Source organism: Pseudomonas fluorescens (genome assembly GCF_001307275.1).
GTDB classification, from domain to species: domain Bacteria; phylum Pseudomonadota; class Gammaproteobacteria; order Pseudomonadales; family Pseudomonadaceae; genus Aquipseudomonas; species Aquipseudomonas fluorescens_AA.
On sequence record NZ_CP012831.1, the window covers coordinates 3439509 to 3667636 of the forward strand.

Here is a 228128-nt window from a genome sequence, read left to right on the forward strand (position 1 = left end):
TGGCGAAAGCGGATCCTGGTGCTCTATTATTTGAGTATGCAATAAGATGCCTGGCCACTAAGCTATAGCTTAAAGTTTGTCTGGGCTGTTTGCACATTACGCGAGTTAGCCGGCTACTTATCTGACGCGATTGAGAATTGTTTTCTAAGTCTTGGGGCTTAAGAGCATATGGCACGAGCGGCGATAATTTTTGCATGCTTTTGGCTACCACTAGCTTCCTTCGCTGTCCTATAGCGTCCATAACCTTTCTCCTTCGTTTCGCCTATTCCCCCTGAATGTCCACGTGGCACCCTACTTTAGCCGGGGATTTTCCTTGGCACAGCGCGGTTTAGATTGCTGGTCTATGCTAAGCGCAGTTCAGCCGCCATCAGTTTGCCATTAAAATATGTCCAGCATCAATGATGTCGCTCGTAATATGCGGTGCTAACGAGCAATGCACGCTCATCGACCGACAAGACGCACCATGGGACGCTGTGCTGTCTATCCTACAAAACTCTAGAAATCTCTTTGTTAGCGTATGCTTTATTTTTGACTGGTTTGGTAGCGATCCTTGACCTCTGCAACGCTCAGCCATTTGCGGCGTGAATGCACCACTCGGTGACAATTGGCACATAACAATGCGAGGTCCACGAGCTTGGTTTTATCGCCAGGTTGGAGCGTATGCAGTGGCTTGGTGTGGTGCACATCGATAACGCCTTCGACGTCCGGGCCGTATGTTTTGCTGAAGCTGAAACCACAGGCTTCGCACTGGAGAACACCGTGCTTCTTGAGGGCTTCGTCCTTTTTTCGTTTTACGAGTTTTTTGTCCCTTTCCCGTACACGGTGCACGCGAGTTAACACTTTTCCTTCCTCTGCTTCGAAGAAGCCCGGTTCTTCCTCCGCACTCAGATCCATTGGCGTAGTAGAAGAAGTGGTTCCGACGTTCGCCTTGATGGCTGCTACGACTTCGGCCAGACGCTCGGGATTATTAGCAAACTCCAGCCATACCAATTCCTCGTCCTTATTTCCTTTTGCAAGACCTGTGCGACCAGTGTTGGTGTAGCTCGGATCCCAACGACGGAAATTGTTGAGCTTCATGCAAACACCATTGGTGTTACGAAAGCTCTGGTTCTTACTCACGCCGGTGGCATTACCGATGAGATTAAGACTCTCTGATAAGGCTCGGACTTCTGGATGGTTCACGCCGGGTAAACCATTGCGGTGAAGAAGGTACAGGTTCAGGGCTAGGACGAGTTCGTCGCGGCTCCAGGGCGGGTTGGATTGATTGCTGGTAGGTGAAGAAGGCATGGTGGGGGCTATCCGTAGGGTTCCCGTTTCGCTGTAGGAAACAGCGCAAGATGCCGTAAGAATATTCTCTTCTAGTGGCGTTTGGGAATCATACGGCGTTCGAATGGCCTCTACCTTGAGGACGGAGGATTTCTTGCACGAGCGTAGTTGGGCTGACAGACGAAGCTCGGATGGGGATCGGATATTCAGACATTAAAAAGCCGGCTTATGGCCGGCTTCTCGTTGACTAACTCAGTTCGTTTTTGACAAACCTCACCAGCCTTCAAAACGTACATCCGGCTCTTGCGGCCGGCTGTGGGACTTGGTCAGAAAGTGATCTGCCTTGTCGGTGCGAGGCGTGGGCTCGCAAATGTGGGGCGGAGGATACTCGGGTTTTTGGCAGAATCCCAGTGGTAAGTGGTGTGGAATCATTGGGTTAGGGGGGATTCAGGTAAAAAAGCAGGGGGCTGCTGCGCAGCCCAGCGGGAGCAAGCTCCCTCGCCACAAAAGCTCCTCACTACAAAGCTCCTCACCACAAGGCGCTTTGCCTGTCTTTCCGTTCGGGTGGGTTAGTCGCACACCGGCGGTCTCTGTTTGTTGAGGGTGGACCACCAGAACACCCAGCCGATCACCCGTATTTTCTGTGCCTCGATCTGTTCGGCGCTGAAGACTTCGTCCGGGTAGGCCGCGCTGTTGTGGCTGCGCAGGCGCAGTCGGTTGCCGGGTATGCGGTGCAGGTATTTGATGCGGAGCATGCCGTCGTGTTCGAGGGCGTAGATTTGGCCGTCGACGATTTGGGTCAGGCCGCGGTCGATGGCGAGGGTGGAGCCGTCTTCGATGCGTTCGGCCATGCTGTCGCCGACCATGGTGAGGCAGATGGCGTCGCTGGGGTTTATTTCCAGGGTTTCGAGGTGGCTGCGGGGCAGGCGGATGGATTGGTCAGGGATTTCGACGATGTGGGTTTTGGTTTCGCCGGGGGCGATGGGGGCTTCCTTATAGAAAGGCAGTTCGATGTCCGTGGGTTCCAGCACGCTGTAGACGCCATCGTTTTCGGCCGCCTCATAGGTGGTGCCGGGGCCGAGGCCCAATGGGGTTTGCGGGCCTTCGCCGTGGGCGAGCCATTCCGGGCTGACGGTCAGCAGGCTGGCGATGGAGTGGATGCGCCCTGGCGGGATGCCACGGTTGAACCAGTTGTTCACGTGTTGGGATTTCACGCCGTATAACTTCGCGAAGTCGGCGGATCGGATGTTCGCTTCTTTTAGAAGGGCTCGGAAGCGGTCGCCACTGGAAAGTATTTTCATAAACGGAAAGTTTAGGGGCGACTGTGTTTTCGGCAATAAACATGTCGTTCAAATATATAAGACGATCTTTCCGTTTTTGGGATTTGAAAGGCGCGGGCTAAACGTGGGTAAACGGTGTTAATACAGCTTCGTATTAGAAACCATTAAGGCATAAAAAACCCCGGGGCAAACCGGGGTTCTTTTCAAGTTTGTTTCAGCCTTTGTAGGCGGCAACCGACTTGGTGATCGCTTCGCGGGCGGCGTCTGCGCCGGCCCAGCCTTCAATCTTGACCCACTTGCCTTTTTCGAGGTCTTTGTAGTTCTCGAAGAAGTGTTCGATCTGCTGGATCAGCAGTGGCGGCAGGTCGGTGTATTCCTTCACGTCGACGTACAGTTGCGACAGTTTGTCGTGTGGCACTGCGATGACTTTGGCATCGCCGCCGCCGTCGTCGGTCATGTTCAGGATGCCGACTGGACGGGCGCGGATGACCGAGCCTGGGGCCACTGGGTATGGGGTCACGACCAGCACGTCGAGGGGGTCGCCGTCGTCGGCCAGGGTGTTGGGGATGTAACCGTAGTTGGCCGGGTAGAACATGGGGGTGGCCATGAAACGGTCAACGAACAGGCAGTCGCTGTCTTTGTCGATTTCGTATTTGATCGGGGCGTGGTTGGCCGGGATTTCGATCGCGACGTAGATGTCGTTCGGCAGGTCTTTGCCAGCCGGAATCTTGCTGTAGCTCATTGGGCGGTGCCCCCGTTAGTTGACCAAATGACTTGGTCGGATTGACCAAAAAGTGGCGGCGATTATAGGCATATTCGGCCGCTGTTGCCACGTTACCAGGGTCTTAGAGACCTTAGTATGACGCCTGATAGACCGGATCTTCGGCTTGAAGTTGCCGCAGCCGGGCCAAAGGATCCTGGCGGTAGAAGGCCTTGAGCTGTTCATAGACCCGTGGATAGGCCTGGTGCAGCAGGTCCGGGGCGCTGAAGAAGTATTCGCTGGTGACGGCGAAGAACTCCGCCGGGTTTTCCGCGGCGTAGGGATCGATGAGGGTTTCTGCGTCGGGGTTGTGGTCCAGTTGGCGGTCGAGGTCGTCGAAGGCTTGTTGCATGGCTTCGGCCCAGTCGCTGACGCGCATGTCGGCGTGCAGTGGTGGCAGGCCGTTGGCGTCGCCGTTGAGCATGTCGAGTTTGTGTGCCAGTTCGTGGATCACCAGGTTGTAGCCGTCCCAGCCGCCGCTGGCCATCACGCCGTCCCAGGCCAGGATGATAGGGCCTTGGGGCCAGGCTTCGCCGCTGTGTTCGCCGTCCCATTCGTGCTCGATGCCGCTGGCGTCGCGGTAGCGCTGGGGGCTGAGGAAGTCGTCGGGGTAGAGGACGATTTCGTGGAAGCCCTGGTACCAGTTCAGCTCGCCGAGGTGCATCAGTGGTAGTTGGGCCTGGGCGGCGAGGAGCAGGCGTTGTTCCTGGTGCAGTTCGACGCCGGGCAGGGCGGTGAGGTGTTTATCGTGCAGGAACAGTACGCAGGCTTCCCGCAGCCATTGGTCCTCGGCGGCGCTGATGCCGTCGAGGAAGCTCAGTTGATGGCGCACCCGTTGCCAGGTTTCGTCGGGGACGGGGTGTTTGGCGAGGGTGCGTTGCCGGCGCCAGTTGCTCAGGGTCCACATGAATGATCAGGCTTTCGAGGCGCGCTGGTTCATTTTGCTGCGCACCAGGCTGATGATCATCGGCAGCAGCGACACCAGGATGATGCCCACCACCAGCAGCGACAGGTTCTGCTTGATGAAGGGCACGTTGCCGAAGAAGTAACCGAGGGTCACCAGGCCGCCGACCCAGAGGACGGTGCCGAGGACGCTGAAGCCGAAGAAGCGCAGGTAATTCATTTTGCCGACGCCGGCGACGAAGGGGGCGAAGGTGCGGATGATCGGCAGGAAGCGCGCCAGGGTCACGGTTTTGCCGCCGTGTTTGTCGTAGAAGTCGTGGGTTTGCTGCAGGTAGTCGCGGCGGAAGATTTTCGAGTTGGGGTTGCTGAACAGTTTTTCGCCGGCGGTGCGGCCGATGAGGTAGTTGGTGCTGTCGCCGAGGATCGCCGCGAGCATCAGCAGACCGGCCAGCAGCACGGGGTCCATGGCGCCACCGGCGGCGACGGCGCCGGCGATGAACAGCAGGGAGTCGCCGGGCAGGAATGGCATGACCACCAGGCCGGTTTCACAGAAGATCACCAGGAACAGGATGGCGTAGACCCAGGTGCCGTAGTTGGTCACCAGCAGGTCGAGGTACACATCGAGGTGCAGGATGAGGTCGAGGGGATTGAAATCCATGCATAACACCTGTGGTGGTGGCCTGGCTCGGCAGGCTTTGGGTCGGGCTTGGAGGATGGCTACAGAGTGTGTAGCTTTTTCTTACAAGCCGGGAAGAGCGGCATTATACGGGCTGGAGGGCGGGGAGCGGGGTGAGTTTGTAGCCAGGGATTTCGATGTGTCGTCGCAGGGTGAAACACCCGTGGGAGCAAAGCTTGCTCGCGATGGTGGCTATTCAGTCAACATTGATGGGCCTGACGGACCGCTATCGCGAGCAAGCTTTGCTTCAACAGATCTATCTCCCATAGATATGCCTGCTTGCCCGCGATGGCGGCGGGGCAGTCAGCATTGATGTTGCCCGACAGACTGCTATCGCGAGCAAGCTTTGCTCCCACAGAACGATCAGTCCGCGGTAATCGGGTCAGATGCCTTCGCTGATCGGCAACACGTAGTTCTTGAACTCGGTGTCTTCCTTGAAGCCGATCGATTCGTAGGTTTTCTGCGCCACTTCGTTGTTGCTGCTGGTGGAGACGCGCATGCGCACGGCGTTGGTTTCCTTGGCCATTTTTTTCGCGGTGCGGATCAGGTTGTCGGCCACCAGTTGGCGGCGGGCGTCTTCGGCGACGTAGATGTCGTTGAGGATCCATACGCGCTTGAGGGACAGGGATGAGTAGCTCGGGTAGAGCTGGCAGAAGCCCAGTAACCGGTTGTCGTCGTCATCGGGCAGGGCCAGGTAGATCACCGATTCCTTGCGGCGCAGGCGCTTTTCGAGGAAGGCTCGGGACGAGTCCGGGTAAGGCAGTGAGCCGTAGAACTCCCGGTACTTGACGAACAATGGGGTCAGCAGGTCCAGGTGTTCCAGCGTCGCTTGGATAATCCGCATGGTAGGTCTCGTCTGCAAAGGTCGACAGATATTCTGACAACAACGTCGCGCTGCCGTGCTTTTGATGCTGCCTGAAAGCGGATCAAAAACGCAATCGGATAAGCGGATCAGTTTCGGGGCGGCGCCAGTAGGAAATTACCTTTCATATCGGCTCCGTTTTCCGCTTCTAGAGTGTTCACCTGGGCTTCGTCCTTCAGATTGACGCCCGAAAGCTGACGGCGGCAGGCCTCGCGCATCAGGTAGATCAAGCGATGGGCCGCCATGCCGTAGCTCAGGCCTTCGAGGCGGACATTGGAGATGCAGTTGCGGTAGGCGTCGGTCAGGCCGACCTTGGGGGCGTAGGTGAAATACAGCCCCAGGCTGTCGGGGGAGCTGAGGCCGGGGCGTTCGCCGATCAGAATCACTGACATTTTTGCGCCAAGCCGCTGCGCCACTTCATCGGCCACGGCGACGCGGCCCTGTTCCACCAGGATCACCGGCGACGTCGACCAGCCTTCAGCGGCGATCTGTTCTTCCAGCCGTGCCAGGAACGGCAAGGTATGGCGATGCACCGCCAGGGCCGACAGACCGTCAGCCACGACGATGGCCAGGTCCACACCGCCGGGATGGGCCGCTGCGTAGTCTTGCAGGATTTGCGCGGAGGCCTCATCGAGCCGTCGGCCCAGGTCCGGGCGCTGTAGATAACTGTGTCGGTCGGCCGCGGCGCTGTGAAGCAACAGGCTTTCACGACCGCGCTCGGTCAGCTGTGCGCGAATGCCCTGGTGATCGAAGGCCAGGTGCACGGCATCGCGGGCCTGGGCGTGGGCGTACTGGAAGTCCAGTTGCGCCTGGGTCGGCAGGCTGGTGCCGGTGCGGCCCAGGGCGATGCGCGCCGGGGTGAGGTTGCGCAGGTTCAGCCACGGGTTTTGTGGGTCGACAGGTTTTTTATCCATGGGCAGTTCACTCATCCCAGATGTGCGAGGGCGTGACGGAACGCCGGTGGCAGGTTGTCGCCAAATCGCACCCGGCCATCGGCCTGGGTGAAGATGCCCATGTTCGCCAGCCAGGTTTCGAACTCCGGCGCCGGCTTCAGGCCCAGGGTCTGGCGGGCGTAGAGGGCGTCGTGGAACGAGGTGGTCTGGTAGTTGAGCATGATGTCGTCGGAGCCGGGGATGCCCATGATGAAGTTGATCCCGGCCACGCCCAGCAGGGTCAGCAGGGTATCCATGTCGTCCTGGTCGGCTTCGGCGTGGTTGGTGTAGCAGATGTCGCAGCCCATCGGCACGCCCAGCAGCTTGCCGCAGAAGTGGTCTTCGAGGCCGGCGCGGATGATTTGTTTGCCGTTGTACAGGTATTCCGGGCCGATGAAGCCTACAACCGTGTTTACCAGGAACGGGTTGAAATGCCGTGCCACGGCGTAGGCCCGGGTCTCGCAGGTCTGTTGATCGACGCCGTGGTGGGCGTTGGCCGACAGCGCGCTGCCCTGGCCAGTTTCGAAATACATCAGGTTGTTGCCGAGGGTGCCGCGATTCAGGCTCAGCCCGGCGTCGTAGCCTTCCTGCAAGATGTTCAGGCTGATGCCGAAACTGGCGTTGGCCGCTTCGGTGCCGGCGATGGACTGGAACACCAGGTCCAGGGGCACGCCGCGGTTCGCCGCTTCGATGGAGGTGGTGACGTGGGTCAGCACGCAGCCTTGGGTGGGGATGTCGTAGCGCTGGATGATGGCGTCGAGCATTTCCAGCATGGCGCAGATCGAGGCCGTGCTGTCGGTGGCCGGGTTGATGCCGATCATGGCGTCGCCGTTGCCAAAGAGCAGGCCGTCGAGGATGCTCGCGGCGATCCCGGCGGGTTCGTCGGTGGGGTGGTTGGGTTGCAGGCGGGTGGACAAGCGCCCGCGCAGGCCGAGGGTGCCGCGGAATTTGGTGACCACGCGGATTTTCTGCGCCACCAACACCAAATCCTGCACGCGCATGATTTTCGACACGGCCGCGACCATTTCCGGCGTCAGGCCGGGGGCCAGTGCCCGCAGGCTTTGTTCATCGGCGGCGTCGCTGAGCAGCCAGTCGCGAAAGCCGCCAACCGTGAGGTGGCTGACGGTGGCTAAGGCTTGTTTGTCGTGGGTGTCGACGATCAACCGGGTGACTTCGTCGGCCTCGTAAGGAATCAGCATTTCCTGCAGGAAATGGCTGAGGGGCAGGTCGGCCAAGGCCATTTGCGCGGCCACCCGCTCGCCATCGTTGAGTGCCGCGATCTCGGCCAGGAAATCTCCCGAGCGCGCCGGGCTGGCCTTGGCCATCAGGTCTTTGAGGCTGTCGAAGCGATAGGTCTGGGCGCCGACGGAATGGGCGAATGCGGCCATGGGCGGTGTCCTCCTGATTCTCTAAATAATTCAAATACGCGCAGATCTGAAGCCTGTGGGGGAGCCCTGTGGGAGCAAAGCTTGCTCGCGATAGCGGAGTGTCAGAAAAGTATTCTCCACTGATACATCGCTATCGCGAGCAAGCTTTGCTCCCACGGGCTTTCCCACACAGGGCTATCTCCTTAGGGCCATCCCTAAAGCAGGGTTCTCCCACAAAAAGGGAGGGGACGGCGTGCACTTTTAAATGGCAGGCGCCAGGCCCTCGGCCCGGCGCCGGTGCAACGTTCAGATACCTGTGAGCATAGCGTCCGCCGGCGCATCGGAGCGTTGCTTGGCGGTCAGTTGGAAATACAGGTAGCCGACAACCATGAACGCCAGGAACACCAAGCCAATCACCATGTTGAACCACGCCATCGCCACCAGGCACACCACCGCCAGGAACAGCGCAATGCCCGGTACGATCGGGTAGCCCGGCGCACGGAAGGTGCGTTCCAGGTTCGGTTCGGTCTTACGCAATCTGAACAGGCTGAGCATGCTGATGATGTACATCACGATGGCGCCGAACACCGACATGGTGATCATCGCCGCCGTCAGGCTCATGCCTTGCAGGTTGACCAGGCCATCGCTGTAGATCGCCGCGATGCCGATGACGCCGCCGGCTAGGATCGCCCGGTGCGGGGTCTGGAAGCGCGACAGTTTCGCCAGGCCACGGGGCAGGTAGCCGGCCCGGGCCAGGGCGAAGAACTGCCGCGAGTAGCCGAGGATGATCCCGTGGAAGCTTGCCACCAGGCCGAACAGGCCGATCCACACCAGCATGTGCATCCAGGTCGAGTCGTTGCCGACCACCGCCTTCATGGCCTGGGGCAGCGGGTCGTTGATGTTCGACAGGGTGCGCCAGTCGCCCACGCCGCCGGCCATGATCATCACGCCGATGGCGAGGAACACCAGGGTCAGGATGCCGCTGACATAGGCGCGGGGAATCGTGCGTTTCGGGTCCTTGGCTTCTTCGGCGGCCATGGCCGCGCCTTCGATGGCGAGGAAGAACCAGATGGCGAAGGGAATCGCCGCGAAAATGCCCGGGATCGAGGCGAGGCTGAACTCGTTGGAGCCGGCCCAGCCATTGAGCACGAAGTTACTGAAGCTGAAGCCCGGCGCGACCACGCCCATGAACACCAGCAACTCGGCGACCGCCAGCACGGTGACCACCAGCTCGAACGCGGCGGCGATACTGACGCCGAGGATGTTCAGGGTCATGAACACGATGTACGCGCCAACCGCCGCGAGCTTGGGGTCCAGTTCGGGAAATTGCACGTTGAGGTAGGCGCCAATCGCCATGGCGATGGCCGGGGGCGCGAAGACGAATTCGATCAGGGTGGCGATCCCGGCGATCAACCCGCCTTTCTCGCCAAAGGCCCGTCGGCTGTAGGCAAAAGGCCCGCCGGCGTGAGGAATCGCGGTGGTCAGTTCGGTGAAACTGAAGATGAAGCAGGTGTACATCAGCGCCACCATGAGGGCGGTGACGAGAAAGCCCAGGGTCCCGGCGGTGCCCCAGCCGTAGCTCCAGCCGAAGTACTCGCCGGAAATCACCAGGCCGACGGCGATGCCCCATAAATGCAGGGTGCCGAGTGTGGGTTTGAGTTGGGTGGTAGAAGTCATAAGTCCTCTCTGTCTTTTTTATTGTTTGATCTGTTGGACTTTCGGGTTTGCTGTGGAGCGGGCACGCAAGGCTCATGCCAGAGCGGTGGGACGGTAAATTGATGTTGTCAGTGAGGGCGTCATCGCGAGCAAGCTCGCTCCCACAGTGGATCTGTTGCCAACCCTGAAAAAAGAGTTATCCACAGATCCCTGTGGGAGCGAGCTTGCTCGCGATAGCTATCTAAAGGGCAAAGCAGGAGAACCTGCCTCGCCCCAAGGGCTTAGAAGAACCCCAACGGATTGATGTCGTAGCTCACCAGCAGGTTCTTGGTCTGCTGGTAGTGGTCGAGCATCATCTTGTGGGTTTCACGCCCCACGCCGGACTTCTTGTAGCCACCGAACGCGGCGTGCGCCGGGTATAGGTGGTAGCAGTTGGTCCACACGCGACCGGCCTTGATCGCCCGGCCCATGCGGTAGGCGCGGTTGATGTCGCGGGTCCACAGGCCGGCGCCGAGGCCGAACTCGGTGTCGTTGGCGATCGCCAGGGCTTCGGCTTCGTCCTTGAAGGTGGTGATGCTCACCACTGGGCCGAAGATTTCTTCCTGGAACACACGCATCTTGTTGGTGCCCTTGAGCAGGGTCGGCTGGATGTAATACCCGGTCGCCAGGTTGCCCTCGAGTTTTTCCACTTTGCCGCCGGTCAGCAGCTCGGCGCCTTCGCCCTTGGCGATTTCCAGGTACGAAAGAATCTTGTCGAATTGCTGCTCGGACGCCTGGGCGCCGACCATGGTGTCGGTGTCCAGTGGGTCGCCGCGTTTGATCTGCAGGACTTTCTTCATCACCACTTGCATGAATTCGTCGTAGATCGACTCCTGCACCAGGGCGCGGGATGGGCAGGTGCAGACTTCGCCCTGGTTGAAGAACGCCAGCACCAGACCTTCAGCGGCTTTCTCGATGAAACTCGGTTCGGCCTGCATGATGTCTTCGAAGAAGATGTTCGGCGACTTGCCGCCCAGTTCCACGGTGGACGGGATGATGTTCTCGGCGGCGCATTTCATGATGTGCGAGCCCACCGGAGTGGAGCCGGTGAAGGCGATCTTGGCGATGCGCTTGCTGGTGGCGAGGGCTTCACCGGCTTCTTTGCCGAAGCCTTGCACCACGTTCAGCACGCCGGGCGGCAGCAGGTCGCCGATCAGCTCCATGAGCACGCAGATGCCCAGTGGGGTTTGCTCGGCCGGCTTGAGCACCACGCAGTTACCGGCGGCCAGGGCCGGGGCGAGTTTCCAGGCGGCCATCAGCAGCGGGAAGTTCCACGGGATGATCTGCCCGACCACGCCCAGGGGTTCATGGATGTGATAGGCCACGGTGTTGCCGTCGATCTCGGCAGCGCTGCCTTCCTGGGCCCGCAGGCAACCGGCGAAGTAGCGGAAGTGGTCAGCGGCCAGGGGGATGTCGGCGTTGAGGGTTTCGCGCACGGCCTTGCCGTTGTCCCAGGATTCGGTGATCGCCAGGGTTTCGAGGTTGGCCTCGATGCGGTCGGCGATTTTCAGCAGGATCAGCGAACGGGCCTGGGCCGAGGTGGCACCCCAGGCATCAGCGGCGGCGTGGGCGGCGTCCAGGGCTTTTTCGATGTCTTCGGCCGTGGAGCGCGGGAACTCGGCAATGGGCTGGCCATTGACCGGGGAAGTATTGGTGAAGTACTGACCTTTGACCGGCGCGACGAACTCGCCGCCGATGTAGTTACCGTATTTGCTCTTGAACGAAACGATAGCGCCTTCAGTACCGGGGTGAGCGTAACGCATGATGAGTTCTCCTTGGCTTTTGTGCTTATACGGGAGGCCGCGCAAAATTGAGCGCTGGTAATAAAGCCTAGAGCAAAGGTTGGGCCATTGCCTTGCAGGGCCCGTAAATCAAGACTTTAGGAGGAGTTGGTCGGACAAACGGAGGGGGTGTGTGACGCTTGCGATACAGCGGGTGTGACAGTTTGTGCCAGATGCGAGACAGTCTGTGACTGGCAGGTCGCGCCAGCATTGCAAAGGCGGTTGGGCTGGAGGATGCTGGGCTTCGATCCTGGAATCTCTGGCAACTGTTTTTTGTGACAGGACAGCTTTTGTGGCGAGGGAGCTTGCTCCCGCTGGAGCGCGAAGCGGTCCCAAGGCAGCCAACTCGGTCAGCCTGATACACCGCAAACTCAGGTTTTGGGGCTGCTGCGCAGCCCAGCGGGAGCAAGCTCCCTCGCCACGGGGTATGTGTTGGCAGGTCCAAAGGTCCTTCGGGGAGAATAATAAGAAATGCACAGCAACCATTTGAGTCGCCATGCCCAGCAAGTCCTGACGGTCACCCAGGGCAAGGCCCATCTGCAGGGCCCTGGCAGCGATCCGTCGATTGCCCGTTCCTGGCTGCGCTGCCTCGAGGACTATCACCTCGACCCGGCCCAGAACCTGGCGCCGACGGTGCTCGAGCATGGCCGGGTGCTGGAGAGCCGCGAGCGCTTGCAACAGGTGCTGCACATCGCCGGCAATGAAATGACCAGCCTGCACCAACAACTCTCCGGCGCCGGTCACGCGGTGCTGCTGACCGACGCCCGGGGCGTGATCCTCAACTGCGTCACCGCTCCCAGCGAACGGAAGATTTTCGAACGGGCCGGCCTCTGGCTCGGCGCCGACTGGAGCGAAGCCTGCGAAGGCACCAACGGCATCGGCACCTGCCTGGTGGAACGCCAGGCCCTGACCATCCACCAGGAAGAGCACTTTCGTGGCCGCCACACCGGCCTGACCTGCTCGGCCAGCCCGGTGTTCGATCCCCAGGGCGAATTGCTGGCGGTGCTCGACGTCTCCTCGGCCCGGCCGGACGTGTCGCGGCAGAGCCAGTTCCACACCATGGCCCTGGTCAATCTCTCGGCGAAGATGATCGAGAGCTGCTATTTCCTCCGTTGCTTCGACAATCAATGGCTGCTGCGCTTTCATTTGCAGGCCGAATCCGTGGGGCTGTTCAGCGAGGGCTTGCTGGCGTTTGATGGCGAAGGGCGGATCTGCGCGGTCAACCAGAGCGCGCTCAATCTGTTGGGGCATATTCGCGGCGGTTTGCTGGGCCAGCGGGTGGAAGACTTTTTCGACTGTTCACTGGATGAATTGCTGGGGCGGGCCAGTGCCCAGGCCAGCGCCAGTTGGCCGCTGCGCACCCGTGATGGCCGGCATTTGTTCGCCGTGTTGCGTGGGCAGCCGCGCAGTGTGCCGGTGCCGGTCGCGCCGGCGCTGCTCAAGGCCATCGAGCCTACTCGTCTGCCGGGCATCTGCCTGGGGGACGCGGCGTTGCAGGAGCATTTTCGCAAGGCGCTGCGGGTGTTCGAACGCGATGTGCCGTTGCTGATCCATGGTGAAACCGGCTCCGGCAAGGAGGCGTTCGCCAAGGCCGTGCACCACGCCAGCCAGCGCGCCGGCAAGCACTTCGTCGCCCTCAACTGCGCGGCCATCCCCGAAAGCCTGATCGAGAGCGAACTGTTCGGTTATCGCGGCGGCAGCTTCACCGGCGCGCGCAAGGAAGGCATGCGCGGCAAGCTGCAACAGGCCGACGGCGGCACGCTGTTCCTCGATGAAATCGGCGACATGCCCCTGGCCTTGCAGACTCGTTTGCTGCGAGTGCTGGAAGATCGCCAGGTGGTACCCATCGGCGGCGAACCCGAGGCGGTGAACGTGCGCATCATCAGCGCCACCCACCGGCAGTTGCTCGACCGGGTGCGGGACGGCAGTTTTCGCGAGGATTTGTACTACCGCCTCAATGGCTTGGAAATCCCCCTCCCGCCTTTGCGCGAGCGCAGTGACAAGTCGCAGTTGCTGGATTTTCTGTTGGCTGAAGAGAGCGGGGCCGAGACGGTACTCATCGAAGAGCCGGCGCGCCAGGCGTTGCTGGGATTCGACTGGCCGGGCAACGTGCGGCAACTGCGCAATGTGCTGCGGACCCTCGCCGCGCTGTGCGACGGTGGGCGGATTGGGTTGGAGGACTTGCCGGCGATGATCCGCCAGCGCCCGGTTGCCGTGGTTGAAACGGTGGCAGAACGGCCACTGGAAGATGCCGAGCGCCTGGTGTTGCTCGATGCACTGGAGCGCCAGCGTTGGCATATGACCCACACCGCGGAACAACTGGGGATCAGCCGCAATACCCTTTACCGGAAGTTGCGCAAACACGCTATCGCTCGCTGAGCCACTGATAATTGATCTGCTGACTGCTGACTGCTGACTGCTGACTGCTGACTGCTGACTGCTGTTGTGGCGAGGGAGCTTGCTCCCGCTGGGCTGCGCAGCAGCCCCAAGCTTTCTTTCCCACCCTGAAACCGAAAGCGACTGCTGCGCAGTCGAGCGGGAGCAAGCTCCCTCGCCACAAAAGCCGGGTAGTACATTCAACATCGCCGCAAACTGACCCACCGCTATCGCGAGCAAGCTCGCTCCCACAGGGGATTTGCAGTGTCCTGATGGCTGGCGTTCGAAACACAAGGTGCGATTTCCCCCTCCCTACGCTAACCTGCGGCCATGTTTTACGAGGTCGACTATGCACATCCATATTCTCGGTATTTGCGGCACTTTCATGGGTTCGATGGCGGTCCTGGCCAAGGAGCTGGGCCATCACGTGACCGGTTCCGACGCCAACGTCTATCCGCCGATGAGCACCCAGCTGGAAGCCCAGGGCATCGAACTGACCCAAGGCTACGACCCGGCGCAACTGGACCCGGCACCGGACCTGGTGGTCATCGGCAACGCCATGTCCCGGGGCAACCCGGCGGTGGAGTACGTGCTCAACAAAGGCCTGCCGTACGTGTCCGGGCCGCAGTGGCTGGCCGATCACGTGTTGCAGGGCCGTTGGGTCCTGGCCGTGGCCGGCACCCACGGCAAGACCACCACCAGCAGCATGCTCGCCTGGGTCCTGGAGCACGCGGGCATGAGCCCGGGTTTCCTGATCGGTGGCGTGCCGCAGAATTTCTCGGTGTCGGCGCGCCTGGGTGGCACGCCGTTCTTCGTGATCGAGGCGGACGAATACGACAGCGCGTTTTTCGATAAACGCTCGAAATTCGTCCACTACCGTCCACGCACGGCGATCCTCAACAACCTTGAGTTCGATCACGCCGACATCTTCCCCGACCTGGCGGCCATCGAGCGGCAGTTCCACCATTTGGTGCGCATCATTCCGAGCGAAGGCCTGGTGATCCATCCGACCACCGAACCGGCCTTGCAGCGCGTCATTGAAATGGGCTGCTGGACCCCGGTGCAAACCACCGGTGCGGGCGGTCAATGGCAGGTGAAGTTGCTCAAGGATGACGGTTCGCAATTTGAAGTCATGTTCGAAGGCCAGTCCCAAGGCGTGGTCGAGTGGGGCATGACCGGCCAGCACAACGTCGCTAACGCCCTGGCGACGTTGGCGGCGGCCCGGCATGTCGGCGTGGTGCCGTCCATGGGCATTGCCGCGTTGAGCGCGTTCAAGAGCGTGAAGCGGCGAATGGAGAAAGTCGCCGAGGTCAACGGCATCACCATTTATGACGACTTCGCCCACCACCCAACGGCCATCGCCACCACCCTCGACGGTTTGCGCAAGCGCATCGGCGAGGCGCCGCTGATCGCGATCATCGAGCCCCGCTCCAACTCCATGAAGCTCGGCGCTCACCGCGATGGCCTGCCGGAAAGCGTGGTCGATGCCGACCAGGTGATCTGGTACGCACCCGCCAACCTCGGCTGGGACCTCGGCGCCACCGCCGCGCTGTGCACGGTGCCGTCGATTGTCAGCGATTCCCTGGAAGGCATCATCGAGCGCGTGAAGAGCCAGGCCCAGCCCGGTACCCACGTGGTGATCATGAGCAACGGCGGCTTCGGCGGCCTGCATGGCAAGCTGGCCGAGGCACTGAAATGAACACGCGCTTGGAGAGCAATGGTCCTGAACGCATCACACTGGCGATGACCGGTGCTTCCGGCGCCCAGTACGGTTTGCGCCTGCTCGATTGCCTGGTGCGTGAAGACCGCGAGGTGCACTTCCTGATCTCCAAGGCCGCGCAACTGGTGATGGCCACCGAGACCGACGTGACCCTGCCGGCCAAGACCCAGATGATGCAGGCCTTCCTCACCGAATACACCGGTGCGGCGGCGGGGCAGATTCGCGTGTATGGCAAGGAAGACTGGATGTCACCGGTGGCGTCGGGCTCCGGCGCGCCGGCGGCCATGGTGGTGGTGCCGTGCTCCACCGGGACGCTGTCGGCGATTGCCACCGGGGCCTGCAACAACCTGATCGAACGGGCGGCGGACGTCACGCTCAAGGAGCGCCGCCCGTTGATCCTGGTGCCGCGGGAAGCGCCGTACTCGAGCATTCACCTGGAGAACATGCTCAAGCTGTCGAACATGGGCGTGACCATCCTGCCGGCCTCGCCGGGTTTCTATCACCAGCCGCAGACCATCGACGACCTGATCGATTTCGTCGTCGCGCGGATTCTCAATCTGCTGAACATCCCCCAGGACATGCTGCCGCGCTGGGGCGAGCATCATTTGAGCAGCGATGAATAAGCTGCTGATCGTGCTGCTGGCGCTGCAACTGACCGGCTGCGCCACCGCCCGCACCCTCGACGCGGCCAAGCCCGGTGCGCCGCTGGTGTACGCGGGCACGCGCCTGGATCTTTACGCCCTCAACGGCGGCTGCTGTGCCAAGGACCGCTTTGGGGCCGAGGCACCGAGCTATCCTGGCGTCGATCTGCCGGGCAGTGCGCTGCTGGATACCTTGTTGTTGCCGTTGTCGTTGTTCACAGCAATCGGCGTGGGGTTCCGAGCGACTGGGGGGATGTAGCAAACACCAGGATGGGGGCTCGGCTTTGGGGCGGTGGCGCGCCCATCGCGAGCAAGCTCGCTCCCACATTCGACCTCATTCTTCCTGACGAAACTCGGTCAACTGTGGGAGCGAGCTTGCTCGCGATGAGGTCCAGTCAGGCGCTGCAGAATCATTTCCCCAGCTTACGCAACTCATCCGACTCCACCACCCGCACCCCATCCTGCTCTTCCAGCGCCAGGCGCCACATGGCCCGGGCCAGTTGGCAGGCTTCGATGCCGTGGTACTTGCCTGGGATCAGCTTCGACAACGGCCCGGCCAGTTGCTCGGCCAGGCGCGGTTCGACGCGGTCGCCCAGCAGCAGGGAAGGGCGGCAGATGGTCAATTGCGGCCAGCCCTGGGTCTTGAGGGCCGCCTCCATCTCACCCTTGACCCGGTTGTAGAAGATCGATGACTTGGCGTCGGCTCCCAGGGCACTGATCACCACCAGGTGCCGCGCGCCCAGTTCCCGGGCGCGCTTGGCAAACGCCACCACCAGGTCCAGGTCCACCGCGCGAAAGGCTGCTTCGGAGCCGGCTTTCTTGAGGGTGGTGCCGAGGCAGCAAAAAGCGATGTCGACCTGGCCGCTGAGTTGAGGCAACACCTGGGCCGGTTCCCCCACCGGGTTTTTCAGGCGCGGGTGTTCGGCCAGCGGCCGGCGGGTGGGGGCCAGGACCCGGGTGATGGTCGGCTCGTTGAGCAGCCGGTCCAGTAGATGTTCCCCGGTCAGCCCGGTGGCTCCGGCGAGCAAAACATGCTGAGGCGTCAAGTACATAGTGTTTCCCCCTTGATACGGTTCAGCTTAGTTGCTCTTTGTGGCCTCGTCGTTCAATGCAGTACTTTGCAATGCTTTCCGGGCCTGCTGTTTGCGCAGCAGTTGCCAGTGGGAAAGGACCGTCCTCGGCGCCCACATCTGCGGTTCGGAGGCTTCGAAATTGTCTGCCTGTTCCCGTTCGGCCACGGTGGCCTTGGCCCGCTTGAAAGCCTGCTCCAGGTCGTCGGTCTGGTTCAATGCCTGGGCGAACAGCGCGTCGCCGAAGTAGGTGAAGTTGGCTTCCTCGGAGCAGCCGAAGGACACCCGGTCGGCCCGGGAAGCGGTCATGATCAAGGTGCGTTCATCCTTGAGCGCCGGGATGAAGCCGCCGGAGTAGCAGGCCGAGATCACCACGATCTTGTCGCGGTTCTTCAGCGGCGCCAGGACCACGGCCAGCTCATCGGCGGGCAGGTCGGCCAGTTCCATGCGCGGCTGGTCGAGTACCAGTTCATGCTCGCTGGTGCCGTGGCTGGTCAGGTAGATGAAAATCAGGTCTTCCGGGCCACTGCGCTCGGCCAGGGTGGCGGCGGCGCGGCGCAGGCTTTCGCGGCTGGCCATGGGCCGGTCGCCGAGGTGATCGCGGTGGTTCACCAGGCGGATCTGCCCGAACGCGCCGAAACGGCTGGTGAGCATGTTGGCGACATAGTCGGATTCGCGCAGGAACACGCTTTGCTTGCCGTCGCCGCCCAGGGTCAGGCTGTACAGCTCCACCGCCGGGGTCGAGGCCGGGATGTTGGCCAGGGCCTCCTCCAGCAGGCGGCCCTGGGCCAGCAGGCCAAGTTCGAGCACATCCGGCAACAGCCTGCCGTCCGCGTCGCGCACCCGTTGGCCGTTGGCCCAGGTGCCGCTTTGCACGGTGCCATCGGTGAGCACCAGGGTGCCGTGTCCGTGGTAGCTGTCGCTTTCGAACTGGCCGATGTAGAAGCTGCCGTCGGGCAGGTTCAGGCGGCCCTGGCCGGTAAAGCGCCAATCGTTGAATTGACCGAGGTAGTGGCTGCCGTCGGCGCCGATCAGTTCGCCCTTGCCGGTCAGCGCGCCGTCCTTGAACCGGCCGATCCAGACATCGCCGTCGGCATTTTCGTAGCGACCGCGACCGTTGAGCTGGTTGTTCCTGAAACCGCCGATGTAGACATCGCCATCGGCGCTGTTGAAGGTGCCCTTGCCCTGCAGTTGCCCGTCGACAAAATGGCCGGTGAACTGGTTGCCGCTGGCGTCGAAGCGCTGGCCTTCACCGTTGGGCTTGCCGTTGACGAAGGGGCCTTGGTACTGGCTGCCGTCGTCGAGTTCCAGGCGCCCGAGACCGGAATAGCGGTCGGCCTTGAACTCGCCCCGGTAGGTCATGCCGTTTTCCTTGAGCGTCCCTTCACCGTCCCGTCGCCCCAGCTTGAAGCCGCCGGTGTAGCTGCTGGAGGGTGTGGTCAGGCTGCCCTGGCCGTGGAACAGGCCCTGGTGGAACTGGCCGCGATAGACCTCGCCATTGCTGCCGTGCCATTCCCCGGTGCCGTGCCACTGGCCCTTGTCGAACTGCCCGGCATACCAGCTGCCGTTGGGGTAGTCGATGCGCCCCTGGCCTTGCAGCAGCCCGTCCACCAGGTCGCCGCGATAGCGGCCGCCGTCGGGCAGGCGCGCGTCGGGCGGCAGCGGCGATTCGCCGCCGCCACAGGCGGTGAGCAACAGGGTCAGGGTCAGTGGGACGAATAAGCGCATAACCGGATCCAGATCATCAAGCCACGAGTATGCCGCAGCTAGCCCCCCTGGACATAGGGAAGCGATGCGAAACTGCACGAGCGGTTTCGCGACCGCGCAGGTTTACACGAAGCAGAGCGACAGCGGCTCGGCGATGTAGGCCGGTTTTTCCGAACCTTCGATTTCCAGCGTGGCGGTGGCCTTGAGCAGCCATTGGCCGGGTTTTTTCTCGGTGGCGTCCACCAGGTCGACCTTGAGCCGGACCTTGGAATCGACCTTCACCGGTTGGATGAAACGCACGCTGTCCAGGCCGTAGTTGACGACCATCTTCACGCCTTCGGGCAGGATCAGGATGTCTTCCATCAGCTTGGGCATCAGCGACAGCGACAGGAAACCGTGGGCGATGGTGCTGCCGAACGGGGTCTGCGCGGCCTTGACCGGGTCGACGTGGATGAACTGAAAGTCGCCAGTGGCTTCGGCGAACAGGTTGATGCGCGCCTGATCGATCGTGAGCCATTCGGAACGTCCAAGTTCCTTGCCGACATAATCTTTGAGCGCTGCAACGGGGACGTAGGGCATTGAGACTCTCCTTGGGTTCATCGGTTTTACTTTTTCTGGAGCGGGGATTGGCGTCCCCGAAAAACCACTGTAGATCAACATGGCGTGCAAGTAAGGTCACTGAACATGCTTTTTACGAATGCCGACCCATAGCGCGGGCATGCTTATAATGCCGGCGCATTCTTTGCAATTCCGTTCATTTAACGTGTGCGTTTGATTCCGTGGCGAGGGAGCTTGCTCCCGCTTGAGTGCGAAGCGCTCATGAAATGGGGCCGCTGCGCAGCCCAGCGGGAGCAAGCTCCCTCGCCACACAATCACGCCGCTCGCTTGAGTGAACCGAATTGGCGCGTTCACGGGGCTGTTGCAGGGGGAGAGAGCGGATGTTGCTACGGGGCCTGACCTGGCTGGTGTTTTTTCAATTGCTGGGCACTGCGATCAATCATTTATTCTTGCCGGTGCTGCCTGGGCCGATCATTGGCCTGCTGTTGCTGCTGGGCTATCTGGTGATGCGCGGTGAAGTCAGCGAACCGTTGAACCTGGCCGCCAGTAGCCTGCTGCGTTACCTGCCCTTGCTGCTGGTGCCGCCGGCGGTGGGGGTGATGGTCTATGCCGGGGCGATTGCCGCCGATTTCTGGGCCATCGTTGGCGCGTTGACCTTGTCCCTGGTGCTGTCCGTGGCGCTGACGGGCGTGCTGATGCAGCGCCTGGCCCGCCGTCACGTCGCCGCCCCGGAGGACAGCCAATGATGCTCGACTGGCAGGGCGCCTGGACTTCGGTGATCCACCATCCGCTGTTCGGCATCGGCATTACCCTGGGTGCCTATCAGTTGGTGTTGGCGGCGTTCGAAAAGACCCGCTGGGTGTTCCTGCAACCGGTGTTGATGTCGATGGTGCTGTTGATCGGCGTGTTGGTCGGTTGCGGCATCGGCTATGCCGAGTACCGCAAGAGCACCGAGATCCTCAGCATTCTGCTGGGCCCGGCCACGGTCGCCCTGGCGGTGCCGCTGTATTTGAACCTGCGACGGATCCGGCAGTTGTTCTGGCCGATTTTTACTACGCTGGTGATAGCCGGGGTGTTTGCCACGGGCTCTGCGGTGGTGTTGGGCTGGGCCTTTGGCGCTGAGCACATGATCCTGATGACCATGGCGCCCAAGTCCGTGACTTCGCCGATTGCCATGCTGGTGGCCGAGCAAATCGGCGGCGTGGCGGCCATGGCGGCGGTGTTCGTGTTGATCACCGGTGTACTCGGGGCGATCCTCGGTCCGAGTATTCTTACCCGGTTGGGGGTCCATAGCCCCGAGGCCCGGGGCATGGCCCTGGGGCTGGCGGCCCATGCGGTGGGCACGTCGGTGGCGTTGCAGGAAAGCGAGGAGTCCGGTGCCTTTGCGGCGCTGGCGATGAGTCTGATGGGCGTGGCCACGGCGGTGCTATTGCCGTTGGTGGTGTCGATGACCGTTTAAGGATCTGGTTATGAGCTTGCCGCTTTTCCCGTTGAACACTGTGCTGTTCCCCGGTTGCATCCTCGACTTGCAGATTTTCGAGGCGCGTTACCTCGACATGATTGGGCGCTGCATGAAAAAGGGCGAAGGCTTCGGCGTGGTGTGCATCCTCGATGGCGAGGAAGTCGGGCACGCGCCTGAAGGCTTCGCGCGGGTCGGTTGTGAAGCGCGCATCACTGATTTCTCCCAGCAGGACAATGGTCTGCTGGGCATTCGCGTGGAGGGTGGGCGGCGCTTTATCGTCCATGGCACCAGCGTCCAGGCGGATCAACTGATGGTCGCTGAAGTCGAGTGGCTGGAGGAGGAGCCGGAGCAACCGCTGCAAGAGGAAGACGCTGACCTGGTGGCGCTGCTCAAGGCCCTGGCCGAGCACCCGATGGTCGAGGCCCTGAACATGGGCACCGAAGCGACCGGCCAGCAATCGCTGGCCAATCAACTGGCTTACCTGCTGCCGTTCAATGAGCTGGACAAGATCGACCTGCTGCAACTCGACGACCCGCAACAGCGCCTGGATGCGATCCAGGCGTTGCTCGATGAGCTGCAGGGCGAACTCTTCGCCTGACACCACAACAGCACTGATCCCCTGTGGGAGCGAGCTTGCTCGCGATAGCGGAGGGTCAGCTTGCATCAATGGTGAATGTGCTGCCGTCATCGCGAGCAAGCTCGCTCCCACAGTGGTTTCGGGCTGCGCCAGGAATCTCCTGTGGGAGCGAGCTTGCTCGCGATTGCCTAATAGGCATACCGCAACATCGCATGGGGCAAATGCCGCAGCGCGAAGAAGCTGAACACCGCCACCAGCGCCGGCAGAATCAACCACCAGACTTTCGGTGGCATGGCCGGCAGCGGGCTCCGGCGCTGGCTCAGCCACAGGGCGGCGGCACAGATGCTGGCGGCCAGCATGGCGCCGGCGACGATGTCGCTCGGCCAATGGGCGCCCAGGTAGACCCGCGACAGGGCGATGGCCAGCGCCGGCAAGCAGCCCAGCAGCAGCCAGGTCAGGCGCAGGCGTGGCGGTTGACCGCGGCCGGCCAGGACGGCCAGGGTCAGGAACAGCGCGAACGCCCCGGAGGAATGGCCGCTGGGCATGCTGTAGCTGGTCAACGGGTCGGTGAGGATTTCCGGGCGCATCCGGGCAAAGAAGTGTTTGCTGCCGGTATTGGCCAGGGCGGTGACCAGCATCGTGCCCCCGGCAAAGATTGCCTGCCGCCATTGCCGTGCCAACAGCAGCAACCCGGTCAGCAGGCTGCAGACAATCAACATGTAGCGGAATTCGCCGATCAACGTGAAGGTCACGGCGATTTCATCCAGCGTCGGGCTGCGATGCTCCTGGACCAGGGCCATCAAGCCCTGGTCGAACGCCGTCAGGTAACGAAAGCCGATGAACAGGCCGATCAGGATCACCAGGCCGATGCCGGCGATCAGCGCCGTGGCATGGCGATGGCGACGCAGGGTGCTGTTGACGCTCAGCCCGATCATCACCGCGATGCTGCCGATGACCACGCCGGCCTGTGGCCAGAACCCTTCGGGCAATGGCAGGCGGAATGCCGCCCCGGTGGCCCAGCCCGGCAACAGGTAGGCCACGGTCCAGCCCGCCGCGGCCAACACGCTGACGGCGGCGAAGCGCGGGAACGGCATGTCGCACATCCCGGCCACCATCGGCAACATGGGCCGTAGCGGGCCGATAAAACGCCCCACCAGCAGGCTGGCGATGCCGTAGCGCTGGAAATAGTTTTCCGCGGCGCTCATCCACTCGGGGTGATGGCGCAGCCCGGGTAGGCGGCGGATGTTCTGGTGGAAATGCCGGCCAAGGAAATACGACACCAAGTCCCCCAGCAAGCCGCCGAGCAGGCCCAGCAGCAACGTCTCGCCCAGGGACAATGCGCCGCTGCCGGCCAGCACCGCGATGGCAAACAACAGCACCGTACCCGGCACGATCAGGCCGGCGATGGCCAGGCACTCCACACAGGCGACGATGAACACCGCCACCGCCAGCCATTGCGGGTTGACGGTCAGCCAGCCGGTGATGCTATCGAGCCATGGGCCCATAAGGACAACTCCATTGAATAGTAGTGATTGGCATGCACCGAACCCCCTGTGGGATTCTGTTGCGAACACAAAGCCTGTGGCCACTGAAGATCAACTGTGGGAGCGAGCTTGCTCGCGATTGCGGTGTTTCAGTCAACATCAATTCTGCTGACCCGACGCTATCGCGAGCAAGCTCGCTCCCACAGGGTTGTGCGGTGTGTTCATGAAAGCAAAAAATAATCACGCCCTTCGACCTGCCCCCGTCGCAGCGGGTTACGGGTGCACCACGGTGCGTAGGCGGCATCGACGAAGCGATAGAGCAAGTGTTCATCCCGTCCCAATGGAATACCCAGGCGGGTGGTCTGGATCGCGTTGACCGTTGGCACGTCCACATCTTCCACCAGCAAGCGCTCGGGGTCGAAGCGCTTGGCGTCCCAGTCCGGCACTTTCAGCCCCAAAGCTTTGCACAACAGGGTCTGGCCGGCACAGAGTTTTTGCGGTGTGCGCGGCCGGCCTTGGGCGTCGGGGTTGTTCAATAGCATCTGCGCCAGGCTCGCCGGCCCGGAAAGGGTATCGACCCACGGGTAGGCGGATTTGATCAGCACCGCGTTGCCGGGACCCTGGGCGCTGAAGTTCAGCGAATCGCCGCCCCGGGCGTAGTACATATAGATGTGTCCGCCATCCAGAAACAAAGCCTTACGCTTTTCCGTGTAGCCCAGCGAGGCGTGGCTGCCTTTTTCGGCAAAGTAATACGCCTCGGTCTCGATGATCCGCGCGCTGAGCCACAGGTCGCCGACCTTGTGACGAATGACTTTGCCCAGCAGGTCTTTGGCAAGGACCTGGGCGTCGCGGTCGAAAAAGGCGTGGGGCAGGGCGTTGGGCGATGGCAAATCGGTCATGGCGATAGACGAAGTGAGGCCAAAGGAAGCGCGATGATAGCAATGGAAAGCTTAATCACCGCTGAACACTCGCTTCAACCGGCTGTTTACGCCTGTTTTACTTCTCCGCCGGTCACCACTGCGAGTCCATGCTGTTAGTCGAGGGTTACGACAGCTATAATCTGCCGCTTTCCCCATCGCCAAGACCACACAGACCATGACTGAGTCCGTTCTTGACTACATGACCCGCCTGGGTCGCGCCGCTCGCGAAGCGTCGCGCATCATCGGCCGGGCCAGCACCGCGCAGAAAAACCGCGCCCTGCAGGCCGCCGCCAATGCGCTGGACGCTGCGCGCGCCGAGTTGTCCGCCGCCAACGAGCTGGACCTGGCCGCCGGCCGGGCCAATGGCCTCGAACCGGCCATGCTCGAGCGCCTGGCGCTGACCCCGGCCCGCATCGACGGCATGATCGTCGGTCTGCGCCAGGTCGCGGCCCTGCCGGACCCGGTCGGGGCGATCCGCGACATGAGCTACCGCCCGTCGGGCATCCAGGTCGGCAAGATGCGCGTGCCCCTGGGCGTGGTCGGGATCATCTACGAGTCGCGGCCGAACGTGACCATCGACGCCGCGAGCCTGTGCCTGAAGTCGGGGAACGCGACCATCCTGCGCGGCGGTTCCGAAGCCATCCATTCCAACCGTGCCATTGCCGCCTGCATCCAGCGCGGCCTGGCCGAGGCCGATCTGCCGGCGGCCGTGGTGCAAGTGGTGGAAACCACCGACCGCGCCGCAGTCGGCGCCCTGATCACCATGCCCGAGTTCGTCGATGTCATCGTGCCACGTGGCGGCAAAGGCCTGATCGAACGGGTCAGCCGTGACGCCCGCGTGCCGGTGATCAAGCATCTGGACGGTATCTGCCACGTCTACGTCAGTGCCCACGCCGAATTGCCGAAGGCCCAGCGCATCGCCTTCAACGCCAAGACCTACCGCTACGGTATCTGCGGCGCGATGGAAACCCTGCTGGTGGACCAGGCCGTTGCCCAGGACTTCCTGCCGTCGATGGCCGCCCAGTTCCGCGAAAAAGGCGTCGAACTGCGCGGTTGCGAGCGCACCCGGGCGATCATCGAGGCCGTTGCGGCCACGCAAGAAGACTGGGACACCGAGTACCTGGCACCGATCTTGTCGATCCGCGTGGTCGACGGGCTGGACCAGGCCATCGAACACATCAACCGCCACGGCTCGCACCACACTGATTCCATCGTCAGTGAACACCAGGGCGAAACCCGGCGTTTCGTGGCCGAAGTGGATTCGGCGTCGGTGATGATCAACACCCCGACCTGCTTCGCCGACGGCTTTGAATACGGATTGGGTGCCGAGATCGGCATTTCTACTGATAAGCTGCACGCCCGCGGCCCGGTGGGCCTCGAAGGCCTGACCTGCGAGAAGTACATTGTGGTCGGTGACGGCCAGTTGCGCGGACAGGAGCCGGTCTGACTTGGGCGACCTCGACCCGTCAGCCGCTGTGACGACGACAACTCCGCCCCGGCGCATCGGTATCCTGGGCGGCACGTTCGACCCGGTGCACATCGGCCATTTGCGCGGTGCGCTGGAAGTCGCCGACGCCCTGGCTCTCGATGAGCTACGCCTGACGCCCAGCGCCAGGCCGCCTCACCGGGACACGCCACAGGTGTCGGCGCAGGACCGTCTGGCGATGGTCGAGTGCGCGGTGGCCGGTGTGGCACCGCTGGTGGTGGACGCCCGCGAATTGCAGCGGGACAAACCGTCCTACACCATTGATACCCTGGAGCTGATGCGCGCCGAACTGGCCGTTGAGGCCCAGGTTTTTCTGCTTCTGGGCTGGGACGCATTTTGCGGCCTGCCCACTTGGCATCGCTGGGAAGAGTTGCTCCAGCATTGCCACATCCTGGTGTTGCAACGCCCGGATGCCGACAGCGAGCCGCCGGATGCCTTGCGCAACCTGCTGGCGGCCCGCTCGGTGAGCGACCCGCTGGCCCTGAAAGGGCCGAGCGGACAGATTGCATTCGTCTGGCAGACGCCGCTCGCGGTATCCGCCACCCAGATCCGTCAACTGCTGGCCAGCGGTAAGTCGGTACGTTTCCTGGTGCCCGACGCGGTCCTGGCCTACATCGATGCGCACGGGCTTTACCGTGCGTCGAACTGAAAAAGGCGCGCTTCAAGGCACGTGAATGCGTGTAGCGAAGCGCCCGAACATACGAGCAAAACGAGTTTTATATGACTGACAAAGACGTAAACAAAGTAAAGCGCAAGGGCACGTTCAAGAGCGCCCCGCTGCCTGTAGAGGCGCATACCGGCGTGGCGCTGGTCGGCGAAGAGCTGGTCAAGGTGGCCGTGGCGGCCCTGGAAGACGTCAAGGCCCAGGACATCCAGGTGATCGACGTTCGTGAAAAGCAAAGCATCACGGACTACATGATCATCGCCACCGGTACCTCCAACCGCCAGATTGGCGCGATGCTGGACAAGGTCCGCGAAGCGGTCAAGGCCCAGGGCGTCAAGCCGCTGGGTGAAGAAGGCAAGGGCGACAGCGACTGGGTGCTGTTGGACATGGACGATGTCATCGTGCACATGATGACCGCCTCGGCACGTCAGTTCTACGACCTGGAGCGCCTGTGGGCCGGTGCCGAGCAGAGCCGTTCGGCCAGCGCCGCGCACCACAGCCCGGAAAACCCCCATGAGCACTTCACCAAGCTCAACAAAGACCAGCAATAAGGGACCGCTGTGCGACTGCGCCTGATCGCCGTCGGTTCTCGCATGCCCAAGTGGGTGGAAGAAGGCTGGCATGAGTATGCCAAGCGTCTTCCCTCCGAGCTGGCCCTGGAACTGGTGGAAATTCCGCTCAACACCCGTGGCAAGAACGCCGACGTGGCGCGTTTCATCCGCCAGGAAGGCGAAGCCATGCTGGCCAAGGTTGGGCCGAACGAGCGCATCGTCACCCTCGAAGTCCATGGCAAGCCCTGGAGCACCGAGCAGTTGGCGGTGGAACTCGATCGCTGGCGGCTGGACGCACGCACGGTCAACTTCATGGTCGGCGGCCCGGAAGGGCTGGCGCCGGAAGTCTGTGCCCGGGCCGATCAGCGCTGGTCGTTATCGCCGTTGACGTTGCCGCACCCGCTGGTGCGGATCCTGATCGGCGAACAGTTGTATCGTGCCTGGACAGTCCTGTCCGGGCACCCTTACCACAAGTAATCCTGCCCCATGCCCCAGCCGATCCGCATCAAGGACCACGAAAAAGACGCCCGTCTGGTACGGGGCCGCGTCGTGTTCGGTGCTATTACGGTGGTGACGCTGATCGGCGTGCTGATTGCGCGCTTGTATTTCCTCCAGGTGATCCAGTACGAGTACCACTCCACCCTGTCGGAAAACAACCGGGTGCACGTGCAACCGATCCCGCCGACCCGCGGGCTGATCTTCGATCGCAACGGCGTGGTGGTGGCGGATAACCGGCCCAGCTTCAGCCTGAGCATGACCCGCGAGCGCTCCGGTGACTGGCAGCAGGTACTCGACGTGATCGTCGAAGTGCTGCAACTGACGCCCGAGGACCGGGCGATCTTCGAGAAGCGCATGCGCCAGGGCCGACGGCCGTTCGAGCCGGTGCCGATCCTGTTCGAGCTGACCGAAGAGCAGATCGCCCTGATCGCCGTGAACCAGTTCCGCCTGCCCGGCGTCGAGGTGGTGGCGCAGTTGGTGCGGCATTATCCCCAGGGGCCGCATTTCGCCCACTCGGTCGGCTACATGGGGCGGATCAACGAGAAAGAGCTCAAGACCCTCGATCCGGTCAATTACAGCGGCACCCACCATATCGGTAAGACGGGTATCGAGCGCTTCTACGAGCCCGAACTGCATGGCCAGGTGGGTTACGAGGAAGTCGAGACCAACGCTCGCGGTCGCGTATTGCGGGTGCTCAAGCGCACCGATCCGATCCCCGGCAAGGACATCGTCTTGAGCCTGGACATCAAGCTGCAAGAGGCCGCCGAAGCGGCGCTGGGCGGGCGGCGCGGCGCGGTGGTGGCACTGGACCCGAACACTGGCGAAGTGCTGGCGATGGTCAGCCAGCCGAGTTTCGACCCGAACCTGTTCGTCACCGGCATCAGCTTCAAGGCCTACGCCGAGCTGCGCGATTCCATCGACCGGCCGCTGTTCAACCGTGTGCTGCGCGGTCTCTATCCGCCGGGCTCGACCATCAAGCCGGCCGTGGCGATTGCCGGGTTGGACTCCGGCGTGGTGACCGCTTCGAGCCGGGTCTACGACCCGGGTTATTACCAGTTGCCGAACTATGACCACAAGTACCGTAACTGGAACCGTACCGGCGACGGTTATGTGGACCTGGAAACAGCGATCATGCGTTCCAACGACACCTACTTCTATGACCTGGCCCACAAGCTGGGGATCGATCGGTTGTCGTCCTACATGAACAAGTTCGGTCTCGGTCAGAAAGTTTCCCTGGACATGTTCGAGGAATCCCCCGGCCTGATGCCTTCGCGCGAATGGAAGCGGGCGACCCGGCGCCAGGCCTGGTTCCCCGGCGAAACCCTGATCCTGGGGATCGGCCAGGGCTACATGCAGGCCACGCCACTGCAGTTGGCCCAGGCCACGGCACTGGTGGCGAGCAAGGGCAAGTGGTATCGCCCGCACCTGGCCAAGACCATCGAAGGCCAGAAACCGGTGGACCCGGACCCGATGCCGGACATCATCCTGCGCAACCCGTCGGACTGGCAGAAGGTCAACAACGGCATGCAGCAGGTGATGCACGGCGCCCGCGGCACCGCGCGCAAGGCGTCCATCGGTGCGCAATACCGGATTGCCGGCAAGAGTGGTACGGCCCAGGTCGTCGCCATCAAGCAGGGCGAGAAGTACGACCGCTCCAAGGTCCAGGAACGCCACCGCGACCACGCCTTGTTCGTCGGTTTCGCGCCGGCCGACAACCCGAAGATCGTCGTGGCGGTCATGGTCGAGAACGGCGAGTCGGGTTCCGGCGTCGCCGCGCCGGTGGTGCGCCAGATCATGGACGCCTGGCTGCTGGATGAGCACGGCCAGCTCAAGCCTGAGTACGCGAGCCCCATCACTGCGGAGGCTACGGCCCGTGAAGAATAATTTCGACCGGATCCTTTCCAGCGAAGACGTGATGCGCCGTCGCGCCACCTTGTTGCAGCGCATGCACATCGATGGCCCGTTGCTGATCCTGCTGCTGACCCTGGCCGCCGGCAGCCTGTTCGTGCTGTATTCGGCCAGCGGCAAGAGCTGGGACCTGCTGGCCAAGCAGGCCACCTCGTTCGGCATCGGCCTGGTGTCGATGATCGTGATCGCCCAGCTTGAGCCGCGGTTCATGGCGCGCTGGGTGCCGCTGGCCTATGTGGTGGGGGTCTGCTTGCTGGTGGTGGTGGACATCATGGGCCACAACGCCATGGGCGCCACCCGCTGGATCAACATACCCGGGGTGATCCGCTTCCAGCCTTCGGAATTCCTCAAGATCATCATGCCGGCGACCATCGCCTGGTACCTGGCCAAGCGTTCCCTGCCGCCGCAGCTCAAGCATGTGTGTATCAGCCTGTTGCTGATCGGCATCCCGTTCATCCTGATCGTCCGTCAGCCGGACCTCGGCACCTCGCTGCTGATCCTGGCCGGCGGCGCCTTCGTGCTGTTCATGGGCGGGCTGCGCTGGCGCTGGATCCTCAGCGTGATCGCCGCCGCCGTGCCGGTGTCGGTGGCCATGTGGTACTTCGTGATGCACGACTACCAGAAGCAGCGGGTGCTGACTTTCCTCGACCCGGAGAGCGATCCGCTGGGCACTGGCTGGAACATCATCCAGTCCAAGGCGGCCATCGGCTCCGGTGGGGTGTTCGGCAAGGGCTGGCTGATGGGCACCCAGTCGCACCTGGACTTTTTGCCGGAAAGCCACACCGACTTCATCATCGCCGTCATGGGCGAGGAGTTCGGCCTGGTGGGCATCTGCGTGTTGCTGCTGATCTATCTGCTGTTGATCGGCCGGGGGCTGGTGATCACTGCCCAGGCCCAGACGCTGTTTGGGAAATTGCTCGCGGGCAGCCTGACCATGACGTTTTTTGTTTATGTTTTCGTCAACATCGGTATGGTCAGTGGCCTGTTGCCGGTCGTGGGGGTGCCGTTGCCTTTCATTAGCTACGGAGGAACTTCGCTGGTGACCCTACTGTCAGCGTTTGGGGTTTTGATGTCGATTCATACGCATCGCAAGTGGATCGCGCAGGTTTGAATAAGGTGAAGAGTTCAATGCAAGCAATGCGCGGCTGGTCGACGCGATATGCGCCGTGGATCGGCCTGGTCGGCTTCCTGGGCAGTGCGTCGCAGGCCTTGGCTGGTGAATACGAAGGCTCGCCCCAGGTGGCCGAATTCGTCGGTGAGATGACCCGCGACTACGGTTTTGCCGGTGAGCAGCTGATGGGGGTGTTTCGCGAGGCCGAACGCAAGCAGTCGATCCTCGATGCGATCTCCCGGCCCGCCGAGCGGGTCAAGCAGTGGAGCGAGTACCGGCCGATGTTCATCACCGAGGCGCGTATCGCCCGGGGCGTGGACTTCTGGCGCCAGCACGAGGCCGCCCTGGCCCGTGCCGAGCAGGAATACGGCGTGCCGGCCCAGGTCATCGTGTCGATCATTGGCGTCGAGACCTTCTTTGGCCGCAACACCGGGAATTTCCGGGTGATCGACGCGTTGTCGACCCTGGGCTTCGATTACCCGCCGCGTGCCGAGTTCTTCCGCAAGGAGCTGCGCGAGTTCCTGTTGCTGGCCCGTGAAGAGCAGGTCGATCCGTTGACCCTCAAGGGCTCCTATGCCGGGGCCATGGGCCTGCCGCAATTCATGCCCAGCAGTTTCCGCGCCTACGCGGTGGACTTCGACGGCGACGGCCACATCAATATCTGGACCAACCCGACCGATGCCATCGGCAGTGTCGCCAGCTATTTCAAGCGCCACGGCTGGGAAGCCGGCCAGCCGGTGGTCAGCCGTGCCGACGTGCGTGGCGAGCAAGTGGACGAGGGGCTGACCGAGGGCATCGAGCCGACGAAAACCGTCGGGGAGTTGCGGGCGTTGGGCTGGTCGAGTCATGATGCGCTGCGTGACGACATGCCGGTCACCGCGATGCGCCTGGAAGGCGAACAAGGCCCCGAATACTGGATGGGCCTGAAGAATTTCTACGCGATTACGCGTTATAACCGCAGCGTGATGTACGCCATGGCCGTATATCAACTGTCTGAAGAGCTGGTCAAAGCACGGGGCGTCAAATAATGCGGGCATTGCCTACCTATCAACCCCTGAAGCTCGTGGCGTTGGCCGCGCTGTCGCTGTTGGTCGTCAGTTGTTCGACCAGCCGCGCGCCGGCCCAGAAAAACACCACCGCCGTACGCGCGACGCCGGGCCTGGACATCAACCGGGCCCACAAGGACGGCGCGCCGTGGTGGGACGTGGATGTCTCGCGCATCCCCGACGCCACGCCGACCCTGCACACCGGTCCCTACAAGGCCAACCCGTACACGGTGCTGGGCAAGACCTATTTCCCGATGGCCGAGTCCAAGCGCTACGTGGCCTCGGGCACGGCGTCCTGGTACGGCACCAAGTTCCATGGCCAGAACACCGCCAATGGCGAGGTCTATGACCTGTATGGCATGAGCGCGGCCCACAAGACCCTGCCGCTGCCCAGCTATGTGCGGGTGACCAACCTGGACAACAACAAGAGCGTGATCCTGCGGGTCAATGACCGTGGGCCGTTCTATTCCGACCGCATCATCGACCTGTCGTATGCGGCGGCGAAAAAACTCGGTTACGCTGAAATCGGCACCGCCCGGGTCAAGGTCGAAGGCATCGACCCGCAGGAATGGTGGGCCCAACGTGGCCGTCCGGCGCCTTTGATGCTCAACGAGCCGAAAGTGGCGCAAAATGCCGCGCCAACCGTGACGGCGTCCACCGGCACGGTCGAACAGTGGACACCACCGCCGCAGCAACACGCCGCGGCCGTGCTACCCGTGCAGATCGATGCAAAAAAAAACGCTTCTGCAACAGCGTCTGGCCAGTTTCTGCAAGTGGGCGCGTTCGCCAACCCGGACGCTGCCGAGCTGCTGAGGTCGAAGCTAAGCTCGATGGTGAGCGCCCCGGTGTTCATCAGCTCGATCGTGCGCAACCAGCAGACACTGCATCGGGTGCGCCTGGGGCCGATCGGTTCTCCGGGTGAAGTCCAGCAGGTGCAGAACAGTGTGCGCCTGGCCAATCTCGGTTCGCCGAGCCTGGTCACCGCTGAGTAATTGAATGAGGCCCGCTGGCGGTTGGAGCGGGTCAGGTTGTTGGCTCCATGAATAATAAAAGCCCGGCAAGGGCAGTGAGTGAGCAACTTAAATACGCGGCAGCTCGTTAGAAAGCTGCCTGTTTCAGTTTTGCCTTCGGGCAGTCCCATTAGCGATTTCGAGAGACGGATGAACATCACCACCTTTGCCAAACGCCTTTGCCTGCTAGTCCCGCTGCTTCTCTCACCGGCCGCGTTCGCGGTCGAGATGATGCCGGCTCCCCCTCAATTGGCCGCCAAATCCTTTGTGCTCATGGATGCCAGCAGCGGCGAGGTGCTGGTAGAGAACAACGGTGACCAGCGCCTGCCACCGGCCAGCCTGACCAAGCTGATGACCGCCTACATCGCCACGCTGGAAATCCGTCGCGGCCAGATCGGTGAAAACGATCCGGTGACCGTCAGCGAAAACGCCTGGCGCACTGGCGGTTCGCGGATGTTCATCAAGGTCGGTTCGCAAGTGACCGTCAGCGACCTGCTGCACGGCATCATCATCCAGTCCGGCAACGACGCCAGCGTCGCCCTGGCCGAGCACATCGCCGGCAGCGAAGATGCGTTCGCCGACATGATGAACAAAACCGTGGCCGACCTGGGCATGACCAACAGCCACTTCATGAACCCCACCGGCCTGCCGAACCCTGAGCACTATTCGTCGGCTCACGACATGGCGCTGCTGGCCCGGGCAATCATTCATGAAGACCCGGCCCACTACGCCATCTACTCCCAGAAGGAGTTCTTCTGGAACGGCATCAAGCAGCCTAACCGCAACCTGCTGCTGTGGCGCGACAAGACCGTCGATGGCCTGAAGACCGGTCACACCGACGAAGCCGGCTACTGCATGGTGTCTTCGGCTGTGCGTGATGGCATGCGCCTGATCGCCGTCGTCTTCGGCACCAGCAGCGAAGTGGCCCGTGCTGCCGAGACCCAGAAGCTGTTGACCTACGGTTTCCGTTTCTTCGAAACCCAGACCTTCTACCAGAAGGGCACCGAACTGGCCCAGGCCCAGGTCTGGAAAGGTTCGAGCAACCAGGTCAAGGCCGGCCTGGCCCAGGACCTGACCATGACCCTGCCCAAAGGCCAGCTCAAAAAGCTCGCTGCCAGCATGACCATGAACCCGCAACTGACCGCTCCCATCGCCAAGGGCGACGTGATCGGTAAAGTCGAAGTCAAACTGGACGACAAAGTGGTGCACAGCGCTGACCTGATCGCTCTGGACGCGGTCGAGGAAGGTGGTATCTTCCGCCGCATCTGGGATAGCATCCGTCTATTCTTCTACGGCTTGTTCAACTGATCGAAGTGTTGACCTGCATGGCCTCGTTCCCATCCGGAGCGGGGCCATGTGCGTTACCACGGCTTACGAGGCCGTTACGCCATGACAGACTCTGAAGTAAAGGCGCCAAAAATCGAATTTCCCTGCGCGGATTACCCCATCAAGGTAATCGGCGACACCGGCGTGGGGTTCAAGGACAAGATCATCGCGATCCTTGAAAAACATGCCACCGTTGACCACAAGACCCTGGCCGAGCGCCAGAGTACCAACGGCAAGTACACGACGATCCAGTTGCACATCATTGCCACTGGTCAGGAACAGCTCTACGACATCAACAGCGAGCTGCGAGCGACCGGTTTCGTGCACATGGTGTTGTGATGCCGGGCACGCTGGGCTTTCGCGAGCTGGGCACGATGGCCTACGAGCCGGTCTGGCATGCCATGCAACGCTTCACGAACGAACGCGGTACCACCGCCGACGATGAAGTCTGGCTGGTGGAACACCCGCCGGTGTTCACCCAGGGCCAGGCCGGCAAGGCCGAGCACCTGTTGCTACCGGGGGATATCCCGGTGGTGAAGGTCGACCGGGGCGGGCAGGTGACCTACCATGGCCCTGGTCAGCTGGTCGCCTACCTGTTGCTGGATGTGCGCAAGCTGGGGTTTGGCGTGCGCGAGCTGGTCACCCGCATGGAAACGTGCCTGATCGAGCTGCTGGCCAGCTACGGTGTGACGGCGGCGGCCAAGCCGGATGCGCCGGGTGTCTACGTCGATGGGGCGAAAATCGCCTCCCTCGGCTTGCGGATCCGCCATGGCTGTTCGTTTCATGGCCTGGCGCTGAACGTGGACATGGACCTGGCGCCATTCCGACGGATTAATCCCTGTGGCTACGCGGGACTGGCGATGACCCAGTTGAGCGAGCACGCAGGATCGATTGAATTTGCCGAGGTAAGTGCCCGGCTGCGCGCGCAGCTCGTCAAACACCTCGACTATGCTGAGCAGACGACCCTCACGGGCGGAATCGACTGATATGACTACTGATGCAGTGCAAACCATGATCCCGACGCTGGACGTCACCGAGCGTCCGGCCCCGCGTGCCAAGGTAGAGGCCGGCGTCAAGCTGCGCGGCGCCGAGAAGGTTGCACGCATCCCGGTCAAGATCATTCCCACCACCGAACTGCCGAAGAAACCCGACTGGATCCGCGTGCGCATCCCGGTTTCCCCGGAAGTCGACCGCATCAAGGCCTTGCTGCGCAAGCACAAGCTGCACAGCGTTTGCGAGGAAGCATCCTGCCCGAACCTGGGCGAGTGCTTCTCCGGCGGTACCGCCACGTTCATGATCATGGGCGACATCTGCACCCGTCGTTGTCCGTTCTGTGACGTCGGCCACGGCCGTCCGAAGCCCTTGGACACCAACGAACCGGAAAGCCTGGCCATCGCCATTGCCGACCTGAAGCTCAAGTACGTGGTCATCACCTCGGTGGACCGTGACGACCTGCGTGACGGCGGTGCCCAGCACTTTGCCGACTGCATCCGCGAGATCCGCAAGCTGTCGCCGAACGTACAGTTGGAAACCCTGGTGCCCGATTACCGTGGCCGCATGGACATCGCCCTGGAAATCACCGCCGCCGAGCCGCCGGATGTGTTCAACCACAACCTGGAAACCGTACCGCGCCTGTACAAGGCCGCGCGTCCGGGGTCGGATTACCAGTGGTCGCTGACCTTGCTGCAGCGCTTCAAGCAGATGATGCCGCACATTCCGACCAAGTCCGGCTTGATGCTGGGCCTGGGTGAGACGGATGAGGAAGTTATCGAGGTCATGAAGCGCATGCGTGAGCATGATATCGATATGCTGACCTTGGGGCAGTACTTGCAGCCGTCCCGTAGTCACTTGCCGGTGCAGCGTTTTGTGCACCCGGATACCTTTGCCTGGTTTGCTGAGGAAGGGTACAAGATGGGCTTCAAGAACGTGGCTTCGGGGCCGTTGGTGCGGTCTTCGTATCATGCGGATGAGCAGGCTAAGTTGGTCAAGGCTGAGCTTCTGGGTTCTTGATTTAGCTGGTTTGTGGGGGGGGGGTGTATATCCGTTTCTTAGGTAACGGCTACTTACGGTTCCGCTCTTACAGCGGGTCACTTTTGAAAAGCGCAAAAGTAACCAAAACGCTCTTGCCCCACCACTCGGCACCTCGCCTGGGCTCGGTGTGCCCGAACGCAGGCATTGCTCCGTGGGCCGCCGCGAAGGGCCATCCATGGCCCAGCGCGGCTACCTCGGCATCCATGCCGAGGTGCCCACTGCGCAATGCCTGCGTTCGGCCATCGTGGTTAACGGGGCGCCCCAGATCAAAAGCCACGCGAGGCGGCCTTATAGCCGGCCTGGCTTAGAGTGAGCGCGTTCCTCCTGTGGGAGCGGGCTTGCTCGCGAAAGCGGAGGATCAGTTTGTGGTGATGTTGGCTGTGCTGACGTCATCGCGAGCAAGCTCGCTCCCACAGGTTTTTGTGTTGTGTGCAAATGCTGTGATCACCCACAGGTTTTTGTGTTGTGTGCAAATGCTGTGATCACCCACAGGTTTTTGTGTTGTGTGCAAATGCTGTGATCACCCACAGGTTTTTGTGTTGTGTGCAAATGCTGTGATCACCCACAGGTTTTTGTGTTGTGTGCAAATGCTGTGATCACCCACAGGTTTTTGTGTTGTGTGCAAATGCTGTGATCACCCACAGGTTTTTGTGTTGTGTGCAGATGCTGCGATCACCCGCAAGTCCATGTGGGAGCGGGCTTGTGTACCTGCCCAGATATTGTGAACACCGCCAGGCCCTGTGGGAGCGAGCTTGCTCGCGATGGCGGTGCTTCAGTTACATAGATGCTGGATGTGTCGCGCTCTTGCTTTGCTTTGCTTTGCTTTGCTTTGCTTTGCTTTGCTTTGCTTTGCTTTGCTTTGGATCTTGATCTTGATCTTGATCTTGATCTTGATCTTGATCTAGGCGCCCCGTTAAACCACGCTGGCCGAACGCAGGCATTGCGCAGTGGGCATCCCGGCATGGATGCCGGGATAGCCGCGCTGGGCCATGGATGGCCCTTCGCGGCGGCCCACGGAGCAATGCCTGCGTTCGGGGATGCCGAGCCTAGGCGAGGCACCGAGTGGTGGGGCAAAGCGTTTTTGGTTACTTTTGGCGCTTTTCCAAAAGTGACCCGCTGTAAGAGCGGAACCATAAGTAGCCGTTACACAAGAAACGGATATACACACAAGCCTACAAAGCGGGAAACGCATGGACCTAACCCCACACCACCCCGTCCCAGCCCTCCCTCAAGAAGGCCTGATCGCCGTGATCGCCCCCGCCGGCCCCGCCCCCCTGGACACGGAAAAAGCCATCCAATGGATGCGCGCCCGAGGTCATGAGCTGCGAATCTTCCCAGGCGTCTACGAAAAGAACGGCTACCTCGCCGGCAGCGACGAAATACGCCTCAACGACCTGCACGCCGCCTTCGCCGACCCAGAAGTCAAAGCCATCATCTGCCTACGGGGCGGCTACGGCACACCGCGCCTGCTGGATCGCATCGACTTCGACCTCCTGCGACGCAACCCCAAGCCATTCGTAGGCTACAGCGACATCACCGCCCTGCACCTGGCCATCAGCCGTTACGCAGGCTTCGTGACCTTCCACGGCCCGCTGCTCAACGCCGATCTGCTGGGCGACAAGGAACCCCCAACCGTCACCTCGTTTTTCAGCCTGCTGCGTGGACAGTTGAAGGCCGGCAGCGAACTGAACCACCCTGCGGCCTACCCATTGACTACCGTCGAGCCAGGCATCGCCCACGGACGTCTGCTGGGCGGCAACCTGTCGATCATTGCCGCGACCATGGGCACGCCTTATCAGATCGACGCCGAAGGGGTGATCCTGTTCATCGAAGACGTCAACGAGCCGCTGTATCGCATCGACCGACTGCTGACCCAACTGCGCCTGGCCGGCACGTTGGCACAACTGCGCGGTGTGTTGGTGGGGGACGTGGCCGGGGTCGATGTCGAGGCGTTGAACGGGCTGCTCAAGCAGACCTTCGCGCCATTGCGCATTCCGGTGCTGTCCGGCTGGCGCAGCGGGCATTGCGATCCGAACCTGACCTTGCCCATGGGGGCCTTGGTGACGTTGGATGCGGGGGAGAAGAGGTTGGTGTTGGAGCAGGACGTGGTGGTCAGTCGCTAGTCATGTAGCGCTTGGGAATCAGCCATCGCGAGCAAGCTTTGCTCCCACGGCTCGCTCCCACAGGTTGATTGGGAACACCTGTGGGAGCGAGCTGGCTCGCGATGGCGGTAGCCCGCCATACGGCAATTCAGCGGCTACGCAATGCCTCCAGCAACTGCTGCGTCGGATACCCATCCGCCGGCCAGCCGAACGACTGCTGGGCGCTGCGGATGGCCTTGCGGGTGTTGGCGCCGATGATGCCGTCGGGGTTGCCCGCGTCGTAGTTGTGCTTGCCCAGCAGGGTTTGCAATTCGATGCGTTCGCTGCGGCTCAGGGGCAGGTCTTCCTTGGGCCACTGGCCGTAGACCAGCCCGCCGTCGGTGAAGCGCTTTGACAACAGCCCGACCGCCAAGGCATAGGACGACGAGTTGTTGTACTTGAGGATGGCACGGAAGTTATCGAAGATCAGGAACGCCGGGCCGCGATGGCCGGCTGGCAGGAGCAGGGACGCCGATAGCTGCTTGTCATCCGGGGTGATCGGCAAGCCGCCATATTCTGAAACGCCCAGCCGAATCCATTCGGAGACGGGCTTGCGGATCGTGCCATCGGCCAGGGTGTAGTCGAAGCCCTCGGCGAGATTGACCTCGAACCCCCACGGCTGGCCACGTTGCCAGCCGGAGCTTTGCAGGTAGTGCGCAGTCGAAGCCAAGGCATCGGTGGAGCTGCCCCAGATGTCGCGGCGACCGTCGCCATCGAAATCCACCGCGTGGGTGTTATATGTGGTGGGAATGAACTGGGTCTGGCCCATGGCGCCGGCCCAGGAGCCGAGCATTTTTTCCGGTGTGATATCGCCCTGTTGCAGGATTTGCAGCGCGGCGATCAATTGCGCATGGGCGAAGCCCGGGCGTCGTCCTTCGTAGGCCAGGGTTGCCAGGGAGTTGATCACCGACTTGCTGCCCTGGAACTGGCCAAAGTTGCTCTCCATGCCCCACACCGCCACCAGCGCTTCGCGATCGACGCCATAACGCTGTTCGATGCTTTGCAGGACCTGGGCGTTCTGCTGGATCAGGCTCTTGCCTTTGTTGACCCGCAGTGGCGACAGCGCGCCATCGAGGTATTCCCACACGGGGCGGGTGAATTCCGGCTGGCTGCGGTCGGCCTTGATCACGCTCATGTCCGGGCTGACGCCGACAAACGCACGGTCGAACAAATCGGCGCGGATCCCGGCGGCCAGGGCTTCCCTGCGAAACCCGGCCTGCCATTCAGCGAAGGTCTGGGTGGGCGCAATGGCCAGGTCATCACCGGTGGGCACCACGGGCGGCACGATGGCCGGAGCGGTCACGGCGGGAACGGTCTGGAGCGGTTGGGCGTCGGCGGCGGTAGGTTTTTCGGCGCAGGCGACAAGCAGGACAACGCTTGCGGCAACAATCATTTGGCGCAGTGGCCAACGATGGGAAAGACAGAAGGGCATGCACGGGTCCAGAAATACAAATCAGGTGCTGACCTTAACATGCGAAAGGGGCGTAGGGCTTGTCCGAGTGTTTCAAGCGGCCAGAAAGCAAGAAGCCTCCCAGTTGTCAGACTGGAAGGCTTCGCGGCGGTAGCTGCCTTTGCCCTTGGCGGGTCGTTCCTGGCGGCTGCGGAACAGGGGCTGGGCGACGATGGACTTGGCCTTGTTGGGGCCATGCCTGGATGGCTTTTTGCTCATGATGGGATCTCTCGTGGGGTGGTTTTGCGGGGCAAATCATGGGACAGAGTTGGGGTGTTGTCCAGTCCCTGCATGCAAGAGGAAGTGTCGCCTGAAGTAACGCTTTTGTGGCGAGGGAGCTTGCTCCCGCTGGGCTGCGAAGCAGACCCAAAAAAACAGGGCCGCTTCGCGCCCCAGCGGGAGCAAGCTCCCTCGCCACCAAAAGCCCTCTGGCTTGAAGAGTGTGTTTACTCGGCAGGCAACGCCAGTCGTTGACCGGCCATCAACAACGACAACCGACTCAGGCTCATCCATGGCGAGCCGGCGGCTTGGCCCTTGATCTGCGCATCGATGCGCTGGGCCTCGAGCAGCAATTGCGCCCAGCGTGGTGCGGAGTAGCGTTGCAGGGCCTTGCTCATCAGGGGTTTGCGCTTGTCCCAGACGGGCGGGCGGGCCTGGCTGAAGGCCTTGTCCAGCGGTACGCCCTGGCTGTACTGCAGGGACAGGTTGGCCAGCAGGCGCAACTCCCGGGCCAGGGCCCAGAGGATCACCGGCGGCTCGACGCCTTCGCCCCGCAGGCCTTCGAGCATGCGCAGGGCATGGGCGGCTTCACCGTTGAGGATCGCATCGGTCAGGCCGAAGACATCGAAGCGCGCACTGTCGGCCACGGCAGCCTGTACCGTTTCTACGGTGATCTGCCCGCCTTCGGCCATCAGCTTGAGCTTTTCGATTTCCTGGGCGGCGGCCAGCAGGTTGCCTTCGACCCGGGCGGCAATCAGCTCCACCGCGTCCTGGCTGGCCGAGAGGCCGGCCTGGGACAGGCGTTGGCGGATCCAGCTGGGCAGTTGGCTGACATCCACCGGCCAGATCTGCACGAACTGGGTCTGCTGGCCCTCGACCAAGGCCTTGCCCCATTTGGTCTTCTGCGCGCTGCCGTCGAGTTTCGGCAAGCTGATGAGCAGCACCGTGTCCTCGGCCGGGCGTGAGCAATATTCGATCAGCGCAGCGGCGCCCTTGTCCCCGGGTTTACCGGAGGGCAAGCGCAGTTCCAGCAGGCGTTTTTCGGCGAACAACGACATGCTCGCCCCGGCCTGCAGCAGCGTGCCCCAGTCGAAACTGGCGTCGGCGGCGAAGACCTGGCGTTCATCGAAGCCTTGCTGGCGTGCGGCAGTGCGGATGGCGTCGGCGGCTTCCTGGCACAGCAGCGGGTCATCGCCACTGATGATGTAGACCGGCGCGAGGGCGCCTTGCAGGTGTTTGCCGAGTTGGGCGGGAGCGAGCTTCATAAGAGAAAGCGAGCGGGGCGCCGGAGCGCCCCGCAAGGCTTATTCAGCCGGGATCTGCATCGGCGACTGTTGCGGGGTTTCCGCTTCAGCCTTGCGCGCCGCTTCCAGGGCTTCGGCCTCGGCTTTGGCCTTGGCGTCGGCGGTCTGTTGCAGTTGGTCCAGTTGGGCCGGGTTCAGCTGTTGCAGGCGCAGCATCATGCGTTGCACGAGGTCACGACGCATTTCTTCGCGCACTTCGCTCGACTCCTGGTCGGAACCGGTGATGTTGTTGCCATCGTGCAGGTAGACCTTCTGCACTTGCAGCTTGTCGTCCAACAACACCAGATCGTTCTGGCCGCGGATCTCATAGCTCAGCACGTTGTTCAGTTCGTACTCGGCCGACCGACCGGCACCGGCATAGCTCAGGCTGCGCTGGGTTTGCTGTTCACGGGTCAGTACCAGCTTGTACGGCGCCCCGCCGTAGACTTTCACACCGCTGTTTTCCAGGCTGGTGCGCAGCAACTTGACGGTGTCGCCATAGGCGTCCCGTGCGCTGAGGTCCAGTTCCTTGATTGCCAGCTCGGTGGTGCCGGTGCCGCGCAGTTGGAAGCCGCAGGCGCTCAACAGGACCGCCAGGCCCACTACCAGCAGATTACGTTTGATCATCTTGTTGCTCCCCTTGAACCCTATGGGGGTCGACCATGCGACCCCGCAGGTTGTATTCGGCGCCAGGCTTGAGCCTCGCGCCCGATCCAATTAGCTTGCGACGATGTTGACCAGCTTGCCGGGCACGACGATCACTTTGCGAATCGTCAGGCCATCGACAAAGCGCAGCACGTTTTCATTGGCCCGCGCAGCGGCTTCGACTTCTTCACGTGTGGCGGCGGCCGGCATTTCGATCTGGCCGCGCAGCTTGCCGTTGACCTGGATGACCAGGGTCAGGCTGTCCTGCACCAGCGCGGTTTCGTCCACCACCGGCCAGCGAGCGTCAATCACCGGGTCGGCGTGACCCAGTTGATTCCACAGCTCGTGGCTGATGTGCGGGGTGATCGGCGCCAGCAGCAGCGTCACGGCTTCCAGGCCTTCGTGAATCAGTGCGCGATCCTGCTCGGAGCCTTGCGCGGCTTTTTCCAGTACGTTCATCAGCGTCATCACCTGGGCGATGGCGGTGTTGAATTTGTGGTTCTGGCCGACGTCATGGCTGGCCTGCTTGATGGCCAGGTGAATCGAGCGACGAACGGCTTTCTGCTCGTCGTTCAGGCCGGCGAGGTCCAGCTTGCCCGGCAGGCCCTGGGTGACGTGGGCCTGGGCCAGGCGCCAGACGCGCTTGAGGAAGCGGTGCGAGCCCTCGACGCCCGAGTCGGACCATTCCGCGCTCATGTCAGGTGGCGAGGCGAACATCATGAACAGGCGGCAGGTGTCCGCGCCGAACTGGTCGATCATCGACTGTGGGTCGACGCCGTTGTTCTTCGACTTGGCCATTTTCTCGGTGCCGCCGATTTCCACCGGCAGGCCGTCGGCGATCAGCTTGGCGCTGATGACCTTGGCCTTGCTGTCGCGTTCGAGCTCGACGTCGCTCGGGTTGAACCAGGTGTAGGCACCGTTGGCTTCGCGACGATAGTAAGTCTCGGCGATCACCATGCCTTGGGTCAGCAGGTTCTTGAACGGCTCGTTGGAGCTCACCAGGCCTTCGTCACGCATCAGCTTGTGGAAGAAGCGTGCGTAGAGCAGGTGGAGAATGGCGTGTTCGATGCCGCCGATGTACTGGTCCACCGGCAACCAGTGGTCGGCCGCGGATTTTTCCACCAGGCCGCCTTCATAGTGCGGCGAGGCGTAGCGCGCGTAATACCAGGAGGACTCGACGAAGGTGTCCATGGTGTCGGTTTCACGCTTGGCCGGTGCGCCGCATTTCGGGCAGCTGCACTCGTAGAACTCGGGCATGCGTGCCAGGGGCGAGCCGGCGCCGTCGGGTACGACGTCTTCTGGCAGGACCACGGGCAACTGGTCTTCCGGCACCGGTACGTCACCGCAGGTGTCGCAATGCACGATCGGGATCGGGCAGCCCCAGTAGCGCTGGCGGCTGATGCCCCAGTCCCGCAGGCGGAACTGGGTGCGCGAGGCACCGAGGTTCTTCTTGATCAGGGCGACTTCGATGGCATCGAATGCACCTGGGAAGTCCAGGCCGTTGAACTCGCCGGAGTTGATCAGTTCGCCGTGTTCGCCATAGGCGTCCTGCCAAGGTGTCGGAGTCTGGTCGCCGGCGCTGGTGCGCACCACCGCTTTGACCGGCAGGTTGTACTTGTGGGCGAATTCGAAATCACGCTCGTCGTGGGCCGGCACGGCCATCACCGCGCCGTCGCCGTAGTGCATCAGCACGTAGTTGGCGACCCACACCGGCAGCTTCTCGCCGGTGAGCGGGTGCTCGACGAACAACGACGTCGCCAAGCCTTTCTTCTCTTGGGTGGCGACATCGGCTTCGGCGACGCTGCCGCCCTTGCATTCGGCGATGAACGCCTGCAGCTCGGGGTTGTTCTGTGCCGCCAGGGTGGCCAGCGGATGCTCGGCGGCCACGGCCACATAAGTGGCGCCCATCAGCGTGTCCGGACGGGTGGTGAAGACTTTCAGGGTACCGGCTTCGCCAATGGAGGCGACGTCATACGGGAACTGCACTTCCATGCCCCGGGACTTGCCGATCCAGTTGCGCTGCATGGTCTTGACCTGCTCGGGCCAACCGGTCAGCTCGTCGAGACTCTCCAGGAGTTCATCCGCATAGGCGGTGATCTTGAAGTAGTACATCGGGATCTCGCGCTTTTCGATCAGCGCGCCGGAGCGCCAGCCGCGACCGTCGATCACTTGCTCGTTGGCCAGTACGGTCTGGTCCACCGGGTCCCAGTTCACGGTGCCGTTCTTGCGGTAGATCACGCCTTTTTCGAACAGGCGAGTGAACAGCCATTGTTCCCAGCGGTAGTAGTCCGGCTTGCAGGTGGTCACTTCGCGGGACCAGTCCACCGCCAGGCCCAGGCTGCGCAGCTGGGTCTTCATGTAGGCGATGTTTTCGTAGGTCCACTTGGCGGGGGCCACGTTGTTCTTCATCGCGGCGTTTTCCGCCGGCATGCCGAAGGCGTCCCAACCCATGGGTTGCAGGACGTTCTTGCCTTGCATGCGCTGGTAGCGGGAGATCACGTCGCCGATGGTGTAGTTGCGCACGTGCCCCATGTGTAGCTTGCCGCTGGGGTAAGGGAACATCGACAGGCAGTAGTAAGTCTCCTTGCCTGGCTGTTCACTGACTTCAAAGGACTTTTGCTCGTCCCAGAACGACTGGGCGGCGGCTTCGATTTCACGGGGCTGGTAGTGTTCGTGCATGGCTACTTTTGTACTGAATGGGGTGGCCCAATCCTCTTCGTGGCCATGCTGGACGCAGACGACGCCGAATGCGGCGTTTTCGATGCCCAGCCAAGCTGGAAGTGGAGTTACAGGAAGCGCCGTAGCATACATGACCGCGCTCTACCGAGGGAAACCCTGATTGCGTGCTGGCCATCGACGATCGCCGGCGCGAACCCGTGTTCAGGGCCGTTGGTCGCGGCGCCCTGCCGGTTTGCCCAGCGAAGCTAAGCTTCTCAATGGGGAGTGAGTCTTATCTTCAATGAGGTGAGGGATGGTTGAATCACAACGAAAAGTCGCTACACCTGAGTTGTATGAAAAACTGATCGATCGTCTCGGGGTGGCCCTGGACGCTGCAAGAACCGCCGGCCGCTTGCGGGATGAGCGTCCGGTAGAGCTGGAGCTGCGTGGCTTGAGCCCCGCAGAGTTCGAACTGGTCGAGGCTTACCTCGAACAGGCCGGACATCAACCCCCCGCCAGTGGGGCCCAGGTACTCAAGCGTCTCGAGGCGCCCCGTTCGGCCAAGGTTGTATGGCTCAAGGACCGGACGCCTGACAAGGATGCTGTAAAGGTCCGGTCACTGCAGTTCAAGTAGCGCCGGATTCACGCGTGTCGCTTTTTTTGATTCAAGGTTTTTTCGAATCTGTTGTCGCTTTGCGTCAACCCACCTAGGCTTCGGGCATCTATGGAGATGCCCGATGCCGTTTCGCTATTTCATCAAACAACTTTTATTGCCGCCCGGCATTCTTTTGCTGTTGTTGGCGCTTGCCTGGTGGTGGCGTCATTCGCGGCCGCGCCTGGCTCGCCTGTGTTTCGCCGTGGGCCTGGGCGGCTTCTGGCTGATGAGCCTGCCGGTGGTGGTGCAGTGGAGCGCCAAGGCACTGGAGCGTGAACCGCCGTTGCCACGCAGTGAATGGGCGACCCTGGCCCAGCGTGCCGACGCCATCGTGGTGCTGGGTTCCGGTCGCGAGCGCGGTGACCTGGCTTGGGGGGCGGACCAGCCCACCGGTGTCGGCCTCGAACGCCAGCGTTATGCGGCGCGACTGGCCAAGGCTTCGGGCTTGCCCGTGCTGACGACCGGCGGCTTGCACTATGGCACCCCACCCAGTGAAGCAAAGTTGATGGCCGATTCGATGCGGGACGACTTCGGCGTCACCGTTCGCTGGCAGGAAGAGCGCAGCCGCACGACCTGGGAAAACGCCCAGATGAGTGCCGAGATCCTGCTGCCGGAAAATATAAAGCGCATTGTGGTGGTCACTCAGGCCTGGCACATGCCGCGTGCGGTCTGGAGTTTCGAGCGGTCAGGATTTGAAGTGGTGCCGGCGCCTGTCGGCTTCCTGGGCCCGGACAACGCCCGGCCATTGGGTGGCTGGATGCCGGAATTCAAGTCGATCTGGCAGTCCGGGCAGTTGATGAATGAGGCGATGGGGTTGGTGGGGTATTGGTTGTTCTATCGCTGAGCATACGAAATGTGTGGGCTGAACATAGTTGTGGCGAGGGAGCTTGCTCCCGCTGGGCTGCGCAGCGGCCCCAAAATTTCTGGGAGCGCTTCGCACTCCAGCGGGAGCAAGCTCCCTCGCCACAAGTGCTTCCAGAAGGCTTTAAACCGTCTTGGCCATCCGGCTCGCCACCAATGCCCAGCCCAGCAGCAACACGCACAAAATGATCAGCGGCCACGAGCGCCATTGCAGGTACGGGGTCAGGTTGTGCATCGGCACCACTTCGCCGTAGAGGATGCCGCGCTCGAATTGCGGGATCTGTGCGGTGATCTGGCCGAAGGGGTTGATCAGGCCGGTCACGCCGTTGTTGGTGGCGCGGATCATCCAGCGGCCGGCTTCCAGGGCGCGCATCTGGGCCATTTGCAGGTGTTGCAGCGGGCCGATCGAGGTGCCGAACCAGGTGTCGTTGCTGATGGTCAGCAGCAGGTCGCTGCGCGCCGAGAGGCTGGCGGCGAACTCCGGGTAGACCACTTCATAGCAGATGAACGGGGCGATCTGGTAACCCTTGGCTTGCAGCAACGGCTGGTCGGCCGGGCCCCGGGCGAAGTCCGACATGGGCAGGTCGAAGAAGGCGATCAGGCCGCGCAGGATGTCCTGTAGCGGCACGTATTCGCCAAACGGCACGAGTTTTTGCTTCAGGTAGGTGCCGTCACCTTCGCCGGTCACGGTGATGCCGTTGTAGTAACGCTTCTCGTGATGCACCAGTTGCCGAATCGGCACGCCGGTAATCAGCGCCGACTGCCGCTCGGCGGCGAAGTTGCCCATCATGTCCAGGTAGCCCTGGGCGGACTCCTTGAGCACCGGCACCGCGGTTTCCGGCCAGATCAGCAGGTCGACGCGCTTGGAGGCGAAGCTCATGTCGCGGTACAGCGCCAACTGCGCGTTGAGCTGTTCGGGGTCCCACTTCATGCTTTGTTCGATGTTGCCCTGGATCGCCGCGACGCTCAGCGGGTCGCCCGAGGGGCTGGTCCAGGCATGCCCCTTGAGTGCCATGCCGGCCACCCACGGGCCGATCAACAGCAGCACGCCCGCGGCAATAAAACCTTTGCGGGCACCGCGGATCAGCCGCGGCGCGTTGTACAGCAGCGCGGCGGTCAGGGCCAGGGTGAAGGAGATCAGCCACATCCCGCCCAGCGGCGCGAGGCCGGCCAGGGGGCCGTCGAGCTGGCTGTAACCGGAATACAGCCACGGGAACCCGGTGAGGAACCAGCCGCGGAAGGCTTCCTGGCCCAACCACAGCGCGGCGAATGCCAGGGCATCGGCCAAGGGCGCCTCGTTGCGGCGCAGCCAGCGCGCCCACAGCCAGGCGGGCAGGGCGAAGAACCAGGCGATGGCGGCGATGAACAGCAGCATCAACAGCCCGGCGAGCAGCACCGAGGCTCCACCGAAGTTATGGATGCTGACGTAGATCCAACTGGTGCCGGCGCCAAACAGGCCAAAACCGAAACACCAGCCACGGCCCAGGGCCTGGCGCGGCGAAAGCTCGCGCAGCCCGGCATAGAACAAGCCGACCGCCAGCAATGCCAGCGGCCAGAGGTCGAACGGTGCCAGGGCCAGGGTGGTGATCGCACCGGCCGCCACGGCCAGCAGGTTACCGGGCCAGCCGGGGCGGGTTATCCAGCGCATGTATATCCTTAGCGGGTCTCGCAGGGGTTATCGGCCAATGGGTGACAGGCGCAGCAGGTGAATCCGGCGGCTGTCGGCATTGAGGATGCGGAAGCGCCAGGAGCCGATTTCCGTGGTTTCGTTGCGCTTGGGCAGGTGCCCGAAAGCACTCATCACCAGGCCGCCGACGGTGTCGAACTCATCGTCGGAGAATTGGCTGTCGAAGAATTCGTTGAAGTTCTCGATCGGCGTCAGGGCCTTGATCAGGAAGTCACCGCTGGGCAGCGGCTTGATGTAGCTGTCTTCCTCGACATCGTGCTCGTCCTCGATGTCGCCGACGATCTGCTCGAGGACGTCTTCGATGGTGACCAGGCCGGCCACGCCGCCGTATTCGTCGATGACGATGGCCATGTGGTTGTGGTTGGCGCGGAATTCCCGCAGCAGCACGTTCAGGCGCTTGGACTCGGGCACGAAGGTGGCCGGGCGTAGCAGGTCCTTGATGTTGAAGCTGTCGCCGTTCTCCTGAAGGATCAGCGGCAGCAGGTCCTTGGCCAGCAGTACGCCCATGACGTCGTCATGGCTCTCGCCAACGACCGGGTAGCGCGAGTGAGCGGAGTCGACCACGGCGGGCAGGAATTCACGCGGGGTCTGGGTCGCCTTGATGCTGACCATTTGCGAGCGCGGGACCATGATGTCCCGCACTTGCAGGTCAGCGACCTGGATGGCGCCTTCGACGATGGCCAGCGCTTCGCTGTCCAGCAGTTTGTTCTGGTGTGCATCGCGCAGCAGCTCCAGCAGCTCCTGGCGGTTTTTCGGCTCATGGGCAAAAGCCTGGGTGAGCTTGCCCAGCCATGACTTCTGCCCGTTGCTCGATCGATCTTCGCTCATAGCGATTACTCTGAATCCTTTGTCGTTACAGTTGATGTATCAGTGTTCGTCGCCGGCGTAGGGGTCGGGATGACCCAGCTCTGCAAGCAACGTTCGTTCCAGTGCTTCCATTTCTTCGGCTTCGTCATCTTCTATATGGTCGTAACCCAGTAGATGCAAGCAGCCGTGAATCACCAGATGGGCCCAGTGGGCCTCGGGGGGCTTGTCTTGTTCCGCCGCTTCACGCTCCACCACCGGGACGCAGATCACCAGGTCGCCCAGCAGCGGGATGTCGAGCAGCTCGTCGGGAACGTCGGCGGGGAACGACAGCACGTTGGTGGCGTAGTCTTTCTGCCGCCAAGTGTGGTTCAGCTCGCGGCCTTCGGGCTCGTCCACCAGGCGGATCGTCAGCTCCGAGTCGGCGCTGCGCTGGCGCAGGGCCAGTTCGCACCATTGGCGGAACTGGGCTTCGCTGGGGGCGGCGTGTTCGCAGGCCACTTGCAGGTCGAGTTCAAGCATTGTGGCGATTGCCTTTGCCTTCGGTCGTGTCGTCGGCCTCGCGATTCTCGAAGCGCTCGTAGGCTTCGACAATGCGCTGGACCAACGGATGGCGCACGACGTCCTTGGGCATGAAGTGCGTGAAGCTGATGCCTGGCACGTCCTTGAGGACCTGGATCACATGGTTCAGCCCGGACTTGGTGCCACGGGGCAGGTCGACCTGGGTGATGTCCCCGGTGATGACGGCGGTGGAGCCGAAGCCGATCCGGGTCAGGAACATTTTCATCTGCTCGACCGTGGTGTTCTGGCTTTCGTCGAGGATGATGAAGCTGTTGTTCAGGGTACGACCGCGCATGTAGGCCAGCGGCGCGACCTCGATGACCTGGCGCTCGATCAGCTTGGCGACGTATTCGAAGCCGAGCATTTCATACAGCGCGTCATAGAGCGGGCGCAGGTACGGGTCGATCTTCTGGGCCAGGTCGCCGGGCAGGAAGCCGAGTTTTTCACCCGCTTCGACCGCCGGTCGCACCAGCAGGATGCGCCGTACCTGTTCGCGCTCCAGCGCATCGACGGCGCAGGCCACGGCCAGGTAGGTCTTGCCGGTACCGGCCGGGCCGATGCCGAAGTTGATGTCGTTGCCCAGGATTTCCTTCACGTAGCGCTGCTGATTCAAGCCGCGAGGGCGAATCATGCCTTTTTTCGTGCGCAGGGCCACGGCAGGTTCCGACGGGGCGTGGTTGTCGAGTTCTTCGACAGCCGATTCCTGCAGGAACAGGTGGACCGTATCCGGCGACAGCTCGCTCCCCTTGGTTTCCCGGTAGAGACGGCGCAGCAGGTTTTCCGCGGAGGTGGTGTGCTTGGGTTCGCCGATCAGCTCGAACTGGTTTCCGCGGTTGCGGATCTCGATGGCCAGGCGCTGTTCGATCAAGCGCAGGTGCTCGTCGAATTGCCCGCACAGATTGGCGAAGCGGCGAGCTTCAAAGGGCTCGAGAATAAAGCGATGTGGTTCGATGGGTGCGTTCAAGGTCGTTTTTAGCCGCCCAGGGGCAATTGAGATGAAACCAAGGATAGCGCCAGTAGGCTGGGTGCGAAAGCTCTTAAACAGGCGAATCCGATCACAAGGCTTGGCACGATTCACTGTGGGAGCGAGCTTGCTCGCGATGGGGGCCTCACATTCAACATGAGAATTGACTGCCATGCCGCTATCGCGAGCAAGCTCGCTCCCACAGGAAGTGTGGGGTTACTGGATCAGTGAACCCCGCAGGGAGTGCGGTTGCGCGGCGTCGATGTGCACGTCGGCGAACTGGCCGATCAGCGCCGGGGTGTCGCAGCGGAAATTGACGATGCGGTTGTTTTCGGTACGTCCTTGCAGCTCGCCGGGGTCTTTTTTCGAATAATCGGTCACCAGAATCCGCTGGACGGAACCGACCATTTGTCGGCTGATCTCGAAGCCTTGCTGGTTGAGGCGATGCTGCAAGGCGTTGAGCCGTTCTTTTTTCAGTTCTTCCGGGGTGTCGTCCGCCAGGTCGGCCGCCGGGGTTCCAGGGCGCTGGCTGTAGACGAAGGAATAGGAGAAGTCGAAGCCCACGTCTTCGATCAGCTTCATGGTCTGCTGGAAGTCTTTCTCGGTTTCACCGGGGAAACCGACGATAAAGTCCGAGCTGATGCAGATGCCCGGCACTGCCGCACGCAATTTGCGCAGCTTGGATTTGTACTCCAGCGCCGTGTGGTTGCGCTTCATGGCCGCGAGGATCCGGTCGGAACCCGATTGCACCGGCAAGTGCAGGTGCTTGACCAGCTCGGGAACCTCGGCGTGGGCCTGGATCAGGCTGTCGGAGAACTCCAGCGGGTGAGACGTGGTGTAGCGGATGCGGTCGATGCCGTCCACCGCCGCCACCACGCGGATCAGCTCGGCGAGGTCCGCCAGGCGCCCGTCATGGGTCAGGCCGCGATAGCCGTTGACGTTCTGCCCCAGCAGGGTCACTTCGCGCACGCCGTTTTCGGCCAGGTGGATGATCTCGGCGATCACGTCGTCGAACGGTCGGCTGACTTCTTCGCCGCGGGTATAGGGCACCACGCAGAACGTGCAGTACTTGCTGCAGCCTTCCATCACCGACACATAGGCGCTTGGGCCGTCGATGCGCGGTTCGGGCAGGTGGTCGAACTTTTCGATTTCCGGAAACGAGACATCCACTTGCGGCAGCTTGGTCGCACGCGCGGCGTCGATCATCTCCGGCAGACGGTGCAAGGTCTGCGGGCCGAAGACCACGTCCACGTACGGGGCACGATCACGAATGGCCGCGCCTTCCTGGCTGGCCACGCAACCGCCCACGGCGATGACCATTTCCGGGTTGGCCAGCTTCAGCTCGCGCCAGCGGCCGAGCTGGGAATACACCCGGTCCTGGGCGCGCTCGCGGATCGAGCAAGTATTGAGCAGGATCACGTCCGCGTCTTCGGCGCGGGCGGTGACTTCCAGGGCCTGGTGTTCACCCAGCAGATCGACCATGCGCGAGCTGTCGTACTCGTTCATCTGGCAACCGTGGGTTTCGATGTAAAGCTTCTTGGCCATGGACGGAGTCATCACGTGATTCAAAGAACCGCGCATTATAGGGAACAAGTCCCCCGGTTCCTACCGCTGTGCGAGCAGTGGCTATGCTATAGTTCGCGCCCTCATTTTTACCCGCCGATGTGTTTCGCCAGCCATGACCAAACGTGAAGCTCCAATCTACAAGGTGATTTTCCTTAACCAGGGCCAGGTGTTCGAAATGTACGCCAAGCAGATCTATCAAAGTGATCTGTGGGGCTTCCTGGAAGTGGAAGAGTTCGTCTTTGGCGAGCGCACGCAAGTGGTCGTCGATCCGAGCGAAGAAAAGCTCAAGGCGCAGTTCGAAGGCGTGGTGCGCAGTTTCGTGCCGATGCATTCGATCGTGCGCATCGACGAAGTCGAACGCCTGGGCACGCCGAAAATCAGCGAAGCCCGCGGCGCGGTTGGCAACGTGATGCCGTTTCCGATGCCGATGCCTGAGAAGTAAGACTCAAGACCGAGGTGCTCCCAATCGCGAGCAAGCTCGCTCCCACACTGGATTGTCGATGCTCGCAAACTTGTGCGCACAGAGAACCCATGTGGGAGCGAGCTTGCTCGCGATTAGGTCATCAAGGCCGAAGCAATAGTCAGGGCAGCGGCGAAAAAGGCGTACGCCCATCGGCGTTCTGCAATTCCATCAGGTATTTGCGAAAGATCTGGCCCAGCACCTGGGTCGCCACTTCCAGCTCGTCGCGGGGCATCTGCTCGGCGACTTCGTCGGCGGTGTCCAGGGCTTCTTCGGCGCCGTTGACCGCGGCCATCTTCAAGACGATGTAGGCCTGGACGTTGTTGGCTGGAACGCCTTCGCCATGGAAGAACATGCCGCCGAGCTTGAATTGCGCCTGGGCATGGCCTTGCAGCGAGGCTTTTTCGAAGTAGTTGAGGGCTTGCTTGAGGTCGCGGGGTGCAGCCTTGCCTTCGTAGTAGAACTCGCCCAACTCGTATTGCGCTTGTGCATCGCCTGCGTCCGCCGCTTTTTGACAGGCGTCGAGTGCCGGTGCGAGATCTTGTGGCTGGGTATTGAGCGTGCAACGGCCCAGCGCCGGGATCAACAACGAGTTGCCGCCTGCCTGTGCATTCGCCAGCAGCGGCTGAAGGAGCAACAGGCAGCCCAAGGCAAGGGTGCGGCCGGTGCGGTTCATGGGAATCGACTTACCTCTGAGGGGCGCGCGGACCCTCCGGGGGATCCAATAAGCGCGCATTATGAAATAAGCGGGGCCATCCTTACAAAGTCTTTACTCGTTTTTCTGCTGCACGGGAATGCTAATAGCAGCTTCGGGCATAAATACGTAGGAAAAGGGCGGGAGGTTGTCAGCAATCACTGACGCCAGCTTCAGCTAGCGTCAGTTATCCACAGGCTTACTTCAGTGCCGCGAAGGCCCGCTCGGCTGCATCGAGGGTGATCTTCAGCTCGGTCTCGCCATGGGCGATGGAGGTGAAGCCGGCTTCGAACGCACTCGGGGCCAGGTACACGCCGCCGTCGAGCATCAGGTGGAAGAAGCGCTTGAAGCGGTCGGCATCGCTGGCCATGACGTCTTCGAAGGTGACGATGTCATCGGCGCCACTGAAATACAGGCCAAACATGCCGCCGGCCTGGGTGGTCACGAAGGGGATACCCGCCGCATCGGCGCGGATCTGCAGGCCGTCGAGCAGGCGAGTGGTGTAGTCGGTCAGTTCGGCGTGGAAGCCCGGGCGGCTGATCAGGCGCAGGGTGGTCAGGCCGGCGGCCATGGCCAACGGGTTGCCCGACAGCGTCCCGGCCTGGTAGACCGGGCCCAGCGGTGCGATGCATTCCATGATGGCGCGCTTGCCGCCGAAACAGCCGACCGGCATGCCGCCGCCGATGATCTTGCCGAAGGTGCTCAGGTCCGGCGTGACGCCGTAATGGGCCTGGGCGCCACCGAGGGCCACGCGGAAGCCGGTCATCACTTCATCGAAAATCAACACCACGCCATGCTGGTCGCACAGGCTGCGCAGGCCTTCGAGGAAACCCGGCGCCGGCGGCACGCAGTTCATGTTGCCGGCCACCGGCTCGACGATGATGCAGGCCACTTCCTGGCCGACTTCGCCGAGCATCTTCTCGACTTCTTCGAGGTCGTTGAACGGCAGGGTCAGGGTGTGTTTGGCGAACGCCGCCGGCACACCGGCCGAGCTCGGCACGCCCTGGGTCAGTGCGCCGGAACCGGCCTTGACCAGCAGGCTGTCGGAGTGGCCGTGGTAGCAGCCTTCGAACTTGATGATGCTGTCGCGCCCGGTGTAGCCCCGCGCCAGGCGGATCGCACTCATGGTCGCCTCGGTGCCGGAGCTGACCATGCGCACCATTTCCATCGATGGCACGATCGAGCAGACCAGGTCGGCCATCTCGGTCTCCATCGCGGTCGGGGCCCCGTAGGACAGGCCGTGGACCAATTGCTTGCGCACCGCATCCAGCACGTCCGGATGGCTGTGGCCGAGGATCATCGGGCCCCAGGAACCGACGTAGTCCACATAGCGCTTGTCGTCTTCGTCGGTGACGTATGCGCCTTCGGCGTGCTTGAAGAACAGCGGGGTGCCGCCGACGCTCTTGAACGCACGAACAGGCGAGTTAACGCCGCCGGGGATGTGTTTCTGGGCATTGGCAAACAGGGTTTCGGAACGGGACATGGTTGGGCTCTCGAAAACGAAAAATGGACTATTTGATCTGCAGCAGCTCGTTGAAGGCGCGGGCGCGGCGCGTCACTTCAGCGCTGCTGTCGGCGCCGAACAGGCCGTGGACCACCGCCAGCAGGTCGACCCCGTGGGCCACCAGCGGGGCGGCGTTCTCCAGAGTGATGCCGCCGATGGCGCACACCGGAATATGCAGTTTGATGCGCGCCTGTTCGAGCAGTTCAAGGTTTGCGCTGGGGGCGCCGGGCTTGGTGTTGGAGTTGAAGAAGCGCCCGAACGCGACATAACTGGCGCCTTCGCTGGCGGCCTGTTCGGCCAGGGCCAGGCTGGCGTGGCAGGTGGAGCCGACGATCGCCTTGTGCCCGAGCAGCGCCCGCACCGGCGCCAGCGGGCCATCGGTCTGGCCCAGGTGCACGCCGACGCCCAGGCGCGCGGCCAGTTCGGCGTCGTCGTTGATGATCAACTGGGTCTTGTAGCGCTCGCACAGGTTGCGCAGGGCTTCGGCCTCGCGCAGGCGGCGGGCTTCGTCACTGCTTTTGTCGCGGTATTGCAGCAGGGTCACGCCACCTTCCAGCGCCGCTTCGACATAAGCGAGGAACTTGCCGGCCAGCAATTGGCTATCGGTGATGGCGTACAGGCCACGTAATTTCATTCCACAGGCCTCCGGTGCTACGAGCAGAAATCCAGCGGCAGGCGACGCGGCACGAACTGGCCTTTGCCCAGTTGTTCGGCATCGCGCAAGGTGCGCCAGGTGTAATCCAGTGCTGTCTTGACGGCGCTGGCGAGCTGTTCGCCCTGGGCCAGCCGACCGGCCAGGGCGCTGGCCAGGGTGCAGCCGGAACCGTGGTAGCTGCCGGGCAAGCGCTGGCAGGTAAAGGTTTCGCGGCGGCCATCGCGGCTGTACAGGCGATTATGGACTTCATGTTCGTCGCCGTGACCGCCGGTGATCAACAGGTGTTTGACGAAGGGCAGCAGTTTTTCCGCGCACTCGTCGGCGCTGCCCTCGGGCAGTTCGGCAAGGATGCGTGCTTCAGGCAGGTTGGGGGTGGCGATGATGGCCAGGGGCAGCAGGCGTTCGCGCATGGCGTAGCCGACTTCATCCTTGCCCAGGCGCCCGCCACCGCCGGCGCGCAGCACCGGGTCGCAGACCATCGGCAGATGCGGGTGGGCCTGGAGCAGTTCGACCACCGTGTCGACCATTTCCAGTGAGCCGAGCATCCCCAGCTTGACCGCCGCGACCGGCGAATCGTTGAGCACGGCATTGGCTTGCGCCAGCACCCACTCGCGATCGAGCACGCGGAAATCGCTGACGTTGACGGTGTCTTGCACGGTCAATGCGGTAACGGCCGGGGCGGCATGACAGCCCTGGGCGAGCAGGGCTTCGATATCTGCCTGCAAACCGGCGCCCCCACTGGGATCGTGGCCGGAGAGACAGAGGACAACGGGGCGAGAGCTGTAGATATTCATGGTGCGCGAGCTTACCACCAAACCTGTTTTATCGGTGGCGGGAGTCAGAGGATTTGTACGCTGCCTGTGATGGCAAGGCCCGGCTCATCGTGGCGAGGGAGCTTGCTCCCGCTGAGGTGCGAAGCGCCTCCCGATAACAGGCGGCCGCTTCGCGCCCGAGCGGGAGCAAGCTCCCTCGCCACGGTGAGTCATCGTTCAAGATTCCTGTCTGACCAAAGCAACAGCTCTATCTCAATGCTTTGCTCTGAAACGCCCGTTCTAGAGCCTTCAGTAGGAAAAATTTCAATGGTGCAAATTGGCCATCAGCGGCTATGCTAGAGATGGATCCAACACATAACAGGTAATGCCGGTTTTACGTCTACTCAGGGAATGGGGGGCTTCCTGACTCAACCGGACAGGCCACGCTGGGGCTTAAATGCGCTATTTGCTGATGTTACTGCTGTGCTTGTCCCCTCTGGCAAGTGCCCTGGAATTCGATGAATTCACCCAAAGCCTACCCTTGGGCCATGCCTTGCAAGTGTTCGAGGACGCGGGCGGCACGGCCACCCTGGATGAGGTCCTGGCCCAGTCCGCAGCGGGTGCGTTCAAGCCCCACGACAAAGCCACGTTGAACGCCGGTTACTCGCGATCAGCCTTCTGGTTGAAAATCGACCTGCACTATCGCCCCGACAATCCGGACGCCCAGCGCACCTGGCTGCTGGAGCTGGCATACCCGCCGCTGGACCACCTCGACTTGTATCTGCCCGACGCGGCGGGGGCCTATCGCCTGGTTCGCCAGACCGGTGATGCGTTGCCGTTCGCCAGCCGCGAGATCCGCCAGAACAATTACCTGTTCAGCCTGGCGTTCAAACCCGAACAGCAACAGACCGTCTATTTGCGCCTGCAAAGCCAGGGTTCGATCCAGGCGCCGTTGACGCTGTGGTCGAGCACCGCGTACCTCGAGCAACAGCCGGTGCGCCTGTATGTGCTGGGCATCATCTATGGCGTGCTGCTGGGGATGCTGGTGTACAACCTGTTCATCTACCTGAGCGTGCGCGATACCAGCTACCTCTATTACATTTTCTACATTGCCTCGTTCGGCCTGTACCAGTTGTCGGTCAACGGTGCCGCCGTGGAGTACTTCTGGCCGGACAACCCCTGGTGGGCCAACGCCGCGACGCCGTTCTTCATCGGCTGCGCGGGCCTGTTTGGCAGCCAGTTCGCCCGCAGCTTCCTGCAAACCGCCCAGCATGGCCGCTGGATGGACCGCATGCTGCTGGCACTGATCGGCTACAGCGCCGTGGTCATCAGCCTGTCGCTGATGACCAGCTATGCCCTGGCCCTGCGCCTGGCGACGGCGTTGGCGCTGGTGTTCACGGTGGCGATCTTTGCCGCGGGGCTGTTCGCCTGGTGGCGTGGCCTGCGGGTGGCGCGCTATTTCATCATTGCCTGGTCGGCGTTTCTGCTGGGGGGCATCATCAATACCTTGATGGTGCTGGGCTACCTGCCGAACGTCTTCCTGACCATGTACGCCAGCCAGATCGGCTCGGCCATCGAAGTGGCGCTGTTGTCCCTGGCCTTGGCCGACCGCATCAATGCCATGCGCGAACAGCAGGCCCAGACCCTGTTGGACGCCGGGCAGAAACTCGAAGTGCTCAACCAGCAACTGGCCCACGGCAACAAGCTCAAGGACGAATTCCTCGCCACCTTGACCCACGAACTGCGCACGCCGATGAATGGCGTGATCGGTTCCCTGGAGTTGATGGAAACCGTCGAGATGGACGAGGAGCTGACCCAGTATCAACAGACTGCCGCCGGCTCGGCGCGGGACATGATGCGCATGGTCAATGGCATCCTCACCCTCACCGAGTTGCAGGCCGGCAAGCTCAAGGCCTATCCGGCGCCGTTCAGCCTGCGTGGGGTGATCGATGCGCTGCAGGTGCAGTTCGGCGCCAATGCCGCGGCCAAGGGCCTGGATTTCAAGGTCGACGTGTCCCCGGGCCTGGCGGACCGGTTGATCGGCGACAGCGGTAAACTGGCCCAATGCCTGGAATGCTTGCTGGACAACGCGATCAAGTTCACCCGGTTGGGCGGCCTGGCGCTGCGTGTCAGCGGTCGGCCGACGGAGCTCGATCGGCTGGTGTTGTCCTTTGCCGTCATCGACACCGGGATCGGCTTTACCGACCTGGGGGAAGCGACCTTGTACCAGCGCTTCTTCCAGCTCGACGGCTCGATGACCCGCGAATATGGCGGTCTCGGCGTGGGCCTGGCCATCTGTCGGCAACTGGTGGAGTTGCTGGGCGGGCGCCTGACCCACACTTCCGAGCCCGGTCGCGGCAGCCGGTTCCAGTTGGACGTGGAGTTTGACGTGGCCTTGCCGGCGGCGGTCCCGACACCGTTTTCCTTCGGTGGCCGCCAGGGCTCGCGCCAGCCCCAGGATTGCACGGTGCTGCTGGCGGACGACAACAACATCGATCAGTTGGTCATGCGTGGCATGTTGCTCAAGTTGGGTTATCGGGTGCGCACCGCCGACAGTGGCCGCGCCGCGCTGGATCTACTGCACGGCGAGCGCTTTGACGCGGTGCTGCTCGATTGCCAGTCGCCGCCGCTGGACGGTGTGTCGGTCTGCTGCCAGATCCGCGCGTTGTCTGGCTGCGAAGAGCTGCCGGTACTGGTGGTCAGCCCGAACCTGGGGCAGGAGCGCTGTCCCTCGGGCGCGTTGATCGACTACCTGAGCAAACCGGTGAAATTCGAGGCATTGCAGGCCACGCTCCAGCGCCGGGTGCTTTGCCCGAGGCAGGGTGAAAGCGCCGATATTTAGGCATATATGACACTTTGTTCGGCCTGGAGGCGGTGCTTAACTGAATCCCTGGCCGATCGAGGAGCCCTGTCATGAACCTGCACCAGTTCGCTGAAACCCACGACGTCACCAATCAGCCGCCGTCTCTGGATGGCGCCAATCTGTACCGCATCGACCTGCCGTTGCAGCAGTGGTCGCAGCGCTTCGGGGCTGGCTGGGCGCAGGCGCGGATCGATGCGTATGGGGCGCTGGCCGGCGGGCCGTTGATGGAAGCGGGCTTCCTGGCCAACCAGAACAAACCGGTTTTTTCCAGTCATGACCGCTACGGCCATCGCATCGACCTGGTGGAGTTCCATCCCGCTTATCACCAGTTGATGCGCACCGCCGTCGAGCATGGCCTGCCGAGTTTGCCTTGGGCCCATCCACAGCCCGGCGCACATGTCGCCCGGGCGTCGATGACCTATCTGCACAGCCAGGCCGAAGCCGGTACGGGGTGCCCGTTGACCATGACCTTCGCCAGCGTGCCGGCGCTGCGCCTGCAACCGGATCTGGCCGAGCGCTGGCTGCCGAAGGTGCTCGCCACCGAGTACGACCCGCGCAACGTCGGCATGGCCCACAAGGCCGGGGTGACCCTGGGCATGGCGATGACCGAAAAACAGGGCGGCACCGATGTGCGGACCAACACCACCAAGGCCTATCCGGTGGGTGCCAGCGGTCCGGGCCAGGCCTATGAGCTGGTGGGGCACAAATGGTTCTGTTCGGCGCCGATGTGCGACGCTTTCCTCACCCTGGCCCAGACCGACAAGGGCCTGACCTGTTTCCTGCTGCCGCGCCATCGGCCCGACGACACGCGCAACCAGTTCTACATCCAGCGCTTGAAGAACAAGCTGGGTAACTGTTCCAACGCCTCCAGCGAAGTCGAGTTCCGTGGCGCACTGGCCTGGATGGTCGGTGAAGAAGGCCGCGGCGTGCCGACGATCATCGAGATGGTGGCCATGACCCGCTTCGATTGCATGGTCGGCTCCAGCGCCCTGATGCGCCAGGCGTTGACCCAGGCCAGCCATCACTGTGCGCACCGCAAGGTCGGTGGCAAGCTGTTGAGCGAACAGCCGCTGATGCAGAACGTCCTGGCAGACCTGGCGTTGGAAAGCGAGGCCGCCCTGGCCTTGAGCCTGCGCATGGGCCGGGCGCTGGACCATTTGAATGACGAGCATGAGGCCAAGTTCGCCCGGCTGGTGACGGCGGTGGGCAAGTACTGGATCTGCAAGCGCGCCCCCGCGATGATCAACGAAGCCGCCGAATGCATGGGCGGCGCCGGCTACGTCGAAGACAGCATCCTGCCGCGCCTGTACCGCGAAGCACCGGTCAACTCGACGTGGGAAGGCTCCGGCAACGTGCAATGCCTCGATGTGTTGCGCGCCCTGTCCAAGGAGCCGGGTGTGCTGGAGGTCTTGTTCAGCGAATTGGGCGACGGCCATGGCGACAAGCGCCTGGCCGGGCATATCCACCAATTGCAGGCAGCCTTCAAGGACACCGACGACATCCAGTACCGCGCCCGGCAATTGACCGAAGACATCGCCGTCGGCCTGCAGGCCAAGCTGTTGCTGGAGGCGGGGAACAGTGAGGTCAGCGATGCTTTTATCGCCAGTCGCCTGGGTTCGACCGGCCGGGTGTACGGTGCCCTGCCTCGGGGCTTGAATGTCGAAGCCATCGTTACCCGCTCGACCCCGCACGCCTTTTAGAAACACCACATACCCCTGTGGGAGCGAGCCTGCTCGCGATGGCGTCGGCCCATCCAGCCTCTATGGTGACTGACACACCGCTATCGCGAGCAAGCTCGCTCCCACAGTGGACCTGAGTTGTACACAACCTCTGATTACGCCATCGAACCTTGTGGGAGCGAGCTTGCTCGCGATGGCGTCGGTACATCCAACCTCTATGGTGACTGATTCACCGCTATCGCGAGCAAGCTCGCTCCCACAGGGATTGTCGGCGAATGATCGAGCGCGCCAATACGCCACTGTTCCCGTCGGGCGGCGATGCAGGCAAGATGAAGGCCTGCAAGTCAGAACACAGGAAGCTGATCGTGACCGAAGCGTTTATTGTCGTTCAAACCGCCGAACAAGCCGTGGATCGTCTAGCGGCCCTGCACGAGCGTGCGACCACCGCGCTGAACCAGGCGCTGATGCGTTATCTCAAGGACCGCATCGAGCCGGATGCCGAGCAGCGTGCATTGTTTCGCTATCCCGCCTTGCGCCTGACCTATCACTGCCACGGCGAAGTCCCGCAAACCACGCGGGCCTATGCCAAGGTCCAGTTGCCCGGCACCTACAGCGTCACCGTCACCCATCCCGCCGCGTTCCGTAAATACCTGCTGGAACAGCTGGTCCCGCTGATGCACGACTTTACCGTCACCGTGGAAGTGGGCGTCAGCGAGCAGAACATCCCCTATCCGTACGTGGTGGAGCAGGGTGACGAACTGGCCGGCTCCGGTGTGACCGCCGCCGTACTGGCGCGGGTATTCCCCAGCACCGACCTGTCGGCCGCCACCGATGGCATCGCCGACGGCCTCTACGACTGGGAAAACACCGACCCGCTGCCCCTGGCGCTGTTCGATGCCGCGCGGGTGGACTTTTCCCTGCGCCGGCTGGTGCATTACACCGGCAGCGACTGGCGTCATGTGCAGCCGTGGATCCTGCTGACCAACTATCACCGCTATGTCGACCAGTTCATCGTCCATGGCCTGGAGCAGTTGCGCAGCGACCCGCGCTTTGTGCGCATGGTCCTGCCGGGCAACGTGATCATCGACAAGAACATGGACCATGGCGAAGCGTCGGCCATCGCTGCCGGTGTGGTCTGGCACCGTTACCAGATGCCGGCTTATCACCTGCAGACCAACGACGGCCATGGCGTGACGCTGGTGAACATCGGCGTCGGCCCGTCCAACGCCAAGAACATCACCGACCACCTGGCTGTGCTGCGCCCGCATTGCTGGCTGATGATCGGCCACTGCGGCGGGCTGCGGCAGTCCCAGACCATCGGTGACTACGTGTTGGCCCACGCCTATATGCGTCGCGATGGCATTCTCGACCGGGTAGTGCCGCCGAACATTCCGATTCCAGCCCTGGCCGAAGTGCAGATGGCGCTTCAGCAGGCGGCGGCGAACATCACCGGCGAGAAGGGCGACGAGCTGAAAAAGCGCCTGCGCACCGGCACCGTGCTGACTTACGACGATCGCAACTGGGAACTGCGCTGGGCCCAGGAACGTCCGCTGATCAACCTGTCTCGCGCGGTGGCGGTGGACATGGAAAGCGGCACCATCGCCGCCCAGGGTTATCGTCTGCGGGTGCCCTATGGCACGTTGCTGTGTGTCTCGGACAAACCGCTGCACAGCGAGATCAAGCTGCCGGGCTCGGCCAACGCGTTCTATGAGCGAGCGGTCAACCAGCACCTGAAGATCGGCATCGAGGCGCTGGACCTGTTGCGCACCGAACTCAACTCGTTGCATTCGCGCAAACTGCGCAGCTTCGACGAGCCGCCGTTCCGCTGATCGGATGGTGGTCATTTAACGGTCGGGCCACTAGCATGGTCGGCCCCGACCGTTAGATGTTGTATTCGCCATGCCCCGTCCTCCACGCCCTGCCTCCCGTCGCCCTGGCGCGAAGCTTCCCGCCGCTGCGCCGCGCCGTGTGGCCAAGGCTCCGCCGGCCGAGCCAAAGCTGATCCTGTTCAACAAACCCTTCGACGTGCTGACGCAATTCAGCGACGGTGAGGGGCGGGCGACGCTCAAGGATTTTATCGACGTACCGGGCATCTACCCGGCCGGGCGGCTGGATCGCGACAGCGAAGGTTTGCTGTTGCTGACCAACGATGGGCAATTGCAGGCGCGTATTGCCGACCCCAAGCACAAGCTGGCCAAGACCTATTGGGTGCAGGTGGAAGGCGAACCGAATGCCGAACAGTTGCAGCGTTTGCGCGATGGGGTGGAATTGAACGACGGCATGACCTTGCCAGCCGAGGCGCGCCAGTTGGACGAGCCGCAGTTATGGCCGCGCAACCCGCCGGTGCGTTTTCGTAAAAGCGTGCCCACGAGCTGGCTGGAGCTGGTGATCCGCGAAGGGCGCAACCGCCAGGTACGGCGCATGACCGCCGCGGTAGGCTTGCCGACACTGCGCCTGGTGAGGGTCAGGATCGGCGACTGGACGATCGAAGGGCTCGATCAGGGCCAGTGGAAAGAAGTGCCGGCGCGCTTATAACGCGCCTGATTCGATCAGGCCGATCACTACGCTCTTGATGATGAACGCGGCCACGCCGAGGCCCAACACGAAAAACAGGATGAACGAGCCGAAGCGTCCGGCCTTGGACTTCTTCGCCAGGTCCCAGACGATGAAGCCCATGAAAATGATCAGGATGCTGACCAGGCCGGTCATCATCCACTCTTCGAAAACAGCAGGATCCATCAGGACACTCCGGCGTGGGCGGGGTTGTAAGGGCGGGGCGAGTATACGGCATGGGGGAACGACGAGGGATTGGCCTGCGGCGGTGTGTCGCAGCTATTCATCGCCTTACCGGTGGCGTGACTGCCCCGGAACCTGTGGGAGCCGAGCTTGCTCGCGATGGCGGCATTACGGCTGACAATGACTTGGCTGATCCACCGCCATCGCGAGCAAGCTCGGCTCCCACAGGGTTCATGGCGATATTCAGCTGCGCAGGTGAGTTAACGGCAACTCGGTGCTGTTGAGCACCTGGTTCAGCACAAAGCTCGAACGCACGCTGGTCACCCCGTCGATCCGGGTCAGGTGCCCCAACAGCAGTTTCTGGTAATGGTCCATGTCCGGCACCACCACCTTGAGCTGGTAATCCGCGTCCATGCCGGTGACCAGGCTGCACTCCAGCACCTGCGGCAGGTTGCGGATGGCGGCTTCGAAGTTCTCGAAGCGCTCGGGTGTGTGGCGGTCCATGCCGATCAGCACATAAGCCGTCAGGCTCAGGCCCAGTAGCTTGCGGTCGAGCAGGGCGACCTGGCGGGTGATGTAGCCGTCATCCTCCAACTGCTTGACCCGTCGCGAGCAAGGGGAGGGCGACAGGCCGATGCGTTCGGCCAGTTCCTGGTTGGAGATGCGCGCATCGCGCTGCAATTCCGCCAGAATGCTCAGGTCATAACGGTCGAGTTTGCTCATCGGTCGGGCCTTTATCTTGATAATTGCGTAGGATTATCTATCCGGGGTTAAAAATTGCGCAAGTGATGTTTATTTCCGCAATCTTCGCAATCATCTGTCGGCACCCCAGGCTTATGCTTACCACCAAGATCACTGCTCGGACAAACAGTCCAGTGCAGCCCGCCCAATCCGGCCGGCTGCGGTCGCAGTACCCACCGGTACTGGCAGACCCCCGAGCTGCACACCGTCCAGAAGACGGCGTGAGGTGAGCCGACGTCATAAGCGTCGAGCACGGACGAAATTCTCAAGGGGAGGCCGACGGGCCTCCCTTTTTTAATGCCTGCGAAATAAACCCCGTGGCTGATAATCTGTCGCAGAACCGGCCTGGGCTTTTCCAGTCTTATCATCAGGCCCTGAACCGTTGTGAGGAATTTCATGAAGTCGCGCATCTGGCGTTTGGCAGGTGTTGGTCTGTTGTGGGCAAGTGTCAGTGCGCAGGGAATGGCCGACGATCAGCAAAACCGTGGCGGCCCGGACGGCGGTCGCGGGCAGGACGGGCGCGGCGGCAACGGCCAGGGTTACTCGGGCCAGCCGCGGCCGCAGAGCAACGAAATCATTCGGGGTGACAACAGTCGTCAGTTCGAGGTCAAGCCGCAGAACCCGGGTGGACAACACTACGATCGCCCACCGCAGGACCCTAACGCTCACGGTCGTCCGCCGCAGCCTGGCAACAACTTGCCCATCCAGGGCCGGCCCGACAGCGTGACCCAGACCCGCGAACCGCAACCGGGGTATTACCGCGATATCCCTCGGCGCAACGATGGCTATCCGAACGCAGGTCCGCGACCAGACCATGACGGTCGTCCCGGTCAGCATTGGCCCGGTCGGCCGGATGGGCATGGCAACGGGTGGGGCCCGGGGCCGCAATACCGTCCGGGTTATGTGATCGACCGTTTCCCGGATCGCAACTACCGTGTGCCCTATCGCGGCCAGGACTATTTCTATTCCGGCGGCTACTGGTATCGCCCGCAAGGACCGCGTTACGTCGTGGTCGCGCCACCGCGGGGCATCCGCACTCGTTACCTGCCCGATTACGCCCGGGAAGTATGGATCGGCAGTTCGCTGTTCTTCCTCGCTGCCGGCGCCTATTACATCTACGAAGCCAACACCCAGGATTATGTCGTGGTCGATGCGCCGGTCGCCAACCCGCAGCCGCAACCCCAAGGCAACAGTTTCGATGTGGTGGCCTATCCGGCCAACGGCCAGTCGCCCGAGCAGGTCAATCAGGATGGCTACGACTGCTATCGCTGGGCGGTGCAGCAGAGCGGGTTCGATCCGCGCAACTACACCTACCCGCCGGCACCGGAAGTGGTGCAGACCTATCGCCAGGCCCAGGGCAGTTGCTTGAGCAGTCGTGGGTATCAGGTGACGTACTGACTATCCAGTGCAAATCCCCTTGTGGCGAGGGAGCTTGCTCCCGCTGGCCTGCGCAGCAGGCCCAGGATCTTGCGGCCGCTGCGCAACCGAGCGGGAGCAAGCTCCCTCGCCACCGGTTCTGTGTTCGGCATCACGCGCTGGCGCGCTTCACCACGTCCGACGGATCGGCATGCACCAGCACTTCGGCCTTCGGATAAGCGTGGTGGATGGCATCGGCGGCCTGATCGCTGATGCCGTGGGCCACTGACAGGGTCAGGTCCCCCGGCAACTCCAGGTGCAGTTGCACGAACCAGTGGTTGCCGGAGACCCGCGTACGCAGGTCATGGGCGCCCAGCACGCCGGGCACGGCGCAGGCCAGTTCCAGCATGCGCTGGCTGACGTCGGGCGGCAGTTCTTCATCCATCAGCACCGCGAAGCTTTCCCGGGCGATCTGGATGGCGCTCCACAGGATGTACGCGGCGATCCCCAGGCCGAACCAGGCGTCGAGTCGATACCAACCGAACCCGGCCAGTACCAGCGCGACCAGGATGCTGCCGTTGAGCAGCAGGTCGGAGCGATAGTGCAGCGAGTCGGCGCGCACGGCGTTGGAGCCGGTGGCGCGGATGACCCGATGCTGCAACGCCAGCAGCGCCACGGTCAGCCCCAGGGAAAACACAATCACACCGACGCTGAGCCAGGGCGCCTCCACCGGCACCGGGTTCTTCAGGCGTTCGAAGGCCTGCAAGGCAATCAGCACCGCACTGGCGCCGATAAACAGCGCCTGGGCCATGCCAGCCAGGGATTCGGCCTTGCCATGACCGTAGCGATGGTCATCGTCGGCGGGGCGTAATGCATAGTGCACCGCCAGCAGATTGAGCAGCGAGGTGACGCCGTCCAGGGCCGAGTCGGTCAGGCCGGCGAGCATGCTCACCGAACCGCTGAGCCACCAGGCCAGGGCCTTGGCGATCACCAGTGTGAGGGCCACGGCCACCGACGCCCGGGTGGCCAGGCGCAGCAGGCGAGCGTGTTCGGTGCTGGTGGTCATGGCGCGGTCGTTCCTTCAGTGGCGCCGGTCATGCGGCCGGTTTCAGACCGAGGGTGGCCAGTTGTTGCGCGCTGCCTTTGTGCTGGATCAGTCGAGGATCGTCCAGTGGGAAGCTGCGGCCCAGTTCGCGTTCCAGGATCGCCTGCAGTTTTTGGTTATTGACTGTGCCGTCGGGGTTGATGGCCGGCTTGAGTTTCTCTGGCTCGATCTGGACGCTGCGGCCCGGTTCGAAATAGATGGCGCCGGTGGCAAAGTCCACGGCGAACGCGATCAGGCCGGGGATGATGTAGAACAGCAGGCCGACGGCATCGAGGGCGGCGATGGCCGGGTCGATCTTGCCGTCGATCTGGCCGCGGCGGTCCGGGTAGAAGATCGAGCCACAGGCGCTGATTTGAGTCAGCAGGGAGGCGACCAGCACGCCACCGATCACGCGAAAGGGAATACGCATAGCAATCTCCTGAACAGGTAGTAGAGGCGTTGCTGGTTGGAGTCCAGACCACGCTAAACAGTTCGCCGTTATACTCGGCCCTCTGTTTTGGAGCCAGCATGATTTCTTTGCCGATTGATGAAGTTTTACCCGCCCTGCGTCAAGCCTTGGCATCACGCCACGAAGCCGTGCTCGAAGCACCGCCCGGTGCCGGTAAAACCACCCGTGTTCCCCTGGCCTTGCTGAACGAGCCCTGGCTGGCCGGACAGACCATCCTGATGCTCGAACCCCGGCGCCTGGCGGCACGGGCGGCGGCTGAGCGACTGGCCAGCGAACTGGGGGAAAAGGTCGGTGAAACCGTCGGTTACCGGATTCGTCTCGACAGCAAGGTCGGGCCCAGGACCCGCATTGAAGTGGTCACCGAAGGCATCCTCACCCGCCGTTTGCAGGACGACCCGGCGCTGGAAGGGGTGGGGCTGCTGATTTTCGATGAATTCCACGAACGCAGCCTCGATGCCGACCTGGCCCTGGCCTTGAGCCTCAACGGTCGGGAGTTGTTTCGCGAAGACCAACCGCTGAAAATCCTGCTGATGTCCGCCACCCTCGAAGGCGAGCGCCTGGCCGGGTTGTTGGACGACGCGCCGATCCTGCGCAGCGAAGGCCGCATGTTCCCGGTGACGGTGCGCTGGGGCCGGCCATTCCAGCCTGGCGAGTTCATCGAACCACGGCTGGTGCAGACCGTGCTCGAAGCCCTGCACGATGAAGCCGGCAGCGTCCTGGTGTTCTTGCCCGGGCAGGCGGAGATCCGTCGGGTCCATCAGCAACTGGCCGAGGCCTTGGGCGAGGGCGGCAACGTCTTGCTCTGCCCGTTGCACGGCGAACTGGACCTCGCCGCTCAACGCGCCGCCATCGACCCGGCACCCGCCGGCCAGCGCAAGGTGGTGCTGGCCACCAACATTGCCGAAACCAGCCTGACCATCAATGGCGTGCGGGTGGTGATCGACGCCGGACTGGCCCGGGTGCCGCGTTTCGACCCGGGCAGCGGCATGACCCGACTCGACACCCAGCGCATTTCCCGGGCCAGCGCCACCCAGCGGGCCGGTCGCGCCGGGCGCCTGGAGCCGGGGGTGTGCTACCGGTTGTGGTCCGAAGACCAGCATGAACAATTGGCCGCTTACGGTAGCGCGGAGATTCTGTCGGCGGACCTGGCCGGGTTGGCCCTGCAACTGGGGCGCTGGGGCGTGACGCCGCAGCAATTGGTCTGGCTCGACGTCCCGCCCGCCGCTGCGTATGCCCAGGCCCAGGACCTGCTGCAGCGCCTGGGCGCGCTGGAGGGCGAGCAACTGACCCGCCACGGCCAGGCCATGGCCGAACTGCCGGCTCACCCGCGTATCGCGCATCTGCTGTTGCGCGGCCAGGCGCTGGGGCTGGCGGACATGGCTTGCAATGTCGCCGCGCTGTTGGGCGAGCGCGACATTCTGCGCGGTGCCGGTGCCGACCTGCACAGTCGCCTGGCCTTGCTGTCCGGCGAAGAACGAGCGGCGCGCGGCGCCCAGGGCGGGGTGCAGCGGGCACGGCAATTGGCCCGGCAATATCGCGGTTACCTGCGGGGCAAGGCCGAAGAGGCCGTAGCCGATCCCGATCATCCGCGCTGGCTCGGCGCGTTGCTGGCGTTGGCCTATCCCGACCGCGTCGCCCAACAGCGCCGGCCCGGTGGCGCGGAGTATCGCCTGGCCAACGGCCGGGCGGCGTTGTTTGCCGAGGCTGACAGCCTGATGAAACAGGCGTGGCTGGTGATCGCCGACCTGGGTAGCCGCCAGGGCCAGCGGGAAGAACGAATTTACCTGGCGACGGATTTCGACCCGGCGCTGTTCGATTCGGTGCTGGCCGAACAGGTCCGCGTGGTGGACCAACTGGATTGGGATGAACGCGAAGGCGTGCTGCGGGCCGAGCGCCAGCGCAAGGTCGGCGAACTGGTGCTCAGCCGCGAACCGTTGACCGGCCTGGATGAGTCAGCCCGTAGCCAGGCCCTGGTGAACCTGGTGCGGCGCAAGGGCCTGGAATTGCTGCCCTGGACCCCGGAACTGCGGCAATGGCAGGCGCGGGTGGCCTTGTTGCGTCGCCTTGAACTGGAGGCCAAGGGCGAGAGTGAATGGCCAGACGTCAGCGACGCAGCGCTGCTGAACACCCTCGAGCACTGGTTGATGCCGTATCTGGGCCGAGTCTCGCGTCTCAGCCATTTCGCCAACCTGGACCTGTCGAGCATCGTCCACAACCTGTTGCCCTGGCCGTTGCCGCAACGCCTGGATGAGCTGGCGCCGCACCATTTGAGCGTGCCCTCGGGCTCGTCGATTCGCCTGGACTACAGCGAACATCCACCGATCCTGGCGGTGCGCTTGCAGGAGCTCTTCGGCCTGGCCGATACCCCGCGCATCGCCGGCGGACGCCAGGTGGTCAAGCTGCACCTGCTGTCACCGGCCCGCCGACCGGTGCAGGTGACCCAGGACCTGGCGAACTTCTGGCGCAGCACCTACGCCGAGGTGAAGAAGGATTTGAAGGGGCGCTATCCCAAGCATTACTGGCCGGACGATCCGCTGGTGGCGGAGGCGACGGCGCGGGTCAAACCGCGTAAGGCCTAGCACCCTGTATCACAACGACTGCTGCAGATGCCTCCTGACGATATCTGCAATCAAAAGGCCTGTTTTTTCGGAAAAGGCCACGGATACCTGGCCGTTGGCATACTGGATTCTGGCCGGCGCGAGGGATTCGTCGCTTTCGGTCACGCCCTTGACCACGGCATAGCCATTGACCGAGACGATCAGGCGAACTCGCTTGACCGGCAAGCCTTCTCTAAAGTCCCTTTGCAAGACGTCCGCTGGGACAATGCCTGAAATCCTCGGGTCCGACAGTGGCGAACTTGCGTCTCTCTCGTAGTGGTTGAAGAACCGCTCGATGAGTACCCCCTCTACCTGCTCGAAGGTGAACACCAGGTTGTCGAAAAGCCGATGTGGGTCAAATTCTTGTGTTCTCAGGCAGAACGTCAAGACCTTCAAGATGATTTGCGACCCTTTGAAGTCAGGGTCATCTACCGCTGGGTGGGCGCTTTCGGAGAAATGGAGCCGGGTCAGATACAGGGCATCGTCCTTGACCAGGATGTTCAAGTCGATCCTGGGAGGCGTGGTTTTTATCCCGATGGATTTAATGCCATACCATTCATAAAATCCGCCGAACCGGTCATGAATGGGTGTGTTGGGTTTGCGCCCGTTGTTGATGTCGGATTCGTAATACAGCATGTTGGAACACAAGGATTCCGCCAGTTCTTCAGTCGGCGAGATATGCGTCCAAGGCCATTCATCCAGGGGGGCGAAGCGTTCGTCTTCCGTTTCGATCCGCTGCTTGAGCTGGTTTGTCCCTGAACCGGCGAGGTAGCAGGTTCCAAAGTTCTGGGTGGTCATCGTGGCTTCAGGGCGGTGGGTATAGGCGCACTTGCCACCCTTTCCATCCAGTAGAACGCCCAGCATGTGGAATGCACCCGCGGTCTGGCCCATGCCCATTAGAACCTGGTCGATCGTGTTGGCATCGATCATGGCGTCGGGTTGATAGCCGAGCTTGATGTCAATCGACTTCGCAAGCTCCACCCAGAACTCATAGGCCGACCGGCAATCCCCTGCAAAGGCGAGCATGCCGCTGTTGTTCGGCAGGATGTAGGTTTTTCGACCCATGCGCGCGATATGAAACGGCCCGTCAGCGTCATGCCAATCAGTGGGTATCAGCCCCAGCGAAGGAACCCACACGGACATCGACTGGCGCTTGTCTGGACCGTCCGCGCTGATCAAGCAGTCGGCGATCAAGTGTGGGTCATGCTCGGGGTTGATCAGGGCGATTACCGTCATGGTGAGATTCCTTTCAAGGCATGGCTGGCAACAAAAAACGCGCAATCACCGGTAAATGGTCGGAGATGCGCAAGGTGTCGTCCTGGCGCACCTGGGCTTCAACCCGTTTGATCCGGGGGCTGTAGAACAGGTAGTCAACGGTGCGGTCGGGGCCGTTGAGGCCGGGGTCGTTCGGGTAGTGGGTCAGCCAGTGCTCGCGGTCGATGCCGCTGGCTTCGTTGTTGGTGGGAATCATCGGGTACTTGTCCCACAGCAGGTGCAGCGGGCTGTCGGCGGAGTAGGGCGTGCGTTGCTCGGACGGCAGGCGTCGGTACTGGCCCAGGGGCAGCAGGTTGAAGTCGCCGCCGATCAGCCAGGGCGTGCCTGCGGATTCGAACTTATCCAGTGCCTGGGTCACGGCGGTGATTTGTCTGGGCAGGGTTTCGTCCGGTTCAGTGGCCCGTTCCAGGTGCGTGTTGAGCACCGCCAGCTGGCTGCCGTCGCTCAGTGACAGATAGCTCACCAACAAGGCATTTTTCGGCTGGAACTGACGGCTGATGACGTTGGTGTCGGCCACCGGCAGTTGCACCCGTTCGGCATGGTCGATGCGGTAGCGACTCAGGGTCGCCAGTTGCCGGCCGACGCTGCCGAAGATGTGCGGGTCGGGGATGAAGTCGGCTTTCCAGTCGAAGGCGCTGGTGCCGCACGGATAGAGGTCGGCGAGGCGTTCCTGCAGTAGCTTGAGCTGGTCCTGGTAATCGCTGGCCTTGGCGCCCTTGTCCAGTTCCTGGAGCAACACGATGTCCGGTTGCTCGTCGCGGATGACCCGGGCCACTTCGTCGAGACTGAAGGCCATGTCTTCCAGGGTCGGGCTTTCATCGTCGCCCTGGGCCAGGTCGTGCCAGAACACGTAGCGCTTGCCGGCGAGGAACTGGACGTTCCAGGTCATCACCTTCAAGGCTTGGCCGGGTGCCAGCGCGGCTGCATTGGCGGTGCAACTGACCGGCACGCTTTCCCGGGGCTCTGGCCGCCAGGTCAGGCCGTAGATCGACAGGGCGGCCAGGCTGAGGATCAACAGCAGGCCCAGCAAGGTGTGGCGCAGTAGACGGGTCATGGCTCGGCTTATGGGCGAAACGCAAAAGTGCTCCCGAGCATAACCGAGAGCGGTTCTCAAGCCCAAGCCCAGGGCTGTCGCCGTGTGCGATCAGCGGCGCTCGGGCCTGGCCTCGATCAGCATGAACAGGCGGAACAGCACCACGGTGGTGAACAGTTGCAGGAAGCTGTGGACGCTGTCGATCAGCAAACTGACCGCGGGGTTCTGGGGTGACGGATACACCGAGACGCTGGCGCCCTTGAGCAGCCACAGTGGGCCCATCACCGCGAGAATGCACAGCAGGATCCGCCAGAAGTTGCCGCGGGACAGGTTCAGGCTTTCCTTCATCGCCGCCAGGGGAGCCAGGCCCCTGAGGACCAACAGGTATTCGCCGAAGGCCAGGGTCACCATCAGCCACAGGCCCGGCAGGAAGTACAACGACAGCCCCACCAGGATCAACAACGTGTTGAGGGCCGTCAGCAAGGCAAAGCGTGGCCACAGCGTGAGGGCCGTTGCGAGCAGGTCCCGCGTGCGTGGTGCTTCACCGCGGCTGCGGGCGTCGAGAAACAGGATCAGCGCGGCGGTGTACAAGGGGTACACCAGCAGCCCGACGATCACGCTGTAGCCGGGAAAACCGTCGGGGCCGAGGGCGCTGTCCACGCCTTGCTGCAGCAGGGCCTCGAGTATCACCAGTGGCAGGCACAGTTGGGCGATCCGGCCCAGATGGCGCTTGAAGAAATACAAAGAGTCGCGCAGCACGTCAAACGGATTCATGGGTCGGTATCGCAGTTGAAAAAGCGGTCCGACACTTTAACCGATCAGGCGCCCGCACAAGCAAACGTAAACATCAGGTAAAGACCATTGAAAGCTTTCCGGCGAGCCCCATTACTGATGGGCACCGGTCTTCGGGATCGGAATGGTTTCTACCCGGCAATCGAATGAGGTCGCCATGAACAACGAAGAACAAACCCTGATCGATGGACTGTTTTCACGGCTGCAACAGGCCGAAAAGGATTCAGCCCCGCGCGACGCCCAGGCCGAGGCGCGGATCAAGGAGCACCTGGCGAGCCAGCCAGCGGCGGGCTATTTCATGGCCCAGGCGATCCTGGTGCAGGAGGCCGCGATCAAGCGCCTCGATGAGCAGAACAGGCAACTCGCCCAGCAGGTCGAGCAATTGCAGGCCGAGCTGCAACAAGCGCGCAAGCAAGCGCCGGCACCCAGCGGTGGCGGTGGTTTCCTCTCGAGTATTTTCGGCGGCAGCCCGCGGGATTCGCGCCCGGCGAGCGCGCCGGCCGCCAGCGGTGGCGGTTGGCGCGAACCGGCGCAACCGTCCTTCAATGCCCCGGCCCAACAGGGCTTCGGCGCGCCGCCCGGCAATTATGGCGCACCGCAGCAACAGGCCCCGGCAGCGGGCAGCTTCCTCGGCGGCGCCCTGAAAACCGCGGCGGGCGTGGCGGGCGGCGTGATGCTGGCCCAAGGCATCAGCAGCCTGTTCCACAGCAATCAGCAACCGCAGGAGATCGTCGAGGTCATCAAGGAAGAACCGGCGCAACCGGTCAACGACACCGCAGGCAACGGTTGGGGCGATGACTCGCGCGTGGCCGACAACGACACCTACGGCAACGACCAGGGCGGGTTCAGCGACGCGGATTACAGTGACGATTCATCTTCCTTCGGCGACGACGACTCTTTCGTCTGACCTGCCATTCGTCCGGGGCGCCCTGGCGCCTCGGGTCGATTATTCGCGGAACAATCCTTCTGGCTGGCATACTGGGCGACTTTTCGGCCCTGGTGGGCTGCGTACGTGTGCATCCAAGAGGAAACGCGGTGAAAAAAATTGCAGTGTTCGCCGATGTCCAGAACCTCTACTACACCGTGCGCCAGGCTTACGGTTGCCATTTCAACTACGCCGCGCTGTGGGCCGATGTCAGCAAGCAGGGGCAGATCGTCGAGGCCTACGCCTATGCGATCGATCGCGGTGACAGCAAGCAGCAACAATTCCAGCAGATCCTGCGCAACCTGGGTTTCGTCGTGAAGCTCAAGCCCTACATCCAGCGCAGCGACGGCTCGGCCAAGGGCGACTGGGACGTGGGCATCACGCTGGACATCATGGACGCCGCCGACCACGTCGATGAAGTGGTGCTGGCCTCCGGCGATGGCGATTTCGACATGTTGCTCGAACGCATCATCCAGAAGCACGGTGTGCAAGCCGTGGCCTATGGCGTGCCGGGGTTGACCGCCAACTCGCTGATCCGCGCCGCCAGTCGCTATGTGCCCATCGAAGGCGCGTTGTTGCTCAAGAATTGATTTTCACGGAGTTCAAAAGGTTTGGAACGCATCGCAGTCATCGACTTTGAAACCACCGGGATCACCCCGAGCAGCAGTTGCCGGGCCACTGAAATCGCAGTGGTGATGCTCGAGCAAGGCCGGATCGTCGACCGCTACCAGAGCCTGATGAATGCCGGTGTGCGCGTCCCTGCGTTTATCGAGCAACTGACCGGCATCAGCAACGCCATGCTGCGCAGCGCACCCTCGGCGGAAAAGGTCATGAACGAGGTCAACGAGTTCGTCGGCATCACGCCACTGCTGGCCCACAACGCCGCGTTCGACCAGAAGTTCTGGGATTTCGAGCTGGGACGTATCAAACGCACCCGCTTGCAGAATTTTGCCTGCTCACTGTTGCTGGCCCGGCGCCTGATGCCGGCGGCGCCGAACCACAAGCTCGGCACGCTCAATGCGTTCGCCGGCTTGCCCCACACCGGCCAGGCTCACCGGGCCATGGCCGACGCCGAAATGGCCGCCAACCTCACCGCGCACCTGGCTTCGCAACTGCGGCAAAAGCATGGGTTGCGGGAGTTGTCCCATGATTTGCTGTGCAGTTTGCAGAAAGTGCCGGCGGCGAAGATCAACGAGCATCTCAAGCGCCATCGCGGGTTCTAAACACACCGCTGGGACAACTGTGGGAGCGAGCTCGCTCGCGATAGCGTCGGATCAGTCAGCCGCTTTGTGACTGACACTCCGCCATCGCGAGCAAGCTCGCTCCCACAGTTGATCAGTGTTATTTCCCATGGCCTTCCAACTGCCCCAACGGCACGCGCTTTTCAATGGCGCTGGACAGCACGATCGACGTCTTGCTGAAACCGAACTTGGCAATGCGGTTGATCAGCTCTTCCAGTTCGGGCATCGAGCCAACCGCCGCTTGCATGATCACGCACGGATCCCCGGTGACCCGGTGGCATTCGGTCAGTTGTGGGATCTTGCACAGTTCGTCGTAGGTCTTCTGGTTGCCGTGCTGGTTCATTCGCAGTTCGATGACGCATTGCACCGGCAGGCCGATCTTCGCCATGTCGACTTTGGCTTGATAACCGGTGATGACACCGCTGGCTTCCAGTTTGCTGACCCGTTCGGCCACGGCGGGGGCTGACAGGTTCACTTTGCGGGCCAGTTCGGCGTAGGACGCACGACCGTTGTCCAACAGAGCACTGAGCAACATGCGGTCGTATTTATCCACGGTTTGGCTTCCTGTCGGTGCGACTTTCGAAAGCGCGATTTATAGCGCTGATCGCCGTGTTTTGAAAAGTGTATGGCCTGGATAAACAGGTTTTGTAGCTTAATTTCCGTCTATCGCCTTTCTAGAATAGCGTCTCTCATTGTCCTGACTTCGAGCTGAACATGCCTGGCCCACGCCGTTTCCCCCTGCCATTGATCGCTGCCTTCTTTGCCTTGTACGTCATCTGGGGTTCGACCTACCTGGTGATTCGCATCGGTGTGGAGCATTGGCCGCCGCTGTTGCTGGCCGGGATTCGTTTTGTGCTGGCCGGTTCGCTGATGTACGGCTTCCTGCGCTGGCGCGGGGCGCCGGCGCCGACCTGGGCGCAATGGAAGGCCGGGGCCATCATTGGCGTGTTGTTGCTCAGTTTCGGTAACGGTGCGGTCAGTGTGGCCGAGCACACGGGCGTGGCGTCCGGGGTCGCGGCGTTGGCGGTGGCGACGGTGCCTTTGTTTACCCTGCTGTGCGGATATTTCTGGGGCGCGCGTAATACCCGTCTGGAATGGGCGGGGATTGTGCTGGGGTTGATCGGCATCGCCATGCTCAACCTCGGTTCCAACCTGCAATCCAGCCCGTTGGGGGCGACCCTGCTGGTGTTCGCCGCGGCCTCCTGGGCCTTCGGCTCGGTGCTCAGCAAGCACCTGCCGCTGCCGGCCGGGGCAATGGCCAGCGCTGTGGAAATGTTGGTGGGCGGTGTGGTGCTGTTGATCGGCAGCGTGGCCAGCGGTGAACACCTGGACAGCATGCCGCCGCTGGAAGGCTGGTTCGCGCTGGCGTACCTGACCTTCTTCGGTTCGATCATCGCCTTCAACGCCTACATGTACCTGCTCAAGCATGTGCGTCCGGCGGCGGCCACCAGCTATGCCTACGTCAACCCGGCCGTGGCGGTGTTGCTGGGCATCGTATTCGCCGGTGAAACCATCGGCATCGAGGAGGCCTTGGCGATGTTGGTGATCATCAGTGCGGTGGTGTTGATCGGTTTGCCGCAGTGGCGCAAACCCAAGCCTGCGCCGGCCGTCTCCTGATTTAGGGTAAACTGCCGCGCATTGCACACCTTGCGCTGATTTTTCCTACGGTATTTCCATGACTTTCGCCACCCTTGGCCTGATCGAACCCTTGCTGCGCGCCCTCGAGACGCTCGGCTACCAGACCCCGACTCCGGTTCAGGCCCAAGCCATGCCGGCAGTGCTCGCCGGTCGCGACCTGATGGCCGCGGCCCAGACCGGTACCGGCAAGACTGCCGGCTTTGCGGTGCCGCTGTTGCAGTTGCTGACCACCGAAGGGCCGAAGGTCGCGGCCAATTCGGTGCGGGCGCTGATCCTGGTGCCGACCCGTGAATTGGCTGAGCAGGTCCATGAAAGCGTGCGTCAGTACGCGCAAAACCTGCCGTTGAGCACCTACGCGGTGTACGGCGGTGTCAGCATCAACCCGCAGATGATGAAGCTGCGCAAAGGCGTCGACCTGCTGGTCGCCACGCCGGGGCGCTTGCTCGATCTGTTCCGCCAGAATGCGCTGAAGTTCAATCAACTGCAGACGTTGGTGTTGGACGAAGCCGACCGCATGCTCGACCTGGGTTTCTCCGAGGAACTGGCGAATATCTACAAGGCCCTGCCGAAGAAACGCCAGACCCTGTTGTTCTCGGCGACCTTTTCCGATGCGATCCGCTTGCTGGCCGGGCAGATGCTCAATGATCCGCTAAGCATTGAAGTGAGCCCGCGCAACGTGGCTGCCAACACCGTCAAGCAATGGGTGGTGACGGTGGACAAGAAGCGCAAGCCGGAATTGTTCGTGCACCTGATGCGCAAGCACAAGTGGAAACAGGTACTGGTATTCGCCAAGACCCGCAACGGCGTCGATGCGCTGGTGGAGAAGCTCCAGGGCCTGGGCGTCAACGCCGACGGTATCCACGGTGACAAGCCCCAGGCCACCCGCCAACGTGCGCTGGACCGCTTCAAGGCCAGCGAGGTGCAGATCCTGGTCGCCACCGACGTCGCCGCCCGTGGCTTGGACATCGAGGATTTGCCGTTGGTGGTGAACTTCGACCTGCCGATCGTGGCCGAGGACTACATCCATCGCATCGGCCGTACCGGCCGGGCGGGCGCTACAGGGCAGGCAATTTCCCTGGTCTGCGCCGATGAAGTGAATCTGCTGTCAGCCATCGAGATGTTGACCCGTCAGACGTTGCCTCGCCAGATGGAACAAGACTTCGAGCCTGAGCACCGCGTGCCGGACACCGATGCCAGCGGCCAGGTGATCAAGAAGCCGAAAAAGCCGAAGAAACCGAAAACCTCCGGTGGTGGCGGCAAGCGCAACCTGGGCAAGTGGGTGGACAGTGGCGACGCTGCGCCGGTGGAGCCTTCGGTCAAGCCTGTGCGCAAAGTGCCGGTGTTCAATACCGGGCCGCGTAAGCGTAAGCCTTGATGGCCTGTCAGGTCTGATAAACCGCTATCGCGAGCAAGCTCGCTCCCACAGTTGATCGGGTTCTGTCAGAAGGATTGCGGTAAATGTGGGCGCGAGCTTGCTCGCGATAGGCGCGCCTTGGTCTTCAACCCTGGCGCTGTAGCCACTCCAGCATTCCCAACCCCGCTGTCCGGCCACTGGCAAAGCATGCCGTGAGCAGGTAGCCGCCGGTCGGCGCTTCCCAGTCGAGCATTTCCCCGGCGCAGAAAACCCCGGGCACTTGCTTGAGCATCAGGCGTTCATCCAGGGCTTCGAACGTCACGCCACCGGCACTGCTGATGGCTTCGTCCAAGGGGCGGGGCTTCACCAGGGTGACCGGCAAGGTCTTGATGGCCTGGGCCAGCCGCGCCGGGTCGGTGAAACACTCGGCCGGCGTGAGCTCGCGCAACAGCGCCGCCTTGACGCCGTCGATCCCCAACTGGCTGTGCAAGTGCTTGGCCATCGAGCGTGAGCCCCGTGGCTTGTTCAGGGCCTGGAGGATTTTATCCACAGGCCGGCCCGGCAACAGGTCCAGATGAATGGTCGCGCTGCCGTATTGGTTGATGGCTTCGCGAATCGCTGCCGACAGGGCATAGACCAGGCTGCCTTCGAGGCCGGTGGCGGTGAGCACGCATTCGCCGAGGCGCGGTACATCGTCGTTCATTCCCATGGCGATGTTCTTGAGTGGGGCGCCAGCGAATTTGCTGATCATCAGGTCGCTCCAGGCCGCTACCTCGAACCCGCAGTTGCTGGGTTGCAGTGGCGCCAGGGCTACGCCGCGTTGTTCCAGCGGTAGCATCCAGGCGCCGTCGGATCCCAGGCGCGACCAACTGCCGCCGCCCAACGCCAGCAAGGTGGCCTTGGGGTGCAGGGTTTTGTCGCCTTCCGGGGAGGCGATGCGCAAGCTGCCATCCGGGTTCCAGCCGAGCCAGCGATGACGCGTGTGGATCACCACGCCAGCATCGCGCAGGCGCTTGAGCCAGGCGCGCAACAGCGGGGCGGCCTTCATGTCGGTAGGAAATACCCGCCCGGAGCTGCCGACAAAGGTGTCGATGCCCAGCCCGTGGATCCATGTGCATAACTCATCCGCCCCGAATGCCCGCAACAGCGGCGCGAGGTTTGGCGCGCGTTCGGCGTAGCGGGACAGGAAAGCCGGAAAGGCTTCGGAGTGGGTGATGTTCATGCCGCCCACGCCGGCCAGCAGGAATTTCCTGCCCACCGATGGCATGCCGTCGTACAGGTCGACTCGCAGGCCGGCCTGGCTCAACACCTCGGCCGCCATCAGGCCAGCGGGGCCGCCGCCGATGATGGCGATGTCTGAGGGGGAGGGCTTGGCGGTCGAGGTCATGATTTGAACTGTGGGGGCTGGGGTAGGCGGGGCATTCTACCAGCACAGATCCCGGTGGGAGCGAGCTTGCTCGCGATAGCGGTGTGTCAGCGGCATTGATGTAGCGGACCCTTCGCTTTCGCGAGCAAGCTCGCTCCCACAACTGGGTCGGTAGGTGTTGTTGAGAACTCTGATCAAAAAACAGCCAAGCCCCTGCAAGCTATAGGCAATATAGCCTGTAGGCCGTTTCGCTCAGGTTATCCACAGGCCGCTCCACAGGCATTGTGGGTAAAGCCCAGGTTTCAGTGACAACCTGATGACGTCCAGACCCTTTGTGCGCTGTGGTGCAGGATCCCGTGGCGGCGAGCCAGGGCCTGACGGTCCTTGCTGTAGCCACCGCCGATCACGCCGACCACCGGGATGTCGCGGCCCAGGCAATGGCGCATGACGCTCTCGTCCCGGGCGGCGAGGCCTTCGTCGGTCAGTTTCAGGTAACCGAGGGCGTCGTCCTTGTGCACGTCGACGCCGGCGTCATACAGCACCAGATCCGGCTGGTAGAGCGGCAGCAGGTAGTTGAGCGCGTCGTCCACCACCTTCAGGTAGGCGGCGTCCTCCATGCCCATCGGCAGGGGAATGTCCCAATCGCTGTGCGCCTTGCGTGCGGGAAAATTCTTTTCGCAGTGCAAGGAAACTGTCACGGCGTCCGGGGTGTCATGGAGTATTCGGGCGGTGCCGTCGCCCTGATGCACATCGCAATCGAAAATCAGCACCCGTGAAACCCGACCGCTGGCCAGGAAATAACGGCTGATCACCGCCAGGTCGTTGAAAATGCAGAACCCGGCCGGGTGGTCGTAGTGGGCGTGATGGGTGCCGCCGGCCAAGTGACAGGCCAGTCCGTGTTCAAGGGCTTGTTCGGCGGCCAGCAGCGAGCCGCCCACGGCGCGCACCGTTCGGCGGGCCAGGGCCTCGCTCCAGGGCAGGCCAAGTCGCCGTTGGTCTTCGCGGGACAACTCGCCGCCCATGTAGCGTTCGATATAGGCACGGTCGTGGGCCAGGGCGAGGATGTCCGGCGGACACAGCGCCGGACGCAACAGGTCCGCGTCACGGGTCAGGCCGCTGTCCACCAGGTGATCGCGTAGCAGGCGAAACTTGTCCATGGGGAAACGGTGTTCCGCCGGGAATTCGGGGCTGTAGTCTTCGTGATAGATCAGCGGCAGTGACATGGTGTTTTCAGTAGTGATTGAGTGACGGATCCTACCAGCGATGTAGACTCTGGAGCATGGAAAGGGAGTGAAGATGGAGCCGATACTGGAACTGGAAAGCGCACGGTTGCTCTTGCGGCAGTGGCGCGATGATGACTTGCCGGAATTTGCCGCCATGTGCGCCGACCCGCAGGTGATGCGTTATTTCCCGGAACGCCTGAGCCGCCTGGAAAGCGCCGCCCTGATCGGCCGCGTGCGGGGGCATTTCGCCGAGCATGGTTTTGGTTTGTGGGCGCTGGAACGCAAGGACACCGGGGACTTCATCGGCTTTACCGGGCTCGGTGTGGTCGGGTTCGACGCGCCGTTCACGCCGGCCATCGAAATCGGCTGGCGCCTGGCCCGGGAGCACTGGGGCCTGGGGTATGCCAGCGAAGCGGCGTGGACCGCCCTGCGTTGTGCCTTCGACCAGTTGACGCTGGACGAAGTGGTGGCGTTCACCGCCGTCGATAACCTGCCCTCGCAAAAGGTCATGCAGGCCATTGGCATGCAGCACGCCCCGGCGGATGACTTCGAGCACCCGACACTCGCCGTCGGTCATCCATTGCGTCACCATGTGCTCTATCGCATCAATCGTGAGCAGTGGTTGCAGACCCTTCACGGTTAGCCGACACGGACGTTTACAATGCCCGCCCAAATGGCCCGGGCCAACAATCGATCCACCGCCGCAGCGTAGACTGCGCGGTCATTGCGCTGTGTGAGGAAAGTCTGAATGAGCCACGTGTTGGAAGATCTGGTCGACCTGCTGACCCTGGAACCGATCGAAGAGAACCTGTTTCGCGGTCGCAGCCAGGATCTGGGCTTTCGCCAGTTGTTCGGCGGCCAGGTGCTGGGCCAGTCGTTGTCGGCGGCCAGCCAGACCGTGGAAGAGGCGCGCCATGTGCATTCGATGCACGGTTATTTCCTGCGTCCGGGCGATGCCGCGCTGCCGGTGGTCTACCAGGTGGACCGGGTGCGTGACGGGGGCAGCTTCAGCACCCGCCGGGTGACGGCGATCCAGAAGGGCAACCCGATTTTCACCTGCAGTGCGTCATTCCAGTACGACGAAGAGGGCTTTGAACACCAGAGCACCATGCCCCAGGTGGTGGGGCCGGAAAACCTGCCGTCCGAGCTGGAACTGACCCAGCAGCGGGCGCACCTGCTGCCCGAGCACATGCGCGAAAAACTGCTGTGCCCCAAGCCGATCGAGGTGCGCCCGGTCACCGAAAAAGACCCTTACAACCCACAACCGGCCGACCCGGTGAAATACGTGTGGTTCCGTGCCGATGGCGCCCTGGCGGACTCGCCGGCCTTGCATAAATACCTGCTGGCCTACGCGTCGGACTTCGGCCTGCTGACCACTTCGCTGCTGCCCCATGGCAAATCGGTGTGGCACAAGGATATGCAGGTCGCCAGCCTCGATCACGCCTTGTGGTTCCATGCCGACCTGCGCGCCGATGACTGGTTGCTCTACGCCATGGACAGCCCGTGGGCCGGCAATTCCCGTGGATTCTCCCGGGGCAGCGTGTTCAACCGCGCCGGGCAACTGGTGGCCTCGGTCACCCAGGAAGGCCTGATTCGCCACCGCAAGGACTGGGCATGAGCCTGTCCGAGGTTCGTCATTGGGTGTTCGACATGGATGGCACGCTGACCATTGCCGTGCATGACTTCGCGGCAATCCGCGTGGCCCTGGCGATTCCGCCCGAAGACGACATCCTCACTCATCTGGCAGGGTTGCCCGCCGAGGAAGCGGCGGCCAAGCATGCCTGGTTGCTGGAACACGAACGGGACCTGGCGCTGGGTTCCAAGCCTGCGCCTGGCGCGGTCGAGTTGGTGCGAGAACTGGCCGGGCGCGGCGATCGCCTGGGGATCCTGACCCGCAACGCCCGCGAATTGGCCCACGTGACCTTGGAGGCCATTGGCCTGGCGGACTGTTTCGCCGTGGAGGATGTGCTGGGCCGCGACGAGGCACCGCCCAAGCCGCATCCCGGTGGCCTGTTGAAACTGGCCGAGGCCTGGAACGTGGCGCCGGACACGCTGGTGATGGTGGGTGACTACCGCTTCGATCTGGACTGTGGCCGGGCAGCGGGTGCGCGGACGGTGTTGGTGAACCTGCCGGACAATCCATGGCCGGAGCTGACGGACTGGCATGCGCGCGATTGTGTTGAGTTGCGGCGGATGCTTTTGGCTTGAGATTAATATTGGCTGGCTAGCCGCTATCGCGAGCAAGCTCGCTCCCACAGTGGATATGCGGCGAATGCAGAAAACTTTGTGGGAGCGAGCTTGCTCGCGATGAAGCCCGTCCAACCGATACAAAACTCACTGCCCAAACAACACCTTCAACCCCTCCGGCGAATTGAACATTCCACTCCCATCGTGCCCAACCCCCGGCACTTCGATCAGCCGCTGGTTCAGGCCCACGGGATGACGCCGGGTCAGGTAGTCGAAAAAGAAATGCCCGCGCAGTAACCGATATGCCCCCTGGGTCTGCGCCTCGCAACCTTTGTCCAGCGCCGGATGCTCCGGGTCGACGTCCTGCTGCCCGAGCAGATAAACGATGTCGCGTTTGACGTAGTTCTCCTCCAGGCGGGCGGGCGTCTGTCCGGCGGCATAGGCGGGCAGGTCCTGCAGGCCGTATTTCCAGCGATTGAAACCAGGGCAACTGGCGGAGTCGAATGCCATGGGCCGTTGCCCATCGAAATAGGCATAGGACGACGGGTTGGCGATGACAAACCGCGGGTTGATCCGGTACTGGCCTTGGGCGAGCAGGGCATAGCGCTGCACAACCTGGGCGCCGCCGGAATGGCCGGCGATGACGATCTCCTTCACTTCGGGAAACTGCTGCCGGTCACTGACCCGCGCAACGATGTCATCGAGCACTTGGAAGGAACTGACCGGATTCGGCCCTGTGGATAAACCACCGGCCATCCAGTCGTTGCCGTGCCAGCGTAAAAGGTCGTTGGGCAATTGATGCCTGGCCACGTCCTGTTCGTTGAGAAACTGCGGGGCGATGATCAGGGTCGTGGCCAATTGACCCGCCTGCTCGGCGGCCTTTTCGGCGCTGTGCAGGTAGGTCTCGGCATTGCGCAGCCGACCATGGAGGATGATCAGCACGCGCTGGATGGACGCCGGGGGCGGGCTGACGGCGACGGTCATGGCGCCGCCCTTGAGTTGCAGGCGCCCTTGGGCGACCACGTTGACACCGTGTTCCTCGGCCTGGGCAACGGCGCAGCACAGCACCAGCCCGATCAACGCGCGCCATTTCATCTACAGGTTTTTCGCCGCGAACGTGTCGCACTGGCTGACCTGGCCCTGGGCGAAGCCGGTCTTGAACCAGCGCACCCGCTGCGCCGAAGTGCCGTGGGTGAAGGAGTCCGGCACTACGCGGCCCTGGCCTTGTTGCTGCAAGCGGTCATCGCCGATGGCGTTGGCGGCGGTCAAGGCCTCCTCGATGTCCCCCGGCTCCAGCCAGTTCAGGCGTTTTTGCGCATGGTTGGCCCAGACGCCGGCCAGGCAATCGGCCTGCAACTCCTGGCGTACCAACAAGCCGCCGTCGCCTTCCATCTGCCGGCCTTGCTGGCGGGCTTCCTGGATCTTCGCCGATACACCCAGCAGCGTTTGCACGTGGTGGCCGACTTCGTGGGCAATGACGTAGGCCTGGGCGAAATCGCCAGCGGCGGCGAAGCGTTGGGACATTTCCTTGAAGAAGCTCATGTCCAGGTAGACCTGGCGGTCCGCCGGGCAATAGAACGGACCGGTCGCCGAGGAGGCCAGGCCGCAGGCCGAGTTGACTCGACCGCTGAACAACACCAGTTTGGGTTGCTGGTACTGGCGTCCGGCCTGTTGGAAAACCTGGCCCCAGGTGTCTTCGGTATCGCCGAGGATCGAGCGCACGAACTCGGCCTGTTCATCGTTGGCCGGTGGCGCCTGGCGGGTTTGTGACGTGGCAGGTGCGGACTGGTCCATCTGCCCGGCCAGTTGCCCGAGAATCTGCATCGGGTCCTGGCCAGTGATCCAGCCAATGCCGACGATCAGGAGAATGGCGGTCAGGCTCAATCCCTTGCCGCCACCGAAACGCATTCCGCCACCGCCCCCACCGTCACCACGGGCGTCCACCACGTTGTCACTGCGGCGACCTTTTTTCCATAACATGTGGGAAGTCCTCTGAATGACTCTGCTAGAAATGACTGCTGTGGCGGTGAGTCTAGCTTTTAGGCGCCCAAGGTGCGCGCCGCGCTTGAGCTGTCAGGCAACGGACACGGGTTTTGGTTCAGCGATGAGCCAATCCTGCCTGGCTGCGGAATTTTCATTACACTTCGGATTCAGAACTTATCGGCATGCTCGCTGGCCCAATAACTGCAACGTGCGTCACGGCCCCTACATCAAGCAACGCAGGTTTCCATCATGACCGTCAGCACACCGCTCTCCGGCGTCAATCAGGCTTTCAAGGGCATCGTGCTTATTCTGGTCGCAACGTTCCTGTTCTCCAGTCATGACGCTTTAGCAAAATATCTCTCGGGTTTCTATCCGATCGTCATGGTGGTGTGGGCCCGCTATGTGGTGCACACATTGCTGATGGCGGGTATTTTCCTGCCCCGTTCTGGGTTACGTGTCCTGCGTACCAAGCGCCCTTTATGGCAACTGGCCCGGGCTTTGTGCCTGCTGGGCACCAGTCTGTTTTTCACCACTGCATTGATGTTCATCCCACTGGCGGAGGCGACGGCGGTCAACTTTCTCGCGCCCGTGCTGGTGACCGCGTTGTCGGTGCCGTTGCTGGGGGAGCACGTGACGCGCGGTCAATGGATCGCGGTGATCTTCGGTTTTATCGGGGTGTTGATCATTGTCCATCCCGGTGGCGATCTGTTCACCCCGGCGGTGTTGTTGCCCTTCTGTTCGGCGTTGTTTTTCTGTTTCTACCAACTGCTCACGCGCAAGCTCAGCGAGATCGACAGCCCGACCACCAGTAATTTCTTTGCTGGCCTGTGCAACACCTTGGTGATGAGCGCGCTGGTGCCGTTCTTCTGGCAAGTGCCGAGCCTGTGGCATGGGGTGATGATGCTGGCGCTGGGTGCCTGTGGGATGACGGCGCACCTGATGCTGACCCAAGCCTTCCGCTTTGCCGCCCCGGCGCTGCTCGCGCCGTTCGGGTATTGCCAGATCGTGTTTGCCGGCCTGCTGGGCTGGTTGTTCTTCAGCCATACGCCGACGCTGACCACCGTGGTGGGCATCGCCCTGATCTGCTTGAGTGGGTTGGCGGCGGCGTGGCAGCAGCGGCGGGTTTAGCACGGATTGTGGAGGGATCGATTGTGGGAGCAAGGCTTGCCCGCGATGAGGGCGATGTGGTCCTTGATGAACCGAGGCGCCTGTATCGCGGGCAAGCCTTGCTCCCACAGTAGAGAGTCATTCCCACAGCAGTGGCTTGGCTCCCACCGTTGGATGAATGATCCGGGCTGACTGGAATCAGTTTTCCAGGGTCGGCACCTTGCGCGGCGCCATGAAGTACAGCCAGGTCAGGGCAATGAAGTACATCGCCGGAATCAGAGTGAACAGCACGGTGTAGTTGTTGTTGGTGATCGTGAGGATGTGGCCCACCAACTGGGTCATGAACATCCCGCCGATGGCCGCGCACATGCCGCCGAAGCCGAACACCGTACTCATCATGTGCTTGGGCGTGTAGTCCATCACCAGGCTCCAGATGTTGGCGGTCCAGGCCTGGTGCGCGCCGATGGCCAGGGAAATGGCGAACACCGCCATCCACAGGTTGCTTGCGCCGGCGGCCATGATCACGCCGATGATGCAGCAGGCGAACAGCAGCATGGACACCAGCCGCGCCTTGATCGGATTGAGGCCGCGACCGATCAGGAACGAAGACAGGATCCCGCCGCCCACGCTGCCGAAGTCGGCGGTGAGGTAGATGATGATCAGCGGGATGCCCATCTGGGTCACGTTGATGCCCAGGTTGTATTGCTGGTTCAGGAACGGCGGCAACCAATAGAGATAGAACCAGAACACCGGCGCGGTGATCGAGTAGGCCAGGGCGAATGCCCAGGTGCCGCGCATGCGCAGGATGCGTGAGAACGGTACGCGGACCTGGTCCGGTTCATCCTGGGCCTGGATGTAGTCCAGCTCCGACTGTTTGACGGTGGGGTGGTCTTCGGGGTTGAAGTATTTCAGGCCCCAGAACAGCAACCAGATACCGCCCAGGGCGGCCATGCACAGGAACGCGGCCTGCCAGCCCCACACGTGCAGGACCAGCGGCAGCAGCATCGGGGTGAACATCGCGCCAACGTTGGTCCCGGCGTTGAAAATGCCGGTGGCCACGGCCCGTTCGCCCGCCGGGAACCACAGCCGGGTGGTCTTCACGCAGGCCGGGTAGTTGGCGGCTTCGGTGAGACCGAGGATGAAGCGGCAGACCATGAAGCCCACCGCCGACGTCGCCAGGCCATGGGCGCCGGTCGCCAGGCTCCAGAGCAGCACCGCGCAGAAGAACACACGCTTGACGCCGATCCGGTCGATCAGCCGCCCCTGCAACACGAAGCCGACGGCATAACCGACCTGGAACCAGAAGTTGATGTTGGCGTAATCCATCGCCGTCCAGCTCATTTCCTTGGCCAGGATCGGCTGCATGACGCCGAGGGCGGCGCGGTCGATGTAGTTCAGGGTGGTGGCGAAAAACACCAGGGCGAGCATGCCCCAACGGGTCTTGCCCACGGCCATGGCGCCGCGGATCTTGTCACCGACGCTGCCGGTGGAGGCCCCCAGGCCAGGGGCCAGGCGGGAACTTTGGGAAGGAATCATAGCGTGTACCCGTTTTTGAAATTCTTATGGTCGGTCTGGGTCTGTCCATCGACGTCGGCGATCAGGGCTTGCGTCGATGTGGGGAGCGATGGTGCGCAGTGAGCAAAAAATCGTCAATTCGGCAATCGGCATTTTGTTCGATAATCGCCCAAAAAACTAACCGGATGGTACATATTAAATTGCTGAAAGAAACCGGCAGCTCAATAATCGCCTGACTCTTTCAAAAGCGGCGCACCTTTTGTAGCCGATGCCTGTCCCGGGAGCCGAAGTCATGCAGCGTTCCATTGCCACCGTATCCTTGAGCGGTACCTTGCCGGAAAAACTCGAAGCCATTGCCGCCGCCGGTTTTGACGGGGTGGAAATCTTCGAGAACGACCTTCTCTATTACGATGGCAGCCCGCGGGAAATCAGGCAGATGTGCGCCGACCTGGGCATCGCCATCACCTTGTTCCAACCGTTTCGCGACTTCGAGGGCTGCCGTCGCGATCGCCTGTCGCGCAACCTGGAGCGGGCCGAGCGCAAGTTCGACTTGATGCAGGAACTGGGCACCGACCTGGTGCTGGTGTGCAGCAACGCCTCGGCCGACAGCGTCGGCGATGAACAGATCCTGATCGATGACCTGCGCCTGCTGGCCGAACGGGCCGGCGCGCGGGGCTTGCGCATTGGTTATGAAGCGCTGGCCTGGGGCCGCCACGTCAATACGTATCAACAGGTCTGGAACATCGTGCGTCAGGCCGATCACCCCAGCCTTGGCGTGTTGCTCGACAGCTTCCATACCTTGTCCCTCAAGGGCGACCCGAGGGCGATCGCCGAGATCCCTGGCGAGAAGATTTTCTTCGTGCAGATGGCCGACGCGCCGATCCTGGCCATGGATGTCCTGGAGTGGAGCCGACATTTCCGTTGTTTCCCGGGGCAGGGCGAATTCGACTTGCCGGGGTTCTTGGCGCCGATCATCAAGAGTGGTTATACCGGGCCGCTGTCGCTGGAGATCTTCAACGACGGCTTCCGCGCCGCGCCGCCACGGGCCAATGCTGCCGACGGTCTGCGCTCGCTGCTGTACCTGGAAGAAAAGACCCGCCAACGCCTGGCCGAAGAAGCGAGCGTCGTCGGCAATGCCGACATCTTGTTCGCCACCCCGCCGGCCAGCGAATATGACGGCATCGAATTCCTCGAGTTCGCCGTGGACGATAGCCTCGGTGCCAAGCTCTCCCATTGGCTGGAGCGGCTGGGGTTCGTCAAGGCCGGCCAGCATCGTTCGAAGAATGTCAGCCTGCTGCGCCAGGGCGATATCAACCTGATCCTCAACAGCGAACCGTACTCCTTCGCCCACAGTTTTTTCGAAGCCCACGGGCCTTCGTTGTGCGCCACCGCCGTGCGCGTGAAAAACAGTGCCAGCGCCTTGGAGCGGGCCGTTGCCTACAAGGGCCAGCCCTACCGCGGGCTGGTGGGGCCCAATGAGCTGGAGCTGGCGGCGGTGCGTGCACCGGACGGCAGCCTGATCTACCTGGTGGACCAGGAAGCCGACGTCTACGGCACCGATTTCAACCTGCAGCCGGGGGCTGTCATCGGGGCCGGGCTCAAGCGCATCGACCACATGGCCATGGCGCTGCCGGCCGACAGCCTCGACAGTTGGGTGCTGTTTTACAAGAGCCTGCTGGATTTCGAGGCCGACGACGAAGTCGTCTTGCCCGACCCCTATGGCCTGGTGAAAAGCCGTGCGCTGCGCAGCCGCTGCAGTTCGATCCGCTTGCCGCTGAACATTTCCGAGAACCGCAACACGGCGATCTCACACGCGCTGTCGAGTTATCGCGGCTCCGGCGTGCATCACATCGCCTTCGATTGCGACGACATCTTCGCCCAGGTCAGTCGTGCCAAAGAGGCGGGCGTGCCGTTGCTGGACATCCCGCTCAACTACTACGACGACCTGGCGGCGCGTTTCGATTTCGACGACGAGTTCCTTAGCGAGCTGGCCTATTTCAACGTGCTGTACGACCGCGACGCCCAGGGTGGCGAGCTGTTCCACGTTTACACCGAGCCGTTCGAGGGGCGGTTTTTCTTTGAGATCATCCAGCGCAAGAACGGTTACGCCGGTTATGGCGCCGCCAACGTCGCGGTGCGCCTGGCGGCCATGGCCAAGTCCCGCAGCGGTGGCTTGCGGCACGCCAAGTTGTAGAGAAATCGTAAACGCGGCGGTAATGGGCAGTGGCGTGGCTTCCTTCAGTGCACGGTGCGGCCCATAATCGCCAGCCTGTGCAGTGATGGCCGTGAGCCCCGCAATGACTATGAATCCAGAGCTTTCCGCAGCGCTCGACGAACCCGTCGCCACGCCGCGCAAGAGTCGCAAGAACAACCCGGAAAAGACCCGGGAAAACATTCTTCAGGAAGCCATCGTCGAGTTCGTCCAGCAAGGCCTGGCCGGCGCCCGGGTCGATGCCATCGCCGAGCGCATCCACACTTCCAAGCGCATGATCTACTACTACTTCGGCAGCAAGGAGCAGTTGTACGTCGAGGTGCTGGAAAAACTCTACGGGGATATCCGCACCACCGAGAGCCGCTTGCACCTGGCGGAACTGGCCCCGGTCGACGCGATCCGGCGCCTGGTGGAATTCACCTTCGACCACCACGACCGCAACGTGGATTTCGTGCGCATCGTCTGCATCGAGAACATCCACAACGCCGAGTACGTGAAGCAGTCAGGCACGATCAAGGCGATGACCAACACCATCCTCGATTCCCTGGGGGTGATCCTGCGTCGCGGCGCCGAAGAGGGCGTGTTCCGTGCCGGCCTCGAGCCGCTGGATATACACCTGCTGATCAGCTCGTTCTGTTTCTACCGGGTATCCAACCGCCAGACGTTCGGTGAGATCTTTCAGATCGACCTGTCGGCTGAAGCGGTCAAGCAGCGGCATCGGCAGATGGTTTGTGAGTCGGTGTTGCGCTACCTGCAGCCCTGACACCGAACCGAATGTGGGAGCGGGCTTGTGTGGGAGCGAGCTTGTGTGGGAGCGAGCTTGCTCGCGATAGCGGTCGATCAGCCAACACCGATTGTGACTGAGATACCGTCATCGCGAGCAAGCTCGCTCCCACAAGTCGCTCCCACAAGGGATTATCACCAGGCTTTAGTGGTTCATGCTCTGGAAGTGTTCCAGCATCCGCTGCGCATCCGGCGCCACGCCGCTGAACAGTTCGAACGCCTTCACCGCCTGGAACACCGCCATATTGCCGCCATCCAGGGTGCGGCAGCCGATGGCGCGGGCGTTACGCAGCAGTTCGGTTTCCAGTGGGAAGTAGACGATTTCCGCGACCCACAGGGTGCCCCGCAACAGCTCGACCGGCACCGGCATGCCCGGTAGTTTCGCCATGCCCATGGGCGTGGTGTTCACCAGACCGTCGGCCTCGGCCATGGCGCTGGGCAGGTCATGCCCGGCGCGAGCGCGGCCTGGGCCGAAGTGTTGGTTCAAGTTGTTGACTAGTGCCTCGGCACGGCTGACCTCGACGTCAAAAATGCTCAGGGTTTCCACGTCCTCCAGCAGCAACGCGTGGGCCACCGCCGCGCCGGCGCCCCCGGCGCCCATCTGGACCACGCGCTGGCGCGCCACATCCCCCAGGCCACGGCGAAAACCTTCGGCGAACCCCAGGCAGTCGGTGTTGTGGCCGATGCGCTTGCCGTCCTTGAGCACCACCGTATTGACTGCGCCGATGCCACGGGCCTCGGGCGACAACTCATCCAGCAGCGGGATGATCGCCTGCTTGCAGGGGAAGGTGATGTTCAGGCCGGTGAAGTCCATGCGTTCGGCGGCCACCAGCAAATCAGCCAGGGCGCCGCTGTCGAGTTTCAGCGCGTCGAGGTCGATCAGCCGATAGAGGTAGCGCATGCCTTGGGCATCGCCTTCCTGCTCATGTAGCGCAGGCGTGCGGGACGCCTGGATGCCCGCACCGATCAGGCCGGCCAGCACAGTGATATTCGACATGGACATCAACCCTTCAACCGCTGACTGAAATGTTCAAGGGCCAGGCGATAACCATGGCTGCCAAACCCGCACATCACGCCAATGGCGACGGATGAGACGAAGGAGTGATGGCGGAATGTTTCGCGGGCGTGGACGTTGGACAGGTGGACTTCGATGACCGGTACTTCGCTGGCCACCAGGGCGTCGCGGATCGCCACGGAGGTGTGGGTCCAGGCTGCCGGGTTGATGACGATACCGGCGCACCGGCCCCGGGCGGCGTGAATCCAGTCCAGCAGCTCGCTTTCCTGATTGGTCTGGCGAAACTCCACCGCCAAGCCGAATTCTTCAGCGGCGCGGCCACACAGTGCCGAGATGTCGGCCAGGGTTTCATGGCCATAGGTTGCCGGCTCGCGGGTGCCGAGCAGGTTCAGGTTCGGGCCGTTGAGCACCAGAACGATCGGAGGCATCGCAATTTCTCCACATTTTTATTGTTGGTGTCGGCGGGGGTTCAGCCGGTGGAGATAAATTGTACTAGATGGTTAATTTGGTCAAATAAAGCCGACGCCCTTGGTCATTAAGTGTTCGATGATCGAACAAGGGGCTCAGACTCGGTAGTTGGGAGACAGCAACTGTGGCGAGGGAGCAAGCTCCCTCGCCACACAGGTGTGTGACTGGACTTACCGCCGAGTCAACAACACCCCGGATTCCATGTGATGGGTCCAGGGAAATTGATCGAACAACGCGCAACGCGTGATGCGGTGGGTGTCGTTCAGTTGCGCGATGTTCGCGGCGAGGGTGTCTGGGTTGCAGGAGATGTACAGGATGTTGTCGAAGCGCCGGGTCAGCTCGCAGGTATCCGGGTCCATGCCGGCGCGAGGCGGGTCGACGAAGACGCTGCCGAATTCGTAGCTTTTCAGGTCGATGCCCTGCAGGCGGCGGAACGGCCGGACTTCGTTCAGGGCTTCGGTCAGCTCTTCGGCTGACAGGCGCACCAGCGTGACGTTATCCACAGCGTTTTCGCTGAGATTGCTCAGCGCGGCGTTCACCGAGGTCTTGCTGATCTCGGTGGCCAGGACTTTGCGCACGCGGGTGGCCAGGGGCAGGGTGAAGTTGCCGTTGCCGCAGTACAACTCCAGCAGATCGTCGTTGCGCTCGCCCAATGCCTCGTAGGCCCAGTTGAGCATCTTCTGGTTCACCGTGCCGTTGGGCTGGGTGAAGGCGCCTTCGGGCTGGCGATAGCTGAAAGTGCGGCCGCCCACTTCGAGTTGCTCCACCACATAGTCATGGCCGATCACTTCCCGCTTGCCCTTGGAGCGGCCAATGATGCTCACGCCCAGGTCGGTTGCCAGTTTCGAGGCCGCAGCGTGCCAGTGTTCGTCCAGCGGGCGGTGATAACACAGGGTGATCATCGCGTCGCCCGCCAGGGTGGTCAGGAACTCCACCTGGAACAGTTTATGGCTCAGGGGCGCGCTGGCTTGCCAGGCGGCCTTGAGTTGCGGCATCAATTGGTTGATGCGCAGGCTGGCGATGGGAAATTCCTCGATGAGGATCGGCGTGCGCTTGTCGTCCTGGGAGAACATCGCGTAATGCCGTTCGCCGGCCTCGCGCCACAGGCGGAACTCGGCCCGCAGGCGAAAGTTTTTCAGGGGCGAATCGAACACCGCAGGTTCCGGTGCATCGAATGGGGCCAACAGGTCACGCAAGCGGGTGACCTTGTCCTGCAACTGAGCGGCGTAGGCCTGGGAATCAAAAGTCATGCGTTGAACCAACCCAACTTGATCACGAACAGGATCGACAGAATGACCAGCGCCGGGTTCAGCTCACGGCCACGGCCGGACACCAGTTTGATGGCGGTCCAGGCGATGAAACCGAAAGCGATGCCGTTGGCGATGGAATAGGTGAATGGCATCGCCAGGGCGGTGATCACCACCGGGGCAGCGACAGTGATGTCATCCCAGTCGATCTCCGCCAGGCCCGAGGTCATCAGCACGGCGACGAACAGCAAGGCCGGCGCAGTGGCGAAAGGCGGGACGCTGGCGGCCAGTGGCGAGAAGAACAGCGCCAGCAGGAACAGGATCGCCACCACGATGGCGGTCAGGCCGGTGCGCCCGCCGGCGCTGACGCCCGCTGCCGATTCGATGTAACTGGTGGTGGTGGAGGTGCCCAACAGCGACCCGGCCATGGCGGCGGTGCTGTCGGCGATCAGCGCACGGCCCATCTTCGGCATGTGGCCGTCCTTGCCCATCAGCCCGGCGCGCTTGGCGACGCCGATCAGGGTACCGGAGTTGTCGAACAGATCGACGAACAGGAAGGCGAAGATCACGCTCACCAGGCCGATGTCCAGGGCGCCCTTGATGTCCAGTTGCAGGAAGGTTGGGGCCAGGGACGGCGGCGCGGAGATGACGCCGCTGAACGGGGTGAAACCCATCAGGATCGAGACAAGGGTGACCGCCAGGATGCCGATCAGCACCGCGCCGCGCACTTTCAGCGCTTCGAGGGCGACGATCAGGACAAAACCCAGGGTCGCGAGAATCGGTGCCGGTTGCTTCAAGTCGCCGAGGCCGACCATGGTCGCCGGGTTTTTCACCACGATGCCGGCATTGTTCAAGGCGATCAGCGCCAGGAACAGGCCGATGCCCGCGGCGATGGCCGAGCGCAGCGGCAGCGGGATGCTGTTGATGATCCACTCGCGGATGCGAAAGATCGACAGCAGGAAGAACAGCACGGCGGAGATGAACACCGCGCCCAGCGCCACTTGCCAGGTATGGCCCATGTGCAGGACCACGGTGTAGGTGAAGAAGGCATTCAGGCCCATGCCCGGTGCGAGGGCGATCGGGTAGTTGGCGATCAGGCCCATGACCGTGGAGCCAATGGCCGCTGCCAGGCAGGTGGCGACGAACACCGCGCCTTTGTCCATGCCGGTTTCGCCAAGGATGCTCGGGTTGACGAACAGAATGTAGGCCATGGCCAGGAAGGTCGTGACGCCCGCCAGGATCTCGGTCCGCACGTTGGTGTTGTGTGCCTTGAGTTGAAACAGCCTTTCCAGCATGTCTGCTCCCCGTGGCGCGCCCGGCGCCGTGAATGTATCGACCTCAACAGCAAAGCACAGGTCGCCAGCGGCGCCCGGGAATTTTCTGCGGGTCGGAAAAAGCCGCGCATCATACCAGCAGCGTAGCGTTGTGGCTGCGATCGTCGTCGATGTTTTGCCAACGCGCCAAGTGGGCCATACTGCGCGCGGTTCCGGGAGGTCTCTATGCTTCAGATGAATAAAAAGCTGCTAGCGGTCATGGGCTGCGCGCTGGGCCTGTGGTTGCCCGGCCAGGCCGCCCATGCCGCGTCGGCGCCGCCCTTGAGTGAGGTCAAGGTGCTCAAGGTCGAGTCGCCGGCCTGCGGCTTCGAGGACATCGTCCCGGGGCAGGCGCAGACGCGTTGCGATCACGGCCCGACGATCAAGGTCTATGTGCTGGAGGTCGGCTATGGCCGTCAACCCCATGTCACCCTGGACGGCTTTGAAGTCGACGGCACCCGCTCGCCGGTGTGCGCGTACAGCAATGGCAATCTCAATGACTGCTCCGTGCGGACCAAGGTCGTCGGCTATTTGTACATCTTCGACCTGAAAGGCAAGCAAGAGGGCACCTTCAGCTTCAGCAACCAGTCGATCAACGCACCGGGCAACCGGATGTCGACCCAGCTGTACATCAAATAATCGCTGGCCCCTGTAGGCACTGTGTAGGAGCTGCCGAGCGCAGCGAGGCTGCGATCGTTCCCCCCGACGCTTGAATCCCAAGCGCATATCAAAAGATCGCAGCCTTCGGCAGCTCCTACACTACAAGCATCACCCAGCGGAGAGTGCCCATGATTCCTGGAACCAAGATCCCCCGAGCCCTGATAGCCGTCGCCGAGGGTGTCGACGACTTGCAGACGGTCACCTTGATCGACGTGCTGCGTCGAGCGCAGATCGAAACCGTGGTGGCGAGCATCGAAGGACGGCGCATGCTCACCTGCGCCCGCGGCACGCGCCTGACGGCCGATGGCATGCTGGTGGACGTGCTCGCACAGGATTTCGACCTGGTCGTCCTGCCAGGCGGCATCATCGGCGCCCAGCACTTGGCGGCTCATCAGCCGCTGCAACAACGGCTCAAGGACCAGGCCGCTACCGGACGTTTCTTCGCCGCCATCGCCGAAGCCCCGGCCCTGGCGCTACAGGCCTCCGGCGTCCTGCGCCAGCGCCGCATGACCTGCCTGCCCGCAGTGAGCCAGCAGTTGTCCGGTTGCAGCTTCGTCGATCAGCCTGTGGTGGTGGACGGCAACTGCATCACCGCCCAAGGCTCGGCCGCTGCCCTGGCGTTTGCCTTGACGCTGGTGGAGCAACTCTGTGGCAAGGGCGTGAGGGGCGTGGTGGCGGCAGAATTGCTGGCCTGACACTCTTGATCCACATCGGCCTGTGGCGAGGGAGCTTGCTCCCGCTCGGCTGCGAAGCAGACGCTGGCATTCTTTCATCGCGCATTTGCCTTGAACGCTCACCCCCACCCTGAAGTCGTACCCCTTATGACGGCGGTTCTCCAAAACGCCGCGAGTACGACCAACCGTGAGGTGTTCCATGAGCGCGACCCTGTCCGAAGCGACGCAGGCGTCCTTCGTCCGTCATCCGATCCGTCTGACCCTCAATGGCCAGGTGCGAGAGTTGCAAGTGCTGGCCTGGACCACGTTACTGGACCTGCTGCGCGAGCAACTGGATCTGGTGGGCAGCAAGAAAGGCTGCGACCACGGCCAGTGCGGTGCCTGCACGGTGCTGCGCGATGGCAAGCGGATCAATGCGTGTCTTACGCTGGCCGTCATGTGTGATGGCGCCGAACTGATCACTGTCGAAGGCCTGGCCAGCGACGACCAGTTGCATCCCATGCAGCAGGCTTTCATCAAGCACGACGCGTTCCAGTGCGGTTATTGCACGCCGGGGCAGATCTGCTCGGCGGTGGGCTTGGCCAATGAGGGTCGAGCGAAGACCCGTGGGCAGATCAGCGAGTTGATGAGCGGCAACCTGTGCCGCTGCGGCGCCTACACCAACATTCGCGATGCCATCGAAGAGGCTCTGCCACTTTGCCAGCAGGGAGGTGATCAATGAATCCCTTCCAATACAGCAAGCCCGACACCGTGCAGGCCGCCGTCGATCTGTCGAGCCCGGTTTCCCGCTTCATCGCCGGCGGCACCAACCTGCTGGACCTGATGAAGGAAAACATCACCCGTCCCGAGCACCTGATCGACATCACTGGGTTGCCCTTGGCGGACCTCAGTGAAACCCCTTCCGGCGGGGTGATGATCGGGGCCTTGGTGAGCAACGCCGACCTGGCCTGGCACCCGTGGATCGAGCGCCGTTATCCACTGCTGGCCCAAGCCATCCTGGCGGGTGCCTCGCCGCAACTGCGCAACATGGCCAGCACCGGCGGCAACCTGCTGCAACGCACCCGTTGCTACTACTTCTATGACGCGAGCGTACCGTGCAACAAACGCCGACCCGGCAGCGGTTGCCCGGCCCGGAACGGTTTGAACCGGATCCACGCGATTTTCGGTGCCAGCGATCAATGCGTGGCCACCCATCCCTCTGATATGTGCGTGGCCTTGGCGGCCCTGGAAGCGGTGGTCCATGTCCTGGGCCGGGGCGGGGCGCGGACCATCGAGTTCGCCGACTTCCATCGCCTGCCCGGCGATGCTCCGGAGCGGGATAACCAACTGGCCGACGATGAGCTGATCACCGCTATCGAATTGCCTGCAGCCGGTTTTGCCGACCATAGCCACTACCTGAAGATCCGTGATCGCGCCTCCTACGCCTTTGCGCTGGTTTCAGTGGCGGCGGCGCTGGAGCTGGACGGGCCGGTGATTCGCCAGGCGCGCCTGGCCCTGGGGGGCGTGGCGCACAAACCCTGGCGCGACCGTGCCGTGGAGAGCTGGCTGACCGGGCAGACCGTCAGCCGCGAAACCTTCACCGTCGCTGCCGACGCGCTGCTGCAAAATGCCGAGCCGCTGGAGCACAACGGCTTCAAAGTCAGACTGGCGCGCCGGGCGATTGTCCGTGCCTTGAGTGACGCCGCATTGGGTTGCGCACCCCAGGGAGGACACGCCTGATGAACGCTCCGAGCAAATCCATAGGGCAACCTCTCGACCGGGTCGACGGCCTGCTCAAGGTGACGGGCCAGGCCCGTTACGCCGCTGAATACCCCGAGGACGGCTTGCTGCACGGCAGCGTCGTCTCCGGTACGGTCGCCCGTGGTCGCGTAGTGCGCATCGATGCGTCCCGAGCCCTGGCACTGCCCGGCGTGGTCGCGGTCATCGACCACACCAACCGGCCAAGGATTGCCAGCTACGACGAGCCCTACCAGGATGCCGATGCGGCGGACGGCTCGCCGTTCCGGCCGTTGTACAACGACCAGGTGCTCTACAGCGGCCAGCCGCTGGCCCTGGTGGTGGCGGAAAACCTTGAGCTGGCCCGGTATGCCGGTTCGCTGGTGGAAATCGAATACGACGCCGAGGCGCATCAGACCGATCTGATCACCTTGCAATATGACGCCCATCCGGCACCGGCCGAACTGCCCAAGCCCCGTGGGAATTTTCAGGGCGAATACGCCAGCTCCGCGCTCAGCGTGGATGTGTCCTACAGCACGCCGGTCGAACACCACAACCCGATGGAGCCACACGCCTCCACCGTGTTGTATCAGCCTGATGGCACCCTGCACATCCACGACAAGACCCAAGGCACGCAGAACTGCCAAACCTATGTGCAAAAGGTCTTCGGCCTCGAGAAAGAACAGGTGCGGGTGTTTGCCGCGTTTGTCGGCGGCGCCTTCGGTTCCGGGCTGCGCCCGCAGTATCAATTGCCGTTGGCCGTGATGGCGGCACTGGCCCTCAAACGCTCGGTGCGGGTCAGCCTGACGCGCCAGCAGATGTTCACCTTTGGCTATCGGCCGCGAACCCTCCAACGGGTGCAACTGGGGGCGGCGGCCAACGGTCGCTTGCTGGCTGTGGGGCACACCGCTATCGGCCAGACCTCGCGTTTCGAGGACTTCACCGAACACGTGGTGGAGTGGAGCGGCATGCTTTATCACTGCGACAACGTGGCGTTGACCTATAAGTTGGTGCCGCTGGACGTCTACACGCCCTTGGACATGCGCGCGCCCGGTGCCGCCCTCGGGCTGATTGGCCTGGAATGCGCCATGGATGAACTGGCCTGTGCCCTGGCGATCGATCCGATCCAGCTGCGCTTGATCAACTACGCCGAACGCAACGAGAACGAGGGCAAGCCGTATTCCAGCAAGGAACTGCGTGAGTGTTATGCCCAAGGCGCCCGTCGTTTCGGCTGGGACAAGCGCAACCCGGAACCACGCAGCATGCGTGAAGGCCGGCAACTGGTCGGCTGGGGCATGGCCGGTGGCGTTTGGGAAGCCATGCAGCAGAAGGCCAGTGCCCAAGCCTCTCTGGATACGCATGGCAAGCTGACTGTCAGCAGCGCCACCACGGACATCGGCACCGGGACCTACACGGTCATGACCCAGATCGCCGCCGAGGCGTCAGGCGTTTCCCTTGAGGACGTCACGTTTGTCCTGGGGGATTCGTCGCTGCCCACTGCGCCGCTGCAGGGCGGTTCGTTCACCGTCTCGTCGGTGGGTAGCGCCGTGCAGCAGGCCTGTGAAGCGCTGAAGGAAAAACTCCTGGCCGTGGCTCGCCAGGTCTGCCCGGCCTTCAGTGGCGCCACCCTTGAACAAGTCACCTTCGTGGATGGCCAACTGCGGCTGGGCGAGGCGAGTGTCGCATTAGCGGAGCTGGCGCAAAAAAGTGGCGAGACACCGTTGCAGGCCCAGGTCACCGCCGAGCCGGATGCAAAACGCCAGGCCTACGCCACGGCCACTCACTCGGCGGTGTTTGTCGAAGTGTGGGTGGATGAGGACTTGGGAACGGTGAGGGTCAACCGAGTGGTCAGCGCCATCGCCGCCGGCCGGGTCGTCAACCCGAAAACCGCCCGTAGCCAGATTCTCGGTGGCGTGGTGTGGGGCGTCGGCATGGCCCTGCACGAAGAAACCCTGACCGATCACGCCCTGGGGCGTCACATGAACCACAACCTGGCCGAGTACCACGTGCCGGTCAGCGCCGACATCGGCGACATTGACGTGGTTTTCGTCGAAGAACACGACGAGGTCGTCAATGCGCTCGGGTCCAAGGGCGTCGGCGAAATCGGCGTCGTCGGGGTGGCCGCGGCGGTGGCCAATGCGATTTACCATGCCACCGGCAAGCGGGTGCGGGACTTTCCCATCACCCTCGACAAGTTGCTCTAGGCTTTTGCTGCATCCACGGGTTCGTGCATCCGATCGCGGTTGGCCAGGGTCGGGAACAGCTTGATCCAGGTCCCGGTCACCAACAGCGTGCCGACACCGCCCATGACCACCGCCGGCACCGTGCCGAACCAGTGGGCGGTGAGGCCGGATTCGAACTCGCCCAGCTGGTTCGAAGCGCCGATGAACAGCCCGTTCACCGCGCTGACCCGGCCGCGCATTTCATCCGGGGTTTCCAGTTGCACGAACGAGGCACGGATCACCATGCTGATCATGTCTGCCGCGCCCAGCACCACCAGCACCGCCAGGGAAAACCAGAACGAGGTGGAGAGGCCGAAGGCAATGGTGGCGACGCCGAACACGCCCACCGCGGTGAACATCACCCGGCCGACCTTGCGCTCCACGGCGAACCGCGCCAGCCACAACGACATCAGCAAGGCCCCGACCGCCGGTGCCGAACGCAACAGGCCCAAGCCCCAGGGGCCGGTGAGCAGGATGTCCTTGGCAAACACCGGCAGCAGCGCCGTCGCGCCGCCGAGCAACACCGCGAACAGGTCCAGGGAGATCGCCCCGAGAATGTCCGGGCGGCTGCGAATGAAGCGAATCCCGGCCAGCAAAGAATCCAAGGTCGCCTTGCCTTTGTTCAGCGGCGTCTGCCGGGCGGGCAGGTTCAGCATCAGGCAGCAGGCGATGATGTAGAGCAGCACCGTCGGCCCATAGACCCAGACGCTGCCGAAGGCGTAGAGCAAGCCGCCGAGTGCCGGAGCGACGATGGTGGCCGATTGCTGGGCCGATTGCGCGGCGGCCACGGCGCGGGGAAACAGGCCCGCCGGCACGATGCTCGGCAGCAACGCCTGGGTGGTCGGCATTTCGAAGGAGCGAGCGGCGCCCAGCAGGAAGGCGAGGATGAAGATCATCTCCCGCGTGACGTTGTCGGTGGCGCTGCCAATCGCCAGCGCCAGGGCAATCATGGCCTGCAATGACTGGCAAATGGCCGCGACCTTGCGCCGGTCATAGCGGTCCGCCACGTGCCCGGTGTGGAGCATGAACAGCACGCGCGGGGCAAACTCCACCAACCCCACCAGGCCCAGGTCCAGGACGTTGCCGGTCAGTTGATAGAGGTTCCAGCCGATGGCCACGGTGAGCATCTGGAAGCCACTGGCGGTGAATATCCGGGCCAGCCAGAAGGCGATGAAGGGACGATGGTGACGGAGCAGCAGCGGCGCTTGGCTGGGCATCTATGACAGGTCCGATGAGGAAGGCATCGAGATTATCACCGAGCTGTAACCAGAAATTACGCCCGCTGGAAAAAATAGTTAGCCAAGCATCTTTTTGGGCGCCAACTGTGGGAGCAAAGCTTGCTCGCGATAGCGGTAGACCAGCCAGCAGGGTTGTCGACCGAGCTGCCCCAATCGCGAGCAAGCTTTGCTCCCACAGGTTTACAGTTTAACTGCCCAGTATCAGGGCACGCCTTGCTCCCACTGTCATTACCCCGCAACCCTTACCTTCTGCTGGGCTTTTCTATATTGCTGAACCTACTGAGACAACCTGTCACGCGACAAAAGACCACGCCGTCCATCGGCAATATTGCGACTACTCTTTGAGCATTGCTTGATCCAGATCAATACCCTTCGGGGCGTTGGGCTGGCGGCCATCCGGCCAGAGTCCTGCGTTGTGACGGTTATAAAAAGAACGATTTGAAAAGCATCGCACTCCATATCCCTTGGAGGCTGGTGCCAGCCCCGCCCGCAGCCGGTTTTACCTGACAGAGGAAGACTTATGTTCGGTTTGGAGGCGCTTGATCTCGCCCGAATCCAGTTCGCGTTCACGATCTCGTTCCACATCCTGTTCCCGGCCATCACCATCGGCCTGGCGAGTTACCTGGCGGTGCTCGAGGGGCTGTGGCTCAAGACCCGCGATGACACCTACCGCGACCTGTACCACTTCTGGTCGAAAATCTTTGCCGTCAACTTCGGCATGGGGGTGGTGTCCGGGTTGGTCATGGCCTATCAGTTCGGGACCAACTGGAGCCGCTTTTCGGACTTCGCCGGTGCGGTGACCGGCCCCTTGCTGACCTACGAGGTGCTCACGGCGTTCTTCCTCGAAGCGGGTTTCCTGGGCGTGATGTTGTTTGGCTGGAATCGCGTCGGCCGTGGCCTGCATTTCTTCTCCACGGTCATGGTGGCGATCGGCACCCTGATCTCGACCTTCTGGATCCTGTCCTCCAACAGCTGGATGCAGACCCCCCAGGGCTACGAAATCATCGACGGCCGGGTGATCCCGGTGGACTGGCTGGCGGTGGTGTTCAACCCCTCGTTTCCTTATCGATTGCTGCACATGTCCACCGCGGCGTTTGTCGCCACGGCGTTCTTCGTCGGCTCGTCGGCGGCCTGGCATTTGCTGCGCGGCCGCGATAACCCGGCCATCCGCCGGATGCTGTCGATGGCGATGTGGATGGCCTTGCTGGTGGCGCCGATACAAGCGGTCATCGGCGACTTCCATGGCCTGAACACCCTCAAGCACCAACCGGCGAAAATCGCCGCTATCGAGGGCCACTGGGAAAACGTCGGCAATGAACCGACCCCGCTGATCCTGTTCGGCTGGCCCGACATGCAAGCGGAAAAAACCAAGTACGCCGTGGAAATCCCTTACCTGGGCAGCCTGATCCTGACCCACAGCCTGGACAAGCAGGTGCCGGCCCTCAAGGAGTTCCCGCCTGAGGACCGACCGAACTCGACCATTGTGTTCTGGTCGTTCCGGGTCATGGTCGGCCTCGGCTTGCTGATGATTTTCACTGGGTTGTGCAGCCTGTGGCTGCGCCGCAAGGATCGGATCTATCAATCCCGACCGTTCCTCTACATGGTGCTGTGGATGGGGCCGTCCGGGCTGGTGGCGATCCTGGCCGGCTGGTTTACCACGGAGATCGGGCGCCAGCCCTGGGTGGTCTATGGCTTGATGCGCACGGCCGATGCTTCGTCCGGCCACAGCTTCGCGCAGATGAGCATCACCCTGGTGTTGTTCGTCGTGGTGTATTTCGCGCTGTTCGGTGCAGGTTTGAGCTACATGATGCGCCTGGTGCGCAAGGGGCCGGAGGCCCACGAAGCCGAGCCGAGCGATGGTGGCCCGGGCCAGAAACGCACGCCGGCCCGGCCATTGTCGGCCGCCGACGACGGCGACGATGTGGACCACAACGACCGCTCGAACAAGGGGAATTGAGTCATGGGTATTGATCTTCCGCTGATCTGGGCCGTGGTCATCATCTTCGGCATCATGATGTACGTGATCATGGACGGTTTCGACCTGGGGATTGGCATCCTCTTCCCCTTCGTCAAGGGCGAGCGCGACCGTGACGTCATGATGAACACCGTGGCACCGGTCTGGGACGGTAACGAAACCTGGCTGGTGCTGGGCGGTGCCGGGCTGTTCGGGGCGTTTCCGCTGGCCTACTCGGTGGTGCTTTCGGCGCTGTACCTGCCGTTGATCCTGATGCTCATCGGCCTGATTTTTCGCGGCGTGGCCTTCGAGTTCCGCTTCAAGGCCAAGGCTGAGAAGCGCCACCTCTGGGACAAGGCGTTCATTGGCGGTTCGCTGACGGCCACCTTCTTCCAGGGCGTGGCACTGGGGGCGTTCATCGACGGTTTTGAAGTGGTCAATCGCCAGTTCGCCGGCGGTTCCCTGGACTGGTTCACGCCATTCACGGTGTTCTGTGGCCTGGCGTTGATCGCGGCCTACGCCTTGCTCGGCTGCACCTGGCTGATCATGAAGACCGAAGGCAAGCTGCAAGAGCAGATGCATGACCTGGCCCGGCCTTTGGCGTTCGTGGTGCTGGCCGTGATCGGTATCGTCAGCATCTGGACGCCGCTGGCCCACGCGGACATCGCGGCCCGCTGGTTCACATTGCCGAACCTGTTCTGGTTCCTGCCGGTGCCGATCCTGGTGCTGGTGACCATGTACGGTTTGTTCCGCGCGGTGGCCCGCAATGCCAACTACACGCCCTTCATCCTGACCCTGGTGCTGATCTTCCTCGGCTACAGCGGCTTGGGCATCAGCCTGTGGCCGAACATCGTGCCGCCGTCCATCTCGATCTGGGACGCCTCGTCACCGCCCCAGAGCCAAGGCTTCATGCTGGTGGGCACGCTGTTCATCATTCCGTTGATCCTGGTGTACACCTTCTGGAGCTACTACGTGTTCCGCGGCAAGGTGACCCACGACGATGGCTACCATTGAGGGCGTCGAGCATGGCCAAACCTGACTTGAAAGACATCGAGGCCGCCGAACGCAAGCCTCTCTGGCAGCGGCTCGGCTGGCTGGCGTTGATCTGGGCTGGCAGTGTGCTGGCGTTGTTCATCGTCGCCAGCCTGATGCGGATGTTCATGAATGCCGCAGGGCTGACCACCCACTGATTTTCCTGCCGGGAGCGAGCTTTGCTCCCGCAGCGGACGGTCTATTTGCGCGCTTTGAGAATCACGAATTTCGGCGTGGCGGCCACTTGCTCGACGCCTCGGAACAACCGCGCCAGTTTGCTGTGGTAACCCAGGTGCCGGTTGCCGACGATGTACAGCGCGCCACCCACCACCAACGCTTCGCGAGCCTGCTGAAACATCCGCCAGGCGAGGAAGTCGCCCACCACTTGCTGCTGGTGGAAGGGCGGGTTGCACAACACCACATCCAGTGACTGCGCTTCTTGCCCGGCCAGGCCATCGCCGGCCCTGATGGTCACTTCGCGTTCGCCGAGGGCCGCACGCCAGTTCTCTGCCGCCGATTGCACGGCCATGTACGACTCGTCCACCAGGGTGTAGCGGGCCTCGGGATTTTGCAGGGCACTGGCGATGGCCAGCACGCCATTGCCGCAGCCCAGGTCCGCGACCCGGGCCGTGCCGAGGTTTTTCGGCAGATGTGGCAGGAACGCGCGCGTGCCGATGTCCAGGCCTTCGCGGCAGAACACGTTGGCATGGTTGAGCAGTTCGATCTTCGGCTCGTCCAGCCAGTAGCGCGTGGGGTAGGGTGACACGACCGGCGTGCTGTTGGGTGAAGAGGCGCTGGGCGGTGTGGCGATCAACAGCCGCGCTTTTTTCACTGCCAGGGAAGCCTGCACCGGGCCGATGTAACGCTCCAGCAAATCGCCGGCGGCCCGGGGCAGGTGCTTGATCATGGCTCCGGCAATCACCTGGGCGCCCGGCGCCAGTTGGCCTTGCAGGCGAATCAGTTGTTCCTCCAGCAGGGCCAGGGTTTTCGGTACTTTGATCAGGACGCGATCGAACGGGCCGGTCAACGCTTCGCTGGCCGGCAACGTTGGCACGGCATCGAAGGGCCGGCCATTACGCACCAGGTTTTTCTCCAGTGCCTGCAATGCCAGGAAAGAATCACCGCTGCTGGTCACCAGGACGTTGCCGGCCAGGCTGGCGGCCAGGGCGCCGAAGCCGTCATTGAGCACCAGGACCCGAGTCTGCGCGGCCGGTTGTTGTTCGGCCAGATACGCGAGCAGGTATTCATCGGCTGCATCGAAGGCTTGCAGCGGTTCGTTCTGCTGTTCGGGTTGGCGGATCAGGTCGAGTTGGGCGAAAGGACTGTCGAGCAGGGGCATGGCTGGGGACTCTGGAAATCAACGAATGTCCCGCTGCCTGGAGGCAGGTGTCTGTGCGGGACCGCCTGAATGAACTGCGTCGCGCTTAAAAGCGGCATCATTCAAGAGGGACCGTAAATGGTACGTTTTTTTGTTGCACATTACTCGCGGGTTTTTCAGCTCGGCAGTGCCGCGCCACGGGTCAGATCACATGGATCTGGGCAGCCTTGGCCACCGCTGAAATTTTATTGCTGACGTTCAGTTTTCGCATGCAACTGCACACATGGAAATTCACGGTTCGTTCGGAAAGGCAGAGAATCCTGCCCACTTCCGAAGCCGTCTTGCCTTCGGCTGACCACCTCAGTACTTCGATTTCTCTCGGCGACAAGTGATAGTTCTGCTTGACTACGATGGCGTCAGACAGTTTTTTACTGGCGAGCGCATGCAGCTTTTGACTGGCGAAGATGGCGTAGCCGAGATTGCCATAGTGTTCCTCGATATCAATGGGACAATGGGTTCGTGCAAGACTGAACAGGCTGCACTGTGGCCCTTGGTCGTCATGAACGGCCTGGGTCCAGCCGTACTTGAGTCCCTGTCGATTAAGTTCTCGCCATAACTTGGGGGCCTGAGCGAAAACAGTCTCATCCCACAAGATCGGGAGCGGTGATTGATTGCAATGTGCTACTAATGGATCGCTCGACGCATAACCATTTTGTTCATAAAGCCGGTCCCATCCATAAGGGTAATTATTCAGGTTCACCTTGCTGGTGTGTTTGTCGGGGCTTCCGAGATAGGCTGCAAATGCGCAATATTCAAATCCCTGATTGTTAAAGAAATTCAATACCAGACGATAGGCCGTCTGCAGGTCTTTTTCACAGGATAGCTTCCTCAGTAACAAGTCCTTCCACCTGTCCATCGCTTTCTCCTGGGTTGATTCGTCCATGCGGATCCAATCCATGATGCGAAATTTTAGTGTAGGACTATTCTTAATTTGTAGTGGGATTTTTTTATCCCACTTACATTTTGAAATATCTAAGGGAATAAGTTTTTTATGTGGTTGGTTTTACATGGCTGCAACTTTGTATAAGTTTGGTAAAGGATTTAGCGATAAAGGCGGCGACTATGGCTAAAGTGCCATTACTTGCCGTCGGTGGTGAAGACGCTCACTTTGCGGGACACTGCAGGTCTTGTCCCCTAGGAGTGGCTCATGACCGACAGTGCAGAGAAGTTCACCCGCCAAACCTTGCTCGATGTCCAGCCAGTGACGTCTCATTTGTTTACGTTACGCACGACCCGGGATCGCGGCTTTCGCTTCCGGGCGGGTCAGTTCGCCCGGCTGGGCGTCGCCAAGGCGGACGGCACCACCGTCTGGCGGGCGTACTCCATGGTGTCGTCGCCCTTCGACGAGTTCCTCGAGTTCTTTTCCATCGTGGTGCCCGAGGGCGAGTTCACCAGCGAACTCAGCCGCTTGCAGCCGGGTGACGAACTGTTGGTGGATCGCCAGGCCTTTGGCTACCTGACGCTGGACCGCTTCGTCGATGGCCGGGATTTGTGGTTGCTGTCCACGGGGACGGGCGTGGCGCCGTTTCTTTCGATCCTCCAGGATTTCGAGGCCTGGGAAAAATTCGAGCGGATCATCCTGGTGTACAGCGTGCGCGAGGCGCGGGAATTGGCGTATCAGGACCTGATCAAGGAGTTGCCCCAGCGCGACTACCTGGCCGAGTACGCTCACAAGTTTCGTTTCATTGCGACCGTCACCCGTGAGCAGCACCCGGGGGCGCTCAGTGGGCGCATTACCACGTTGATCGACAACGGCGAGTTAGAGCTCGCGGCCGGCGTAGCGCTGACGCCGGAGCATTCGCGGGTGATGCTGTGCGGCAACCCGCAAATGATCGACGACACACGCAAGCTGCTCAAGGCCAGGGGCCTGCAACTGAGCCTGACCCGTCGTCCGGGCCAGGTGGCGGTGGAAAACTACTGGTAGGCTCAGGGCCGCTCGTTCTGAGCCTTGAGCAGGTCGCGAATCTCACTCAGCAGCAGCTCTTCCTTGGTCGGAACCGGAGGGGCGCTGGGGGCTACGGCTTCTTCACGCTTGAGGCGGTTGATGGCCTTGACGCCCATGAAAATGGCGAACGCCACGATGATGAAGTCGATGGTGCTCTGGATGAATTTACCGTAGGCCAGTACCACGGCAGGCGCATCACCCTGGGCGGCCTTGAGGGTGATGGCCAGGTCACTGAAATCCACGCCACCGATCAGCAGGCCGATTGGCGGCATGACCACGTCGCCCACGAATGACGAAACGATTTTGCCGAAAGCGGCGCCGATGATGATCCCGACGGCCATGTCGACGACATTGCCTTTGACCGCGAAGGCCTTGAACTCGCTTAGCACGCCCATGAGTTATTCCTTGTAACAGATGAAAGATGAGTGGCAGTGTAAATCAGCCCAACGAGTCTTGCTCGAAACGCCTGCTTACAAAGCTTCAGTTATCGACCGGGGCTTGGATGAAAAGTTTACAAAGTGCCATCAATCGCGCGTGATACGCGGTTTCGGCCCGGGGGCCCTATAACGTTTTTTCTATCGGTGCGGTACGGCATTTCTATTTAGGTTTTTCTTTTCCCGGCACTAGCCTCTGGATGGCGCACATGGATGCGCTCTATAACATCAGAGGAACATGCCTATGAACACTTCCCTCGGCCACGGGGCTTACTCCCATCGCCGCGCTCTTTTTGTGCTGACCGCGAGCCTTCTATCCTTGTCTGTCAACGCGGCCACCCTGACCCGGGACAACGGTGCGGCGGTCGGCGATAACCAGAATTCGCAGACGGCAGGTCCCAACGGTCCGACCCTGCTGCAAGACGTGCAGTTGATCCAGAAGCTCCAGCGCTTCGATCGTGAACGCATCCCCGAGCGTGTGGTGCATGCCCGTGGTACCGGTGCCCACGGCACATTCACGGTGTCCGACGATCTCAGCGACCTGACCAAGGCCAAGGTCTTCGCCGCGGGCCAGGTCACCCCGGTGTTCGTGCGTTTTTCGGCCGTGGTGCACGGTAATCATTCGCCGGAAACCCTGCGCGACCCCCGTGGCTTTGCCACGAAGTTCTACACCGCCGACGGTAACTGGGACTTGGTGGGCAACAACTTCCCGACTTTCTTCATTCGCGATGCCATCAAGTTTCCGGACATGGTCCACGCGTTCAAACCCGACCCGCGGACCAACCTGGACGATGATTCACGGCGTTTCGACTTCTTCTCCCATGTTCCAGAATCGACCCGTACCCTGACCGAGTTGTATTCCAACTCCGGCACACCGGCCAGTTACCGCGAAATGGACGGCAACGGTGTACATGCCTACAAGCTGATTAACGCCAAGGGTGAAATTCACTACGTGAAGTTTCATTGGAAAAGTTTGCAGGGCTTGAAAAATCTCGATCCGAAAGAAGTTGTGAAAGTTCAGGGTCAAGATTACAGCCATATGACCAATGATCTGGTGAGCCATATTAATAAGGGCGACTTCCCGAAGTGGGACTTGTACGTCCAGGTGCTCAATCCACAAGACCTTGCCAAGTTCGACTTCGACCCACTGGATGCGACCAAGATCTGGCCGGGCGTGCCTGAACGCAAGGTCGGGCAAATGGTCTTGAACCGTAACCCGGCGAACGTCTTCCAGGAAACCGAGCAGGTGGCGATGGCGCCAGCGAATCTGGTGCCAGGCATCGAGCCTTCCGAGGACCGTTTGCTTCAGGGCCGGGTGTTTTCCTATGCCGATACGCAGATGTACCGTCTAGGCGCCAATGCCCTGCAATTGCCGATCAACGCCCCCAAGGTGGCGGTGAACAACGGTAACCAGGACGGTGCGATGAACCCAGGCAGCACCAGCACCGGCGTGAATTACCAGCCGAGCCGCCTGACGCCTCGTGAAGAACCGCAGGCGGCACGCTACAGCCAGGCCGCGCTGAGTGGCAGCACCCAGCAGGCGAAAATCCAGCGCGAGCAGAACTTCAAGCAGGCCGGCGATTTGTATCGTTCGTTCAGCAAGAAAGAACGTGATGACCTGATCGAAAGCTTTGGCGGCTCTTTGGCGACCACCGATGACGAGAGCAAGCACATCATCCTGTCGTTCCTCTACAAGGCCGATCCTGAATACGGCACTGGGGTGGCCCGTGTCGCCAAAGGTGACTTGGCTCGGGTCAAGGCTCTGGCGGAAAAACTGACTGACTGATCACCGCCGGCAGGTGCATCACCTGTGGGAGCAAAGCTTGCTCGCGAGGCGGACGCCGGGGTCGGAAGCCAGACCGAGTCGTCCGCATCGCGGGCAAGCCTTGCTCCCACAACCCTGCTCCACAGTCTTGAGTCATGGGGAGACGTCATGATGGGTAAATTCTTTTTGTCGATGCTTGCGACCTGGTCACTGAGCGTACTGGCCGATCAGCCAATACCCACCGAACCGGCTGCGGTCCAGGAACAGCTGCAAAACTATTATTTCGACGCCGCTCGCCGGGGCGATGTGCCGATGCTCGATACATTTATCGAGGCCGGTTACTCGTTGGATACCCGGGATGAGAAGGGCTACACCGCGCTGATTCTGGCGGCTTATCACGGCCACGCTCCGGCGGTGGAGCGGTTGCTGGCCGCGGGGGCCGATGCCTGTGCCCAGGACAAACGCGGCAATACGGCGCTGATGGGCGCCATTTTCAAGGGCGAAGTGCAGATTGCCCGTCGCTTGCTGTCCACCGATTGCAGCCCGGACCAACGCAACGGTGCCGGACAGACTGCCGCGATGTATGCGGGTCTGTTCAAGCGTGGCGAGTTGCTCGATGCCTTGAAGGCCAAGGGCGCCGACCTGGAGGCCCGGGATCCGTTGGGCAATACCGCGGCAGATCTGGCGAAGGGTGAAATCAGAATGCCGGCCCCTCAGTGAACCTTGGCTGGGCTATCATCGCGGTTTTACCCCGGAGTTCAGATGGCCAAGGCAAAGCGCATGTACGGCTGCACCGAGTGCGGTTCGACCTTTCCCAAATGGGCCGGCCAATGCAGCGAATGCGGGGCCTGGAACACCCTGACCGAAACCATGGTGGAAAGCGGCGGCGCGGCGGCCCCCACCGGGCGCACCGGCTGGGCCGGTCAGCAGGCGCAGATCAAGACCCTGGCCGAAGTCAGCGTTGAAGAAATCCCGCGATTTTCCACCGCGTCCGGTGAACTGGACCGGGTGCTGGGCGGCGGCCTGGTGGACGGTTCGGTGGTGCTGATCGGTGGAGACCCGGGCATCGGCAAATCCACCATCCTGCTGCAAACCTTGTGCAACCTCGCCACCCGCATGCCGGCGCTGTACGTCACTGGCGAAGAGTCCCAGCAACAGGTCGCCATGCGCGCCCGGCGCCTGGGCTTGCCCCAGGACCAGTTGCGGGTCATGACCGAGACCTGCATCGAAACCATCATCGCCACGGCGCGCGTGGAAAAGCCCAAGGTGATGGTGATCGACTCGATCCAGACCATTTTCACCGAACAGCTGCAATCGGCCCCGGGCGGCGTGTCCCAGGTGCGTGAAAGCGCGGCGTTGCTGGTGCGCTACGCCAAGCAGAGCGGCACGGCGATTTTCCTGGTGGGCCACGTCACCAAGGAGGGTGCGTTGGCGGGACCGCGGGTGTTGGAGCACATGGTCGATACCGTGTTGTACTTCGAAGGCGAATCCGATGGCCGCCTGCGTTTGCTCCGGGCGGTGAAGAACCGTTTTGGTGCCGTCAATGAATTGGGCGTGTTCGGCATGACCGACAGGGGCCTGAAAGAAGTCTCGAACCCTTCGGCGATCTTTCTGACGCGTGCCCAGGAAGAAGTCCCGGGCAGCGTGGTCATGGCGACGTGGGAAGGGACCCGGCCGATGTTGGTGGAAGTGCAGGCGCTGGTGGATGACAGCCACTTGGCGAACCCACGGCGGGTCACCCTGGGCCTGGATCAGAATCGGCTGGCCATGCTGCTGGCGGTGTTGCACCGACACGGCGGGATTCCGACTCACGACCAGGACGTGTTCCTCAACGTCGTGGGCGGGGTCAAGGTACTGGAGACCGCGTCCGACCTGGCGTTGATGGCGGCGGTCATGTCCAGCCTGCGCAACCGGCCGCTGCCCCATGATTTGCTGGTGTTTGGCGAAGTGGGGTTGTCGGGGGAAGTGCGACCGGTGCCCAGCGGGCAGGAGCGGCTCAAGGAAGCGGCCAAGCACGGTTTCAAACGCGCCATCGTGCCCAAGGGCAACGCGCCGAAGGAAGCGCCGCCGGGGTTGCAGATTATCGCAGTGACCCGTCTGGAACAGGCGTTGGATGCGCTGTTCGAATAACACTGGCAATTGCGCAAGGAATGTATGTGGGAGCAAAGCTTGCTCGCGATGCAGGCGACTCGATTTTGAAGGGCCGCATTGCAGCCATCGCGGGCAAGCCTTGCTCCCACATGAGTCCCTCACCAAGGGGATGGCAGTTCAAGTCTGGATCAATGCCGCCAATTCCCGCTCCAGCTCGTCATGGTCGCCCAGGTTCAGCTCTATCAATCGGCGCAGGTGGGCGATGGATGCCAGGTCGATATGCTTGCAGACGAAGCCCAGGTGACCATGGTCATCATGGGCCAGGCGAATTTCCATTTTGATCTCGGCATCGGGACTCAAATGGATATCGGCCATGAAGGAATGTTCGGGATCGCCAAGCCAGGGCTCGGGTTTCTTGATCAGCAGCCCCTTGAGGGACAGGTCCAGCAGTTCCACCGACCAGATATAGGGGCCTTGGCTCAGCTCGGTCCTGGCATGGAAATCAACTCGTACGAAGCGGCGACGCTCGCTCATGACGCATTCCCTCTGAAGATTCATTGACTATAGACCCAACTGACGGGGCATCGTCACCGTTCGGCAACAGACAGACGAATGTCGAGTATGGCCTTTGCCCGGGTTAGCGCTAAACTCCAATGGCTATCTTTCTTGTCCACCCTGGCTGGAATATAAAAATGAAAAACAATAATAGCCTGCTGCGCCATCTGCCCTGGCTACTGCTGGCCGTCGTAGGAGCGTGCGCCCTGGGCGTCGTGGCATTGCGTCGAGGCGAGGCGATCAACGCCCTCTGGATCGTCGTCGCCGCCGTGGCCATCTACCTGGTCGCCTACCGCTACTACAGCCTCTTCATCGCCAACAACGTGATGCAACTCGATGCGCGCCGGGCCACCCCCGCCGTGCTCAACAACGATGGCCTGGACTACGTCCCGACCAACAAACACATCCTCTTCGGCCACCACTTCGCGGCCATTGCCGGTGCGGGGCCGCTGGTCGGGCCGGTGCTGGCGGCGCAGATGGGCTACCTGCCCGGCACGCTCTGGCTGATCGCCGGCGTGGTGCTGGCCGGTGCGGTGCAGGATTTCATGGTCCTGTTCCTGTCCACCCGCCGCAACGGTCGCTCCCTGGGTGACATGGTGCGCGAGGAAATGGGCCGCATCCCCGGCACCATCGCGCTGTTCGGCTGCTTCCTGATCATGATCATCATCCTCGCGGTGCTGGCGCTGATCGTGGTCAAGGCCCTGGCCGAGAGCCCGTGGGGCATCTTCACGGTAATGGCGACCATCCCGATCGCGATGTTCATGGGCATCTACATGCGCTACATCCGCCCGGGCCGCATCGGTGAGATCTCGATCATCGGCGTGCTGTTGCTGCTGGGGTCGATCTGGCTGGGCGGGCAAATCGCCGCCGACCCGGTCTGGGCCAAGGCTTTCACCTTCACCGGGATCCAGATCACCTGGATGCTGATCGGCTACGGTTTCGTCGCGGCGGTACTGCCGGTGTGGCTGATCCTGGCCCCGCGGGACTACCTGTCGACCTTCCTCAAGATCGGCACCATCGTCGCCCTGGCGATCGGCATCCTGGTCACCATGCCCGAGCTGAAAATGCCGGCGCTGACCCAGTTCACCGACGGCACAGGGCCGGTGTGGAAGGGCGGGCTGTTCCCGTTCCTGTTCATCACCATCGCCTGCGGCGCGGTCTCGGGCTTCCATGCGCTGATCTCCTCGGGCACCACGCCCAAGCTTTTGGATAATGAAACCAACGCCCGCTACATCGGTTACGGCGGCATGCTGATGGAGTCCTTCGTGGCGATCATGGCCATGGTCGCCGCTTCGGTGATCGAGCCGGGCGTGTACTTCGCCATGAACAGCCCGGCGGCCATCGTCGGCGGTGACGTGGTGGCCGTGGCGCAGACCGTCAGCAGTTGGGGTTTTGCCATCACGCCCGAGGCGCTGCAAGCGGTGGCCAAGGACATCGGCGAGACCACCGTGCTGGCCCGTGCCGGCGGTGCGCCGACCCTGGCGGTGGGGATCGCGCAGATCCTGCACTCGGTGCTGCCGGGTGAGAACACCATGGCGTTCTGGTACCACTTCGCGATCCTGTTCGAAGCGTTGTTCATCCTCACCGCCGTGGACGCCGGCACCCGTGCCGGGCGGTTCATGCTCCAGGACCTGCTCGGCTCGTTCGTGCCGGCCCTCAAGCGCACCGAATCGTGGACCGCCAACCTGATCGCCACCGCCGGTTGCGTGGCGCTATGGGGTTACTTGCTGTACCAAGGCGTGATCGATCCGCTGGGCGGCATCAACACCTTGTGGCCGCTGTTCGGCATCTCCAACCAGATGCTGGCCGGTATCGCCCTGATGCTCGCCACCGTGGTGCTGATCAAGATGAAGCGCCAGCGCTACGTCTGGGTCACGCTGCTGCCGGCGTCCTGGCTGCTGATCTGCACCACCACCGCGGGCCTGATCAAGCTGTTCGACGCCAACCCGGCGATCGGCTTCCTGGCCCTGGCGCGCAAATACAACGATGCCCTGGCCGCCGGCCAGATCCTGGCCCCGGCCAAGAGCATCGAGCAGATGCAGCACGTGGTGTTCAACGCCTACACCAACGCAACACTGACGGTGTTGTTCCTGTTCGTGGTCTTCAGCATCCTGTTCTACGCGCTCAAGGTCGGCATCGCCGCCTGGGGCACCAAGGAACGCACGGACAAAGAAGCGCCATTCCAGGCCCTGCCGGACGCTTGATAGAGGATTGCAACGATGTTCAATGACTTGAGTCGCCTGGGTAAATACCTCGGTCAGGCCGCCCGCCTGATGGTCGGCATGCCCGACTACGACAACTACGTCGAGCACATGCAAACCAAGCACCCGGACAAACCGATGATGGACTACGAGGCGTTCTTTCGCGAACGCCAGGAGGCCCGTTACGGTGGCAAGGGTGGGCCCAAGTGCTGTTGAACCGCTGATGGCCAGTGGATGATGTAACCCTTGTGGGAGCGAGCTTGCTCGCGATGGCGGAGTGTCAGTTGACGATGATGTCGCTGATCCACCGCCATCGCGAGCAAGCTCGCTCCCACAGTTGTTTTTGGATGGTTTCAACATGGGCGCACACCACAGAATCCCTGTGGGAGCGAGCTTGCTCGCGATGGCGGAGTGTCAGTTAATGATAATGTCGACTGACCCGACGCCTCCGCGAGCAGGCTCGCTCCCACAAAACCGTTTTCCTTTCAGGCATCAAGGAGATTCAGTTTGTCCTCTCCCATCCCGGTCACCATCCTCAGCGGCTTCCTCGGCGCCGGCAAGACCACGCTGTTGCGCCATCTGCTCAAGGCCGAGCACGGCCTGAAAATCGCCGTGATCGAGAACGAATTCAGCGATGCCGGTATCGACACCCAACTGTTGGGCGACGAGCCGGTGCAAGTCATGACCCTGGCCAACGGCTGCGTGTGCTGCACCATTCACACCGACCTGACCAAAGCCCTGTACCTGTTGCTCGAGCGGCTGGACAGCGGCGAGATTGCCTTCGATCGCCTGGTGATCGAGTGCACCGGCCTGGCCGACCCGGCCCCGGTGGCGCAGACTTTCTTCATCGACGAGGACCTGCGCGAGCGCTATATCCTCGATGGGATCCTGACCCTGGTGGACGCGGCTCACGCCGACATCCACCTGACCCAGGCCATCGCCCAGGCCCAGGTCGGGTTTGCCGACCGCCTGCTCCTGAGCAAGACCGACCTGGTGGACGCCGCCCAGGTCCAGGCCCTTGGCGAGCGCTTGACGCGCATCAACCGACGGGCACCGATCAGGGTGGTTGAACACGGCCAGATCGACCTGGCCGAGCTGCTCGACATTCGCGGTTTCAATCTCAATGCGGACCTTGGCGCAGGGTTCAGCCTGCGCCCGGTGGGCAAGGCAACCCCGGGCGATCGCATCAGCAGCCTGGTGCTGCGCACCGACAAGGCCCTGGATATCGACAAGCTCAGCGAGTTCATGAACCAGTTGCTGGAAGAGCACGGCAAGCAATTGCTGCGCTACAAAGGCGTGCTGAACATCGCCGGCGAACCCCGCCGGCTGGTGTTCCAAGGCGTGCTCAAGCTGTACGGTTTCGATTGGGACACTGAATGGGCGCCCGACGAAGCCCGGGAAAGCGTGATCGTGTTCATCGCCGACGAACTGCCCGAAGAGAAGATCCGCGCTGGCTTCGAAGCCGCGCTACTTTGACGATCCCGCGCCTGCGACCAGCAGCAGTTTTTGCTCCAGATGGTCCAGGTGCTCGTCCATCAGCCGCACCGCTTCATTGACGTTGCGGCCTTCCACCGCGTCGACGATCGCCAGGTGTTCCTGCCAGGCGCAATGCCGGCGGGATTTGACCTCGTGGCGTGCCAGGGCCAGCGAGGTCAAGGGCACCAGGCTGCCGAGGAATTGCGTCAACGGCGCGTTGCCGGCCATGGCGGCCAGGTGCAGGTGAAACTCGCCGGACAGGCGTATCGCCGGGCCACGCTCGCCGCGGTCCAGGCACTGGCGCTCGCGCTCCACCAGATCGCGCAGGCACTGCAAGTCCTTGGGTTGCGGCGCCTTGCAGGCCAGGCGCACCAGGGTCTGCTCGGCCAGGCGGCGAGCATGGAGGATCTGCCGCGTCTGCTCCAGATCCGGCGCGGCGACTTGTGGCCGATGGTTGGGCCGCAATATCACCACTTGCTGGTGGGACAGGCGCGCCAGGACACGGCGAATGATGCTGCGGCTGACACCGAACACGTCTCCCAGGCTTTCCTCGGTGAAACGGCTGGCCGGAGCGATGCGTTGTTCAAGAATGGCGTCGAAGATCCGCGGGTAGATATCGTCCACCGACGGTTTGCCAATCCGGCCGGGCAGGGGCAGGGCGGCGAGTACATTGCGGTTGTGCTGATGGGAAACGAGAGTGTTCATGGCGGTCTCCGCAGGCCCAGGTTCAAGTGCCGAGGTTGTCGTCCGGAATATTCAATTCGATGCCCATGCGCTGGCCTTCCCGGAGAATATGCCGACGCATTTCGGCGCTGGCCTGGGCGCTGTTCTTGCCACGAATGGCGCGGACCACGGCTTCGTTCTCTTCCAGGCGTTCGGCCAGGTGCTCGGGCGAGTTGCGCAACACATCGGCGCTTTGCTTGAGGGCGTTGCTGGTCTGCTGGACCACGTTCTGGAAGATCGGGTTGGACGTCAGGGCAAACAGTTCTTCATGGAAAGCGATGTAGGCGTTGGCGCAGGCGTCGCTGTCGTTGGCTTCCAGGGCTTCGCGCATGTCCATGAGGGTCAGGCGCAACTGGCCGACATCCTTGCTGCTGATGGACTGGGCCACCAGGCCGACGATGAAGGGCTCCAGGGTGTAGCGCAGCTGCAGCAAGTCTTCCAGGCTCGCGCCGGCCATGGCACTGCCTTCGCTGACGGCATCGCCGGGATTGGCCTCCAGCACCACGACGCCTTTGCCGGGCATCGAGCGCACCAGGCCCAGGGTTTCCAGCACAATCACCGCTTCACGCAGGCTTGGCCGGCTGATGCCCAGTTGCTCGGCCAACTCGCGCTGGCCGGGCAGCATGTCACCCGAGCGCCACTGGCCCCGGGCGAGGGCGGCGCGGAGTTTCTCCACCACGGAATTGACGACGGTCGATGAGCTGATCACATGTGACTCCTTGGAAATCAATCAGGCGATGCCGGCTCTCGGGCCGGCATCGCCGTCTTTCAGAATTGCTGGTGATGGGCACTGCCCACCGGTTTTCTGGGTTGGAAGGTATAGCCTTGTTGGCCGGACAGCACCTTGCGCGCCCGGGGGACGTCGATGTCTTTCTCCCAGCGGGCAATCGCCACGGTCGCCACACAGTTGCCGATCAGGTTGGTCAGGGCCCGGCCAATGCCCATGAACCAGTCCACGGCCAACACCAGCACCAGGCCGACCACCGGGATCGCCGGGATCGCGGTCAGCGTCGCCGCCAGTATCACCAGCGCCGAGCCGGGAATTCCGTGGGCGCCCTTGGACGTGATCAGGGATACCAGCAGGATGGTCAACAGATCGCTCAGGGCCAAGGGCGTACCGGTGGCGTTGGCAATAAAGACAATCGCCAGGGTCAGGTAGATGGAAAACCCGTCCAGGTTGAATGAGTAACCGGTTGGAATCACCAGGCCCACGGTGGAGCTGCCGATCCCCAGGTGTTCGAGCTTGCGCATGATCTGGGGCAGCACGGCATCGGACGAAGCAGTGCCGAGTACGATCAGCAGCTCTTCGCGCAGGTACTTGAGAAACGGCAGCATCGGCAGGCCCGACGCACGCATCACCAGACCAAGGATCAGCGTGACGAAGGCGATGCAGGTCAGGTAGAACAGGCCGACGAGGCTGCCCAGGTGCTGCAGCGAGTCCAGGCCATATTTGCTGGTGGTGAAGGCAATGGCCCCGAACACACCGATAGGAGCCAGGCGCACGATCATGCCCATGATGCGGAAGATCACATGGCTGAGTTCGTTGATCAGCCGCGAGATGCCGGAAGCCGCGTCGCCCACCAGGTTCAGCGCGCTGCCGAACAGCACTGAAAACAGCAGGACTTGCAGAATGTTGTTTTCAGCGAAGGCACCGATCACCGAGGTTGGGATCAGGTTCATCAGGAACTGGGTGGTAGTGACCATGTGCTGGCCGCGTTGGGCGATGTCGTTCACGTCCGCGCTGGAGAGCTGCTCCAGATGGATGTTCGCGCCGCTGCCAATGCCTGTGCTGAAAGCGAGGACCAGGCCGATGACCAGGGCGATGGTGGTGAGGACTTCGAAGTAGATGACCGACTTGAGGCCGATGCGCCCGACTTTCTTGAGATCACCGGCGCCGGAGATGCCGCTGACCACCACGCAGAAAACGATCAGGCCGATGAGCATCTTGATCAGCTTGATGAAGCCGTCGCCGAGGGGTTTGAGCTGTGCTGAGTATTCGGGAAGGGTAAGCCCGCAGACGATGCCGAGCATCAGTCCGAGGACAACTTGTAGGAAGATCGACCGCGAGCACCATTTGAGCATGGGAGGGATTCCTGGTTCGGTGTCCTTGTTCGCCAGGGGGCTGGCGTCGGGACTTCATTATTGTGGTCTTACCGGTTTGTCCAGTGCAGGCGCAGTCTAGGCGCTGTTTTCGCGGATGTGCAAGTACGATGATGAGGATTTGGCTTGACCGGTCTTACCAATTGCGGTGAAAGCCCTGAGCTTGAGCCTTTTCTCGGCCGGAAAAAAATATCGCCAGATGCCTAAGTGGGTCAGTTAAGGAGAGAACCCAGGACTGTGGCGAGGGAGCAAGCTCCCTCGCCACAGGGGGATAGATGGGTTGTCCCTGCCTTGCATTAAATGTCCTACGGGTATTTTTCTCCGAGGATGCTCAGAATGAACGTCACCTTTGACTGTTCTTCCGTCTCGGCAAGATAGAGATAAGGCGAGCCCCGTAGCCTTAATCCCCCCACATGTTTTCTATTGGCTGTCATGAGCGAAATACGGCTGTGACCGGGTTTGATGGTTTTCGGCGTGAGGACATTCTGTTGAAAGTCGATAAGAGTAAAAAGTGTCGGCTTTTTAGTATTGGGATCCTGTGCGCCAAGTACTTCAAACCAACTTTTACTGAGCAGTTTGTTGTAGTGCTCGCCGGCGTTTTTCATGGTCAGCAGATAGCCACCCGCCGTATGCCGGAAATGCAGTCGCAAGGGCTCGCCACGCGTCCTCGGATCTTCGGCGCGCATGCCAAGCAGGTGTGAGTGGTCCTGGGTCTGGGGTTTGCCGGTATAAAATCCACCGCTGAAAGAGCTGACGGTCGCCATCGCGGGTTTGCCATGCAGCCTTTCCAGTAGGTTGACGTGAGCGCTAAACATATCAAGTGTTGCATGAAAGGAATGTTCACTGTCCATGTGAATATTGACTCCTGTAAGGGTTGATCAAGTTTGGGGTGGGGCGAGCTGGATCTTATTGAGTTATTAGTCGCTTGTGGGGTTGCCTATATTGCAGGACGTTAAATGCTGGCTGGCGTTAGTTGTCTGGTCGTATGTTTTGCATACCAATAAAAAAGGCCCGCATCTTTCGATGCGGGCCTTTTTGGCTACGTGTGGGCGAGCTGATTAAGCGCCGTATACCGGCAGCTTCTTGCAGATAGCCTTGACCTTCTCACGCACGGCGTCGATGACCGCTTCGTTGTTCAGGTCCGCCAGGATGTCGCAGATCCAGCCGGCCAGTTCCTTGCACTCGGCTTCCTTGAAGCCGCGAGTGGTCACGGCCGGGGTGCCGAAGCGCAGGCCCGAAGTGACGAATGGGGAGCGTGGGTCGTTGGGTACCGAGTTCTTGTTCACGGTGATGAACGCCTTGCCCAGCGCTGCGTCAGCGTCTTTGCCGGAGATGTCCTGCTTGATCAGCGAGAGCAGGAACAGGTGGTTTTCAGTACCGCCGGACACCACGTCGAAGCCGCGCTCGATGAACACGCCGGCCATGGCCTTGGCATTCTTCACCACTTGTTGCTGGTAAGCCTTGAACTCAGGCTGCAGCGCTTCCTTGAAGCAGATCGCCTTGGCTGCGATCACGTGCTCCAGCGGGCCACCCTGGGCGCCCGGGAAGACGGCGGAGTTCAGCTTCTTCTCGATGTCGGCGTTGGCGCGCGCCAGGATCAGGCCGCCACGTGGACCGCGCAGGGTCTTGTGGGTGGTGGTGGTGACCACGTCGGCGAACGGCACCGGGTTCGGGTACACGCCCGCGGCAACCAGGCCGGCCACGTGGGCCATGTCGACGAACAGGTAGGCACCGACCTTGTCGGCGATTGCGCGGAAACGCGGGAAGTCGAGGATCTGCGAGTAGGCGGAGAAACCGGCCACGATCATTTTCGGCTTGTGCTCGAGGGCCAGGCGCTCGACTTCGTCGTAGTCGATCAGGCCATTGCCGTCGATGCCGTACTGGATGGCGTTGTACAGCTTGCCGGAGGAGGAAACGCTGGCGCCGTGGGTCAGGTGACCGCCGTGGGCCAGGCTCATGCCCAGGATGGTGTCACCGGCCGACAGCAGCGCCAGGTACACGGCGGCGTTGGCTTGGGAACCGGCGTGCGGCTGGACGTTGGCGTAATCGGCGCCGAACAGTTCCTTGGCGCGGTCGATGGCCAGTTGCTCGACCACGTCGACGTACTCGCAACCACCGTAGTAGCGCTTGCCCGGGTAACCTTCGGCGTACTTGTTGGTCAGTACCGAGCCTTGAGCTTCCATCACCGCGGGGCTGGTGTAGTTTTCCGAAGCGATCAGCTCAATGTGCTCTTCCTGGCGCTGAGCTTCTTGCTCCATGGCGGCAAAGAGATCGGCGTCGTACTTGGCAATAGTCAAATCACGGCTGAACATGGCGGTCCTCAAGGATCGGGGCAGAAAAGGGGGGCATTCTACCTCAACCGGTTTTGGAAGGCATATGAAAGGGCGTCATGTCGCGGACGAATGGGATTCACGCGACATTCTGCGTAGCCTTGGCGGGCCCCATCGCGAGCAAGCTCGCTCCCACATTTGGACCTGCGTGCCCATCACCCTGTGGGAGCGAGCTTGCTCGCGATGAGGCCACTACAGGCACCGAAGAGCCTCAGTCGAGCATGAACAACGCATCATTGCTGAACTGCGCTTCGAACCGATTGGCCGGCATCGGCCGGCCGAACAGGTAGCCCTGGACTTCGTCGCAGCCGTGCTCGCGCAGGAAATCCAACTGCTCGTGGGTCTCGACGCCCTCGGCGATCACCGCCAGGTTGAGGCTGTGGGCCATGGCGATGATTGCCCGGGCGATCTGCGCATCCTGCTCGCCGGACGGCAGGCCGTCGACGAAGGTGCGGTCGATCTTCAGCACGTCGATGGGGAATTGCTTGAGGTAGTTGAGCGATGAATAACCGGTGCCGAAGTCATCGACGGCGATGCTCAGGCCCAGGTTTTTCAGCCCGGCGAGGATCTGCATCGCCTCGCTGACTTCGCGCATCAGGATACTTTCCGTCAGTTCCAGCTCCAGGCAGGCCGGGGGCAGGCCGGTGCTGCGCAGGATATTGGCGATGCGCGTGCCCAACTGGCCGTCGGAGAATTGCCGGGCCGAAATGTTGACCGAGACCTTCGGTACCCGGACCTTGGCCTGGTGCCAGGTCCTGAGTTGCCGGCAGGCTTCGGTGATGACCCAGTCGCCGACGTCCACCACCAGCCCGAGCTCTTCGAGCACCGGGATGAAATCCCCCGGCGGCACCAACCCACGTCGCGGATGGCGCCAGCGCAGCAGGGCCTCGGCACCGGTCAAACGTTTGCCATCGCCGCTGAACTGCGGCTGGTAATACAGCACGAACTCGTTCTGCTCCAAGGCGTGGCGCAGGTCGCTTTCCAGCTCCAGGCGTTCCAGGGCGCTGGCGTTCATGTCGGCCTGGTAGAACTGGAAGTTGTTCTTGCCACGCTCCTTGGCGTGATACATGGCCGTGTCGGCGTTCTTCATCAACTGGCTCAGTTCGTTGCCATCCTGGGGGCTCAGGGCAATACCGATACTGGCGGTGACAAAGAACTCCCGGCCTTCGAGCACAAAGGGCCGGACCAGGCTGGCAAGGATCTGCTCGGCCACGGCAATTGCCCGGTTCAGCGCCGTTTCCCGGCTGGCGCGGGGTTGCAGCAGCAGGGTGAACTCGTCGCCGCCCATGCGCGCCACAGTGTCGTCGTCGGCGACGCAGCCGAGCAGGCGCGTGGCCATTTCCTTGAGCATCCGGTCGCCAGCGGCGTGGCCCAGGGAGTCGTTGATCGGCTTGAAGCGATCGAGGTCGAGGAACATCAGCACCACCCAGGTCTTCTGCCGCTCGGCCGATTGCAGCGCGGTGTGCAGGCGATCCTGGAACAGCGTGCGGTTGGGCAGGTGGGTCAGGGCGTCGTAGTAGGCCAGGCGATGGATACGCTGCTCGCTGGCCTTGCGTTCGCTGATGTCGCTGAAGAAGCACACATAGCTGGCCAGGTCGCCTTCGTCGTCCAGCACTGCGGTGATGCCGACCCAGGCCGGGTAGTGTTCGCCATTGCGGCGCTTGAGCCAGACTTCGCCTTCCCAGGTGCTGTGCTGTTGCAACTGCTTGAGCACGTAGCGCAAGTGGGCTTCCTGTTGCTCGTCCACGGTCAGCATGTTGGGCAACTGGTCCAGCACTTGCGACACGGCATAACCGCTGACGCGACTGAAGGCTTCGTTGGCCTGGACAATGTAGCCGGCCGGGTCGGTGATCAGGATCGCCGAGGTCGAGTGCTCGAAGACCGTGGCGGCCATGCGCAGGTCTTTTTCGGCGCGACGCTGCTGGCTGATGTCGCGGCCAACGCCGAGCACGCCTTCGAACGCGCCGTGTTCATCCCACACCAGCACCAGTCGCAGCTCGATGGGGATCTTGCGCCCATCGGCGCGCAGGCAGTCGAACAGGAACAGCTGGGTCTGCATCTGGTTGCGCAGCTCGGCCAGATGCTCGGGCTTGTCCAGGGCCTTGCTGACGCGGTCCATCAGGCTGTAGATGCCGGTCAGTTGTTGTGGATTGGCGATGATCGATTGCCAGCCGTTCTGGAAAATCCAGTCGGCGGTGTAGCCCAGCACCGCTTGCACCGACGGGCTGACGTAGTTGAGCGAAAGCTTGTTGTCGGTGGAGAAGATCACGTCGCTGATGCTTTCGGCGAGCATCCGGTAGCGTTGCTCGCTGTCGCGCAGCGATTCGCTGGCCTCGATCTGCTCGGTGACGTCCTTGGCCACGCCGATGATCCGGGTCACCTGGTCATGCCGGTCACGGGCCAGTGCCTGTTCGCGAATATCGAAACAGCGCCATTTGCCATTGCGATGGCGAAAGCGCAATTGGCATTGCAACAGCTGCGTGTACCCGCCACGGCGTTGTTCCAGGCGCAGGTTGTGGTAGTGATCGGCGTCGTCGCTGTGCAGCAGGATTTCCCAGAAGTATTCGCCCATCTGGTGCAGTTCGGTGCGATCGTACCCCAGGGTCTGGCCCAGGTGATGGTTGCTGAAGATCATCCGCTGGCTGATGACATCCTGCACGTAGAGATGATCCGGAACGGTGCGTACCACGTCGGACCAGAAACCTTCGCGCTCGAGCAGCGAGAGTTCGATCAGCTTGCGGCTGGTGATATCGCTGATGCTCAGGATGACCGCGTTGTAGTCGGGCTGTTTTTCCGGCAGGCGCAGCACCAGCCACAGGTGCTGGTCGCGGCCATGGGCGTCCTGGAGCTTGATTTCCAGTTCCAGTTGCTTGTGTTGGTCGAGCAGCGCTTCGAGCAGTTTCGAGCCGATGGGGTTGTTGTCTGGCGTGCCCTTGCCGACCAGCAACTGCCAAGCCTGGGCACAGGAGTCGACGTTGAGCAGTTTCAACGCCATCTGGTTGACCTCGGTGACGTGGACTTCCTGGCGCAATTGCTCGAGTTGGTGAGCGGTTCGCAGCCAGGCGCGCAATTGATCGCCATTGTGCAGGCCGACCCGCTCAAAAAAGGCCTTGAGCCCCGACAGGTCCAGCACGCACAGGGCCACGCCGGTGCCTTCGAAAATATCCTGGTAACGCCGTCGACCTTCGTGCAACTGCCGCTGGCGCCGGCGCATGTTCAAGAGCGCGATCACCGGCAACAACGAGAACGCCAGGCCCAGCAGGCACTTGCCGATGAAGGCCGGCAGCAGTTGCTCGATCACCTGGCGCCGGTCGAACAGCCCCCGCAGTTGCCAGTCGCTGCTGCTCAGGGGCACGGTCAGTACCGTATTTTCCAGGTCATCCGGCGACAGGTGGGTAGGGCTGATCGATGGCAGGCTCTCGTCGCGGCTGACGATCTGCTGGTTGAGGCGGTTTTCCACCAGCCATAGCGGGCGCAGCCCCACATCGGCTTGCTTGGTCAGGGTGGCGAAAAAATTCGGGGTCAGGCGCAGGGCCCAATAGCCACGGCTGCTGCCGCTGGCCTGGTGCAACAACAGATGCACCACGGAGCCGTCTTCGGCATTGCTGAAATAATGGGCCTGGGCCCGGCTGCGCCGCACCAGCTCACCCAGGTAGGCGGCGTCATGGCTGTCGGCGTCGCTGTCACTGAGCACCCGGCCGGAAGGGCTCAGCAGTGCCAGGCTGCGCAATTCGGGTAACGATTGCTGGAGTTTACGAACCAGGGCCTGCTGTTCGTCGGCACTTTGTGGCTGTTCGACGATCGGTAGCAGATTGAGGGCGATTTGCGCGTTCAGGGCCATGTTCAGGCTGACTTGCGCGGCGAGATCGGCGGTGTAGTCGATGGTGTATTGGCGCTGTTGCTGTTGGGTTTCACGCAGTTGGTCGAGCAGTTGCCAGAACAGCAAGCCGAGCAACAGCAGCACCAGCGTGGCCAGCGCGCCCTTCAGTGTCCCGCGCAGGGGCGAGCCGGGCACGACAGCGGGTGCGCGAGGGGACAGGGGCGGAGTGACGTTGGACAAGCTGTAATCCTGCAGTTTGCTGGACTGGCGCGACGTGCACTATAAGCCGGACGCCCGAAGGGCGGCTAGCATGCCTTGACTTGTGGCAAAGTGCCAGCCCCTGGCGGCTGGACCTTGACCGACGGTTGAGGTAGCTTTGCCGGTCAAACAAGAGCGTTCCAGCTCCAGATTCCCAGGCTCTATCCGCCCGCAGGCATTGATGACCGTCAAGTGCCGGCGCCGCGCGTGGCCTGGCTCGTTCTTTTCACCTGTCACTGACGCTAGGTTCACCATGGCTCAATACGTCTTCACCATGCATCGGCTGAGCAAAGTTGTTCCGCCGAAGCGGGAAATCCTGAAAAACATTTCATTGTCGTTCTTCCCCGGGGCCAAGATCGGCGTACTGGGTCTCAACGGCTCGGGTAAGTCCACGCTGCTGAAAATCATGGCCGGCGTCGATAACGAATTCGACGGTGAAGCCCGTCCGATGCCGGACCTGAACATCGGCTACCTGCCCCAGGAACCGCAACTGGACCCGAGCAAGACCGTGCGTGAAGTGGTCGAGGAAGCGGTCAGCGTGATCAAGGACGCCCAGGCGCGCCTCGACGAGGTCTATGCCGCCTACGCCGACCCGGATGCCGACTTCGACAAGCTGGCCGCCGAACAGGCCAAGCTCGAAGCGATCCTGCAGGCCAGCGACGGCCACAACCTGGATCGCCAGCTGGAAGTTGCCGCCGATGCACTGCGCCTGCCGGCCTGGGACGCGAAGGTCGAACACCTCTCCGGTGGTGAAAAGCGCCGCGTGGCCTTGTGCCGCCTGCTGTTGTCGGCCCCGGACATGCTGCTGCTCGACGAGCCGACCAACCACTTGGACGCCGATTCCGTCGCCTGGCTCGAACACTTCCTGCATGACTTCCCGGGCACCGTGGTTGCGATCACGCACGACCGTTACTTCCTGGACAACGTCGCCGGCTGGATCCTCGAACTCGACCGCGGCGCAGGCATTCCGTACGAGGGCAACTATTCGGGCTGGCTGGAAGCCAAGTCCGATCGTCTGGCCCAGGAATCCAAGCAGCAGTCGGCCCATGAAAAAGCCATGAAGGAAGAACTGGAGTGGGTGCGCAAAGGCGCCAAGGCCCGCCAGTCCAAATCCAAGGCACGTCTGCAGCGCTTCGAGGAAATGCAGTCCCAGGAATTCCAGAAGCGCAGCGAAACCAACGAGATCTACATCCCGGCCGGTCCGCGCCTGGGTGACAAGGTCATCGAGTTCAAGAACGTCACCAAGGGTTATGGCGACCGCGTGCTGATCGACAACCTGTCGTTCTCCATGCCCAAAGGCGCCATCGTCGGTGTGATCGGTGGTAACGGCGCGGGTAAATCCACGTTGTTCCGCATGCTGATGGGCAAGGAAACCCCGGATTCGGGCAGCATCGAAATCGGTGAAACCGTGCAGTTGGCCTGCGTCGACCAGAGCCGCGAGGACCTGGACGGCAGCAAGACCGTGTTCCAGCAGATCTCCGACGGTTCCGACCAGATCCGCATCGGCAACTATGAAATCCCGTCGCGCACTTACGTCGGTCGCTTCAACTTCAAGGGCGGCGACCAGCAGAAGTTCGTCAAGGACCTGTCCGGCGGTGAGCGCGGTCGCTTGCACCTGGCGTTGACCTTGAAGGAGGGCGGCAACGTCCTGCTGCTCGACGAACCGTCCAACGACCTCGACGTCGAAACCCTGCGCTCCCTGGAAGAAGCCTTGCTGGACTTCCCGGGCGCCGCCATTGTGATCTCCCACGATCGGTGGTTCCTCGACCGCGTGGCGACCCACATCCTGGCGTACGAAGACGACTCCCAAGCGGTATTCTTCGAAGGCAACTACACCGAGTACGAAGCCGATCGCAAGAAACGCCTCGGCGAAGCGGCCGCCCAGCCGCATCGTGTACGGCACAAGAAACTGGCCTGATAGGGATCGGAAATGTGGGAGCGAGCTTGCTCGCGATGGCGGTGGTCAGCGACATTGAGGTTGACTGATCCACCGCTATCGCGAGCGAGCTCGCTCCCACAGCTCTAGCCTACGTCTGCAGCGCGAAATCGAGCGAGAGTATGTTGGGGATCGTTGGATCGATCTCATACAGCAAGGCATAACCTGCCCCCGTAATGCCCGTCAGCAGGCTGACGTCGGGAACACGATCGCTGTCGAGAAAGGGGCCTGCGAAAAACTGCCGGGCGACTTTGCCAAGGGCCTGCTTGACCCTGCTGATGCCCTCGGGGTCATCGGCGTGACGATACAAGTCATACAGGCAGATCAGATTGCCGAAATCGCCATGGCACAGGTTATAGCCATCGCCCAAGCCGTGCTGCCAAAGATTGTTCTCGCAACGCTGGATGTCGTCGAGCACCGTCTGCCGGGTGGTTTCGTCCAAGACCTCGCCCATCGACTTCATGAGTTGTCGCCTGGCGATGAGGATGCCGCCGTCTCCGTGACACCACTTGGTGGCATGGTCGACAGGGCCCAGGTCTCTCAGATCCAGCCAGAAACCCTCTCGGCTCAAGCGATTTTCACCCTCCAGTACCTGGATGGCCAAGGGCACCAACGCCCCATCGCCGGTCACATCATAGGCTTTGCACAAGGCCAGGATGACGCCGGAGAGACCATGGGACAGGCCCGTTAAAATGACGGAGCGGTCATCGCGTCGAAGAAGCTGGCCTTCTTCGATCAGTATCTGGTCCTTTATGTAGGCAACCATGCGCCGAATGGCCGGCAGCACATCCGCTTGCGCCGATAACCCATGGATATTGGCCAGCAGCGTCACCGCACCACAACAGCCGCCCAGGAAGTCGAAATCGTAGTCTTCAGGGGGTACATCAATCAGTTGGGTCAGTAGGCTGGCAATTTTCTCATCGTGTTGTGAATCGCCGGTGATTTGGCGACGATTGATGAGCAGATAGAGATAAGAGCCCAGGCCATGATAGGCACTGACGGTCAGGTCGGCTTTGAAAAAGCCAAAGTGTTGTTCCAGTGAAGCCAGTACCTGATCCAGGAGCGACAGTAAGCGTGGTTTGCCGCTTACCTTGAACAGGCTCAGATAAAACAACCCAATCCCGGCGATACCGGAGTACAACCCATGATCCATGGGTGAAGGGTATTTTCCACGAGTCGTTGGGTGCGTATGGAACGCCAACCAACTGACGTCCGTTGCCGTTCCCTTGATCGCGAGCGCTTCGAGGCGGGAACTGATGCCGAGTATTGCGTCGAGTCGATCCGCTTGGGGCGCTTTTAGGGGGGCACGTGATGACGGCTGTCCGTTCGACTCCGGATACAGACACATTTCAAGCAGTGTGAGTTGTAATGCCCTGTCGGCTGCGGACAGATTGGCTATTTTCTGTAAGCAGCTTTTTATCGGGGGTTGTACTTTCGTCATGTCTATTGTTTCACCTTGGGCGCTCATCAACGCATTGGAATTGAGCGGCATGGTGAAACACGGAATGCTGGATCTTTGCAGGTCGGCTATTTCATGACGCGGGATGCCCTTTGCTCGATAGGGCTCTTTCAAGTCTTTCCACAGGGTTGCAAGCAGAAGCTCCCGGTCCAACATGTTTTTCATGAAGCGTGGATGACGGCTCAGGCCGATAAAGTCCGCATAACGTTGAGAGTTTTTGAGCAATACGCGGGTTGATAATTCGCCTGCGGATTGCTCAAGCATCTGCATGATCGTGTGCCGATGCGTCAGCAGTTCGCCATAGGCATATTCAAAGCCGTGGACAAGTTCGGCTTTATACGTTTCATGCCCCTTGCGTTCACCCTGCAAAAGCGGCAAATGCTTTTGCTGCAGAAGGTGTTCGAACTCGACTTTACGTAAATGGTAAAAACCATTTTCGAAAACCAGGGTGTGGCGGGTGGAAATGAATAGCGCTTGCCGAGTCAGCCCGCTCTGGTCGTTATTGGATTTTTGGGAAAAGGGTACGAAGCCGCTGGAGCACACCGACTGCTGGATCAATTTGAAGGTGTTGGACAGTGCGCTATCGAGTGGCAGTTCGAGTAACAGGTCGCTGGTGGACGCAGTGAACAAGCACTCAAGATCGATCATGACAGGGCTGCTGCCACACGCAATGATGTTCTCGTAATGGAAGTCGATGCCGTTGAGTGCATGAATGACGGCGATCTGTGCGCCCATCTTTTTATAGAACAGCGCCACGTCCGCTGTGTTGGCACAAGGCGTGTTGTCGACCTTTTCTATCCAGCTATGGCGCTCACGGCTGAGGATTCTTGGCGCGTGGATGGCAAAGCAATCCGCGCCTGTCCACTCACGTAGTTGTCCAAGCAGTTGATTGAAAAAAAGTGCTTCGCGGCTTGCCCGTGGCTTGTAGACCAATGAAATCGCGCAGACCTTAACCTGGCAGACCGTTTCGCCGCGACCGTGGGGGTCACCCAGGCCGAACTCGATGGCCTCGATTTTCCGGGACGGGATCGAGAATTCCGCCTCCAGTGCTTCAACATCGTCGGCGAAATCGAGAATGACCGCATAAAGGTAATTGAGAGTGTCTTCCAGCAAATCCAGCAGCAGTGTCGCCAGTACGGGATAGGATTCGAAAAATTTCAACAACGGCAATGTGCGCAGGTGTTCGTTGAATCCGTCCAGATCAAGGTCGTCGCCGTCGGCAATTTGCGTATTCAGAAAATGGACCAGGCTTTGTTCCGAGGTGCGTCCGACTCGGGCCAGGATATAGCGCTCAAGGCTTGCCAACAGGGCGGTTTCATCAATGTGCAGTGACGCTTTGGCGTAGCGCCCATCCACCTTGAACGTGTCGATGAAATAAAGAAAAAAACGGTAGCCAAACCAATAAAAATTGTCTTTGCCGCTCATGGTCTCTGTGTCGACGTGAATGCTGTCAAGCCGAGTGAGCTTGTTCTTCAGGTCCATCAAGACGGTTTCGCCGTCGACAGGCAGGGACGGGTGGTTGATGGGCTCCTGGGCATACGACGCCAGTTGGTCCCTGTTCAACCCGAAATGATCCAGCAAGGCCTGATCATCAGCATGCAGGCGGGTCAGGTTGTTTTCAAAAAGGGCGATGTCGCCGTCGGAAGAGAATCTGTACCGGCCTCGCTGATTCAACTGCAAAGCGTTAACAAGCATGCCGTTGCTCCTGACATGGATAGAGCAGGCGTTGCCTGCTCTATGTTTATAGGTGTTGCCTGTTTCGATCAGTTGAAGGGCTTAACACCCGAGTGTCGAGCATTCCAGATTGGTGCACGTTCCAAAGGTGTTGCACTCCATCGTCGTTGCCAGGATCGACCCCGTGTTGTTGGTGGGGGCTTGGTAAGCGTCGAACTCGCCATAGACATCGCCGGACATGTTCAGGATTTGTTCGCTCATAGTGTTTTCCTCATCAGTTATCAAACATCAAGTACAGTCGGTTGGGCGCGAGTAAGCGCATCCGAACGGTAGGATGTTGATGATGTTGTTGTATAGGTGGGGTTAGGAAGTATCAAGGGCCTGTTGTGCAGGTCTACTTTGATGGGAAAGGATTTAGCATAAAAGAGCGGTGCAGTTTATGGTTCCGCATTCGACAATGGTCAGTGCTGCTGACTCGGAGCCGAGATCAGTTACCTGTTGGTAGAACTTGAAGTCGCTGTCGAAGTCACCTGACATTGCCAGTATTTGTTCGCTCATTAGTGCATCTCCTTTCTGTTTTTACAGTGCGCCGATTACGGTGCGGGAAAAACAGTAGCATGGTCCTTATTTAACGCAAACTTGTTGTTATGACCTCATGTTGCAGTTACATATGGCTACAGGCAAGTAACAGATTGTTGTCGGGTCTTGATGTTAGAAGCTTTAATCATGATTAAAGAAACCGGCAACATCATGGGAGGTCTATCGCCACGACCTCGATGGCGAGATCTCCCAGCGGTCGCTTCCATGTCACTTCATCCCCAACTTTCGCCCCCAGCAACGCCCGCCCCAGCGGCGAGCCCCAGTTGATCAAGCCACTGGCCGCATCGGCCTGGTCTTCCCCCACTAACTGCACCCGTTGCTCATGATCCTGTTCATCGACAAAGGTCACCCAATGCCCGATCCGCACTTGGTCGGACGACGTCGGTGCAACGACCTGGGCGCTTTGCAGGCGCTGCTTGAAATAGCGCAGATCCCGTTCAAGGTCGGCGATCCGTTGTTTGTCCGCCAGTTCCCCTCGGGTCGCCTGCTGGCTGTGCAGGGCCTGCAACTCGGCGAACCGGGCCTGGAGCAGGGCAAGCCCGGTGGGCGTGACGTAATTGGGTTGCGCACTGACCTGACGTTCGACCGGCTGGTCGGCCTGGGCAGCGGCGTTGTCTTCGTTGACGAAAGCGCGGCTCATGGTGTTCTCCTCTATTGGAGTTTGGTCCATGGTCGCAGGCTTTTGGTTTCGACGAATGTCTATGCGCGACTCACGGCGAGCGATAAGCCCGGGCGGCGTCCCGATCCTTTTCTTGTTGCCAGGCACGTTCGTGGTCATCCCAATGACGATCGCGGTAGGCATTGCGCTCCTCGCTTTCGCGCATCGCCTGGCACTGCCGGAAACCATCGCTCCAGCCTTCGGCGTAGCGCGGATCCTTGAGGTACCGTGGCACGTCTTTCCTGAACTGGCCGGTGATCACCCCCGCCGCTTGCCGACCACTGCTGCAACCGTCGTCGTAGCCGTCGGCGAACGCCGGTGGGTAACCTCGGGCGATCAGGTCTTCATGAGTGGTTTCACAGCCACCGAGCAACATCAATACACCCAGTACCACTGCCGCACACCTCATTTGAGCCTTCCTGCCGTATCCACTTATACGAGAAGTCTAGAAGCGGATTCGTCAGGCCGATGTGAAAGCCCTGTGATTAATCCGTTCGTCTCTGTGCGCGTGCAGAGCGGTCTGGCTCAATAGTGATACCACTTCACCTCGAGCATCACCTCGTTCTCCGGCGAAGCCAGGTGGCTGAACTCTCGCTGGGCACTCAAGCGCAGGCCGAGGTTGCGGGACAATTCCCACTGCTGGTTGAGGCTCAGGCTACGACGCACTTCGCCGTTGACGAAATAATCGCCCTTGGCTTCCAGGCTCAAGTTGCCCAGCGGGTTTTTCCACAGCACGCCGCTGTTGAAGCCGGCGGCCGGGGCGATGAACTGGGCGAAATCGTTGTTGTGCTCCACCCGCACCGTGCCCAGGGCAAAGCCCAGCACATCTTCGCCCAGCGCCCAGGTACCACCGGCACCGCCGTTGACGTGGCTGACCAAGGTTTCATCGTCGTGTTTGCCCGGCACCCGCTCCAGGCCGCCGGTAACCTGCCAGGACAGCGGTTGCAGCAGCTCGTTGCGTGGGGTCAGGGAGCGAATGGTCGCCAGATCCAGTTGCTGCACCTGCCAGTCATTGCCTTCGTACTGGCGCAGTTTCAATTGCAGGATTTCGATCTGTGCTCCCAGGGGGAAACTTTCGGCGTTGTCGTTGAGGTCGTGATAGGCCATGCGCAAGCCGTATTCGCCGAACGCCCGGTCGCCCCGCGTGCCGAGGCCGGCCTGCCAGGTGCGGGATTGGTGACCGTCCTCGGGCAGGCCCGGTTGCGGGATGTCGAGTTCCGGTGCGGGGTTCTGGTTGATCGCCCGCAACAGCTCGAAGCTGCGCTGGGCCCGTTGCGGATCGCGTTCCTGGCCGTTGGCACGATAGCGTTCCAGGCGATACGCCGCGTCGATGATCAGTGCCTGGCGTTCGCGGGGCAGCACCTTGAATGCCGGTGTTTGCAGTTGCTGCTGATCGGCGCTGACGTTCAGTACCCATTGTTGTTCGTCATCGCTGAGCGGTTCGGCGCGGCTGAGCAGTTCCCGTTCCCGGGACGGCCGATACTGGATGCTTTCCACCAGGCCGGCTTCTTTCACCGCTTTGACGGTGTCGGTGGGAATCGCCGTCAGCGGGAACTGTTCGGTCAGGCGCAGGCTGGGGCGGGCCACTTGCAGCAATTCAAGCAGGCGATAGGAGCAGTTTTCGTCGAAAAAGAAATAGTCGAACTGGATCTGCTTGAGTTCCCAGACGTGCTCGACCATGCGCTCGGTTTCCGCCTGGCTCAGGTTGAGGCGGTATTCCCACAGGTCGCGGTTCTCCAGGCTACGGTACTCGGAGAGTTTTTCCTGGTACGGCACCAGGGCGAACAGGCCCGGATAGCCGCCCATCAGGCCCTTCCAGGCATAGAGGATGCTGTTGTCCGAGCCTTCGATGTAGGCGCCAAAGTTGATCGCGTAGCTGAGCAGGGCGGTCTTGTCGCTTTGCACATCGGCCTGGTCGATGCGTAACAGGGTGTGGCCGAACATCGAGGACGGACTGTTGAGGTACGCGGCGGGGAAAATCATCACCGCACTGTGGGGCGACACATCCTTGAACCACTGGGTGAAGTCGCTGCAGTTGACCGCCGGCAGGTCTGTCAGGTTGAGCTGCGCCTTCAGCCAGCGGGTGCGCGCCGGGTACACGCACTGGGCATGTTGCTGGCCGGCGCTGGCCGGGCCATACAAGGCTTGCAGCGTGGCGGTCAGTTCACGGTCAGGGTGTTCGTTGCCGTCGGGGGCGAGGAAGAATTTTTTGTCGCTGATATAGCTGCGCCAGCCACCCAATTTGGCGGTTTCGTAGTGGCCCAGGGAGATCCAGAAGCGGTCATTGGCCAGTTGCTGCAAACGTTGAGGGTCGATATGAGGCGCGGCGGACAGCGGGGCGCACACACAGAGCGCCAGCCAGGCAAGGCGTTTGAGCATAGTCGGCTACTTGGAAAGTCGAAAAAATAAAGACCGAAGGGGCCCCAAAAAGAAAACCCGCTCCCCGAGAGGAGCGAGTGGTGCCGAGCTTAAGCTTGAGTGGCGTACTTGGCCAGGCGAGGGTCGCTTTTCAGTACGGCCAGGGTGTTGGTATGCACATCTTCTGCGGTTACGTCAGCCTTGCTGAAGATCTGCTGGAAGTGCTCGTGGGTAACAGCGGAGAAGTGTGCGCGATCTTCCGGCGCCACGCCCAGTACCACGGCATAGGTGGTCAGCGCTTCGCCCTGACCCTTGGCCATGTCTTCGGACAGCTCGTTCATCATGCCATTCATGGCCAGCCAGGACTTGCCACCGTAGGTCAGTGCCGCGTTGGTCGAGCAGCCGTTGGTGCCGGAGGTCATGCCGAAGGTGGCGTTGCCGGAAGTGCCGTTGGTGGTGGATGCCAGGAAGTGTGCCGGAGTGCCACGCTGACCTTCGAACAGCATGTTGCCCCAGCCGCAATCCGGGCCGCCCGGCGCCTGAGCCATGGCGTTGAGGGATACAGCGGTGAAGAGAGTACCGAGAAGAATCCGTTTCATAGCTATGTTCTCTTTATGTGCATACCAATGGACAGGGTCTGGCCCCTACAGCTGCCAGTGGGCCGGTTATTGTTCCAGCCGCGCACTTTGGAGTTTAGGCACGATCCCAGGGTTCCGTGACATTTTGCAAAAACATTACGGGGATCGCCTGTTTACGGGGCTGCGCCCGGGGTTTTCCCATTGACTATGCTTTGGTCTGAGGCGCTCCTTGCCAGTCAGGTGCAGGCAGCGCCAGAATGCCGCTATCTGCCCCGCCTGATGTAAGGAAGCCCGATGCCTGATCCTGTTGCTGCCAGCTTGCGTCTAGCGCCCGAAGCGCTGACCCGTCCGTTTTCCGCTGAACAGTTCAGCTTCTCTACCACCAATGATCTGGAGCCCTTCCGCGGTGTGCTCGGCCAGGAACGTGCGGTCGAAGCCTTGCAGTTCGGCGTGGCCATGCCGCGCCCCGGTTACAACGTATTTGTCATGGGCGAGCCCGGCACTGGCCGGTTTTCCTTCGTCAAACGCTACCTCAAGGCCGAAGGCAAGCGCCTGCAGACCCCGGCGGACTGGGTCTACGTCAACAATTTCGATGAGCCCCGCGAGCCTCGTGCCCTGGAGCTGCCGTCCGGCACGGCCGGTGCGTTCATCGGTGACATCAACGGCTTGATCGACAACCTGCTGGCGACCTTCCCGGCGGTGTTCGAGCACCCGTCCTACCAGCAGAAAAAAAGCGCCATCGACCGCGCTTTCAACCAGCGCTACGACCGGGCCCTGGATGTGATCGAGCGCCTGGCGCTGGAGAAGGATGTCGCGCTGTACCGTGACAGCAGCAACATCGCCTTCACGCCGATGAGCGAAGGCAAGGCCCTGGACGAGGCGGAATTCGCCCAGTTGCCGGAGGCCGAGCGCGAGCGTTTCCACGAGGACATCTCCGGCCTGGAAGAGCGCTTGAACGAAGAGCTCGCCAGCCTGCCGCAATGGAAGCGCGAGTCCAGCAACCAGTTGCGCCAGCTCAACGAAGAAACCATCACCCTGGCCCTGCAACCGTTGCTGGCGCCGCTGTCGGAAAAGTACGCGGAGAACGCCGCGGTCTGTGGCTACCTGCAAGCCATGCAGGTCTATCTGCTCAAGACCGTGGTCGAGCAACTGGTGGACGACAGCAAGACCGACGCCATCGCTCGCAAGCTGCTGGAAGAGCAGTACGCGCCAAGCCTGGTGGTCGGGCATCCGTCCAGCGGTGGCGCGCCGGTGGTGTTCGAGCCGCACCCGACCTACGACAACCTGTTCGGCCGGATTGAATACAGCACCGACCAGGGCGCGCTCTACACCACGTACCGACAGCTGCGTCCGGGTGCCTTGCACCGGGCCAATGGCGGTTTCCTGATCCTTGAAGCGGAAAAAATGCTTGGCGAGCCGTTCGTATGGGATGCGCTCAAGCGCGCCCTGCAATCGCGCAAGCTGAAGATGGAGTCGCCCCTGGGTGAGCTGGGACGCCTGGCCACGGTGACCCTGACGCCGCAACACATCCCGTTGCAGGTCAAGGTCGTGATCATCGGCGCCCGTCAGCTCTATTACGCCTTGCAGGACCTGGATCCGGACTTTCAGGAAATGTTTCGCGTGCTGGTGGATTTCGACGAAGACATCCCGATGGGCGACGAGAGCCTGGAGCAGTTCGCCCAGTTGCTCAAGACTCGCACTTCAGAAGAAGGCATGGCGCCACTGACCGCCGATGCAGTGGCGCGCCTGGCGACCTACAGTGCCCGGCTGGCCGAACACCAGGGACGCTTGTCGGCGCGTATCGGCGACCTGTTCCAACTGGTCAGCGAGGCGGACTTCATTCGCCAACTGGCCGGTGACGAGATGACCGATGCCGGCCATATCGAACGCGCCCTCAAGGCCAAGGCCACCCGCACCGGACGCGTCTCGGCGCGAATCCTCGACGACATGCTGGCGGGGATCATCCTGATCGACACCGCGGGTGCGGCCGTGGGCAAATGCAACGGCCTGACGGTGCTGGAGGTCGGCGATTCGGCGTTTGGCGTGCCGGCGCGGATTTCCGCCACGGTGTACCCGGGCGGCAGCGGCATCGTCGACATCGAGCGGGAGGTCAACCTTGGCCAACCGATCCACTCCAAAGGCGTGATGATCCTCACCGGTTACCTGGGCAGCCGTTATGCCCAGGAATTCCCGCTGGCGATCTCGGCCAGCATTGCCCTGGAGCAATCCTACGGCTACGTGGACGGCGACAGTGCATCCCTGGGCGAGGCGTGTACGCTGATCTCGGCCCTGTCGAAGACGCCGCTGAAGCAATGCTTCGCCATCACCGGCTCGATCAACCAGTTCGGTGAAGTGCAGGCGGTGGGTGGGGTCAACGAGAAGATCGAAGGCTTCTTCCGCCTCTGCGAAGCCCGGGGGTTGACCGGGGAGCAGGGGGCGATCATTCCCCAGGCCAACGTCGCGACGCTGATGCTCGACGAGAAAGTGCTGGCCGCCGTGCGCGCCGGGCAGTTCCACGTCTATGCGGTGCGTCAGGCCGACGAAGCCCTGAGCCTGCTGGTGGGCGAGCCTGCCGGTGAGCCGGATGAAAACGGCGAGTTCCCGGAGGGCAGCGTCAACGCTCGGGTGGTGGAGCGGCTGCGGGTGATCGCGGAAATGATCAGCGAAGACGACATCAAGGAAGCGGAAAAGGAACTGGCACAGCAGGCCTTGGCGGAGGCCAAGCCGGCTTGATGTTCTCCTGACCGCCGATAAGCCCTGTGGGAGCGGGCTTGTGGGAGCAAAGCTTGCTCGCGATAGCATTTGTCCAGTCAGCAGAAGTGTTGCATGTGGCAACCTCATCGCGAGCAAGCTTTGCTCCCACAGGCTTGCTCTCACAATCAATGTTTTGTGGATTATGTTTCAAAAGTGTCGCCACTTTGGCGTCAATATTCACACTATGACCGCTCGGCGCATTCTGGTCTTGAAAGCCCGTGAGGCCGGAACTTTTCTTCTATCCTCAGCTCAAGGATAACGAGAGTCATCATTGGATCGAAACAGCCTCTTCCCGAGACTGAATACCGGATCTACCGAGGGGCGCCGCCATGTCGCGCAACCTTTGCCTCACTCGTCAATGCCTGGGCCTTGTCACCCGTATCGAATGCGCCATCCGCCCCCTGGCGGGAGATACCGGTATGTGGACCTTGCTCTTCGCCGCCGGAATGGCTGGCGAACAACCCTCCGCCATCAAGGCCCAGGGGCCATTTCCCGGCCCGACTGCCGCCGAATCCATCCTCGACACCATTGTGCAGAGCCTGACCTTGCACGGCTATGAGCTGGCCGACGACCCGCAGATCTGGTCCTTGCACATGCAGGCCCAACTGCGTGAAATCAATGGAGGCCGTTGTCGCAATGTCGGCGGCTTCGAGTTTCGTCCGCTGCATTGAAGGCCATCGCCGCACGGGCACTCGCAGAAAAATTTTGACACAAGAGCAGGGACCAGGGATGGCCCCGGCATTTGTGGGGCAGGTCGTGGCTGATATACTCGCCGCGATTTTTCAGCCCAGGTGTGAGACTCAATGGAACGCTTTATCGAAAATGCAATGTATGCCTCCCGTTGGCTGCTGGCGCCGATCTATTTCGGGCTGTCCCTGGGCTTGCTGGCCTTGGCGCTGAAATTCTTCCAGGAAGTCTTTCACATCATCCCCAATGTGTTCGCCATGGCTGAGTCCGAGCTGATCCTGGTGCTGCTGTCGCTGATCGACATGGCGCTGGTGGGCGGCCTGCTGGTGATGGTTATGATTTCCGGCTACGAGAACTTCGTTTCGCAACTGGACATCGACTCCGACAAGGAAAAGCTCAACTGGCTGGGCACCATGGACTCTTCATCGCTGAAGATGAAAGTCGCCGCCTCGATCGTGGCCATTTCCTCCATCCACCTGCTGCGCATTTTCATGGACGCCAAGAACGTCGATCCCGAGCATCTGATGTGGTACGTGATCATCCACATGACCTTCGTGGTCTCGGCCTTTGCCATGGGCTACCTGGACAAACTGACCAAGCACTGAGGCCCGTTCCTCGCGCTGGCGCAACGCCCGCCTGGCGAACTGCAGGCGGGCGTTGTCGTTTCTGGCGGGTTGCTTTGACGTGAGGGCTCGTCACCCGCCGTGGCATCTGTGCTAGTCTGCTCGCCCTTTTGGTTCCGGGCGCTCCGGGAGGCGCTGTGTCACGCACGGCAACTCTCGAGCCGTCCGCACAGCGGAGCAGCATCATGTCCGAAGTTAACCTGTCCACCGACGAAACCCGCGTCAGCTACGGCATTGGCCGTCAGTTGGGCGACCAACTGCGCGACAACCCGCCACCGGGTGTCAGCCTGGATGCCATCCTGGCCGGCCTGACCGACGCGTTCGCCGGCAAGCCAAGCCGCGTGGGCCAGGACGAGATGTCCGCCAGCTTCAAGGTCATTCGTGAAATCATGCAGGCCGAAGCAGCCGCCAAGGCTGAAGCCGCTGCGGGTGAAGGCCGTGCATTCCTGGCGGAAAACGCCAAGCGTGAAGGCATCACCACCCTGGCTTCCGGCCTGCAGTTCGAAGTGCTGACCCAGGGTGAAGGCGCCAAGCCGACCCGTGAAGACCAGGTGCGTACCCACTACCACGGCACCCTGATCGACGGCACTGTGTTCGACAGCTCCTACGATCGTGGCCAGCCAGCCGAATTCCCGGTAGGCGGCGTGATCCCAGGCTGGACCGAAGCACTGCAACTGATGAATGCCGGCAGCAAATGGCGCCTGTACGTGCCGAGCGAACTGGCTTACGGCGCTCAAGGCGTTGGCAGCATCCCGCCGCACAGCGTGCTGGTGTTCGACGTCGAGTTGCTGGACGTCCTGTAAGACCCTGTCCGGTTTTACCGCCGGACAAAAAACTGTGGGAGCGAGCTTGCTCGCGAAAGCGGACAGTCAGTCGACATGCTCGTTGCTGACACACCGCCATCGCGAGCAAGCTCGCTCCCACAGGTTATTTTTGCTCATCCGTGAAACCTGCCGCTGAAATCACCCGTCGGGCGCAACGCCCGGGCATAGCAGAACAGGAACAGATTGCGCACCAGCTCCTTGAGCACCAGCGGCTCACTGGAATTGAGGCTGTTGAGGTCCAGGTCTCCTTGGTCCTGCAGCTCGTTCAAGGCTTCTTCTTCAAGCACCGCACAGACTTCCCCGGTTTCCCGATGCAGGATCCTGAGGTAGGGATGTGGGCGGTCCAGCCAGGCATCGATCAAATAAGTCATGGTTCTCATCTCCTTGATGGGTTCGATGAGAATAATTCTTATTCGCTAAATAGCAAGTCTCTATTGGCGTTGCGATTGTTTTTCTGACGATGGGTTGTGCCAGCTCAAGGCGGTTGGCACTTGGCTAACGCCCGAGAAATGGGGCTGAAGCGGGGAGGGTGCAGCTCCATCCCACACGCGGGGCATGGGATGGAATACAGCCGAATCAGACTTTTCTGACGAACTCGGATTTGAGTTTCATCGGGCCGATGCCGTCGATCTTGCAATCGATATCGTGGTCGCCATCGCACAGGCGGATGTTCTTGACCTTGGTGCCGACCTTGACCACCAGCGAGGTGCCCTTGACCTTGAGGTCCTTGATCACGGTGATGGTGTCGCCGTCCTGCAAGACATTGCCGACCGAATCTTTCTTCACGGTGTCGTCGGACGCCGCTTCAGCTTCGCCGCTGGCGGACCATTCGTGGGCACACTCCGGGCAGACCAGCTGGGTGCCGTCTTCGTAGGTGTATTCGGAATTGCATTTCGGGCAGGGAGGCAACGTGCTCACTAAGGTTCCTTGGGTATCAGGAGGGCAAAAGGGCGCACATTATATAGGGTTTTAGGCCGCAAAGGGCAGGGCGGTGAAATCCCCCTGTGGGAGCGAGCTTGCTCGCGATAGCGCTGGATCAGCAACATTGGCGCTGATTGACACACCGCTATCGCGAGCAAGCTCGCTCCCACAGGTTTTCATGCAATCAGTGAGTACGCGCCACCGCAAACTCACTCAGCTCCACCAGTGCATCGCGGTATTCGCTGGGCGGCAGGGCGTCGAGGCATTTGATCGCGCGGGCGACGTAGTCCCGGGCCAGTTTCGCGGTGTACTCCAGCGAGCCGGAAGCTTCGACCGCGATACGGATGCTTTCCAGGTCTTCGATTCCGCCTTTCTGGATCGCCTGGCGTACCAGTGCCGCCTGTTCTGGCGTGCCTTCGCGCATGGTGTAGATCAGCGGCAGGGTCGGCTTGCCTTCGGCCAGGTCGTCACCGACGTTCTTGCCCAGGGTCTCGGCGTCGCCCTTGTAGTCGAGCAGGTCGTCGACCAACTGGAAGGCCACGCCCAGGTGGTCGCCATAGGTGCGCAACGCTTCGCTCTGCTCGGTACTGGCGCCGGCCAGGGCAGCGGCGCTGTGGGTCGAGGCTTCGAAGAGCATCGCGGTCTTGCCGCGGATGACTTCCATGTAGGTCTCTTCCGTGGTGCTGGCATCGCGTACCTTGGACAACTGCAGCACTTCGCCTTCGGCGATGATGCGCGTGGCCTGGGACAGGATCTTCATCACCGGCATCGAGCCCAGCTCGACCATCATTTCGAACGAGCGCGAATACAGGAAGTCGCCCACCAGCACGCTCGGGGCATTGCCCCACATGGCGTTGGCGGTCGAACGGCCACGGCGCATGCCGGACATGTCGACCACGTCGTCGTGCAGCAGGGTCGCGGTGTGCAGGAATTCGATGGTAGCGGCCAGCAGGCGCATGTCGTCGCCTTCGCGACCCAGGGCCTTGCCGCACAGCAGCACCAATAAAGGACGCAGGCGTTTACCGCCCGCCGAAGTGATGTAGTCGCCGATTTTCGATACCAGAGGCACGCGGGAAGTCAGCTGCTTCTTGATGATGCCGTCGACGGCGCTAAAATCGTCCGCCACCGCGCGGTAGAAAGCTTGGGGTTGCATCAGCGACAGGTGCTCCAGAAGGGTTGCGCGGCATGCTAGGACCCACGTCCGCAGGTGTCAAGGCGCGATAGACGGCTACTTGCAAGGCTCTCGTGGCTTGCGTACAATCGCGCACCCTGAACTTCCTGGGCAGCACCTGCCTTACGCAATTGCATCCGGGCCTTCCAGCCCATGCAGCCATGCCAGCCAATACCTCTTCTTATAAAGCGCTGGGTGAGCAGGATTATCGGAGAAATACCATGTCGTACGCAGTAATTGTTACTGGTGGCAAGCAATACAAGGTCGCCCCAGGTGAATACCTGAAGATCGAAAAACTGGAAATCGCTACCGGCGAATCCGTGACTTTTGATCGCGTTCTGTTGGTCGCCAATGGCGATGACGTGAATATCGGCGCTCCAGTCGTTGCTGGCGCTACCGTTGTGGCTGAAGTGATCTCCCAAGGTCGTCACGATAAAGTCCGCATCATCAAGTTCCGTCGTCGTAAGCACCACATGAAGCGTATGGGCCACCGCCAGTGGTACACCGAGATCAAAATCACCGGTATTCAGGCTTAATTTCAGCCTAATTCCTCACTAGGAGAATTGAACTCATGGCACACAAAAAAGCTGGTGGTAGTACCCGTAACGGTCGCGACTCAGAAGCCAAACGCCTTGGCGTGAAGATGTATGGCGGCCAGGCTATCAAAGCAGGCAACATCATCGTGCGTCAGCGCGGCACCCAATTCCACGCTGGCTACGGCGTGGGCATGGGTAAAGATCACACCCTCTTCGCTAAAGTCGAAGGCGTGATCAAGTTCGAAGTAAAAGGCGCCTTCGGTCGTCGTTACGTAAGCGTTATCGCAGCTTAATTGCGAGACCGCTGGAAAAGCCCTGTCTTGCGACGGGGCTTTTTCGTTTGTGGGGTGAGTCTCTTGCAAAACTGTTTGTATGGGCTGTCGGCGCTGCGGTTGGGGCGTGTCATCAGGTCGCTGCGCTCATTTTTGCAAGAGTCTTATGTCTTGTTTTTTTGGCTCGTCCGTATGGCGAGAGGCGTGTGTCATGAAGTTTGTTGATGAAGTATCGATTCGAGTGAAGGCCGGCGACGGCGGCAATGGTTGCATGAGTTTCCGTCGGGAAAAATTCATTGAAAACGGTGGCCCGAACGGTGGTGATGGGGGTGACGGCGGCTCGATCTACATGCTCGCCGACGAAAACCTCAACACCCTGGTGGACTACCGTTACACCCGGCACTTCGATGCCGAGCGTGGCTCCAACGGCGGCAGCACCGACTGCACCGGCAAGAAGGGCGAAGACCTGATCCTGCGCGTGCCAGTCGGCACCACGGTGATCGATTCGGCCACCCAGGAAGTGATTGGCGACCTGACCAAGGCTGGCCAGCGTCTGCTGGTCGCCCATGGCGGCTGGCACGGCCTGGGCAACACCCGTTTCAAGTCCAGTACCAACCGTGCGCCGCGCCAGACCACGCCAGGCAAGCCCGGCGAGCAGCGTGACCTGAAGCTGGAAATGAAAGTGCTGGCCGACGTGGGCCTGTTGGGCCTGCCGAACGCCGGTAAAAGTACCTTCATTCGTTCGGTGTCGGCGGCCAAGCCGAAAGTGGCCGATTACCCGTTCACCACCCTGGTGCCGAACCTGGGCGTGGTCAGCGTCGACCGCTGGAAGAGTTTCGTGATCGCCGACATTCCAGGGCTGATCGAAGGGGCTTCCGAGGGCGCGGGCCTGGGGATTCGTTTCCTCAAGCACTTGTCCCGTACCCGCCTGTTGCTGCACCTCGTCGACATGGCGCCGCTGGATGAAACCGATGCCGCCGATGCTGCCGAAGTCATCGTCAACGAGCTGACCAAGTTCAGTCCGGCCCTGGCCGAGCGTGATCGTTGGCTGGTGCTGAACAAGTGCGACCAGATCCTCGAAGAAGAACACGAAGAGCGGGTCAAGGAAATCGTCGACCGCTTGGAGTGGGAAGGTCCGGTCTATGTGATCTCGGCCATCGCCAAAGAAGGCACCGAGCGCCTGTGCCACGACATCATGCGTTACCTGGAAGATCGCGCCGACCGCCTGGCCAACGATCCGGCCTACAAGGAAGAGCTGGCCGAGCTCGACCAGCGTATCGAAGACGAGGCTCGTGCCCAGTTGCAGGCGCTGGACGACCAGCGTGCCCTGCGTCGCAGTGGCGTCAAGTCGGTCCATGACATCGGTGACGATGATTGGGACGAAGAGGATGTGGATGACGAAGACGGTCCGGAAATCATCTACGTTCGCGACTGATCTTGTGCTGATACCACTCAGCTGAAACCAGGGTCTGCAGGAGCCCTGTGGGAGCGAGCTTGCTCGCGAAAGCGGTCTGTCAGTTGGCATAGTTGTTAGCTGACACGCCGCTATCGCGAGCAAGCTCGCTCCCACAGGTTCAAGTGTTTCAGCGCAGTGTTATCATCGCCGGCAAGCCGGTTCCCAAGGCGCCGCTCATTCGAGCGGCGTTTTGGTATCTGTAAAACGCAAATACGAATAATCCCATGGGCGGCGCTGGGTCGCGCCGTTCGCTGGCAAAGGTTGAAGATGATGCGGAGCAAGGTGACGGGTGCGCGGCGCTGGGTCGTGAAGATCGGTAGCGCGCTGCTGACGGCGGATGGCAAGGGGCTGGATCGCCAGGCAATGGCGGTGTGGGTCGAGCAGATGGTGGCCCTGCATGAGGCTGGCGTCGAGTTGGTGTTGGTCTCTTCGGGGGCTGTGGCGGCCGGTATGAGCCGTTTGGGCTGGACGTCGCGACCCAGCGCGATGCATGAGCTGCAGGCGGCCGCCGCCATCGGCCAGATGGGCCTGGTGCAGGCTTGGGAGTCGAGCTTTGCCGAGCACGGTCGCCATACGGCGCAGATCCTGCTGACCCATGACGACCTGTCCGACCGCAAGCGCTACCTCAATGCTCGCAGTACCTTGCGGGCGCTGGTGGAGCTGAAGGTCATCCCGGTGATCAACGAGAACGACACGGTGGTCACCGACGAGATCCGTTTCGGCGATAACGACACCCTGGCCGCGCTGGTGGCGAACCTGGTGGAGGCGGACCTGTTGGTGATCCTCACGGATCGCGACGGCATGTTCGACGCCGATCCGCGCAATAACCCCGATGCCAAGCTGATCTACGAAGCCCGTGCCGACGACCCGGCGCTGGACGCGGTGGCGGGCGGCACGGGCGGTGCGCTGGGGCGCGGCGGCATGCAGACCAAGCTGCGTGCGGCGCGTCTGGCGGCGCGCTCCGGGGCTCACACTATCATTGTCGGCGGTCGGCTGGAGCGGGTGCTGGATCGTCTGAAGGCCGGCGAGCGCATGGGTACTTTGCTCTCCCCGGAACGCGGCATGCTGGCGGCGCGCAAGCAGTGGCTGGCCGGGCATCTGCAAACCCGCGGCACCCTGGTGCTGGACGCGGGTGCCGTGTCGGCCTTGTCCCAAGGCAATAAAAGCCTGCTGCCGGTGGGTGTGAAGCTGGTCCAGGGCAGTTTCCGTCGCGGCGAAATGGTCGTGTGCGTGGCGCCGGACGGTCGCGAGATCGCCCGTGGCCTGGCCAACTACAGCGCCCTGGAAGCGCAGAAAATCATTGGTCAATCGTCTGATGCGATTGTCGGTCTGTTGGGTTACATGGCGGAGCCTGAACTGGTCCACCGTGACAACTTGATCCTCGTCTAAGGAAAAATCATGGGTTTGGCAAAAGGATTGATCGGCTTGCTGCTGGCGGTGCCGCTGTTGGCGTCGGCCGAGGAAATTGGCCAGGTGTCGACGGTGTTCAAGTTTGTCGGGCCGAACGACCGGATCGTGGTCGAGGCATTCGATGATCCCAAGGTGGATGGCGTGACCTGTTACCTGTCGCGGGCCAAGACCGGCGGTGTGAAGGGCGGCCTGGGCCTTGCCGAGGATCGCGCCGAAGCGTCCATCGCCTGTCGCCAGGTCGGGCCCATCAACTTCAAGGGTGAGCTCAAGGATGGCGAGGAAGTGTTCAAGGAGCGTACTTCCCTGGTGTTCAAGACCATGCAGGTGGTGCGCTTTCTCGACAAGAAGCGTAATACGCTGGTGTACCTGGTCTACAGCGACCGCGTGATCGAGGGCAGCCCGCAGAATGCGGTGACGGCTATCCCGATCTTGCCGTGGGCTCGTGCTCAATAATCAACACATAGCCCTGTGGGAGCGAGCTTGCTCGCGATGGCGGTACGTCAGTAACAGCGATTTTCCTGATGCTCCGCCATCGCGAGCAAGCTCGCTCCCACAATGTTCTGAATGAAGAATCCCGGGCAATAAAAAACCGACCCTGAGGTCGGTTTTTTAATGAGCGTGTCGCTTAGGCAGCAGCGGCAACGTTCAGGGCCTTTACGTGGCCATTCAAACGGCTCTTATGGCGAGCAGCCTTGTTCTTGTGGATGATGCCTTTATCGGCCATGCGGTCGATAACTGGCACAGCCAGAACGTAAGCAGCTTGAGCTTTTTCAGCGTCTTTTGCGTCGATGGCCTTGACTACGTTCTTGATGTAGGTACGGACCATGGAACGCAGGCTGGCGTTGTGGCTGCGACGCTTCTCAGCCTGTTTTGCACGTTTTTTGGCGGAAGGTGTGTTGGCCACCGTCGAGCTCCTCGAAAGACTTTTTGGGAAATAGCAAACAAAATAGGCCGCGAATCATGCCGATGAGTTGAAGTCTTGTCAAGGGCGGGTGACGCGTTCCGCTGAATGGCAGGTGCTGCGCACCGAAGGATTTCTTTCCGGCGTGCGACCTGTAAACTCGCGGGCTTTGGCTCTGCACTGTTTAGCGGCGCGGAGTATCGCACAAGTGGGCGCGTTGTTCGCCTGCTGTTTATCGACAGGCAAAAACTCTTTTCATGAATCTGCTCAAATCGTTGGCCGCCGTCAGCTCTATCACGATGCTCTCCCGCATCCTGGGGTTCGTTCGCGATACGCTGATCGCACGGATATTCGGCGCCGGGATGGCGACGGACGCCTTCTTCATCGCCTTCAAACTACCCAACCTGTTGCGGCGGATCTTCGCCGAGGGGGCGTTCTCCCAGGCCTTCGTGCCGATCCTGGCGGAATATAAAAGCCAGAAAGGCGATGAGGCAACCCGCACATTCATTGCCTATGTCACCGGTCTGCTGACCTTGGTGCTGGCACTGGTCACAGCTGCCGGCATGCTCGCCGCGCCCTGGGTGATCTGGGCCACGGCGCCGGGCTTCACCGACACCCCGGAAAAATTCCAGCTCACCACGGATCTGCTGCGGGTGACCTTTCCTTATATATTGCTGATTTCCCTGTCGTCCCTGGCCGGGGCGATCCTCAACACCTGGAACCGTTTTTCCGTGCCGGCCTTTGTGCCGACCCTGCTCAACGTCAGCATGATCGTCTTCGCCGTGTTCCTGACGCCGTACTTCGACCCACCGGTGATGGCCCTGGGCTGGGCGGTGCTGGTGGGTGGCCTGGCGCAACTGCTCTATCAACTGCCGCACCTGAAAAAGATCGGCATGCTGGTGCTGCCGCGGCTGAACCTGCGCGACAGCGGCGTGTGGCGGGTGATGAAGCAGATGCTGCCGGCGATCCTCGGGGTGTCGGTGAGCCAGATTTCCCTGATCATCAACACCATCTTTGCCTCGTTCCTGGTGGCCGGCTCGGTGTCGTGGATGTACTACGCCGACCGCCTGATGGAGTTGCCGTCCGGCGTGCTGGGCGTGGCCCTGGGCACGATCCTGCTGCCCACCCTGGCCAAGACCTACGCCAGCCAGGACCGCCACGAATACTCGCGAATTCTCGATTGGGGCCTGCGCCTGTGCTTTGTGCTGGTGCTGCCGTGTTCCCTGGCACTGGGGATCCTGGCCGAGCCGTTGACCGTCTCGTTGTTCCAGTACGGCCAGTTCAATGCGTTCGACGCCTTGATGACCCAGCGTGCGCTGATCGCTTACTCGGTGGGCTTGCTCGGGATCATCGTGATCAAGGTGCTGGCACCAGGGTTCTACGCCCAGCAGAACATCCGCACACCGGTGAAGATCGCCATTTTCACCCTGGTGATGACCCAGTTGTTCAACCTGTTGCTGATCGGTCCGTTGGCTCATGCCGGCCTGGCCCTGGCGATCAGTGCCGGCGCTTGCCTCAACGCCGGGCTGCTGTTTTATCAACTGCGCAAGCAAAAGATGTATCAGCCACAGCCGGGCTGGGGCAAGTTCGGCCTCAAGCTGCTGGTGGCCGTGGCCGTGATGTCGGCGGTCCTGCTGGGGGCGATGCATTTCATGCCGGCCTGGGGCGAGGGGCAGATGCTCGCGCGTTTCCTGCGCCTGGGTGCGCTGGTGGTTGCCGGTGTGGTGGCGTATTTCGGCATGTTGCTGCTGATGGGGTTCCGTCTGCGCGACTTCAATCGCAAGGCCTTGAGCTGAGGGCGAGCCCTCGATAATCCCGGGCCGGGCAGTGGTTTTGTCGGTTCGATCACTTTGGGGTGCGGTGTTGCCTGTCGTCGGCCGCCGGGTGTGGTTATAATCGGCCACTTTATGAGCAAGAAGCGCGTTATGCAGCTGGTTCGAGGCCTCCACAACCTGCGCCCCCAGCATCGGGGCTGTGTCGCCACTATTGGCAACTTTGACGGTGTTCACCGTGGCCACCAGGCTATCCTGGCGCGACTGCGCGAGCGTGCGCTGGAGTTGGGCGTGCCCAGCTGCGTGGTGATTTTCGAGCCGCAGCCCCGGGAGTTTTTCGCCCCGGACACCGCCCCGGCCCGTCTGGCCCGGTTGCGGGACAAACTGCAACTGCTGGCCGCCGAAGGTGTCGACCGGGTCCTGTGCCTGGCCTTCAACCAGCGCCTGAGCAAGCTCAGTGCCGCCGAATTCGTCGATACCATCCTGGTGGACGGTCTCGATGTGAAGCATCTGGAAGTCGGCGATGATTTCCGTTTCGGCTGTGATCGGTCCGGGGATTTCGATTACCTGCAACAGGCCGGTATCGTCCAGGGTTTCACCGTCGAAGCGGCGCAGACCGTCGAGATGGATGGCTTGCGCGTCAGCAGCACCCAGGTCCGCAATGCCCTGGCGGCGGCCGACTTCGAATTGGCCGAGCGCTTGCTCGGCCGGCCGTACCGGATTGCCGGGCGGATCCTGCACGGGCAGAAGCTGGCGCGCCAATTGGGCACGCCGACGGCTAACGTGCAGCTCAAGCGTCGTCGCGTGCCGCTGACCGGGGTGTTCCTGGTGAGTGTCGAGATCGACGGCAAGACCTGGCCCGGCGTCGCCAACATCGGCGTGCGCCCCACGGTCCAGGGCGATGGCAAGGCCCATCTTGAAGTACATGTTCTGGATTTTGCCGGCGATCTGTATGACCGGCGTTTGACGGTGGTTTTCCACCATAAGCTGCGTGAAGAGCAGCGTTTTGCCTCTCTGGAGGCGCTCAAGACGGCGATCCATGCAGATATCGCCGCCGCCCGTGCCCTTGTCGCAACCAGCGCCAATCGCTAATGAAGAGCCTTAAATGACCGACTATAAAGCCACGCTAAACCTTCCGGACACCGCCTTCCCAATGAAGGCCGGCCTGCCTCAGCGCGAACCACAGATTCTGCAGCGTTGGGACAGCATTGGCCTGTACGGAAAGTTGCGCGAAATTGGCAAGGATCGTCCGAAGTTCGTCCTGCACGACGGCCCTCCGTACGCCAACGGCACCATCCACATCGGTCACGCGTTGAACAAGATTCTCAAGGACATGATCATCCGCTCCAAGACCCTGTCGGGTTTTGATGCGCCGTATGTCCCGGGCTGGGACTGCCATGGCCTGCCGATCGAGCACAAGGTCGAAGTGACCCACGGCAAGAACCTGGGCGCGGACAAGACCCGCGAGCTGTGCCGTGCCTACGCCACCGAGCAGATCGAAGGGCAGAAGTCCGAATTCATTCGCCTCGGCGTGCTGGGCGACTTTGCCAACCCGTACAAGACCATGGACTTCAAGAACGAAGCCGGCGAAATCCGTGCCCTGGCGAAAATCGTCGAGGGTGGTTTCGTGTTCAAGGGCCTCAAGCCAGTGAACTGGTGCTTCGATTGCGGTTCGGCCCTGGCCGAGGCGGAAGTCGAGTACGAGAACAAGAAGTCCTCGACCATCGACGTCGCGTTCCCGATCGCCGATGAAGACAAGCTCGCCGCCGCGTTCGGCCTGGGCAAGCTGGCCAAGCCGGCGTCGATCGTGATCTGGACCACCACCCCGTGGACCATCCCGGCCAACCAGGCGCTGAACGTCCACCCGGAATTCACCTACGCCCTGGTCGACGTCGGCGACAAGCTGCTGGTGCTGGCCGAAGAGCTGGTCGAAGCCTGCCTGGCCCGCTACAACCTCGAAGGTTCGGTGGTCGCCACCGCCCCGGGTTCGGCGCTGGAACTGATCAATTTCCGTCATCCGTTCTATGACCGCCTGTCGCCGGTGTACCTGGCCGACTACGTGGAACTGGGCGCAGGCACCGGCGTGGTTCACTCCGCGCCAGCCTATGGCGTCGACGACTTCGTGACCTGCAAGAAGTACGGCATGGTCAACGACGACATCCTCAACCCGGTGCAGAGCAATGGCGTGTACGCGCCGTCGCTGGAGTTCTTCGGCGGCCAGTTCATCTGGAAAGCCAACCCGGCCATCGTCGACAAGTTGACCGAAGTCGGCGCGCTGCTGCACACCACCGTCATCGAACACAGCTACATGCACTGCTGGCGGCACAAGACCCCGTTGATCTACCGCGCCACCGCGCAGTGGTTCATCGGCATGGACAAGCAGCCCACCAGCGGCGACACCCTGCGCCAGCGTTCGCTCAAGGCCATCGAAGAGACCCAGTTCGTACCGGCCTGGGGCCAGGCGCGCCTGCACTCGATGATCGCCAATCGTCCGGACTGGTGCATCTCCCGCCAGCGCAACTGGGGCGTGCCGATCCCGTTCTTCCTGAACAAGGAAAGCGGCGAGTTGCACCCGCGCACCGTCGAACTGATGGAAGTCGTGGCCAAGCGCGTCGAAGCCGAAGGCATCGAAGCCTGGTTCAAGCTCGATGCCGCCGAGCTGTTGGGCGACGAAGCACCGCTGTACGACAAGATCAGCGACACCCTGGACGTCTGGTTCGACTCCGGCACCACCCATTGGCACGTGCTGCGTGGTTCGCACCCGATGGGCCACGAGAGCGGCCCGCGCGCCGACCTGTACCTGGAAGGCTCCGACCAGCACCGTGGCTGGTTCCACTCGTCGCTGCTGACCGGTTGCGCCATCGACAACCACGCGCCGTATCGCGAGCTGCTGACCCACGGCTTCACCGTCGACGAGTCCGGCCGCAAGATGTCCAAGTCCCTGGGCAACGTGATCGCGCCGCAAAAGGTCAACGACACCCTGGGCGCCGACATCATGCGCCTGTGGGTGGCCTCCACCGACTATTCCGGCGAGATGGCCGTTTCCGAGCAGATCCTGCAGCGCAGCGCGGACGCCTACCGGCGGATCCGTAACACCGCGCGCTTCCTGCTCTCGAACCTGACCGGCTTCAACCCGGCCACCGACCTGCTGCCGGCCGAAGAAATGCTCGCGCTGGACCGTTGGGCCGTGGACCGTACCCTGTTGCTGCAACGCGAATTGCAGGAGCACTACGGCGAATACCGCTTCTGGAACGTCTACTCCAAGATCCACAACTTCTGCGTGCAGGAACTCGGTGGTTTCTACCTCGACATCATCAAGGACCGCCAGTACACCACCGGCGCCAACAGCAAGGCCCGTCGTTCGTGCCAGACCGCGCTGTTCCACATCAGCGAGGCCCTGGTGCGCTGGATCGCGCCGATCCTGGCGTTCACCGCCGATGAGCTGTGGCAATACCTGCCGGGCGAGCGCAACGAGTCGGTGATGCTCAACACCTGGTACGAAGGCCTGACCGAACTGCCGCAAGGCTTCGAGCTGGACCGTGCGTATTGGGACCGCGTCATGGCGGTCAAGGCCGCGGTCAACAAGGAAATGGAGATCCAGCGGGCGGCCAAGGCCGTCGGCGGCAACCTGCAGGCCGAAGTCACCCTCTACGCCGAAGAGGCCCTGGGCGCCGACCTGGCCAAGTTGGGCAACGAACTGCGCTTCGTGCTGATCACCTCCACCGCCAGCGTTGCACCTTTCGTGCAGGCCCCGGCTGATGCGGTGACCACCGAAGTCAGCGGCCTGAAGCTGAAGATCGTCAAGTCGAACCACACCAAGTGCGCCCGCTGCTGGCACTGCCGCGAAGACGTCGGCGTGAACCCGGAGCATCCGGAAATCTGCGGTCGTTGCGTCGACAACATCAGCGGTGCTGGCGAGGTTCGCCACTATGCCTAATGTGGCGCCTAACGCAGCGGGCCGTTTCGGACGGCTGGGCTGGCTCTGGTTGAGCGTGCTGGTACTGGTCATCGACCAGGCCAGCAAGTTCTACTTTGAAAGCTCGTTGACCCTGTACCAGCAGATCGTGATCATCCCTGATTATTTCAGCTGGACCCTGGCCTACAACACCGGGGCGGCGTTCAGTTTCCTGGCCGACAGTTCCGGCTGGCAGCGCTGGCTGTTCGCCCTGATTGCCGTCGTGGTCAGTGCCGTGCTGGTGGTCTGGCTCAAGCGCCTGGGGCGCAATGAGACCTGGCTGGCCGTGGCGCTGGCCTTGGTGCTGGGTGGTGCGTTGGGCAATCTCTATGACCGCATCGCCCTGGGCCACGTTATCGATTTCATCCTGGTGCATTGGCAGAACCGCTGGTATTTCCCGGCGTTCAACTTTGCCGACAGTGCCATCAGCGTGGGCGCCGTGATGCTCGCCCTGGACATGTTAAAGAGCAAGAAAACCGGAGAAGCCGTCCATGACTGAGCAGCGTATCGCTCAAAACACCGAAGTGAAGCTTCACTTCGCCCTGCACCTGGAAAACGGCGACACCGTCGACAGCACCTTCGACAAGGCCCCGGCGGTGTTCAAGGTCGGTGATGGCAACCTGCTGCCAGGCTTCGAAGCGGCGATCCTCGGTTTCAAGGCCGGCGACAAGCGCACCGTGGTCGTGCCACCGGAAAACGCCTTTGGTCAGCCCAACCCGCAAAACGTGCAGACCATGCCACGCTCCCAGTTCCAGGACATGGAGCTGTCCGAGGGCCTGCTGGTGATCTTCAACGACGCGGCCAATACCGAGCTGCCGGGTGTGGTGAAGGCGTTCGATGACGCCCAGGTGACCGTGGACTTCAACCATCCGCTGGCGGGCAAGACCTTGAACTTCGAAGTGGAAATCCTCGACGTCAAGGCGGTTTAACATTTGACCGGCAGCTTCTGCTGCCACCCGATCCACTGTGGGAGCGAGCTTGCTCGCGATGACGGAGTCACTTTCAATACAGGGGTGACTGACCCGCCGCCATCGCGAGCAAGCTCGCTCCCACACGGGATTGCACTGATTCAATTTCTTGCGCGCAAGACACGAGGCACAGCATGCAAATCAAACTCGCCAACCCCCGTGGCTTCTGCGCCGGTGTGGACCGGGCGATCGAAATCGTCAACCGCGCCCTGGAAGTCTTCGGGCCGCCGATCTACGTGCGCCACGAAGTGGTCCACAACAAATTCGTCGTCGAGGACCTGCGCAGCCGCGGGGCCATTTTCGTCGAGGAACTGGACCAGGTGCCGGACGACGTCATCGTGATCTTCAGTGCCCACGGGGTTTCCCAGGCCGTGCGCAGCGAGGCCGCTGGCCGGGGCCTGAAGGTGTTCGACGCGACGTGCCCATTGGTGACCAAGGTGCACATCGAAGTGGCGCGCTACAGCCGTGACGGTCGCGAGTGCATCCTGATCGGCCATGAAGGCCACCCGGAAGTCGAAGGCACCATGGGCCAATACGATGCCAGCAACGGCGGTGCGATCTACCTGGTCGAAGACGAGGATGACGTTGCGGCCTTGCAGGTACGCAACCCCGATAGCCTGGCTTTCGTGACCCAGACGACCCTGTCCATGGACGACACCAGTCGGGTGATCGACGCCCTGCGCGCGCGTTTTCCGGCCATCGGCGGCCCGCGCAAGGATGACATCTGCTACGCCACCCAGAACCGTCAGGATGCGGTCAAGCAACTGGCCAACGAATGCGATGTGGTGCTGGTGGTCGGCAGCCCGAACAGTTCCAACTCCAACCGCTTGCGCGAGCTGGCCGAGCGCATGTCCACGCCCGCTTACCTGATCGACGGTGCCGAGGACATGCAACGCAGCTGGTTCGAGGGCATCGAGCGTATCGGCATCACCGCCGGTGCTTCCGCCCCGGAAGTCCTGGTGCGTGGCGTGATCCAGCAATTGCAGGCTTGGGGTGCCACCGGTGCCGATGAACTGGCCGGTCGCGAGGAGAACATCACGTTCTCGATGCCGAAAGAGCTGCGCGTGCGCTCCCTGCTTTAAGTCCTTTTTCGCACAGCGCCTGTTTGGTTTCGACGCTTTCCAGGCGCACGCGACCGGAAGGCGCCAGTATCACTTGATGATGGCTGACCGGCCCGCGTTTGGCGCAGACATGCAGCGTGCCTGCCTGGAATGCGCCATTGGGATGCAGGGCTTCCCCTTGGCTGCCGAACCTCACCCGGCGTTTCACCGGCTGGTTGCCGACCACCCGGGCGCTGGCGCTGCGCTCCATCAGCACGGTCTTCTCCTTATCGTCCAGGGTGATGCGCCAGCCCCGGCCCCAATCGTTGTCTATCCCCCTGAGCACGACCGTCCGGTTGCGCGTGATGGCCTCGCTGCGCGCACTGCGTAACCCGCTGATCAGCAACTGCGCGGTGTCCTTGCGCTCGATGGACTCGATCAGTTCTTTGTAGCCCGCGTTGGCCCACGGCAGAACAATTGCGGCAATTGCCAGTCCCATGAGCAGTTCGATCAGGCTGAAGCCCTGTTGGTACATGACATCTCCTCCCTGGAGAATGTGAAGCGGTGCGATAGTGCAAGCTCTCAATGTGGCAGCAAGCATGCTGTGGCGAGGGAGCTTGCTCCCGCTGGGCTGCGCAGCGGCCCCAAAATAGCGGTCGCTACGCGCCCGAGCGGGAGCAAGCTCCCTCGCCACAGGCGGTGGTTTGTTCTAGCGTGTAGAAGCAGGTATAGCCGACGGCAACGGAGGGCACCGATGGATCTTCGTACAAAAGGTTTCACGCTGATCGAGGTGCTGGTGGCCCTTGGCGTACTGCTGATCCTGATTACCATGGCGGTGCCGTCATTCACCGGCTCGCTGCAGAGCACCAAGGCCGACACTGAGGTTGACGACTTGCGCCGGGCGCTGAACTTTGCCCGGCTGGAGGCGATCGACCGTGGCATCACCACGCGCATCCGCCCCACGGCCGAGGGCAGCGTCTGGAGCGGCGAACTGACGGTGTATGACAGTACTGGCACGCCGGCCAATGTATTGCGGGTTGTTCCAGCGATGAGCAGTGGCGCGACTCTGACGCTAACCTCAACGGTGAACAACATCGATTTCAACAACCTCGGCGGGTTATCGGCACCGGCCACGCCGGTGAGTTTCAATTATGTACGAGGGGCGCAGAGCAGGACGCTGAGTGTCTGCCTTAATGGAAGAATCGTATTGGGTGGAAGTTGCGGATGAAGGATTGCAGTAAAAGGGCACAGGAGGGCATGACGCTGATCGAGGTGCTGGTGGCGGTGCTGATTCTCGGTGTTGGCTTGCTGGGGGCGGCGATGATCCAGCTCAACGCGCTCAAGTACACCGACAGTTCGCGCATGACGAGCCAGGCCAGCTTCATTGCCTACGACCTGCTGGACCGCATTCGCGCCAACTCCGGTGCCGACTACACCGTCACACCGCCCAGCTCGCCGAACCTCAACGTGGCCCGGGACCAGGACCTCTACGATTTCAAGACCAACATCATCGCCTTCGGCGGTGCCACGGCCACCGGCACCATTGCCCTGAACCAGCGGGTCTACACCATCACCATTGCCTGGGACGACGCCCGGGCCGCCAACACCACCAACGCGGCCGAGGCGCGGCGCAGCTTCGTGCTGACCAGCCGGGTCGCTGTCGATCCGCCGGGGACGCCGCCATGAACAGGCGTTGCCGGGGATTCGGCCTGATTGAATTGATGATTGCCCTGGTGCTCAGCCTGATCGTCATCCTGGGTGTCGTGCAGATTTTCATCGCCGCCAAGAACACCTACATCAGCCAAAGTGCGGCGGCGGTGATGCAGGAGGACGCCCGGTTCGTCCTGAGTAAAATGGTCCAGGAGATTCGTATGGTGGGCATGTTCGGTTGCCTGGGGACCATTACCGATGCTTCCACGGCCAATGACTTCAATGCCAGCCAGATCACCCCGATCCGCTGGGATAACGCCAACCGCAGATTGACCCTGGTGACCGCCGACGTAGGGAGTGGCGGTAGCGCTCCGACCTGGACCGTCGTCTCCGATTGCCGCACCTCGGCGACGGCCTATACCAACGCACGGCTACCGGCGGCGGGGCAGTTGGCCTTCCCGATCCGCCGACTGATCTACAGCTTCAACAACAACCAATTGCTGCTGGGCAGCGGCGCCGGCAACCCGACCTTGTCGGTGCTGGTGGACAATGTGCGGGCGTTCGACGTGACGTTCGGCGTGGCCGGCAGCGCGACGGACATCGCGGCGTCGAGCTATACCAGCAATCCGCCTGACCCGGCACTGATCCGCAGCGTGCGCTTGACCCTGACGCTTTTTGATCCGAGGAACGCAGTGCGCGAGCAGACCTTCAATGTGGTTGCCGCCTTGCGCAACCGGTTGCTATGAAGGAGATGACCTCGATGGGGCAGGTTCACCGCCAGCGGGGCATGGCATTGCTGGTCAGCCTGGTCTTCCTGTTGCTGCTGACGCTGATCGGTCTGTCATCGATGCAGAGCGCCACCCTCCAGGAAAAAATGACCAGCAGCGTCATGCAGCGCAACCAGTCGTTCCAGGTGGCCGAGGCGGCGCTGAGGGTGGGGGAGAGCGCGGTGCAGGTCGAGACCTATTCATTGCCGGTGTGTACCACCACGACCCAGTGCGCGCCGCCGGCCGAGTCGGCGACACTGACGGGAGCTGGGCGCAATTCGTCGTCGGGGGTGCTCTGGGTTGCCGCCGCCGGTGGGTTTTATGGTGTACAGAACATCGGCACGACGCTCACGGCGGTCAACGTGCCGGTCAATACGTCGGCGACGCTGTACCGGATCACGGCGGTGGCGGTGGTGGGGAATAACCAGCGCAGCGTGGTGGAGAGCATTTATGCGAAGTACTGAGGTGCGCGCTAGTTGGAGGCAGGTGCTGTGGGGGGCGTTGCTCAGCCTTTACCTGGCGGCGCCAGCCTATGCGTTCACGCCTTCGGATTCGCCGTTGCTGAGTGCGGCCGCCGTCACGCCGAACGTGATGCTGCTGATCGATGATTCGGGAAGCATGAACAACATTATCTGGGCGGCGGGGTTTGATCCCAATGTCTCGCGGCCTGCGGTTCTCAATTGCAATTCCAGCAACAGCTGCTTCGGTGGAACAACTCTCGATCCAGACGATGGCAACGTCTTGCTGGCAAGTCTGTTCCGTGGTGGTTGCTCCAGTGGCTGGTATGGCTTTTACCGGGGCGTCCTGTCACGTGTCTGTCTGCGATTGCCAGACCCGGTGGGTGACGGCAACACGCGCTATACCACTAAATACCTGGCGTACCTGTTGACCCTAGCCAACGGCTCGAATCGGGACTTCACCACCGGCTCCATTCCCACCGACTACCGCATCAACGTGGCGCGGGACGTTTCCAACGACCTGGTCGCCAGCAACCGCGCCCTACGTATCGGCCTTGCTACCTTCAACCCGCCGAACAGCAGCAACTCCGGCCCCGGGGGATATATCGCGCGCGCCATCAGCGATCTGTCACCGGTCAGCGGCAGCGTGACCCAGACCCAAGCCAACAGCAACTACAGCGCGCTGATCAACGCCATCAACGGCCTGGGTGCGGTCGCCAATACCCCGTTGGCCGAGAGCTACTACGAGGTCACCCGCTACTTCAGGGGCATGGCGCCGTACCACAACAGCACGCCTGCCACCTACACCAGCCCGATCCAGTACCGTTGCCAGAAGAATTTCGGCGTGGTGATCACCGACGGCTTGCCCACCTATGACCGGACGTTTCCCACCAACGACCCGCTGGGCTTGGCCCGGTTGCCGAATTGGGATGGCATCAACAACGATGGCGCCGATCTCAATGGTGATGGCGAGGGCGACACGCTGTACCTGGACGACATTGCCAAGTTTGCCTTCGACATCGACATGCGCTCCACCGGCACCGATGCCACCGGCAAGAGCTGGAACGCCACGGATTTTCCCCGGCAATACCTCAATACCTATACCGTGGGTTTTACCGCCGCCAACCCGATGTTGTCAGACGCCGCCCGCTATGGTGCCGGCAAGTATTACCAGGCGACCGACAGCGAAGGCCTGAACTCGGCGTTGGCCTCTGCCCTGAGCGACATCACTTCCAAGGCTGGCTCTGGGGGCGGCGGCACCACCAACGCCGCCACCTTGTCGAGCACCTCCAGCTATTACCAGACCACGTATGACCCCAGGGACTGGCGCGGCACCATCCGGGCGTTTGGTTTTACCTCGGCGGGCACGGTCAACACAGCCGCGGTGCAATGGACCACCGATACCGCCATCGTGCCCGGCGCCACGGCACCGATCTATCAGTCCTGGAACACCGCGACCAATGTGCCGGTGACCCTGGCCTACGGCAACTTTTCGCCGGCCCAGCAAACCAGCCTCAGCCAGAGCCTGCCCACGGGGATCACCGGCAATGACCTGGTGGAGTGGAGCAAGGGCGTCAACAAGACCGGCCTGAAGGTGCGCAGCGCGTTGCTGGGGGACATCATCAACTCGCCGCTGGTGCTGGCATCGCCCAATGACCAGACCGCTGCGGACCTGCTCAACGACACCAGCTATAGCACCTACCTGGCGACCAAGGCGACGAACATGAGCGCCAGCCTGGTGGTGAACGGCAACGATGGTTTTTTCAGTGTCATCAACAGTGCAAACGGCACGCGGCGTTACGCCTACATGCCTTCGAACGTGCTGCCCTCGTTGCAGGACATCGCCGACACCAGCTACATCAACGGCGTGAGCCACAAGTTCCTGGTGGATGGACAGGTCGGTGTATACGACGTGCAATCGGGGAGCGCCTGGAAGACCGTGGCCCTGGGCGGCACGGGTGCCGGCGGCAAGACGTTCTTCGCGGTGCAGTTGTTCGATGCGGCGGCGGGCAACGCGTTTCGGGCGCTGTGGGAAATCAGCGCGCCAACCGTTGCCAACACCGCCAACGTCTTCAATGACCTGGGCTACGCCTACGCACGCCCCGAAGTCGCGCGCCTGGCGGACGGTCGCTGGGCGGCGTTCATCGGCAACGGCTATGGCAGCAACAGCGGCGTGGCGGCGTTGTACGTCGTGGATATCCGTGACGGTTCGCTGATCCGCAAAATCGTCATCAACAGCAGTGAGACCGATAACGGCCTGTCGTCGGTCAAGTTGCGGGTCAACTCCCAGAATGTGGTGCAGGCCGCGTACGGTGGCGATTTGAAGGGGCGGATGTGGAAATTCGACCTCAGCGGCACCTCGCCCACCGCGTGGGGCCTGGCGTTCGCCGGCCAGCCGTTGTTCACCGCCCCCGGCGGCGCGACCCAGCCGATCACCGTGCAGCCTCTGCTGGCAGACAATCCCCAGGGCGGCACCCAGGTTTTTTTCGGTACCGGTAAGTTCAACGAAGCGGCAGACAAGCTCAACAAGGATCTGCAAGCGTTCTATTCGATCTGGGACGCCGTTGGCGGCGGGGGGCAAATTACCGTCTCGAGCCTGCAGGCCCAGTCGATCACGGGGGTGTTTTCAGGCAGCACCGGGCAGTTCGTGACCACCAGCCAGACCGACGTGACGTACCCTGCGAAGAAGGGCTGGTACCTGCCTTTGGTGTACAACAATGTGCTGACCGGGGAGCGGGTCATCAACCCGGCCAACCTGGTGCTCGGGCGCGTGATCTTTACCACGGCCGCCGTAGACACCACCGACCCTTGCGCCAGCTTTGGTACCGGCAAACTGATCGAATTGGATGCATTCAACGGTAAGATGCTCAACTATGCGGTACTCGATACCAACAACGATGGTTCGCTCACCAGCCTCGATACGATTTCCGCCGGCGTGGTGTTCACCGGCGGTATTCCGACCCTGAGCGCCGTCGTCAGCGCCAATGGGGCCACCAATATGATCGTGAACGATTCCAGTGGCGGTATCACTGACCTGCTGGGCAAAACCGTCGGCGGCAGCCGCCGCATCATGTGGCGGCAAATACAATGAGGGCTAGGCATGCGCAGATCCAACCGGGGTTTCACCTTGATCGAAATCATGATCGTGATCGCGATCATCGGTATTGTGATCACCATCGGCTATCCGAGCCTGACCGAATACATGAAGAAGGGCCGACGCACTGAAATTACCGGGCTCTTATCCGAGCAGGCGCAGATTCTCGAGCGCTACTACTCGAAGAACAACGTCTACACCAATGCAACCGGGCTGAGCAGCGGCAACGATTTCTACACCATTACCCAGACGCTGGCGGACCAGAGTTTCACCCTGACCGCCGTACGCAAGAGCGGTTCGTCCATGGCCACGGACAAGTGCGGTGATTTCACCCTCAACAATACCGGCGTACGCAGCATGCTCAACGCCACTGCGGGGCTGACCACCAAGGATTGTTGGGGGCGCTGAGTTTCTTTCATTCGGGCGCGCTTTTGCGCCCTTTGTTTTAGTGAGTCGAATCAGAACATGACCAGGCAACAGCAAGTGGTGATCGTCGGTGGCGGAGTCATTGGCCTGCTGACGGCGTTCAATCTGGCGTCCGAAGGGCAACGTGTGGTGCTGCTGGACCGCTCCAGTGTCGGCCAGGAATCGTCCTGGGCCGGCGGCGGCATCGTTTCGCCGTTGTACCCGTGGCGCTACAGCCCGGCGGTCACGGCGCTGGCCCATTGGTCGCAGGATTTTTATCCACAGCTGGGTGAGCGCTTGTTCGCGGCCACCGGGATCGATCCACAAGTACACGTGACCGGGCTGTATTGGCTGGACCTGGACGACCAGGACGAAGCGCTGGCCTGGGCCGAGCGGGAAGGGCGCCCGCTGCGGGCTGTGGATATCTCCACGGTCCACGACGCCGTGCCGGTGCTGGGTGCGGGTTTTTCCCGGGCGATCTACATGGCTGGCGTGGCCAACGTGCGTAACCCTCGGCTGGTGAAATCCCTCAAGGCGGCGTTGCAGGCGTTGCCCAATGTCACGCTTCATGAGCATTGCGAGGTCAACGGGTTCATCCGCGATGGCGGGCGTGTCGTGGGGGTGGACAGTTCGGCGGGACCGATGCGTGGCGATCAGGTGGTGCTGGCGGCGGGGGCCTGGAGTGGTGAACTGCTCAAGACGCTAGGGCTGAAGTTGCCGGTCGAGCCGGTCAAGGGCCAGATGATTCTGTACAAATGCGCGTCGGATTTCTTGTCGAGTATGGTGCTGGCCAAGGGGCGTTATGCGATCCCGCGTCGTGATGGGCACATTCTGGTTGGCAGTACGCTGGAGCGTGAAGGTTTCGACAAGACCCCGACCGAGGTTGCGTTGGAGAGCCTGAAGACTTCGGCGCAGCAACTGATTCCGGCGCTGGCGGGTGCAGAGGTGGTGGGGCATTGGGCCGGGTTGCGGCCTGGGTCGCCTGAAGGTATTCCCTATATCGGCGAGGTGCCGGGGGTTGCTGGGTTGTGGTTGAACTGTGGGCATTATCGTAATGGACTGGTGTTGGCGCCGGCGTCGTGTCAGTTGTTTACGGATCTGATGTTGGGGCGTGAGCCGGTGATCGATCCTGTGCCGTATGCGCCGGCTGGGCGCTTGTAAGGTCCGGCTTTGATACTGCACCTGTGCTCAGATCCAATTGTGGGAGCGAGCTTGCTCGCGATGGCGGCCTGATAGTCGGCGGGGATGTTGTTGACTGAGTGCATATCCCTTTTCGCGGTACGGCTGCTGGCGGTTCCGCTCTTACAGCGGGTTACTTTCGAAAAGCCGGAATGCCGGCCCAGGCGAAAGTAACCAAAGCGCTTTTGCCCCACCACTCGGTGCCTCGCCTGTGTTCGGCCAGCGTGGTTAACGGGGCGCCCCAGATCAAGATCAAAAGCGAGGCGGCCTGACAGCCGGCCTGGCTCTCCCGCTCGTACACCTGTCAGATCTGTGGGAGCAAAGCTTGCTCGCGAGGCGGCCTTATAGCCGACCTGGCTCTTCCGGTCCTAGTGCGATCCCATTGTGGGAGCGAGCTTGCTCGCGAAGACGGCGGTACATCCAACGCTGATGCAAGCTGATCCACCGCCATCGCGAGCAAGCTTTGCTCCCACAGGGATTTGCAGTGGCCGAAAATCTGTAGATCGTCACCGACCCAATGTGTGCGAGCTTGCTCGCGAAGGCGATGGCACATTCAACGCTGATGCAAGCTGATCCACTGCTATCGCGAGCAAGCTTTGCTCCCACAGGGATTTGCAGTGGCCGCAAATCTGTAGATCGTTCCCGATCCAGTGGGGGAGCGAGCTTGCTCGCGAAGGCGATGGCACAGTCGATGAATATGTTGAATGCTCCGGCCTCTTCGCGAGCAAGCCCGCTCCCACAGGAGAAACGCGATCACCCAGAACCAGGTCGGCTATCAGGCCGCCTCGCGGTGGACGTTGATCTCGGAGCCCCGTTAACCACGATGGCCGAACGCAGGTATTGCGTAGTGGGCATCCCGGCATGGATGCCGGGATAGCCGCGCTGGGCCATGGATGGCCCTTCGCGGCGGGCCCACGGAGCAATGCCTGCGTTCGGGCATGCCGAGCCTAGGCGAGGCACCGAGTGGTGGGGCAAAAGCGCTTTGGTTACTTTCGCCTGGGCCGGCATTCCGGCTTTTCGAAAGTGACCCGCTGTAAGAGCGGAACCGTAAGTAGCCGTTACCGCAGAAACGGATATACACACCGCCCTCACAACCGACCAGGCTTTGTGGGAATGGTCGGAAAAAATCTCCGTAGTGGAAGGCATCGACACCGAATGCCTCCTCACCAACCTCAGCGAAACCCTGGCCTCCGCCAACGCAACGATCAGCGACCTGGCCTTCGAACTTGAAGGCTCTCGACGGCATGTTGCCTTGGGGGTACAGCAGTTGATTGAGCTGAGTGAATTACTGGCCAATCGTGTGCTGGACGAGCGGGTACCCGTGCTGGAGGGCTAGAGAGCTGTGGCGAGGGAGCTTGCTCCCGCTGGGTTGCGCAGCAACCCCAAAAGCAGCGCCTCGATCACCTTGGTATATCAAGGTGTCAGGTTGGGGGCCGCTTCGCAGCCCAGCGGAGCAAGCGCCCTCGCCACAGGATAAGTAGGGGCTTGAGGACCGCGCTTTAATCCAGCCCCAACTTCTTCAACCGATACCGCATCGACCGAAACGACAACTTCAACCGCTGCGCCGCCGCCGTGCGGTTCCAGCGGGTTTCCTCCAGGGCTTGGAGGATGAGTTTACGTTCGACGTCTTCGAGGTAGTCTTCCAGGTTGTCGACCTGCATCAAGTCGGGGTTGCCCGCCTCAGAGCTGGCATTGCCCTCGGCCAGGCGCAGGTCGTCGGCTTCGATCAGCTGTTGTTCGCACAGGGTGTAGGCCCGTTCGAGCATGTTCTCCAGTTCCCGCACATTGCCCGGGAAACGGTAGTTTTGCAGGGCCTCCAGGGCTTGTGGATGTAGCTTGGCCGCCGGGCTGCCGGTGCTGCTGGCCAGCCGCTGAAGCATGTGATTGGCCAGCGGTTCGATGTCTTCGCGGCGTTCGCGCAAGGGCGGGACGCGCAATTCGATGACATTCAGCCGGTAATACAGGTCCTGACGAAAACGCCCGGCGGCCACTTCGCCGTCCAGGTCCTTGTGGGTGGCGCAGAGGATTCGCACATCCACCACTTCTTCCTGCTGGCCGCCCACGGCGCGTACGGCCTTTTCCTGGATGGCTCGCAACAGCTTGACCTGCATCGCCAGGGGCAGGTCGGCCACTTCATCGAGGAACAAGGTCCCGCCATGGGCAGCCTGGAACAGTCCTGGCTTGTCTTCGATAGCACCGCTGAAGCTGCCTTTGCGGTGGCCAAAGAACTCGCTTTCCATCAGTTCCGTGGGAATTGCCCCACAGTTGACCGGCACAAAGCTCTGGCTGGCGCGGGGGCCTTGTTCGTGGATCAGCCGGGCGACCAGTTCCTTGCCGCAGCCTGATTCTCCACTGATGTACACCGGGGCCTGGCTGCGGGCGAGCTTTTCGATCTGTTTGCGCACGTTGCGCATTGGCGGCGAGTCGCCCAGCAGGCAGCGCTCGATGGTGCTGGTCGGTGTGGCGCCCGGCGGCAGGCGCAGGGCACTGGTGACCAGTTCCCGCAGCCGCCCCAGGTCGACCGGTTTGGTCAGGAAATCGAAAGCGCCGGCCTTGAGGGCGTCGATGGCGGTTTCCAGGCTGCCATAGGCGGTGATCATCGCCACGGGCAGCTGTGGATAACGTTGCTGGATGTGCTGCACCAGTTCCAGGCCGGTGCCATCGGGCAAGCGCATGTCGGTCAGGCACAGGTCAAAGGCATCCCCCGTCAGCAGGGCTTGGGCCTCGGCAAGGTTCTTGGCGCTGCGGGTGTCGAGTTTCATCCGGCCCAGGGTGATGTCCAGGAGTTCGCGGATGTCCGGTTCGTCATCGACGATCAGGATTCGTTGCCGTGAGCGATTATTCAAATCTGTTTCCGTCCGTGAGCAAAGGTGATGCGAAAGCAACCGCCGCCTTGGCGTGGTTTGAAGTCTAGGCGGGCTTGATTGCTTTCGCACAGCTCACGGGACAGATAGAGCCCAAGGCCGGTGCCCTGGCTACTGGTGGTAAAGAAGGGTTCGAACAAGTGCGCCTGCTGCTCGGGCGTTACACCGGGGCCGTTGTCGATGATGTCCAGTGTCGACAGCTGGCTGTGGGGGTCGATGAACAGTTTCAACCAGGCCTCGGCCTGTTCATGGACCATTGCGCTGTGGCGCCAGGCGTTGCGCAGCAGGTTGTCGAGTACCTGGGTGAGCTGGTCGGGGTCCATCAGCGTGGTGTAGTCCCCCGGGTCGATGCTCAGGTGCAATTGCTGGTGTTCGGCCATGCTTTCGCGGGCCTGCCGGACGAATTGGTCGAGCCAGGTGCGCAGGTCGAGGCGCTGGGGTGTGGTTTGTTGGCGGCGAGACAGCTGCAGAACGTTTTCAATGACGCGATTCATTCGTTGGGAGTGATCTTGAATAATCTGCGTCAGACGCCGATCCGCGTTGTTCAGTTCCTCGGATTCGCGTAGCAATTGCGCCGCGTGACTGATGGCGCCCAAGGGGTTGCGGATTTCATGGGCGATACCGGCGGTGAGGCGCCCGAGGGACGCGAGTTTCAACTGCTGGGCCTGCTGGGCAACCTGGGCCAGGTCTTCAAGGAACACCAGGATCTGCTGCTGATCGTGATGCCCCAGGGCGATGAAGCTCGGTTGCAGGGTCAGGCCCGTGCCCGTAACGGTCAGGCTGGACGGGCGCAGGCTGGGGTTGTTTCGCCACAATTGCAGGCGTTCGACCAGGGCAGTGGAGTAATCGTCGAGCGGCTGGCCGACCAGATCGTGCATGCCCAGCAGGTTCAGCGCACTCTCGTTGGCCAGTTGCACCCGGCGCTCACGGTCAAGCACCAGGATGCCGGTGCGCATGCGTTGCAGGATCAGGGCGTTGAGCGCTTCCAGGCCGATCACTTCGCTGGCCCGTTGCTCGGCCAGGGTTTCGCTGGCTTCCAAGCGTCGGGTCAGGCCTTGCACCAGCAGCGCGGCGGCAAAGCACAGTGCCCCGAGGGTGCCGGCCTGCAAATAACTGCTGGGGCGGTTCGAGTCGCTCAAGCCAAGAAAGAGGCTCGAACCGACGATGCCGAGGGTGGCAACGGCCGCGATCAACAGGCCGATCCGACCTCGCAGCAGCGTGTTGCCGATGGCCACCGAGACAATGAGCAGGTTGCCGATGGCACTGGGCACGCCGCCGGCGGCGAAAAACAGCCACGAAAGCAGCAGCACGTCGGTGAGGGCCAGGCCGAACAGCCGGGCAGGGCGACGCGTGTTCTCAAGGAACACCACCAGCAGGATGTTCAGCACCAGGTACAACCAACTGCCGCTGCGCAGCAGGTCGTCGTTGGCGAACTCCAGCAGGCGGTTGTCCATGTTGCTGGAGATCAGCAGCACCAGGGTGATGCCGATACTCAGGCGGTACAGGTGATAGAGGCGCAGCAGGCGCTGCGTCTGTTTGACGCGTGGGCTTGAGGCCTCAGCGCTCACGATTGCCCGGGCCTTGCTCGAGATGAGCCTGGCTGCAATACCATTGTTGTTCGAGGGCCAGCGCCCGGTCACGGGGCAGGTGTACGCCGCAGTGGGCGCAGCGCACCATGGGCGGTGCGTCCTGTTCCTGGGTGGCGCGCGATGCGCGGGGCCCGCTTTTCACCCCGCGAAAGATCCATATGGCGGCGGCAACGACAGCGAACAAGATCAATAAACGAAGCATGATAGGCGGCTTTCTGGCGAGTGATCAGGCAGTTTAGCCAAGGACTGGAACGGCGCACAGCGCAATAAAAGCCAGGCACAAAAAAGGGAGACCGCTGGGTCTCCCTTTTTACTGATGCCTTGGCCTCAGTCGAACACGCCGAAGGTCATGTAGCTGAACCAGGAACGGTCGCTGGACTCGTTCTCGGGCTCTTCTTCTTCGATCACGTCGCCATTTTCATCCTTGGGCTTGAGTTCGTTCGGGATGGCTTCCTTGGCATCCTGGAACTGACGCTGTACGTCCTGGTTGGCGCGGGTTTCGCCCGGCGGCAGCGGTGGACGGGACTCGATCAGGCCCAGGGTCGCCTTGCTCAGCCACGAACGGTTGTCGGCTTCGTCGACCCGTGGGGTGAACTGGCCATCGACCAGCGATGGGTGATCCGGGTAGTTCAGCTTGAGGGTTTCCAGGCTGGTGGCCGCCAGGTCGTCCAGGTGCAGGCGCTGGTAGGCTTCGGTCATCACCGCCAGGCCATCACCCACCGAAGGGGTTTCCTGGAAGTTTTCCACCACGTAGCGGCCACGGTTGGCGGCGGCGACGTAGGCCTGACGGGTCAGGTAGTAGTCGGCTACGTGGATTTCGTAGGAGGCCAGCAGGTTGCGCAGGTAGATCATGCGCTGCTTGGCGTCCGGCGAGTAGCGGCTGTTGGGGAAGCGGCTGGTCAGCTGGGCGAACTCGTTGTAGGAGTCGCGCGCGGCACCCGGGTCACGCTTGGTCATGTCCAGCGGCAGGAAGCGCGCCAGCAGGCCGACGTCCTGGTCGAAGGAGGTCAGGCCCTTGAGGTAATAGGCGTAATCGACGTTCGGGTGCTGCGGGTGCAGACGAATGAAACGCTCGGCGGCGGATTTGGCGGCTTCCGGCTCGGCGTTCTTGTAGTTGGCGTAGATCAGCTCCAATTGGGCCTGATCGGCATAGCGCCCGAACGGATACCGCGACTCCAGCGCCTTCAGCTTGGCGGTGGCGCTGGTATAGCTGTTGTTATCCAGGTCGTTCTGCGCCTGTTGGTACAGTTCGACTTCGCTCAGGTTTTCGTCTACGACTTCCTTCGACGAGCAAGCAGCAGTCAATGCGAGGATGGCGATCAGCAGCAGGTGTTTCACTTGCATGGCGGCTTGCGTCCCTATGACGGCCGCTGTCTTGGGCGGGGCCGTCCTGTTATGATGAGCGCCCCGTTGAAAGCCTCGGGGCAAAAGACGCCGTATTTAACCACAAGCGCGCAGCCGAAACCAAAGGCTGTGCCGACGCCCAGTCCGAGCATGTCCGATAAAATAGAACTTCGCGCAGAGGTGCCGTCCGAATTGGGCGGCCAACGCCTCGATCAAGTCGCCGCACAACTCTTTGCCGAGCACTCTCGCTCGCGCCTTTCCGCCTGGATCAAGGACGGCCGCCTGACTGTGGATGGGGCGGTGATTCGTCCGCGCGACATCGTCCATGGCGGCGCTATCCTCGAACTGACTGCCGAGCAGGAGGCCCAGGGAGAATGGGTCGCCCAGGACATTGCCCTGGACATCGTCTATGAAGACGATGACATCCTGGTGATCAACAAGCCTGCGGGCCTGGTGGTGCACCCGGCGGCCGGTCATGCCGACGGCACGCTGCTCAACGCTTTGCTGCACCACGTACCGGACATCGTCAATGTGCCCCGTGCCGGCATCGTCCATCGCCTGGACAAGGACACCACCGGCCTGATGGTGGTGGCCAAGACCATCCAGGCGCAGACACAGCTGGTCACACAGCTGCAAAGCCGCAGTGTCAGCCGCATCTATGAATGCATCGTGATCGGGGTCGTCACCGCCGGTGGCAAGATCAACGCCCCGATCGGTCGTCACGGCCAGCAGCGCCAGCGCATGGCGGTGATGGAAGGTGGCAAGCAGGCGGTCAGCCACTATCGTGTGCTGGAGCGTTTCCGTTCCCACACCCACGTGCGGGTCAAGCTGGAAACCGGTCGTACCCACCAGATCCGTGTGCACATGGCCCACATCAACTTCCCGTTGGTGGGCGACCCGGCTTATGGCGGTCGTTTCCGCATTCCGCCAGCCGCCAGCCAGACCATGGTCGAATCGCTGAAGAATTTCCCGCGCCAGGCACTGCACGCGCGTTTCCTGGAGCTTGATCATCCGACGACCGGCAAACGCATGAGCTGGGAATCGCCGTTGCCGGATGATTTCGTCTGGCTGCTGACGTTGCTCAAGCAGGACCGCGAGGCGTTCGTCGGATGACTGACTGGCTGATACCCGACTGGCCCGCGCCGGCCCGGGTCAAGGCCTGCGTCACCACCCGCGAGGGCGGCGTCAGCCTGGCGCCGTTCGACAGCCTCAACCTGGGCGACCATGTGGGCGACGACCCCACGGCGGTCGCTGAAAACCGCCGTCGTCTCACCGATCAATTCGTCATCACCCCGGCCTGGCTGCAGCAGGTCCACGGCATTGCCGTGGTCGAGGCTGACCCGACCCAGGTGGCGACCGCCGATGCCAGTTGGACCGCCACGCCGGGTATCGCTTGCACGGCGATGACCGCCGATTGCCTGCCGGTGCTGTTCTGCAACCGTGCCGGCACCCGCGTCGCGGCGGCCCATGCCGGTTGGCGTGGGTTGGCGAACGGTGTGCTGGAAGCCACCCTCGACAGCCTTGCCGTGCCCGCGAATGAAATCCTGGCCTGGCTCGGCCCGGCCATCGGGCCGCAAGCGTTCGAAGTCGGGCCGGAAGTGCGTGAAGCCTTCATCGCGCGACTGCCTGAAGCGGTAAAAGCCTTTGCCGCGAGCCCCAATGCCGGCAAGTTCCTCGCCGACATCTATCAGTTGGCCCGCTTGCGGCTGGCGGCGCGCGGTATCACCGCGGTGTACGGCGGTGGCCTCTGCACCGTGAACGACCCGCGTTTCTTCTCCTACCGGCGCAACCCGCGCACCGGTCGCTTTGCCTCGCTGATCTGGATCGAACGCTAGACTTCCCTGATCTGCATCAAGGCTGCGCTGCTTGAAACTTCCAGAATCGACCACATCTATAAGGGTATCTGGCAGGTTTCTTCATTCAGGATGTGTTTAGGTCCGGCCTGCTCAAAAGGAAGGTGACCCATGCGTATTGATCGTTTAACCAGCAAATTACAATTGGCCCTGTCCGATGCCCAGTCCCTGGCCGTCGGCCTGGACCACCCCGGTATCGAACCGGCGCATTTGATGCAGGCCATGCTTGAACAGCAGGGCGGCTCCATCAAGCCCCTGTTGATGCAGGTCGGCTTTGACGTCAACAGCCTGCGCAAAGAACTGGCCAAGGAGCTCGACCAGTTACCCAAGATCCAGAATCCGACCGGTGACGTGAACATGTCCCAGGATCTGGCGCGACTGCTCAACCAGGCCGACCGCTTGGCCCAGCAGAAGGGCGACCAGTTCATTTCCAGCGAATTGGTGCTGCTCGCCGCCATGGACGAGAACAGCAAGCTCGGCAAGCTGCTGCTCGGCCAAGGGGTGAGCAAGAAAGCCCTGGAAAATGCCATCAACAACCTGCGTGGCGGCGAAGCGGTCAACGACGCCAATCACGAGGAGTCACGCCAGGCGCTGGACAAATACACCGTCGACCTGACCAAGCGCGCCGAGGAAGGCAAGCTCGACCCGGTGATCGGTCGTGACGATGAAATCCGCCGCACGATCCAGGTGCTGCAACGCCGCACCAAGAACAACCCGGTGCTGATCGGTGAGCCAGGCGTGGGTAAAACCGCCATCGCCGAGGGCCTGGCCCAGCGCATTATCAACGGCGAAGTGCCGGACGGCCTCAAGGGCAAGCGCCTGTTGTCCCTGGACATGGGGGCCTTGATCGCCGGTGCCAAGTACCGTGGCGAGTTCGAAGAACGGCTCAAGGCTTTGCTCAATGAACTGTCCAAGCAGGAAGGGCAGATCATCCTGTTCATCGACGAACTGCACACCATGGTCGGTGCGGGCAAGGGCGAGGGTTCGATGGACGCCGGCAACATGCTCAAGCCTGCGTTGGCCCGGGGCGAGTTGCACTGCGTCGGCGCGACCACGCTCAACGAGTACCGCCAATATATAGAGAAGGATGCGGCGCTGGAGCGGCGCTTCCAGAAAGTGCTGGTGGAGGAACCGAGCGAAGAAGACACCATCGCCATCCTGCGCGGCCTTAAAGAACGCTATGAAGTTCACCACAAGGTGGCGATCACCGACGGCGCGATCATCGCCGCGGCCAAGCTCAGCCACCGCTACATCACCGACCGTCAATTGCCGGACAAGGCCATCGACCTGATCGACGAGGCGGCCAGCCGCATCCGCATGGAGATCGACTCCAAGCCGGAAGTGCTGGATCGCCTGGAGCGGCGCCTGATCCAGCTCAAGGTCGAGTCCCAGGCACTGAAGAAAGAAAGCGACGAAGCGGCGAAGAAGCGTCTGGAAAGGTTGCAGGAAGAAATCGTTCGTCACGAACGCGAGTATTCCGACCTCGAGGAAATCTGGAACTCGGAGAAAGCCGAGGTCCAGGGCTCGGCGCAGATCCAGCAAAAGATCGAACAGTCCCGCCAGGAACTGGAAGCGGCTCGCCGCAAAGGCGACCTCAACCGCATGGCCGAGCTGCAGTACGGGGTGATCCCGGACCTGGAGCGCAGCCTGCAGATGGTCGACCAGCACGGCAAGAGCGAAAACCAGTTGCTGCGCAGCAAGGTCACCGAGGAAGAAATCGCCGAGGTGGTGTCCAAGTGGACCGGCATTCCGGTCTCGAAAATGCTCGAGGGCGAGCGCGACAAGCTGCTGAAGATGGAAAGCCTGCTGCACCAGCGCGTGATTGGCCAGGAAGAAGCGGTAGTGGCGGTCTCCAACGCTGTGCGCCGGTCCCGCGCCGGGTTGTCGGACCCTAATCGTCCAAGTGGCTCGTTCATGTTCCTCGGCCCGACCGGCGTCGGTAAAACCGAGCTGTGCAAGGCGCTGGCCGAGTTCCTCTTCGACACCGAAGAGGCCATGGTGCGCATCGACATGTCCGAGTTCATGGAGAAGCATTCCGTGGCACGGCTGATCGGTGCGCCACCGGGTTATGTCGGCTATGAAGAGGGTGGTTACCTGACCGAGGCTGTGCGTCGCAAGCCGTACTCGGTGATCCTGCTCGATGAGGTCGAGAAGGCGCACCCGGATGTGTTCAATATCCTGCTGCAAGTGCTGGAGGATGGTCGCCTGACCGACAGCCACGGACGTACGGTGGACTTCCGCAACACGGTGATCGTGATGACCTCCAACCTGGGCTCGACACAGATCCAGGAGTTGGTGGGCGACCGTGAGGCGCAGCGCGCAGCGGTGATGGATGCGATCTCTACCCACTTCCGCCCGGAATTCATCAACCGGGTCGACGAGGTGGTGATCTTCGAGCCGTTGGCCCGGGATCAGATTGCCGGTATTACCGAGATCCAGTTGGGTCGCCTGCGCAGCCGTCTCACCGAGCGCGAGCTCAAGCTGCAATTGAGCGACGAGGCCTTGGACAAGTTGATTGCGGTGGGTTACGACCCGGTCTATGGCGCGCGGCCGCTCAAACGAGCGATCCAGCGCTGGATCGAAAACCCGCTGGCGCAGTTGATTCTGTCCGGTCGCTTCATGCCGGGCGAAACCGTGACCGGTACGGTGGAGAACGACGAAATCGTCTTCAACTGAAGGCCGGCTCTGCCGACGATGGAAATGGCCTTGCCTTGCAAGGCCATTTTTTTCATCAGGCCGTTGAACTCAAAGGAAAAGGCTTGTAAAGTGCGCCCCGCAGTACGTCACCCCAAGGGCGACTTCTCACTGAGAAGGAATCCAAAATAAGTTGCAAATCATTGTCTTGAAAGCAATTTAAGGGGTTGACAGAGGTTTTGAAGATTGTAGAATAGCGCGCCTCAGACACACGAACGCAGCGATGCGTAAGGGTAGAAGAGGTTGAAGCTAGCTTCAACGTTGTAGCTTGAAATATCAGTTCCGTGATAGCTCAGTCGGTAGAGCAAATGACTGTTAATCATTGGGTCCCAGGTTCGAGTCCTGGTCACGGAGCCATTTCAATCGGGGTATAGCGCAGTCCGGTAGCGCGCCTGCTTTGGGAGCAGGATGTCAGGAGTTCGAATCCCCTTACCCCGACCATATTTGGGTCGTTAGCTCAGTTGGTAGAGCAGTTGGCTTTTAACCAATTGGTCGTAGGTTCGAATCCCACACGACCCACCATTTTTGAAACCAGTTCGCTGGAATCGAATCTTAAGATCAGAGGCCAAAAGCGCTGATCGAGAAGGCGACTTGCGAAGGTCGCCTTTTTTTTACCGGGGTATAGCGCAGTCCGGTAGCGCGCCTGCTTTGGGAGCAGGATGTCAGGAGTTCGAATCCCCTTACCCCGACCATATTGAAAATCCTCGTATCGAAAGATACGGGGATTTTTTTTGCCCGTAATAAAGTGGACTGACTTAAGTCGTCGTACGACCTGCCGATAACCCAGCGACAGGGGCGTGGCCCCATCTCAGGCCAACAATAAGAAAAGGCACCCCTTATGGTTCTTCGTCAGTTGAATATTGCCCCGCGTGCCGCGTTGGGTTTTGCCTTGATTGCCGTGTTGGTGGCGTTGCTCGGGGTATTCGCGCTGGGGCAGATGTCGAGCATCCGTGACAGTGAAGTCGCCGTGGAAACCCAATGGCTGCCCAGCATCCGTGGAGGTGATGAGATTCGCGAGTGGATGCTGCGTATCCGCACGATTTCCCTGCGCATGGCCCTGGACCAGGACCCGAAGAACATCCCGGTGTACCGCGGACAAATGGACACCCGTGACAAAGAACTGGGCGAAAAAATCGCGGCCTACGAAAAACTCGTCGTCACGCCTGAAGGCAGGGCCCTTTACGACCAATTCAAGCAGACCTTTGCCGCTTACCGCACCGGTATCGCGCAATCCTTCACCCTGGCGGAGCAGGGGCGTCGGGACGAGCTGATCAAGCTGTTGCTGGTGGACATGAAGACCGTGGTGGATGGTTCCGGCAAGCAGCTCAACGATCTGGCGGAGTTGTTCTCCAAACAGGTGTCCATCGAGAGCCAGAAGTCCCAGGAGCACTACGCCAACTCCCGGATGATCGTCAGCCTGTTCGTGGTGCTCGCGGCCCTGGCCACGGTCGTGCTGGCCATGCTGCTCACCCGCAGTATCGTCAAACCCTTGGGCGCAGCGCTGAATGCCGCGGAGAGCGTCGCCCGGGGTGACCTGACCCGACCGATCGAGACCCATGGCAACGACGAAGTGAGCCGCTTGCTCAAGGCGCTGGCGACCATGCAGCAGAACCTGCGGGAAACCCTGCAGGGCATCAGCGGCTCGGCTGCACAGCTGGCCACCGCCGCTGATGAGCTGAACGCCGTCACGCTCGACAGCACCCACAGCCTGCAACAACAGAATAATGAAATTGAACAAGCTGCCACGGCGGTCACTGAAATGACCACGGCCGTGGAAGAGGTCGCGCGCAATGCGGTTTCCACCTCCGATGCCACGCGTCAGTCCAGTGAATCGGCGTCCCTGGGGCAGCAGCGGGTCAGCGACACAGTCGATGCCATCGGTGCCCTTGCCAGCGATGTGCAGGTGACGGGTGGCCTGGTGCAATCGTTGGCCAACCAATCGCAGGATATCGGCAAGGTGCTGGACGTGATCCGCGCCATCGCCGAGCAGACCAACCTGCTGGCCCTCAACGCCGCCATTGAAGCGGCCCGGGCGGGTGAGAGCGGACGTGGGTTTGCGGTGGTGGCGGACGAAGTCCGGGCGCTGGCTTATCGCACGCAGCAATCGACCCAGGAAATCGAGCAAATGGTCCAGGGCATGCGCAGCGGTGCCACCCAGGCACTCGATTCCATGCAGGCCAGTTCCAGTCGCGCCGCCAGCACTCTGGCCATGGCGGAGCGGGCAGGGGACGCGCTGCAGACCATCACGGCCTCGGTCAATGAAATCCACGAACGCAACCTGGTCATCGCCAGCGCCGCCGAAGAACAGGCGCAAGTGGCCCGCGAGGTGGATCGCAACTTGGTGAACATTCGTGATTTGTCGGTGCGCTCGGCCTCCGGTGCGGACCAGACCAGTGCCTCCAGCCATGAGTTGTCGCAACTGGCGAATTCGCTGCGCACGATGGTGCAGCGGTTTCAGGTTTGATTGAGGGTTAAGCACTGGCTGTGCCGCCCTCATCGCGAGCAAGCTCGCTCCCACAGGATGACCGCGATCAACTGTGGGAGCGAGCTTGCTCGCGATTGCGATGGATCATTCAGCCTCGATATTGCTGATCCAGCGCAATCGTCAGTCAGGCCTCAGTGCAACTTCAGCCTAGGCTCGGTCCCGCGCCCGATCTTGCTGCCCAGCATCAGCATGGCCGTGCGGAACATCCCGTACAGCGCCATCTGGTGCATGCGGTACAGCGAGACGTAGAACATCCGCGCCAACCAGCCTTCGAGCATTACGCTGCCGGTCAGGTTGCCCATCAGGTTGCCCACCGCCGAGAACCGCGACAGCGAAATCAGCGAGCCGTAGTCGGTGTATTTGTAGTCGGGCAGGGCCTTGCCTTCGATTCGCAGCTTCAGGGATTTGGCCAGCAGCGAGGCCTGCTGGTGCGCGGCCTGGGCGCGGGGCGGAACATTGCGATCACTGCCGGGTTGCGGGCAGGCGGCGCAATCGCCGAAGGCGAAGATGTTCTCGTCGCGGGTGGTTTGTAGCGTCGGCAGTACTTGCAGCTGGTTGATCCGGTTGGTCTCCAGTCCGTCGATGTCCTTGAGGAAGTCCGGGGCGCGAATCCCGGCGGCCCAGACTTTCAGGCTCGCGTCGATCACCTGGCCGTCGGCGGTAATCAGGCTGTCGGCGGTCACCTGGCTGACGGCGGCGTTGGTCATGACGTTGACCCCGAGTTTCTCCAGGGTCTTGTGCACCGGCCCGCCGATACGCTCCGGCAGCGCTGGCAAGACCCGTGGACCCGCCTCGATCAGGGTGATGTGCATGTTCTCCGGCTTGATCCGGTCCAGGCCATAGGCGTGCAGTTCGTGAGCGGCATTATGCAGTTCGGCCGCCAGTTCGACACCGGTCGCACCGGCGCCGACGATGGCGACGCTGATGCGCTCGACAACATCGGTCTGTCCGGCGTGGGCACGCAGATAGTGGTGGAGCAATTGCTGATGGAAGCGCTCGGCCTGCTTGCGCGTGTCGAGGAACAGGCAGTGCTGCGCCGCGCCTTCGGTACCGAAGTCATTGGTGGTGCTGCCGACGGCAATCACCAGGCTGTCGTAGCCCAATTCCCGAGCCGGCAACAGCTCGACGCCCGCCTCGTCATAGGTGGCGGCCAGCTGGATTCTCTTGCGCTCCCGGTCCAGGCCGCTCATGCGCCCAAGCTGGAACTCGAAATGGTTCCATTTTGCCTGGGCGACGTAGTTGAGTTCGTCTTCGGAAGAGTTCAGGGAGCCGGCAGCCACTTCATGCAGCAGGGGTTTCCAGATGTGGGTCAGGTTCGCGTCGACCAGCATCACACTGGCCGTGCCACGCTTGCCCAGAGTCTTACCCAGACGGGTAGCCAACTCCAGACCGCCGGCGCCGCCGCCAACGATGACAATACGATGAGTCATGGGGATATCTCGCAAGGCTAAAGGAATTCGGTGCCGTTACCCGAGCGAGCGCCAAGCGGCTCATAGCGTCAGGTAACTGATCAGTCGGCTCAACAGGCCCAGGCCAATCGTGATGGCCAGTACCACCACCAGGAGCATCCACGGCCGGAAAGGCCGGCGCTCGACTCGGTGCTGGGACAGTTGCAGGTACTCTTCGACATGCTTCTGGTCATCTGGGTTCAGGCGGCTGGTCATAAAGGCCTCGTCAGGTAGACGTTGCGAAAGGTGAAGGCGTTACAGCGTCCGGCTAGCCGGCATTGAAAGCAGCGTAGCCGCTCGCCGGCACAGGTTCGACGCTCAGGCTGTCGTCCAGGCGAATGATTCCACTTTTTAACACCCGGGCGGTGATTCCGCCATGGCCGCGTACGGCCTGGAACGTACCTTCGCCGAGGTTGCGCTCCAATCGGGCGCAAGGCTGGCACCAGCCGGTGGTTTCGAAGATGGCTTGGCCGATGCGAAAGCGCCGGCCCTTGAGGCTGAACAGATTGATGCCGCTGACCACTATATTGCGTCGCAGCTCCTGTGGCAGCACCGGCTGGTCCTCGGGGCGGCCCATCAGCGAGCCGATCACGGCCAGGTGTTCCCATTGGATCAACGTCACTTGTCGCGCATTGCGCACACCGGGGCGGGCATGATCGCCGGTCAGTCCGGCTTCCAGGCGGGCCTCCACGGCGTCCAGTTCGATCATCGGCGCGTGACCCTGGGGGCGCACGCCAATCCAGCGTACGCGGCCCTGCTGCGGCACGGCGGCGATCAGTTCCTGCAATGGGCTCACAGGCTGATCCCGACGTCGAACACGATGCTGCGCCCCAGGTTGCCTCGCAAAAAATCCGGCGCGTCGGGGTGGGCGAACAGCACCCGGGCAAACGTCGGCCCCACCAGCGACAGCGAGCGCCAGCCCTGGCGCAGGTATTCGGTCGGCGGTGGAAAGTGACTGTTGAGGTCCAACACTTCGCGCTTGAGGCTGGCGAAGGCGATGATGTCCAGGTCGCCCAGGTCCATGCCGCGTTCGGTGTAGTTGTGGGCTTTCTTGCGCAGGGTCGGGGCCAGGCGCATCAGGAATTCATTGGCCGGGATTCGCCGGGGCTTGGCCTCGCGACGCACCAGCTGGCTCAGGGAAAAGGCGCTGCGGCGACGTTGCAGTTCATCGCGCCATTCGTCATTGAGACGGCGGCCCTCGTCGAGCACGAAAAACACCTCGAAATTGGCATCCCGAAACAGCACGTCCGGTGGCTCACCGGCCGGGGCGAACTCGTCGGCGCGATAAGGCACGTTCAGCCCTTGCAGCAGACGCTGGCAGACCCAACGCTCACGCTCCCATTTGCGGGCATTGGAGAGAAAGGCGTTGGCTTGCTCGGCCGCGATGGTCAGCAGGCGTAAATAATCGGAATCATCCATGAGCCCAAGCTTAGCGTTCAATTGCGACAAGCTGAAAGCGTTGCGTGGATTAATGGACGTTATGGGTGGGGGTGTAGACTGCTGGTTTGAAGTAACCCCTGTTTGAGACAAGGGCAAGCGAAAGGAGTAGTCCATGATCGGTGCTGAACTGCTATCACCGCAAACCCTGGCGGTCGGTTGGCTGGTTTATGTGCCGGTGTTGGCCTGGGCTGTGGCGCGGGCACCGTGGGTCGAGCTGTTCACGGACAGCCGTCGCCAGCATTTGCTGTTCGGCACGGTGCTGGCGTTGTTCATGCTGTGGCTGGTGCGACGGGATTTCGATACGGGTGTCTCGTATCATTTCATTGGCATGACTGCCGTGACGCTGCTGCTGGACTGGCCATTGGCGATCCTGGGTGGCCTGTGCGCGCAGATGGCGCTGGTGCTGCTGGGGCGTCAGGACATGGCGGCGGTCGGAGTCAACGGTGCGCTGCTGATCCTGCTGCCGGTGCTGATCACTGAATGTTGCGCAATCCTGGTGGAGCGCGCCCAGCCGCGTAACCTGTTTGTGTATATCTTCTGTTCGGGGTTCCTGGCTGCCGCGCTTTCGGCATTGGCCTGCCTGCTGCTGGGGCTCGGTTTGCTCTGGTACGACGGCCTGTTTGCCATGCCTTACTGGCTGGAGGACTTCATCGGCTACCTCTGGCTGATCATTTTTCCCGAAGCGTTCATCAACGGCATGGTGATCAGTGCGTTGGTGGTGTTCAGCCCCGAATGGCTGGAGACCTTCAACCGCACGCGCTACCTGTCGGCACCGTGGAACGATGATGACAAGCCTTGATTCACGTCAAGGCTGCCCCACCGCACGCCCTGCATGCTCTGGAAAACTTCCAGGAGTACAACCATGAGTGTTTATGAGTGGGCCAGGCAAGAGATCAGGCGTAGCCACGATGCCGCAATGGAGATCGGTTTCGACCCGGGCTTGAGCCTGCGTGCCTTGCTCAGTGCGATCGTGCAGCAGAGCAAGACAGTACGCAGCGCTGAAGACCTGGCCGACGAGTTGAGTTTCCTGGCGGAAAACCTCGACGACGAACAGGACTACGGTTTCATGCGGCCTTAGTGATGTGAGCGAGGCTCGAAATCTTCGCTGAACAGCTCATCCTCGGCGTCGGGGCTGACCGGGATTTTGTGTTCTTCCGACGCCCAGGCGCCGAGGTCGATCAGTTTGCAGCGATCAGAACAGAACGGCCGGAATGTGCTCTGCGGGCTCCATTCCACAGGGGCGCCACAGGTTGGGCAATCAACGGTTGGGGTTTGGCTCATGAGTGGCCTCCACGCAAAGTAAGGTAAAAGTGATGCAGGCGCTCGACCTCGCTGTGCAGCCAGGCGAGGTCGCGATCATTGACCACCACGTCGTCGGCATGGCTCAGGCGATCCTGGCGGCTGGACTGGGCCTTGAGGATCGCCTGGACCTGCTGTTCGCTGGTCTGGTCGCGCTGCAACGTACGTTCGATCTGCAGTTGTTCCGGCGCATCGATCACCAGGATCCGCTGGGTCATGGCGTACTGCCCTGACTCGATCAGCAGCGGCGACACCAGGATCGCGTAGGGCGATTGTGCCTGAGCCAGGTGATGGGCGATTTCCTCGGCGATCAGCGGATGCAGCAGTGCTTCGAGCCAGCGGCGTTCATCGGCATGCTCGAAAATCAGCTTGCGCAGCGCCGCCCGGTCCAGGGCGCCGTCGGCCTGCAATACGCCAGGGCCGAAGTGCTCGGCGATTTTCGCCAGCGCCGGGCGCCCGGGCTCGACCACCCAGCGTGCCGCATGATCGGCGTCGATGACGTGCACACCCAGATCGATGAAATGCTGGGCCGCCGCGCTCTTGCCGCTGCCGATGCCACCGGTCAGGCCGAGAATCCAGGGTTTTTCCAGAGGGGTATTCATTAGAAACCGACAGACTGCCAATAGAAGTCGGTTATTTGACCACCCCAGAGCAAGGCAATCCAGCCGGCAATGGCCAGATAAGGTCCGAAGGGGATCTGCGTCGACCCGGGCGCATCACGCAAGCGCAGCACAATGACCCCGATAACGGCGCCCACCAGCGACGACAACAGCAGCGTCAGCGGCAGGACCTGCCAGCCGCCCCAGGCGCCCAGCATCGCCAGCAGCTTGAAATCCCCGTAGCCCATGCCTTCCTTGCCGGTGATCAGCTTGAACACCCAGAATACCGACCACAGCGCCAGGTAGCCGGCCACCGCGCCCCACATCGCCTGGTCCAGGGAAACGAACAGCCCGAAGCTGTTGACGATCAAGCCCAGCCACAACAACGGCAACACCAGGGTATCGGGCAGCAGTTGATGCTCGGCGTCGATCAGGCTCATGGCCAGCAGGCCCCAGGTCAACACCATCACCATCGCGGCGTGCCAGCCAAAGCCGAAATGCCAGGCGACGAACGCCGACAATGCGCCGCAGGCCACTTCGGTCAGGGGGTAACGCTTGCCGATGGGCGCGGCGCAGCTCGAACAGCGGCCACGCAGCATCAGGTAGCTCAACAGCGGAATGTTCTCCCAGGCGCGGATGCGATGGCCGCAGTGCGGGCATTGGGAATGGGGCAGCATGAGGTTGTAGACCGGGCCCGGGGTTTCGGCCGGCAGGCCCAACAGGTCGTGGGCTTGCAGGCGCCATTCGCGGTTGAGCATCTTCGGCAGGCGCCACACCACCACGTTGAGGAAGCTGCCGACGATCAGGCCGAGCAATGCCGCAACAAGCACGAAAGCCACGGGATACAGCACGAGAAATTCGCTCAGGGGCATGTCAGATCGCAGAGCCGAGTTGAAAGATGGGCAGGTACATGGCGACTACCAGGCCACCCACGACGACCCCCAGGATCACCATGATGAAGGGTTCCATCAGGCTGGTGAGGTTGTCCACCAGATTGTCCACTTCGGCCTCATAAAAACTCGCCACTTTGTCGAGCATGTCGTCCAGCGCGCCGGATTCCTCGCCGATGGCGGTCATCTGGATGGCCAGGTTCGGAAAGATCCCTGACGCGCGCATGGAAAAATTCAACTGCATGCCAGTGGAGACGTCCTGGCGGATGCGCTGCACAGCGCGCTTGAACACCACGTTGCCGGTGGCGCCCGATACCGAGTCGAGGGCTTCGACCAGCGGCACGCCGGCGGCGAATGTCGTCGAGAGCGTGCGGGCGTAGCGGGCCACGGCGGACTTGTACATCAAGGCGCCTATCAGCGGTAGTTTGAGTAGCCATTTATCGCGCCAGTCACGAAAGCGCTCGGAACGCCTGAGGGCGTATTTCACGCCAAAAAATGTCCCTACAAGCCCGCCAAGCACCACCCACCACCAATCCTGCAAGAATTCCGACAGGCCGATGACCATTACCGTGAAGGCCGGTAGCTGTGCACCGAACCCTGAAAAGACCGATTCGAACTGCGGCACCACCTTGACCAGCAGGATGCCGGTGACCACCGCAGCGACGAGTATCACCGCCGTCGGGTAGGTCATGGCTTTCTTGATCTTGGCCTTGAGCGCTTCGCTCTTTTCCTTGTAGGTCGCGACCCGATCCAGCAGCGTATCCAGGGCACCGGCCTGTTCACCGGCATCCACCAGGTTGCAGTACAAATCGTCGAAGTACTGCGGGCATTTGCGCAGCGAGGCGGCGAAGCTGTTGCCGGCGGCGACTTCCTGTTTCACCTGGTCCACCAGCTTGCGCATGTTGGCGTTGTCGAAGCCTTCGCCGATGATGTCGAACGCCTGCAACAGCGGCACGCCAGCCTTGAGCATCGTTGCCATCTGGCGGGTGAAGAGGGCGATATCCAGCGGCTTGATGCGCTTGCCCTTGCTGAATATCGAGGTGGATTTCTTGCGCACCTTCTCCGGGTTGATGCCTTGTTTGCGCAGTTGTGCCTTGACCAGGGCCGGGCTCTGTCCCGTCAGCTCGCCGGTCATTTTCGCGCCTTTGCGGTCTTTGCCTTCCCACGTATAGACGTCGGTTTTTACTGCCTTGACCGCCATGCTCAATCCTTGGTGACCCGGTTGATTTCCTCGAGGCTGGTGACGCCCTGCATCACTTTGAGCAGCCCCGATGTGCGCAGGTCATTGAAGCCGTCCTTGCGCATTTGCAGATCGATTTCCAGCGAGTTGCCCTCGGCCATGATCAACCGTTGCAGCTCGGGCGTGTTCTTGACCACTTCGTAAACCCCCACGCGCCCTTTGTAACCGTGGTTGCACTGTTGGCAACCGACCGGCTCATAGATCGTGAATGTGCCGATGCGTTCCCGGGGGAAACCTTCCTTGAGCAGGGTTTCCTCGGGAATCTCGATGGCTTTCTTGCAGTGGGCGCAGAGCTTGCGCGCCAACCGCTGGGCGATGATCAGGTGCACGGCGGTGGCGATGTTGAACCCTGGAATGCCCATGTTCTGCAAGCGGATCAGGGTTTCGGCGGCGCTGTTGGTGTGCAGTGTGGAGAGCACCAGGTGCCCGGTCTGGGCGGCCTTGATGGCGATTTCGGCGGTTTCCAGGTCGCGGATCTCGCCGACCATGATCACGTCCGGGTCCTGGCGCAGGAATGAGCGCAGGGCCTGGGCGAAGTCCAGCCCCTGGCGCGGGTTCACGTTGACCTGGTTGATGCCTTCCATGTTGATCTCCACCGGGTCTTCGGCGGTGGAGATGTTGATGTCCACGGTATTGAGGATATTCAGCCCGGTGTACAGCGACACGGTCTTGCCCGAGCCGGTCGGGCCGGTGACCAGGATCAGCCCTTGTGGCTGTTTGAGGGCGGCCATGTACAGGTCTTTCTGATCCGGCTCGTAGCCCAGGGCATCGATGCCCATTTGCGCACTGGAGGGGTCGAGGATCCGGATCACCACTTTTTCGCCCCAGAGCGTCGGCAGGGTGTTGACCCGGAAGTCGATGGACTTGGTTTTCGACAGGCGCATTTTCAGCCGGCCGTCCTGGGGTTTGCGCCGTTCGGAAATATCGAGGCTGGCCATGACTTTCAGGCGGGCGGCGATACGGGTCGCCAGTTGGATCGGCGGCCGGGCCACTTCCCGCAGCATGCCGTCGGTGCGCACCCGCACCCGGTAGATTTTTTCGTAAGGCTCGAAGTGCAGGTCGGAAGAGCCGCCCTTGATCGCGTCCAGCAGCATCTTGTTGACGAAACGCACCACGGGCGCGTCGTCGGCGTCCTGGTTGCCGATGGAATCCTGCTTGGTGTCGTCGATCGATTCGATGTCCAGACCGTCCAGACCGTCCAGGTCGACATCGCCCATGCCTTCCAGGCCCGTGCTATTGGATTCGAAAAACTTTTCGATGGCGTCGCTGAGCTTGTCGTCTTCTACCAGGATGGCTTCGGTGGTCAGGCCGGTACTGAATTGAATGTCATTGATGGCTTGGTGATTGGTGGGGTCGGAGATGCCCACGAACAACTTGTTGCCGCGTCGCCACAGCGGCAGGACGTGATGTTGGCGCACCAGTTTTTCGCTGACCAGGCCCGTGGGTTGGGTGTCCTTGTCCAGGCTGTTGAGGTCCAGCAGGGCGACGCCGAAATGCTCCGAGGCGATCTCCGCGACCTGGCGGCTCTGGACCAGTTTGTTCTGCACCAGGTAGCTGACCAGGGGGATGCGACTGCGTTGGGCCTGTTGATACGCCTGTTGCGCACTTTGCTCGGTGAGCAGTTCAGCCAGCACCAATTGCTTGGTCAGGCCGCTGAGGGCGATGTCATTCATGGGGATTCCGGCGGCGGACAGTTCATGACTTATAGCCTAGTCAAGCATCGACGCCAAACCAGCGAGCCAGGGTGACAAAAAACGTCAGATAGTGCGGTTGTTGAGGTAGGACGTCGCCGTTGTGCGGGCTCAACCCCTTTATCGATGGCGCTTCAGGGTTGGCATGTGCCCTGCAATGGCTGTTTCAGGTCATGAGATTTCGACTCATGCATGGGAGATGTCTATGAATAAGCAAACGGGCTTTACGCTGATCGAGCTGCTGATCGTCGTGGCGATCATTGGCATTCTGGCGACCTTTGCGTTGCCGCAATATTCCAAATATCAGGCACGGGCCAAGGCTACGGCCGGGCTGGGGGAAATTTCTGCGTTGAAGGTACCGTACGAGGACATGATGAATCAGGGGACCAGCCCGACGGCGGCCAACATGAACATCACGACACCTACCAGCAACTGCGCAATCGCAGTCACGGGCACTGCCGCGGCAGGCACGGGGACCATCGTTTGTACCCTCTCGAATGCTCCTGCTGCCGTAGCGGGTAAGACAATCACCCTTAGTCGTGATGCCGCCGGCGTCTGGACATGCGCATCTAACGCTGCCAAGGAATTCCTGCCGGCTGGCTGCCCTGGCGTCTGATTTTCAGTATTGGGAGGGGGCGCGTGCCCTCTCCACATAAATCCTCCGAAATTCATAAGCTTAGCAACCGCTCAAAACCCGCAAGTTGCATGTCCAGAATCAACGCTTCGTGCATTTTGCATGATCATGAAAAATACCGCTTCGCTTAACTTGCTGATTTATAAGAAATTTATAAATTTTTCAAAACTGGCACAGCCTTCGCACTACTCCTGTTAACCCTGCCGGGATGCACCTCCGGCAGTTTCTGAGAAAAACAGGAGTTACTCGTATGAAGAAGTTCGCTATCACTGCCGCCGCTGCTACCGCACTGACCCTGACCATGGCTAGCGCATTCGCCGAGACCACTCAAGCAACTCAGGCTCCTATGATGCTGGCCGCAGGCGAGGTGACAGAGGCCAAGGAAGCCACCTCCGATACCTGGATCACCACCAAAGTCAAAGCTGACCTGGTCACCGAAAAAGGCATTCCAGGTACCGACATCAAAGTCGAAACCAACAAAGGCGTTGTGTCCCTGTCGTCCACTGTTGCCGTGACTGACGCTCAGAAAGACACCGCTGTGGCAATCGCCAAGAAAATCAAAGGCGTCAAGGCTGTATCGGCTGACGGCCTGAAAGCCGAGTAAGGCTAAGACTTCTCGCCTGGACTGGGAGAGGGCACGGCAAGCGGGCTGAGTCATACGCTTGCCGTTGCTTTGGAGTTCATGCGAAAGGCCACAGGGACGTGGCCATTACAGGCCCCCGGCATTCGTGCCAGGGGCCTGTTCTATTCTGGGGAGAAAAAATGTGCGGTCCGGCCGGGGAAATCGAGTTGCCCTTATCGCGAGCAAGCTCGCTCCCACAGGGATCGAGTTCCTTCAGAAAAAGTGATCAAGCTGTTCCACAGGGATCGAGTTCTGCCAGAAGGAATGCGGTCAAATGTGGGAGCGAGCTTGCTCGCGATGGCGGCGGCACATTCACCGTCCCCGCTTGCTGGTGATCTGCACCAGCCGATTCCCCTCGAAGCGCAGGTACTGATACATGCCGCTGTTGGGCCCGTAGGTCCATTCCTCCACCGGGTATTCTTCCCGGCGATTGACACTGCGTTTGTAGCCCAGGTCATCCCGCGCCACAGGCTGCCCGCACTTTTGCAGCACTTCGCTGGAGCGGTCGCCGACGCTGATCAACTGGCTGCCGCAGCGCAGCGTATCGGCCGCCGACGCTTGGCCGGCGGCGAGCAATAGACCCAGGCTGAGCCCGTACACACACTTCATGTCATTCAGCATCCAGGTGCAGAGGAGTGATTACGCGACCGTCGCTTTCGGCCTGGCCGAGGCTGGCGTCGATGAAATACACGCGGTCGTCGGCCAATTGGCCTTTGTCCACCAGGAAGTCCTTGATGCTGCTGGCCCGTTCCTGCCCCAGTTGACGCAATAGCACGTCGCTGCCGCTCCAGAACTTGATCACGCTTTCGCGCAGTTTCTCGATGCGCGCCTTTTTATCCAGTTGCGTCCATTCGGCAGGCGGTTGAGTCTTGAGGCGCGTGCGGTAGATGCCTTCGAGCAGGGGGGGCTTTTCATCCTCGGGCACCTGTATCAGCGAGGCCTGGGCCGGTACTTTGTCGCCCCGACGTTGCAGCATCTTGTAGTAGTTGTACTGGTATTCGCGTTCCAGGCGCTGGGCGGCGAGCAATGGACCGTCGCTGCTTTCGGCGGCGGTGCCTTCGATCTCCAGGCGCAGCTCCGGTCGTTTGCCCAGGGCTTCGGAGAGTTTGAGCAGCGTGCTTTCGTTGTCCTTGCTCAGGTCGCTGGAGCCCGGCGCAAACGCCACGCTGCCCAGGTCTTCCGAGCCGCCCCCGGCCACCAGCCCGCCGATGAGCTTGAAGGGCGCCTGGGCCGCGCGGACCACCAGGTTGCGCAGGGTCTGCCAGACGATCGGCATGACACTGAACTGCGGGTCGTTGAGGTTGCCGCTGACTGGCAGTTCGATGGAAATCCTGCCCTCGGAGTCCTTGAGCAAGGCGACGGCCAACTTCAGCGGCAGGCTGACGGCGTCCGGGCTGTCGACTTTTTCTCCCAGCTGCAATTGTTCGACCACCACCTTGTTCTCCGCCTGGAGCTGGCCCTTGGTGATTCGGTAATGCAGGTCGAGATTGAGCCGGCCCTTGCGGATGCGATAGCCGGCGAACTTGCCGGAGTAGGGCGTCAGGGTCGTCAGCTCGACCCGTTTGAAGCTGGTGGCGATGTCGAGGCTGGCCATCGGATCGAAGGGGTTTACCGCCCCCTTGATGGTGACCGGCGCGTAACGGTCGACCTTGCCCTTGATGTCCACGCTGGCCGGTTGGGCCTGGCGGCTGTCGATGGTGCCGATCTGGCCATTGAGCTGTTGGATGGCCGTGGCGAAATTGGGCGTCAGGCTGAAGTCGGCGAAGTTGGCCGAACCGTCGTTGATGGCGATGCCGCCGATGTGGATGCCCAGCGGTTTTTCCTGGGACTTCGGTTTTGCCGCGGTGCTCTTCGCGCCGCTGTCGGCCGGTTGCGGGATCAGCAGGTCATCGACGTTGGTGGTGCGGTCGTCGTTGATCATGAAGCGCGCGTAAGGCTGGAACAGGTTGACCTTGTCGATGGACAGGCTGTCACCGTGCTGATAGTTCAGGCCTTCGAGGATCAGTTTCTGCCATTTGAGGAAGTCACGGGTCTTGAGGGTGTCGAGGGTGTGCAACTGCTCGACCTGGGCGCGGCCGGTGACGGCGAATGCCAGCGGCTCGGTGCTCTTGAGGTCGACCGCCAGGTCACTGCCGAGCATCCCGGAGCGCAGCTCCAGGCGAATGAACGGGTTGATATACGACTGCGCAACGCGCAGGTCGATGTCCTGGGTCTTGACCTTGAGCCTGGCGCTGATCGGGTTCAGGTTGACCTCGCCATCGGCCAGGATCTTGCCCTGTTTGCCCAACCCGGTGTCCAGCTTGAGGGTAAAGGGCGAGCCATTGAGGGTGTCGTAGTTCTGCAGGTCGAGATTCAGCGGGCCGACCTCCAGGGCCACGGCGGGCTGCGCCTGGCGGTCGGCCAGATGCACCTGGTAGTCGCGCAGTTGCACGTCCTTCAAGATCACTTGCCACGGTTTGCTGGGCGGTGTCGGTTCAGGTTTTGGCGAGTCGGCCGCCGCCGGGGCGGATGCCGGTTCCGCCTCGACCTGCGGTTTGGCTGGCTGGCTGGCGAAGAGCTTCTGCCAGTCCAGTTGCCCGTCCGCCTCGCGAGCGGCCCAGGTTTCCAGCTTCTGGCTGCGGATCTTGCCGACCACCACTTGCTGCTTGGCCAGGTCCACAGTGGTTTCGCTCACGTCCAGGCGTTCGAGTTTCACCAGTGGGCGGCCATCGGGGGCCTTGATGGCAAAGGGCGCGACGCTGAGCGCGACGTTGTTGAGCAGCAGTTCGGTGCCCTTGGCCAGGTTGAGCTTGTAGTCGGTGCTGAGGTTCAGGACACCGTTTTCCAGCACCAGCGGTACGGCGTCGCGCACATAGGGCCACCAGGCTTTCATCTGGCCGCCAGTGACTTTGAGCGTGCCTTGGGAGGCAATCGGTGTGAGGCTGAAATTACCGGTCCAGTCGATCTGTCCGCCTTCGGGACCAGCGGCCACCAGGGTCATGTCGGCATTGTCGTCGGGCAGGGTGCTGAGGTTCTTCAGCTCGAAATCGAGGGTGTCGTAGAGAAACTCGATGGGCTCGCTGGGCCGCAGGTCCTGGAAATGCACGTAACCGCCGGCCAACTTGATTCGATCCACCCGCAGGGGGAACGGCTTGGCCTCGGGATCGGCGGGCGTCGGTTCGCTGGCCGGCAGCTTGAACAGGCCCAGCAGGTTCAACTGGCCGTCCTTTGCGAACACCACTTCGGTCTTGGGCTTGTCCATCTCGATGTCGACCAGGTGCAGGGCGCCAGACCACAAGCTGTCGAGTTGCAAATTGGCGTACAGCCGTTCGAAGCCGAGCTGCTCCTTGCCTGGCTCGCCGATATTCAGGCCCCAGAGGGTGACTTCAAGGCTGAAGGGATTGAGTTCCACACGCTGGATCTGCGCCGGCACCGTCGCATGGGCGGCCAATTGCTGGTTGGCGATGCGCAAGGCGATGCCTGGCAAAATCAGAAAACCCAACAGGCTGTAGAGGGCCAGTGCGGTCAACAGGGCGCCGAAAGCGCGAATCAATCCTTTGGGCATGTGCGGCTTCATCTAGTGTGAATTCGGAGTGCCTTGGAGTATGGCATGCGTTTACGGTTCCGAAGCCACTGTGATTTATGAGAATTGTCTGGTTTTCTCGGTGAAAATTCCGACGCGGGCCTAGAACTGGAGGATCAACGTCTTGAGCGGTGGCTGCCGGTCCAGGGAAGGGAAATCGCTGCCGGGCGTCAGCACGCTCCACTCGCGCACCGGGCGGCCGGCTTTTTCCGCGCAACGCAAGACCTGGTCGCGCCAGTCGTCCATGGACACTTTTGCCAGGTTGTTGCAGCAGATCAGCACGCCATTGTCGGCGGTGGTGAGCAATGCCGGCTTCAGCAGGCTTTGGTAGTCGCGCAACAGGTCGACGGTGCCGAACGCGCTTTTGGCCCAGGCCGGTGGATCGAGCAGCACCAGGTCGTACTGGCGTTGTTCCAGGCGCACGTAGCTGGGCAGTTTTTGCCCACGGCGCTGGCTGATGGGCAGGCCGGCCAGCTGGCGAATCGCCGGGAAGTAATCCGACTGCACGAACGCCATCGGCGGCAAATCGGGGTTGAGCAGGCCGTTTTCGCGACCCACCGCCAGGTTGCCTTCGGCGAAGTCCAGGTTGCACACCTCCCGCGCGCCACCGGCCGCTGCGCTCAGGCCGACGCCGCAGGTGTAGGCGAACAGGTTCAACACGCTTTTGCCGCGGCTGTGTGCCTTGACCCAGCCTCGGGCGTTGCGCAGGTCGAGAAACAGCAGTGGATCCTGCCCGGCATGGCGGCCGCGAACGCGATAATTCAAGCCCCATTCATGCCCGACCAGGTCTTGCAGGGCGGCTTCGTCAGCCTGATAGACCGTGTCCTGGCGGTCGACGCGCGAATTGCCCCGGGCGCGGTCGTTGTAGACCAACAGGGTTTCCAGGCCCAGCCGTTCGTTGACGATGCCGTGCAGTTGCAGCAGGTCGTCCCGCTCCAGCGACTGATGGAAGCTCTGCACCAGCAGTTGCGGGCCGTAGCGGTCGAGGGTCAGGCCGGGCGCGCCTTCCTGGCTGCCGTGGAACAGGCGATAGCAGTCGGTGCCTTGCTGATGCAGTTGGCCGAGCAGCTCCTGACGCTGGTCGAGGGCGGCGCGCAGCGCCTGATTCAAGGAAGACATGCCGGGCGCGCCTTAGAGAAATGAGGCGCGGGAGTTTAGCAGTTATGGCTGGCGTGGTCCCTGTGGGAGCGAGCTTGCTCGCGATGGTGGTCTTGCATTCAACATCGATGCAGACTGACAGGGCCCCATCGCGAGCAAGCTCGCTCCCACAGGAAACATCAGCGATTCAGGCGCTTGTCGATCAGCCCCTCCACCACGCTCGGATCGGCCAGGGTCGAGGTGTCGCCGAGGCTATCGAGTTCGTTGCAGGCGATCTTGCGCAGGATACGCCGCATGATCTTGCCCGAACGGGTCTTGGGCAGCGCGGGCGCCCACTGGATCAGTTCCGGCTTGGCGAAGCTGCCGATTTCCTTGCTGACGTGGGCCAGCAATTCCTTCTTCAGCTCGTCATTGGCCTCCACACCGTTCATCGGCGTGACAAAGGCATAGATACCCTGGCCCTTGAGGTCGTGGGGATAGCCGACAACGGCCGCTTCGGCGATGTTGTCGTGCAGCACCAGGGCGCTCTCCACCTCGGCGGTGCCGATGCGATGCCCGGAGACGTTGATCACATCGTCGATGCGCCCGGTGATCCAGTAATCGCCGTCTTCGTCGCGGCGCGCGCCGTCGCCGGTGAAGTAATAGCCGGGGTAGGGCTTGAAGTACGTGTCCACCATGCGTTGGTGGTCGCCATAAACACTGCGAATCTGCCCAGGCCAACTGGATTTGATCGCCAGTACACCGCTGCCGGCGCCGCTGATTTCCTTGCCCACCTCATCCAGCAAGACCGGTTGTACACCGAACATCGGCCGGGTGGCGCAGCCCGGTTTGAGCCGTGGGGCACTGACCAACGGGCTGAGCATGATGCCGCCGGTTTCGGTCTGCCACCAGGTATCGACAATCGGGCAGCGCTGTTCGCCTACCACGTTGAAATACCATTCCCACGCCTCCGGGTTGATCGGCTCACCGACGCTGCCGAGCAATCGCAGGCTTTTGCGGGACGTTTCCTGCAACGGTCCGGCCCCTTCGCGCATCAACGCGCGCAGGGCGGTCGGTGCGGTGTAGAAGATGTTGACCTGATGCTTGTCGATCACCTGCCAGAAGCGCGAACTGCTGGGGTGGCTCGGCACGCCTTCGAAGATCAGCGTGGTGGCGCCGTTGGCCAGCGGGCCGTAGACGATGTAGCTATGGCCGGTGACCCAACCGACGTCGGCGGTGCACCAGAACACTTCGTTGTCGCGGTAGTCCAGCACGTACTTGAACGTCATCGCCGCTTGCAGCAGGTAACCGCCCGTGGTGTGCAGCACGCCCTTGGGTTTGCCGGTACTGCCGGAGGTGTAGAGGATGAACAGCGGGTCTTCGGCGTCCATCGGTTCGGGTGGACAGTCGTCGCTCATGTCGTGCATGGCTTGGTGATACCAGAGATCACGACCTTCAACCCAGCCCACCTCACCCTGGGTGCGCTCGACCACCAGCACGGTGCTGACGTTCGGGCAGCTTTCCAGGGCCTTGTCGACGTTGCGCTTGAGCGGTATGAAGCGCCCGCCACGCACGCCTTCGTCAGCCGTGATCACGGTGCGGCAATCGGCATCGAGAATCCGGTCGCGCAGGGAGTCCGGCGAGAAACCGCCGAACACCACCGAATGCACCGCGCCGATGCGGGTGCAGGCGAGCATGGCGTAGGCGGCCTCGGGAATCATCGGCATGTAGATGCAGACCCGGTCGCCTTTCTTCACGCCGCGGCTTTTCAGCACGTTGGCCAGGCGGCACACATGGTTGTGCAGTTTCTTGTAGGTGATTTGCGCCGATTCGGCGGGGTTGTCGCCTTCCCAGATGATCGCGACCTGTTCGCCACGAGTGTCCAGGTGACGGTCGATGCAATTGGCGCTGACGTTCAGCTTGCCGCCGGCGAACCAGGTCGCGTCGCCGTTCTTGAGGTCATAGCGCTGGACGGTTTGCCAGGGCGTCATCCAGTCGAGAAAGCGTGTGGCCTGCTCGGCCCAGAAGGCGCTGGGGTGTTCGATGGATTCCTTGTAGAGCCGCTTGTACTCGTCCTGACTCAGTTGCGCAGCCCGGCGGACGGCATCGGCGTGGGGGTACTGGCTGATATCGAACATGACGGTTCCTTATTCTTGTTTTTGCGACAAGTCATAAAGATGCGCCGAGTAGCGGGAGGGTTCAAGTCATGCACAAACAACTGTGGGAGCGAGCTTGCTCGCGATGGCGGTGTGTCAGTCAACATGAGTGTCAACTGATCCACCGCCATCGCGAGCAAGCTCGCTCCCACAAAGGTCAGTACTTGGAGTGCGACCTACGATCAGCCGCGGTGACGCCCGCGGAAGTAGTTGATCAAGCCCTGGGTCGAGGCATCTTCGGCCGGGTTCTCTTCGCTGCCCACCAGGCGGTTGTAGACGCCCTTGCCCAGTTCCTTGCCCAGTTCCACGCCCCATTGGTCGAAGGCGTTGATGCCCCAGACCACGCTTTGCACGAACACTTTGTGCTCATACAACGCCACCAGTGCGCCGAGACGCCGTGGGCTGATGCGTTCGACCACCAGGGTGTTGCTCGGACGGTTGCCCGGGATCACCTTGTGGGACGCCAGTTTCTGCACCTCTTCTTCGCTGGCGCCCTTGTCCCGCAGCTCGGCCTCGGCCTCGGCGCGGGTCTTGCCCAGCATCAGCGCCTGGCTCTGGGACAGGCAGTTGGCGTACAGCCACTGGTGATGGTCGGAAACCGGGTTGAAGCTGACGATCGGCACGATGAAGTCGGCCGGGATCAACTGGGTGCCCTGGTGCAGCAACTGGTGGTAGGCGTGCTGGCCGTTGCAGCCGACGCCGCCCCAGATCACCGGGCCTGTGTCGGTCGACACCGGGGTACCGTCCTGGCGCACGCTCTTGCCGTTGGATTCCATGTCCAATTGCTGCAAATGCTTGGTGATGTTACGCAGGTAGTGGTCGTATGGCAGGATCGCATGGCTCTGCGCACCCCAGAAATTGCCGTACCACACGCCCAGCAGCGCCAGCAGCACCGGCATGTTCTGCTCGAACGGGGCGCTCTGGAAGTGCTGGTCCATGGAATAGGCGCCGGAGAGCAATTCCTTGAAGTTCGACATGCCGATGGCCAGGGCGATCGGCAGGCCGATGGCCGACCACAGCGAGTAACGCCCGCCGACCCAGTCCCACATCGGGAAGATGTTCTCTTCACGGATGCCGAAGGCCACGGCGGCGGCGTTGTTGCTCGACACGGCGATGAAGTGGCGATACAGCTCCGCTTCGGAACCACCCTGGGCCAGGTACCAGGCACGGGCGGCCTGGGCGTTCTTCAGGGTTTCAAGGGTGTTGAAGGATTTCGACGAGACGATGAACAGCGTGGTCTCGGCGCGCAGCTTCATGGTCAGTTCATGGAACTCGCTGCCGTCGATGTTCGCCAGATAGTGGCAGCGAACGCCTTTTTGCGCGTAGGACAACAGCGCTTCGGACACCAGTTCCGGGCCGAGGAAAGAACCACCGATGCCGATGTTCACCACGTCGGTGATGGGCTTTTCGGTGTAGCCGCGCCACAGGCCGTCGTGAATGCGGCCGACCAGGTCAGTGATCTGGTTCAGCACTTTATGCACGTCTGGCATCACGTTGACGCCGTTGACCAGCAACTTGTCGCCCACCGGCCGACGCAGGGCGGTGTGCAGGGCCGGGCGGTTTTCCGAGGCGTTGACGATTTCGCCCTCGAACAGCGACTTGATCGCGCCCTTGAGGTCGACTTCGTTGGCCAGGCCCACCAGCAGGTCGCGGGTCTGGGCGTTGATCAGGTTTTTCGAGTAGTCGAGAAACAGGCCGCAGCTCGACAGGGTGAATTGAGTGAAACGCTGCGGATCGGCATTGAACGCTTCGCGCATGCTGAAATCCTGCATGGCTTTGCGGTGGTCATTCAGCGCTTGCCAGGCTGGCAGAGCGGTCACGTCATGAGGGGTTCGGTAATACGCCATCGCTGCGGGTTTCCTTTTTACTTGAACGACCTTTTGTACACTAAAAATTCCGGCGCGGCTCGAGGTGGGCATCCGGACACTGCATCGACATGATCGCCAGACGCAGGGCGACTACAGTAAACCTCGCGTTGCAATCTGTCTTGACTTTGTCTGACCGGTTCCCGGTACTTTTTTATACAACGGGATGGGAAGGGTCCGACAGACGGAACGCAGATGACTCTCTGTGGGAGCGAGCTTGCTCGCGATGGCGTCAGGTCAGCCGACATCGATGTCGACTGATGCATCGCTATCGCGAGCAAGCTCGCTCCCACAGGTTTTTGTGATGTTTCAGGCGGGGGTGTCGAGGTCCAGATGCAGGTTGTCGATCAGGCGCGTGGTGCCGAGGAAGGCGGCCACCAGAATCACCAGGTCGCGGTCCTCGCTCAACGCCGGGCGCAGGGTCTTGGCGTGACGGATTTCCAGGTAATCGGGACGCAGGCCGGCAGCTTCCAGTTGCTTGAGCTGTTCGCCGATCAACGCCGGGAAATCCCGCTGGCCCTGTTTGATTGACTCGGCGATCTGGCTCAGGACGCGATAGACCACGGGCGCGACGGCACGTTGATCCGGGCTGAGGAAGCCATTACGCGACGACAGCGCCAGGCCATCCTCGGCGCGGACGGTGGGCTCGCCGATGATCTGGATCGGCATGTTCAAGTCATGGACCAGGGCGCGGATCACCGCCAGTTGCTGGAAATCTTTCTGGCCAAACACCGCCAGGTCAGGCTGGACCATGTTGAACAGCTTGCTGACCACCGTCGCCACACCCTCGAAATGCCCTGGACGGCTGGCGCCGCACAAGCCTTCGGACAATTGCGGGACGCTGACGCGGGTCTGTCCGGCCATGCCGTCGGGGTACATTTCTTCGACGCTGGGGGCGAACAGCAGATGGCAGCCGGCCTGGAGCAGTTTTTCCTGGTCGGCTGCCAGGGTGCGGGGGTATTTGTCCAGGTCTTCGCCGGCGCCGAATTGCAGCGGATTGACGAAAATGCTCGCCACCACGAAGTCGGCCCGTTGTGCGGCCTTGGTGACCAGCGCCACATGACCGCTGTGCAGGTTGCCCATGGTCGGCACGAAGGCGATGCGTTTGCCTTCGCCGCGGGCACGGGCCACGGCGGCGCGCAGTTCGCGTACGGTTTTGACGGTGTTCATGCAGAAAATCCGTGTTCGGCACCCGGGAACGTCGCGGCCTTGACTTCAGCGACGTAGGTGCTCAAGGCGCCCTGGATGGAGGTTTGCCCGGCCATGAAGTTCTTCACGAACTTGGGCACGCGACCGGTAATTGACAGCCCGAGCATGTCGTGGAGCACCAGCACCTGGCCATCGGTGGCGTTGCCGGCGCCGATCCCGATCACCGGGATCTTCACCGCCTGGGTGATTTCTTCCGCCAGCTCGCTGGGTACGCATTCGAGCAGCAGCATCGCCGCGCCCGCCTGCTCCAGCGCAATCGCATCGGCACGCATCTGCCGTGCCTGGTTCTCATTGCGGCCCTGGACCTTGTAGCCGCCGAGAATATTCACCGCTTGAGGGGTCAGGCCCAGGTGCGCGCACACTGGAATGCCCCGTTCGGCCAGCAGCCGAATCGAATCGGCCAGCCACAACGCGCCTTCGACCTTGATCATGTGGGCACCGGCCTGCATCAGCATGGCGCTGTTGGTCATGGTTTGTTCGAGGGTGGCGTAGGCCATGAACGGCAGGTCGGCGAGGATCAGCGCATCGGTGTTACCGCGTTTGACGGCGGCCACATGGTAGGCCATCTCGGCGGTGGTCACCGGCAGCGTGCTGTCGTGACCTTGCAGCACCATGCCGAGGGAATCGCCCACCAGCAGCACTTCGACACCGGCCTCATTGCAGGCATGGGCGAAGGTTGCGTCATAGCAGGTCAGCATGGTGATTTTTTCACCTTTTTGCTTGAGACCTTGCAGCGTGGTCAGGGTAATAGCTGGCATGAAAAAGTCCTCATTAGGCGCTCGTGAATGACTGCGAGTAACGCGCATGATTCGTTATCTATACAGGCGCACCTTCTATGCGTGGTGCTTGTAAGGCCTGGATTGCGCCCTTTAGTGCCGCGTTGGCGGCAGCGGGACGCCTATAGTCGTGAGGAGCAATCGGGAAGTCAATTGGATGTGTTACCGGCGGGTGTTACCGGGGTTACTGATGCGTTTCAGCGTAGAGGCGTGTTTCGGATCTGACTGCCGGGTCCCGAAACCTGTGGGAGCGAGCTTGCTCGCGATGGCGGTGTGTCAGTCACCCCGGATGCTGGATGTGCCGACGCTATCGCGAGCAAGCTCGCTCCACAGGGGGATGGTCTTCGTCAGTGGGCGGGCAAGCGTTCCAGGCCGGCAAACGGGCACGCGGCAAGCAGGTCCTTGAGCAAGCGCCCATCGGCCAGGCGCAGGTCGGCGGGGGCCAGTTCGGCCAGTGGGTACAGGACAAAGGCCCGGGCCTGCATGTGGTAGTGGGGGACCTTGAGGCGGGGCTCGTCGATCAGGCGCTCGCCGAACAGCAGGATGTCCAGGTCCAGGGTGCGCGGCCCCCAGCGTTCGAGGCGTTCGCGACCTTGTCCGGTTTCGATGGCTTGCAGCGCATCGAGCAGGTCCAGCGGTGCCAGGTGGCTGTCCAGCGCCGCCACCGCATTGGTGTAGCGCGGCTGGCCGGGTAGCAGGGAATCGCTTTGATAAAACGCCGAGACACCCACCAGTTGGGTATCGGGCAATTGCGCCAGCGCCTGGACGGCACTGCGCAATTGTTCGGCGGGTTCGGCCAGGTTGCTGCCCATGCCGATGTAGATACGTTCCATCGATTACTCGCCCGATGCGCTCGGTACACCGGCACGCTTGCGCTTGGCACCGCTGCTGCGGCGACGCTTGCGTGGGCCGCTGGCGCCGTCATCCTTGCCGCTGAGCTCACGAATCATATCGCGGCGCTCGCTGTCGTTGGCGTCCTGGTAATCGGTCCACCATTCGCCCAGGCCATCGGTCTGCTCGCCCGCGCTTTCACGCAGCAGCAGGAAGTCGTAGCCGGCGCGGAAACGCGGGTTGTCCAGCAGCAGGTCGGCACGTTTGCCGCTGCGCCGTGGCAGGCGCTCCTGCATGTCCCAGATCTCGCGGATCGGCATCGTGAAACGTTTTGGAATGGCGATGCGCTGGCACTGTTCGGCGATCAGCTCGTGGGCGGCTTCCTGCATCGCCGGGATCGGCGGCATGCCACGGTCTTGCAGGCGCAGCACCCGGGCCGGCAGGGCAGGCCAGAGCAAGGCGGCGAACAGGAACGCCGGGGTCACCGGCTTGTTCTGCTTGATGCGCAGGTCGGTGTTGATCAGTGCTTCGCTGATCAAGGTGTGGGTATAGGTCGGGTTGTGCTCCAGGGCCTCGGCGCTGGCGGGGAACAGCGGATCGAACAGCTGCAGGTCCACCAGCATCTCGAAGGTGTCTGCCGCGTTGCCTGACAGGAACAGTTTGAGCACTTCCTCGAACAGGCGCGCCGAGGGGATCTCCCGCAGCATGGGCGCCAGTTCGCGAATCGGCATGGCGCTGTGTTTTTCGATGCCGAAATCCAGCTTGGCGGCGAAACGCACGGCACGCAGCATCCGCACCGGGTCTTCCTGGTAGCGCTGCTTCGGATCGCCGATCAGGCGGATCAGACGATTGCGAATGTCGTGTACGCCGTTGGCGTAATCGAGGATGCGTTCGCTGACCGGATCGTAATACAGGGCGTTGATGGTGAAGTCGCGGCGTTGCGCGTCTTCTTCCAACGTGCCGTAGACGTTATCGCGCAGGATACGTCCGCTCTCGTTGCGGGAAGACTGGTTGCTGTCTTCCTCTTCATCGTTTTGCGGATGATTGGCGCGGAAGGTTGCCACTTCGATGATCTCGCGGCCGAAGTGGATATGGACCAGCTTGAAGCGCCGGCCAATGATCCGCGCATTGCGAAACTCGGCCCGTATCTGTTCCGGCGTGGCGCTGGTGGCGACGTCGAAATCCTTGGGGGTGATGTTGAGCAGCATGTCGCGCACGCAGCCACCGACCAGGTAGGCCTGGTAGCCGGCGTTCTGCAAACGTTCGACGATGTTCACCGCATAACGGCTGAACTGGGCCTTTTGCAGCGAATGCTGGCCGCTGTTGAGCACTTCAGGCGTGCTGCGAATGTGTTGCGTACGACGCAAGGGAGAACGGAATGACTGGAACAGCTTCTTCAGCATGGGATGCACTGTTTGAAGGAATATTCGGCCAAAAACGAAGAATGACCGCATGATGGGCGGGGATTCTAGCATTTAGTCGAGGGATGGTGTAGGACGCAGCAGTTTTGAGCTGCAAGCTGCAAGCGACAAGCTTTGTAGGCTTCAAGGAAGGGAAATGACAGAAACCACAAGGGGAGCCGAAGCTCCCCCAGAATTAGTTGCGTGCTCTGTTTTTATTATTGGTTTCGGGCTTCTTGTTTTTGTTGAGTGCCCGCGCCACGAGGTTTTCCCTTCGTGACCCTCCCAATCGGGAGCCAAGAGCAAACGGATTGCTTTGGTCGCTGTGTTGCAGTGATCAATCGATCCAACCAGTTCAGGCACCTGTCTTGAGACAGTTTTTATTGTTCTCGGCCTGGTTGTGGGGCAAGCCCCAAATACAACGCCTCTCCAAAAGAATCAGTTAGCTGCGCCTCTCGCCGTCTTGTTTTTATTGTGCGTGAGTCGATTCGTCTTATTTTTATTGTCTTTTGCATTGCTTGTTATTGTTCTTGTACCAAAGCTATAGCAGGGTGCGTGCCAACTTTTGCGAACCCCAGATAAACCGGGGGTTCTATGGTTATAGCCATTTTTCCGAGGCGAAAAAAAGCCGGGGTTTCGTTACCGTAAACCCCGGCTTCTGTTACGTGAAAAGGACTGAGGTAACAGTTTTTTCACATTCCCTGTGGGAGCGAGCTTGCTCGCGATGGGGGATCAGCTTGCCTATGGCGCGACTGACACACCGCTATCGCGAGCAAGCTCGCTCCCACACAGTCAGCTTTCGCTGGTCGCCCCGGTCTTGCGCCGTGGAATGCCCAGGCGCTGGCGCCGTTCCCACAGGCACTTGCGGCTGACGCCCAGCTTGCGTGCCAGTTCGGTCTCGGTCATGTGGTCCTGGTGCTCGAGGACGAAATGCTGGAAGTAGTCCTCCAGGGACAGGTCTTCGGTGGGTTCGTGGCTGGTGTTGTTGGCAGCGCCGCCCTGTTGCGGGGCCAGGCCGATGAATTCTTCGTCGTCCAGGTCACTCAGTTCGATGTCGATGCCCAACAGGTCGGCAGAGATTTCCGGGCTCTCGCACAGGATCACCGCCCGCTCGACCGCGTTTTCCAGCTCCCGAACGTTACCCGGCCAGGCGTAATGACGAATGGCCTGTTCGGCGTCCGGGGCGAACTTGAGGTCGGTGCGGTTGACCCGCGCGCTCTGGCGGGCCAAAAACGCCTGGGCGATTTCATTGACGTCCGCGCCGCGCTCGCGCAGGGCAGGGAGCTTCAAGGCGATCACGTGCAAGCGGTAATACAAGTCTTCGCGAAACTGGCCGATTTTCGCCAGGCTCTTGAGATCACGGTGGGTGGCCGCGATCAGGCGGACATCGACCTTCTGCGACTGCACCGAGCCGACCCGGCGGATCTCGCCTTCCTGAAGTACCCGCAGCAAGCGCGCCTGGGCCTCCAGTGGCAGCTCGCCGATTTCATCGAGGAACAACGTGCCGCCGTCCGCCGCTTCCACCAGCCCGGCGCGCCCGGCGCTGGCGCCGGTGAACGCACCTTTCTCGTGACCGAACAGTTCGGACTCGATCAGGCTCTCCGGAATTGCCGCGCAGTTCACCGAAATCATCGGTGCCTTGGCTCGGCGCGACAGGTTGTGCAGGGCGCGGGCCACCAATTCCTTGCCGGTGCCGGACTCGCCCTGGACCAGGACATTGGAGTCGGTCGGCGCCACTTTGCGGATCTTGCTGTAAAGGTCCTGCATGGGCGGGCAGGAACCGATGATGCCGATCTCGCCATTGCTGTTGCTGGCCCCGACTTTCGCGGAGGCGCTGGCCTTGCCGACGGGTTCCACCGGGTTGCTGGTCGCCGCCTGTCGGTCACGCAGGATGCGGGCCACGGCCTGGAGCATCTCGTCGTGGTCGAACGGTTTGGCGATGTAGTCCACGGCGCCCATTTTCATGGAGTCGACCGCCGAGCGCAGGCTGGCGTAGCTGGTCATGATCAGCACCGGCGTGCCCTGGCCGAGCTTGATCAGCTCGGTACCCGGGGCGCCAGGCAGGCGCAGGTCGCTGACAATCAGGTCGAACGTGGGGATGCTGAAACGTTCTTGTGCTTCCTGCACTGAACCGGCTTCGCTGACCTGGTACTGGTTGCGTTCCAGCAGGCGGCGCAAGGCGGAGCGGATAATTGTTTCGTCTTCGACGATCAAAATGTGCGGCATTGATTCGATTCTCTCGACGGTCTCAGTTCACAGCGGACGTCGCTTCGACATGACGCGGCAAGGTCACCCGGATACGGGTGCCGCGCTGGCTCTGAACATCGGCCGGGCTGTCGATGGTGATTTGTCCATAATGCTCTTCAACGATGGAATAGACCAGTGCGAGGCCCAGACCGGTGCCTTCGCCAGGATCCTTGGTGGTGAAGAAGGGTTCGAACAATCGGTCCATGATGTTCTGTGGGATACCGCTGCCTTCGTCTTCGACGATCAGGTCGACCGTGTGTTCGAAAGCTTCGCTCTTGACCCGCACCGCGCTGCCGGCCGGTGAGGCGTCCCGCGCGTTGGAGAGCAGGTTGATCAACACCTGGGCGAGCCGCTGGGGGTCGCCGTCGACCCAATGGTCCGGGTCGCACAGGTTGAAAAATTGCACCTCGAAATTGCGCCGGTTGAGGGCCAGCAGACCAATGGCATCCTGGGCCACTTCGGCCAGGCAGACGGGCTCGTCATTGTGCTGGTGACCGCCGGCATGGGCGAAGCTCATCAGCGATTGGACGATGCGCGACACGCGCTTGGTCTGTTCGAGGATCTGGCCGCTGATTTCCGTCAACTCACCATCGTCCTCGCGCTCTTCGCGCAGGTTCTGCGCCAGGCAGGCGATGCCGGTGATCGGGTTGCCGATTTCGTGGGCCACCCCGGCGGCCAGCCGGCCAATGCTTGCCAGTCGTTCGGAGTGGACCAGCTTGTCTTCGAGCATCTGGGTGTCGGTCAGGTCTTCCACCAGCAGCACCAGGCCGCTGTTGCCCGGTGCCAACGGCTCGTCGATCGCCGCCTTGTGCAGGTTCAGCCAACGGGTCTGGCCGTCGAGGGCCAGGTGCTGTTTGTGCAGGTGCTCGTCAGGCAGGTCGATGAAGCCTTGCAGCAAGCCTTTCCATGGCTCGCCCAGGGTGCTCAGGCGGGAACCGACCACGCGCTGGGCGGCGATTCCGGTCAGTTCTTCCATGGCCTTGTTCCACATCAGGATTTCCTGGTCCTTGGCCAGGGAACACACGCCCATCGGCAGTTCCTGCAGGGTCTGGCGGTGGTAACGGCGCAAGGCGTCCAGTTCGGCGGCCAGGCCGGTGAGGCGCGAGTGGTAATCCTCGAGGCGGCTTTCGATGAAGTGGATGTCTTCGGTGACATAGTTCTCGCCGCCGGCCTTGTAGGGCAGGAACGTCTCGACCATGTCCTGGGCCACGCTGGGGCCCATCAGGCCGGACAGGTTGGCCTCGATCCGGTCCCGCAGGCGACGCAAGGCATACGGGCGGCGTTCATCGAAGGGCAGGTAAAGGTCACGCAGGGCCTGTTCGACTTCCTTTTGCGCGGCTTTGGCGCCCAGGGGCTTGGCCAGTTGGGTGGCGAACTCCTGGGGCGAGGCGGCGTGGAGTTCACGGCGCTGCGGACGACGAACATTGTCGACCGCACAGGCTTCGGCGGCGCTGGCCTCTTCGCTGCTGGCGTTGGTGAACAGCGAGATCAGGGTGAACATCAGCACGTTCGCTGCCAGGGAAGCGATGGCCGCCATATGCCAACTGGTGTCGTCGAGCACGTAGATCATGTTCAGCAGCGGAATATAGAAACCCTGCAAGTTACCCATCAGCGGCAGCAGCATCGCCACCAGCCACACCAGGATCCCCGCCAGCAGGCCGGCGATGAAGCCGCGGCGGTTGGCGGTCGGCCAATACAGTACCGACAGCACGCCGGGCAGGAACTGCAAGGTGGCGACGAAGGCGACGATGCCCAGGTTGGCCAGGTCCTGCCCGTCGCCCAGCATCAGGTAGAAACCGTAGCCGGCCATGATGATCGCGACGATCAGCGCTCGCCGGGTCCATTTCAGCCAGCGGTAGATGTTGCCTTCGGCCGGTGGCTGGTAGAGCGGCAGCACCAGGTGGTTGAGGGCCATGCCCGACAAGGCCAGCGTGGTGACGATGATCAGGCCGCTGGCCGCCGACAGGCCGCCGACGTAGGCCAGCAACGCCAGGGCCTTGCTGTTGGCGGCGATGCCGATGCCCAGGGTGAAATATTCCGGGTTGGTGCTGGCGCCCAGCTTCAGGCCGGCCCAGAGGATCAGCGGCACCGCCAGGCTCATCAGCAGCAGGAACAGCGGCAGGCCCCAGCTGGCGCTCACCAGCGAGCGCGGGTTGAGGTTCTCGGTAAAGGTCATGTGGTACATGTGCGGCATCACGATGGCCGAGGCGAAGAACACCAGCAACAGCGTGCGCCACGGGCCTTCCTGCAAGGGCGTGTGCAAGGCGGCGAGGGCGGTCTGGTTCTGCAGCAGCCACACTTCCAGCTGTTGCGGGCCGTCGAACACGCCGTACAGGGCATAGAGACCGACGCCGCCGATGGCGATCAGCTTGATCACCGACTCGAAGGCGATCGCGAACACCAGGCCTTCGTGTTTCTCCCGCGTGGCGATGTGCCGGGAACCGAAGAAAATCGTGAACAGGATGATCAGCACACAGAAACTCAATGCCACCCGGTGCTGCACCGGTTCGCGGGTCAGGATGCTGATGGAGTCGGCCACGGCCTGTATTTGCAGGGCCAGCAACGGTAACACCCCGACCAGCATGAAAATCGTGGTCAGGGCGCCGGCCCAGGTGCTGCGAAAGCGAAAGGCGAACAGGTCGGCCAGGGAGGACAGTTGGTAGGTGCGGGTGATTTTCAGGATCGGGTAGAGCAACACCGGCGCCAGCAGGAACGCGCCCGATACACCGAGGTAACTGGAGAGGAAACCATAGCCGTACTGATAGGCCAGCCCGACCGTGCCATAGAACGCCCACGCACTGGCATAGACACCCAGCGACAGGGTGTAGGTCAGCGGGTGGCGGATGATCGCCCGGGGAATCATGCCCCGTTCGCTGATCCAGGCCACGCCGAACAGCACCGCCAGGTAGGCGGCGCTGATCAGGATCATCTGGGTCAGGCTAAAGCTCATCGGCATCTTTTTGGCTCTGCAGGATGAAGGTCACGACAATCAGGATCAGCCAGAGCAGATACGGCCGATACCAGGCACCCGTGGCATCGATCCACCAATCCATGATGGCCGGGGAGAACAAGTAAATCCCCACTACCAGGAGCAGGACCAAGCGATAGATATACATCCCGGCCTCTCTAATTTATGCGCGTGCCCGAAAACGTGCGGCGATGGTAACGGATGGGCGCCAAGCTGCAAGGGCCGTCAACGTATTTGCGCTTCGGGCAGGCTCAGTGTGCGCGGGATCTTGCCCGCGTCCCAGTGGCGAATGCCCCAGGCCAGCAGTTCCCGTGGGCTGGCGTCGTCCAGTTCGAGGCCCGGTTGCTGGCCCAGCGCGCGCAACGCCCGTAGCAGCAGCGGTGTGGCCTGGTCGGCCGCCAGTGGCGGTGAACGGTAGGACTTGCCGAGCTTGTGCCCGTCGGGCTGGGTGATCAACGGCACGTGCAGGTAACGCGGTTGTGGCAACCCGAGCAGTTCTTGCAGGTAGAGCTGGCGCGGCGTGGAGTCCAACAGGTCGGCGCCGCGCACGATATCGGTTACCCCTTGCCAGGCGTCGTCCAGGACCACGCCCAATTGATAGGCATAGAGTCCGTCGCGGCGGCGGATCACGAAGTCACCGACTTCACGGCCCAGGTGCTGGCGGAACTCGCCCTGGACCCGGTCGGTGAAGTGGTACTCGAGCTCGGGGACGCGCAGGCGGATGGCGGCGTCTTCGGTGCCGTGCCCGGCATTGCGGCACAGGCCCGGATAAATGCCCTGGTACGCCTCCAGTTGCTTGCGCGAACAGGTGCAGGCATAGGCCAGGCCTTGGCTGAACAGCCGGTTGATGACTTGGTCGTAGGCGTCATGGCGCTCGCTTTGGCGAACCATTTCGCCGTCCCATTCAAACCCGTAGCTTTCCAGCGCCTTGAGAATCGCCGCTTGCGCGCCCGGTTCTTCCCGGGGCGGGTCGAGGTCTTCCATGCGCAGCAACCAGCGCCCGTCCACGGCCCGGGCATCCAGGTACGATGCCAGTGCGGCGACCAGCGAACCGAAATGCAGGTGGCCGCTGGGGGTGGGGGCGAAGCGTCCGATGTAGGCAGTCATAGGGTGAATGTTACTGGGTCCGGGCGGTGGGCATGCAATCTCGACAACAAAACATATCCCCTTGTGGGAGCGAGCTTGCTCGCGATAGCGACCTGTCAGCCACATCACTGCTGGCTGATCCACTGCTATCGCGAGCAAGCTCGCTCCCACAGGGGGGCATCGAAGCTTGGAGAAAATATCGGAAACAAAAAACGGAGCGTATGAACGCTCCGTTTCGGTAACAGCCCCGGCGATTACTTGCCGACCTGTTTTTCCTTGATTTCCGCCAGGGTCTTGCAGTCGATGCACAGGTCGGCGGTCGGTCGGGCTTCCAGGCGACGAATGCCGATCTCGATGCCGCAGGACTCGCACCAACCGTATTCTTCGTCTTCGATCAGTTGCAGGGTCTTGTCGATTTTCTTGATGAGCTTGCGCTCACGGTCACGGGCGCGCAGTTCGAGGCTGAACTCTTCTTCCTGACTGGCACGGTCGGCCGGGTCGGGGAAGTTGGCCGCTTCGTCTTTCATGTGGTCCACGGTGCGGTCGACTTCCTGCATCAAGTCCTGTTTCCACTTGTTCAGGATCTTGGTGAAGTGCGCGCGCATGGGGGCGCCCATATACTCTTCGCCAGCTTGCGGGACGTAAGGCTCAAACCCGCTGAGCGACTGATTTTGATTTTGCTTTGCTTGGGTGGGCATGAATGGACCGCCTCTACTCTTGTAATCCACTACGCAGGATTGCTCCATCACCGACACCTGCCGGCCCTGCGGCTGCAAGCGGGCGAACTTACCAGATCAAATCGGGCCGCGCTACTCCCGGTTGTCGAGCCTGCGGCGGCCGGGGGCTGTAAAGCGTGGCCGGGTTCGCTTCGGTGGGGATCTAAACCTGCTCAATGCTTGATTCTAGTCAAGCCTGGGCCAATCGCGGGAGTCATTTCCTGCAATTCGAGGGCTCAGACCGCTTTGGTCTCGCGCGTGTTCCCGCAGTTGTTCCCGAGTTGGGTAGAATCGGTTCTTTTTCCCTTGAAGGAAGGCCAATGGCTCAGCCCTACAGTGCGCGCAGCCGCGCCATCGAACCTTTCCATGTGATGGCGCTGTTGGCTCGCGCCAACGAACTGCAAGCCGCCGGGCATGACGTCATCCACCTGGAGATCGGCGAGCCGGACTTCACCACCGCCGAACCGATCATCCAGGCCGGCCAGGCCGCGCTGGCGGCGGGCAAGACCCGTTACACCGCGGCCCGTGGCATTCCTGAGCTGCGCGAAGCCATCTCGGGTTTCTATGGCCAGCGCTACGGGGTGGACATCGATCCTCGACGGATCATGATCACGCCGGGCGGTTCCGGCGCGTTGCTGCTGACCAGCGCCTTGCTGGTGGACCCGGGCAAGCATTGGCTGTTGGCCGACCCCGGCTATCCGTGCAACCGTCATTTCCTGCGCCTGGTGGAAGGCGCGGCGCAATTGGTGCCTGTGGGGGCGGATGTGCGCTATCAATTGACGCCGGACCTGGTGGATCGTCATTGGGACCAGGACAGCGTCGGTGCGTTGGTGGCCTCGCCAGCCAACCCGACCGGGACGATTCTCACCCGGGACGAGTTGGCAGGGTTGTCCAAGGCCATCAAGGGCCACAACGGCCATCTGGTGGTGGACGAGATCTATCACGGCCTGACCTATGGCACCGACGCCGCCAGTGTGCTGGAAGTCGACGACGACGCCTTTGTCCTTAATAGTTTTTCCAAGTATTTCGGCATGACCGGCTGGCGGCTGGGCTGGTTGGTGGCCCCTTCGGCGGCCATCGGCGAGCTGGAAAAACTTGCGCAGAACCTCTACATCAGTGCGCCGAGCATGGCCCAGTACGCCGCCCTGGCCTGTTTCGAGCCCGCCACCATCGAAATCTTCGAGCAGCGGCGGGCCGAGTTCGCGCTGCGCCGCGACTTTCTGCTGCCGGCCTTGCGTGAACTGGGCTTTGGTATCGCGGTGGAGCCGCAAGGGGCGTTTTACCTCTATGCCGATATCAGCACCTTCGGCGGCGATGCCTTTGCGTTCTGCCAGCATTTCCTGGAAACCGAACACGTGGCCTTCACCCCGGGTCTGGATTTCGGCCGTCATCAGGCCAGCCACCATGTGCGCTTCGCCTATACACAGAGCTTGCCGCGGCTACAGGAAGCGGTGGCGCGAATCGAACGTGGACTGCGGAGCTGGCAAGGCTGATGCGTTTTTCCCCTGCGTTGGAAGAAGGTCGTCTGATTCGACGTTACAAGCGTTTTCTCGCTGATATCGAGACCGTTCACGGCGAACTCCTCACTATTCACTGCCCCAACACCGGCTCGATGCTCAACTGCATGGCTGAAGGCGCGCGCGTCTGGTTCAGTCGCTCCAGCGACCCCAAGCGCAAGTTGCCCGGCACCTGGGAAATCGGCGAAACCCCTCAAGGGCGGCTGGCCTGCATCAATACCGCGAGGGCCAACGCTTTGGTCGAAGAAGCCTTGCGCGCCGGAGTCATCAGTGAACTGAACGGGTTCACCGGGCTCAAGCGTGAAGTGGCTTATGGCGTGGAAAACAGCCGCATAGATTTTCGCCTGGACTACGCCCAAGGCTCGGCCTGGGTCGAAGTCAAAAGTGTCACGTTGGGTTTCGATGGCACCCAGGTGGCGGCGTTTCCCGATGCGGTCACGCTGCGCGGAGCCAAACACCTGAGGGAGCTCGCCGGCCTGGCCCGGGAAGGTGTGCGGGCGGTGCAGCTGTATTGCGTGAACCTGAGTGGCATCGAGGCCGTGCGCCCGGCACACGAGATCGACCCGGTATACGCCGCAGCCCTGCGTGATGCGGTGGCGGCGGGGGTGGAAGTGTTGGCCTACGGAGTGACGTTGACGCCCGAGCAGATGTGGGTGGACCGTGCGTTGCCAGTGTTGCTCGAACCGCTACTGTTCGACCCAGATGCCTTGCTCGTCCTCCCGGCTGTCTAGCGCGGCCAGGAACTGACCGGCGCAGGGGCCGGCCACGCATTCACCGCTCTCGATCAGGAACAGCGCGCCGTGAGTGGCGCACTGGATCAGGCTGGCGCTGGGATCGAGGAACTGGTCGGGTTGCCATTCCAGCGGCACGCCCCGGTGCGGGCAGCGGTTGATATAGGCATATACCTGGCCGGCGCGTCGCACGGCCAGCACCTTGCGCCCATCGAGGTCGAAACCGCGACTGCCGTTGTCGGGCAGTTCGGCGGCGGTGCAAAGAAACTTCATGTGTGTCTCTATATGTCTGTCGGAGTGAGCGTCTGTGGGAGCGAGCTTGCTCGCGATAGTGGTCGATCAGCCAACATTAAGGTGACTGGTACACCGCTATCGCGAGCAAGCTCGCTCCCACAGGGGCTTCATGTAGCAAAAGATCCACGCTTGACGGTCAAATGAAAACAATTATCAAATGGCGCCTCCTTCGCAGGTGGTTGAGGATACTTGGCCCGGCCCGGTCCTGCGAAAAACTTCTTTGAGGAAGCTGCCCGATGCGCCTGAACATCCGCGTTGTTGCGCTCTGTGTCGCTCTGTTGGTCAACCAGGGGGCCAGCGCGGCTGAATCGCCGCAGCGTTGGGTCAGCGCCGGCGGCGCCTTGTCCGAGTGGGTCAGTGCACTGGGGGGCGAATCGAAACTGGTGGGCGTGGACACCACCAGCCAGCATCCTGAATCCTTGCGGGCCCTGCCCAGCATTGGCTATCAGCGACAACTGTCCGCAGAGGGCGTATTGAGCCTGCGTCCGCAGATCCTGGTGGGCACCGAGGAAATGGGGCCGCCACCTGTGCTGGCGCAAATCCGCAGCGCCGGCGTAAAGGTCGAATTGTTCTCGACCACGCCAGACCTGCCAACCCTGCAAGGCAATTTGCAGCACCTGGGGCAGTTGCTGGGGGCGCAGGCCATGGCGGCACGGCTGTTCGACCGTTACCAGGAACAGCTCGCCCAGCAACATGCCCGGGTGACCGAGGCCCAGCTCAAGCAAAAGGCTCCCGGCGTATTGTTGTTGGTGGGCAGTTCCGGCGGCAAGCCGCTGGTCGCTGGTCTGGGTACGGCCGCCGATTGGCTGTTACAGCAGGCCGGAGGTCGCAACCTGGCAACCCACAGCGGCTATAAATCCTTTTCAGTGGAAACCCTGGCCAGCCTGAATCCTGACGTGCTGGTCTTCGCCGACCGTGTCTTGAGTGGTGAAGAAGCCCGTGCGGCGCTGTTCAGGGAAAATCCGATTCTTTCCTCGACCCGGGCCGCCAGGGACGGGCGCATCATGGAGCTTGACCCCACGCTGTTGGTGGGCGGATTGGGCCCGCGGTTGCCGCAAGGCCTGGTGAAACTGACGGCAGGCTTTTATCCGGCTGAGCCGGCCGCGGCGCCATGACTTCGTTGGTCAAGCCTCGCACCTTGTTTATCGGCCTGGGCCTGCTGTGTTTGCTGGCAACCTGGCTGTCCCTGGCCCTGGGGCCGGTGAGCCTGCCACTGCTGGACACCTTGCGCGCCGCTTTACGCCTGTTGGGCCTGCCGGTGGCCGCCGATGGCCTGGAACAGGCCGAACTGATCCTCGGCCAGATCCGTTTGCCACGCACCCTGCTGGGCTTGGCGGTGGGCGGGGTGTTGGCGTTGTCCGGCGTGGCGATGCAGGGGCTGTTCCGTAACCCGCTGGCAGACCCGGGGTTGGTGGGCGTGTCCAGCGGTGCGGCGTTGGGCGCAGCCGTCGCCATTGTCGGTGGCTCGGCGTTGGGTGGGTTGCCCGAAGCCTTCGGCCCTTACGTGTTGTCGTTGTGTGCGTTCCTTGGCGGGCTCGGCGTTACGGCGCTGGTCTATCGTCTCGGTCGCCGCAATGGCCAGACCCATGTCGCGACCATGCTCCTGGCGGGCATCGCCCTGACCGCGCTGTCCGGTTCCGCCGTCGGCCTGTTCACCTACCTGGCGGACGACGCGACCCTGCGCACCCTGACGTTCTGGAACCTGGGCAGTCTCAACGGCGCCAGCTACGCGAGGTTGTGGCCGTTGTTACTGGTCAGCGCCGGCGTGGCGCTCTGGCTGCCACGCCGAGCCCGGGAGCTCAATGCGCTGTTGCTGGGCGAGTCCGAGGCAGCCCATTTGGGCGTCAACGTCGAAGCCCTCAAGCGTGAGCTGGTGTTTTGTACGGCCCTAGGGGTTGGCGCGGCGGTGGCGGCGGCGGGCATGATCGGTTTCGTCGGGCTGGTGGTGCCGCATCTGGTGCGCCTGGTGGCCGGCCCCGACCACCGTGTGTTGCTGCCCGCTTCAGTGCTGGCGGGAGCAAGTCTTTTGCTGCTCGCCGACCTGGTGGCACGCTTGGCGCTGGCCCCTGCGGAATTGCCGATCGGCATCGTCACGGCCTTCATCGGCGCGCCGTTCTTCCTCTATCTATTGGTACGAGGGCGCGCCTGATGTTGCGAGCACAAAACCTGCACATTCAGCGTGGCCGCAATACCGTGCTGGCGGACATCGATCTGCTGCTCAACCCCGGCGAAGTACTCGGTGTGCTCGGGCCCAACGGTGCGGGCAAAAGTACCTTGCTGGCGGGCCTGTGTGGTGAGTTGCGGCCGAGCCAGGGGCAGGTCTGGCTCGAAGACCGTCCACTGGCCCAATGGCAAGGTGCCGAGCGCGCCCGTCGCCTGGCGGTCTTGCCGCAGTCCTCGACCCTGGATTTTGCCTTTCGCGTCGAGGAAGTCGTCGGCATGGGGCGCCTGCCGCATCAGAGTGGTCGGCTGCGCGACGAGCAAGTCGTCGTCGCGGCGCTGCAAGCGGCAGACGCCGCGCATCTGCACGGTCGCAGTTACCTGGCGTTGTCCGGCGGCGAACGCCAGCGGGTGCATCTGGCGCGGGTGTTGGCGCAGTTGTGGCCGGGTGAAGCGGGGCAGACCCTGTTACTGGACGAGCCAACCTCGATGCTCGATCCGCTGCATCAGCACACCATTCTCCAGGCGGTGCGTGAATTTGCCGGTCGCGGCGCCGCCGTGCTGGTTATCCTGCATGACCTGAACCTGGCGGCGCGTTACTGTGATCGCCTGTTGCTGCTCGCGTCCGGTCGGCCGGTGGCCCTGGACACGCCCCGGCACGTACTGCGCCCGGAACCGCTCAAGACGGTGTTTGGCCTGGATGTGCTGGTGCAAGACCATCCGGAGCGCGGGCATCCATTGATCATTGCCCGCTGAGGGCGCCCTGGAGGATACGGACGTGCGCCTGCTCCTGATTCTGGCATTGAGTGTACTGACGGCGTGCCAGAGCATCGCTCCGCCCCCGCTCGACGGACGGATCCGTGATTTGCACAACGGCCAGGCCGTGACGCCACAGGCACTGGTCGAGCGCCTGGCAAAGGCGCCTCGGGTGGTGGTGGGGGAGCGGCACGACAATCCTGACCACCATGCGCTGCAGCTATGGCTGCTCCAGGCATTGGCCGGCCAGCGGGCCCAGGGCAGCCTGTTGCTGGAAATGCTCACCCCCTCCCAACAGCCACGCGTTGATTCGGTCCGCCAACTGCCCGCCTTGCCCAAGGACCTGCCCGACGCGTTGGCCTGGTCCCCCGGCTGGGATTGGAGCCTGTATGGGCCCGTTGTCGAGTTTGCCCTGGCGCAACGCTATCCGTTGCTGGCCGCCAATCTGGACGCCGCCGAGATCCAGCGTTTCTATCGGCAAGCGCCCAGCTTGACGGGCGCTCGCACCAATGCCGCCACGGTGAAGGACGCGTTGTTGGGGCAGATCCGTGAATCCCACTGTGGTTTGCTGCCGGAGTCGCAAATGCCGCCGATGCTGGCCGTGCAGCAACAGCGTGACCGGCGCATGGCCGAACGCCTGCTGCAAGCGCCGACACCGGCATTGTTGTTCGCAGGTGCCTGGCATGGGCGAAAAGATGTCGGCGTGCCGCTGCATGCGTTGGACCTTGGCGCCAGGGAGGCACCGATCGTCCTGATGTTGGCCGAGGAGGGCAGTGACGTGACGTCGGCCATGGCGGACTACGTGTGGTACACCCCGGCCATGCCGCCCCAGGATTATTGCGCGCAGATGCGTGAACACATCGGTAAGTGATATCGCAGGCAAAAAAAGACCCGGCAAGAGCCGGGTCAAATAACCGTGATTAGCCTGATGAGGAGATATCTGAGAGTCCGAACCAAGGGCTGTTCAAATATCGGCCAGTCTCGCGACTGGATGTGGTAATCATAGCGATTCTCATTACCATGTCAAACATTGTTTTTGCGATTCCTCGAAATAATCTCGCGGCCAGGGTTCGCACTGGAAAAGAAAGGGCATCAGGCTTTGTGACGCGTCGAAATGGCGTCCAGCTGTTTATTCAGGGCTTCCTTGCGTTCAGCGGGAATGTCGTTCCAATGCACATCCATCAACGCCCCCTCAATGGCGTACAGCAACACCTTGGACGCCCGGAAACCGCGCGTGCGCACGGCGCGATAGGCGTCTACCGCCCCGAGCCGGCGTAAATCGGAAGCGCTGTGGATACCCACGGCGTGCAGCCACTGGGCCGATGTCTTGCCCAGATTCTTCAGGTGTTGCAGTTCATCATTCATCGAGCCTCCTTGCGACGGCCGACTGGTGCGGTGGGCAAGCTTCTGAGCAGTGTAGCGGTCAGTAGGAAAAGCGTGATTCTTTGGTGGGATTAGATGCAAAAGCTTCTAATGCATTACGCACGATGAGGAGGGAAAAGACTGCATTCTCCAGCGCAAGCGGGGGCGCTGGAGGTCCGTTCGGTCGTGGCAGGTCCGCGCGTTGGCCGGCGCGGTTCAGGCACTGTCAGCGGGTGCGGTAGCGCAGCCGGGTGCCGAAGTTCATCGACATCAAGATTTCATCCGCAGACAGCTCGGGCGGAAAGTAGGCGCCGGATATCTGCGCATGGGCCAGGCTCGCGCCCTCTAGTGACGACTTGCGAAAATCGATGCCGCGCAAATCGGCGGAGCGGAAGTAGGCGTCGCTGAAGTCAACGTCGTCCGCGTTCAGTTCCCGCAGATCAAGCCCTCGAAAATCGCCGCCGCGCATGTCGACCGGACCTTGTGGGCGTTCGCTGTTGAACCCGGCGATATCATCTTTGCGCAGCAAGGCATAAAGCGGGGTACCGAGAAGTTTGGGAAGGCTCATTTCATATCACCTGATGGTTTTATGGCGCCAGTATAGTGCCACTATTTGGCGGCCGTGAAGCCGGACATCGCTTCACGGCCGAAATAGTGATCTACAGGCCTGGCAGGCGCTGGCGGATCTGCGCGACCACGATGTCGAGCGTACCGCTTTCGTTGGTTTGGACCCGCTTGCTGCAGAGAATTTCCGCCGGGGTCAGGGCTTCACGGCTGGACTGTTGTGCGGCGATGACTGCCAGGTTCGCATCGGAGGGGTCTTGTTGATCGGCCTGGCGCTGTGCCAGCCGGCTTTCGATGACCGCTTGCGGCGCGTCGCAATCGAGGATCAGGAACGGAGCGCCAGTGGCCTCGGCGACTTTTGCCGCGGCGTCGCGCTGATCGTGTTTGAGGTAGGTGGCGTCGATCACTACTGGGAATCCGGCGCGCAGGATCGCCGCGGCGACTTCATGCAGGCGGGCGTAGGTGGCGCTGCTGGCGTCGCTGCTGTAGATGCCGGCTTGTGGATCGTTGGGGACCTGTTGCTGGCCGAACAGGCGCTTGCGCTCCACGTCCGAACGCAGGCGAATGGCGCCCAGTGCCTCTACCAGGCGCATCGCGACATGGCTTTTGCCAACGGCCGAAACACCGTGGGTGATGGCCAGGAAAGGCGAAGGGATGGTGCTGTAGCTTTCGGCCAGGTTGGCGTAGTTGCGGTATTGGCGCAGGGTGGTGGCGCGCTGCACCGGATCGGCTTCGGCCGGCATGCTGAACAGCGCGACTTTTGCCCGGACGAGGGCGCGGTAGGCTTTATAGAAGTTCAGCAGTTCCAGGCCCTGGTAGTCGCCGGTCAGTTCCAGGTACTGGCTGACGAAACGCCGCGCCAGGGACTTGAGACCACGGTCCTCCAGGTCCATCGCCAGGAAGCCGGTGTCGGCGTAAACGTCGGTGAAACGGAACGGTTCGTTGAATTCGATGCAGTCGAAAATCACCACCTTGCCGTCGATCACGGTGGCGTTGCCCAGGTGGATATCACCGTGGCATTCACGGATGAAGCCTTCGGCCTTGCGCTGGGTGAGCAGCGGCTTGAGGCGTTCGAAACTGCTTTCGGCCCAGGCTTGCAACGCTTCGAGTTGCAGCAGGTCGGCCTTGTCGCTGAGGAATGGACGGATCTGTTCGAAGTTCTGCAGCACCGGTGCCATCACGCTTTGCGGAGTACCGGCGTCGTTTTCGGCGGGCACCTTGGGCGTGGAGAGGTGGAACTGGGCGATCTGGGCGGCCATCTCGTCGATGTGCGCGGTGGTCAGTTCGCCGTTGGCTTGCAACGTGCTGAGCAATTGGCTCTGTGGGAACTGACGCATCTTCAGGGCGTACTCGATGGCCGGGCCGTCGCCACCCAGTTGTGGCGCTTCGACGCTACCGGTAATCGGCAGGACGTCCAGGTACAGGTCTTGGGTCAGGCGCTGGTTCAGGCGCAACTCTTCGCCGCAGAAATGCTGGCGCGCCTCGAGGCTGGTGAAATCGAGGAAGCCGAAGTTGACCGGCTTTTTGAATTTGTAGGCGTATGGCCCAGTGAGCAATACCCAGGAAATGTGGGTTTCGATGACCTGGAACGCTTCGACGGGATGCGGGTAGAGGGCCGGGTTTTGCAAGGCGGCGATCAGGGATTGGCTCACGGGCGGTCCTTCAGAGTCTGAGAAAATTCAAGGCCGTCATTATGGCGGCAAGCCGCGCTAACGCAAACCGCGTGGCGGGCTCATGTTGAACCGCGGCAAAGTGCGTATAATCCGCCGCCATGACTCGTACCCGATCCCCCCGTACCCCCAAGAAACCACCCGCCAGTCGCCTGCGGCCCTGGCTGGGCTGGGCCCTTAAACTCAGCCTGGTGGGCCTCGTCGTGCTCGCCGGTTTTGCGGTCTATCTCGATGCCGTGGTCCAGGAGAAATTCTCCGGCAAGCGCTGGACCATCCCGGCCAAGGTCTATGCCCGGCCGTTGGAGCTGTTCGTCGGACAAAAGCTGAGCAAGGACGACTTCCTGACCGAACTCGACGCCTTGGGTTATCGCCGTGAAAGCGTGGCCAATGGTCCGGGCGCGGCCTCGGTCAATGGCAATACCATCGACCTCAACACCCGTGGTTTCCAGTTCTATGAAGGCATGGAACAGGCGCAACCGGTGCGGGTGCGTTTTTCCGGTGACTATGTGGCAGCGCTGACCGGCGCCAACAACGCGAGCCTGTCGGTGGTGCGCCTTGAGCCGCTGCTCATTGGTGGCCTGTACCCCAAGAACCTCGAAGACCGGATCCTGATCAAGATCGACCAGGTACCGCCGTTCCTGCTCGACACGCTGATCGCCGTCGAAGACCGCGACTTCTATCATCACTTCGGCGTCTCGCCCAAGTCGATCGCCCGGGCTATCTGGGTCAACACGTCCTCCGGGCATATGCGCCAGGGCGGCAGTACCCTGACCCAGCAGTTGGTCAAGAACTTCTACCTGACCAATGAGCGCAGCCTGACCCGCAAGCTCACTGAAGCGATGATGGCGCTGTTGCTGGAGCTGCACTACGACAAGCAGGAGATTCTGGAGGCGTACCTCAACGAGGTCTTCGTCGGCCAGGACGGCCAGCGGGCGGTGCACGGTTTCGGCCTTGCCAGCCAGTTCTTCTTCAGCCAGCCGCTGTCCGAGCTCAAGCTGCATCAGGTGGCGTTGCTGGTGGGCATGGTCAAGGGACCGTCTTCCTACAACCCGCGTCGTAATCCGGAACGTGCCCTCGAACGGCGCAACCTGGTGCTCGACCTGCTGCAACAACAAGGTGTGGCGACGGCCGAGCAAGTTGAAGCCGCGAAAAAGATGCCGTTGGGCGTGACCAAGCGTGGCAGCCTGGCGGACAGTTCGTTCCCCGGCTTCATGGACCTGGTCAAGCGTCAGCTACGGGAAGACTACCGCGACGAAGACTTGACCGAAGAAGGCCTGCGCATCTTCACCAGTTTCGACCCGATCCTGCAGATGAAGGCCGAAGCCTCGGTCGAGGACACCTTCAAACGGCTGGGCGGACGCAAGGGCGCCGACGAAGTCGAAGCGGCCATGGTGGTGACCAACCCGGAAACCGGTGAAGTCCAAGCCATGATCGGCAGCCGCCAGGCCAGTTTCGCCGGCTTCAACCGGGCCCTGGATGCGGTGCGTCCGATTGGTTCGCTGATCAAGCCGGCGGTGTACCTCACCGCCTTGGAAAAACCGAGCCAGTACACGCTGACCAGTTGGCTGTCGGACGAGACGTTCTCGGTCAAGGGCGCGGACGGCCAGGTCTGGAAACCGCAGAACTATGATCGTCGTTCCCACGGCACGGTGTTCCTCTATCAGGGGTTGGCGCATTCCTACAACCTGTCGACGGCTCGCCTCGGGCTGGAAGTCGGCGTGCCGAACGTACTCAAGACCCTGGCGCGGCTGGGGGTGAGTCGCGAGTTCCCGGCCTTCCCATCGATGTTGCTGGGGGCGGGTGGCCTGACGCCGATCGAGGTGGCCGCCATGTACCAGACGCTGGCCAACGGCGGCTTCAACACGCCGATGCGCGGAATCCGCAGCGTGCTGACCGCCGATGGCGAGCCGCTCAAGCGTTATCCGTTCCAGATCCAGCAGCGCTTCGATCCGGCCTCCATTTATCTGATCCAGAGCGCGATGCAGCGGGTCATGCGTGAAGGCACCGGCAGTTCGGTTTATAACGTGCTGCCCCGGACCCTGACCCTGGCGGGCAAGACGGGGACCAGTAACGACTCGCGCGACAGCTGGTTCGCCGGTTTCAGCCAGGACTTGTTGGCGGTGGTCTGGCTCGGACGTGATGACAACGGCAAGACCCCGTTCACCGGCGCCACTGGCGCGTTGCAGGTCTGGACCAGTTTCATGCGCAAGGCCGACCCTTTGCCGCTGGACATGCCGCAACCGGACAACATCGTCCAGGCCTGGGTCGATTCGCGTACTGGCCAAGGCTCCGACGCCAATTGCCCGGGTGCCGTACAGATGCCGTATATTCGCGGCAGCGAACCGCCACCCGGTGCAGCCTGTGGCGGCACGAATCCCGCCGAATCGGTGATGGATTGGGTCAAGGACTGGATGAATTAAGCAAAGAGGGTTTCAAGTGAACAAGTGGTTGATTCCAGCGGTAACGGCCGTGGCTTTGCTCAGTGGTTGCTCTACCGTACAGCGCGGTTCGATTCCGGTCGTCGACTCCGGCACGGCTGTGTCCAACAGCGAGCGGGTTTCGGCCAACGGCGGTTTCCGTCAAACGACGGTGAAGCGGCCGGCGCAGGGCCAGGTCCAGGCCATCCCGCAGGGCGACACCGGTGTCGTCGTGATGGTGCCCGGCGGTGGTGCGACAACCTCGGCGCCGATCAGCAGCACGCCGATCACGCCGGGCCCGATCACGCCAGGGCCTATCGAAACTTCGCCGATCGATCAGGGCAGCTACAGCATGCCTTCGACGCCGAGCAGCGTCCCGTCGGCAAGTTCCGGCGGTTTGTCCGCCGATGAACAACTGGACGGCCCAGTGCTGGCCCTGCTGACCACGGCACAACAGCAACAGGCTGGTGGTGACCTCAACGGTGCTTCCTCCAGCCTGGAGCGTGCCCAGCGTGTAGCGCCGCGCGAACCGCAGGTGCTTTATCGCCTGGCCCAGGTGCGCATGGCCCAGGGCGATGCGCCGCAAGCTGAACAACTGGCTCGCCGTGGCCTGACATTCTCCAATGGTCGCCCGGCACTTCAGGCCAGCCTGTGGGAATTGATCGCCCAGGCCCGTGAGAAACAAGGCGACTCCGCTGGCGCGGCGTTGGCCCGTCAGAAGGCCAAGGTTTCGCTCTGATGGATACGCGTTTTCCCCAAATCGCCGATCAGTTGCTGCTGATCGAGCGGGAGCTGCGGGTCCAGGGTTGGTGGAGCGAGGTATCGCCTTCGGCCGAGGCGCTGGCCAGCGTAGAGCCGTTCGCGGTCGATACCCTGGATTTCGAGCAGTGGCTGCAATGGATTTTCCTGCCCAGGATGAAAGCCATCCTGGAAAACGACCTGCCGCTGCCCAACGCCTCGGGCATCCTGGCCATGGCCGAGATGGTCTATGCCCAGCGACCCGGGCAGGGCGTGGGATTGCAGCGGCTGTTGGCGCAGTTCGATCAGATGATCAGCAACGTCGGCTGACCGACGTTACTGGCAGTGCTCATCGATCTGCTTGCGGGTTTCCTCGATGCGCTGGCGCCGCTCTTCGTCATTGAGGCGGCGCATTTCCCCTTCTACGTCCTCACGTACCCGCGGGTTGTTCTGCAACTGCGCCAGGTTGGTCCTGGCCTGCTCGCAAAATGCCTTGAGCTGGGCTTCCTGCTCGGCCACCTGCTTCTTGACCTCTTTATCGATCGCCTTCTGGTCGCCAATGACGCCGCCGGAAGGCGGCGCGGGCGGTTTGGCGACGGATGGCGAGGACTTGATCACGGTGGTGGCCTCTGCGTCCTGGGGCGGCTGGGATCCGAAGTGGGTGACACCTTGGGCATCCACCCATTTGTAGACCTGGGCGGCCATGCACATCGGGCTCAGGCCAACCAGCAGGCTGGCCGTCAAGAAGAACATTCGCATGCTGTTTCCTTGTCTTGGGTTGCGCAATTGAAGCTAACACAGTTGCCGTTTAAGGGTTTTTTCTTGCGTTCTCATGCGCTTACTTCGAATAAAGCACATAGACGACTTGACTTGAAGGAGGCGAAACAGAAGAATCCAAAGTCCGCTGTAGAGGGACTGCCAGAAGCAGACCCACTCGGCAGATCATGAGGCGCACATCCGCGCCGACCTGTTACACCCGCAACGCGTTACCTCGCGCTGGGTGGGAAAGGCCCGCAACACTTGGGACGATCCCAATACTTGCTCAGTCAGTGCTGACGTAGTCGGCGACCACCGTCGCTCATGCTCTGCCGAGAAGTAAACCTATTAAGACCCGTCCCCTTTTTGTGGGTCGGTATTCTGGCGTTTTAGAGGTGAACAACGTGGAGCTTTTATCTGGCGGTGAGATGCTCGTCCGCTTTTTGCGTGACGAAGGCGTCAAATATATCTACGGGTACCCCGGTGGTGCTCTTCTTCATGTCTATGATGCCCTGTTCAAAGAACCGGAAGTGACCCACATCCTGGTTCGTCACGAGCAGGCGGCCACCCATATGGCTGATGGTTATGCCCGTGCTACCGGCAAGGCCGGCGTGGTCCTGGTGACTTCCGGTCCTGGCGCCACGAACGCCATCACCGGTATCGCCACCGCGTACATGGACTCCATCCCGATGGTGATCATCTCCGGCCAGGTGCCCAGCACCATGGTAGGCACCGATGCGTTCCAGGAAACCGACATGATCGGTATCTCCCGGCCGATCGTGAAGCACAGCTTCATGATCAAGCACGCGTCGGAAATCCCGGAAGTCATGAAGAAGGCCTTCTACCTGGCTGAATCCGGTCGTCCGGGCCCGGTCGTGGTCGATGTCCCGAAAGACATGACCAACCCGGCCGAGAAGTTCGAATACATCTTCCCGAAAAAAGCCAAGCTGCGTTCCTACAGCCCGGCGGTCCGTGGTCACTCCGGGCAAATCCGCAAGGCAGCCGAAATGCTGCTGGCGGCCAAGCGCCCTGTGTTGTACTCCGGTGGTGGCGTGATCCTCGGCGGTGGCTCCGCGCCGCTGACCGAACTGGCGAAAATGCTCAACCTGCCGGTCACCAATACACTGATGGGCCTGGGCGCGTTCCCAGGCACCGACCGTCAGTTCATCGGCATGCTCGGCATGCACGGCAGCTACACCGCCAACCTGGCGATGCACCACGCCGATGTGATCCTGGCGGTCGGCGCGCGTTTCGACGACCGTGTGATCAACGGCCCGGCGAAGTTCTGCCCGAACGCCAAAATCATCCATATCGACATCGACCCGGCGTCCATCTCCAAGACCATCAAGGCAGACGTGCCGATCGTCGGTCCTGTCGAGAGCGTGCTGACCGAAATGGTCGCCATTCTCAAGGAAATCGGCGAGGTTCCGAACAAGGAGTCCGTGGCCAGCTGGTGGAAGCAGGTCGATGAATGGCGCGGCGATCGCGGCCTGTTCCCTTATGACAAGGGCGACGGCAGTGTGATCAAGCCGCAGACCGTGATCGAAACCCTGTGCGAAGTGACCAAGGGCGATGCCTTTGTGACCTCCGACGTGGGTCAGCACCAGATGTTCGCGGCGCAGTACTACAAGTTCGACAAACCCAACCGCTGGATCAACTCCGGTGGCCTGGGCACCATGGGCTTCGGTTTCCCGGCGGCCATGGGTATCAAGTTGAGCTTCCCGGATGCCGACGTCGCCTGCGTCACCGGCGAAGGCAGCATCCAGATGAACATCCAGGAGCTGTCCACCTGCCTGCAATACGGTTTGCCGGTGAAGATCGTGATCCTGAACAACGGTGTGTTGGGGATGGTTCGCCAGTGGCAAGATATGAGCTACGGCAGCCGTCACTCGCACTCCTACATGGAATCGCTGCCTGATTTCGTCAAGCTGGCGGAGGCCTACGGTCACGTTGGCGTGCGCATCACCGAATCGAAGGATCTGAAGTCGAAGATGGAGGAAGCGTTCGCCATGAAGGATCGCCTGGTGGTGATCGATATTGCGGTCGACACCAGCGAGCACGTCTACCCGATGCAGATCAAAGACGGCTCCATGCGCGATATGTGGCTGAGCAAGACGGAGCGTACCTAATCATGCGACACATTATTTCCTTGCTTCTGGAAAACGAACCGGGTGCGCTGTCTCGTGTTGTAGGCCTGTTCTCGCAGCGCAACTACAACATTGAAAGCCTGACCGTGGCGCCAACCGAAGACCCGACCCTGTCGCGTCTGACGCTGACTACCGTGGGGCACGATGAAGTCATCGAGCAGATCACCAAGAACCTGAACAAGCTGATCGAGGTGGTCAAGCTGGTGGACCTGTCGGAAAGCGCTCACATCGAGCGTGAACTGATGCTGGTCAAGGTCAAGGCCACCGGCGCCCAGCGCGCCGAGATCAAACGTACTACCGATATTTATCGTGGGCAGATCGTCGATGTCAGCGCCAGCGTCTATACCGTTCAGTTGACCGGTACCAGCGACAAGCTCGACAGCTTCATTCAATCGATCGGTACTGCCTCGATTCTGGAAACCGTACGCAGTGGCGTCACCGGGATTGCCCGTGGCGACAAAGTACTCAGCATTTAAACCAAATTAGCGAATGGCCTGAATGGCCGGATATAGGGGAAATTCATGAAAGTTTTCTACGATAAAGACTGCGACCTGTCGATCATCCAGGGCAAGAAAGTCGCCATCATCGGTTACGGTTCCCAAGGTCACGCCCAGGCGTGCAACCTGAAAGATTCCGGCGTTGACGTGACTGTCGGCCTGCGTAAAGGCTCGGCCACCGTTGCCAAGGCCGAGGCCCACGGCCTGAAAGTGACCGACGTGGCTTCTGCCGTTGCCGCAGCCGACCTGGTCATGATCCTGACTCCGGACGAGTTCCAATCGGCGCTGTACAAGAACGAAATCGAGCCGAACATCAAGAAAGGCGCCACCCTGGCCTTCTCCCACGGCTTCGCGATCCACTACAACCAGGTTGTGCCACGTGCCGACCTCGACGTGATCATGATCGCGCCGAAAGCCCCGGGCCACACCGTGCGTTCCGAGTTCGTGAAGGGCGGCGGTATCCCTGACCTGATCGCGATCTACCAGGATGCGTCCGGCAACGCCAAGAACGTGGCCCTGTCCTACGCTGCTGGCGTGGGTGGCGGTCGTACCGGCATCATCGAAACCACTTTCAAGGACGAGACCGAAACCGACCTGTTCGGCGAGCAAGCCGTTCTGTGTGGCGGTACCGTCGAGCTGGTCAAGGCCGGTTTCGAAACCCTGGTTGAAGCCGGCTACGCGCCAGAAATGGCCTACTTCGAGTGCCTGCACGAACTGAAGCTGATCGTTGACCTCATGTACGAAGGCGGTATCGCCAACATGAACTACTCGATCTCCAACAACGCCGAATACGGCGAGTACGTGACCGGTCCGGAAGTCATCAACGCCGAGTCCCGTCAGGCCATGCGCAACGCCCTGAAACGTATTCAGGACGGCGAATACGCCAAGATGTTCATCAGCGAAGGCGCCACCGGCTATCCTTCGATGACCGCCAAGCGTCGCAACAACGCCGCCCACGGTATCGAAATCATCGGCGAGCAGCTGCGCTCGATGATGCCGTGGATCGGTGCCAACAAGATCGTCGACAAAGCCAAGAACTAAGTCGCGAACTTGAGTCGAAAAACGCGGCCTTGGCCGCGTTTTTTCGTTTGGGCGATGGCTTCTGGTATAAAGCTGCATCGTTTGCGGCCGAACCGTCGTCCCAGACATCTGTCGAATTTTTTCACACCGTTGCAAGGTATTGCCCATGAGCGAACGTCCCGACGAGCCAAACCAGGCTCCTGACGCCGAAAGCCTGTTGCCCATCGATGAGCACGTCGAAGAAGGCCATGACGCTGAAGGCCGTAAGGTCCGGCATCGTGGCATCTATCTGCTGCCGAATCTGTTCACCACCGCGAACCTGTTCGCCGGTTTCTATTCCATCATCAGCTCCATGAGTGCCCAGGCTGCCTTGAGCGCCGGTGATAGCGCTGGGGCAAGCCGTTACTTCGCCTCCGCCGCCATTGCCATCTTCGTCGCCATGGTGCTCGATGGCCTGGACGGGCGCGTCGCCCGCATGACCAATACCCAGAGCGCGTTCGGCGCCGAGTACGATTCACTGTCCGACATGGTCGCTTTTGGCGTGGCTCCCGCCTTGCTGGCGTTCGGCTGGGCGCTGGGGGACATGGGCAAGGTCGGCTGGATGGTTGCCTTCATCTATGTGGCGGGTGCGGCGTTGCGTCTGGCTCGTTTCAACACCCAGGTCGGCAAGGCTGACAAACGTTACTTCATCGGTCTGGCCAGTCCGGCGGCGGCGGGTGTCGTGGCCGGTGTTGTCTGGGCATTCAGCGACTACGGCATCCAGGGTTCGAAAATGTCGTTCCTGGTAGCGCTGCTGGTTGCCGCGGCCGGGATGCTGATGGTCAGCAACATCAAGTACAACAGCTTCAAGGAGCTGGATCTGAAGGGCCGTGTGCCATTTGTGGCGATTTTGGCAGTGGTGCTGGTATTCGCGGTTGTGTTCAGTGATCCGCCCCGTATCCTGCTGCTGGTATTCCTCGCCTATGCCGCTTCGGGCCCGGTGCAATACTTGTTGCGTCTTCGCCGACGCTAAACGTTGCCTTAATGTAATTTCCCCCATACTCCGCAGTCTATTGGTGCATCTGCCCTCCAATACTGCGGAGTTGTCATGCTGATCAAGATCCCCAAGTCGTCCGACTGCCGTGAATCGGACGTCACGCCCGAATCCCTCTATCTATCCCGTCGTCAGATGCTCGGTGCAACCATGGCGGGTCTCGCCGTGAGCGGCTTGCCGCGATGGGCCAGCGCTGCCGACGCGGCGCGTTATGCCGAGGTCGAGCCGGGCAAGGCGCCGTCCTGGTTTGCCGAGAAATTGCCCTCCGTCCAATGGGAGGCGGTCACGGTCAAGAACGAGTCCATCACACCGTTCAAGGACGCGACCCATTACAACAACTTCTATGAGTTCGGGACCGACAAAGGGGACCCGGCAGCCAATGCCGGCTCCTTGAAGACCGAACCCTGGAGCGTGGTAGTGGACGGGGAGGTGGGTAAGCCGGGGCGCTATGGGTTGGAAGACTTCATGAAGCCTTATCAGCTGGAAGAGCGGATTTATCGACTGCGCTGTGTCGAGGCCTGGTCGATGGTCATTCCGTGGATCGGTTTTCCCATCTCGGCATTGCTCAAGCAGGTCGAGCCGACCTCCAAGGCCAAGTACATCCGCTTCGAAACCTTGCAGGACCCCAAGGTCATGCCGGGGCAGCGTTCCGGTTTCGCCTTGATCGACTGGCCGTATGTGGAAGGCTTGCGATTGGACGAGGCGATGAACCCGTTGGCCATTCTCGCGGTTGGGATGTACGGGCGGGAGTTGCCGAATCAGAACGGCGCGCCGCTGCGTTTGGTCGTTCCGTGGAAGTACGGTTTCAAAAGTGTGAAGTCCATCGTGCGCATCAGCTTGGTGAGCGAGCAGCCAAAGACCACCTGGCAAAGCATCGCGTCTGACGAGTACGGCTTTTATGCCAACGTCAATCCAACGGTCGATCATCCGCGCTGGACCCAGGCACGTGAACGTCGTTTGCCGAGCGGGCTGTTCAGTCCCAATGTACGGGATACGCTGATGTTCAACGGCTATCAGGATGAGGTCGCTTCTTTATATGCAGGGATGGACCTGAGGAAGGACTACTGATGCGTTTTCCAGTCTGGCGAATGAGCGTCTTCATCGCCGCGGCAGTCTGGCCGTTGCTCTGGCTTTACGAAGCCTCGATGAATGCGTTGGGCCCCGACCCGGGCAAGGTGCTGGTGGATCGGCTCGGGTTGGGGACGCTGATTTTGCTGTTGATCACCTTGAGCATGACGCCGTTGCAAAAAATGACGGGGTGGGTGGGGTGGATTGCGGTCAGGCGCCAGTTGGGGTTGTGGTGCTTTGCTTATGTGGTGCTGCATTTAAGCGGGTATGCGGCGTTCATACTGGGGTTCGACTGGTCGCAGTTGGGCGTCGAGTTGAGCAAGCGGCCTTACATTATTGTTGGGGCGCTTGGGTTTCTCGGCCTGCTGGCGCTGGCTGTCACGTCCAATCGCTACAGCCAGCGGCGACTGGGCGTGCGCTGGAAGAAATTGCATCGCCTGGTGTATCTGATTCTGGGGCTTGGGCTGCTGCATATGCTGTGGATCGTGCGGGCAGATTTGAAGGAGTGGTCGATATACGCCTTTATTGGGGCCGTACTGTTGATGCTGAGAATCCCGCCGGTTATGCGTCGGATCCCGCGTTTGCTGGGTAGGAAAGTCCCTTCTGCAACAAAAGCGTAATTAAGGGTTGACGGCAGATTCTGGACGTCTATAATTCGCCCCACTTCCGGCGCAGTCGAAACGGAAAACTCCTTGAGATTCAACGAGTTAAGTAGGTTTCGAAAGTGCGGGGCTTCAGTTCATCGAGGCTCGGAAGGAGCAGATAGAGTGGTGTTGTTTGACTCTATATGCGGTTCGATCTTCTCGGTCGAAAGCGGTGAAAAAGAGGTGTTGACAGCAGCGAGTAACGCTGTAGAATTCGCCTCCCGCTAACGAGAGATCGGAAGCGCAAGTGGTTGAAGTTGAAAAGGAAACTTTGAAAACTTCTGAAAATAACCGCTTGACAGGTACACGGGGCGCTGTAGAATGCGCGCCTCGGTTGAGACGAAAGACTCAGCCAACCGCTCTTTAACAACTGAATCAAGCAATTCGTGTGGGTGCTTGTGGAGTCAGACTGCTAGTCAACAGATTATCAGCATCACAAGTTACTCCGCGAGAAATCAAAGATGTAACCAACGATTGCTGAGCCAAGTTTAGGGTTTTCTCAAAACCCAAAGATGTTTGAACTGAAGAGTTTGATCATGGCTCAGATTGAACGCTGGCGGCAGGCCTAACACATGCAAGTCGAGCGGTAGAGAGGTGCTTGCACCTCTTGAGAGCGGCGGACGGGTGAGTAATGCCTAGGAATCTGCCTGGTAGTGGGGGATAACGCTCGGAAACGGACGCTAATACCGCATACGTCCTACGGGAGAAAGCAGGGGACCTTCGGGCCTTGCGCTATCAGATGAGCCTAGGTCGGATTAGCTAGTTGGTGAGGTAATGGCTCACCAAGGCGACGATCCGTAACTGGTCTGAGAGGATGATCAGTCACACTGGAACTGAGACACGGTCCAGACTCCTACGGGAGGCAGCAGTGGGGAATATTGGACAATGGGCGAAAGCCTGATCCAGCCATGCCGCGTGTGTGAAGAAGGTCTTCGGATTGTAAAGCACTTTAAGTTGGGAGGAAGGGCATTAACCTAATACGTTAGTGTTTTGACGTTACCGACAGAATAAGCACCGGCTAACTCTGTGCCAGCAGCCGCGGTAATACAGAGGGTGCAAGCGTTAATCGGAATTACTGGGCGTAAAGCGCGCGTAGGTGGTTCGTTAAGTTGGATGTGAAAGCCCCGGGCTCAACCTGGGAACTGCATTCAAAACTGTCGAGCTAGAGTATGGTAGAGGGTGGTGGAATTTCCTGTGTAGCGGTGAAATGCGTAGATATAGGAAGGAACACCAGTGGCGAAGGCGACCACCTGGACTGATACTGACACTGAGGTGCGAAAGCGTGGGGAGCAAACAGGATTAGATACCCTGGTAGTCCACGCCGTAAACGATGTCAACTAGCCGTTGGGAGCCTTGAGCTCTTAGTGGCGCAGCTAACGCATTAAGTTGACCGCCTGGGGAGTACGGCCGCAAGGTTAAAACTCAAATGAATTGACGGGGGCCCGCACAAGCGGTGGAGCATGTGGTTTAATTCGAAGCAACGCGAAGAACCTTACCAGGCCTTGACATCCAATGAACTTTCCAGAGATGGATTGGTGCCTTCGGGAACATTGAGACAGGTGCTGCATGGCTGTCGTCAGCTCGTGTCGTGAGATGTTGGGTTAAGTCCCGTAACGAGCGCAACCCTTGTCCTTAGTTACCAGCACGTTATGGTGGGCACTCTAAGGAGACTGCCGGTGACAAACCGGAGGAAGGTGGGGATGACGTCAAGTCATCATGGCCCTTACGGCCTGGGCTACACACGTGCTACAATGGTCGGTACAGAGGGTTGCCAAGCCGCGAGGTGGAGCTAATCCCACAAAACCGATCGTAGTCCGGATCGCAGTCTGCAACTCGACTGCGTGAAGTCGGAATCGCTAGTAATCGCGAATCAGAATGTCGCGGTGAATACGTTCCCGGGCCTTGTACACACCGCCCGTCACACCATGGGAGTGGGTTGCACCAGAAGTAGCTAGTCTAACCTTCGGGGGGACGGTTACCACGGTGTGATTCATGACTGGGGTGAAGTCGTAACAAGGTAGCCGTAGGGGAACCTGCGGCTGGATCACCTCCTTAATCGACGACCGCAGCTGCTCCATGAGCTCCCACACGAATTGCTTGATTCATTGAAGAAGACGATAGAAGCAGCTTTAAGCTCCAAGCTGATAGCTCACAGCTAACAGTTACAAGCTCGAAATTGGGTCTGTAGCTCAGTTGGTTAGAGCGCACCCCTGATAAGGGTGAGGTCGGCAGTTCGAATCTGCCCAGACCCACCAATTTTGTAATGGGGCCATAGCTCAGCTGGGAGAGCGCCTGCCTTGCACGCAGGAGGTCAGCGGTTCGATCCCGCTTGGCTCCACCATAAACTGCTTCTGAAAGCTTAGAAATGAGCATTCCATCAAGGTGATGGTGAATGTTGATTTCTAGTCTTTTGATTAGATCGTTCTTTAAAAATTTGGGTATGTGATAGAAAGATAGACTGAACGTTACTTTCACTGGTAACGGATCAGGCTAAGGTAAAATTTGTGAGTTGCTCTTTGAGCAAGATCGAATTTTCGGCGAATGTCGTCTTCACAGTATAACCAGATTGCTTGGGGTTATATGGTCAAGTGAAGAAGCGCATACGGTGGATGCCTTGGCAGTCAGAGGCGATGAAAGACGTGGTAGCCTGCGAAAAGCTTCGGGGAGTCGGCAAACAGACTGTGATCCGGAGATGTCTGAATGGGGGAACCCAGCCATCATAAGATGGTTATCTTGTACTGAATACATAGGTGCAAGAAGCGAACCAGGGGAACTGAAACATCTAAGTACCCTGAGGAAAAGAAATCAACCGAGATTCCCTTAGTAGTGGCGAGCGAACGGGGACTAGCCCTTAAGCTTCTTTGATTTTAGCGGAACGCTCTGGAAAGTGCGGCCATAGTGGGTGATAGCCCTGTACGCGAAAGGATCTTAGAAGTGAAATCGAGTAGGACGGAGCACGAGAAACTTTGTCTGAATATGGGGGGACCATCCTCCAAGGCTAAATACTACTGACTGACCGATAGTGAACTAGTACCGTGAGGGAAAGGCGAAAAGAACCCCGGAGAGGGGAGTGAAATAGATCCTGAAACCGTATGCGTACAAGCAGTGGGAGCCCACTTTGTTGGGTGACTGCGTACCTTTTGTATAATGGGTCAGCGACTTATTTTCAGTGGCGAGCTTAACCGAATAGGGGAGGCGTAGCGAAAGCGAGTCTTAATAGGGCGTCTAGTCGCTGGGAATAGACCCGAAACCGGGCGATCTATCCATGGGCAGGTTGAAGGTTAGGTAACACTGACTGGAGGACCGAACCGACTACCGTTGAAAAGTTAGCGGATGACCTGTGGATCGGAGTGAAAGGCTAATCAAGCTCGGAGATAGCTGGTTCTCCTCGAAAGCTATTTAGGTAGCGCCTCATGTATCACTGTAGGGGGTAGAGCACTGTTTCGGCTAGGGGGTCATCCCGACTTACCAAACCGATGCAAACTCCGAATACCTACAAGTGCCGAGCATGGGAGACACACGGCGGGTGCTAACGTCCGTCGTGAAAAGGGAAACAACCCAGACCGTCAGCTAAGGTCCCAAAGTTATGGTTAAGTGGGAAACGATGTGGGAAGGCTTAGACAGCTAGGAGGTTGGCTTAGAAGCAGCCACCCTTTAAAGAAAGCGTAATAGCTCACTAGTCGAGTCGGCCTGCGCGGAAGATGTAACGGGGCTCAAACCATACACCGAAGCTACGGGTATCACGCAAGTGATGCGGTAGAGGAGCGTTCTGTAAGCCTGTGAAGGTGAGTTGAGAAGCTTGCTGGAGGTATCAGAAGTGCGAATGCTGACATGAGTAACGACAATGGGTGTGAAAAACACCCACGCCGAAAGACCAAGGTTTCCTGCGCAACGTTAATCGACGCAGGGTTAGTCGGTCCCTAAGGCGAGGCTGAAAAGCGTAGTCGATGGAAAACAGGTTAATATTCCTGTACTTCTGGTTATTGCGATGGAGGGACGGAGAAGGCTAGGCCAGCTTGGCGTTGGTTGTCCAAGTTTAAGGTGGTAGGCTGGAATCTTAGGTAAATCCGGGATTCTAAGGCCGAGAGCTGATGACGAGTTACCCTTTGGGTGACGAAGTGGTTGATGCCATGCTTCCAAGAAAAGCTTCTAAGCTTCAGGTAACCAGGAACCGTACCCCAAACCGACACAGGTGGTTGGGTAGAGAATACCAAGGCGCTTGAGAGAACTCGGGTGAAGGAACTAGGCAAAATGGCACCGTAACTTCGGGAGAAGGTGCGCCGGTGAGGGTGAAGCACTTGCTGCGTAAGCCCACGCCGGTCGAAGATACCAGGCCGCTGCGACTGTTTATTAAAAACACAGCACTCTGCAAACACGAAAGTGGACGTATAGGGTGTGACGCCTGCCCGGTGCCGGAAGGTTAATTGATGGGGTTAGCTAACGCGAAGCTCTTGATCGAAGCCCCGGTAAACGGCGGCCGTAACTATAACGGTCCTAAGGTAGCGAAATTCCTTGTCGGGTAAGTTCCGACCTGCACGAATGGCGTAACGATGGCGGCGCTGTCTCCACCCGAGACTCAGTGAAATTGAAATCGCTGTGAAGATGCAGTGTATCCGCGGCTAGACGGAAAGACCCCGTGAACCTTTACTATAGCTTTGCACTGGACTTTGAATTTGCTTGTGTAGGATAGGTGGGAGGCTTTGAAGCGTGGACGCCAGTTCGCGTGGAGCCATCCTTGAAATACCACCCTGGCAACTTTGAGGTTCTAACTCAGGTCCGTTATCCGGATCGAGGACAGTGTATGGTGGGTAGTTTGACTGGGGCGGTCTCCTCCTAAAGAGTAACGGAGGAGTACGAAGGTGCGCTCAGACCGGTCGGAAATCGGTCGTAGAGTATAAAGGCAAAAGCGCGCTTGACTGCGAGACAGACACGTCGAGCAGGTACGAAAGTAGGTCTTAGTGATCCGGTGGTTCTGTATGGAAGGGCCATCGCTCAACGGATAAAAGGTACTCCGGGGATAACAGGCTGATACCGCCCAAGAGTTCATATCGACGGCGGTGTTTGGCACCTCGATGTCGGCTCATCACATCCTGGGGCTGAAGCCGGTCCCAAGGGTATGGCTGTTCGCCATTTAAAGTGGTACGCGAGCTGGGTTTAGAACGTCGTGAGACAGTTCGGTCCCTATCTGCCGTGGACGTTTGAGATTTGAGAGGGGCTGCTCCTAGTACGAGAGGACCGGAGTGGACGAACCTCTGGTGTTCCGGTTGTCACGCCAGTGGCATTGCCGGGTAGCTATGTTCGGAAAAGATAACCGCTGAAAGCATCTAAGCGGGAAACTTGCCTCAAGATGAGATCTCACTGGGACCTTGAGTCCCCTGAAGGGCCGTCGAAGACTACGACGTTGATAGGCAGGGTGTGTAAGCGCTGTGAGGCGTTGAGCTAACCTGTACTAATTGCCCGTGAGGCTTGACCATATAACACCCAAGCAATTTGTAAACTCCAAGCCCCAGGGCGAACGAGACCAGATTGCGGTGTGTGAAGACGAAACGAACCGAAAGTTCGCGACGCTCGATTGCAACACACAAACTATCGCATACCCATTCGCTGGAACGTGACCGCAAGGCACGCGCTGGCTACCGAATTTCTTGACGACCATAGAGCATTGGAACCACCTGATCCCATCCCGAACTCAGAAGTGAAACGATGCATCGCCGATGGTAGTGTGGGGTTTCCCCATGTGAGAGTAGGTCATCGTCAAGATTAAATTCCGAAACCCCTATCTGCTGATGCAGGTAGGGGTTTTGTTTTGCCCGTCATAAAAGTCTGCGAACGCTCGTAATAAATTTGCACAGTTATTTTCGAGCTGGAGCACTAGAATAGCCCCACCTTAGCTGAGCCAGAGCTGTTTATGCCCGATCCGTCAGACGCTGATAGGTTGCCAGATCTCCCCCTGGGCGATTTGGTTGCGTGTCATGAGTGCGACTTGTTGATGCGCAAGCCCCAACTGGCCCATGGCGAAAAAGCCGAGTGCCCCCGCTGCGGTTATGAGCTTTATGCTCACC

The 228128-nt window shown here is 61.5% G+C and carries 203 protein-coding genes, 6 tRNA genes, 3 rRNA genes and 3 pseudogenes (2 of these 215 cut by a window edge); 113 read left to right on the plus strand and 102 right to left on the minus strand.

All coding sequences use genetic code 11. The features are described from left to right. The 11 genes from AO356_RS15195 to AO356_RS15245 form a co-directional block, all read right to left on the minus strand. On the minus strand, positions 1–241 hold the start of the coding sequence (locus AO356_RS15195; protein ID WP_060740456.1) for a hypothetical protein. It extends 572 nt beyond the left edge of the window; the window shows 241 of its 813 coding nt (coding positions 1–241); the start codon lies at positions 239–241; the stop codon falls past the left edge of the window. A gap of 281 nt (positions 242–522) precedes the next feature. Then, a complete protein-coding gene (locus AO356_RS32830) occupies positions 523–1287 on the minus strand; it encodes an HNH endonuclease (protein WP_203225782.1) in 765 nt (254 codons plus the stop codon). 548 nt (positions 1288–1835) lie between these two features. Continuing rightward, positions 1836–2567, minus strand: coding sequence for a LexA family transcriptional regulator (locus AO356_RS15205; protein WP_060740457.1), 732 nt, complete (start codon positions 2565–2567; stop codon positions 1836–1838). A gap of 193 nt (positions 2568–2760) precedes the next feature. Next, positions 2761–3288, minus strand: a complete 528-nt coding sequence (ppa, locus tag AO356_RS15210; protein ID WP_053151827.1) for an inorganic diphosphatase — start codon at positions 3286–3288, stop codon at positions 2761–2763. Between the two features lie 112 nt (positions 3289–3400). Beyond that, positions 3401–4213 carry a zinc-dependent peptidase gene (locus tag AO356_RS15215; protein WP_060740458.1) on the minus strand — a complete coding sequence of 271 codons (813 nt, stop codon included), beginning with the start codon at positions 4211–4213 and terminating at the stop codon, positions 3401–3403. Positions 4214–4219: 6 nt separating this feature from the next. Further along, a complete protein-coding gene (locus tag AO356_RS15220) occupies positions 4220–4867 on the minus strand; it encodes a DedA family protein (protein WP_060740459.1) in 648 nt (215 codons plus the stop codon). Between the two features lie 400 nt (positions 4868–5267). Beyond that, positions 5268–5729 (minus strand): GNAT family N-acetyltransferase, encoded by a 462-nt coding sequence (locus AO356_RS15225; RefSeq protein WP_060740460.1) that lies wholly within the window; start codon positions 5727–5729, stop codon positions 5268–5270. Between the two features lie 107 nt (positions 5730–5836). Then, positions 5837–6661 (minus strand): ethanolamine ammonia-lyase subunit EutC, encoded by an 825-nt coding sequence (eutC, locus tag AO356_RS15230; RefSeq protein WP_060740461.1) that lies wholly within the window; start codon positions 6659–6661, stop codon positions 5837–5839. Between the two features lie 11 nt (positions 6662–6672). Further along, positions 6673–8067: an ethanolamine ammonia-lyase subunit EutB gene (locus tag AO356_RS15235; RefSeq protein ID WP_060740462.1), complete on the minus strand. Its 1395-nt coding sequence runs from the start codon at positions 8065–8067 to the stop codon at positions 6673–6675. 285 nt (positions 8068–8352) lie between these two features. Continuing rightward, positions 8353–9723, minus strand: a complete 1371-nt coding sequence (gene eat, locus AO356_RS15240; RefSeq protein WP_060740463.1) for an ethanolamine permease — start codon at positions 9721–9723, stop codon at positions 8353–8355. 260 nt (positions 9724–9983) lie between these two features. Continuing rightward, positions 9984–11504, minus strand: a complete 1521-nt coding sequence (locus tag AO356_RS15245) for an aldehyde dehydrogenase family protein (protein ID WP_060740464.1) — start codon at positions 11502–11504, stop codon at positions 9984–9986. Between the two features lie 489 nt (positions 11505–11993). Between AO356_RS15245 and AO356_RS15250 the strand changes: the two genes are divergently transcribed. The 4 genes from AO356_RS15250 (at position 11994) to AO356_RS15265 (ending at position 16518) form a co-directional block, all read left to right on the plus strand. Continuing rightward, positions 11994–13901, plus strand: a complete 1908-nt coding sequence (locus tag AO356_RS15250; protein WP_060740465.1) for a sigma-54-dependent Fis family transcriptional regulator — start codon at positions 11994–11996, stop codon at positions 13899–13901. A 346-nt stretch (positions 13902–14247) separates the two neighbouring features. Next, the gene (gene mpl / locus AO356_RS15255) at positions 14248–15597 is read left to right on the plus strand and encodes a UDP-N-acetylmuramate:L-alanyl-gamma-D-glutamyl-meso-diaminopimelate ligase (protein WP_060740466.1); all 1350 of its coding nucleotides are present in this window, start codon (positions 14248–14250) and stop codon (positions 15595–15597) included. Next, positions 15594–16241 carry a flavin prenyltransferase UbiX gene (gene ubiX / locus AO356_RS15260; RefSeq protein ID WP_060740467.1) on the plus strand — a complete coding sequence of 216 codons (648 nt, stop codon included), beginning with the start codon at positions 15594–15596 and terminating at the stop codon, positions 16239–16241. The genes mpl and ubiX overlap by 4 nt, the downstream gene beginning before the upstream one ends. Further along, the gene (locus AO356_RS15265) at positions 16234–16518 is read left to right on the plus strand and encodes a YceK/YidQ family lipoprotein (protein WP_060740468.1); all 285 of its coding nucleotides are present in this window, start codon (positions 16234–16236) and stop codon (positions 16516–16518) included. Before ubiX ends, AO356_RS15265 begins: the two co-directional genes overlap by 8 nt. Before the next feature lie 151 nt (positions 16519–16669). Here AO356_RS15265 and AO356_RS15270 read toward each other — a convergent pair whose 3' ends face one another. From AO356_RS15270 to AO356_RS15280, 3 genes are all read right to left on the minus strand, one after another. Continuing rightward, positions 16670–17311 (minus strand): oxidoreductase, encoded by a 642-nt coding sequence (locus AO356_RS15270; RefSeq protein WP_060740469.1) that lies wholly within the window; start codon positions 17309–17311, stop codon positions 16670–16672. A gap of 27 nt (positions 17312–17338) precedes the next feature. Next, on the minus strand, positions 17339–19057 hold the full coding sequence (locus tag AO356_RS15275) for a C13 family peptidase (protein WP_060740470.1): 1719 nt from the start codon (positions 19055–19057) through the stop codon (positions 17339–17341). Between the two features lie 102 nt (positions 19058–19159). Further along, positions 19160–19615 (minus strand): MaoC family dehydratase, encoded by a 456-nt coding sequence (locus AO356_RS15280; protein WP_060740471.1) that lies wholly within the window; start codon positions 19613–19615, stop codon positions 19160–19162. A gap of 359 nt (positions 19616–19974) precedes the next feature. Here AO356_RS15280 and AO356_RS15285 point away from each other — a divergent pair, with 359 nt between their 5' ends. The 3 genes from AO356_RS15285 to AO356_RS15295 are packed head-to-tail and all read left to right on the plus strand — an operon-like array spanning position 19975 to position 21654. Next, entirely contained in the window at positions 19975–20340 is a 366-nt protein-coding gene (locus AO356_RS15285; protein ID WP_060740472.1) for a CidA/LrgA family protein, read from the plus strand. Beyond that, positions 20337–21053 carry an LrgB family protein gene (locus tag AO356_RS15290; protein ID WP_060740473.1) on the plus strand — a complete coding sequence of 239 codons (717 nt, stop codon included), beginning with the start codon at positions 20337–20339 and terminating at the stop codon, positions 21051–21053. Before AO356_RS15285 ends, AO356_RS15290 begins: the two co-directional genes overlap by 4 nt. Before the next feature lie 10 nt (positions 21054–21063). Further along, positions 21064–21654, plus strand: coding sequence for an LON peptidase substrate-binding domain-containing protein (locus AO356_RS15295; RefSeq protein WP_060740474.1), 591 nt, complete (start codon positions 21064–21066; stop codon positions 21652–21654). Positions 21655–21821: 167 nt separating this feature from the next. Here AO356_RS15295 and AO356_RS15300 read toward each other — a convergent pair whose 3' ends face one another. Further along, entirely contained in the window at positions 21822–23138 is a 1317-nt protein-coding gene (locus tag AO356_RS15300) for a bifunctional DedA family/phosphatase PAP2 family protein (RefSeq protein ID WP_060740475.1), read from the minus strand. Positions 23139–23338: 200 nt separating this feature from the next. Beyond that, a complete protein-coding gene (locus AO356_RS15305) occupies positions 23339–24016 on the minus strand; it encodes a DNA-3-methyladenine glycosylase (protein WP_060740476.1) in 678 nt (225 codons plus the stop codon). A gap of 196 nt (positions 24017–24212) precedes the next feature. On the opposite strand from AO356_RS15305, the gene AO356_RS15310 reads away from it, so the two are divergent. The 13 genes from AO356_RS15310 to AO356_RS15370 all read left to right on the plus strand — a co-directional run bounded on the left by AO356_RS15310 (position 24213) and on the right by AO356_RS15370 (position 37791). After that, positions 24213–25484 carry a glutamate-5-semialdehyde dehydrogenase gene (locus AO356_RS15310; RefSeq protein WP_060740477.1) on the plus strand — a complete coding sequence of 424 codons (1272 nt, stop codon included), beginning with the start codon at positions 24213–24215 and terminating at the stop codon, positions 25482–25484. 1 nt (position 25485) lies between these two features. After that, positions 25486–26172, plus strand: coding sequence for a nicotinate-nucleotide adenylyltransferase (gene nadD / locus AO356_RS15315; RefSeq protein ID WP_060740478.1), 687 nt, complete (start codon positions 25486–25488; stop codon positions 26170–26172). Positions 26173–26243: 71 nt separating this feature from the next. After that, positions 26244–26738: a ribosome silencing factor gene (gene rsfS / locus AO356_RS15320; RefSeq protein WP_058543147.1), complete on the plus strand. Its 495-nt coding sequence runs from the start codon at positions 26244–26246 to the stop codon at positions 26736–26738. Positions 26739–26747: 9 nt separating this feature from the next. Further along, positions 26748–27215, plus strand: a complete 468-nt coding sequence (gene rlmH / locus AO356_RS15325; protein WP_047229490.1) for a 23S rRNA (pseudouridine(1915)-N(3))-methyltransferase RlmH — start codon at positions 26748–26750, stop codon at positions 27213–27215. A 9-nt stretch (positions 27216–27224) separates the two neighbouring features. Beyond that, positions 27225–29120 (plus strand): penicillin-binding protein 2, encoded by a 1896-nt coding sequence (gene mrdA / locus AO356_RS15330; protein WP_060740479.1) that lies wholly within the window; start codon positions 27225–27227, stop codon positions 29118–29120. 31 nt (positions 29121–29151) lie between these two features. Then, positions 29152–30255: a rod shape-determining protein RodA gene (gene rodA, locus AO356_RS15335; RefSeq protein ID WP_060743125.1), complete on the plus strand. Its 1104-nt coding sequence runs from the start codon at positions 29152–29154 to the stop codon at positions 30253–30255. Between the two features lie 17 nt (positions 30256–30272). Continuing rightward, a complete protein-coding gene (mltB, locus tag AO356_RS15340; RefSeq protein ID WP_060740480.1) occupies positions 30273–31283 on the plus strand; it encodes a lytic murein transglycosylase B in 1011 nt (336 codons plus the stop codon). After that, entirely contained in the window at positions 31283–32293 is a 1011-nt protein-coding gene (locus AO356_RS15345; RefSeq protein WP_060740481.1) for a septal ring lytic transglycosylase RlpA family protein, read from the plus strand. The genes mltB and AO356_RS15345 overlap by 1 nt, the downstream gene beginning before the upstream one ends. Before the next feature lie 168 nt (positions 32294–32461). Then, positions 32462–33619, plus strand: a complete 1158-nt coding sequence (locus tag AO356_RS15350) for a D-alanyl-D-alanine carboxypeptidase family protein (RefSeq protein ID WP_060740482.1) — start codon at positions 32462–32464, stop codon at positions 33617–33619. An 81-nt stretch (positions 33620–33700) separates the two neighbouring features. Continuing rightward, positions 33701–33976 carry a DUF493 domain-containing protein gene (locus tag AO356_RS15355; RefSeq protein ID WP_053125656.1) on the plus strand — a complete coding sequence of 92 codons (276 nt, stop codon included), beginning with the start codon at positions 33701–33703 and terminating at the stop codon, positions 33974–33976. Then, on the plus strand, positions 33976–34623 hold the full coding sequence (gene lipB, locus AO356_RS15360) for a lipoyl(octanoyl) transferase LipB (RefSeq protein ID WP_003205887.1): 648 nt from the start codon (positions 33976–33978) through the stop codon (positions 34621–34623). Before AO356_RS15355 ends, lipB begins: the two co-directional genes overlap by 1 nt. 1 nt (position 34624) lies before the next feature. Beyond that, positions 34625–35647, plus strand: coding sequence for a lipoyl synthase (lipA, locus tag AO356_RS15365; RefSeq protein ID WP_014340371.1), 1023 nt, complete (start codon positions 34625–34627; stop codon positions 35645–35647). A gap of 1211 nt (positions 35648–36858) precedes the next feature. Beyond that, positions 36859–37791 (plus strand): S66 peptidase family protein, encoded by a 933-nt coding sequence (locus tag AO356_RS15370; protein ID WP_060740483.1) that lies wholly within the window; start codon positions 36859–36861, stop codon positions 37789–37791. A gap of 127 nt (positions 37792–37918) precedes the next feature. On the opposite strand, the gene AO356_RS15375 is transcribed toward AO356_RS15370, so the two are convergent. From AO356_RS15375 to leuS, 5 genes are all read right to left on the minus strand, one after another. Further along, entirely contained in the window at positions 37919–39241 is a 1323-nt protein-coding gene (locus AO356_RS15375) for a lytic murein transglycosylase (RefSeq protein WP_060740484.1), read from the minus strand. Positions 39242–39313: 72 nt separating this feature from the next. Further along, complete coding sequence (arfA, locus tag AO356_RS15380) at positions 39314–39478, minus strand: alternative ribosome rescue factor ArfA (RefSeq protein ID WP_030140368.1); 165 nt, start codon at positions 39476–39478, stop codon at positions 39314–39316. A 227-nt stretch (positions 39479–39705) separates the two neighbouring features. Further along, on the minus strand, positions 39706–40743 hold the full coding sequence (gene holA, locus AO356_RS15385; RefSeq protein ID WP_060740485.1) for a DNA polymerase III subunit delta: 1038 nt from the start codon (positions 40741–40743) through the stop codon (positions 39706–39708). A gap of 39 nt (positions 40744–40782) precedes the next feature. Beyond that, positions 40783–41388: an LPS assembly lipoprotein LptE gene (gene lptE / locus AO356_RS15390; protein WP_060740486.1), complete on the minus strand. Its 606-nt coding sequence runs from the start codon at positions 41386–41388 to the stop codon at positions 40783–40785. 90 nt (positions 41389–41478) lie between these two features. Continuing rightward, positions 41479–44085: a leucine--tRNA ligase gene (leuS, locus tag AO356_RS15395; protein ID WP_060740487.1), complete on the minus strand. Its 2607-nt coding sequence runs from the start codon at positions 44083–44085 to the stop codon at positions 41479–41481. 292 nt (positions 44086–44377) lie between these two features. Here leuS and AO356_RS15400 point away from each other — a divergent pair, with 292 nt between their 5' ends. Beyond that, complete coding sequence (locus AO356_RS15400) at positions 44378–44698, plus strand: hypothetical protein (protein ID WP_060740488.1); 321 nt, start codon at positions 44378–44380, stop codon at positions 44696–44698. A 103-nt stretch (positions 44699–44801) separates the two neighbouring features. After that, the gene (locus AO356_RS15405) at positions 44802–45563 is read left to right on the plus strand and encodes a YdcF family protein (RefSeq protein ID WP_060740489.1); all 762 of its coding nucleotides are present in this window, start codon (positions 44802–44804) and stop codon (positions 45561–45563) included. Between the two features lie 141 nt (positions 45564–45704). Here the strand turns inward: AO356_RS15405 and lnt are convergent, their stop codons facing one another. The 5 genes from lnt to miaB all read right to left on the minus strand — a co-directional run bounded on the left by lnt (position 45705) and on the right by miaB (position 51141). Then, a complete protein-coding gene (gene lnt, locus AO356_RS15410; protein WP_060740490.1) occupies positions 45705–47228 on the minus strand; it encodes an apolipoprotein N-acyltransferase in 1524 nt (507 codons plus the stop codon). A 27-nt stretch (positions 47229–47255) separates the two neighbouring features. Next, positions 47256–48095: an HlyC/CorC family transporter gene (locus AO356_RS15415; RefSeq protein WP_003205870.1), complete on the minus strand. Its 840-nt coding sequence runs from the start codon at positions 48093–48095 to the stop codon at positions 47256–47258. Positions 48096–48134: 39 nt separating this feature from the next. After that, positions 48135–48593, minus strand: a complete 459-nt coding sequence (gene ybeY, locus AO356_RS15420; RefSeq protein ID WP_053125636.1) for an rRNA maturation RNase YbeY — start codon at positions 48591–48593, stop codon at positions 48135–48137. Continuing rightward, positions 48586–49596, minus strand: a complete 1011-nt coding sequence (locus AO356_RS15425; RefSeq protein WP_060740491.1) for a PhoH family protein — start codon at positions 49594–49596, stop codon at positions 48586–48588. Before AO356_RS15425 ends, ybeY begins: the two co-directional genes overlap by 8 nt. A gap of 216 nt (positions 49597–49812) precedes the next feature. Continuing rightward, the gene (gene miaB, locus AO356_RS15430) at positions 49813–51141 is read right to left on the minus strand and encodes a tRNA (N6-isopentenyl adenosine(37)-C2)-methylthiotransferase MiaB (RefSeq protein WP_060740492.1); all 1329 of its coding nucleotides are present in this window, start codon (positions 51139–51141) and stop codon (positions 49813–49815) included. 133 nt (positions 51142–51274) lie between these two features. On the opposite strand from miaB, the gene AO356_RS15435 reads away from it, so the two are divergent. Further along, the gene (locus tag AO356_RS15435) at positions 51275–51604 is read left to right on the plus strand and encodes a DUF1820 family protein (protein ID WP_003185742.1); all 330 of its coding nucleotides are present in this window, start codon (positions 51275–51277) and stop codon (positions 51602–51604) included. Between the two features lie 139 nt (positions 51605–51743). Here AO356_RS15435 and AO356_RS15440 read toward each other — a convergent pair whose 3' ends face one another. The 4 genes from AO356_RS15440 to AO356_RS15455 all read right to left on the minus strand — a co-directional run bounded on the left by AO356_RS15440 (position 51744) and on the right by AO356_RS15455 (position 55269). After that, positions 51744–52298 carry a tetratricopeptide repeat protein gene (locus AO356_RS15440; RefSeq protein WP_053188388.1) on the minus strand — a complete coding sequence of 185 codons (555 nt, stop codon included), beginning with the start codon at positions 52296–52298 and terminating at the stop codon, positions 51744–51746. Between the two features lie 217 nt (positions 52299–52515). Further along, the gene (gene hemL, locus AO356_RS15445) at positions 52516–53799 is read right to left on the minus strand and encodes a glutamate-1-semialdehyde 2,1-aminomutase (RefSeq protein ID WP_060740493.1); all 1284 of its coding nucleotides are present in this window, start codon (positions 53797–53799) and stop codon (positions 52516–52518) included. A 28-nt stretch (positions 53800–53827) separates the two neighbouring features. Then, a complete protein-coding gene (thiE, locus tag AO356_RS15450; protein ID WP_060740494.1) occupies positions 53828–54454 on the minus strand; it encodes a thiamine phosphate synthase in 627 nt (208 codons plus the stop codon). 17 nt (positions 54455–54471) lie between these two features. Next, complete coding sequence (locus tag AO356_RS15455) at positions 54472–55269, minus strand: hydroxymethylpyrimidine/phosphomethylpyrimidine kinase (RefSeq protein WP_060740495.1); 798 nt, start codon at positions 55267–55269, stop codon at positions 54472–54474. Between the two features lie 415 nt (positions 55270–55684). On the opposite strand from AO356_RS15455, the gene AO356_RS15460 reads away from it, so the two are divergent. The 4 genes from AO356_RS15460 to AO356_RS15475 all read left to right on the plus strand — a co-directional run bounded on the left by AO356_RS15460 (position 55685) and on the right by AO356_RS15475 (position 62304). Further along, positions 55685–58069, plus strand: coding sequence for a hybrid sensor histidine kinase/response regulator (locus tag AO356_RS15460; protein ID WP_060740496.1), 2385 nt, complete (start codon positions 55685–55687; stop codon positions 58067–58069). Positions 58070–58140: 71 nt separating this feature from the next. Further along, entirely contained in the window at positions 58141–59790 is a 1650-nt protein-coding gene (locus AO356_RS15465; RefSeq protein ID WP_060740497.1) for an acyl-CoA dehydrogenase family protein, read from the plus strand. A 308-nt stretch (positions 59791–60098) separates the two neighbouring features. Further along, a complete protein-coding gene (gene amn, locus AO356_RS15470; protein WP_162491255.1) occupies positions 60099–61598 on the plus strand; it encodes an AMP nucleosidase in 1500 nt (499 codons plus the stop codon). A 139-nt stretch (positions 61599–61737) separates the two neighbouring features. Then, positions 61738–62304, plus strand: coding sequence for a pseudouridine synthase (locus AO356_RS15475; protein ID WP_162491256.1), 567 nt, complete (start codon positions 61738–61740; stop codon positions 62302–62304). On the opposite strand, the gene AO356_RS15480 is transcribed toward AO356_RS15475, so the two are convergent. Both AO356_RS15480 and AO356_RS15485 read right to left on the minus strand, forming a co-directional pair. Next, complete coding sequence (locus tag AO356_RS15480) at positions 62299–62508, minus strand: DUF2788 domain-containing protein (protein WP_003228500.1); 210 nt, start codon at positions 62506–62508, stop codon at positions 62299–62301. The two genes, AO356_RS15475 and AO356_RS15480, sit on opposite strands and share 6 nt — an antisense overlap. A 240-nt stretch (positions 62509–62748) precedes the next feature. Next, the gene (locus AO356_RS15485) at positions 62749–63228 is read right to left on the minus strand and encodes an Lrp/AsnC family transcriptional regulator (RefSeq protein WP_003185723.1); all 480 of its coding nucleotides are present in this window, start codon (positions 63226–63228) and stop codon (positions 62749–62751) included. Positions 63229–63642: 414 nt separating this feature from the next. Here AO356_RS15485 and AO356_RS15490 point away from each other — a divergent pair, with 414 nt between their 5' ends. Continuing rightward, complete coding sequence (locus AO356_RS15490) at positions 63643–64644, plus strand: DUF6515 family protein (RefSeq protein WP_060740499.1); 1002 nt, start codon at positions 63643–63645, stop codon at positions 64642–64644. 130 nt (positions 64645–64774) lie between these two features. Here the strand turns inward: AO356_RS15490 and AO356_RS15495 are convergent, their stop codons facing one another. Both AO356_RS15495 and AO356_RS15500 read right to left on the minus strand, forming a co-directional pair. Continuing rightward, on the minus strand, positions 64775–65668 hold the full coding sequence (locus AO356_RS15495; protein ID WP_060740500.1) for a cation diffusion facilitator family transporter: 894 nt from the start codon (positions 65666–65668) through the stop codon (positions 64775–64777). Positions 65669–65696: 28 nt separating this feature from the next. Beyond that, positions 65697–66116 carry a hypothetical protein gene (locus tag AO356_RS15500; RefSeq protein WP_060740501.1) on the minus strand — a complete coding sequence of 140 codons (420 nt, stop codon included), beginning with the start codon at positions 66114–66116 and terminating at the stop codon, positions 65697–65699. Between the two features lie 98 nt (positions 66117–66214). Between AO356_RS15500 and hrpB the strand changes: the two genes are divergently transcribed. Beyond that, entirely contained in the window at positions 66215–68734 is a 2520-nt protein-coding gene (hrpB, locus tag AO356_RS15505; RefSeq protein WP_060740502.1) for an ATP-dependent helicase HrpB, read from the plus strand. Positions 68735–68743: 9 nt separating this feature from the next. Here hrpB and AO356_RS15510 read toward each other — a convergent pair whose 3' ends face one another. The 3 genes from AO356_RS15510 to AO356_RS15520 all read right to left on the minus strand — a co-directional run bounded on the left by AO356_RS15510 (position 68744) and on the right by AO356_RS15520 (position 71834). Further along, on the minus strand, positions 68744–69988 hold the full coding sequence (locus tag AO356_RS15510) for a hypothetical protein (RefSeq protein WP_060740503.1): 1245 nt from the start codon (positions 69986–69988) through the stop codon (positions 68744–68746). Between the two features lie 13 nt (positions 69989–70001). Then, positions 70002–71081 (minus strand): endonuclease/exonuclease/phosphatase family protein, encoded by a 1080-nt coding sequence (locus AO356_RS15515; RefSeq protein WP_060740504.1) that lies wholly within the window; start codon positions 71079–71081, stop codon positions 70002–70004. A gap of 90 nt (positions 71082–71171) precedes the next feature. After that, positions 71172–71834: a YciC family protein gene (locus tag AO356_RS15520; RefSeq protein ID WP_060740505.1), complete on the minus strand. Its 663-nt coding sequence runs from the start codon at positions 71832–71834 to the stop codon at positions 71172–71174. A 175-nt stretch (positions 71835–72009) separates the two neighbouring features. Here AO356_RS15520 and AO356_RS15525 point away from each other — a divergent pair, with 175 nt between their 5' ends. The 3 genes from AO356_RS15525 (at position 72010) to AO356_RS15535 (ending at position 74000) form a co-directional block, all read left to right on the plus strand. Next, on the plus strand, positions 72010–72759 hold the full coding sequence (locus tag AO356_RS15525) for a DUF2076 domain-containing protein (RefSeq protein ID WP_060740506.1): 750 nt from the start codon (positions 72010–72012) through the stop codon (positions 72757–72759). A 128-nt stretch (positions 72760–72887) separates the two neighbouring features. After that, positions 72888–73367, plus strand: coding sequence for an NYN domain-containing protein (locus AO356_RS15530; protein WP_053182045.1), 480 nt, complete (start codon positions 72888–72890; stop codon positions 73365–73367). A gap of 21 nt (positions 73368–73388) precedes the next feature. Then, positions 73389–74000: a PolC-type DNA polymerase III gene (locus AO356_RS15535; protein WP_057451857.1), complete on the plus strand. Its 612-nt coding sequence runs from the start codon at positions 73389–73391 to the stop codon at positions 73998–74000. 118 nt (positions 74001–74118) lie between these two features. Here AO356_RS15535 and AO356_RS15540 read toward each other — a convergent pair whose 3' ends face one another. Then, a complete protein-coding gene (locus AO356_RS15540) occupies positions 74119–74571 on the minus strand; it encodes an Lrp/AsnC family transcriptional regulator (protein ID WP_060740507.1) in 453 nt (150 codons plus the stop codon). 161 nt (positions 74572–74732) lie between these two features. On the opposite strand from AO356_RS15540, the gene yedA reads away from it, so the two are divergent. Together yedA and AO356_RS15550 are read left to right on the plus strand one after the other, a co-directional pair. Further along, entirely contained in the window at positions 74733–75635 is a 903-nt protein-coding gene (gene yedA / locus AO356_RS15545; protein WP_060740508.1) for a drug/metabolite exporter YedA, read from the plus strand. 58 nt (positions 75636–75693) lie between these two features. After that, positions 75694–77031, plus strand: a complete 1338-nt coding sequence (locus AO356_RS15550; protein WP_060740509.1) for a DEAD/DEAH box helicase — start codon at positions 75694–75696, stop codon at positions 77029–77031. Positions 77032–77155: 124 nt separating this feature from the next. Here the strand turns inward: AO356_RS15550 and AO356_RS15555 are convergent, their stop codons facing one another. After that, positions 77156–78397 carry a TIGR03862 family flavoprotein gene (locus tag AO356_RS15555; protein ID WP_060740510.1) on the minus strand — a complete coding sequence of 414 codons (1242 nt, stop codon included), beginning with the start codon at positions 78395–78397 and terminating at the stop codon, positions 77156–77158. A 281-nt stretch (positions 78398–78678) separates the two neighbouring features. Further along, on the minus strand, positions 78679–79599 hold the full coding sequence (locus AO356_RS15560; protein ID WP_060740511.1) for a histone deacetylase: 921 nt from the start codon (positions 79597–79599) through the stop codon (positions 78679–78681). A gap of 73 nt (positions 79600–79672) precedes the next feature. Between AO356_RS15560 and AO356_RS15565 the strand changes: the two genes are divergently transcribed. The 3 genes from AO356_RS15565 to AO356_RS15575 all read left to right on the plus strand — a co-directional run bounded on the left by AO356_RS15565 (position 79673) and on the right by AO356_RS15575 (position 81807). After that, positions 79673–80242 (plus strand): GNAT family N-acetyltransferase, encoded by a 570-nt coding sequence (locus AO356_RS15565; RefSeq protein WP_060740512.1) that lies wholly within the window; start codon positions 79673–79675, stop codon positions 80240–80242. 105 nt (positions 80243–80347) lie between these two features. Beyond that, positions 80348–81217, plus strand: a complete 870-nt coding sequence (gene tesB / locus AO356_RS15570; RefSeq protein ID WP_060740513.1) for an acyl-CoA thioesterase II — start codon at positions 80348–80350, stop codon at positions 81215–81217. After that, positions 81214–81807, plus strand: coding sequence for an HAD family hydrolase (locus tag AO356_RS15575; RefSeq protein ID WP_060740514.1), 594 nt, complete (start codon positions 81214–81216; stop codon positions 81805–81807). Before tesB ends, AO356_RS15575 begins: the two co-directional genes overlap by 4 nt. Before the next feature lie 126 nt (positions 81808–81933). Here AO356_RS15575 and AO356_RS15580 read toward each other — a convergent pair whose 3' ends face one another. Both AO356_RS15580 and AO356_RS15585 read right to left on the minus strand, forming a co-directional pair. After that, a complete protein-coding gene (locus AO356_RS15580; RefSeq protein WP_060740515.1) occupies positions 81934–82881 on the minus strand; it encodes a hypothetical protein in 948 nt (315 codons plus the stop codon). Next, on the minus strand, positions 82882–83766 hold the full coding sequence (locus tag AO356_RS15585; protein WP_060740516.1) for a neutral zinc metallopeptidase: 885 nt from the start codon (positions 83764–83766) through the stop codon (positions 82882–82884). 252 nt (positions 83767–84018) lie between these two features. Here AO356_RS15585 and AO356_RS15590 point away from each other — a divergent pair, with 252 nt between their 5' ends. Further along, positions 84019–84897: a DMT family transporter gene (locus AO356_RS15590; protein WP_060740517.1), complete on the plus strand. Its 879-nt coding sequence runs from the start codon at positions 84019–84021 to the stop codon at positions 84895–84897. A 177-nt stretch (positions 84898–85074) separates the two neighbouring features. On the opposite strand, the gene AO356_RS15595 is transcribed toward AO356_RS15590, so the two are convergent. After that, complete coding sequence (locus AO356_RS15595; protein ID WP_060740518.1) at positions 85075–86412, minus strand: MFS transporter; 1338 nt, start codon at positions 86410–86412, stop codon at positions 85075–85077. A 271-nt stretch (positions 86413–86683) separates the two neighbouring features. Between AO356_RS15595 and quiC the strand changes: the two genes are divergently transcribed. Both quiC and AO356_RS15605 read left to right on the plus strand, forming a co-directional pair. Beyond that, complete coding sequence (gene quiC / locus AO356_RS15600; RefSeq protein ID WP_060740519.1) at positions 86684–88585, plus strand: 3-dehydroshikimate dehydratase QuiC; 1902 nt, start codon at positions 86684–86686, stop codon at positions 88583–88585. 103 nt (positions 88586–88688) lie between these two features. Further along, positions 88689–89366, plus strand: coding sequence for a TetR/AcrR family transcriptional regulator (locus AO356_RS15605; RefSeq protein ID WP_060740520.1), 678 nt, complete (start codon positions 88689–88691; stop codon positions 89364–89366). Between the two features lie 165 nt (positions 89367–89531). Here the strand turns inward: AO356_RS15605 and AO356_RS15610 are convergent, their stop codons facing one another. From AO356_RS15610 to AO356_RS15625, 4 genes are all read right to left on the minus strand, one after another. Beyond that, a complete protein-coding gene (locus AO356_RS15610) occupies positions 89532–90383 on the minus strand; it encodes a shikimate dehydrogenase (protein ID WP_404942822.1) in 852 nt (283 codons plus the stop codon). A gap of 5 nt (positions 90384–90388) precedes the next feature. After that, complete coding sequence (gene aroQ / locus AO356_RS15615; RefSeq protein ID WP_060740522.1) at positions 90389–90829, minus strand: type II 3-dehydroquinate dehydratase; 441 nt, start codon at positions 90827–90829, stop codon at positions 90389–90391. A gap of 210 nt (positions 90830–91039) precedes the next feature. Further along, on the minus strand, positions 91040–92119 hold the full coding sequence (gene trmA / locus AO356_RS15620; protein ID WP_060740523.1) for a tRNA (uridine(54)-C5)-methyltransferase TrmA: 1080 nt from the start codon (positions 92117–92119) through the stop codon (positions 91040–91042). After that, entirely contained in the window at positions 92116–93411 is a 1296-nt protein-coding gene (locus AO356_RS15625) for an NCS2 family permease (protein ID WP_060740524.1), read from the minus strand. The genes trmA and AO356_RS15625 overlap by 4 nt, the downstream gene beginning before the upstream one ends. A 204-nt stretch (positions 93412–93615) precedes the next feature. Between AO356_RS15625 and AO356_RS15630 the strand changes: the two genes are divergently transcribed. The 5 genes from AO356_RS15630 (at position 93616) to AO356_RS15650 (ending at position 98683) form a co-directional block, all read left to right on the plus strand. Beyond that, complete coding sequence (locus AO356_RS15630; RefSeq protein WP_060740525.1) at positions 93616–94068, plus strand: DUF4879 domain-containing protein; 453 nt, start codon at positions 93616–93618, stop codon at positions 94066–94068. A gap of 149 nt (positions 94069–94217) precedes the next feature. Next, on the plus strand, positions 94218–94784 hold the full coding sequence (locus AO356_RS15635; RefSeq protein WP_060740526.1) for a DJ-1 family glyoxalase III: 567 nt from the start codon (positions 94218–94220) through the stop codon (positions 94782–94784). 178 nt (positions 94785–94962) lie between these two features. Beyond that, entirely contained in the window at positions 94963–95484 is a 522-nt protein-coding gene (locus AO356_RS15640) for a (2Fe-2S)-binding protein (RefSeq protein WP_060740527.1), read from the plus strand. Then, positions 95481–96482 carry an FAD binding domain-containing protein gene (locus AO356_RS15645; RefSeq protein ID WP_060740528.1) on the plus strand — a complete coding sequence of 334 codons (1002 nt, stop codon included), beginning with the start codon at positions 95481–95483 and terminating at the stop codon, positions 96480–96482. Before AO356_RS15640 ends, AO356_RS15645 begins: the two co-directional genes overlap by 4 nt. Further along, the gene (locus tag AO356_RS15650; protein WP_060740529.1) at positions 96482–98683 is read left to right on the plus strand and encodes a xanthine dehydrogenase family protein molybdopterin-binding subunit; all 2202 of its coding nucleotides are present in this window, start codon (positions 96482–96484) and stop codon (positions 98681–98683) included. Before AO356_RS15645 ends, AO356_RS15650 begins: the two co-directional genes overlap by 1 nt. On the opposite strand, the gene AO356_RS15655 is transcribed toward AO356_RS15650, so the two are convergent. Further along, the gene (locus tag AO356_RS15655; RefSeq protein WP_060740530.1) at positions 98680–99918 is read right to left on the minus strand and encodes an MFS transporter; all 1239 of its coding nucleotides are present in this window, start codon (positions 99916–99918) and stop codon (positions 98680–98682) included. The two genes, AO356_RS15650 and AO356_RS15655, sit on opposite strands and share 4 nt — an antisense overlap. 541 nt (positions 99919–100459) lie before the next feature. Here AO356_RS15655 and AO356_RS15660 point away from each other — a divergent pair. The 3 genes from AO356_RS15660 to AO356_RS30980 are packed head-to-tail and all read left to right on the plus strand — an operon-like array spanning position 100460 to position 103083. Then, entirely contained in the window at positions 100460–101896 is a 1437-nt protein-coding gene (locus AO356_RS15660; protein ID WP_060740531.1) for a cytochrome ubiquinol oxidase subunit I, read from the plus strand. A 3-nt stretch (positions 101897–101899) separates the two neighbouring features. After that, the gene (gene cydB, locus AO356_RS15665) at positions 101900–102907 is read left to right on the plus strand and encodes a cytochrome d ubiquinol oxidase subunit II (protein ID WP_053125566.1); all 1008 of its coding nucleotides are present in this window, start codon (positions 101900–101902) and stop codon (positions 102905–102907) included. 11 nt (positions 102908–102918) lie between these two features. Further along, positions 102919–103083: a DUF2474 domain-containing protein gene (locus AO356_RS30980; RefSeq protein WP_003205785.1), complete on the plus strand. Its 165-nt coding sequence runs from the start codon at positions 102919–102921 to the stop codon at positions 103081–103083. Between the two features lie 41 nt (positions 103084–103124). On the opposite strand, the gene AO356_RS15670 is transcribed toward AO356_RS30980, so the two are convergent. Together AO356_RS15670 and AO356_RS15675 are read right to left on the minus strand one after the other, a co-directional pair. Further along, positions 103125–104264, minus strand: coding sequence for a methyltransferase (locus AO356_RS15670; RefSeq protein ID WP_060740532.1), 1140 nt, complete (start codon positions 104262–104264; stop codon positions 103125–103127). Between the two features lie 181 nt (positions 104265–104445). After that, the gene (locus AO356_RS15675; protein WP_237140818.1) at positions 104446–105186 is read right to left on the minus strand and encodes an autoinducer binding domain-containing protein; all 741 of its coding nucleotides are present in this window, start codon (positions 105184–105186) and stop codon (positions 104446–104448) included. Positions 105187–105450: 264 nt separating this feature from the next. Between AO356_RS15675 and AO356_RS15680 the strand changes: the two genes are divergently transcribed. Continuing rightward, positions 105451–106227 carry a ferredoxin--NADP reductase gene (locus tag AO356_RS15680; protein ID WP_060740533.1) on the plus strand — a complete coding sequence of 259 codons (777 nt, stop codon included), beginning with the start codon at positions 105451–105453 and terminating at the stop codon, positions 106225–106227. Positions 106228–106229: 2 nt separating this feature from the next. Here AO356_RS15680 and mscL read toward each other — a convergent pair whose 3' ends face one another. Beyond that, positions 106230–106643 (minus strand): large-conductance mechanosensitive channel protein MscL, encoded by a 414-nt coding sequence (mscL, locus tag AO356_RS15685; RefSeq protein WP_003205779.1) that lies wholly within the window; start codon positions 106641–106643, stop codon positions 106230–106232. A gap of 283 nt (positions 106644–106926) precedes the next feature. Here mscL and katB point away from each other — a divergent pair, with 283 nt between their 5' ends. The 3 genes from katB to radA all read left to right on the plus strand — a co-directional run bounded on the left by katB (position 106927) and on the right by radA (position 110577). Beyond that, complete coding sequence (katB, locus tag AO356_RS15690) at positions 106927–108468, plus strand: catalase KatB (protein WP_060740534.1); 1542 nt, start codon at positions 106927–106929, stop codon at positions 108466–108468. 150 nt (positions 108469–108618) lie between these two features. Next, positions 108619–109167 (plus strand): ankyrin repeat domain-containing protein, encoded by a 549-nt coding sequence (locus AO356_RS15695; RefSeq protein ID WP_060743128.1) that lies wholly within the window; start codon positions 108619–108621, stop codon positions 109165–109167. Between the two features lie 42 nt (positions 109168–109209). Next, positions 109210–110577, plus strand: a complete 1368-nt coding sequence (gene radA / locus AO356_RS15700; RefSeq protein ID WP_060740535.1) for a DNA repair protein RadA — start codon at positions 109210–109212, stop codon at positions 110575–110577. 138 nt (positions 110578–110715) lie between these two features. On the opposite strand, the gene AO356_RS15705 is transcribed toward radA, so the two are convergent. After that, positions 110716–111072, minus strand: a complete 357-nt coding sequence (locus AO356_RS15705) for a PilZ domain-containing protein (protein ID WP_060740536.1) — start codon at positions 111070–111072, stop codon at positions 110716–110718. Positions 111073–111230: 158 nt separating this feature from the next. Between AO356_RS15705 and AO356_RS15710 the strand changes: the two genes are divergently transcribed. The 3 genes from AO356_RS15710 (at position 111231) to yjiA (ending at position 114770) form a co-directional block, all read left to right on the plus strand. Next, positions 111231–113297 carry a carbon starvation CstA family protein gene (locus tag AO356_RS15710; protein ID WP_060740537.1) on the plus strand — a complete coding sequence of 689 codons (2067 nt, stop codon included), beginning with the start codon at positions 111231–111233 and terminating at the stop codon, positions 113295–113297. Positions 113298–113312: 15 nt separating this feature from the next. Continuing rightward, the gene (locus AO356_RS15715) at positions 113313–113510 is read left to right on the plus strand and encodes a YbdD/YjiX family protein (RefSeq protein ID WP_003182142.1); all 198 of its coding nucleotides are present in this window, start codon (positions 113313–113315) and stop codon (positions 113508–113510) included. Between the two features lie 291 nt (positions 113511–113801). Next, positions 113802–114770 (plus strand): GTPase, encoded by a 969-nt coding sequence (gene yjiA / locus AO356_RS15720; RefSeq protein ID WP_060740538.1) that lies wholly within the window; start codon positions 113802–113804, stop codon positions 114768–114770. Here yjiA and AO356_RS15725 read toward each other — a convergent pair. From AO356_RS15725 to AO356_RS15750, 6 genes are all read right to left on the minus strand, one after another. Next, positions 114762–115475 (minus strand): GntR family transcriptional regulator, encoded by a 714-nt coding sequence (locus AO356_RS15725; protein ID WP_060740539.1) that lies wholly within the window; start codon positions 115473–115475, stop codon positions 114762–114764. The two genes, yjiA and AO356_RS15725, sit on opposite strands and share 9 nt — an antisense overlap. Before the next feature lie 22 nt (positions 115476–115497). Continuing rightward, the gene (locus AO356_RS15730; RefSeq protein ID WP_060740540.1) at positions 115498–116202 is read right to left on the minus strand and encodes a FadR/GntR family transcriptional regulator; all 705 of its coding nucleotides are present in this window, start codon (positions 116200–116202) and stop codon (positions 115498–115500) included. Between the two features lie 59 nt (positions 116203–116261). Continuing rightward, on the minus strand, positions 116262–117575 hold the full coding sequence (locus AO356_RS15735) for a C4-dicarboxylate transporter DctA (protein ID WP_060740541.1): 1314 nt from the start codon (positions 117573–117575) through the stop codon (positions 116262–116264). 323 nt (positions 117576–117898) lie between these two features. After that, a complete protein-coding gene (locus tag AO356_RS15740; protein ID WP_060740542.1) occupies positions 117899–118444 on the minus strand; it encodes a hypothetical protein in 546 nt (181 codons plus the stop codon). A gap of 207 nt (positions 118445–118651) precedes the next feature. Beyond that, entirely contained in the window at positions 118652–119905 is a 1254-nt protein-coding gene (glyA, locus tag AO356_RS15745) for a serine hydroxymethyltransferase (protein ID WP_060740543.1), read from the minus strand. A gap of 229 nt (positions 119906–120134) precedes the next feature. Beyond that, positions 120135–123983 carry an EAL and GGDEF domain-containing protein gene (locus AO356_RS15750; RefSeq protein WP_060740544.1) on the minus strand — a complete coding sequence of 1283 codons (3849 nt, stop codon included), beginning with the start codon at positions 123981–123983 and terminating at the stop codon, positions 120135–120137. A gap of 271 nt (positions 123984–124254) precedes the next feature. On the opposite strand from AO356_RS15750, the gene ettA reads away from it, so the two are divergent. Further along, on the plus strand, positions 124255–125919 hold the full coding sequence (gene ettA, locus AO356_RS15755) for an energy-dependent translational throttle protein EttA (RefSeq protein ID WP_018601028.1): 1665 nt from the start codon (positions 124255–124257) through the stop codon (positions 125917–125919). A gap of 109 nt (positions 125920–126028) precedes the next feature. On the opposite strand, the gene lanM is transcribed toward ettA, so the two are convergent. The 7 genes from lanM to AO356_RS15780 form a co-directional block, all read right to left on the minus strand. Further along, entirely contained in the window at positions 126029–129091 is a 3063-nt protein-coding gene (gene lanM / locus AO356_RS15760) for a type 2 lanthipeptide synthetase LanM (RefSeq protein ID WP_060740545.1), read from the minus strand. Positions 129092–129172: 81 nt separating this feature from the next. Next, entirely contained in the window at positions 129173–129331 is a 159-nt protein-coding gene (locus tag AO356_RS32835) for a hypothetical protein (RefSeq protein ID WP_177431746.1), read from the minus strand. A gap of 153 nt (positions 129332–129484) precedes the next feature. Beyond that, positions 129485–129628: a hypothetical protein gene (locus tag AO356_RS32840; RefSeq protein WP_175534988.1), complete on the minus strand. Its 144-nt coding sequence runs from the start codon at positions 129626–129628 to the stop codon at positions 129485–129487. Positions 129629–129818: 190 nt separating this feature from the next. Then, positions 129819–130310: a GreA/GreB family elongation factor gene (locus AO356_RS15765; protein ID WP_060740546.1), complete on the minus strand. Its 492-nt coding sequence runs from the start codon at positions 130308–130310 to the stop codon at positions 129819–129821. 70 nt (positions 130311–130380) lie between these two features. Continuing rightward, entirely contained in the window at positions 130381–130737 is a 357-nt protein-coding gene (locus AO356_RS15770) for a hypothetical protein (protein ID WP_060740547.1), read from the minus strand. 116 nt (positions 130738–130853) lie between these two features. Then, complete coding sequence (locus AO356_RS15775) at positions 130854–132707, minus strand: DUF4105 domain-containing protein (RefSeq protein ID WP_060740548.1); 1854 nt, start codon at positions 132705–132707, stop codon at positions 130854–130856. 89 nt (positions 132708–132796) lie between these two features. After that, positions 132797–133285 carry a DUF3015 domain-containing protein gene (locus tag AO356_RS15780; RefSeq protein ID WP_057451579.1) on the minus strand — a complete coding sequence of 163 codons (489 nt, stop codon included), beginning with the start codon at positions 133283–133285 and terminating at the stop codon, positions 132797–132799. A gap of 273 nt (positions 133286–133558) precedes the next feature. Here AO356_RS15780 and AO356_RS15785 point away from each other — a divergent pair, with 273 nt between their 5' ends. The 4 genes from AO356_RS15785 (at position 133559) to AO356_RS15800 (ending at position 138131) form a co-directional block, all read left to right on the plus strand. Continuing rightward, positions 133559–135997, plus strand: a complete 2439-nt coding sequence (locus AO356_RS15785) for a Lon protease family protein (protein WP_060740549.1) — start codon at positions 133559–133561, stop codon at positions 135995–135997. A gap of 350 nt (positions 135998–136347) precedes the next feature. Further along, positions 136348–136689 (plus strand): hypothetical protein, encoded by a 342-nt coding sequence (locus AO356_RS15790; protein ID WP_013694243.1) that lies wholly within the window; start codon positions 136348–136350, stop codon positions 136687–136689. A gap of 132 nt (positions 136690–136821) precedes the next feature. Then, on the plus strand, positions 136822–137310 hold the full coding sequence (locus tag AO356_RS15795) for a TIGR00645 family protein (protein WP_047230159.1): 489 nt from the start codon (positions 136822–136824) through the stop codon (positions 137308–137310). A 203-nt stretch (positions 137311–137513) separates the two neighbouring features. After that, positions 137514–138131 carry an FKBP-type peptidyl-prolyl cis-trans isomerase gene (locus AO356_RS15800; RefSeq protein WP_003205746.1) on the plus strand — a complete coding sequence of 206 codons (618 nt, stop codon included), beginning with the start codon at positions 137514–137516 and terminating at the stop codon, positions 138129–138131. A 134-nt stretch (positions 138132–138265) separates the two neighbouring features. Here AO356_RS15800 and AO356_RS15805 read toward each other — a convergent pair whose 3' ends face one another. From AO356_RS15805 to AO356_RS15815, 3 genes are all read right to left on the minus strand, one after another. Beyond that, on the minus strand, positions 138266–138523 hold the full coding sequence (locus AO356_RS15805) for a hypothetical protein (protein ID WP_003205743.1): 258 nt from the start codon (positions 138521–138523) through the stop codon (positions 138266–138268). A gap of 205 nt (positions 138524–138728) precedes the next feature. Next, positions 138729–139070: a zinc ribbon domain-containing protein YjdM gene (locus AO356_RS15810; RefSeq protein WP_053123983.1), complete on the minus strand. Its 342-nt coding sequence runs from the start codon at positions 139068–139070 to the stop codon at positions 138729–138731. A gap of 187 nt (positions 139071–139257) precedes the next feature. Then, positions 139258–140226, minus strand: coding sequence for a polyprenyl synthetase family protein (locus AO356_RS15815; protein WP_060740550.1), 969 nt, complete (start codon positions 140224–140226; stop codon positions 139258–139260). A gap of 239 nt (positions 140227–140465) precedes the next feature. Here AO356_RS15815 and rplU point away from each other — a divergent pair, with 239 nt between their 5' ends. The 5 genes from rplU (at position 140466) to AO356_RS15840 (ending at position 144371) form a co-directional block, all read left to right on the plus strand. Continuing rightward, entirely contained in the window at positions 140466–140780 is a 315-nt protein-coding gene (rplU, locus tag AO356_RS15820; RefSeq protein WP_003176051.1) for a 50S ribosomal protein L21, read from the plus strand. Between the two features lie 35 nt (positions 140781–140815). Beyond that, a complete protein-coding gene (gene rpmA, locus AO356_RS15825; protein ID WP_003205738.1) occupies positions 140816–141073 on the plus strand; it encodes a 50S ribosomal protein L27 in 258 nt (85 codons plus the stop codon). 190 nt (positions 141074–141263) lie between these two features. After that, positions 141264–142487: an Obg family GTPase CgtA gene (gene cgtA, locus AO356_RS15830; protein ID WP_060740551.1), complete on the plus strand. Its 1224-nt coding sequence runs from the start codon at positions 141264–141266 to the stop codon at positions 142485–142487. Positions 142488–142778: 291 nt separating this feature from the next. Beyond that, positions 142779–143897, plus strand: a complete 1119-nt coding sequence (gene proB, locus AO356_RS15835; protein WP_060740552.1) for a glutamate 5-kinase — start codon at positions 142779–142781, stop codon at positions 143895–143897. A gap of 9 nt (positions 143898–143906) precedes the next feature. Further along, positions 143907–144371 (plus strand): CreA family protein, encoded by a 465-nt coding sequence (locus tag AO356_RS15840; protein ID WP_060740553.1) that lies wholly within the window; start codon positions 143907–143909, stop codon positions 144369–144371. Between the two features lie 172 nt (positions 144372–144543). Here the strand turns inward: AO356_RS15840 and rpsT are convergent, their stop codons facing one another. Then, positions 144544–144822 carry a 30S ribosomal protein S20 gene (gene rpsT / locus AO356_RS15845; protein ID WP_003185593.1) on the minus strand — a complete coding sequence of 93 codons (279 nt, stop codon included), beginning with the start codon at positions 144820–144822 and terminating at the stop codon, positions 144544–144546. Between the two features lie 254 nt (positions 144823–145076). Between rpsT and murJ the strand changes: the two genes are divergently transcribed. From murJ to ispH, 6 genes are all read left to right on the plus strand, one after another. Then, a complete protein-coding gene (gene murJ / locus AO356_RS15850; protein ID WP_060740554.1) occupies positions 145077–146615 on the plus strand; it encodes a murein biosynthesis integral membrane protein MurJ in 1539 nt (512 codons plus the stop codon). Between the two features lie 129 nt (positions 146616–146744). Then, positions 146745–147683, plus strand: a complete 939-nt coding sequence (gene ribF / locus AO356_RS15855; RefSeq protein WP_060740555.1) for a bifunctional riboflavin kinase/FAD synthetase — start codon at positions 146745–146747, stop codon at positions 147681–147683. Positions 147684–147696: 13 nt separating this feature from the next. Further along, a complete protein-coding gene (ileS, locus tag AO356_RS15860; protein ID WP_060740556.1) occupies positions 147697–150528 on the plus strand; it encodes an isoleucine--tRNA ligase in 2832 nt (943 codons plus the stop codon). Continuing rightward, entirely contained in the window at positions 150521–151045 is a 525-nt protein-coding gene (lspA, locus tag AO356_RS15865; protein ID WP_060740557.1) for a signal peptidase II, read from the plus strand. The genes ileS and lspA overlap by 8 nt, the downstream gene beginning before the upstream one ends. Next, positions 151038–151475, plus strand: coding sequence for an FKBP-type peptidyl-prolyl cis-trans isomerase (gene fkpB, locus AO356_RS15870; RefSeq protein WP_060740558.1), 438 nt, complete (start codon positions 151038–151040; stop codon positions 151473–151475). The genes lspA and fkpB overlap by 8 nt, the downstream gene beginning before the upstream one ends. Before the next feature lie 173 nt (positions 151476–151648). Further along, positions 151649–152596 (plus strand): 4-hydroxy-3-methylbut-2-enyl diphosphate reductase, encoded by a 948-nt coding sequence (gene ispH / locus AO356_RS15875; protein WP_060740559.1) that lies wholly within the window; start codon positions 151649–151651, stop codon positions 152594–152596. Here the strand turns inward: ispH and AO356_RS15880 are convergent. After that, the gene (locus tag AO356_RS15880; protein WP_060740560.1) at positions 152550–153089 is read right to left on the minus strand and encodes a GspH/FimT family pseudopilin; all 540 of its coding nucleotides are present in this window, start codon (positions 153087–153089) and stop codon (positions 152550–152552) included. The two genes, ispH and AO356_RS15880, sit on opposite strands and share 47 nt — an antisense overlap. A 219-nt stretch (positions 153090–153308) precedes the next feature. Here AO356_RS15880 and AO356_RS15885 point away from each other — a divergent pair, with 219 nt between their 5' ends. The 8 genes and pseudogenes from AO356_RS15885 to AO356_RS15920 form a co-directional block, all read left to right on the plus strand. After that, complete coding sequence (locus AO356_RS15885) at positions 153309–153782, plus strand: GspH/FimT family pseudopilin (protein ID WP_060740561.1); 474 nt, start codon at positions 153309–153311, stop codon at positions 153780–153782. Continuing rightward, positions 153779–154240: a type IV pilus modification protein PilV gene (gene pilV / locus AO356_RS15890; protein ID WP_060740562.1), complete on the plus strand. Its 462-nt coding sequence runs from the start codon at positions 153779–153781 to the stop codon at positions 154238–154240. The genes AO356_RS15885 and pilV overlap by 4 nt, the downstream gene beginning before the upstream one ends. After that, a complete protein-coding gene (locus AO356_RS15895) occupies positions 154237–154950 on the plus strand; it encodes a PilW family protein (RefSeq protein ID WP_060740563.1) in 714 nt (237 codons plus the stop codon). Before pilV ends, AO356_RS15895 begins: the two co-directional genes overlap by 4 nt. A 5-nt stretch (positions 154951–154955) precedes the next feature. Next, complete coding sequence (locus tag AO356_RS15900) at positions 154956–155435, plus strand: pilus assembly PilX family protein (protein WP_371856646.1); 480 nt, start codon at positions 154956–154958, stop codon at positions 155433–155435. After that, positions 155422–158520, plus strand: a complete 3099-nt coding sequence (locus tag AO356_RS15905) for a pilus assembly protein (protein WP_060740565.1) — start codon at positions 155422–155424, stop codon at positions 158518–158520. Before AO356_RS15900 ends, AO356_RS15905 begins: the two co-directional genes overlap by 14 nt. Before the next feature lie 9 nt (positions 158521–158529). Then, complete coding sequence (locus AO356_RS15910; protein ID WP_060740566.1) at positions 158530–158931, plus strand: type IV pilin protein; 402 nt, start codon at positions 158530–158532, stop codon at positions 158929–158931. Between the two features lie 57 nt (positions 158932–158988). Then, positions 158989–160089, plus strand: a complete 1101-nt coding sequence (gene thiO, locus AO356_RS15915) for a glycine oxidase ThiO (RefSeq protein ID WP_060740567.1) — start codon at positions 158989–158991, stop codon at positions 160087–160089. 1150 nt (positions 160090–161239) lie between these two features. Then, positions 161240–161443: pseudogene (locus AO356_RS15920) on the plus strand (DUF6124 family protein); the annotation flags it as partial. A 163-nt stretch (positions 161444–161606) separates the two neighbouring features. Here the strand turns inward: AO356_RS15920 and AO356_RS15925 are convergent. The 4 genes from AO356_RS15925 to AO356_RS15940 form a co-directional block, all read right to left on the minus strand. Then, on the minus strand, positions 161607–162953 hold the full coding sequence (locus AO356_RS15925; protein WP_060740568.1) for a sigma-54-dependent transcriptional regulator: 1347 nt from the start codon (positions 162951–162953) through the stop codon (positions 161607–161609). After that, on the minus strand, positions 162950–164539 hold the full coding sequence (locus AO356_RS15930; protein ID WP_060740569.1) for an ATP-binding protein: 1590 nt from the start codon (positions 164537–164539) through the stop codon (positions 162950–162952). Before AO356_RS15930 ends, AO356_RS15925 begins: the two co-directional genes overlap by 4 nt. Then, positions 164529–164762, minus strand: coding sequence for a PP0621 family protein (locus AO356_RS15935; RefSeq protein ID WP_060740570.1), 234 nt, complete (start codon positions 164760–164762; stop codon positions 164529–164531). Before AO356_RS15935 ends, AO356_RS15930 begins: the two co-directional genes overlap by 11 nt. A gap of 125 nt (positions 164763–164887) precedes the next feature. After that, a complete protein-coding gene (locus AO356_RS15940) occupies positions 164888–165904 on the minus strand; it encodes an outer membrane protein assembly factor BamD (RefSeq protein WP_046065043.1) in 1017 nt (338 codons plus the stop codon). Positions 165905–166054: 150 nt separating this feature from the next. On the opposite strand from AO356_RS15940, the gene rluD reads away from it, so the two are divergent. The 9 genes and pseudogenes from rluD to AO356_RS33390 form a co-directional block, all read left to right on the plus strand. Further along, the gene (gene rluD / locus AO356_RS15945) at positions 166055–167017 is read left to right on the plus strand and encodes a 23S rRNA pseudouridine(1911/1915/1917) synthase RluD (protein WP_060740571.1); all 963 of its coding nucleotides are present in this window, start codon (positions 166055–166057) and stop codon (positions 167015–167017) included. Next, positions 167014–167739 carry a peptidoglycan editing factor PgeF gene (gene pgeF / locus AO356_RS15950; protein WP_060740572.1) on the plus strand — a complete coding sequence of 242 codons (726 nt, stop codon included), beginning with the start codon at positions 167014–167016 and terminating at the stop codon, positions 167737–167739. The genes rluD and pgeF overlap by 4 nt, the downstream gene beginning before the upstream one ends. 129 nt (positions 167740–167868) lie before the next feature. Next, on the plus strand, positions 167869–170433 hold the full coding sequence (gene clpB, locus AO356_RS15955; RefSeq protein ID WP_053125348.1) for an ATP-dependent chaperone ClpB: 2565 nt from the start codon (positions 167869–167871) through the stop codon (positions 170431–170433). Positions 170434–170732: 299 nt separating this feature from the next. Continuing rightward, positions 170733–170808: transfer RNA gene (locus tag AO356_RS15960), tRNA-Asn, on the plus strand. Between the two features lie 7 nt (positions 170809–170815). Continuing rightward, positions 170816–170892, plus strand: a tRNA-Pro gene (locus AO356_RS15965). Between the two features lie 5 nt (positions 170893–170897). Further along, positions 170898–170973: transfer RNA gene (locus AO356_RS15970), tRNA-Lys, on the plus strand. Between the two features lie 93 nt (positions 170974–171066). Beyond that, positions 171067–171143: transfer RNA gene (locus AO356_RS15975), tRNA-Pro, on the plus strand. Between the two features lie 146 nt (positions 171144–171289). Further along, positions 171290–172012: pseudogene (locus AO356_RS33385) on the plus strand (MCP four helix bundle domain-containing protein); the annotation flags it as partial. Between the two features lie 303 nt (positions 172013–172315). Continuing rightward, positions 172316–172915, plus strand: a pseudogene (locus tag AO356_RS33390) (methyl-accepting chemotaxis protein); the annotation flags it as partial. A gap of 152 nt (positions 172916–173067) precedes the next feature. Here the strand turns inward: AO356_RS33390 and AO356_RS15985 are convergent. From AO356_RS15985 to AO356_RS16000, 4 genes are read right to left on the minus strand one after another with little or no spacing between them, the layout of a single operon-like run. Beyond that, positions 173068–174366 carry an NAD(P)/FAD-dependent oxidoreductase gene (locus AO356_RS15985; RefSeq protein WP_060740574.1) on the minus strand — a complete coding sequence of 433 codons (1299 nt, stop codon included), beginning with the start codon at positions 174364–174366 and terminating at the stop codon, positions 173068–173070. Between the two features lie 60 nt (positions 174367–174426). After that, positions 174427–174600 (minus strand): DUF3094 family protein, encoded by a 174-nt coding sequence (locus AO356_RS15990; RefSeq protein WP_039593877.1) that lies wholly within the window; start codon positions 174598–174600, stop codon positions 174427–174429. A gap of 52 nt (positions 174601–174652) precedes the next feature. Continuing rightward, a complete protein-coding gene (locus tag AO356_RS15995) occupies positions 174653–175180 on the minus strand; it encodes an MOSC domain-containing protein (RefSeq protein WP_060740575.1) in 528 nt (175 codons plus the stop codon). Then, complete coding sequence (locus AO356_RS16000) at positions 175177–175803, minus strand: DUF1780 domain-containing protein (RefSeq protein WP_025215531.1); 627 nt, start codon at positions 175801–175803, stop codon at positions 175177–175179. The genes AO356_RS15995 and AO356_RS16000 overlap by 4 nt, the downstream gene beginning before the upstream one ends. A 133-nt stretch (positions 175804–175936) precedes the next feature. Between AO356_RS16000 and AO356_RS16005 the strand changes: the two genes are divergently transcribed. Then, positions 175937–176623 carry an energy-coupling factor ABC transporter permease gene (locus AO356_RS16005; protein ID WP_060740576.1) on the plus strand — a complete coding sequence of 229 codons (687 nt, stop codon included), beginning with the start codon at positions 175937–175939 and terminating at the stop codon, positions 176621–176623. A gap of 63 nt (positions 176624–176686) precedes the next feature. After that, positions 176687–176902, plus strand: coding sequence for a hypothetical protein (locus AO356_RS16010; protein ID WP_053125334.1), 216 nt, complete (start codon positions 176687–176689; stop codon positions 176900–176902). On the opposite strand, the gene yacG is transcribed toward AO356_RS16010, so the two are convergent. From yacG to pilB, 5 genes are read right to left on the minus strand one after another with little or no spacing between them, the layout of a single operon-like run. Beyond that, a complete protein-coding gene (gene yacG, locus AO356_RS16015; protein ID WP_057450865.1) occupies positions 176899–177105 on the minus strand; it encodes a DNA gyrase inhibitor YacG in 207 nt (68 codons plus the stop codon). The genes AO356_RS16010 and yacG overlap by 4 nt on opposite strands. Continuing rightward, positions 177102–177725, minus strand: a complete 624-nt coding sequence (coaE, locus tag AO356_RS16020) for a dephospho-CoA kinase (RefSeq protein ID WP_060740577.1) — start codon at positions 177723–177725, stop codon at positions 177102–177104. The genes yacG and coaE overlap by 4 nt, the downstream gene beginning before the upstream one ends. Continuing rightward, entirely contained in the window at positions 177725–178594 is an 870-nt protein-coding gene (locus AO356_RS16025; protein WP_060740578.1) for a prepilin peptidase, read from the minus strand. The genes coaE and AO356_RS16025 overlap by 1 nt, the downstream gene beginning before the upstream one ends. 1 nt (position 178595) lies before the next feature. Next, positions 178596–179813 (minus strand): type II secretion system F family protein, encoded by a 1218-nt coding sequence (locus tag AO356_RS16030; protein ID WP_060740579.1) that lies wholly within the window; start codon positions 179811–179813, stop codon positions 178596–178598. A 2-nt stretch (positions 179814–179815) separates the two neighbouring features. After that, complete coding sequence (gene pilB / locus AO356_RS16035) at positions 179816–181525, minus strand: type IV-A pilus assembly ATPase PilB (protein WP_060740580.1); 1710 nt, start codon at positions 181523–181525, stop codon at positions 179816–179818. A gap of 223 nt (positions 181526–181748) precedes the next feature. Between pilB and AO356_RS16040 the strand changes: the two genes are divergently transcribed. After that, a complete protein-coding gene (locus AO356_RS16040; protein WP_060743129.1) occupies positions 181749–182159 on the plus strand; it encodes a pilin in 411 nt (136 codons plus the stop codon). Between the two features lie 268 nt (positions 182160–182427). Then, positions 182428–182781: a BON domain-containing protein gene (locus tag AO356_RS16045; protein ID WP_053125323.1), complete on the plus strand. Its 354-nt coding sequence runs from the start codon at positions 182428–182430 to the stop codon at positions 182779–182781. A gap of 330 nt (positions 182782–183111) precedes the next feature. On the opposite strand, the gene AO356_RS16050 is transcribed toward AO356_RS16045, so the two are convergent. The 14 genes from AO356_RS16050 to dksA form a co-directional block, all read right to left on the minus strand. Continuing rightward, positions 183112–183408: a DUF2845 domain-containing protein gene (locus tag AO356_RS16050; RefSeq protein ID WP_060740581.1), complete on the minus strand. Its 297-nt coding sequence runs from the start codon at positions 183406–183408 to the stop codon at positions 183112–183114. Position 183409: 1 nt separating this feature from the next. Next, on the minus strand, positions 183410–186343 hold the full coding sequence (locus AO356_RS16055) for a DUF748 domain-containing protein (protein ID WP_203225753.1): 2934 nt from the start codon (positions 186341–186343) through the stop codon (positions 183410–183412). 120 nt (positions 186344–186463) lie between these two features. After that, entirely contained in the window at positions 186464–187480 is a 1017-nt protein-coding gene (locus AO356_RS16060) for a class I SAM-dependent rRNA methyltransferase (RefSeq protein ID WP_060740583.1), read from the minus strand. Positions 187481–187638: 158 nt separating this feature from the next. Further along, positions 187639–189576 carry an acetate--CoA ligase gene (acs, locus tag AO356_RS16065; protein ID WP_060740584.1) on the minus strand — a complete coding sequence of 646 codons (1938 nt, stop codon included), beginning with the start codon at positions 189574–189576 and terminating at the stop codon, positions 187639–187641. A gap of 200 nt (positions 189577–189776) precedes the next feature. Further along, positions 189777–191441: a glucose-6-phosphate isomerase gene (gene pgi, locus AO356_RS16070; protein WP_060740585.1), complete on the minus strand. Its 1665-nt coding sequence runs from the start codon at positions 191439–191441 to the stop codon at positions 189777–189779. 327 nt (positions 191442–191768) lie between these two features. Beyond that, positions 191769–192629: a pantoate--beta-alanine ligase gene (gene panC / locus AO356_RS16075; protein ID WP_060740586.1), complete on the minus strand. Its 861-nt coding sequence runs from the start codon at positions 192627–192629 to the stop codon at positions 191769–191771. Beyond that, the gene (gene panB / locus AO356_RS16080) at positions 192626–193426 is read right to left on the minus strand and encodes a 3-methyl-2-oxobutanoate hydroxymethyltransferase (protein ID WP_060740587.1); all 801 of its coding nucleotides are present in this window, start codon (positions 193424–193426) and stop codon (positions 192626–192628) included. The genes panC and panB overlap by 4 nt, the downstream gene beginning before the upstream one ends. A 365-nt stretch (positions 193427–193791) precedes the next feature. Beyond that, entirely contained in the window at positions 193792–194277 is a 486-nt protein-coding gene (gene folK, locus AO356_RS16085; RefSeq protein WP_060740588.1) for a 2-amino-4-hydroxy-6-hydroxymethyldihydropteridine diphosphokinase, read from the minus strand. A gap of 3 nt (positions 194278–194280) precedes the next feature. Continuing rightward, the gene (locus AO356_RS16090; RefSeq protein ID WP_060740589.1) at positions 194281–195678 is read right to left on the minus strand and encodes a polynucleotide adenylyltransferase PcnB; all 1398 of its coding nucleotides are present in this window, start codon (positions 195676–195678) and stop codon (positions 194281–194283) included. Positions 195679–196467: 789 nt separating this feature from the next. Next, positions 196468–197901 carry a sigma-54-dependent transcriptional regulator gene (locus AO356_RS16095; protein WP_060740590.1) on the minus strand — a complete coding sequence of 478 codons (1434 nt, stop codon included), beginning with the start codon at positions 197899–197901 and terminating at the stop codon, positions 196468–196470. Between the two features lie 22 nt (positions 197902–197923). Further along, complete coding sequence (locus AO356_RS16100) at positions 197924–200878, minus strand: sensor histidine kinase (protein WP_162491245.1); 2955 nt, start codon at positions 200876–200878, stop codon at positions 197924–197926. After that, complete coding sequence (locus AO356_RS31935; RefSeq protein WP_003176118.1) at positions 200862–201038, minus strand: hypothetical protein; 177 nt, start codon at positions 201036–201038, stop codon at positions 200862–200864. Before AO356_RS31935 ends, AO356_RS16100 begins: the two co-directional genes overlap by 17 nt. A 77-nt stretch (positions 201039–201115) precedes the next feature. Next, a complete protein-coding gene (gluQRS, locus tag AO356_RS16110) occupies positions 201116–201997 on the minus strand; it encodes a tRNA glutamyl-Q(34) synthetase GluQRS (protein ID WP_060740592.1) in 882 nt (293 codons plus the stop codon). 233 nt (positions 201998–202230) lie between these two features. After that, positions 202231–202674, minus strand: coding sequence for an RNA polymerase-binding protein DksA (gene dksA / locus AO356_RS16115; RefSeq protein ID WP_003205639.1), 444 nt, complete (start codon positions 202672–202674; stop codon positions 202231–202233). 338 nt (positions 202675–203012) lie between these two features. Between dksA and AO356_RS16120 the strand changes: the two genes are divergently transcribed. Both AO356_RS16120 and sfsA read left to right on the plus strand, forming a co-directional pair. Continuing rightward, positions 203013–204185, plus strand: a complete 1173-nt coding sequence (locus AO356_RS16120; RefSeq protein WP_060740593.1) for a pyridoxal phosphate-dependent aminotransferase — start codon at positions 203013–203015, stop codon at positions 204183–204185. Then, complete coding sequence (sfsA, locus tag AO356_RS16125; protein WP_060740594.1) at positions 204185–204940, plus strand: DNA/RNA nuclease SfsA; 756 nt, start codon at positions 204185–204187, stop codon at positions 204938–204940. Before AO356_RS16120 ends, sfsA begins: the two co-directional genes overlap by 1 nt. Here sfsA and AO356_RS16130 read toward each other — a convergent pair. Further along, positions 204896–205213, minus strand: coding sequence for a Rieske (2Fe-2S) protein (locus AO356_RS16130; protein ID WP_060740595.1), 318 nt, complete (start codon positions 205211–205213; stop codon positions 204896–204898). The two genes, sfsA and AO356_RS16130, sit on opposite strands and share 45 nt — an antisense overlap. Positions 205214–205470: 257 nt before the next feature. On the opposite strand from AO356_RS16130, the gene AO356_RS16135 reads away from it, so the two are divergent. Genes AO356_RS16135 through AO356_RS16150 form a run of 4 tightly spaced genes read left to right on the plus strand, consistent with a single transcriptional unit; the run spans position 205471 to position 209021 of the window. After that, positions 205471–206349 carry a heme/hemin ABC transporter substrate-binding protein gene (locus AO356_RS16135; protein WP_060740596.1) on the plus strand — a complete coding sequence of 293 codons (879 nt, stop codon included), beginning with the start codon at positions 205471–205473 and terminating at the stop codon, positions 206347–206349. A 50-nt stretch (positions 206350–206399) separates the two neighbouring features. Then, a complete protein-coding gene (locus AO356_RS16140; RefSeq protein ID WP_170842354.1) occupies positions 206400–207383 on the plus strand; it encodes a FecCD family ABC transporter permease in 984 nt (327 codons plus the stop codon). Next, complete coding sequence (locus tag AO356_RS16145) at positions 207383–208150, plus strand: heme ABC transporter ATP-binding protein (RefSeq protein ID WP_060740598.1); 768 nt, start codon at positions 207383–207385, stop codon at positions 208148–208150. Before AO356_RS16140 ends, AO356_RS16145 begins: the two co-directional genes overlap by 1 nt. A 22-nt stretch (positions 208151–208172) precedes the next feature. Continuing rightward, positions 208173–209021, plus strand: coding sequence for a ChaN family lipoprotein (locus AO356_RS16150; RefSeq protein WP_060740599.1), 849 nt, complete (start codon positions 208173–208175; stop codon positions 209019–209021). Positions 209022–209242: 221 nt separating this feature from the next. On the opposite strand, the gene AO356_RS16155 is transcribed toward AO356_RS16150, so the two are convergent. The 3 genes from AO356_RS16155 to AO356_RS16165 form a co-directional block, all read right to left on the minus strand. Continuing rightward, positions 209243–209515: a TfoX/Sxy family protein gene (locus AO356_RS16155; RefSeq protein WP_003205623.1), complete on the minus strand. Its 273-nt coding sequence runs from the start codon at positions 209513–209515 to the stop codon at positions 209243–209245. Between the two features lie 223 nt (positions 209516–209738). Next, complete coding sequence (locus tag AO356_RS16160; protein WP_060740600.1) at positions 209739–210080, minus strand: pentapeptide repeat-containing protein; 342 nt, start codon at positions 210078–210080, stop codon at positions 209739–209741. A gap of 91 nt (positions 210081–210171) precedes the next feature. Next, the gene (locus AO356_RS16165) at positions 210172–211728 is read right to left on the minus strand and encodes an AAA family ATPase (RefSeq protein WP_060740601.1); all 1557 of its coding nucleotides are present in this window, start codon (positions 211726–211728) and stop codon (positions 210172–210174) included. Positions 211729–211847: 119 nt separating this feature from the next. Between AO356_RS16165 and mrcB the strand changes: the two genes are divergently transcribed. The 3 genes from mrcB to AO356_RS16180 are packed head-to-tail and all read left to right on the plus strand — an operon-like array spanning position 211848 to position 215231. Then, on the plus strand, positions 211848–214166 hold the full coding sequence (gene mrcB / locus AO356_RS16170; protein WP_060740602.1) for a penicillin-binding protein 1B: 2319 nt from the start codon (positions 211848–211850) through the stop codon (positions 214164–214166). Between the two features lie 16 nt (positions 214167–214182). Further along, positions 214183–214902, plus strand: coding sequence for a tetratricopeptide repeat protein (locus tag AO356_RS16175; RefSeq protein WP_060740603.1), 720 nt, complete (start codon positions 214183–214185; stop codon positions 214900–214902). Beyond that, the gene (locus AO356_RS16180; RefSeq protein ID WP_060740604.1) at positions 214902–215231 is read left to right on the plus strand and encodes a YqcC family protein; all 330 of its coding nucleotides are present in this window, start codon (positions 214902–214904) and stop codon (positions 215229–215231) included. Before AO356_RS16175 ends, AO356_RS16180 begins: the two co-directional genes overlap by 1 nt. A 6-nt stretch (positions 215232–215237) precedes the next feature. Here AO356_RS16180 and AO356_RS16185 read toward each other — a convergent pair whose 3' ends face one another. Further along, on the minus strand, positions 215238–215660 hold the full coding sequence (locus tag AO356_RS16185; RefSeq protein ID WP_060740605.1) for a DUF4124 domain-containing protein: 423 nt from the start codon (positions 215658–215660) through the stop codon (positions 215238–215240). Positions 215661–216061: 401 nt separating this feature from the next. On the opposite strand from AO356_RS16185, the gene AO356_RS16190 reads away from it, so the two are divergent. From AO356_RS16190 to AO356_RS16245, 12 genes are all read left to right on the plus strand, one after another. After that, positions 216062–217786, plus strand: a complete 1725-nt coding sequence (locus AO356_RS16190) for an acetolactate synthase 3 large subunit (protein ID WP_060743130.1) — start codon at positions 216062–216064, stop codon at positions 217784–217786. A 2-nt stretch (positions 217787–217788) separates the two neighbouring features. After that, complete coding sequence (ilvN, locus tag AO356_RS16195; protein ID WP_003176102.1) at positions 217789–218280, plus strand: acetolactate synthase small subunit; 492 nt, start codon at positions 217789–217791, stop codon at positions 218278–218280. 45 nt (positions 218281–218325) lie between these two features. Next, entirely contained in the window at positions 218326–219342 is a 1017-nt protein-coding gene (ilvC, locus tag AO356_RS16200; RefSeq protein WP_003185459.1) for a ketol-acid reductoisomerase, read from the plus strand. A 145-nt stretch (positions 219343–219487) separates the two neighbouring features. Further along, positions 219488–220333, plus strand: a complete 846-nt coding sequence (gene pssA / locus AO356_RS16205) for a CDP-diacylglycerol--serine O-phosphatidyltransferase (protein WP_060740606.1) — start codon at positions 219488–219490, stop codon at positions 220331–220333. Between the two features lie 75 nt (positions 220334–220408). After that, on the plus strand, positions 220409–221422 hold the full coding sequence (msrP, locus tag AO356_RS16210) for a protein-methionine-sulfoxide reductase catalytic subunit MsrP (RefSeq protein WP_060740607.1): 1014 nt from the start codon (positions 220409–220411) through the stop codon (positions 221420–221422). After that, positions 221422–222042, plus strand: a complete 621-nt coding sequence (gene msrQ / locus AO356_RS16215; protein ID WP_060740608.1) for a protein-methionine-sulfoxide reductase heme-binding subunit MsrQ — start codon at positions 221422–221424, stop codon at positions 222040–222042. The genes msrP and msrQ overlap by 1 nt, the downstream gene beginning before the upstream one ends. A gap of 542 nt (positions 222043–222584) precedes the next feature. Beyond that, positions 222585–224121: ribosomal RNA gene (locus tag AO356_RS16220) — 16S ribosomal RNA — on the plus strand. A gap of 123 nt (positions 224122–224244) precedes the next feature. Beyond that, positions 224245–224321 (plus strand) — tRNA-Ile (locus AO356_RS16225). A 10-nt stretch (positions 224322–224331) separates the two neighbouring features. Continuing rightward, positions 224332–224407: transfer RNA gene (locus tag AO356_RS16230), tRNA-Ala, on the plus strand. A 241-nt stretch (positions 224408–224648) separates the two neighbouring features. Next, positions 224649–227540, plus strand: a 23S ribosomal RNA gene (locus tag AO356_RS16235). A 170-nt stretch (positions 227541–227710) separates the two neighbouring features. Then, positions 227711–227826 (plus strand): 5S ribosomal RNA (gene rrf / locus AO356_RS16240). The 16S, 23S and 5S rRNA genes sit together here with 2 tRNA genes alongside, the layout of an rRNA operon. A gap of 148 nt (positions 227827–227974) precedes the next feature. Next, a protein-coding gene (locus AO356_RS16245; RefSeq protein WP_060740609.1) for a paraquat-inducible protein A crosses the window boundary here: on the plus strand, positions 227975–228128 show its beginning. 506 nt of this gene lie beyond the right edge of the window; only the first 154 of its 660 coding nucleotides appear in the window; the start codon lies at positions 227975–227977; its stop codon lies off the right edge, out of view.

What these genes read in the sequence shown, in the direction of transcription:
- AO356_RS32830 (WP_203225782.1), bottom strand. Translation starts at nt 1,287, where the DNA reads ATGCCTTCTTCACCTACCAGCAATCAATCCAACCCGCCCTGGAGCCGC.
- AO356_RS15205 (WP_060740457.1), bottom strand. Translation starts at nt 2,567, where the DNA reads ATGAAAATACTTTCCAGTGGCGACCGCTTCCGAGCCCTTCTAAAAGAA.
- ppa (WP_053151827.1), bottom strand. Translation starts at nt 3,288, where the DNA reads ATGAGCTACAGCAAGATTCCGGCTGGCAAAGACCTGCCGAACGACATC.
- AO356_RS15215 (WP_060740458.1), bottom strand. Translation starts at nt 4,213, where the DNA reads ATGTGGACCCTGAGCAACTGGCGCCGGCAACGCACCCTCGCCAAACAC.
- AO356_RS15220 (WP_060740459.1), bottom strand. Translation starts at nt 4,867, where the DNA reads ATGGATTTCAATCCCCTCGACCTCATCCTGCACCTCGATGTGTACCTC.
- AO356_RS15225 (WP_060740460.1), bottom strand. Translation starts at nt 5,729, where the DNA reads ATGCGGATTATCCAAGCGACGCTGGAACACCTGGACCTGCTGACCCCA.
- eutC (WP_060740461.1), bottom strand. Translation starts at nt 6,661, where the DNA reads ATGGATAAAAAACCTGTCGACCCACAAAACCCGTGGCTGAACCTGCGC.
- AO356_RS15235 (WP_060740462.1), bottom strand. Translation starts at nt 8,067, where the DNA reads ATGGCCGCATTCGCCCATTCCGTCGGCGCCCAGACCTATCGCTTCGAC.
- eat (WP_060740463.1), bottom strand. Translation starts at nt 9,723, where the DNA reads ATGACTTCTACCACCCAACTCAAACCCACACTCGGCACCCTGCATTTA.
- AO356_RS15245 (WP_060740464.1), bottom strand. Translation starts at nt 11,504, where the DNA reads ATGCGTTACGCTCACCCCGGTACTGAAGGCGCTATCGTTTCGTTCAAG.
- AO356_RS15250 (WP_060740465.1), top strand. Translation starts at nt 11,994, where the DNA reads ATGCACAGCAACCATTTGAGTCGCCATGCCCAGCAAGTCCTGACGGTC.
- mpl (WP_060740466.1), top strand. Translation starts at nt 14,248, where the DNA reads ATGCACATCCATATTCTCGGTATTTGCGGCACTTTCATGGGTTCGATG.
- ubiX (WP_060740467.1), top strand. Translation starts at nt 15,594, where the DNA reads ATGAACACGCGCTTGGAGAGCAATGGTCCTGAACGCATCACACTGGCG.
- AO356_RS15265 (WP_060740468.1), top strand. Translation starts at nt 16,234, where the DNA reads ATGAATAAGCTGCTGATCGTGCTGCTGGCGCTGCAACTGACCGGCTGC.
- AO356_RS15270 (WP_060740469.1), bottom strand. Translation starts at nt 17,311, where the DNA reads ATGTACTTGACGCCTCAGCATGTTTTGCTCGCCGGAGCCACCGGGCTG.
- AO356_RS15275 (WP_060740470.1), bottom strand. Translation starts at nt 19,057, where the DNA reads ATGCGCTTATTCGTCCCACTGACCCTGACCCTGTTGCTCACCGCCTGT.
- AO356_RS15280 (WP_060740471.1), bottom strand. Translation starts at nt 19,615, where the DNA reads ATGCCCTACGTCCCCGTTGCAGCGCTCAAAGATTATGTCGGCAAGGAA.
- AO356_RS15285 (WP_060740472.1), top strand. Translation starts at nt 19,975, where the DNA reads ATGTTGCTACGGGGCCTGACCTGGCTGGTGTTTTTTCAATTGCTGGGC.
- AO356_RS15290 (WP_060740473.1), top strand. Translation starts at nt 20,337, where the DNA reads ATGATGCTCGACTGGCAGGGCGCCTGGACTTCGGTGATCCACCATCCG.
- AO356_RS15295 (WP_060740474.1), top strand. Translation starts at nt 21,064, where the DNA reads ATGAGCTTGCCGCTTTTCCCGTTGAACACTGTGCTGTTCCCCGGTTGC.
- AO356_RS15300 (WP_060740475.1), bottom strand. Translation starts at nt 23,138, where the DNA reads ATGGGCCCATGGCTCGATAGCATCACCGGCTGGCTGACCGTCAACCCG.
- AO356_RS15305 (WP_060740476.1), bottom strand. Translation starts at nt 24,016, where the DNA reads ATGACCGATTTGCCATCGCCCAACGCCCTGCCCCACGCCTTTTTCGAC.
- AO356_RS15310 (WP_060740477.1), top strand. Translation starts at nt 24,213, where the DNA reads ATGACTGAGTCCGTTCTTGACTACATGACCCGCCTGGGTCGCGCCGCT.
- rsfS (WP_058543147.1), top strand. Translation starts at nt 26,244, where the DNA reads ATGACTGACAAAGACGTAAACAAAGTAAAGCGCAAGGGCACGTTCAAG.
- mrdA (WP_060740479.1), top strand. Translation starts at nt 27,225, where the DNA reads ATGCCCCAGCCGATCCGCATCAAGGACCACGAAAAAGACGCCCGTCTG.
- rodA (WP_060743125.1), top strand. Translation starts at nt 29,152, where the DNA reads ATGCGCCGTCGCGCCACCTTGTTGCAGCGCATGCACATCGATGGCCCG.
- mltB (WP_060740480.1), top strand. Translation starts at nt 30,273, where the DNA reads ATGCAAGCAATGCGCGGCTGGTCGACGCGATATGCGCCGTGGATCGGC.
- AO356_RS15345 (WP_060740481.1), top strand. Translation starts at nt 31,283, where the DNA reads ATGCGGGCATTGCCTACCTATCAACCCCTGAAGCTCGTGGCGTTGGCC.
- AO356_RS15350 (WP_060740482.1), top strand. Translation starts at nt 32,462, where the DNA reads ATGAACATCACCACCTTTGCCAAACGCCTTTGCCTGCTAGTCCCGCTG.
- AO356_RS15355 (WP_053125656.1), top strand. Translation starts at nt 33,701, where the DNA reads ATGACAGACTCTGAAGTAAAGGCGCCAAAAATCGAATTTCCCTGCGCG.
- lipB (WP_003205887.1), top strand. Translation starts at nt 33,976, where the DNA reads ATGCCGGGCACGCTGGGCTTTCGCGAGCTGGGCACGATGGCCTACGAG.
- lipA (WP_014340371.1), top strand. Translation starts at nt 34,625, where the DNA reads ATGACTACTGATGCAGTGCAAACCATGATCCCGACGCTGGACGTCACC.
- AO356_RS15370 (WP_060740483.1), top strand. Translation starts at nt 36,859, where the DNA reads ATGGACCTAACCCCACACCACCCCGTCCCAGCCCTCCCTCAAGAAGGC.
- AO356_RS15375 (WP_060740484.1), bottom strand. Translation starts at nt 39,241, where the DNA reads ATGCCCTTCTGTCTTTCCCATCGTTGGCCACTGCGCCAAATGATTGTT.
- arfA (WP_030140368.1), bottom strand. Translation starts at nt 39,478, where the DNA reads ATGAGCAAAAAGCCATCCAGGCATGGCCCCAACAAGGCCAAGTCCATC.
- holA (WP_060740485.1), bottom strand. Translation starts at nt 40,743, where the DNA reads ATGAAGCTCGCTCCCGCCCAACTCGGCAAACACCTGCAAGGCGCCCTC.
- lptE (WP_060740486.1), bottom strand. Translation starts at nt 41,388, where the DNA reads ATGATCAAACGTAATCTGCTGGTAGTGGGCCTGGCGGTCCTGTTGAGC.
- leuS (WP_060740487.1), bottom strand. Translation starts at nt 44,085, where the DNA reads ATGCACGAACACTACCAGCCCCGTGAAATCGAAGCCGCCGCCCAGTCG.
- AO356_RS15400 (WP_060740488.1), top strand. Translation starts at nt 44,378, where the DNA reads ATGGTTGAATCACAACGAAAAGTCGCTACACCTGAGTTGTATGAAAAA.
- AO356_RS15405 (WP_060740489.1), top strand. Translation starts at nt 44,802, where the DNA reads ATGCCGTTTCGCTATTTCATCAAACAACTTTTATTGCCGCCCGGCATT.
- lnt (WP_060740490.1), bottom strand. Translation starts at nt 47,228, where the DNA reads ATGCGCTGGATAACCCGCCCCGGCTGGCCCGGTAACCTGCTGGCCGTG.
- AO356_RS15415 (WP_003205870.1), bottom strand. Translation starts at nt 48,095, where the DNA reads ATGAGCGAAGATCGATCGAGCAACGGGCAGAAGTCATGGCTGGGCAAG.
- ybeY (WP_053125636.1), bottom strand. Translation starts at nt 48,593, where the DNA reads ATGCTTGAACTCGACCTGCAAGTGGCCTGCGAACACGCCGCCCCCAGC.
- miaB (WP_060740492.1), bottom strand. Translation starts at nt 51,141, where the DNA reads ATGGCCAAGAAGCTTTACATCGAAACCCACGGTTGCCAGATGAACGAG.
- AO356_RS15435 (WP_003185742.1), top strand. Translation starts at nt 51,275, where the DNA reads ATGACCAAACGTGAAGCTCCAATCTACAAGGTGATTTTCCTTAACCAG.
- AO356_RS15440 (WP_053188388.1), bottom strand. Translation starts at nt 52,298, where the DNA reads ATGAACCGCACCGGCCGCACCCTTGCCTTGGGCTGCCTGTTGCTCCTT.
- hemL (WP_060740493.1), bottom strand. Translation starts at nt 53,799, where the DNA reads ATGTCCCGTTCCGAAACCCTGTTTGCCAATGCCCAGAAACACATCCCC.
- thiE (WP_060740494.1), bottom strand. Translation starts at nt 54,454, where the DNA reads ATGAAATTACGTGGCCTGTACGCCATCACCGATAGCCAATTGCTGGCC.
- AO356_RS15455 (WP_060740495.1), bottom strand. Translation starts at nt 55,269, where the DNA reads ATGAATATCTACAGCTCTCGCCCCGTTGTCCTCTGTCTCTCCGGCCAC.
- AO356_RS15460 (WP_060740496.1), top strand. Translation starts at nt 55,685, where the DNA reads ATGCGCTATTTGCTGATGTTACTGCTGTGCTTGTCCCCTCTGGCAAGT.
- AO356_RS15465 (WP_060740497.1), top strand. Translation starts at nt 58,141, where the DNA reads ATGAACCTGCACCAGTTCGCTGAAACCCACGACGTCACCAATCAGCCG.
- amn (WP_162491255.1), top strand. Translation starts at nt 60,099, where the DNA reads ATGAAGGCCTGCAAGTCAGAACACAGGAAGCTGATCGTGACCGAAGCG.
- AO356_RS15480 (WP_003228500.1), bottom strand. Translation starts at nt 62,508, where the DNA reads ATGGATCCTGCTGTTTTCGAAGAGTGGATGATGACCGGCCTGGTCAGC.
- AO356_RS15485 (WP_003185723.1), bottom strand. Translation starts at nt 63,228, where the DNA reads ATGAGCAAACTCGACCGTTATGACCTGAGCATTCTGGCGGAATTGCAG.
- AO356_RS15490 (WP_060740499.1), top strand. Translation starts at nt 63,643, where the DNA reads ATGAAGTCGCGCATCTGGCGTTTGGCAGGTGTTGGTCTGTTGTGGGCA.
- AO356_RS15495 (WP_060740500.1), bottom strand. Translation starts at nt 65,668, where the DNA reads ATGACCACCAGCACCGAACACGCTCGCCTGCTGCGCCTGGCCACCCGG.
- AO356_RS15500 (WP_060740501.1), bottom strand. Translation starts at nt 66,116, where the DNA reads ATGCGTATTCCCTTTCGCGTGATCGGTGGCGTGCTGGTCGCCTCCCTG.
- hrpB (WP_060740502.1), top strand. Translation starts at nt 66,215, where the DNA reads ATGATTTCTTTGCCGATTGATGAAGTTTTACCCGCCCTGCGTCAAGCC.
- AO356_RS15510 (WP_060740503.1), bottom strand. Translation starts at nt 69,988, where the DNA reads ATGACGGTAATCGCCCTGATCAACCCCGAGCATGACCCACACTTGATC.
- AO356_RS15515 (WP_060740504.1), bottom strand. Translation starts at nt 71,081, where the DNA reads ATGACCCGTCTACTGCGCCACACCTTGCTGGGCCTGCTGTTGATCCTC.
- AO356_RS15520 (WP_060740505.1), bottom strand. Translation starts at nt 71,834, where the DNA reads ATGAATCCGTTTGACGTGCTGCGCGACTCTTTGTATTTCTTCAAGCGC.
- AO356_RS15525 (WP_060740506.1), top strand. Translation starts at nt 72,010, where the DNA reads ATGAACAACGAAGAACAAACCCTGATCGATGGACTGTTTTCACGGCTG.
- yedA (WP_060740508.1), top strand. Translation starts at nt 74,733, where the DNA reads ATGCCTGGCCCACGCCGTTTCCCCCTGCCATTGATCGCTGCCTTCTTT.
- AO356_RS15550 (WP_060740509.1), top strand. Translation starts at nt 75,694, where the DNA reads ATGACTTTCGCCACCCTTGGCCTGATCGAACCCTTGCTGCGCGCCCTC.
- AO356_RS15555 (WP_060740510.1), bottom strand. Translation starts at nt 78,397, where the DNA reads ATGACCTCGACCGCCAAGCCCTCCCCCTCAGACATCGCCATCATCGGC.
- AO356_RS15560 (WP_060740511.1), bottom strand. Translation starts at nt 79,599, where the DNA reads ATGTCACTGCCGCTGATCTATCACGAAGACTACAGCCCCGAATTCCCG.
- AO356_RS15565 (WP_060740512.1), top strand. Translation starts at nt 79,673, where the DNA reads ATGGAGCCGATACTGGAACTGGAAAGCGCACGGTTGCTCTTGCGGCAG.
- tesB (WP_060740513.1), top strand. Translation starts at nt 80,348, where the DNA reads ATGAGCCACGTGTTGGAAGATCTGGTCGACCTGCTGACCCTGGAACCG.
- AO356_RS15575 (WP_060740514.1), top strand. Translation starts at nt 81,214, where the DNA reads ATGAGCCTGTCCGAGGTTCGTCATTGGGTGTTCGACATGGATGGCACG.
- AO356_RS15580 (WP_060740515.1), bottom strand. Translation starts at nt 82,881, where the DNA reads ATGAAATGGCGCGCGTTGATCGGGCTGGTGCTGTGCTGCGCCGTTGCC.
- AO356_RS15585 (WP_060740516.1), bottom strand. Translation starts at nt 83,766, where the DNA reads ATGTTATGGAAAAAAGGTCGCCGCAGTGACAACGTGGTGGACGCCCGT.
- AO356_RS15590 (WP_060740517.1), top strand. Translation starts at nt 84,019, where the DNA reads ATGACCGTCAGCACACCGCTCTCCGGCGTCAATCAGGCTTTCAAGGGC.
- AO356_RS15595 (WP_060740518.1), bottom strand. Translation starts at nt 86,412, where the DNA reads ATGATTCCTTCCCAAAGTTCCCGCCTGGCCCCTGGCCTGGGGGCCTCC.
- quiC (WP_060740519.1), top strand. Translation starts at nt 86,684, where the DNA reads ATGCAGCGTTCCATTGCCACCGTATCCTTGAGCGGTACCTTGCCGGAA.
- AO356_RS15605 (WP_060740520.1), top strand. Translation starts at nt 88,689, where the DNA reads ATGACTATGAATCCAGAGCTTTCCGCAGCGCTCGACGAACCCGTCGCC.
- AO356_RS15610 (WP_404942822.1), bottom strand. Translation starts at nt 90,383, where the DNA reads ATGTCGAATATCACTGTGCTGGCCGGCCTGATCGGTGCGGGCATCCAG.
- aroQ (WP_060740522.1), bottom strand. Translation starts at nt 90,829, where the DNA reads ATGCCTCCGATCGTTCTGGTGCTCAACGGCCCGAACCTGAACCTGCTC.
- trmA (WP_060740523.1), bottom strand. Translation starts at nt 92,119, where the DNA reads ATGACTTTTGATTCCCAGGCCTACGCCGCTCAGTTGCAGGACAAGGTC.
- AO356_RS15625 (WP_060740524.1), bottom strand. Translation starts at nt 93,411, where the DNA reads ATGCTGGAAAGGCTGTTTCAACTCAAGGCACACAACACCAACGTGCGG.
- AO356_RS15630 (WP_060740525.1), top strand. Translation starts at nt 93,616, where the DNA reads ATGCTTCAGATGAATAAAAAGCTGCTAGCGGTCATGGGCTGCGCGCTG.
- AO356_RS15635 (WP_060740526.1), top strand. Translation starts at nt 94,218, where the DNA reads ATGATTCCTGGAACCAAGATCCCCCGAGCCCTGATAGCCGTCGCCGAG.
- AO356_RS15640 (WP_060740527.1), top strand. Translation starts at nt 94,963, where the DNA reads ATGAGCGCGACCCTGTCCGAAGCGACGCAGGCGTCCTTCGTCCGTCAT.
- AO356_RS15645 (WP_060740528.1), top strand. Translation starts at nt 95,481, where the DNA reads ATGAATCCCTTCCAATACAGCAAGCCCGACACCGTGCAGGCCGCCGTC.
- AO356_RS15650 (WP_060740529.1), top strand. Translation starts at nt 96,482, where the DNA reads ATGAACGCTCCGAGCAAATCCATAGGGCAACCTCTCGACCGGGTCGAC.
- AO356_RS15655 (WP_060740530.1), bottom strand. Translation starts at nt 99,918, where the DNA reads ATGCCCAGCCAAGCGCCGCTGCTGCTCCGTCACCATCGTCCCTTCATC.
- AO356_RS15660 (WP_060740531.1), top strand. Translation starts at nt 100,460, where the DNA reads ATGTTCGGTTTGGAGGCGCTTGATCTCGCCCGAATCCAGTTCGCGTTC.
- cydB (WP_053125566.1), top strand. Translation starts at nt 101,900, where the DNA reads ATGGGTATTGATCTTCCGCTGATCTGGGCCGTGGTCATCATCTTCGGC.
- AO356_RS30980 (WP_003205785.1), top strand. Translation starts at nt 102,919, where the DNA reads ATGGCCAAACCTGACTTGAAAGACATCGAGGCCGCCGAACGCAAGCCT.
- AO356_RS15670 (WP_060740532.1), bottom strand. Translation starts at nt 104,264, where the DNA reads ATGCCCCTGCTCGACAGTCCTTTCGCCCAACTCGACCTGATCCGCCAA.
- AO356_RS15675 (WP_237140818.1), bottom strand. Translation starts at nt 105,186, where the DNA reads ATGGACGAATCAACCCAGGAGAAAGCGATGGACAGGTGGAAGGACTTG.
- AO356_RS15680 (WP_060740533.1), top strand. Translation starts at nt 105,451, where the DNA reads ATGACCGACAGTGCAGAGAAGTTCACCCGCCAAACCTTGCTCGATGTC.
- mscL (WP_003205779.1), bottom strand. Translation starts at nt 106,643, where the DNA reads ATGGGCGTGCTAAGCGAGTTCAAGGCCTTCGCGGTCAAAGGCAATGTC.
- katB (WP_060740534.1), top strand. Translation starts at nt 106,927, where the DNA reads ATGAACACTTCCCTCGGCCACGGGGCTTACTCCCATCGCCGCGCTCTT.
- AO356_RS15695 (WP_060743128.1), top strand. Translation starts at nt 108,619, where the DNA reads ATGGGTAAATTCTTTTTGTCGATGCTTGCGACCTGGTCACTGAGCGTA.
- radA (WP_060740535.1), top strand. Translation starts at nt 109,210, where the DNA reads ATGGCCAAGGCAAAGCGCATGTACGGCTGCACCGAGTGCGGTTCGACC.
- AO356_RS15705 (WP_060740536.1), bottom strand. Translation starts at nt 111,072, where the DNA reads ATGAGCGAGCGTCGCCGCTTCGTACGAGTTGATTTCCATGCCAGGACC.
- AO356_RS15710 (WP_060740537.1), top strand. Translation starts at nt 111,231, where the DNA reads ATGAAAAACAATAATAGCCTGCTGCGCCATCTGCCCTGGCTACTGCTG.
- AO356_RS15715 (WP_003182142.1), top strand. Translation starts at nt 113,313, where the DNA reads ATGTTCAATGACTTGAGTCGCCTGGGTAAATACCTCGGTCAGGCCGCC.
- AO356_RS15725 (WP_060740539.1), bottom strand. Translation starts at nt 115,475, where the DNA reads ATGAACACTCTCGTTTCCCATCAGCACAACCGCAATGTACTCGCCGCC.
- AO356_RS15735 (WP_060740541.1), bottom strand. Translation starts at nt 117,575, where the DNA reads ATGCTCAAATGGTGCTCGCGGTCGATCTTCCTACAAGTTGTCCTCGGA.
- AO356_RS15740 (WP_060740542.1), bottom strand. Translation starts at nt 118,444, where the DNA reads ATGGACAGTGAACATTCCTTTCATGCAACACTTGATATGTTTAGCGCT.
- glyA (WP_060740543.1), bottom strand. Translation starts at nt 119,905, where the DNA reads ATGTTCAGCCGTGATTTGACTATTGCCAAGTACGACGCCGATCTCTTT.
- ettA (WP_018601028.1), top strand. Translation starts at nt 124,255, where the DNA reads ATGGCTCAATACGTCTTCACCATGCATCGGCTGAGCAAAGTTGTTCCG.
- lanM (WP_060740545.1), bottom strand. Translation starts at nt 129,091, where the DNA reads ATGCTTGTTAACGCTTTGCAGTTGAATCAGCGAGGCCGGTACAGATTC.
- AO356_RS32835 (WP_177431746.1), bottom strand. Translation starts at nt 129,331, where the DNA reads ATGAGCGAACAAATCCTGAACATGTCCGGCGATGTCTATGGCGAGTTC.
- AO356_RS32840 (WP_175534988.1), bottom strand. Translation starts at nt 129,628, where the DNA reads ATGAGCGAACAAATACTGGCAATGTCAGGTGACTTCGACAGCGACTTC.
- AO356_RS15765 (WP_060740546.1), bottom strand. Translation starts at nt 130,310, where the DNA reads ATGAGCCGCGCTTTCGTCAACGAAGACAACGCCGCTGCCCAGGCCGAC.
- AO356_RS15770 (WP_060740547.1), bottom strand. Translation starts at nt 130,737, where the DNA reads ATGAGGTGTGCGGCAGTGGTACTGGGTGTATTGATGTTGCTCGGTGGC.
- AO356_RS15775 (WP_060740548.1), bottom strand. Translation starts at nt 132,707, where the DNA reads ATGCTCAAACGCCTTGCCTGGCTGGCGCTCTGTGTGTGCGCCCCGCTG.
- AO356_RS15780 (WP_057451579.1), bottom strand. Translation starts at nt 133,285, where the DNA reads ATGAAACGGATTCTTCTCGGTACTCTCTTCACCGCTGTATCCCTCAAC.
- AO356_RS15785 (WP_060740549.1), top strand. Translation starts at nt 133,559, where the DNA reads ATGCCTGATCCTGTTGCTGCCAGCTTGCGTCTAGCGCCCGAAGCGCTG.
- AO356_RS15790 (WP_013694243.1), top strand. Translation starts at nt 136,348, where the DNA reads ATGTCGCGCAACCTTTGCCTCACTCGTCAATGCCTGGGCCTTGTCACC.
- AO356_RS15795 (WP_047230159.1), top strand. Translation starts at nt 136,822, where the DNA reads ATGGAACGCTTTATCGAAAATGCAATGTATGCCTCCCGTTGGCTGCTG.
- AO356_RS15800 (WP_003205746.1), top strand. Translation starts at nt 137,514, where the DNA reads ATGTCCGAAGTTAACCTGTCCACCGACGAAACCCGCGTCAGCTACGGC.
- AO356_RS15805 (WP_003205743.1), bottom strand. Translation starts at nt 138,523, where the DNA reads ATGACTTATTTGATCGATGCCTGGCTGGACCGCCCACATCCCTACCTC.
- AO356_RS15815 (WP_060740550.1), bottom strand. Translation starts at nt 140,226, where the DNA reads ATGCAACCCCAAGCTTTCTACCGCGCGGTGGCGGACGATTTTAGCGCC.
- rplU (WP_003176051.1), top strand. Translation starts at nt 140,466, where the DNA reads ATGTCGTACGCAGTAATTGTTACTGGTGGCAAGCAATACAAGGTCGCC.
- rpmA (WP_003205738.1), top strand. Translation starts at nt 140,816, where the DNA reads ATGGCACACAAAAAAGCTGGTGGTAGTACCCGTAACGGTCGCGACTCA.
- cgtA (WP_060740551.1), top strand. Translation starts at nt 141,264, where the DNA reads ATGAAGTTTGTTGATGAAGTATCGATTCGAGTGAAGGCCGGCGACGGC.
- proB (WP_060740552.1), top strand. Translation starts at nt 142,779, where the DNA reads ATGCGGAGCAAGGTGACGGGTGCGCGGCGCTGGGTCGTGAAGATCGGT.
- AO356_RS15840 (WP_060740553.1), top strand. Translation starts at nt 143,907, where the DNA reads ATGGGTTTGGCAAAAGGATTGATCGGCTTGCTGCTGGCGGTGCCGCTG.
- murJ (WP_060740554.1), top strand. Translation starts at nt 145,077, where the DNA reads ATGAATCTGCTCAAATCGTTGGCCGCCGTCAGCTCTATCACGATGCTC.
- ribF (WP_060740555.1), top strand. Translation starts at nt 146,745, where the DNA reads ATGCAGCTGGTTCGAGGCCTCCACAACCTGCGCCCCCAGCATCGGGGC.
- ileS (WP_060740556.1), top strand. Translation starts at nt 147,697, where the DNA reads ATGACCGACTATAAAGCCACGCTAAACCTTCCGGACACCGCCTTCCCA.
- lspA (WP_060740557.1), top strand. Translation starts at nt 150,521, where the DNA reads ATGCCTAATGTGGCGCCTAACGCAGCGGGCCGTTTCGGACGGCTGGGC.
- fkpB (WP_060740558.1), top strand. Translation starts at nt 151,038, where the DNA reads ATGACTGAGCAGCGTATCGCTCAAAACACCGAAGTGAAGCTTCACTTC.
- ispH (WP_060740559.1), top strand. Translation starts at nt 151,649, where the DNA reads ATGCAAATCAAACTCGCCAACCCCCGTGGCTTCTGCGCCGGTGTGGAC.
- AO356_RS15880 (WP_060740560.1), bottom strand. Translation starts at nt 153,089, where the DNA reads ATGTACCAACAGGGCTTCAGCCTGATCGAACTGCTCATGGGACTGGCA.
- AO356_RS15885 (WP_060740561.1), top strand. Translation starts at nt 153,309, where the DNA reads ATGGATCTTCGTACAAAAGGTTTCACGCTGATCGAGGTGCTGGTGGCC.
- pilV (WP_060740562.1), top strand. Translation starts at nt 153,779, where the DNA reads ATGAAGGATTGCAGTAAAAGGGCACAGGAGGGCATGACGCTGATCGAG.
- AO356_RS15895 (WP_060740563.1), top strand. Translation starts at nt 154,237, where the DNA reads ATGAACAGGCGTTGCCGGGGATTCGGCCTGATTGAATTGATGATTGCC.
- AO356_RS15900 (WP_371856646.1), top strand. Translation starts at nt 154,956, where the DNA reads ATGACCTCGATGGGGCAGGTTCACCGCCAGCGGGGCATGGCATTGCTG.
- AO356_RS15905 (WP_060740565.1), top strand. Translation starts at nt 155,422, where the DNA reads ATGCGAAGTACTGAGGTGCGCGCTAGTTGGAGGCAGGTGCTGTGGGGG.
- AO356_RS15910 (WP_060740566.1), top strand. Translation starts at nt 158,530, where the DNA reads ATGCGCAGATCCAACCGGGGTTTCACCTTGATCGAAATCATGATCGTG.
- thiO (WP_060740567.1), top strand. Translation starts at nt 158,989, where the DNA reads ATGACCAGGCAACAGCAAGTGGTGATCGTCGGTGGCGGAGTCATTGGC.
- AO356_RS15935 (WP_060740570.1), bottom strand. Translation starts at nt 164,762, where the DNA reads ATGCTTCGTTTATTGATCTTGTTCGCTGTCGTTGCCGCCGCCATATGG.
- AO356_RS15940 (WP_046065043.1), bottom strand. Translation starts at nt 165,904, where the DNA reads ATGCAAGTGAAACACCTGCTGCTGATCGCCATCCTCGCATTGACTGCT.
- rluD (WP_060740571.1), top strand. Translation starts at nt 166,055, where the DNA reads ATGTCCGATAAAATAGAACTTCGCGCAGAGGTGCCGTCCGAATTGGGC.
- pgeF (WP_060740572.1), top strand. Translation starts at nt 167,014, where the DNA reads ATGACTGACTGGCTGATACCCGACTGGCCCGCGCCGGCCCGGGTCAAG.
- clpB (WP_053125348.1), top strand. Translation starts at nt 167,869, where the DNA reads ATGCGTATTGATCGTTTAACCAGCAAATTACAATTGGCCCTGTCCGAT.
- AO356_RS15985 (WP_060740574.1), bottom strand. Translation starts at nt 174,366, where the DNA reads ATGACTCATCGTATTGTCATCGTTGGCGGCGGCGCCGGCGGTCTGGAG.
- AO356_RS15990 (WP_039593877.1), bottom strand. Translation starts at nt 174,600, where the DNA reads ATGACCAGCCGCCTGAACCCAGATGACCAGAAGCATGTCGAAGAGTAC.
- AO356_RS16000 (WP_025215531.1), bottom strand. Translation starts at nt 175,803, where the DNA reads ATGGATGATTCCGATTATTTACGCCTGCTGACCATCGCGGCCGAGCAA.
- AO356_RS16005 (WP_060740576.1), top strand. Translation starts at nt 175,937, where the DNA reads ATGATCGGTGCTGAACTGCTATCACCGCAAACCCTGGCGGTCGGTTGG.
- AO356_RS16010 (WP_053125334.1), top strand. Translation starts at nt 176,687, where the DNA reads ATGAGTGTTTATGAGTGGGCCAGGCAAGAGATCAGGCGTAGCCACGAT.
- yacG (WP_057450865.1), bottom strand. Translation starts at nt 177,105, where the DNA reads ATGAGCCAAACCCCAACCGTTGATTGCCCAACCTGTGGCGCCCCTGTG.
- coaE (WP_060740577.1), bottom strand. Translation starts at nt 177,725, where the DNA reads ATGAATACCCCTCTGGAAAAACCCTGGATTCTCGGCCTGACCGGTGGC.
- AO356_RS16025 (WP_060740578.1), bottom strand. Translation starts at nt 178,594, where the DNA reads ATGCCCCTGAGCGAATTTCTCGTGCTGTATCCCGTGGCTTTCGTGCTT.
- AO356_RS16030 (WP_060740579.1), bottom strand. Translation starts at nt 179,813, where the DNA reads ATGGCGGTCAAGGCAGTAAAAACCGACGTCTATACGTGGGAAGGCAAA.
- pilB (WP_060740580.1), bottom strand. Translation starts at nt 181,525, where the DNA reads ATGAATGACATCGCCCTCAGCGGCCTGACCAAGCAATTGGTGCTGGCT.
- AO356_RS16040 (WP_060743129.1), top strand. Translation starts at nt 181,749, where the DNA reads ATGAATAAGCAAACGGGCTTTACGCTGATCGAGCTGCTGATCGTCGTG.
- AO356_RS16045 (WP_053125323.1), top strand. Translation starts at nt 182,428, where the DNA reads ATGAAGAAGTTCGCTATCACTGCCGCCGCTGCTACCGCACTGACCCTG.
- AO356_RS16050 (WP_060740581.1), bottom strand. Translation starts at nt 183,408, where the DNA reads ATGAAGTGTGTGTACGGGCTCAGCCTGGGTCTATTGCTCGCCGCCGGC.
- AO356_RS16055 (WP_203225753.1), bottom strand. Translation starts at nt 186,343, where the DNA reads ATGCCCAAAGGATTGATTCGCGCTTTCGGCGCCCTGTTGACCGCACTG.
- AO356_RS16060 (WP_060740583.1), bottom strand. Translation starts at nt 187,480, where the DNA reads ATGTCTTCCTTGAATCAGGCGCTGCGCGCCGCCCTCGACCAGCGTCAG.
- acs (WP_060740584.1), bottom strand. Translation starts at nt 189,576, where the DNA reads ATGTTCGATATCAGCCAGTACCCCCACGCCGATGCCGTCCGCCGGGCT.
- pgi (WP_060740585.1), bottom strand. Translation starts at nt 191,441, where the DNA reads ATGGCGTATTACCGAACCCCTCATGACGTGACCGCTCTGCCAGCCTGG.
- panC (WP_060740586.1), bottom strand. Translation starts at nt 192,629, where the DNA reads ATGAACACCGTCAAAACCGTACGCGAACTGCGCGCCGCCGTGGCCCGT.
- panB (WP_060740587.1), bottom strand. Translation starts at nt 193,426, where the DNA reads ATGCCAGCTATTACCCTGACCACGCTGCAAGGTCTCAAGCAAAAAGGT.
- folK (WP_060740588.1), bottom strand. Translation starts at nt 194,277, where the DNA reads ATGGAACGTATCTACATCGGCATGGGCAGCAACCTGGCCGAACCCGCC.
- AO356_RS16090 (WP_060740589.1), bottom strand. Translation starts at nt 195,678, where the DNA reads ATGCTGAAGAAGCTGTTCCAGTCATTCCGTTCTCCCTTGCGTCGTACG.
- AO356_RS16095 (WP_060740590.1), bottom strand. Translation starts at nt 197,901, where the DNA reads ATGCCGCACATTTTGATCGTCGAAGACGAAACAATTATCCGCTCCGCC.
- AO356_RS16100 (WP_162491245.1), bottom strand. Translation starts at nt 200,878, where the DNA reads ATGCCGATGAGCTTTAGCCTGACCCAGATGATCCTGATCAGCGCCGCC.
- AO356_RS31935 (WP_003176118.1), bottom strand. Translation starts at nt 201,038, where the DNA reads ATGTATATCTATCGCTTGGTCCTGCTCCTGGTAGTGGGGATTTACTTG.
- gluQRS (WP_060740592.1), bottom strand. Translation starts at nt 201,997, where the DNA reads ATGACTGCCTACATCGGACGCTTCGCCCCCACCCCCAGCGGCCACCTG.
- dksA (WP_003205639.1), bottom strand. Translation starts at nt 202,674, where the DNA reads ATGCCCACCCAAGCAAAGCAAAATCAAAATCAGTCGCTCAGCGGGTTT.
- AO356_RS16120 (WP_060740593.1), top strand. Translation starts at nt 203,013, where the DNA reads ATGGCTCAGCCCTACAGTGCGCGCAGCCGCGCCATCGAACCTTTCCAT.
- sfsA (WP_060740594.1), top strand. Translation starts at nt 204,185, where the DNA reads ATGCGTTTTTCCCCTGCGTTGGAAGAAGGTCGTCTGATTCGACGTTAC.
- AO356_RS16130 (WP_060740595.1), bottom strand. Translation starts at nt 205,213, where the DNA reads ATGAAGTTTCTTTGCACCGCCGCCGAACTGCCCGACAACGGCAGTCGC.
- AO356_RS16135 (WP_060740596.1), top strand. Translation starts at nt 205,471, where the DNA reads ATGCGCCTGAACATCCGCGTTGTTGCGCTCTGTGTCGCTCTGTTGGTC.
- AO356_RS16145 (WP_060740598.1), top strand. Translation starts at nt 207,383, where the DNA reads ATGTTGCGAGCACAAAACCTGCACATTCAGCGTGGCCGCAATACCGTG.
- AO356_RS16155 (WP_003205623.1), bottom strand. Translation starts at nt 209,515, where the DNA reads ATGAATGATGAACTGCAACACCTGAAGAATCTGGGCAAGACATCGGCC.
- AO356_RS16160 (WP_060740600.1), bottom strand. Translation starts at nt 210,080, where the DNA reads ATGAGCCTTCCCAAACTTCTCGGTACCCCGCTTTATGCCTTGCTGCGC.
- mrcB (WP_060740602.1), top strand. Translation starts at nt 211,848, where the DNA reads ATGACTCGTACCCGATCCCCCCGTACCCCCAAGAAACCACCCGCCAGT.
- AO356_RS16180 (WP_060740604.1), top strand. Translation starts at nt 214,902, where the DNA reads ATGGATACGCGTTTTCCCCAAATCGCCGATCAGTTGCTGCTGATCGAG.
- AO356_RS16185 (WP_060740605.1), bottom strand. Translation starts at nt 215,660, where the DNA reads ATGCGAATGTTCTTCTTGACGGCCAGCCTGCTGGTTGGCCTGAGCCCG.
- ilvN (WP_003176102.1), top strand. Translation starts at nt 217,789, where the DNA reads ATGCGACACATTATTTCCTTGCTTCTGGAAAACGAACCGGGTGCGCTG.
- ilvC (WP_003185459.1), top strand. Translation starts at nt 218,326, where the DNA reads ATGAAAGTTTTCTACGATAAAGACTGCGACCTGTCGATCATCCAGGGC.
- pssA (WP_060740606.1), top strand. Translation starts at nt 219,488, where the DNA reads ATGAGCGAACGTCCCGACGAGCCAAACCAGGCTCCTGACGCCGAAAGC.
- msrP (WP_060740607.1), top strand. Translation starts at nt 220,409, where the DNA reads ATGCTGATCAAGATCCCCAAGTCGTCCGACTGCCGTGAATCGGACGTC.
- msrQ (WP_060740608.1), top strand. Translation starts at nt 221,422, where the DNA reads ATGCGTTTTCCAGTCTGGCGAATGAGCGTCTTCATCGCCGCGGCAGTC.